This window comes from Nicoliella sp. ESL1149 (assembly GCF_058107265.1).
The window spans coordinates 692,058-922,743 of the sequence record NZ_JBYLUE010000002.1; the positions used below are offsets into that span (position 1 = coordinate 692,058).

Annotated in this window: 200 protein-coding genes, 3 tRNA genes, 6 rRNA genes and 1 pseudogene (2 of these 210 only partly in view); 146 read left to right on the forward strand and 64 right to left on the reverse strand. The window is 34.2% G+C overall.

The window, feature by feature from the left end; translation table 11 throughout:
- Positions 1 to 388: the 5' portion of a DNA polymerase III subunit beta gene (gene dnaN, locus AC3B6G_RS03380; RefSeq protein WP_489849013.1), read on the reverse strand. It extends 749 nt beyond the left edge of the window; 388 of the gene's 1,137 nt are visible here — the first part of the coding sequence; the start codon lies at positions 386 to 388; the stop codon falls past the left edge of the window.
- 231 nt (positions 389 to 619) lie between these two features.
- Complete coding sequence (gene dnaA, locus AC3B6G_RS03385) at positions 620 to 1,951, reverse strand: chromosomal replication initiator protein DnaA (RefSeq protein WP_489849014.1); 1,332 nt, start codon at positions 1,949 to 1,951, stop codon at positions 620 to 622.
- Positions 1,952 to 2,426: 475 nt separating this feature from the next.
- On the opposite strand from dnaA, the gene rpmH reads away from it, so the two are divergent.
- From rpmH to AC3B6G_RS03435, 10 genes are all read left to right on the forward strand, one after another.
- Positions 2,427 to 2,561, forward strand: coding sequence for a 50S ribosomal protein L34 (rpmH, locus tag AC3B6G_RS03390; RefSeq protein ID WP_489849015.1), 135 nt, complete (start codon positions 2,427 to 2,429; stop codon positions 2,559 to 2,561).
- Between the two features lie 69 nt (positions 2,562 to 2,630).
- Entirely contained in the window at positions 2,631 to 3,011 is a 381-nt protein-coding gene (gene rnpA / locus AC3B6G_RS03395; protein ID WP_489849016.1) for a ribonuclease P protein component, read from the forward strand.
- The gene (gene yidC, locus AC3B6G_RS03400; protein WP_489849017.1) at positions 3,008 to 3,841 is read left to right on the forward strand and encodes a membrane protein insertase YidC; all 834 of its coding nucleotides are present in this window, start codon (positions 3,008 to 3,010) and stop codon (positions 3,839 to 3,841) included. The genes rnpA and yidC overlap by 4 nt, the downstream gene beginning before the upstream one ends.
- Positions 3,842 to 3,945: 104 nt before the next feature.
- On the forward strand, positions 3,946 to 4,698 hold the full coding sequence (gene jag / locus AC3B6G_RS03405; RefSeq protein ID WP_489849018.1) for an RNA-binding cell elongation regulator Jag/EloR: 753 nt from the start codon (positions 3,946 to 3,948) through the stop codon (positions 4,696 to 4,698).
- 148 nt (positions 4,699 to 4,846) lie between these two features.
- Positions 4,847 to 6,235 (forward strand): tRNA uridine-5-carboxymethylaminomethyl(34) synthesis GTPase MnmE, encoded by a 1,389-nt coding sequence (mnmE, locus tag AC3B6G_RS03410; protein WP_489849563.1) that lies wholly within the window; start codon positions 4,847 to 4,849, stop codon positions 6,233 to 6,235.
- A gap of 39 nt (positions 6,236 to 6,274) precedes the next feature.
- A complete protein-coding gene (mnmG, locus tag AC3B6G_RS03415; protein WP_489849019.1) occupies positions 6,275 to 8,200 on the forward strand; it encodes a tRNA uridine-5-carboxymethylaminomethyl(34) synthesis enzyme MnmG in 1,926 nt (641 codons plus the stop codon).
- A gap of 48 nt (positions 8,201 to 8,248) precedes the next feature.
- Complete coding sequence (gene lepB, locus AC3B6G_RS03420; protein WP_489849020.1) at positions 8,249 to 8,884, forward strand: signal peptidase I; 636 nt, start codon at positions 8,249 to 8,251, stop codon at positions 8,882 to 8,884.
- Between the two features lie 109 nt (positions 8,885 to 8,993).
- Positions 8,994 to 9,596, forward strand: a complete 603-nt coding sequence (gene lepB / locus AC3B6G_RS03425) for a signal peptidase I (protein WP_489849021.1) — start codon at positions 8,994 to 8,996, stop codon at positions 9,594 to 9,596.
- A 128-nt stretch (positions 9,597 to 9,724) separates the two neighbouring features.
- Positions 9,725 to 10,408 carry an AzlC family ABC transporter permease gene (locus AC3B6G_RS03430; protein WP_489849022.1) on the forward strand — a complete coding sequence of 228 codons (684 nt, stop codon included), beginning with the start codon at positions 9,725 to 9,727 and terminating at the stop codon, positions 10,406 to 10,408.
- Positions 10,405 to 10,731 carry a branched-chain amino acid transporter permease gene (locus AC3B6G_RS03435; protein ID WP_489849023.1) on the forward strand — a complete coding sequence of 109 codons (327 nt, stop codon included), beginning with the start codon at positions 10,405 to 10,407 and terminating at the stop codon, positions 10,729 to 10,731. Before AC3B6G_RS03430 ends, AC3B6G_RS03435 begins: the two co-directional genes overlap by 4 nt.
- A gap of 42 nt (positions 10,732 to 10,773) precedes the next feature.
- On the opposite strand, the gene AC3B6G_RS03440 is transcribed toward AC3B6G_RS03435, so the two are convergent.
- The gene (locus AC3B6G_RS03440) at positions 10,774 to 11,586 is read right to left on the reverse strand and encodes a helix-turn-helix domain-containing protein (protein WP_489849024.1); all 813 of its coding nucleotides are present in this window, start codon (positions 11,584 to 11,586) and stop codon (positions 10,774 to 10,776) included.
- A 283-nt stretch (positions 11,587 to 11,869) separates the two neighbouring features.
- On the opposite strand from AC3B6G_RS03440, the gene AC3B6G_RS03445 reads away from it, so the two are divergent.
- The 3 genes from AC3B6G_RS03445 (at position 11,870) to AC3B6G_RS03455 (ending at position 15,023) form a co-directional block, all read left to right on the forward strand.
- Positions 11,870 to 12,283: a hypothetical protein gene (locus AC3B6G_RS03445; RefSeq protein WP_489849025.1), complete on the forward strand. Its 414-nt coding sequence runs from the start codon at positions 11,870 to 11,872 to the stop codon at positions 12,281 to 12,283.
- A 79-nt stretch (positions 12,284 to 12,362) separates the two neighbouring features.
- Positions 12,363 to 13,682, forward strand: a complete 1,320-nt coding sequence (locus tag AC3B6G_RS03450) for a C1 family peptidase (RefSeq protein WP_489849026.1) — start codon at positions 12,363 to 12,365, stop codon at positions 13,680 to 13,682.
- A 15-nt stretch (positions 13,683 to 13,697) separates the two neighbouring features.
- Positions 13,698 to 15,023, forward strand: a complete 1,326-nt coding sequence (locus AC3B6G_RS03455; RefSeq protein WP_489849027.1) for a C1 family peptidase — start codon at positions 13,698 to 13,700, stop codon at positions 15,021 to 15,023.
- A 34-nt stretch (positions 15,024 to 15,057) separates the two neighbouring features.
- Here the strand turns inward: AC3B6G_RS03455 and AC3B6G_RS03460 are convergent, their stop codons facing one another.
- Complete coding sequence (locus tag AC3B6G_RS03460) at positions 15,058 to 15,723, reverse strand: hypothetical protein (RefSeq protein WP_489849028.1); 666 nt, start codon at positions 15,721 to 15,723, stop codon at positions 15,058 to 15,060.
- A gap of 130 nt (positions 15,724 to 15,853) precedes the next feature.
- Here AC3B6G_RS03460 and AC3B6G_RS03465 point away from each other — a divergent pair, with 130 nt between their 5' ends.
- From AC3B6G_RS03465 to AC3B6G_RS03490, 6 genes are all read left to right on the forward strand, one after another.
- Complete coding sequence (locus tag AC3B6G_RS03465) at positions 15,854 to 16,168, forward strand: hypothetical protein (protein ID WP_489849029.1); 315 nt, start codon at positions 15,854 to 15,856, stop codon at positions 16,166 to 16,168.
- 5 nt (positions 16,169 to 16,173) lie between these two features.
- Positions 16,174 to 16,998, forward strand: a complete 825-nt coding sequence (locus AC3B6G_RS03470) for an SPFH domain-containing protein (protein ID WP_489849030.1) — start codon at positions 16,174 to 16,176, stop codon at positions 16,996 to 16,998.
- 94 nt (positions 16,999 to 17,092) lie between these two features.
- Positions 17,093 to 18,538, forward strand: a complete 1,446-nt coding sequence (cls, locus tag AC3B6G_RS03475; protein ID WP_489849031.1) for a cardiolipin synthase — start codon at positions 17,093 to 17,095, stop codon at positions 18,536 to 18,538.
- 5 nt (positions 18,539 to 18,543) lie between these two features.
- Positions 18,544 to 19,236, forward strand: coding sequence for a glycerophosphodiester phosphodiesterase family protein (locus tag AC3B6G_RS03480; RefSeq protein WP_489849564.1), 693 nt, complete (start codon positions 18,544 to 18,546; stop codon positions 19,234 to 19,236).
- Between the two features lie 149 nt (positions 19,237 to 19,385).
- Positions 19,386 to 20,639, forward strand: a complete 1,254-nt coding sequence (locus AC3B6G_RS03485) for an MFS transporter (RefSeq protein WP_489849032.1) — start codon at positions 19,386 to 19,388, stop codon at positions 20,637 to 20,639.
- A 171-nt stretch (positions 20,640 to 20,810) separates the two neighbouring features.
- The gene (locus tag AC3B6G_RS03490; RefSeq protein WP_489849033.1) at positions 20,811 to 22,040 is read left to right on the forward strand and encodes an MFS transporter; all 1,230 of its coding nucleotides are present in this window, start codon (positions 20,811 to 20,813) and stop codon (positions 22,038 to 22,040) included.
- A 32-nt stretch (positions 22,041 to 22,072) separates the two neighbouring features.
- Here AC3B6G_RS03490 and AC3B6G_RS03495 read toward each other — a convergent pair whose 3' ends face one another.
- Both AC3B6G_RS03495 and AC3B6G_RS03500 read right to left on the reverse strand, forming a co-directional pair.
- A complete protein-coding gene (locus tag AC3B6G_RS03495; RefSeq protein ID WP_489849034.1) occupies positions 22,073 to 22,615 on the reverse strand; it encodes a GNAT family N-acetyltransferase in 543 nt (180 codons plus the stop codon).
- A gap of 4 nt (positions 22,616 to 22,619) precedes the next feature.
- Positions 22,620 to 23,498: an N-acetylmuramoyl-L-alanine amidase gene (locus AC3B6G_RS03500; RefSeq protein ID WP_489849035.1), complete on the reverse strand. Its 879-nt coding sequence runs from the start codon at positions 23,496 to 23,498 to the stop codon at positions 22,620 to 22,622.
- Positions 23,499 to 23,607: 109 nt separating this feature from the next.
- Between AC3B6G_RS03500 and AC3B6G_RS03505 the strand changes: the two genes are divergently transcribed.
- The 8 genes from AC3B6G_RS03505 to AC3B6G_RS03540 all read left to right on the forward strand — a co-directional run bounded on the left by AC3B6G_RS03505 (position 23,608) and on the right by AC3B6G_RS03540 (position 28,873).
- On the forward strand, positions 23,608 to 24,267 hold the full coding sequence (locus AC3B6G_RS03505; RefSeq protein WP_489849036.1) for an ATP-binding cassette domain-containing protein: 660 nt from the start codon (positions 23,608 to 23,610) through the stop codon (positions 24,265 to 24,267).
- Positions 24,267 to 25,061: a metal ABC transporter permease gene (locus AC3B6G_RS03510; RefSeq protein WP_489849037.1), complete on the forward strand. Its 795-nt coding sequence runs from the start codon at positions 24,267 to 24,269 to the stop codon at positions 25,059 to 25,061. Before AC3B6G_RS03505 ends, AC3B6G_RS03510 begins: the two co-directional genes overlap by 1 nt.
- Before the next feature lie 14 nt (positions 25,062 to 25,075).
- The gene (locus AC3B6G_RS03515) at positions 25,076 to 25,774 is read left to right on the forward strand and encodes a hypothetical protein (RefSeq protein WP_489849038.1); all 699 of its coding nucleotides are present in this window, start codon (positions 25,076 to 25,078) and stop codon (positions 25,772 to 25,774) included.
- Positions 25,775 to 25,854: 80 nt separating this feature from the next.
- On the forward strand, positions 25,855 to 27,042 hold the full coding sequence (locus tag AC3B6G_RS03520) for a GH25 family lysozyme (RefSeq protein ID WP_489849039.1): 1,188 nt from the start codon (positions 25,855 to 25,857) through the stop codon (positions 27,040 to 27,042).
- 168 nt (positions 27,043 to 27,210) lie between these two features.
- Entirely contained in the window at positions 27,211 to 27,411 is a 201-nt protein-coding gene (locus AC3B6G_RS03525; RefSeq protein ID WP_489849040.1) for a helix-turn-helix transcriptional regulator, read from the forward strand.
- Complete coding sequence (locus AC3B6G_RS03530; protein ID WP_489849041.1) at positions 27,404 to 27,940, forward strand: DUF3278 domain-containing protein; 537 nt, start codon at positions 27,404 to 27,406, stop codon at positions 27,938 to 27,940. The genes AC3B6G_RS03525 and AC3B6G_RS03530 overlap by 8 nt, the downstream gene beginning before the upstream one ends.
- 148 nt (positions 27,941 to 28,088) lie before the next feature.
- Positions 28,089 to 28,601, forward strand: a complete 513-nt coding sequence (locus AC3B6G_RS03535; RefSeq protein WP_489849042.1) for a hypothetical protein — start codon at positions 28,089 to 28,091, stop codon at positions 28,599 to 28,601.
- Between the two features lie 62 nt (positions 28,602 to 28,663).
- On the forward strand, positions 28,664 to 28,873 hold the full coding sequence (locus tag AC3B6G_RS03540) for a DUF6440 family protein (protein WP_489849043.1): 210 nt from the start codon (positions 28,664 to 28,666) through the stop codon (positions 28,871 to 28,873).
- Between the two features lie 320 nt (positions 28,874 to 29,193).
- Here AC3B6G_RS03540 and AC3B6G_RS03545 read toward each other — a convergent pair whose 3' ends face one another.
- The 3 genes from AC3B6G_RS03545 to scrK form a co-directional block, all read right to left on the reverse strand.
- The gene (locus AC3B6G_RS03545; protein ID WP_489849044.1) at positions 29,194 to 29,583 is read right to left on the reverse strand and encodes a VOC family protein; all 390 of its coding nucleotides are present in this window, start codon (positions 29,581 to 29,583) and stop codon (positions 29,194 to 29,196) included.
- A 40-nt stretch (positions 29,584 to 29,623) separates the two neighbouring features.
- Positions 29,624 to 30,634, reverse strand: coding sequence for a zinc-dependent alcohol dehydrogenase family protein (locus AC3B6G_RS03550; protein ID WP_489849045.1), 1,011 nt, complete (start codon positions 30,632 to 30,634; stop codon positions 29,624 to 29,626).
- 82 nt (positions 30,635 to 30,716) lie between these two features.
- Positions 30,717 to 31,592 (reverse strand): fructokinase ScrK, encoded by an 876-nt coding sequence (gene scrK / locus AC3B6G_RS03555; protein WP_489849046.1) that lies wholly within the window; start codon positions 31,590 to 31,592, stop codon positions 30,717 to 30,719.
- Positions 31,593 to 32,040: 448 nt separating this feature from the next.
- Here scrK and AC3B6G_RS03560 point away from each other — a divergent pair, with 448 nt between their 5' ends.
- The 5 genes from AC3B6G_RS03560 (at position 32,041) to AC3B6G_RS03580 (ending at position 34,852) form a co-directional block, all read left to right on the forward strand.
- On the forward strand, positions 32,041 to 32,418 hold the full coding sequence (locus AC3B6G_RS03560; protein ID WP_489849047.1) for a fluoride efflux transporter FluC: 378 nt from the start codon (positions 32,041 to 32,043) through the stop codon (positions 32,416 to 32,418).
- The gene (locus AC3B6G_RS03565; RefSeq protein ID WP_489849048.1) at positions 32,415 to 32,759 is read left to right on the forward strand and encodes a fluoride efflux transporter FluC; all 345 of its coding nucleotides are present in this window, start codon (positions 32,415 to 32,417) and stop codon (positions 32,757 to 32,759) included. The genes AC3B6G_RS03560 and AC3B6G_RS03565 overlap by 4 nt, the downstream gene beginning before the upstream one ends.
- Before the next feature lie 150 nt (positions 32,760 to 32,909).
- Positions 32,910 to 33,344 (forward strand): GNAT family N-acetyltransferase, encoded by a 435-nt coding sequence (locus AC3B6G_RS03570; RefSeq protein ID WP_489849049.1) that lies wholly within the window; start codon positions 32,910 to 32,912, stop codon positions 33,342 to 33,344.
- Positions 33,345 to 33,359: 15 nt separating this feature from the next.
- The gene (locus AC3B6G_RS03575; protein ID WP_489849050.1) at positions 33,360 to 33,881 is read left to right on the forward strand and encodes a GNAT family N-acetyltransferase; all 522 of its coding nucleotides are present in this window, start codon (positions 33,360 to 33,362) and stop codon (positions 33,879 to 33,881) included.
- Positions 33,882 to 33,991: 110 nt separating this feature from the next.
- Positions 33,992 to 34,852 carry an NAD(P)-dependent oxidoreductase gene (locus AC3B6G_RS03580; protein ID WP_489849051.1) on the forward strand — a complete coding sequence of 287 codons (861 nt, stop codon included), beginning with the start codon at positions 33,992 to 33,994 and terminating at the stop codon, positions 34,850 to 34,852.
- A 57-nt stretch (positions 34,853 to 34,909) separates the two neighbouring features.
- On the opposite strand, the gene AC3B6G_RS03585 is transcribed toward AC3B6G_RS03580, so the two are convergent.
- Positions 34,910 to 35,119, reverse strand: coding sequence for a CsbD family protein (locus AC3B6G_RS03585; protein ID WP_489849052.1), 210 nt, complete (start codon positions 35,117 to 35,119; stop codon positions 34,910 to 34,912).
- 148 nt (positions 35,120 to 35,267) lie between these two features.
- Complete coding sequence (locus tag AC3B6G_RS03590) at positions 35,268 to 36,581, reverse strand: NCS2 family permease (protein WP_489849053.1); 1,314 nt, start codon at positions 36,579 to 36,581, stop codon at positions 35,268 to 35,270.
- Positions 36,582 to 36,781: 200 nt separating this feature from the next.
- Between AC3B6G_RS03590 and AC3B6G_RS03595 the strand changes: the two genes are divergently transcribed.
- Genes AC3B6G_RS03595 through AC3B6G_RS03615 form a run of 5 tightly spaced genes read left to right on the forward strand, consistent with a single transcriptional unit; the run spans position 36,782 to position 46,614 of the window.
- Positions 36,782 to 37,369: an SDR family oxidoreductase gene (locus AC3B6G_RS03595; protein WP_489849054.1), complete on the forward strand. Its 588-nt coding sequence runs from the start codon at positions 36,782 to 36,784 to the stop codon at positions 37,367 to 37,369.
- Positions 37,362 to 37,718, forward strand: coding sequence for a hypothetical protein (locus tag AC3B6G_RS03600; RefSeq protein ID WP_489849055.1), 357 nt, complete (start codon positions 37,362 to 37,364; stop codon positions 37,716 to 37,718). The genes AC3B6G_RS03595 and AC3B6G_RS03600 overlap by 8 nt, the downstream gene beginning before the upstream one ends.
- A gap of 58 nt (positions 37,719 to 37,776) precedes the next feature.
- Positions 37,777 to 41,352, forward strand: coding sequence for a PD-(D/E)XK nuclease family protein (locus AC3B6G_RS03605; RefSeq protein ID WP_489849056.1), 3,576 nt, complete (start codon positions 37,777 to 37,779; stop codon positions 41,350 to 41,352).
- Positions 41,339 to 45,109, forward strand: a complete 3,771-nt coding sequence (addA, locus tag AC3B6G_RS03610) for a helicase-exonuclease AddAB subunit AddA (RefSeq protein ID WP_489849057.1) — start codon at positions 41,339 to 41,341, stop codon at positions 45,107 to 45,109. Before AC3B6G_RS03605 ends, addA begins: the two co-directional genes overlap by 14 nt.
- 59 nt (positions 45,110 to 45,168) lie before the next feature.
- Positions 45,169 to 46,614: a sucrose-6-phosphate hydrolase gene (locus AC3B6G_RS03615; protein WP_489849058.1), complete on the forward strand. Its 1,446-nt coding sequence runs from the start codon at positions 45,169 to 45,171 to the stop codon at positions 46,612 to 46,614.
- Between the two features lie 54 nt (positions 46,615 to 46,668).
- On the opposite strand, the gene AC3B6G_RS03620 is transcribed toward AC3B6G_RS03615, so the two are convergent.
- The 4 genes from AC3B6G_RS03620 to AC3B6G_RS03635 form a co-directional block, all read right to left on the reverse strand.
- Positions 46,669 to 46,863: a hypothetical protein gene (locus AC3B6G_RS03620; protein ID WP_489849059.1), complete on the reverse strand. Its 195-nt coding sequence runs from the start codon at positions 46,861 to 46,863 to the stop codon at positions 46,669 to 46,671.
- Positions 46,853 to 47,830: a Ppx/GppA phosphatase family protein gene (locus AC3B6G_RS03625; RefSeq protein ID WP_489849060.1), complete on the reverse strand. Its 978-nt coding sequence runs from the start codon at positions 47,828 to 47,830 to the stop codon at positions 46,853 to 46,855. The genes AC3B6G_RS03620 and AC3B6G_RS03625 overlap by 11 nt, the downstream gene beginning before the upstream one ends.
- Positions 47,831 to 47,857: 27 nt before the next feature.
- Positions 47,858 to 49,921 carry a polyphosphate kinase 1 gene (gene ppk1, locus AC3B6G_RS03630; protein ID WP_489849061.1) on the reverse strand — a complete coding sequence of 688 codons (2,064 nt, stop codon included), beginning with the start codon at positions 49,919 to 49,921 and terminating at the stop codon, positions 47,858 to 47,860.
- 100 nt (positions 49,922 to 50,021) lie between these two features.
- A complete protein-coding gene (locus AC3B6G_RS03635; protein WP_489849062.1) occupies positions 50,022 to 51,200 on the reverse strand; it encodes an acetyl-CoA C-acyltransferase in 1,179 nt (392 codons plus the stop codon).
- 446 nt (positions 51,201 to 51,646) lie between these two features.
- On the opposite strand from AC3B6G_RS03635, the gene AC3B6G_RS03640 reads away from it, so the two are divergent.
- From AC3B6G_RS03640 to AC3B6G_RS03655, 4 genes are all read left to right on the forward strand, one after another.
- Positions 51,647 to 53,223: ribosomal RNA gene (locus AC3B6G_RS03640) — 16S ribosomal RNA — on the forward strand.
- A gap of 223 nt (positions 53,224 to 53,446) precedes the next feature.
- A 23S ribosomal RNA gene (locus tag AC3B6G_RS03645) occupies positions 53,447 to 56,362 on the forward strand.
- A gap of 71 nt (positions 56,363 to 56,433) precedes the next feature.
- Positions 56,434 to 56,550, forward strand: a 5S ribosomal RNA gene (gene rrf / locus AC3B6G_RS03650).
- Together the 16S, 23S and 5S rRNA genes form the textbook arrangement of a ribosomal RNA operon.
- Before the next feature lie 87 nt (positions 56,551 to 56,637).
- A complete protein-coding gene (locus AC3B6G_RS03655; RefSeq protein ID WP_489849063.1) occupies positions 56,638 to 57,921 on the forward strand; it encodes a dicarboxylate/amino acid:cation symporter in 1,284 nt (427 codons plus the stop codon).
- 469 nt (positions 57,922 to 58,390) lie between these two features.
- On the opposite strand, the gene AC3B6G_RS03660 is transcribed toward AC3B6G_RS03655, so the two are convergent.
- From AC3B6G_RS03660 to zwf, 3 genes are all read right to left on the reverse strand, one after another.
- A complete protein-coding gene (locus tag AC3B6G_RS03660) occupies positions 58,391 to 59,941 on the reverse strand; it encodes a multicopper oxidase family protein (RefSeq protein WP_489849064.1) in 1,551 nt (516 codons plus the stop codon).
- Between the two features lie 162 nt (positions 59,942 to 60,103).
- Positions 60,104 to 61,531: an NADP-dependent phosphogluconate dehydrogenase gene (gene gndA / locus AC3B6G_RS03665; protein ID WP_489849065.1), complete on the reverse strand. Its 1,428-nt coding sequence runs from the start codon at positions 61,529 to 61,531 to the stop codon at positions 60,104 to 60,106.
- Positions 61,532 to 61,649: 118 nt separating this feature from the next.
- The gene (gene zwf, locus AC3B6G_RS03670) at positions 61,650 to 63,125 is read right to left on the reverse strand and encodes a glucose-6-phosphate dehydrogenase (protein WP_489849066.1); all 1,476 of its coding nucleotides are present in this window, start codon (positions 63,123 to 63,125) and stop codon (positions 61,650 to 61,652) included.
- 274 nt (positions 63,126 to 63,399) lie between these two features.
- Between zwf and AC3B6G_RS03675 the strand changes: the two genes are divergently transcribed.
- The 3 genes from AC3B6G_RS03675 (at position 63,400) to AC3B6G_RS03685 (ending at position 66,692) form a co-directional block, all read left to right on the forward strand.
- Positions 63,400 to 64,206 carry an Ig-like domain-containing protein gene (locus AC3B6G_RS03675; RefSeq protein WP_489849067.1) on the forward strand — a complete coding sequence of 269 codons (807 nt, stop codon included), beginning with the start codon at positions 63,400 to 63,402 and terminating at the stop codon, positions 64,204 to 64,206.
- Positions 64,207 to 64,317: 111 nt separating this feature from the next.
- Complete coding sequence (locus AC3B6G_RS03680) at positions 64,318 to 65,505, forward strand: MDR family MFS transporter (RefSeq protein WP_489849068.1); 1,188 nt, start codon at positions 64,318 to 64,320, stop codon at positions 65,503 to 65,505.
- A gap of 77 nt (positions 65,506 to 65,582) precedes the next feature.
- On the forward strand, positions 65,583 to 66,692 hold the full coding sequence (locus tag AC3B6G_RS03685) for a hypothetical protein (protein ID WP_489849069.1): 1,110 nt from the start codon (positions 65,583 to 65,585) through the stop codon (positions 66,690 to 66,692).
- A 39-nt stretch (positions 66,693 to 66,731) separates the two neighbouring features.
- Here AC3B6G_RS03685 and nrdI read toward each other — a convergent pair whose 3' ends face one another.
- Together nrdI and AC3B6G_RS03695 are read right to left on the reverse strand one after the other, a co-directional pair.
- On the reverse strand, positions 66,732 to 67,196 hold the full coding sequence (nrdI, locus tag AC3B6G_RS03690) for a class Ib ribonucleoside-diphosphate reductase assembly flavoprotein NrdI (RefSeq protein ID WP_489849070.1): 465 nt from the start codon (positions 67,194 to 67,196) through the stop codon (positions 66,732 to 66,734).
- A gap of 68 nt (positions 67,197 to 67,264) precedes the next feature.
- Positions 67,265 to 68,635, reverse strand: a complete 1,371-nt coding sequence (locus tag AC3B6G_RS03695; RefSeq protein WP_489849565.1) for a hemolysin family protein — start codon at positions 68,633 to 68,635, stop codon at positions 67,265 to 67,267.
- A gap of 164 nt (positions 68,636 to 68,799) precedes the next feature.
- Here AC3B6G_RS03695 and AC3B6G_RS03700 point away from each other — a divergent pair, with 164 nt between their 5' ends.
- The 6 genes from AC3B6G_RS03700 (at position 68,800) to AC3B6G_RS03725 (ending at position 76,932) form a co-directional block, all read left to right on the forward strand.
- Positions 68,800 to 69,144, forward strand: a complete 345-nt coding sequence (locus AC3B6G_RS03700; RefSeq protein ID WP_489849071.1) for a hypothetical protein — start codon at positions 68,800 to 68,802, stop codon at positions 69,142 to 69,144.
- A 162-nt stretch (positions 69,145 to 69,306) separates the two neighbouring features.
- On the forward strand, positions 69,307 to 70,527 hold the full coding sequence (locus AC3B6G_RS03705; protein WP_489849072.1) for an ammonium transporter: 1,221 nt from the start codon (positions 69,307 to 69,309) through the stop codon (positions 70,525 to 70,527).
- Between the two features lie 97 nt (positions 70,528 to 70,624).
- Positions 70,625 to 70,942, forward strand: a complete 318-nt coding sequence (locus AC3B6G_RS03710; protein WP_489849073.1) for a hypothetical protein — start codon at positions 70,625 to 70,627, stop codon at positions 70,940 to 70,942.
- 96 nt (positions 70,943 to 71,038) lie between these two features.
- Positions 71,039 to 71,212: an LPXTG cell wall anchor domain-containing protein gene (locus AC3B6G_RS03715; protein WP_489849074.1), complete on the forward strand. Its 174-nt coding sequence runs from the start codon at positions 71,039 to 71,041 to the stop codon at positions 71,210 to 71,212.
- Between the two features lie 171 nt (positions 71,213 to 71,383).
- Positions 71,384 to 73,843 (forward strand): Cna B-type domain-containing protein, encoded by a 2,460-nt coding sequence (locus AC3B6G_RS03720; protein ID WP_489849075.1) that lies wholly within the window; start codon positions 71,384 to 71,386, stop codon positions 73,841 to 73,843.
- A gap of 1,493 nt (positions 73,844 to 75,336) precedes the next feature.
- The gene (locus AC3B6G_RS03725) at positions 75,337 to 76,932 is read left to right on the forward strand and encodes a hypothetical protein (RefSeq protein WP_489849076.1); all 1,596 of its coding nucleotides are present in this window, start codon (positions 75,337 to 75,339) and stop codon (positions 76,930 to 76,932) included.
- 392 nt (positions 76,933 to 77,324) lie between these two features.
- Here AC3B6G_RS03725 and AC3B6G_RS03730 read toward each other — a convergent pair whose 3' ends face one another.
- Positions 77,325 to 78,173, reverse strand: coding sequence for an aldo/keto reductase (locus AC3B6G_RS03730; RefSeq protein WP_489849077.1), 849 nt, complete (start codon positions 78,171 to 78,173; stop codon positions 77,325 to 77,327).
- 108 nt (positions 78,174 to 78,281) lie between these two features.
- Between AC3B6G_RS03730 and AC3B6G_RS03735 the strand changes: the two genes are divergently transcribed.
- Both AC3B6G_RS03735 and AC3B6G_RS03740 read left to right on the forward strand, forming a co-directional pair.
- A complete protein-coding gene (locus tag AC3B6G_RS03735; protein WP_489849078.1) occupies positions 78,282 to 80,651 on the forward strand; it encodes an HAD-IC family P-type ATPase in 2,370 nt (789 codons plus the stop codon).
- A 32-nt stretch (positions 80,652 to 80,683) separates the two neighbouring features.
- Positions 80,684 to 81,328, forward strand: a complete 645-nt coding sequence (locus tag AC3B6G_RS03740) for an HD domain-containing protein (RefSeq protein WP_489849079.1) — start codon at positions 80,684 to 80,686, stop codon at positions 81,326 to 81,328.
- Here AC3B6G_RS03740 and AC3B6G_RS03745 read toward each other — a convergent pair.
- Both AC3B6G_RS03745 and ybaK read right to left on the reverse strand, forming a co-directional pair.
- The gene (locus AC3B6G_RS03745; RefSeq protein ID WP_489849080.1) at positions 81,325 to 82,074 is read right to left on the reverse strand and encodes a hypothetical protein; all 750 of its coding nucleotides are present in this window, start codon (positions 82,072 to 82,074) and stop codon (positions 81,325 to 81,327) included. The two genes, AC3B6G_RS03740 and AC3B6G_RS03745, sit on opposite strands and share 4 nt — an antisense overlap.
- A gap of 2 nt (positions 82,075 to 82,076) precedes the next feature.
- Entirely contained in the window at positions 82,077 to 82,586 is a 510-nt protein-coding gene (gene ybaK, locus AC3B6G_RS03750) for a Cys-tRNA(Pro) deacylase (RefSeq protein WP_489849081.1), read from the reverse strand.
- 91 nt (positions 82,587 to 82,677) lie between these two features.
- Between ybaK and AC3B6G_RS03755 the strand changes: the two genes are divergently transcribed.
- Positions 82,678 to 83,397 carry a GntR family transcriptional regulator gene (locus tag AC3B6G_RS03755; RefSeq protein ID WP_489849082.1) on the forward strand — a complete coding sequence of 240 codons (720 nt, stop codon included), beginning with the start codon at positions 82,678 to 82,680 and terminating at the stop codon, positions 83,395 to 83,397.
- 243 nt (positions 83,398 to 83,640) lie between these two features.
- On the forward strand, positions 83,641 to 86,037 hold the full coding sequence (locus AC3B6G_RS03760; RefSeq protein ID WP_489849083.1) for a phosphoketolase family protein: 2,397 nt from the start codon (positions 83,641 to 83,643) through the stop codon (positions 86,035 to 86,037).
- A gap of 65 nt (positions 86,038 to 86,102) precedes the next feature.
- Here the strand turns inward: AC3B6G_RS03760 and AC3B6G_RS03765 are convergent, their stop codons facing one another.
- Positions 86,103 to 86,972 carry an RluA family pseudouridine synthase gene (locus AC3B6G_RS03765; protein ID WP_489849084.1) on the reverse strand — a complete coding sequence of 290 codons (870 nt, stop codon included), beginning with the start codon at positions 86,970 to 86,972 and terminating at the stop codon, positions 86,103 to 86,105.
- A gap of 97 nt (positions 86,973 to 87,069) precedes the next feature.
- Here AC3B6G_RS03765 and AC3B6G_RS03770 point away from each other — a divergent pair, with 97 nt between their 5' ends.
- On the forward strand, positions 87,070 to 87,468 hold the full coding sequence (locus AC3B6G_RS03770) for a hypothetical protein (RefSeq protein WP_489849085.1): 399 nt from the start codon (positions 87,070 to 87,072) through the stop codon (positions 87,466 to 87,468).
- Positions 87,469 to 87,481: 13 nt separating this feature from the next.
- Positions 87,482 to 88,039, forward strand: a complete 558-nt coding sequence (locus AC3B6G_RS03775) for a hypothetical protein (RefSeq protein WP_489849086.1) — start codon at positions 87,482 to 87,484, stop codon at positions 88,037 to 88,039.
- A gap of 2 nt (positions 88,040 to 88,041) precedes the next feature.
- Here AC3B6G_RS03775 and AC3B6G_RS03780 read toward each other — a convergent pair whose 3' ends face one another.
- Complete coding sequence (locus tag AC3B6G_RS03780; protein ID WP_489849087.1) at positions 88,042 to 88,893, reverse strand: class I SAM-dependent methyltransferase; 852 nt, start codon at positions 88,891 to 88,893, stop codon at positions 88,042 to 88,044.
- Entirely contained in the window at positions 88,883 to 89,326 is a 444-nt protein-coding gene (locus AC3B6G_RS03785; protein WP_489849088.1) for a helix-turn-helix domain-containing protein, read from the reverse strand. The genes AC3B6G_RS03780 and AC3B6G_RS03785 overlap by 11 nt, the downstream gene beginning before the upstream one ends.
- A 146-nt stretch (positions 89,327 to 89,472) precedes the next feature.
- On the opposite strand from AC3B6G_RS03785, the gene rny reads away from it, so the two are divergent.
- Entirely contained in the window at positions 89,473 to 91,065 is a 1,593-nt protein-coding gene (rny, locus tag AC3B6G_RS03790; RefSeq protein WP_489849089.1) for a ribonuclease Y, read from the forward strand.
- 39 nt (positions 91,066 to 91,104) lie between these two features.
- Here rny and AC3B6G_RS03795 read toward each other — a convergent pair whose 3' ends face one another.
- On the reverse strand, positions 91,105 to 92,667 hold the full coding sequence (locus AC3B6G_RS03795) for a bifunctional metallophosphatase/5'-nucleotidase (protein ID WP_489849090.1): 1,563 nt from the start codon (positions 92,665 to 92,667) through the stop codon (positions 91,105 to 91,107).
- 256 nt (positions 92,668 to 92,923) lie between these two features.
- On the opposite strand from AC3B6G_RS03795, the gene spx reads away from it, so the two are divergent.
- Positions 92,924 to 93,322, forward strand: coding sequence for a transcriptional regulator Spx (gene spx / locus AC3B6G_RS03800; RefSeq protein WP_489849091.1), 399 nt, complete (start codon positions 92,924 to 92,926; stop codon positions 93,320 to 93,322).
- A gap of 123 nt (positions 93,323 to 93,445) precedes the next feature.
- On the opposite strand, the gene AC3B6G_RS03805 is transcribed toward spx, so the two are convergent.
- Positions 93,446 to 94,405 (reverse strand): nucleoside hydrolase, encoded by a 960-nt coding sequence (locus AC3B6G_RS03805; RefSeq protein ID WP_489849092.1) that lies wholly within the window; start codon positions 94,403 to 94,405, stop codon positions 93,446 to 93,448.
- A 239-nt stretch (positions 94,406 to 94,644) separates the two neighbouring features.
- Here AC3B6G_RS03805 and AC3B6G_RS03810 point away from each other — a divergent pair, with 239 nt between their 5' ends.
- Positions 94,645 to 94,932, forward strand: a complete 288-nt coding sequence (locus tag AC3B6G_RS03810; RefSeq protein WP_489849093.1) for an Ltp family lipoprotein — start codon at positions 94,645 to 94,647, stop codon at positions 94,930 to 94,932.
- A gap of 116 nt (positions 94,933 to 95,048) precedes the next feature.
- On the opposite strand, the gene AC3B6G_RS03815 is transcribed toward AC3B6G_RS03810, so the two are convergent.
- A complete protein-coding gene (locus tag AC3B6G_RS03815) occupies positions 95,049 to 95,873 on the reverse strand; it encodes an alpha/beta hydrolase (RefSeq protein WP_489849094.1) in 825 nt (274 codons plus the stop codon).
- Positions 95,874 to 95,974: 101 nt separating this feature from the next.
- Between AC3B6G_RS03815 and AC3B6G_RS03820 the strand changes: the two genes are divergently transcribed.
- Positions 95,975 to 96,967 (forward strand): NAD(P)/FAD-dependent oxidoreductase, encoded by a 993-nt coding sequence (locus tag AC3B6G_RS03820; protein WP_489849095.1) that lies wholly within the window; start codon positions 95,975 to 95,977, stop codon positions 96,965 to 96,967.
- Here AC3B6G_RS03820 and AC3B6G_RS03825 read toward each other — a convergent pair whose 3' ends face one another.
- Entirely contained in the window at positions 96,968 to 97,690 is a 723-nt protein-coding gene (locus AC3B6G_RS03825; protein ID WP_489849096.1) for a potassium channel family protein, read from the reverse strand.
- Positions 97,691 to 97,888: 198 nt separating this feature from the next.
- Positions 97,889 to 100,012 carry an LTA synthase family protein gene (locus AC3B6G_RS03830; protein WP_489849566.1) on the reverse strand — a complete coding sequence of 708 codons (2,124 nt, stop codon included), beginning with the start codon at positions 100,010 to 100,012 and terminating at the stop codon, positions 97,889 to 97,891.
- 215 nt (positions 100,013 to 100,227) lie between these two features.
- Between AC3B6G_RS03830 and AC3B6G_RS03835 the strand changes: the two genes are divergently transcribed.
- On the forward strand, positions 100,228 to 100,518 hold the full coding sequence (locus AC3B6G_RS03835) for a hypothetical protein (RefSeq protein WP_489849097.1): 291 nt from the start codon (positions 100,228 to 100,230) through the stop codon (positions 100,516 to 100,518).
- Positions 100,519 to 101,172 (forward strand): histidine phosphatase family protein, encoded by a 654-nt coding sequence (locus AC3B6G_RS03840; RefSeq protein WP_489849098.1) that lies wholly within the window; start codon positions 100,519 to 100,521, stop codon positions 101,170 to 101,172.
- A 114-nt stretch (positions 101,173 to 101,286) separates the two neighbouring features.
- On the opposite strand, the pseudogene AC3B6G_RS03845 reads toward AC3B6G_RS03840, so the two are convergent.
- Positions 101,287 to 101,640: pseudogene (locus AC3B6G_RS03845) on the reverse strand (C40 family peptidase); the annotation flags it as partial.
- Between the two features lie 589 nt (positions 101,641 to 102,229).
- On the opposite strand from AC3B6G_RS03845, the gene AC3B6G_RS03850 reads away from it, so the two are divergent.
- Positions 102,230 to 102,658 (forward strand): MerR family transcriptional regulator, encoded by a 429-nt coding sequence (locus AC3B6G_RS03850; RefSeq protein ID WP_489849099.1) that lies wholly within the window; start codon positions 102,230 to 102,232, stop codon positions 102,656 to 102,658.
- A 59-nt stretch (positions 102,659 to 102,717) separates the two neighbouring features.
- Here AC3B6G_RS03850 and AC3B6G_RS03855 read toward each other — a convergent pair whose 3' ends face one another.
- Positions 102,718 to 105,390 carry an MMPL family transporter gene (locus AC3B6G_RS03855; RefSeq protein ID WP_489849100.1) on the reverse strand — a complete coding sequence of 891 codons (2,673 nt, stop codon included), beginning with the start codon at positions 105,388 to 105,390 and terminating at the stop codon, positions 102,718 to 102,720.
- A 165-nt stretch (positions 105,391 to 105,555) separates the two neighbouring features.
- Between AC3B6G_RS03855 and AC3B6G_RS03860 the strand changes: the two genes are divergently transcribed.
- The 4 genes from AC3B6G_RS03860 to nhaC all read left to right on the forward strand — a co-directional run bounded on the left by AC3B6G_RS03860 (position 105,556) and on the right by nhaC (position 109,118).
- Positions 105,556 to 106,209 (forward strand): glycoside hydrolase family 73 protein, encoded by a 654-nt coding sequence (locus AC3B6G_RS03860; protein WP_489849101.1) that lies wholly within the window; start codon positions 105,556 to 105,558, stop codon positions 106,207 to 106,209.
- Positions 106,210 to 106,285: 76 nt separating this feature from the next.
- Positions 106,286 to 107,023 carry a TerC family protein gene (locus AC3B6G_RS03865; RefSeq protein WP_489849102.1) on the forward strand — a complete coding sequence of 246 codons (738 nt, stop codon included), beginning with the start codon at positions 106,286 to 106,288 and terminating at the stop codon, positions 107,021 to 107,023.
- Positions 107,024 to 107,030: 7 nt separating this feature from the next.
- On the forward strand, positions 107,031 to 107,348 hold the full coding sequence (trxA, locus tag AC3B6G_RS03870) for a thioredoxin (RefSeq protein WP_489849103.1): 318 nt from the start codon (positions 107,031 to 107,033) through the stop codon (positions 107,346 to 107,348).
- 381 nt (positions 107,349 to 107,729) lie between these two features.
- Entirely contained in the window at positions 107,730 to 109,118 is a 1,389-nt protein-coding gene (nhaC, locus tag AC3B6G_RS03875; protein WP_489849104.1) for a Na+/H+ antiporter NhaC, read from the forward strand.
- Between the two features lie 44 nt (positions 109,119 to 109,162).
- On the opposite strand, the gene AC3B6G_RS03880 is transcribed toward nhaC, so the two are convergent.
- Complete coding sequence (locus AC3B6G_RS03880; protein WP_489849105.1) at positions 109,163 to 109,426, reverse strand: Txe/YoeB family addiction module toxin; 264 nt, start codon at positions 109,424 to 109,426, stop codon at positions 109,163 to 109,165.
- Entirely contained in the window at positions 109,426 to 109,686 is a 261-nt protein-coding gene (locus tag AC3B6G_RS03885; RefSeq protein WP_489849106.1) for a type II toxin-antitoxin system Phd/YefM family antitoxin, read from the reverse strand. The genes AC3B6G_RS03880 and AC3B6G_RS03885 overlap by 1 nt, the downstream gene beginning before the upstream one ends.
- A gap of 199 nt (positions 109,687 to 109,885) precedes the next feature.
- Between AC3B6G_RS03885 and AC3B6G_RS03890 the strand changes: the two genes are divergently transcribed.
- From AC3B6G_RS03890 to AC3B6G_RS03915, 6 genes are all read left to right on the forward strand, one after another.
- Entirely contained in the window at positions 109,886 to 110,257 is a 372-nt protein-coding gene (locus AC3B6G_RS03890; RefSeq protein WP_489849107.1) for a hypothetical protein, read from the forward strand.
- A 110-nt stretch (positions 110,258 to 110,367) separates the two neighbouring features.
- A complete protein-coding gene (locus AC3B6G_RS03895) occupies positions 110,368 to 112,200 on the forward strand; it encodes an McrB family protein (protein WP_489849108.1) in 1,833 nt (610 codons plus the stop codon).
- Positions 112,190 to 113,851 (forward strand): nuclease domain-containing protein, encoded by a 1,662-nt coding sequence (locus AC3B6G_RS03900; RefSeq protein ID WP_489849109.1) that lies wholly within the window; start codon positions 112,190 to 112,192, stop codon positions 113,849 to 113,851. The genes AC3B6G_RS03895 and AC3B6G_RS03900 overlap by 11 nt, the downstream gene beginning before the upstream one ends.
- 19 nt (positions 113,852 to 113,870) lie before the next feature.
- Positions 113,871 to 115,505 carry a UvrD-helicase domain-containing protein gene (locus AC3B6G_RS03905; protein WP_489849110.1) on the forward strand — a complete coding sequence of 545 codons (1,635 nt, stop codon included), beginning with the start codon at positions 113,871 to 113,873 and terminating at the stop codon, positions 115,503 to 115,505.
- Positions 115,506 to 115,635: 130 nt separating this feature from the next.
- A complete protein-coding gene (locus AC3B6G_RS03910) occupies positions 115,636 to 115,986 on the forward strand; it encodes a hypothetical protein (RefSeq protein ID WP_489849111.1) in 351 nt (116 codons plus the stop codon).
- Positions 115,987 to 116,165: 179 nt separating this feature from the next.
- Positions 116,166 to 117,113 (forward strand): hypothetical protein, encoded by a 948-nt coding sequence (locus AC3B6G_RS03915; RefSeq protein WP_489849112.1) that lies wholly within the window; start codon positions 116,166 to 116,168, stop codon positions 117,111 to 117,113.
- Between the two features lie 34 nt (positions 117,114 to 117,147).
- Here the strand turns inward: AC3B6G_RS03915 and AC3B6G_RS03920 are convergent, their stop codons facing one another.
- On the reverse strand, positions 117,148 to 118,041 hold the full coding sequence (locus AC3B6G_RS03920) for a CAP domain-containing protein (RefSeq protein WP_489849113.1): 894 nt from the start codon (positions 118,039 to 118,041) through the stop codon (positions 117,148 to 117,150).
- A gap of 211 nt (positions 118,042 to 118,252) precedes the next feature.
- Between AC3B6G_RS03920 and AC3B6G_RS03925 the strand changes: the two genes are divergently transcribed.
- The 12 genes from AC3B6G_RS03925 (at position 118,253) to AC3B6G_RS03980 (ending at position 126,797) form a co-directional block, all read left to right on the forward strand.
- Positions 118,253 to 119,683 (forward strand): glycoside hydrolase family 68 protein, encoded by a 1,431-nt coding sequence (locus AC3B6G_RS03925; RefSeq protein WP_489849114.1) that lies wholly within the window; start codon positions 118,253 to 118,255, stop codon positions 119,681 to 119,683.
- A 15-nt stretch (positions 119,684 to 119,698) separates the two neighbouring features.
- Positions 119,699 to 120,523, forward strand: coding sequence for a zinc metalloprotease (locus AC3B6G_RS03930; RefSeq protein ID WP_489849115.1), 825 nt, complete (start codon positions 119,699 to 119,701; stop codon positions 120,521 to 120,523).
- A 131-nt stretch (positions 120,524 to 120,654) separates the two neighbouring features.
- Positions 120,655 to 121,272, forward strand: coding sequence for a hypothetical protein (locus AC3B6G_RS03935; RefSeq protein ID WP_489849116.1), 618 nt, complete (start codon positions 120,655 to 120,657; stop codon positions 121,270 to 121,272).
- A gap of 239 nt (positions 121,273 to 121,511) precedes the next feature.
- The gene (locus AC3B6G_RS03940; RefSeq protein WP_489849117.1) at positions 121,512 to 122,999 is read left to right on the forward strand and encodes a UvrD-helicase domain-containing protein; all 1,488 of its coding nucleotides are present in this window, start codon (positions 121,512 to 121,514) and stop codon (positions 122,997 to 122,999) included.
- Positions 122,989 to 123,648 carry a DarT ssDNA thymidine ADP-ribosyltransferase family protein gene (locus tag AC3B6G_RS03945; protein WP_489849118.1) on the forward strand — a complete coding sequence of 220 codons (660 nt, stop codon included), beginning with the start codon at positions 122,989 to 122,991 and terminating at the stop codon, positions 123,646 to 123,648. The genes AC3B6G_RS03940 and AC3B6G_RS03945 overlap by 11 nt, the downstream gene beginning before the upstream one ends.
- A gap of 4 nt (positions 123,649 to 123,652) precedes the next feature.
- The gene (locus AC3B6G_RS03950; RefSeq protein WP_489849119.1) at positions 123,653 to 124,354 is read left to right on the forward strand and encodes a DarT1-associated NADAR antitoxin family protein; all 702 of its coding nucleotides are present in this window, start codon (positions 123,653 to 123,655) and stop codon (positions 124,352 to 124,354) included.
- Positions 124,355 to 124,649: 295 nt separating this feature from the next.
- Positions 124,650 to 124,853 carry a hypothetical protein gene (locus AC3B6G_RS03955; RefSeq protein ID WP_489849120.1) on the forward strand — a complete coding sequence of 68 codons (204 nt, stop codon included), beginning with the start codon at positions 124,650 to 124,652 and terminating at the stop codon, positions 124,851 to 124,853.
- A gap of 28 nt (positions 124,854 to 124,881) precedes the next feature.
- Positions 124,882 to 125,085, forward strand: a complete 204-nt coding sequence (locus tag AC3B6G_RS03960; protein WP_489849121.1) for a hypothetical protein — start codon at positions 124,882 to 124,884, stop codon at positions 125,083 to 125,085.
- A gap of 38 nt (positions 125,086 to 125,123) precedes the next feature.
- A complete protein-coding gene (locus tag AC3B6G_RS03965; RefSeq protein ID WP_489849122.1) occupies positions 125,124 to 125,282 on the forward strand; it encodes a hypothetical protein in 159 nt (52 codons plus the stop codon).
- A gap of 467 nt (positions 125,283 to 125,749) precedes the next feature.
- Entirely contained in the window at positions 125,750 to 126,142 is a 393-nt protein-coding gene (locus AC3B6G_RS03970) for a hypothetical protein (protein WP_489849123.1), read from the forward strand.
- A gap of 114 nt (positions 126,143 to 126,256) precedes the next feature.
- On the forward strand, positions 126,257 to 126,448 hold the full coding sequence (locus tag AC3B6G_RS03975; protein ID WP_489849124.1) for a hypothetical protein: 192 nt from the start codon (positions 126,257 to 126,259) through the stop codon (positions 126,446 to 126,448).
- Between the two features lie 205 nt (positions 126,449 to 126,653).
- Positions 126,654 to 126,797 (forward strand): hypothetical protein, encoded by a 144-nt coding sequence (locus AC3B6G_RS03980; RefSeq protein ID WP_489849125.1) that lies wholly within the window; start codon positions 126,654 to 126,656, stop codon positions 126,795 to 126,797.
- Positions 126,798 to 126,881: 84 nt separating this feature from the next.
- On the opposite strand, the gene AC3B6G_RS03985 is transcribed toward AC3B6G_RS03980, so the two are convergent.
- On the reverse strand, positions 126,882 to 127,022 hold the full coding sequence (locus AC3B6G_RS03985; protein ID WP_489849126.1) for a hypothetical protein: 141 nt from the start codon (positions 127,020 to 127,022) through the stop codon (positions 126,882 to 126,884).
- 646 nt (positions 127,023 to 127,668) lie between these two features.
- On the opposite strand from AC3B6G_RS03985, the gene AC3B6G_RS03990 reads away from it, so the two are divergent.
- Positions 127,669 to 128,385, forward strand: coding sequence for a spr1630 family ClpXP-sensitive toxin (locus AC3B6G_RS03990; protein ID WP_489849127.1), 717 nt, complete (start codon positions 127,669 to 127,671; stop codon positions 128,383 to 128,385).
- 24 nt (positions 128,386 to 128,409) lie between these two features.
- A complete protein-coding gene (locus AC3B6G_RS03995) occupies positions 128,410 to 129,582 on the forward strand; it encodes a spr1629 family repressor/antitoxin (RefSeq protein WP_489849128.1) in 1,173 nt (390 codons plus the stop codon).
- 312 nt (positions 129,583 to 129,894) lie between these two features.
- Here AC3B6G_RS03995 and AC3B6G_RS04000 read toward each other — a convergent pair whose 3' ends face one another.
- A complete protein-coding gene (locus AC3B6G_RS04000; protein ID WP_489849129.1) occupies positions 129,895 to 130,068 on the reverse strand; it encodes an IS3 family transposase in 174 nt (57 codons plus the stop codon).
- 466 nt (positions 130,069 to 130,534) lie between these two features.
- On the opposite strand from AC3B6G_RS04000, the gene AC3B6G_RS04005 reads away from it, so the two are divergent.
- The 3 genes from AC3B6G_RS04005 (at position 130,535) to AC3B6G_RS04015 (ending at position 134,571) form a co-directional block, all read left to right on the forward strand.
- Positions 130,535 to 131,647 carry a CAP domain-containing protein gene (locus tag AC3B6G_RS04005; RefSeq protein WP_489849130.1) on the forward strand — a complete coding sequence of 371 codons (1,113 nt, stop codon included), beginning with the start codon at positions 130,535 to 130,537 and terminating at the stop codon, positions 131,645 to 131,647.
- Positions 131,648 to 131,815: 168 nt separating this feature from the next.
- On the forward strand, positions 131,816 to 133,282 hold the full coding sequence (locus AC3B6G_RS04010; protein ID WP_489849131.1) for an ATP-dependent nuclease: 1,467 nt from the start codon (positions 131,816 to 131,818) through the stop codon (positions 133,280 to 133,282).
- Between the two features lie 281 nt (positions 133,283 to 133,563).
- On the forward strand, positions 133,564 to 134,571 hold the full coding sequence (locus AC3B6G_RS04015) for a hypothetical protein (RefSeq protein WP_489849132.1): 1,008 nt from the start codon (positions 133,564 to 133,566) through the stop codon (positions 134,569 to 134,571).
- A gap of 131 nt (positions 134,572 to 134,702) precedes the next feature.
- On the opposite strand, the gene AC3B6G_RS04020 is transcribed toward AC3B6G_RS04015, so the two are convergent.
- On the reverse strand, positions 134,703 to 135,236 hold the full coding sequence (locus tag AC3B6G_RS04020) for a hypothetical protein (protein ID WP_489849133.1): 534 nt from the start codon (positions 135,234 to 135,236) through the stop codon (positions 134,703 to 134,705).
- A gap of 314 nt (positions 135,237 to 135,550) precedes the next feature.
- Between AC3B6G_RS04020 and AC3B6G_RS04025 the strand changes: the two genes are divergently transcribed.
- The 4 genes from AC3B6G_RS04025 (at position 135,551) to AC3B6G_RS04040 (ending at position 141,395) form a co-directional block, all read left to right on the forward strand.
- A complete protein-coding gene (locus AC3B6G_RS04025) occupies positions 135,551 to 137,200 on the forward strand; it encodes a hypothetical protein (RefSeq protein WP_489849134.1) in 1,650 nt (549 codons plus the stop codon).
- Positions 137,201 to 137,364: 164 nt separating this feature from the next.
- A complete protein-coding gene (locus AC3B6G_RS04030) occupies positions 137,365 to 138,936 on the forward strand; it encodes a hypothetical protein (RefSeq protein ID WP_489849135.1) in 1,572 nt (523 codons plus the stop codon).
- A gap of 29 nt (positions 138,937 to 138,965) precedes the next feature.
- Positions 138,966 to 140,783, forward strand: coding sequence for an ArnT family glycosyltransferase (locus tag AC3B6G_RS04035; RefSeq protein WP_489849136.1), 1,818 nt, complete (start codon positions 138,966 to 138,968; stop codon positions 140,781 to 140,783).
- 102 nt (positions 140,784 to 140,885) lie between these two features.
- On the forward strand, positions 140,886 to 141,395 hold the full coding sequence (locus AC3B6G_RS04040) for a hypothetical protein (protein ID WP_489849137.1): 510 nt from the start codon (positions 140,886 to 140,888) through the stop codon (positions 141,393 to 141,395).
- Positions 141,396 to 141,456: 61 nt separating this feature from the next.
- Here AC3B6G_RS04040 and AC3B6G_RS04045 read toward each other — a convergent pair whose 3' ends face one another.
- Complete coding sequence (locus tag AC3B6G_RS04045; protein WP_489849138.1) at positions 141,457 to 142,614, reverse strand: S24 family peptidase; 1,158 nt, start codon at positions 142,612 to 142,614, stop codon at positions 141,457 to 141,459.
- Positions 142,615 to 142,732: 118 nt separating this feature from the next.
- Between AC3B6G_RS04045 and AC3B6G_RS04050 the strand changes: the two genes are divergently transcribed.
- From AC3B6G_RS04050 to apf (AC3B6G_RS04070), 5 genes are all read left to right on the forward strand, one after another.
- On the forward strand, positions 142,733 to 144,733 hold the full coding sequence (locus AC3B6G_RS04050) for a DNA/RNA helicase domain-containing protein (RefSeq protein ID WP_489849139.1): 2,001 nt from the start codon (positions 142,733 to 142,735) through the stop codon (positions 144,731 to 144,733).
- 198 nt (positions 144,734 to 144,931) lie between these two features.
- Entirely contained in the window at positions 144,932 to 145,540 is a 609-nt protein-coding gene (locus tag AC3B6G_RS04055; protein WP_489849140.1) for a hypothetical protein, read from the forward strand.
- A gap of 194 nt (positions 145,541 to 145,734) precedes the next feature.
- Positions 145,735 to 149,148 carry a DUF5776 domain-containing protein gene (locus tag AC3B6G_RS04060; protein ID WP_489849141.1) on the forward strand — a complete coding sequence of 1,138 codons (3,414 nt, stop codon included), beginning with the start codon at positions 145,735 to 145,737 and terminating at the stop codon, positions 149,146 to 149,148.
- Positions 149,149 to 149,486: 338 nt separating this feature from the next.
- Positions 149,487 to 150,098 carry an aggregation-promoting factor gene (apf, locus tag AC3B6G_RS04065; RefSeq protein WP_489849142.1) on the forward strand — a complete coding sequence of 204 codons (612 nt, stop codon included), beginning with the start codon at positions 149,487 to 149,489 and terminating at the stop codon, positions 150,096 to 150,098.
- A gap of 150 nt (positions 150,099 to 150,248) precedes the next feature.
- Positions 150,249 to 150,959, forward strand: a complete 711-nt coding sequence (gene apf, locus AC3B6G_RS04070; protein ID WP_489849143.1) for an aggregation-promoting factor — start codon at positions 150,249 to 150,251, stop codon at positions 150,957 to 150,959.
- Positions 150,960 to 151,017: 58 nt separating this feature from the next.
- On the opposite strand, the gene AC3B6G_RS04075 is transcribed toward apf (AC3B6G_RS04070), so the two are convergent.
- The 3 genes from AC3B6G_RS04075 to AC3B6G_RS04085 all read right to left on the reverse strand — a co-directional run bounded on the left by AC3B6G_RS04075 (position 151,018) and on the right by AC3B6G_RS04085 (position 155,259).
- Positions 151,018 to 152,838, reverse strand: coding sequence for a glycoside hydrolase family 68 protein (locus tag AC3B6G_RS04075; RefSeq protein ID WP_489849144.1), 1,821 nt, complete (start codon positions 152,836 to 152,838; stop codon positions 151,018 to 151,020).
- A 132-nt stretch (positions 152,839 to 152,970) separates the two neighbouring features.
- The gene (locus AC3B6G_RS04080) at positions 152,971 to 153,921 is read right to left on the reverse strand and encodes a GMP reductase (RefSeq protein WP_489849145.1); all 951 of its coding nucleotides are present in this window, start codon (positions 153,919 to 153,921) and stop codon (positions 152,971 to 152,973) included.
- Between the two features lie 12 nt (positions 153,922 to 153,933).
- Entirely contained in the window at positions 153,934 to 155,259 is a 1,326-nt protein-coding gene (locus AC3B6G_RS04085) for an adenylosuccinate synthase (RefSeq protein ID WP_489849146.1), read from the reverse strand.
- A 244-nt stretch (positions 155,260 to 155,503) separates the two neighbouring features.
- Here AC3B6G_RS04085 and purB point away from each other — a divergent pair, with 244 nt between their 5' ends.
- Both purB and AC3B6G_RS04095 read left to right on the forward strand, forming a co-directional pair.
- Positions 155,504 to 156,802 (forward strand): adenylosuccinate lyase, encoded by a 1,299-nt coding sequence (gene purB, locus AC3B6G_RS04090; protein ID WP_489849147.1) that lies wholly within the window; start codon positions 155,504 to 155,506, stop codon positions 156,800 to 156,802.
- A gap of 129 nt (positions 156,803 to 156,931) precedes the next feature.
- On the forward strand, positions 156,932 to 157,702 hold the full coding sequence (locus AC3B6G_RS04095; protein WP_489849148.1) for a (S)-acetoin forming diacetyl reductase: 771 nt from the start codon (positions 156,932 to 156,934) through the stop codon (positions 157,700 to 157,702).
- A 181-nt stretch (positions 157,703 to 157,883) separates the two neighbouring features.
- Here the strand turns inward: AC3B6G_RS04095 and AC3B6G_RS04100 are convergent, their stop codons facing one another.
- The 4 genes from AC3B6G_RS04100 to AC3B6G_RS04115 form a co-directional block, all read right to left on the reverse strand.
- A complete protein-coding gene (locus AC3B6G_RS04100) occupies positions 157,884 to 158,279 on the reverse strand; it encodes a hypothetical protein (RefSeq protein WP_489849149.1) in 396 nt (131 codons plus the stop codon).
- Positions 158,280 to 158,565: 286 nt separating this feature from the next.
- Complete coding sequence (locus AC3B6G_RS04105; RefSeq protein ID WP_489849150.1) at positions 158,566 to 159,450, reverse strand: DNA glycosylase AlkZ-like family protein; 885 nt, start codon at positions 159,448 to 159,450, stop codon at positions 158,566 to 158,568.
- 454 nt (positions 159,451 to 159,904) lie between these two features.
- Positions 159,905 to 160,495 carry a TetR/AcrR family transcriptional regulator gene (locus tag AC3B6G_RS04110; RefSeq protein ID WP_489849151.1) on the reverse strand — a complete coding sequence of 197 codons (591 nt, stop codon included), beginning with the start codon at positions 160,493 to 160,495 and terminating at the stop codon, positions 159,905 to 159,907.
- An 11-nt stretch (positions 160,496 to 160,506) separates the two neighbouring features.
- Positions 160,507 to 161,064 carry a TetR/AcrR family transcriptional regulator gene (locus AC3B6G_RS04115; protein WP_489849152.1) on the reverse strand — a complete coding sequence of 186 codons (558 nt, stop codon included), beginning with the start codon at positions 161,062 to 161,064 and terminating at the stop codon, positions 160,507 to 160,509.
- A gap of 891 nt (positions 161,065 to 161,955) precedes the next feature.
- On the opposite strand from AC3B6G_RS04115, the gene AC3B6G_RS04120 reads away from it, so the two are divergent.
- The 3 genes from AC3B6G_RS04120 to AC3B6G_RS04130 all read left to right on the forward strand — a co-directional run bounded on the left by AC3B6G_RS04120 (position 161,956) and on the right by AC3B6G_RS04130 (position 169,046).
- Complete coding sequence (locus AC3B6G_RS04120) at positions 161,956 to 163,443, forward strand: DUF5776 domain-containing protein (protein ID WP_489849153.1); 1,488 nt, start codon at positions 161,956 to 161,958, stop codon at positions 163,441 to 163,443.
- A gap of 14 nt (positions 163,444 to 163,457) precedes the next feature.
- Positions 163,458 to 166,364, forward strand: a complete 2,907-nt coding sequence (locus AC3B6G_RS04125; protein WP_489849154.1) for a hypothetical protein — start codon at positions 163,458 to 163,460, stop codon at positions 166,362 to 166,364.
- A gap of 72 nt (positions 166,365 to 166,436) precedes the next feature.
- Positions 166,437 to 169,046, forward strand: coding sequence for a BspA family leucine-rich repeat surface protein (locus AC3B6G_RS04130; protein WP_489849155.1), 2,610 nt, complete (start codon positions 166,437 to 166,439; stop codon positions 169,044 to 169,046).
- 114 nt (positions 169,047 to 169,160) lie between these two features.
- Here the strand turns inward: AC3B6G_RS04130 and AC3B6G_RS04135 are convergent, their stop codons facing one another.
- The 3 genes from AC3B6G_RS04135 to AC3B6G_RS04145 all read right to left on the reverse strand — a co-directional run bounded on the left by AC3B6G_RS04135 (position 169,161) and on the right by AC3B6G_RS04145 (position 171,920).
- The gene (locus AC3B6G_RS04135) at positions 169,161 to 169,754 is read right to left on the reverse strand and encodes a TetR/AcrR family transcriptional regulator (protein ID WP_489849156.1); all 594 of its coding nucleotides are present in this window, start codon (positions 169,752 to 169,754) and stop codon (positions 169,161 to 169,163) included.
- Positions 169,755 to 169,769: 15 nt separating this feature from the next.
- On the reverse strand, positions 169,770 to 170,324 hold the full coding sequence (locus AC3B6G_RS04140; protein WP_489849157.1) for a TetR/AcrR family transcriptional regulator: 555 nt from the start codon (positions 170,322 to 170,324) through the stop codon (positions 169,770 to 169,772).
- Positions 170,325 to 171,032: 708 nt separating this feature from the next.
- Complete coding sequence (locus AC3B6G_RS04145) at positions 171,033 to 171,920, reverse strand: hypothetical protein (RefSeq protein WP_489849158.1); 888 nt, start codon at positions 171,918 to 171,920, stop codon at positions 171,033 to 171,035.
- A gap of 104 nt (positions 171,921 to 172,024) precedes the next feature.
- Here AC3B6G_RS04145 and AC3B6G_RS04150 point away from each other — a divergent pair, with 104 nt between their 5' ends.
- Positions 172,025 to 172,612 (forward strand): hypothetical protein, encoded by a 588-nt coding sequence (locus AC3B6G_RS04150; protein ID WP_489849159.1) that lies wholly within the window; start codon positions 172,025 to 172,027, stop codon positions 172,610 to 172,612.
- A gap of 76 nt (positions 172,613 to 172,688) precedes the next feature.
- Here the strand turns inward: AC3B6G_RS04150 and AC3B6G_RS04155 are convergent, their stop codons facing one another.
- Positions 172,689 to 173,621 carry an alpha/beta hydrolase gene (locus AC3B6G_RS04155; protein ID WP_489849160.1) on the reverse strand — a complete coding sequence of 311 codons (933 nt, stop codon included), beginning with the start codon at positions 173,619 to 173,621 and terminating at the stop codon, positions 172,689 to 172,691.
- 13 nt (positions 173,622 to 173,634) lie between these two features.
- Positions 173,635 to 174,417 (reverse strand): tyrosine-protein phosphatase, encoded by a 783-nt coding sequence (locus AC3B6G_RS04160; RefSeq protein ID WP_489849161.1) that lies wholly within the window; start codon positions 174,415 to 174,417, stop codon positions 173,635 to 173,637.
- A gap of 167 nt (positions 174,418 to 174,584) precedes the next feature.
- Between AC3B6G_RS04160 and AC3B6G_RS04165 the strand changes: the two genes are divergently transcribed.
- Positions 174,585 to 174,830, forward strand: a complete 246-nt coding sequence (locus AC3B6G_RS04165) for a hypothetical protein (RefSeq protein ID WP_489849567.1) — start codon at positions 174,585 to 174,587, stop codon at positions 174,828 to 174,830.
- A gap of 263 nt (positions 174,831 to 175,093) precedes the next feature.
- On the opposite strand, the gene AC3B6G_RS04170 is transcribed toward AC3B6G_RS04165, so the two are convergent.
- The gene (locus AC3B6G_RS04170; protein ID WP_489849162.1) at positions 175,094 to 175,615 is read right to left on the reverse strand and encodes a TetR/AcrR family transcriptional regulator; all 522 of its coding nucleotides are present in this window, start codon (positions 175,613 to 175,615) and stop codon (positions 175,094 to 175,096) included.
- A 111-nt stretch (positions 175,616 to 175,726) separates the two neighbouring features.
- On the opposite strand from AC3B6G_RS04170, the gene AC3B6G_RS04175 reads away from it, so the two are divergent.
- The gene (locus tag AC3B6G_RS04175; RefSeq protein ID WP_489849163.1) at positions 175,727 to 178,054 is read left to right on the forward strand and encodes an MMPL family transporter; all 2,328 of its coding nucleotides are present in this window, start codon (positions 175,727 to 175,729) and stop codon (positions 178,052 to 178,054) included.
- Positions 178,055 to 178,266: 212 nt separating this feature from the next.
- A complete protein-coding gene (adhE, locus tag AC3B6G_RS04180; RefSeq protein ID WP_489849164.1) occupies positions 178,267 to 180,882 on the forward strand; it encodes a bifunctional acetaldehyde-CoA/alcohol dehydrogenase in 2,616 nt (871 codons plus the stop codon).
- A 79-nt stretch (positions 180,883 to 180,961) separates the two neighbouring features.
- Here adhE and AC3B6G_RS04185 read toward each other — a convergent pair whose 3' ends face one another.
- Together AC3B6G_RS04185 and rlmD are read right to left on the reverse strand one after the other, a co-directional pair.
- Positions 180,962 to 181,351 (reverse strand): hypothetical protein, encoded by a 390-nt coding sequence (locus AC3B6G_RS04185; RefSeq protein ID WP_489849165.1) that lies wholly within the window; start codon positions 181,349 to 181,351, stop codon positions 180,962 to 180,964.
- A 65-nt stretch (positions 181,352 to 181,416) separates the two neighbouring features.
- Positions 181,417 to 182,805: a 23S rRNA (uracil(1939)-C(5))-methyltransferase RlmD gene (rlmD, locus tag AC3B6G_RS04190; protein ID WP_489849166.1), complete on the reverse strand. Its 1,389-nt coding sequence runs from the start codon at positions 182,803 to 182,805 to the stop codon at positions 181,417 to 181,419.
- 159 nt (positions 182,806 to 182,964) lie between these two features.
- Here rlmD and AC3B6G_RS04195 point away from each other — a divergent pair, with 159 nt between their 5' ends.
- A complete protein-coding gene (locus tag AC3B6G_RS04195) occupies positions 182,965 to 184,770 on the forward strand; it encodes a hypothetical protein (protein WP_489849167.1) in 1,806 nt (601 codons plus the stop codon).
- Positions 184,771 to 184,834: 64 nt separating this feature from the next.
- Here the strand turns inward: AC3B6G_RS04195 and AC3B6G_RS04200 are convergent, their stop codons facing one another.
- The 3 genes from AC3B6G_RS04200 to AC3B6G_RS04210 form a co-directional block, all read right to left on the reverse strand.
- On the reverse strand, positions 184,835 to 185,290 hold the full coding sequence (locus AC3B6G_RS04200; protein ID WP_489849168.1) for a GNAT family N-acetyltransferase: 456 nt from the start codon (positions 185,288 to 185,290) through the stop codon (positions 184,835 to 184,837).
- Between the two features lie 82 nt (positions 185,291 to 185,372).
- Entirely contained in the window at positions 185,373 to 186,116 is a 744-nt protein-coding gene (locus tag AC3B6G_RS04205; RefSeq protein WP_489849169.1) for a DUF4145 domain-containing protein, read from the reverse strand.
- A gap of 230 nt (positions 186,117 to 186,346) precedes the next feature.
- A complete protein-coding gene (locus AC3B6G_RS04210) occupies positions 186,347 to 187,240 on the reverse strand; it encodes a LysR family transcriptional regulator (protein ID WP_489849170.1) in 894 nt (297 codons plus the stop codon).
- A gap of 67 nt (positions 187,241 to 187,307) precedes the next feature.
- Between AC3B6G_RS04210 and AC3B6G_RS04215 the strand changes: the two genes are divergently transcribed.
- The 18 genes from AC3B6G_RS04215 (at position 187,308) to AC3B6G_RS04300 (ending at position 204,647) form a co-directional block, all read left to right on the forward strand.
- Positions 187,308 to 188,327, forward strand: coding sequence for a DNA/RNA non-specific endonuclease (locus AC3B6G_RS04215; RefSeq protein WP_489849171.1), 1,020 nt, complete (start codon positions 187,308 to 187,310; stop codon positions 188,325 to 188,327).
- Between the two features lie 15 nt (positions 188,328 to 188,342).
- A complete protein-coding gene (locus tag AC3B6G_RS04220) occupies positions 188,343 to 188,960 on the forward strand; it encodes a hypothetical protein (protein ID WP_489849172.1) in 618 nt (205 codons plus the stop codon).
- Positions 188,961 to 189,007: 47 nt separating this feature from the next.
- Positions 189,008 to 189,613: a hypothetical protein gene (locus tag AC3B6G_RS04225; protein WP_489849173.1), complete on the forward strand. Its 606-nt coding sequence runs from the start codon at positions 189,008 to 189,010 to the stop codon at positions 189,611 to 189,613.
- Positions 189,614 to 189,850: 237 nt separating this feature from the next.
- Positions 189,851 to 191,746, forward strand: a complete 1,896-nt coding sequence (locus AC3B6G_RS04230) for a hypothetical protein (RefSeq protein ID WP_489849174.1) — start codon at positions 189,851 to 189,853, stop codon at positions 191,744 to 191,746.
- 276 nt (positions 191,747 to 192,022) lie between these two features.
- A complete protein-coding gene (locus AC3B6G_RS04235; RefSeq protein WP_489849175.1) occupies positions 192,023 to 192,850 on the forward strand; it encodes an alkaline phosphatase family protein in 828 nt (275 codons plus the stop codon).
- 98 nt (positions 192,851 to 192,948) lie between these two features.
- Complete coding sequence (locus AC3B6G_RS04240) at positions 192,949 to 194,196, forward strand: NupC/NupG family nucleoside CNT transporter (protein ID WP_489849176.1); 1,248 nt, start codon at positions 192,949 to 192,951, stop codon at positions 194,194 to 194,196.
- 107 nt (positions 194,197 to 194,303) lie between these two features.
- On the forward strand, positions 194,304 to 195,032 hold the full coding sequence (gene rsmG / locus AC3B6G_RS04245; protein WP_489849177.1) for a 16S rRNA (guanine(527)-N(7))-methyltransferase RsmG: 729 nt from the start codon (positions 194,304 to 194,306) through the stop codon (positions 195,030 to 195,032).
- A gap of 14 nt (positions 195,033 to 195,046) precedes the next feature.
- Complete coding sequence (locus AC3B6G_RS04250; protein ID WP_489849178.1) at positions 195,047 to 195,814, forward strand: ParA family protein; 768 nt, start codon at positions 195,047 to 195,049, stop codon at positions 195,812 to 195,814.
- Complete coding sequence (locus AC3B6G_RS04255; protein ID WP_489849179.1) at positions 195,801 to 196,700, forward strand: ParB/RepB/Spo0J family partition protein; 900 nt, start codon at positions 195,801 to 195,803, stop codon at positions 196,698 to 196,700. Before AC3B6G_RS04250 ends, AC3B6G_RS04255 begins: the two co-directional genes overlap by 14 nt.
- 12 nt (positions 196,701 to 196,712) lie before the next feature.
- Entirely contained in the window at positions 196,713 to 196,907 is a 195-nt protein-coding gene (locus tag AC3B6G_RS04260) for a DUF951 domain-containing protein (protein WP_489849180.1), read from the forward strand.
- A gap of 35 nt (positions 196,908 to 196,942) precedes the next feature.
- Positions 196,943 to 198,043, forward strand: a complete 1,101-nt coding sequence (gene ychF, locus AC3B6G_RS04265; protein WP_489849181.1) for a redox-regulated ATPase YchF — start codon at positions 196,943 to 196,945, stop codon at positions 198,041 to 198,043.
- A gap of 11 nt (positions 198,044 to 198,054) precedes the next feature.
- Positions 198,055 to 198,792 carry a DUF1129 family protein gene (locus AC3B6G_RS04270; RefSeq protein WP_489849182.1) on the forward strand — a complete coding sequence of 246 codons (738 nt, stop codon included), beginning with the start codon at positions 198,055 to 198,057 and terminating at the stop codon, positions 198,790 to 198,792.
- A 118-nt stretch (positions 198,793 to 198,910) separates the two neighbouring features.
- Positions 198,911 to 200,050 (forward strand): IMP dehydrogenase, encoded by a 1,140-nt coding sequence (guaB, locus tag AC3B6G_RS04275; RefSeq protein ID WP_489849183.1) that lies wholly within the window; start codon positions 198,911 to 198,913, stop codon positions 200,048 to 200,050.
- Positions 200,051 to 200,237: 187 nt separating this feature from the next.
- Positions 200,238 to 200,927, forward strand: a complete 690-nt coding sequence (locus AC3B6G_RS04280) for a response regulator transcription factor (RefSeq protein WP_489849184.1) — start codon at positions 200,238 to 200,240, stop codon at positions 200,925 to 200,927.
- Complete coding sequence (locus tag AC3B6G_RS04285) at positions 200,927 to 202,141, forward strand: sensor histidine kinase (RefSeq protein WP_489849185.1); 1,215 nt, start codon at positions 200,927 to 200,929, stop codon at positions 202,139 to 202,141. Before AC3B6G_RS04280 ends, AC3B6G_RS04285 begins: the two co-directional genes overlap by 1 nt.
- 16 nt (positions 202,142 to 202,157) lie before the next feature.
- Entirely contained in the window at positions 202,158 to 203,426 is a 1,269-nt protein-coding gene (locus AC3B6G_RS04290) for a D-alanyl-D-alanine carboxypeptidase family protein (protein WP_489849186.1), read from the forward strand.
- 80 nt (positions 203,427 to 203,506) lie between these two features.
- Positions 203,507 to 204,301, forward strand: a complete 795-nt coding sequence (locus AC3B6G_RS04295) for an AzlC family ABC transporter permease (protein WP_489849187.1) — start codon at positions 203,507 to 203,509, stop codon at positions 204,299 to 204,301.
- Positions 204,302 to 204,314: 13 nt separating this feature from the next.
- Positions 204,315 to 204,647 carry an AzlD domain-containing protein gene (locus AC3B6G_RS04300; protein ID WP_489849188.1) on the forward strand — a complete coding sequence of 111 codons (333 nt, stop codon included), beginning with the start codon at positions 204,315 to 204,317 and terminating at the stop codon, positions 204,645 to 204,647.
- 58 nt (positions 204,648 to 204,705) lie between these two features.
- Here the strand turns inward: AC3B6G_RS04300 and AC3B6G_RS04305 are convergent, their stop codons facing one another.
- Positions 204,706 to 205,881: a class I SAM-dependent methyltransferase gene (locus AC3B6G_RS04305; protein WP_489849189.1), complete on the reverse strand. Its 1,176-nt coding sequence runs from the start codon at positions 205,879 to 205,881 to the stop codon at positions 204,706 to 204,708.
- 116 nt (positions 205,882 to 205,997) lie between these two features.
- Between AC3B6G_RS04305 and AC3B6G_RS04310 the strand changes: the two genes are divergently transcribed.
- From AC3B6G_RS04310 to AC3B6G_RS04320, 3 genes are all read left to right on the forward strand, one after another.
- The gene (locus AC3B6G_RS04310; protein ID WP_489849190.1) at positions 205,998 to 206,681 is read left to right on the forward strand and encodes a tetratricopeptide repeat protein; all 684 of its coding nucleotides are present in this window, start codon (positions 205,998 to 206,000) and stop codon (positions 206,679 to 206,681) included.
- Positions 206,682 to 206,692: 11 nt separating this feature from the next.
- Positions 206,693 to 207,793: an AI-2E family transporter gene (locus tag AC3B6G_RS04315; protein WP_489849191.1), complete on the forward strand. Its 1,101-nt coding sequence runs from the start codon at positions 206,693 to 206,695 to the stop codon at positions 207,791 to 207,793.
- A 74-nt stretch (positions 207,794 to 207,867) separates the two neighbouring features.
- Positions 207,868 to 208,560: a 2,3-diphosphoglycerate-dependent phosphoglycerate mutase gene (locus AC3B6G_RS04320; RefSeq protein ID WP_489849192.1), complete on the forward strand. Its 693-nt coding sequence runs from the start codon at positions 207,868 to 207,870 to the stop codon at positions 208,558 to 208,560.
- 89 nt (positions 208,561 to 208,649) lie between these two features.
- Here AC3B6G_RS04320 and AC3B6G_RS04325 read toward each other — a convergent pair whose 3' ends face one another.
- From AC3B6G_RS04325 to AC3B6G_RS04340, 4 genes are all read right to left on the reverse strand, one after another.
- Positions 208,650 to 209,543 (reverse strand): polysaccharide deacetylase family protein, encoded by an 894-nt coding sequence (locus AC3B6G_RS04325; RefSeq protein ID WP_489849193.1) that lies wholly within the window; start codon positions 209,541 to 209,543, stop codon positions 208,650 to 208,652.
- Entirely contained in the window at positions 209,530 to 209,829 is a 300-nt protein-coding gene (locus tag AC3B6G_RS04330) for a hypothetical protein (RefSeq protein WP_489849194.1), read from the reverse strand. Before AC3B6G_RS04330 ends, AC3B6G_RS04325 begins: the two co-directional genes overlap by 14 nt.
- Positions 209,829 to 211,049, reverse strand: a complete 1,221-nt coding sequence (locus tag AC3B6G_RS04335; protein WP_489849195.1) for a glycosyltransferase — start codon at positions 211,047 to 211,049, stop codon at positions 209,829 to 209,831. Before AC3B6G_RS04335 ends, AC3B6G_RS04330 begins: the two co-directional genes overlap by 1 nt.
- Before the next feature lie 110 nt (positions 211,050 to 211,159).
- Positions 211,160 to 211,621: a MerR family transcriptional regulator gene (locus AC3B6G_RS04340; protein WP_489849196.1), complete on the reverse strand. Its 462-nt coding sequence runs from the start codon at positions 211,619 to 211,621 to the stop codon at positions 211,160 to 211,162.
- 152 nt (positions 211,622 to 211,773) lie between these two features.
- Between AC3B6G_RS04340 and AC3B6G_RS04345 the strand changes: the two genes are divergently transcribed.
- From AC3B6G_RS04345 to AC3B6G_RS04385, 9 genes are all read left to right on the forward strand, one after another.
- On the forward strand, positions 211,774 to 213,243 hold the full coding sequence (locus AC3B6G_RS04345; RefSeq protein ID WP_489849197.1) for an MDR family MFS transporter: 1,470 nt from the start codon (positions 211,774 to 211,776) through the stop codon (positions 213,241 to 213,243).
- Positions 213,243 to 214,007, forward strand: a complete 765-nt coding sequence (locus tag AC3B6G_RS04350; RefSeq protein ID WP_489849198.1) for a DUF4811 domain-containing protein — start codon at positions 213,243 to 213,245, stop codon at positions 214,005 to 214,007. Before AC3B6G_RS04345 ends, AC3B6G_RS04350 begins: the two co-directional genes overlap by 1 nt.
- A gap of 276 nt (positions 214,008 to 214,283) precedes the next feature.
- Positions 214,284 to 215,540 carry a tyrosine--tRNA ligase gene (gene tyrS, locus AC3B6G_RS04355; RefSeq protein ID WP_489849199.1) on the forward strand — a complete coding sequence of 419 codons (1,257 nt, stop codon included), beginning with the start codon at positions 214,284 to 214,286 and terminating at the stop codon, positions 215,538 to 215,540.
- Between the two features lie 352 nt (positions 215,541 to 215,892).
- A 16S ribosomal RNA gene (locus AC3B6G_RS04360) occupies positions 215,893 to 217,469 on the forward strand.
- Positions 217,470 to 217,557: 88 nt separating this feature from the next.
- Positions 217,558 to 217,631 (forward strand) — tRNA-Ile (locus tag AC3B6G_RS04365).
- A 32-nt stretch (positions 217,632 to 217,663) separates the two neighbouring features.
- Positions 217,664 to 217,736: transfer RNA gene (locus AC3B6G_RS04370), tRNA-Ala, on the forward strand.
- Between the two features lie 177 nt (positions 217,737 to 217,913).
- Positions 217,914 to 220,829: ribosomal RNA gene (locus AC3B6G_RS04375) — 23S ribosomal RNA — on the forward strand.
- 71 nt (positions 220,830 to 220,900) lie between these two features.
- Positions 220,901 to 221,017, forward strand: a 5S ribosomal RNA gene (gene rrf / locus AC3B6G_RS04380).
- A gap of 50 nt (positions 221,018 to 221,067) precedes the next feature.
- Positions 221,068 to 221,140: transfer RNA gene (locus AC3B6G_RS04385), tRNA-Thr, on the forward strand.
- A 40-nt stretch (positions 221,141 to 221,180) separates the two neighbouring features.
- Here AC3B6G_RS04385 and helD read toward each other — a convergent pair.
- Positions 221,181 to 223,496 carry an RNA polymerase recycling motor HelD gene (helD, locus tag AC3B6G_RS04390; RefSeq protein ID WP_489849200.1) on the reverse strand — a complete coding sequence of 772 codons (2,316 nt, stop codon included), beginning with the start codon at positions 223,494 to 223,496 and terminating at the stop codon, positions 221,181 to 221,183.
- 316 nt (positions 223,497 to 223,812) lie between these two features.
- Between helD and trpS the strand changes: the two genes are divergently transcribed.
- The 7 genes in view from trpS to metG are tightly spaced (at most 50 nt apart) and all read left to right on the forward strand, a layout consistent with a single transcriptional unit that may run on beyond the window.
- A complete protein-coding gene (trpS, locus tag AC3B6G_RS04395) occupies positions 223,813 to 224,835 on the forward strand; it encodes a tryptophan--tRNA ligase (protein WP_489849201.1) in 1,023 nt (340 codons plus the stop codon).
- 21 nt (positions 224,836 to 224,856) lie between these two features.
- Entirely contained in the window at positions 224,857 to 225,807 is a 951-nt protein-coding gene (locus AC3B6G_RS04400; protein WP_489849202.1) for a Ppx/GppA phosphatase family protein, read from the forward strand.
- A gap of 41 nt (positions 225,808 to 225,848) precedes the next feature.
- Positions 225,849 to 227,099, forward strand: a complete 1,251-nt coding sequence (locus AC3B6G_RS04405; RefSeq protein WP_489849203.1) for a hydroxymethylglutaryl-CoA reductase, degradative — start codon at positions 225,849 to 225,851, stop codon at positions 227,097 to 227,099.
- 9 nt (positions 227,100 to 227,108) lie between these two features.
- Positions 227,109 to 228,065, forward strand: a complete 957-nt coding sequence (locus AC3B6G_RS04410) for an IpaB/EvcA family protein (RefSeq protein WP_489849204.1) — start codon at positions 227,109 to 227,111, stop codon at positions 228,063 to 228,065.
- A gap of 12 nt (positions 228,066 to 228,077) precedes the next feature.
- Positions 228,078 to 228,785 (forward strand): NAD-dependent protein deacylase, encoded by a 708-nt coding sequence (locus AC3B6G_RS04415; protein WP_489849205.1) that lies wholly within the window; start codon positions 228,078 to 228,080, stop codon positions 228,783 to 228,785.
- Position 228,786: 1 nt separating this feature from the next.
- Positions 228,787 to 229,629, forward strand: coding sequence for a DUF72 domain-containing protein (locus AC3B6G_RS04420; RefSeq protein WP_489849206.1), 843 nt, complete (start codon positions 228,787 to 228,789; stop codon positions 229,627 to 229,629).
- A gap of 50 nt (positions 229,630 to 229,679) precedes the next feature.
- Positions 229,680 to 230,686: the 5' portion of a methionine--tRNA ligase gene (metG, locus tag AC3B6G_RS04425; RefSeq protein WP_489849207.1), read on the forward strand. Its footprint extends 1,024 nt past the window's final position; the window shows 1,007 of its 2,031 coding nt (coding positions 1-1,007); it begins with the start codon at positions 229,680 to 229,682; its stop codon lies off the right edge, out of view.

The window sequence follows — 230,686 nt, forward strand, 5'->3', positions numbered from 1 at the left end:
TATCAATTTCTGGAAGATGAGGATAGTTTGAAGCATCTAACCCGTTAATTGTAAATTCAGAATTTCCAGAAGAAATTTTAGTTTGTAATCCATCAATAATTTCAACCGTCATTTTTTCATCTGGTAATTTTTTAACGATGTTAATAAAGAAACGTGCTGGTAATACAATTGATCCATCTTCAGTAACTGTTAATTCATTATCAGCATTACTACTAGAAATTCTAGTTTCGATTGAAACGTCAGAATCACTACCAGTTAAAACTAGTCCATCATCATTAGCAATAATTTTAATTCCACTCAATATTGGAATTGCTGTTTTAGAAGTGATTGCTCTTGAAACAATATTTAGTGCTTTAATAAATGCTGCTCTTTGAATTGAAAAATTCATTTCAGGTCCTCCTATACTACAACTATTAATAATAATATAAATAGTAGTAGGGGTTGTGGATAACTACCCCTGTGCATCATCAAATGCTGTTATATCAATTAATCTACTATGTGGATAACCATGTGGACAACTTAATTATTTCTGTGGATATCTTTTTTTAAGAATTAACTGACAAAGCGTTGATAATTTGATTATATCATTTTGTGTCTTTAATTTGTTAAATAAAAAGAATTAATGTCTAAGTTCATTTTTTAAATCGTCAATATCAGTTTCAATGTTCGGATCTTTTTTTTGTAAAGCTAAAGTAATTTTATCAATAGCGTGAATTACAGTTGTATGATCACGCCCCCCGAAAGCTTTACCAATTTTTGGTAACGATGTGTCAGTAAATTCACGACATAAATACATAGCAATTTGACGAGGCATTACAATTTTTTTATAGCGCCGTTTTCCTTTAAGATCTTCAATAGAAACATCAAAGTAAGAAGAAATGACTTTAAAAATTCTATCAACCGTTATGTCAGGCATAACATTTGAAAAATCTAGTCCATTCATGGATTCCTTCACACTAGCTAAGTTAATTGGAATTTTCTTAAAACTGGTATATGCAGAAACTCTAGATAATGCCCCTTCTAATTCTCGAACATTAGATTGAACCTTTTCAGCAATGTATTCGACTGACGAATCGTCCAAAGAAATCCCACGACTGTCAGCTTTTTTTCTAAGGATCTGTTGGCGAGTCTGAATATCAGGTTTCAAAATGTCAGTTGGTAATCCGGAAGAGAAGCGAGATGTTAAGCGGTCTTGTAAATCGGGAATTTCATTTGGAAGTCGATCTGATGTTAAAACGATTTGTTTATGGTGATCATATAAGTCATTGAAAGTATGGAAGAACTCTTCTTGAGTTTTATCCTTGTTAGCGAAAAATTGAATATCATCAACTAACAATACGTCAGCATTTCTGTATTCATTTCGAAATGCATCGACGCTATTTTTTTTAATTGCTTCTATGAATTCGATCGTAAACTCTTCACTGGTAACATACTTAACGTTAGCCTCAGGATTATTACTTAGAATTTCATTGCCGACTGCTTGCATTAAATGAGTTTTACCTAACCCCACGCCCCCATAAATAAGAAGTGGACTATATATATTTCCAGGTTCTTCCGCAGCTGCCAAAGCTGCTGCCTGGGCAAGTTCATTTGACTGTCCAACAATAAAATTATCAAAAGTATATTGTTTATTTAGATGAGTCTTTTGTTTTGGAAATCGCTCTTGTTGTTGTCGTTCTTCTTTAAAGAAGGCTTTAGACATCATGTCTTCTTCTGTTACGATTTTAATTTCGATTTCTTTACTAGTAATTTGATAAGCAAAAGTTCTAAATTTGGTAATTAAATGTTCAAGCCAGTAGTCCCGATGAAACGGAGATTTTACTTGGAGGACAAACTGGTTCTTATTAAAGTCGATTGGAGTAGAAGAACTAATCCATGTTCGATAACTAGTTTCAGAAAGATCGTCTTTAAAATAATTACATATTTGAGTCCAAAAAGAATTTTGATTCATAGAATGCCTCCCTTTTTCAAAAGCATAAAATACTATATCATTAAAAAATTGCAAGTGCGATATGACAAACTGGTACAATTTAAATTGTTACACAACATGTTAATAACTTAGTGACTGTTTTGTGGATACCTGTTAATATATAAATATTGATTTCAGATTATCAACAATGATTGTGGATAAAAAAGAGTTATTTAACAATGATTAACATAGTTATCCACAATGTGTTAATCATTTTATCCACTTTCTGTGGATATGTGGATAAGTATGTGGATAACTTATTAAAAAATTTTAGAAAATGATTGTAAATGCGCATGAAACATTTTTCTGTATATACCAATTTGGCATTTTTAAATGAATAATTTTTGGCTTTTTTTGAAAATATCTTTTATAAAAATGAAATTATGTGGTATTATTATTGAGTAATGCTTTTGGAATCTAATAAAGTAAAACCTAATTAAAATAAGGAGGGTTTGTAATGAAACGTACTTACCAACCAAAGAAACGTCATCGTGCCCGTGTACACGGTTTCCGTAAACGGATGCAAGATCGTAACGGCCGTAAAGTTTTAGCACGCCGTCGTCGTAAAGGCAGAAAATCATTATCTGTATAGGCCACTGACCATTCAGTGGTCTTTTTTCATTAAATAGTGGATAATTAATAAAATGACTTGGAGATACTTATGAGAAAGTCTTATCGAGTTAAAAAAGAGGCTGATTTTCAACGAGTGTTTGAAAAGCATCAGTCTGTTGCTAATCGAATGTTTGTAATCTATCAAGCTGATCGACCGAATCAAGTTCATTTTCGAGTGGGGATTTCGGTTGGAAAGAAGATAGGAAATGCAGTTCATCGAAATTGGGTTAAACGTCGGATTCGCCAGTCAATGTTAGAATTAAAACCATTTTTAAAACAAGACGTTGACATATTGGTGATTGCAAGACCAAGAGCTTCTGAACAAACGATGAAAACGATTAAAAATAATTTGATACATGCGTTGAAATTAGCTGGTTTATTAAATCAAGATTATTTAGAAGACAATGACAATAATGAGGGAAATAAATGAAGAAATTAAAACGCGTTACAGCGTTGCTCTCGATTGCTAGTTTGATGATCCTATTGAGTGCCTGTTCCAATGCACCTGTGAATAGTCACAGTAGTGGATTTTGGGACGGAGTCATTCTATTAAACTTTTCTCGAGCAATAATTTGGCTAGCCAAGTTATTTGGGAACAGCTATGGACTAGGAATTATTGCCTTTACGATTATCGTGCGGGTAGTTATTCTTCCATTAATGGTTTTCCAAACGCGAAGTATGAAGAAAACTCAAGAAATTCAACCGCAATTAAAAGCATTGCAAAAGAAGTATTCTTCCAAGGATACCGATACAATGCAAAAATTGCGTGCTGAACAACAAAAGCTTTATTCCGAAGCAGGAATTAATCCGATTGCTGGATGTCTTCCATTAATTGTTCAGTTACCTGTTTTATTCGCTTTATACCAATCTATTTTGCGAACTCAATCATTACGTTCAGGTCATTTCTTATGGTTGCAATTAGGAGCTAAAGATCCATTCTTGGTATTACCAATTTTGGCAGCCTTACTAACTTTTGTTAGCTCTTGGTTATCAATGAAGTCACAACCTGAAAAGAATGGAATGACAACTTCAATGACGGTTGTTATGCCATTTGTGATTTTCTTTACTGCATTGAACGTACCATCTGCAATTTCGCTTTACTGGGTAGTTACAAATGCTTTCCAAGCGATTCAAACATTGTTGTTACAGAATCCTTGGAAAATTCAACGAGAACGCCAAGAAAAGGAAAAGATTGCTAAACAAAAAGAACGTAAAATGCAAAAAGCAATTCGAAATGCAAAGAAAAGTCGTCATAAATAATTAAATAAATCAAAAAAATTAAGACATCGGTTGAGTTTCTTAACCGGTGTCTTTTATAATTAAAAATAGTGTTTTTACATAGACCAAAAAATGGAGGAAAAAAAATGACAACTTTTATTGGTAGAACTGCTGATGAAGCGATTGAAGAAGGTTTAGCGGCTTTACATGTTGATCGAAAAGACGTTGAAATTAAATTAATTCAAAAGCCAAGAAAAGGCTTCTTAGGATTTGGAAAACGAGACGCTAAAGTTGAAATGGTTGTCATTTCTCATGAGCCTAATCGAAATCAAATTAAAAAAACTGCAGAAGAAAAAAAACAAGCTCGTCCAACCGTAAAAAAAGATGAAACCAAAGTTCGATTTCAGGAAAAGGATGCATCAAAACCTAGTAAAAAAAATACTGATAATAATGAAGCAATTGAAAAATTAAAGCAGTATTTATCTTCAATTATCGAACAATTAGGGATTCATGCAGATTTAGAAGTCACTCATCATTCAAGTAAATCATTAAAAATTAACTTTAAGACGCAAAATGAAGGGCTATTAATTGGTAAGCACGGCTTGACGATTAATGCCTTGCAAGCGCTATCTGAAATTTATTTAAATCGTTTAGGTGTCTATCATTTAGAAGTAGAACTAGATACAGCTAACTATCGCCAAAGAAGAATGGACGTTCTAAAAAAATTAGCGGAACGAACTGCTCGAGACGTAGTTGCAAATGGTCAACCAGTCTATCTTGATCCAATGCCTTCTTTTGAAAGGAAACAAATTCATAAAACGTTGGAACATACCTCCCATGTCAGGACCTATTCGGCTGGTAGAGAACCTCATCGTGCCGTCGTGGTTGCTCCAAGATAATCAATTGACAAATTGGCATAAACTTCTATAATTATTAATATATAAATGAACTGAATAATGATGAAGTAGTGAAAGTGCTTTATCCACATTACGTGTGGAGTGGGCACTTTTTTTGTATGAAGAAATAGAGAGGATGATTAGTTTGGCAATGAACGTAACTGAATTTGATACGATTGCGGCAATTGCAACGCCACCTGGTGTAGGTGGAATCTCAATCATTAGAATTAGTGGTGATAAAGCTTTAGATGTAATCACTAAAATATTTAAGGGAAAAGATCTCCGCAAAGTAGCTTCTCATACTATTAATTATGGTCATATTATTGATCCTAAAAATGATGAACAAGTTGATGAGGTAATGGTTTCAGTAATGTTGGCGCCGAAAACATATACTGTTGAAGATGTTGTGGAAATTAATTGCCATGGTGGAATTGTTGCAACTAACCGCATTTTACAGTTAGTGCTTAGTAATGGTGCGCGAATGGCGAATCCGGGTGAATTTACCGAACGAGCTTTTCTTCATGGTCGAATTGATCTTTCTCAAGCTGAGGCAGTGATGGACTTAATTGAAGCCAAGACGGATCGCTCAAGAGGAGTGGCTTTGAACCAGTTAGATGGTAATTTGGCTCAATTGATTCGTAAATTGCGAAAAGAAATCCGCGAAGTTTTAGCGAATGTTGAGGTAAATATTGATTATCCTGAATATGATGGTGCAGAAACGTATACAACTAAAATGTTGTTAGATAAAGCCACGGATGTTAAACGTCAAATTGAAGACTTACTAAGAACAGCTAGTCAAGGAAAAGTATTAAGGGATGGCTTAGCAACAGCGATAGTAGGACGACCAAACGTTGGGAAATCAAGTTTATTAAATCATTTGATTCATGAGGATAAGGCGATTGTAACTAACGTTCCTGGAACGACTCGAGACGTCTTAGAAGAATACGTTAATGTTCGTGGGGTGCCTTTGAAGTTGATCGATACCGCTGGAATTCGTGAAACTAATGATCAGGTTGAAAAAATCGGGGTTGAACGTTCTAAGAAATCAATTCAAAATGCCGATTTGGTCTTATTAGTTTTAAATGCAAGTGAACCTTTAAATGACGAGGATCAAAAATTACTAGAATTGACGAATAATAAGCAACGAATTGTCATTTTAAATAAAACCGATTTACCAATTAAGATCGATGTGGATAAAATTAAAGAATTAGTGGGCGCTGAAAATGTAATTACAACCTCAGCAATTAAAGCTGATGGGACAAAACCATTAGAAGAAAGAATTGAAAAACTATTCTTTAATGAAGGAATTGAAAATTCACAACAAAATGTAATGGTAACAAATTCACGACATATTAGCTTACTACATCAAGCAGAAGATGCTTTAGATGATGTTTTGAATGGGATTCAAGCTGGCATGCCGGTCGATTTAGTTCAAATGGATATGAATCGCTGCTGGGAATTCTTAGGAGAAATTACCGGAGATAGTTATCATGATGAATTATTGGATCAGTTATTTAATCAATTTTGTTTAGGAAAATAATAGAAAAGTTATCCACTGTGGATAATATTGGAGGAAAACATGAGTGAAATTGTAAGTGAGGTTAAACAACGTTACCAGGGTCCTGATTACGATGTCATCGTTGTTGGTGCTGGACATGCTGGTTGTGAAGCGGCATTAGCTGCTGCTCGGATGGGAAATAAGACGTTATTATTAACGATTAGTTTAGAAATGGTGGCATTTATGCCATGTAACCCTTCTGTTGGTGGCCCAGCGAAAGGGATCGTTGTTAGAGAAGTTGATGCTCTTGGTGGTGAAATGGGTAAAAATACTGATAAGACATACGTTCAAATGCGGATGTTGAACACTGGAAAGGGACCCGCAGTTAGAGCTTTAAGAGCACAAGCTGATAAACATGCTTATCATGCTCAAATGAAAAAGACCTTGGAAGAAGAACCTAACCTATCCCTTCGCCAAGCAATCGTTGACGAATTGGTCGTTGAAGATGGCGTATGTAAGGGAGTTGTAACTAATACAGGTGCTAAATATAATGCCAAAACGGTCGTTTTATGTACTGGGACAGCTGCGCGAGGGAGAATTATTATTGGAGAACTCCGTTATTCTTCTGGTCCCAATAATACCCAACCGGCATTAAAATTATCTGGGAATTTACAAGATTTAGGTTTGAAACTTAAGCGATTTAAAACTGGAACACCACCTCGAATTAATGGAGAGACGATTAACTTTTCTGAAACTGAAGAACAACCTGGGGATAAAGAACCCAATCACTTTAGTTACGAAACACCTGATTCAGCTTATATTGATGTTAAAAATCAATTGTCTTGTTGGTTAACTTACACGAATCAAAAGGTTCATGATATTATCCACAAGAACTTAAATCGAGCTCCAATGTTCAATGGAGAAGTTGAAGGGGTGGGTCCCCGTTATTGTCCATCGATTGAAGATAAAGTAGTTCGTTTCGCGGATAAGGATCATCATCAATTATTCTTGGAACCTGAGGGAAGAACTACCCATGAATATTATATTAACGGGTTATCCACTTCAATGCCGGAAGAAATCCAACAACAAATGATTCATTCGGTCAAGGGATTGGAAAATGCAGAATTAATGCGCCCCGGTTATGCAATTGAATATGATATTGTTGATCCTTACCAATTAAAGCCAACTTTTGAAACTAAAGTTATTAAGAACTTATATACAGCTGGCCAAACTAACGGAACTTCTGGATATGAAGAAGCCGCTGGACAAGGAATCTATGCTGGAATCAATGCGGGATTAAGAGCATTAGGAAAACCAGAAATGATTTTGAAACGAAATGAAGCCTACATTGGAGTTATGGTTGATGATTTGGTTACCAAGGGAACGAATGAACCATATCGTTTATTAACGAGTCGAGCAGAATATCGCCTTTTACTGCGTCATGATAATGCTGATATGCGTTTAACTGAAAAAGGGCACGAAATTGGTTTGATTTCTGACGAACGTTATCAAAAATTCTTGGAAAAGAAGAAATTGATCAATGATGAGATTGATCGTTTGAACAACATTCGAATTAAACCAAATGATGATGTTAATAAATTCATTCAAGAACATGGTGATAAGCCACTTCAAGATGGCGTGTTAGCTTCTGTTTTCTTACGGCGGCCATATGTAACTTATAATGTTTTGATGAACTTTATCCCAGCTGCTCCTGAACATCTTAGTCGTAGAGTAATTGAAGAAGTAGAAATTTTAACTAAGTATGCTGGTTATATTAAAAAGGCTGAAGAAGAAGTTGAAAAGTTAAAGAAGCTTGAAGCTAAGAAAATACCAGAAAATATTGATTATGATGCAATCGATGGAATTGCTACCGAAGCTCGGCAAAAATTAACCAAGATTCAACCCCACAGTATTGCTCAAGCATCTAGAATTAGTGGGGTTAATCCTTCTGATATTGCAATTTTAAGTGTTTATATCCAACAAGGGAAAATTGCCAAAAAACAATAATTATCTGTGGTATGATTATAAATAGCAATTTTATACAGGAGTAAACAAATGAAATTTTTTAAAACTTATATTTTACCACTATTAATTTTAATAGTTTTGGTATTATTATTGCGTGGATTTGTAGTTCAAAAAGTTCGGGTATCTGGTGATTCGATGCAACCCAATTTGGAGAATAATCAAAAAGTAATTGTTTTTAAATTAGCGCCCATTAAGCATTTAAGCGTAATTGTCTTTAATGCAACGGGAGAAGATCCAACTGCAACGACGAAAGATGATTATTATGTTAAGCGAGTCATCGGTTTGCCTGGGGATAAGGTTAGTTTTGAAAATGGCAATATTTACGTTAATAATAAAAAAGTTACGCAAAAGTTTATTAGTAATGATCAACGAAATGCAGGAACCGAAACGGTACCATCTGAAAAAAACACTAATCCGAATGGGGTAACGGTCAAACAAAGTGCAACTTGGAATATTCACAAGCTAGCTCAAAATTGGCCAAGCAATACCAAAGCGGTTAAGGTTCCCAAGGGTGATTATTTTGTTTTAGGTGATCATCGAAGCATTTCTAACGACAGTCGTTACTGGGGCTTTGTTCCAAAAGATAAGGTTCTAGGAGTTGTCCATACTTTCCCTTGGGGAACGAGTGCTCATAAACAAACGAATGTTAATTCATTAGGATATTAGGATGAAAATCATCTCAGTTAGAGATGATTTTTTTCTTTGATTTTAATAAATAGATGCTTAAATCTGTGATACAATAACTGTTAATGACGTTTGGACGGGGGAAAGATTTGTGAAAATTTTTAAAGACTATGTAGTGCCCATATTAATTGCAATTTTATTGGTTTTCTTGTTAAACCGATACGTATTTAAATTGGTGACGGTTAGCGGGCCTTCAATGGAACCTAACTTAGAGAATAAGGAAAAAATTGTTGTTTTTCCATTAGGGCACATTAATCACTTAAGTGTAATTGTTTTCAATGCTGTTGGGGAGGATCCTTCAGCAACTGGAAATAAGGATTATTACGTTAAGCGGGTTATTGGACTACCTGGGGATAAAGTTAGCTTCACGAATGGTAAATTGTACGTTAACAGTAAGAAAGTGAACCAAAGTTTCATTAGTAAGAACCAACAAACAACGGGAACTGCAATTACAAGTACTCAACAAACGGGTAATTGGAACATTCATCAGTTAGCATCCCACTGGCCTGCTAATCGAAAAGCTGTTAAAGTCCCACAGGGTAAATACTTTGTGTTGGGTGATCACCGAAGTGTTTCTAACGATAGTCGTTATTGGGGCTTCGTTGATAAAAGTAAAATCTTAGGAGTTGTTCACACCTTACCATGGGGAACAAGCCAAACTGAAAAACGAAATATTAATTCATTAGGATATTAAAAACAAAAACATCTTTAATTAACAAATGATCTAAATGTTAATTAAAGATGTTTTTATTTCGAAATTGGTTTTATAAATAAGATTTGGTACAATGATAAGTTAATATCCCCAAAGGAGTTGAAAATCGTTTGAAAAACCCAACATTTAAATTTGCATTTAAACAATCACTGCCAATTATGGCAGGTTTTTTATTTTTAGGTGCCACATATGGAATTTATATGCATCAGGAAGGATTTAACTTTTTGTATCCCACTTTAATGGCTGCTACAATTTTTGGAGGATCAATAGAATTTGTGGTCGCCAATTTACTGTTGAAATCATTTGATCCATGGCTCGTTTTCTTTTTAACGTTGGTGATTAACTCTCGTCATTTATTTTACGGATTATCAATGTTAGATCGGTATAAGGGAACTGGAAAAAGCAAGTTGTTTTTGATTTTTGGGATGTGTGACGAAAGTTTTTCAATCAATTTTGCGACACACGTTCCTAATGGAATCGATCAAAAATCATTTATGGTAGATGTAACGATTCTTAATTATTTATATTGGGTAACTGGCGCATTCTTAGGTGGGGTGTTAGGAGGATTGATTCCAATGCAAATTCCTGGAATTTCATTTGTAATGACGGCCTTGTTCATTGTTTTATTCATGGGCCAGTTCATTACCGAAAAAAGCCACTTTAATTCGATTATCGGAATTATTATAGCAATAATTTCATTATTATTAGCGGGACCTAATTTATTTTTACCCGTTAGTATGTTCGCAACGGTGGTCATCTTATGGTTACGATATCGAAAGGAGGAAAAAAGATGATTTTAACAGAACAAATTATTACAATTGCTATTGCTTCAATTACAACAATGTTGACTCGATTTCTTCCCTTTTTAATTTTCCCAGCCAATAAACCCACGCCTAAGTTTATTCAATATCTAGGTAAAACATTACCACCAGCCATTTTAGGGATGTTAGTCATCTATTGCTATAAAGGAGCAATCCTAAATATTGATTTAGGAACTGGATTGGCATTAATTTCTGGTGCATTAACGGTGATCGTTCATCTATGGAAAAGAAACATGATGATTTCAATCGCTACCGGAACGATTAGCTATATTATTTTGGTAAATTTTATTCATTAAAAAACCATTTCAATTCTGACTTAGAATGAAATGGTTTTACTATTAAAGTTTAAATTGTTTATATTCAGTAAATAATTTTGAAAAAGTATTTAATTTATCAATTTTATTAGGATCTAACTTTAACTTTTTACCAGCTTCAGCCCCGATTCTAAAAATATCTTCTAAGAAATAGCTAGTACAATTCTTATGATTAAGTTTTAAACTGAATTTAACGGTGTTCATTGCACAACGATATTTACCAGAATGCAACCAAAAATCACTAACTTTAGCACAAATAAATGCTAATTGAATGCTATGATATTTGATATCATTGTATTCTTTCTTTAATGGAGCTATGATTTCGAATAAATAACTAGCTTCATCAGTTTGATTATTTTTTTGATAAACGATTCCCTTGATAGTGTAAGCCAGTAACGTATAAATATTATTCGTGTCATTATGGGTTTCCATTAACACTTTATCACAATTAAAAGAACTTTCCCGAAGTTCACCTTGATTGAATTTATATAATGCAATGATAAATTCGTATTGGGCTTTAGAATCATTCGTTAAGTTAACTTTACTTAATTTCTTGATATCTTTTTCCGATACAGAACTGGGATTGCAATATAATGCGTATTCAATCTCATTAATATTGGAATGATCAGTACTAGAATTCTGATTAAAGTCAGAGAAAACATCGTTGAGAGTTAATCCTAATCTCAAACAAAGGCTGATCAGAATTTTAGTTGTTGGTGGAATGTTATGCTTTTCAATTTTACTAATCGTATTTTGTGTACAAATTCCATTAGCTAGCTCAGTTTGGGTAATTCCCTTTTCTTTTCTTTTTTTAACAATTGCATTCCCAATAAACAATTTTTTCACCTCTATAGTAACTCATATAAAAAATAATGAATTTATATTACTCATATAATAAATATAAATTCATCTGCGATTAAATCGACAACTATATATTATCACAATTTTTAAAGTATAAACATTAATTTACAATGTAAAATATTAAGATTATTTGAATTGCCTAACATTTTTTAATAATCTTTTTATAAACTTAGATAATAAAAGACGATAATCTTCTATGATGGTAGATGGAATGGTATAATGAATGATGTAATTATTGAGATAAGGAGCGATTTACGCTATGCAAATGATTGATAAAATCGAAAACGCTGTTAAAACAGTTTACGATCAAGATAAAATCAATATTGACAGTTTAAAGATTATTCCAGAAACACCATACTGGGCAATGGTTGGTTTGGTGAACAATGGCGAATGTGAACTTCAATTCCAAGTTCATAATGACTCTGAAGTTCGTCTTTTAATCCCTCTTCAATTAGAAGATTGGGGCGTTTTCAACATTAACAATTTCCCTGACTTAGCTTCTGTTAAGAGTAAGTTCAAGGGAATGGAAAAACACCGAGTTAGCGGAAATGGATTTAATATTTATTATTATGATCCATATCACTGTTTAACAACTACAATTAACGTTAATGATGTTAGTTTACCTGAAGCAATTAATAAGATGGTAAGCACATACAAAGATTTATTAAAGTAGTTTATTAGAAAATAAAATGAGGGTTAATCAATTTGATTAATCCTTTTTTTGTTAACTTAAATTTGTGGAGGATAAGTATATGGATAGAAATGTCTTGGATTCACAAGAATTAAATGCACTCAGAAGTGATTATTTAAACCGACCTGATGAACCGATGCTTGGCAATATGATTCAGACCAATGGAATTCGTAAAATTGCCCAAGATCCGAAATCTAAGATTAGATTAAATCACACTTTTTCAATTGATTTAAAAGCAACAGATAATGATAAAATTACTGATCAAAAACGCGCTGGTTTTTGTTGGATGTTTGCCACAATGAATATCCTAAGACATCATTGGATCAAGAAATATAACGTGAAAGGGTTTGAAATTTCTGTTAATTATTTCTTTTTCTGGGATAAAATTGAACGGGCAAATAAATACTTTGGTTCAATTCTTGATACGGCTGATAAGCCAACTAATGATCGCTTTGTTCGTTCATTTTTAGATTCACCAGATGATGATGGTGGTGAATGGGACATGGTCGTATCATTAATTGAAAAGTATGGAATAATGCCAGATAGTTCTTTTCCACGAACTGCGGTTACTAATAACACGGGTGATTTTAATAATACGCTCGGTAAAAAACTTCGTCGGGACGGAATGAAATTACGTCAATTAGTGGCTAACCATGCTTCAGATGATGAAATTAAAACCACACGGAATAAGATGCTAGAAGAAGTATATCGAATGACGGCCATTTCTGTAGGAATTCCACCCCGTAAATTTGATTTTGAATATCGGGATGAAAAGGGTAATTATCATCTTGATAAAGGATTAACGCCTCAAGACTTTTATCATAAATACTTTGATGTTAAATTAGCTGACTACGTCCCCATAGGAAACTATCCACAACATAAGTTCGATCAGCTTTATGTTCAACCTGATGGCGATAATGTCGTTGGTGGACATCAAGTTCATTATCTGAATTTAGATATGCAAACTTTGAAAAGGGCAGCTATTGCACAATTAAAGGATGGAGATCCGGTTTGGTTCGGCAATGATGTGGTTAAACAATCTAATAACCAAGATGGGTTGTTCGACGAACATTTATATCATTATGATGAATTATTTGATATGGACCTTCAAATGGATAAACGTTCTCGTTTTCAATCTCAACAGGCCCAATCAACACATGCGATGACTTTTACCGGTGTTGATTTAGATCACGATGAACCCATTAAATGGCAAGTTGAAAATAGTTGGGGAGCGAAACAGGGAAAAGATGGTTATTACGTAATGAGTGATGACTGGATGGATGCCCATGTTGACGAAGTTGTTGTTAACAAGAAATATTTAAGTGAAGAACAACAAAAGATGTTAAATCAAGAACCAATAGTATTACTACCTTGGGAATAAGAAGGAGTTTTTCGAATGTCAGAAAACAAAACGGCTTTAACAAAGGAACAACTACAACAGTTTGAAAAAGATTTTGCTAATTATCCCAATGGGGATGTTTTAATGCGTGCTGTAAGTCAAAATGGAATCAATAACACAGCTAAAGATCCCCAAGCAGCATTACGGACGAATCCAGTTTTTTCAGTAGAAGTAAAAACCGGAAAAGCGACTAATCAACGGCAGAGTGGTCGGTGTTGGTTATTTGCAATGACGAATAATTTACGGCAAAAATTTGCCAAGCATTATCATGTAAAAGATTTTGAATTATCCCAAAGCTATCTTTTCTTCTGGGATAAAATCGAACGAGCTAATATTTTTTATGATCGGATGATTGCTACAGCTGATCGACCAACAACTGATCGTACAGTTGCATTCTATTTAGCTGGTCCTGGAACTGATGGAGGACAATGGGCAATGGCAGCAGCATTAGTTCAAAAATATGGTGTTGTTCCTACGAGTGTCTTTCCTGAAAGTAAAGTTACCATGAATACTAGTGATTTTGATATGGTTATGAATCTTAAGCTACGTCGAGATGGAATGGAACTGCGTCAATTGGTAAACAACGGTTCTAGTGATGCTGAAATAATGACAGCTCGGCATAAAATGATGACAGAAGTTTATCGAATGACGGCTATGTCAGTTGGATTACCACCGGAAAAATTTGATTTAGAGTATCGGGATGATAATGATGAATATCATTTGGATCAAGGATTGACTCCCCAAAAATATTTCAAAAAATACTTTGAAGTTGATTTAGATGATTATGTTGTTTTGAGTAATTCACCGGACAAGGAATATAACAGGACTTATCGCTTAGCTAGTCAGGAAAATGTAGTTGGTGGAAAGCAAATTACTTTTTTGAATTTACCAATGAATGAACTTAAGACGGCGGCAATTAAGCAATTAAAAGATGGTCATACAATTTGGTTCGGTAATGACGTTTCTCAACAGTCGGATCGTCAAAAAGGAATTTTGGATAGTCATTTATATCGTCGTGATCGATTATTTGGAGTTGATTTGGATATGACGAAAGCTCAACGGTTGGAATATCATGAAGCAACCGTTTCACACGCGATGTCCATTACAGGAGTAAACCTTGTAAATGGGAAACCAAACCGTTGGAAGGTTGAAAATAGTTGGGGTGACAAGAATGGTCAAAATGGCTCTTTTTGTATGGATGATGATTGGATGAATGATTATGTATATGAGGTCGTTATAGATCGAAAGTTTTTGACAGATGAACAACGTGATGCAGCTAAACAGGCACCAATTGCTCTAGAACCCTGGGATTCATTAGAATAAACTAAAAAAGATTTCTCATTTTTTGAGAAGTCTTTTATCTTTTAATAATGCAAATCCCCTTATTGACTGGCATGTGTTCATTTTTAAGAATGAAAACGTGGCCACCCTTACCAATGGTGGTAATAGCTAAATCGTTGAATAGGGTATTCTTTTCATTTACTGGAGCATCGTCATTAATTAATAACGTATCAACATCGCCCTCAGAAACAGCATTGATAATTTCATTGGGATCAGAGGTCGTTTGTTTCATTTGTTGAGATTGGTCGTAATGGACCTTGATGTTTTTTAAGGCAGCTTTAAATAAAGTCTTAGAACGATTAAGATGTTTGAATTGGGCATCTGATAATAGGTCAATGATTTTCATTGTATCACCAACAAAGTAATTTGCATCAATTGGATGTTCAACTTTAAATATTTTTAGCATCGTTGGTCCAATGTAAATAGCAAAGCCCTTTGTTCTACGTTTATTGAAGAACCTTGGTAAATGAATTTGATTAAACTTATCTTCGTAATCGTTCCATTGATAGCTAGAACCTTGTTCGGAAATTTCATCATCAATCTTATTCTTAAAATCATTGATTGTTTGTTTATAATTTTCTGGTTTAGCATGGGCCTGTTCAGCTGGAACAAAGATTGATAGGAAGGGACCAGGTTCAGATTCTAACGTTAACATACTCTTTAATTGTTCAAATGATGCCATAGCATTGACCTCCTTTATTTATCCATCTTATTTTCTAGTATATCACTCAATTTGTCAAAGGCGTTTGGATTTGCAATTTGTTTGAAAGAAATTTATAATCATGGAATCTGATTTAGGGAGGGTGGGCTCAATGAAACTTGAATTAACGTTAGATAATGATTTAAGTTTGAAATTAAAAAAGATGGCCAAACAGCAACATCAAACACTTGAAACAACAGCTATAGATATTTTACAACAAGCTGCAGAATCAGGAAATCTAGAACAACGTCAATTTATTGGGAAAGTTATTAGTGGTCGCGAAATTATAAAACATGATGACTTAGTATTAATCAGTGGAATTTATTATCGCTATCAAATTAAAGATAATCAACCTGTTAATAAAACTTTAGATTATCAAATCATTAATAGTGACGGGAATTTAATTATTTTACAACCAAGGGAGTAATAGCAATGTTAGGAATTCGGATTATTCATCAAAATTCACAGGGATTAGTGGAAACGTTAGGAAAATATAGTCGAACGGTTGATTCTGGAATGCATTTGTACATTCCATTTGTTCAACGAATTCGCGAAGTTAGTTTGGCAATGGTGCCAAAGAGTTTGAAACGTTATTCCATTATCACGAAAGATAATGCAGAGGTATCGGCAAGTGTTACGTTAAACTATCACGTTACAGAAGCAGTAAAATATCAATATGAGAATACTGATTCTGTTGAATCAATGTCTCAGTTAGTACGGGGACATTTAAGGGATATTATTGGTCGCATGGATTTGAACGAAGTTTTAGGATCGACTGCTAAAATTAATCAGGATTTAGCTCAAGCAATCGGTGATTTAACTAATACCTATGGCATCAATGTTGATCGAATTAATATTGATGAACTTACACCATCTCAAGCAATTCAAGAAGCAATGGATAAACAATTGACGGCGGATCGTGAACGTAAAGCAGAAATATCTAAAGCTGAAGGGGATGCCCAATCGATTCAACTTCGGACAAAAGCCCAAAACGATGCGTTAATTGCGACGGCAAATGCAAATGCTCAAGCTACTAAGATCAAAGCAGATGCAGAAAAATATCGAATTGATACGATTCAATTAGGATTAAAAAATGCTGATGATAAGTATTTTAATAATCAATCAATCGCCGCTTTTAGTAAGTTAGCAGAATCAGATACTAATTTGGTCGTAGCACCGGTTGATCAAGCTGCCCAATATGGACAAATGAAGACGTTTCAAAAAGTTTGGCAAAGTGGAGATGCTACCAATAAATAATTAAAACAATTCAATTAGCATGCGAGGGGAAATGAATTATTTTCCCTTTTTTTAATGTTATAATTAAAAAATAGTAGAAAGAGGGTTTCAAAAAATGGTATTAGGAATCGTAAATGTAATATTAGCGATCAATATCTTGTATGCAATTATCACCGTTTTTAGACAAAAGCGAGATATTGCTGCAACCTGGGCTTGGCTAATTGTTTTAATCTTTTTTCCCGTAGTTGGGTTTATCTTATATGCTTTTGTGGGGCGGAAGTTACCTAAGAAACGATTATTTCGTTTTCAAATGCAAAACGAAGTTGAGGTTGATGATGTTTTAAAAACTGAATTACCCAAATTAACGGATAAGAAAATTACATCTTCTGACAAGATTTCTCGGGAAGCAATTAGTTTAATTAGGATGTTTATCAATAATAACCATGCTTTTTTAGCCCGTCAAAATGATGTCAAAATATACACAGATGGAAATTCTTTATTTGATCAAATTATATCTGATATTAAAGCGGCTAAATCATCGATTAATATTGAGTTCTATACCTTTTATAGTGATGATATTGGAACTCAGATCCGTGATTTATTAGTTCACAAAGCTAAAGAAGGTGTTGAGGTTCACGTTATTTATGATAGTTGGGGTTCAATGGGAACGACGCGAAAATTTTTCAAACCACTAACGGATGTTGGTGGTTTAGCAGAACCATTCTTACATACTCATTCAGTTATTTTGGATTTTCGACTAAACTTTCGTGACCATAGAAAGATTATTGTTATTGACGGTAAAATTGGTTATGTTGGTGGTTTTAACATTGGTGATCAATATCTAGGGCGTAAAAAGAAGTTTGGTAATTGGCGAGATACACATTTAAGAATTATGGGTTCGGCAGTTTTTGCGCTTCAAGCTAAGTATATTTTAGATTGGAACGTTACTGATATTTACCGACCAATGAATCCTAAGGAAAAGAAATTCTTCCCAATTGGACCTAGTTTAGGACCTACTGATATGCAAATTGTCACTAGTGGACCTGATTCAGATGATGAACAAATTAAGATGGGATATATTAAAATGATTGGGATGGCCAAGGAGACCTGCTGGATTCAATCACCATATTTAATCCCTGACGATAGTACACTGGATGCATTGCGGATTGCAGCTAGTTCGGGAGTTGATGTTCGGATTATGGTTCCTTGTATGCCTGATCATGCTTTTGTTTATCGAGCTACTCAATACTATGCTAAACAGTTAGCAAATGATGGCATTAAGATTTATTTCTATCAAAAAGGATTCATCCATGCCAAAACAATGGTTGTTGATGGGAAGTTTGGTTCAGTTGGTTCAGCTAACTTTGATTTTCGAAGCTTTAAATTAAACTTTGAAATTAATGCTTTTATTTATGATAAAGATGTTTGCCAACGATTAGTTCAAATCTATCAAGATGATATTAAAGATAGCCAAATTCAAAAACCAAAAGATTTTGCCAATCAATCACGTTGGTTGAAATTTAAACAAGTATTTAGTCGCCTATTATCACCAATTTTATAGGAGGAATAAGAATGCAAACAATGATTTTTGCACATCGTGGAATTCCCGTTAAATTCCCAGAAAATTCATTAGAAGGATTTCAATATTGTTTAGAGAATGGTGCAGATGCTCTTGAGTTCGATGTCCACCTTACAAAGGATAATATTCCAGTTGTAATGCATGATGAAAAAATCAATCGGACTACTGATGGGAAGGGATATATTAAAGATTACACTTTAGAAAAGTTACAGCATTTCCATCTAGCAAATGGAGAAACGATTCCAACCCTATCTGATTTTTTTACACTAGTTGGTCAGCATGATATTCATTTGAATTTAGAATTTAAAACGAATAAGATTCATTATCCTAACATTGAAAAAATTGTTTTGGATAAAGTTGCTAAACTTGATTTAAAATATCCAATCATCTATTCATCATTTAATATTGAAAGCCTTCGTGAGGCTCAAAAAATTGCTCCTGATGAAGATTATAATTATTTATTTGAACGCCACTTACGTCATCCAGAAAAGATAATTGAAAAAGAACATTTTAATGCCGTTCATCCTGGTTATTATATTAAAGGATTAGAACGTCATGAACGGATATGGACAGTTGATAATATTATTAAACAGACTGATTTAATTAAAAAGAATGTTTTAGGTCTATTTACTAATAATTTTGAACAGGCGCAATTGATTCGAGACGAACGCCAATCATAAAAATAAAAAATGACATAGTAAGATGCTATGTCATTTTTTATTTTTGAGAGAGGTTGCAATTTTGTGAAAAATATATCATAATAATACGTATGTTATTTTTATAAATACGAATAATGTTCGTGAATTCGAACTTGGAGGAATCTTTTTAGATGGAATTAATGAATAAAGATAATCGCTTTACCAGTAACCAGAAGCGGACTTTGGCTTCAACGACTGCTGGATTTGCTTTGGAAAATATGGATAGTATGTTCTTATCATTTGCGATTGCACCAATGATTTTATCACTACATATTAGTCCAACCGCTGCTGGAGCTACTTCTACAATTACCAACATGGGTAAATTATTTGGCGGAATCCTATTTGGATACATGGCCGATCGTTTTGGTCGGGTGAAAGTTTTTTCTTTAACCATTTTCCTATTTGCTCTTGCTACAGGAGCGATGTTCTTTGCTCATAATATTGAAACGATTTATATTCTACGATTCTTAGCTGGGGTTGGTTCTGGTGGTGAATTTGGTGCTGGAGTTTCATTAATTTCTGAAAACTTTCAGGATCGTAAAGTTGGAAAGTTAATTGGAGCTTCTACCACTGGGGGTCAACTTGGTGGAATTTTAGCTGCTATAATATCATCATTTATGATACCTACTTTTGGTTGGAACGCACTGTTCTTAGTTGGATTAGCGCCAGTTATCTTAGCATTCTTAATTCGTCGGAATCTTCAAGAAAGTCCTGTGTTTGAAAAGGAAGTTAAGCAAGACAAGGCGAAACAAGATCGTCCACATGTTAAAATTAGTGAATTATTCAGAACACCTAAATTAGCATGGCAATCATTTGTTATTTTGATCATGGTAATCGTTGAAAATGCTGGTTATTATGGAATAATGAACTGGTTACCAACCATTATGCAAAAACAACTTGGCGTTTCAATTTCTAAGTCGTCGCTTTGGATGATCGTTACGATCTTAGGAGTTAGTGCCGGAATGTTCACATTTGGATTTGTGTTAGATAAAATTGGTCCACTTTGGGCATTTGGATTATACATGGGAATTGCAGCTGTCTCGGTTTATGGAGTTGCTCTTTCTCATTCAGCAATCGTACTTTTAATTGCCAGTGCATGTGCCGGATTCTTCGCTGCAGGGTTCTACGGTGGTTTTGGGGTTATCATTAGTCGTCTTTATCCCACCAACGTTAGAACAACTGCTAATAATATGATTATGGCACTTGGTAAGTTCATTGGTGGATTTTCACCATTGTTAATGGGATTATTCTTATCATTACATTATTCAACAGTTAGAATTATGTCGATGCTAACGATTATGTACGTTATCGCAGTTATCGTTATGTTGACGGTTCCTAATCTAAGAAACTTCAACGAAAAATATGGAAAAGCTGAAATTAAATAATGGATTTAAAAGTTGGTTAATGACCAGCTTTTTTATTTTGGGCCAATTTGTAATTATTTCTAAAGTAGCTTATAATCGTTTAAGGAAATTTAATAATATATCTCGTGGAAATACTTCTCGGGAAATAAAAGATGCCTGTGAGCATCTATTTTTGGAAGGATTGTTTGATTAATGTCAAATGCTACAAGTAATAAGAGCCACTCTTTAACTGAGAATCAAAAACTAACGATTGTCTCGACAACAACTGGTTTCGGATTGGAAAATATGGATGGAATGTTCATTTCATTCGCTTTATCTTCAATCATTGCGACGTTACATGTTAGTAACACTGCTGCTGGTTTGATTCAAACCGTTACAATGTTTGGGACGTTATTGGGTGGTATTTTTTTTGGGATTTTAGCGGATAAAATTGGTCGGGTCAAAGTTTTTACTGCAACCATTCTTATTTTCGCTCTTGCCACTGGAGCAATGTATTTTGCTCATAATATTTGGATTATTTATATCCTTAGATTCTTCTGTGGAGTCGGTACTGGTGGTGAATACGGTGCTGGAATGACTTTAATTGCTGAGAACTTTCCAAATGGAAAGATTGGAAAAGTTTCTTCCTTTGCTTCTATCGGTGGTCAAATTGGAACGATCATTGCATCGCTTGCTGCCGCTATAATTATTCCTCATTTTGGTTGGAATGCATTGTTTCTAGTAGGAATTTTACCAGTTATCTTCGCTTTTATTGTTCGCCGACATTTAAAGGAAAGTGATGAGTTTATTTCTCACCATGATAAGCCTGAAGATGAAAAGGAAAGTGGTTCAATTTGGCATCTTTTCTCTGGTCGGGTAGTAGCATTACAAACACTTGGTTTAACATTAATGATGATGGTTCAAACCGGTGGTTATTATGGTTTAATGAACTGGTTACCAACCATTATGCAAAAGAAGTTGGGGTTAACAGTTTCTGGTTCATCGCTTTGGATGATCGTTACAATCGTTGGAATGAGTTTGGGAATGCTAGCATTTGGGACGATTATGGACCACTTAGGTGCTAGAAAGGCTTTTGGGTTATTCTTAGTGGTTGCAGCAATTTCTGTATACGCAATCGTATTTGCCTTTAATGCATTTACGCTATTCTCCGCAGCATTCGTACTTGGATTCTTTTCTAACGGTATGTACGGTGGTTATGGGGTAGTTGTAAGTCGGCTTTATCCTGTTGAAAATCGGGTTACAGCTAATAGTTTTATCTCAAGTGTAGGTAAAGTATTAGGTGGTTTCTTCCCCCCAATCATTGGTTTACTGATGGATAAGTCATCTTTAACTATTGTAATGTTATTCTTATCTATTATGTATTTGATTAGTTTTGTAGTAATGATGTTAATTCCGGCATTACGGAATAAAAATTTTGAATAAAATAAAAAGATTAGCCAATTGGCTAATCTTTTTTAATCAACAATTAGATAATAAATATCTGCATCATGGTATTGACCATCTCGTTGGAGGTGGTCTTTTAATATTGCTTCATGGGTGAAACCTAATCTTTGAGGAATTGCCCGACTAGCTTCATTTTCAACATCAACAACGATTATTACCTTATGAATATCTAGTTCATCTTGAATAGCACCAATTAATGCTTTAACAGCATTGGTAATAATTCCATTTCCTTGAAATTCTTTTGAAAGCCAATAACCAATTTCAACACTGTGGTTATTAAAATTAAAATTATGGAGATCAACCATTCCAATAGCCTGTTCGTTTGTATATAGAACATAGGTTTGAACAGGACCAGTTAGGAATTGTTCTTTACTCATTTGTAAAAAGCGTGCTTCATCACTTGGGGTTTGAATCTGGTCAGCCCAAGCTAAAAAACTTTTAATTTGATCATGAGTTACCGTTAAAGCATGGAACAAGTCATCTGCAAAATAAGGTTCAGGAGCAACGATTTGAACTTGATAATCATTACTATTAAATGAAGTCAAAGTTAACATCTAATCACTTCCTAAAGTATTTTTGCATTGCCAAAACAATGTCTTTTGCAACTTTATCTTTGTACTGTGTATTTCGAATGTATTTAAGATCTTTAGTGTTATCCATAAAACCCATTTCAATTAATACAGATGGACGTTGATTATTTCTTAAAACGTAGAAATTACCAAAGTTAATTCCACGATCTTTTAGTGGTAGGTTTCCAAATTCAGTATCTAATTGGTTGGCAAATGCACTTGCCGTATCGTAATACTTATAGATTCCAAAACCAGTTCCGTCATTAATAGTAGGGGAAGAATTATAGTGAAAACTAATGTAGAGGTTTGCTTTACTTTGGTTCGAAATCGTGGCCCGTTGATTTAGACTAACGGTTTTATCACTACTTCTAGTCATAATAACTTGTGGGGAGTTAGCCTTTAATAATTGCCGAACTTTCATTGCTAAGGGTAAAGTGTATGTTTTTTCCATATCCTTAGTACTTTCACCCATATGAGTCAATGTTCCTGAATCTTCACCACCATGGCCTGGATCTAAAACGATCGTAGCTTCTGGTAGATTAGATGCAGTCTTGGCATTATATTTTGAATCGTCCAATAACCACGAAGCGACCCAGCCAGTTTTACCAGCAACTTCAACTTTCCACCAATTCGTCGTTTCATTCTTTTTGACGATTTGATATTTAGTATTAGTCGGAATCGTTTGAATTACCTTGGCATTAATTGAAGGGGTGGCTCGTAGATTAATGTTTTTGGCTCTAATTGTCGGAATGGCGACGTATTGAATTATCTTAATGATAATAAGTCCTAAAATACTGATTGTAATAATTGCTCGAATGGCCCAAATTCCTGGTGAAACATCAATAAATTTATGCCAGCGTTGGTTCATTTTCTTTGCCTCCATTTGCTAATTACCTTATTATAGAGATAATTTGGTATTGAATGCAATTTTTATCTTCAATCTAATAGTGGAAAATTAAAATCGAGGAGAAATAACAGTGCCTAAAAACGTCTTAAGTGTTAAGAAGTTAAATGTAAAAGTAGATGATCGGGAGTTGATTCATGAAGCGACTTTTGATGTCCCTGCCGGTTTTTTAACCTGTGTCACAGGAGAAAATGGAGTTGGTAAGACGACGCTAATGAAGACATTATTAAAGCAGCGTTATCATAATGATCAACATGTTCAATTCAAAATCAATTCCAATTTAATTCAATACGTTCCGCAATTTCGAAATGTAGATGAGGAGTATCCTTTAAAAGTGAAAGACTTTATCGTCTTAGGACGAAGTCATTCATTGATTCCATGGTTAACAAGAAAAGAATTGAATCTTCGTTCAGAAGTATTAGCGGCAACTGATTTAAAACGGCTTGAAAACGAACCCATGGGGCGTGCTTCCGGCGGAGAGAAACAGCGTGCATATTTAGCTCAAGCGTTAATGAGTAATCCAGAACTATTGATTCTAGATGAAACAACGGCTAGTTTAGATAAAGATGCTAAAATTACGTTGCTTCAATTAGTAGTTAACGAAATGCATAAGCATCATATGGCAGTGATGTTTATTACTCATGATCCTAGTTTAATTCAACGGTTTGGTGATTATGATCTTCATATTGAGGACCATCATGCAACAATGAATAAATTAGGGGGTGAAGCATAATGTTATCATATCCATTTATGCAATACGCGTATATTGCTAGTTTCTTTATCTCTATTTTATGTGGTTTGATGGGGGTTTTCGTTGTTGCGCGTAAGACTTCTTTCTTCACCCATACACTATCTGAAATTGGTTTCTCAGGAGCGGCCTTTGGATTGTTTATGAACATTTCACCAATTATTGGAATGTTGATCTTTACAATTGTTAGTTCACTATTAATTGGGACAGTGGGAGATAACTTAAGTCGTCGAGAATCCTCAATCAGTGTCTTTTCTGGATTATTTATTGGTTTAGGAATCTTATTCCTATCATTAGCAAAAACGCAATCGACTTATGCGACGAATATTTTATTCGGAAGTATTGTCGGGATTAGTGTTAATGAGATTCAAACCTTAGTAATTTTAAGTATTATAATTATCTTAGGGATTATTTTATTCTATCGGAAACTGAAGTATAATTCATATGATAGTATTGGTGCAACCTATAATGCTCGTTATAATACTTTTACTTCGATTGCCTTTTTGGTATTGTTAGCTTCCACAGTTAGTGTTACCGCTCAAATTGTGGGATCATTATTAATTTTTACATTGTTAACGATTCCAGCTTCGGCTGCTAAGTATTTTGTGCATTCCGTTTGGTCAATGAGTTTATTAACGTTTGCCTTTTCATTATTCGGGACATGGGTTGGGCTATACCTATCTTACATTACGAATTTACCCGTCAGTTTCTTTATTGCTGCAATTGAAGCCTTCTTCTACGTTGTTGCAATAAGTTATGATAAGTTAAAAAAGATTTAAGGAGATTTTTGTTAATGAAAAAACGTGCATTATTATTACCAGTAATTGGACTCAGTTTATTATTAGCTGCTTGTGGTCAACAAAATAGTAGTAATAGTTCATCAAGTAGTTCTAGTCATTCTGAAAATGTTTCTAGTAGTTCATCAAGTAGTTCCAGTTCGAAGAGTTCAAGTACCAGTAGTTCAAGTAGTTCTGCTTCTAATTCACAAAGTGATTCGACTAGTCAATCTGCTAAGGATGATGGTTTCAACACTACTAAGAATGGAAATACAACTAAGTACACTAAAGACGGTCAAGATGTAGCTACCTACACAAAGACGAATGAAGCAAGTGAAAGTGCTGCAGCTAATGATCTTCAATACTATAATGATCCTAGTGAGAATAAAGGGTTGCCAACTGTTGATTTAGGACATGGAATCACGGGGGCAAAAGATGCTGGAGCAGGTCAACTTTACATTAACTTTGCAATGGGAAGATGGTCATTAACTGTTCATGGTGAAAATAGTAATGAATCGGCTGCTGTTTCTTCAGCTAAAAATTTAAATGACCTTTTACAAGGCCAAAGTCTACCAGTTCCTAATTCAAAGGGAGCCATTATGTTATCAGCCGATGGTAGTTCCATCAATATTCAATGGCAAGATGGAACAACTGTAAATACGATTACAAGTTCTCAACCTGACAATGCAATTAAAATTGCCGCCTCACTTCGCTAATCTTAATTTTACTGTAATTAGAATGTAATTAAGCTATGTTATACTGTGATTAAATATTAGAAAAGGGAAGCTTGATGATTTTGAAAACACATAATTTGAAAAAAAGCTTGTTAGGAATTGTTGTCTTTATGGCAGCATTAGCGGTATGTTTTTGTACGACCGGTCGTTCGGACAATGCTAAGGCTTCAATTAGTATGAACCCAGCCTATGATTTATCTGAATGGCAACATAATTTTACTGCTTCTCAAGTTAAAAAATTAAAGAATGAAGCTAGTTTTGTGATTTTAAGAGCTCAATATGGAAGTTCCTATCATGATAAGACATTTGCGCATAATCTTTCTTTAATTCAACAGTATCACGTTCCATATGGTGTTTATAGTTACAGTATGTATGTTTCACCCAGTGATGCGAAAGGTGAAGCTAAATCATTATATAAATTAGCACCAGATGCTGGATTTTACGTTAACGATATTGAACAAGATAGTACCAGCGGAACGTTAAATAGTTCTACTGCTGCTTGGGCAAATGAAATGAGAACGTTAACTAATAAACCAGTTGTATTATACAGTGGTTTGAACTTTATGAATACGAAGATTGGTTCTGCCAAGAATAACTACGATGCACTTTGGTTAGCTGCATACTCTAGTTACGAACCAAGTCCTTCTTATCATTATGATTTATGGCAATTTACTGATTCCAAATACAGTTCTGCATTGAACCAAAAAGTTGATGCTTCTGTAATTCCTACTGGTGGAAAGCCATTATCATTCTGGACTGGTAGTACATCCGTAGATGCTAATAATAGTTCTACACCAAACACTGATATTACTGATCCATCTGCTGATTCATCTGCAGCTTCTAGCAGTAGTGCTGTTAGTTCTTCCGTTGCTAGTTCTGAAGATTCAACTACTGATAGTGATTCAAGTAGTTCTACAACTAAGAAATCTAAGGTAAAGACTTCAACTGCAACTGCAAAAGTTAAGAAGGCTAAAACTAGCAAAGCAACTGTTAAACCTGCAATTAAGGTGATTAAACCAAAAGTTAATTCCAAACTTTATTATTCATCAAAACAAGTCAAAAAATTGAGAGTAATTAGTAAATCTGGAATTAACGTTTATAATTCTAAAAACAAAAAAATGCGTCATTATAAAAAAGGCAGCATTATTAAGATTAAGGGTTTCCGTCAATTAGGAACTGTTAGTCAAGCTGTAATGAGTAATGGGAATCATTTTACTGCTAGTAAGCAATTAGTAAAATGGGCTAAATAAAATTAGTTTTAAACATCCAATGGAATTTAAATCCATTGGATGTTTTTTTATGCTCAAATAATTTTTTGTTTGACAGTTAGCATATCTTCATGTACGCTATAAATAACTTAAGTAATCTATATATGACTTAAACAATATATATATAACTTAAGCATAGGAGATAGCAAAATGAAAAATAGGGTAAAAATTTATCGAATTGAGAAAGGTTTGCAGCAAAAAGAGTTAGCTAAGATGGTAAATGTTTCACGACAAACAATTGGATTGATCGAAAAGGGGGACTACAATCCTTCTTTGAAATTGTGCGTGAATATCGCTAAAGCTTTAGAAACAGATTTAAATACGTTATTTTGGAGGAAAAATGATGAATAAAGAGAAAGAAAGTATTTATATTAAGATGATTCGTTTTATGTATAAAATTGATGGTCCGTTAGATGAATACCGTATTCAAGAAATTAATCGAATTGGAAATAATGCTTTTATGGTTCTGTATTATTATTATATTTTGTCTACAATTGGACTAGGATTAGCTTTTTTTAATTTTCCTGCAGAAAATGTTTTGTTAACGTTGTTTTTTGGAAATGTAGCTATTTTAACGTTGATTATGTTTTATATTTGGTGGGTAGGGTATCGGCTTCACTTAAGTGAAGTAGATGCATATGACAACAAAGATTATAAGCAATTAATTAAGAATGCAAAGCATAGGGCGATTAGAAATGGAATTTATTTTTTAATCTATGAAAAATTATACTTTATGATTATGTCATTTTTTATGGATCAAGGGCATGATTCTATATTGAAGTTATTGCTTGATGGTCATACTAATCGAATTATTTTAATTAGTTGTCCAATTTTTATAATTATAATCTATATTCAATATCGAAGAAGGATAAAGAAATAAATATTTTGGAGACTATTAATGAATAATTACCTTTTAATTGTGAAAACAATAAACGTGCTATGGGAATTCCAATGATTCTTTTATTTTTAGTTTTCATTAGTAATTGTTATTTTATATTATTAATTTTAAAAAGTTTATATTAGGAGTGTTGAAGATTAATAATCAAACAAAAATTAGCTCCCAGTTAAAACAAATAAATTTAGCAAGCATTATTTTATGGGGATTCTATGGGGCTTTCTTTTTCATTGGAATGTATCATATCTTTATGTTTATGGTAATAGCGTTAATTGCAGCAAATATTGCTTTCTTTAGTTTTTTAGTTTATAAGGTAAAAAGGATTAATAAAATTAATAATATGGCTCTAAAGCAGAATATTTACTTCATTATTCAATTTGTTGATGCATTTGCTTTAATGGGTTGGATAATTACTTATTCTGACGGTAATGTCTTGTTATCTTTGTGGCCCCAATGGGAAATTTTGTTGATTCTCTTGATGATTTTGTTAAAAGCGTTTGTGTTATTTAAGGTGGTTCCTTATTTAGATGGTTCATCGTTTTATAGTATTCATTTGAACTTATTGGATAATACTGCGCTCATGAAATATAAATTAAGTACAAAACAAAAATTGGTTATTTATATCCTATTTATATCCTATTATTAATATCTGCTACATCAATACTAGCTTTATTAGATACTTTGGCTAATTCATAAGGAGAGATTATAATGTTTGAAAGAAAAAATAAGAATAGAAGACGGCGTTTTAAAAAGATATGTACTGATAAGCCGGCTGTTGGTTTTCAAGAATTTGATGTTTATTATGATACCGAAACAGGCGTTGAATATGTAATTAATAGTTCTGGATTTGGGAGTACAATGCTAATGTTACGTGATAAAGATGGAAAACCATTAATTTATAATCAAGAAGAGGGTTAAATATTAATGACTAGAGAAAATATTTATAAAAGCACGATTATCGGATTATTTATTTTAGACATTATCTGTATTAATTACATTAATAAAGCTCAAGGAATGAGTTTTTATTTATGGAGTGGGCTAGCAGTTTTGGATCTGATGGCTATTGTGACCATTAAATATTATTTTAATAAATCCAGTAAATTATTATATTTAATCATGATTGTTTTATTCCTAATTAGTTATTTAATATTGATATTGTGTAATTATATCTAAGAAAATAAAAAAGCGATCCTAATCATAAGATTAGGATCGCTTTTAAGTTGTTTATCAGCTAACAACTAAAGAATTTGACAGAATTCAATTCTTTCATGGTTAGGACCTTGAATGTTGAAGAAACGAATTCCGTTATCCCAGAATGAAGGGATTGATTGAATTTCGCTATCTAAAACGTTTAAGCCCATCTTTTTAGCTTCTGCATATGCTTTGTCAACATCAGTAGTGTTCATTGAGAAATGGTTGATAGCACCATCACAGTCAGCGACAGGGTCACCTTCCCAAGTTTCAATAATGAGGTTGCCATAGTGCATGAATGCACAACGGTTTTCACCATTCTTGAATAAACCTTTTTGATCGAAACCTAACTTCTTGTAGAAAGCGATAGTTTCGTCTAAATCCTTGGCAGGAATACCAATGTGTTGAATACCAGTAAAGTAATCATCTAAAGCCATTTTAAAAGCCTCCAATTAAGTTTATTTTTTAATTAAAATATTAGTCTAAGTCTTCGTTAACGTGAACGACAGTCTTACCTGGTTTACGTTTGGAACCATCTAATACACCAACAACTTCGTCTAACTTGATAACGTTGCTAATTAATGGTTCAACATCAACTTCACCACTTGCCATTAATGCAAGGGAGTCTTCGAAGGAGAATGGGTTAATGAATGAACCCTTGATGTCTAATTCCTTTTGGAAAACTTCGTAAGTGTTCATAGTGAATGTTTGATCTGGACGACCAACACCAAACATTAATACTTGACCACCCTTAGCAGCAACTTGAACTGCCTTTTCTTGAGTTTCTGGACGACCAACAGCTTCGATAACGATATCGTAGCTTTCTTTAATGTCGCCAGTTTCAGTATTAATTACGTGGCTAGCACCAGTCTTCTTTTGTTCTTCAGCTAACTTGTCATCATGACGACCAGTTAAGTCAACGTGTTGAACACCGTAAGCCTTTAATAATTCAACGAATAAAAGACCCATGTAACCATCACCCATAACTAAAGCGTTCATGTGTGGTTGTAAGTGTAAACGACGAACACCGTGAACACCACAAGATACAGGTTCAGTAGAACAAGCAGCCTTTAATGAAAGGTTATCTGGAACATGGTATACAACTGATTCAGGAGCAGTGAAGTATTGTTCAAGACCACCATCACGAGTAACACCAACAGCTGATAATTCTTCAGCAAGTTGTGGACGATCTACACGGAAGTACTTATCCTTAGGGAAGTAGATGTTAGGGTCAACAGCAACACGGTCACCCTTCTTGAATTGGGTAACCTTTTCACCAACGGCTTCAACAACACCTGAGTTTTCGTGTCCTAAAACGATTGGTGGAACAGCAGGTGCTGAACCTGGAAGTCCATTAAATAATGCATCATCAGTACCACAGATACCAGCATAAGCAGTCTTAACAACAACTTCTTCTGGTGCAGGCTTTGGCATATCGCGATCTTCGATATCCATGCTCTTTACTTTGTTCATAACTAAAGCTTTCATGTTCAAAAATCTCCTTCATATAAATTATTATTTTTGTATTGAAACCTGAAGAAAGTTTCAATATTTCAATACCAATTTTAAATCATTTTTGCAATTCTTCCAATGATAACGCAAAGTTTCCTAAAGTAGCTGAGTGATTATCTTCGGCTCGAGGCATGCGAATATATTGTTTCAATTCGCCTACGTTAATGTAGCCATTTAATAATTTTTTAAAATGCACTCTAACCATTTCTAAGAACTTTTCTGAAACTACTCCGCCACCAAAAATAATCTGTTTTGGTCGAATAGTTAAGGTTGCTTGCATCGCAGCTTGGGCAACATAGTAAGCCATGATGTCCCAGACCGGATCACTAATTGGGACTTCAGGACCTAAGCGGCCTGTTCGAGCCTCAAAAGTAGGTCCTGCGACCAAACCTTCTAAGCAATCACCATGAAAGGGACAAATTCCATTAAAGGCTAAATCATCAGGATGACGTTTTAACATTACATGTCCCATTTCTGGATGACCCATGTCTCCAACAAAATGACCGTTTATAATGATACCAGCACCCACCCCAGTTCCAATTGTGTAATACACGAGAGAACTAGGTGGATTTTTTTCGGTTGCAGCAAGAATATATTCACCATAAGCAGAACCGTTAACGTCAGTTGTCCAATAAATCGGGATATCAAAAGCCCGTTTCATGGTTCCAACGAAATCAGCATTATGCCAACCAACTTTAGGAGTATCAGTGATAAATCCATAAAGTGGTGAATCATGGCGGAGTTCAATTGGACCAAATGATGAAATACTCATTGCTTTTAGGTCATTAAAATGACTAAAGTAATCGATGGTCCGCTTGAAAGTTTCTTCGGGCGTTGTCGTTGGGATTGTAATACTATCGATAATTTGTAAATATTGATTACCGACAGCACAAACGAATTTGGTTCCACCAGCTTCGATACTACCTAACAACATACGGGAAACTCCTTACGTATTTTTCAGCAACGATAAAGTTGCACTTGTGATTATTTGATTGCTTCTGCAATCAAGTTCCATTCTAACGTGAACGGGACTTTAAAGCAAAAGACAATTCTTAATAAAAACATCACAAGGATTTGCAAAAAAGCAACTTCAAATTAATGAAATTAACATATAAATACAAGTTATGAATTTCACTAACTTATATTTATATGTTAATTATATGCTTTTTTATCTATAAAGCAAGGAGAATCTATTTAAGAAAACGATAATTATAATAAGTAGTTATTAATCACTTTTCCTATGTTTTGAGCCGGAAAGTTTATAATATAAATTTAACTAGTGTAATTATGCACAAACTATTGAATTAATGAATTAAACTTGAAAGTGATTTTTGCTTTCAACTAAAATGAGATGATAATGTTTTATAAAAGGGGATTTAATAATGAGAAAAATCATCTATATTATATTATTTGCTTTTATTGGAGGAGCTTTACGAGAAGCACTTGTTCTTTGGTCTGGTGATAACCATGCTTTAATGGTGATTGGGATTAATTTAGCCGGTTCTTTTGCATTGGCGTATCTTACCGGAATTTTACCGGATATTTTATGGGTATCTGATAATGTCTTGACTGGATTAAGCGTTGGACTAATTGGTAGCTTTACTACTTTTTCCACTTTTGCTGTTGATACTATTAAGTTAACGAACATGCCAATTTGGGCATTATGCTACATGTTAGCTAGTTTGGTTGGTGGCTATGGTTTGGCATTATTTGGACGACGAATTAGTCAATGGCAGTTGGAAAGAAAGGAAGCTAAATGATGATTTTATTAGCCGGAATTGCTGCCGTAATTGGGGCTTTAATCAGATATGGTTTGATCAAATTGATTGATGCTAAATTTGGTTGGACTAGTTTAAAAGTTTCAACGATGTTCATTAATGTATCTGGTGCTTTTTTACTTGGTATTTTTACCACCCATTTCGTATCCGGTTCAGCATCCCTTGTTTTTATGGGAGGAATAATGGGTGGTTATACTACCTTTTCAACGTATATGAATGAAACGATGCAATTACAAACGGAGCATCCCTTAACTGCATTTTCATATTTTATTTTGACCTTAATAGGTGGTTTATGTGGCGCTTGGCTTGGATTGTTATTATAATAGTAATATTAACAAAAAGAGGTGATCATAGTGATTCGTTCTGTTGTGTTAGCTAAAAAAATGAAGGTGATCGTAACCATTATTGATCGCCGCCGAATGGCTAATTTAACTTCTCTAATTTCAAAATAAATTAATTAAAGAGGCTAAAAAATGGAATTTAAAAATTGTAAGTTCAATAACTTAACTCATCGTGAAATTTGGAAAATGTATCATATTCGTGCTGAAACTTTTTGTGTTCAACAACATCGTACTTTTGTGGATGCCGATGAAACTGATTTGATTGCTAATCATATTTTAGGAACAAAAGATGGAAAATTAGTCGCATATGCCCGTTTTTATCCAGAAGGTGATCATTTATCTTTTGGGCGGGTTTTAACTGTTCCTGAAGTTCGTGGTCAGGGAGTTGGCAAGCAGTTAATGGATTATTTAATGATTCAACTTGCAAAAAATAATTTAAATCAATTACCAATTGAAATTACTGCTCAAGCTGATAAGGAAGGTTTTTATAATAAGTTTGGTTTTAAAGCAAAGGGAGAAGTTTTTATTCACGAACAAACGCCACATATTACGATGATTAAGAAATAATGGGGGAAGAACATTATGGCAAGCATTTATGTAAGAAAGGGTACGTTAGATGACTTAGATGACATCATGACAATTATTGCTGATGCTAAGAAAGTATTAGCAGCGAATGGGAATCCGCAATGGCAATCTGAATATCCACAACGCAGTATGTTATGTGATGACATTGAACAAGGCAATAATTATATTTTAATTGTTGATAATAAAACAGTTGGAACAGCAACCATGATTGCCGGTGATGATCCTAGTTATATCCATATTGATGGTAGCTGGAACAACGAGGATCCTTATGCTACCATTCATCGATTTGCAATTAGTAGTCAATATAAGGGAATGCATTTAAGTTCATTTTATTTTTCAAACTTGTTAACGATTGCAGAAATTGCTGGTATCCATAATGTTCGTTTCGATACTCATCGTGATAATAAGGCCATGCAACATTTAGGTAATAAGTTTGGTTTTAGTGAACGAGGAACGATTAAAGTTGATGAACCTAATGATCCATATCGAACTGCATATGAATTGAATTTAGAAAAATAAAAGTGTGAGCTACTAGCTTGCACTTTTTATTTACGCTGATGCGAAATTCTTTAATTGAGTTAAAAAGAAATGTTAATATTTACCTAATTAAAAATAAGGAAGGCTTAATTATGAAAATTGGATTTATTGGAACTGGAGTAATGGGAACTGGAATGATTATGAATTTAATGAAGAATGGTTATGATGTAACTGTTTATAATCGGACAAAGGCCCATGCTCAAGATGTAATAGATGCGGGGGCTTCTTGGGCAGACTCTCCTAAAGAATTAGTTCAAAAAGTAGACGTCGTTTTAACAATTGTTGGCTTTCCACAAGACGTTGAAGATGTTTATTATTCTGAAAATGGTTTGTTTGCTGGTGCTCACCATGGACAAACATTGATTGAAATGACCACTAGTAAACCTAGTTTGGAAGAAAAGATTGCGAAAACTGCTGATGAAAGGGGAATTAAAACGTTAGATGCGCCAGTATCTGGTGGAGATGTTGGAGCAAAAAATGGAACGCTTACTATCATGGTCGGTGGAGAACAGGATGTTTTCGATCAAATGAAACCAGTTTTATCAGCAATGGGGAATCAAGTTCATTTGTTCGGGGGACATGGAAAGGGTCAACATACCAAGATGGCGAACCAAATCATGATTGCTGGAACTATGACTGGATTATCAGAAATGCTAGCTTATGGTAAACGAGCCGGTTTGAATTTAGCCGATTTATTAAATACGGTTTCACATGGTAGTGGTGATAATTGGAGTATGGATAATTATGGTCCAAGAATATTAAAAGGAGACTTTAAACCTGGTTTTGCTGCTAAACATTTCTTAAAGGATTTACGAATTGCTTTGCAAGGCGCAGACGAAATGCATCTTGATCTACCTGCAACCAAACAAGCTAAAGAACTATATGAAAAAATGGTTGATCAAATGAATTTGGGAAATGATGGAACCCAAGGGTTATATAAGTTATATAAATAAACTAGAAAAGTCACTCAGTTATTTTAAATAACTGAGTGACTTTTAATTTAAAGAAAATTAATTTTTATTGTTTTGTGAATCATTTTGATTTTTCTTTTGGTCTAACTTTTCTTTAGCTTTATTAGTAGCATCGTTAAAGGCATCTTTTGCTTTACCGACTAAACCTTCAGCTTTACCCTTTGCTTCAGATAGTTTATCACCAGTTAACTTACCCTTAGCCTCATCAAATTTACCCTTTAACTTATTCTTTTCATTTTTTAAATCCATAACTTAAAACTCCCTTCTAAAACTAACACTATCTATATTATAGATTGAATTAAGAAAATGTCATGAATGATGAATTGAAATTAAAAACTCTCATAAATTAAACATTGTAGTCTAATTTATGAGAGTTTTTACGTGGTGATTTTAAATTTTATTTCATATTTAATAACCAAAGTAAGACGATAAAGATAATGGCTAAAGTATACATAATGTAGCCAACTTCTTTACCTTTCTTAGCTGCAATCATTGTTAATGGATAAACAATGAATCCTAAAGCAATTCCATCTGAAATACTATAACTTAAAGGCATTCCAAGAAGAATTAAGAATGAAGGAGCAGCAATTTCGAATTTTTCCCAATGGATATTCTTCAAAGATTGTGCCATTAACATTCCGATAATGATCAATGCTGGAGCAGTAACTTGGTCAGTAATAACTCCTAACAATGGTGAGAAGAAAGTTCCTAATAGGAATAGGATTCCAGTAACGATAACAGTAAATCCGGAACGACCACCAACGGCAATTCCTGATGATGATTCAATGAATGCACCAATAGGGGAAGTTCCTAATAATGAACCAACGACCATTCCAGTGGAGTCAGCACTTAATGCTCGGCCAATTCTTGGAATCTTGTTATTCTTAATGAACCCAGCTTGTTCTGCTAACCCAACTAAAGTTCCGGCAGTATCAAAGAAACTAACCAATAAGAACGTTAGAACGACCACAATCAGTTTTGGTGAATTGATTTCAGTAACGTGAGATAAAGCAGTTAAAAAGGTAGGCTTTAAACTTGGAACTGATGAGACCACACTAGTTGGCAATGCAATAAGGTGAGTTAACATTCCTAAGATTGTTGTGGCAACCATTCCAATGAAGATAGCGGCTGGAACTCTGGCACTCATTAAAATTAAAGTGACAACTAAACCAAAAATAGTTAACCAGGTTGAACCAACATGAAATGAACCTAATGTTACTAATGTACTTTTGTCAGCAACAATCAAGCCACCTTGATTCAAACCAAGAAATGCAATGAACAAACCAATTCCTGCTCCAATAGCACTCTTTAAGTCACTAGGGATAGCATCGATAACAATTTCACGGATCTTAAATGCAGTTAAAATCATGAAAATTAATGAAGCAACGAAAACCCCAGCTAAAGCAGTTTGCCATGGAACTTTCATTCCGATACAAACCGAATAAGCAAAGAAGGCGTTCATTCCTAAACTGGTAGAAAGAGCAATTGGATAGTTAGCAATGAACCCCATTAAGAAACAACCTAATGCACTGGCTAAAGCAGTGGCGGTAAAGACAGCACCTTTGTCAATTCCAGAAGCACTTAAAACGTTCGGGTTGACGAATAAAATATAAACCATTGAAACGAAAGTTGTGATACCAGCTAACGTTTCGGTTTTAAAGTTGGTGCCTAATTCTTTAAAATGAAAGAAATCAGCAATCTTGTTGACCATTAAAACTCGCATCTCCTTAAATGTTCGTAAATTAAAATATATATTCCTTTTCAATAGTAATATAAGTTTTTATATATTGTCAATATGCGAACGATAGCGTTCCTTTTATAAAAGAAACGAAATTTATAGTTAAATAAATTAACTAGTCTCATAAATTTTGATAAAATAAGAGATGATAAATGCTTAAGAAGGAATATTTAATGACAAAAATACTGCTATTAGCGAATAAAGAACGAGATACTATTCCAATAAAAAAATTATTAGAAAAATTTTCTACTGTTCAAGTTAATACGTTGGAAGCAGATCGATACAATTTAAATCAACCTGAAATCTATTTGAGTAATTTACCAGACGTTGATGTTCTTATTTCATTGATTGGACCATTAGATGTTGATTTAGCTTTTGAAGCATTTTGTGATGCTTTAGAACAAATCAATCCAACTTTAAAAAGAATTGTGATGGTTTCAACAGCTGGAATTGATAAAGAAATTATGGGAAATATAGAATATCCTGGAATCAAAAATGTAAAAGAGTTTTTGAATCAACAAAGGTATGCTGTAAAATTGATTGATGAAACTGAAATTGATTATACAATTTTTAGGCCTGGCTTGATCACCGATCATCGATTCGGAAATGTAGAACTATTTAATGAAGGTGAAAAAATGCCAGTTGGAAGTGTTTCACGTGAAACACTAGCTAAAATGATCGTGAAAGCAGTTGTTGAAAATAAATTTATTAATCAGTCAGTGGGGCTGATTGAAAAAAAGGAAGGTGCTTCAAATGTTTAATATTCCACCTGAAGAACTAGAAACAGTTAAAGAAAGATTGAACGAGGCACAAAAGAATTCACATTTTGTTATTTTTGAAACTTATGATCCTACAAGTAAAGAACACTTGCATATGATTACCGATTATAATAGCTATAATAAAATTAAAAAGGAACGTAATAGTAATACGCCAATGCGAATTGTTAGAGATATTGTTCCAGTAACAGATAATCTAGCGTTATGGGCAATTGCTGAAAATAAGGCTTCTGAAGCTGCTGGTAATTCAGAGAACATGAAAGAGATTCTTAAGATTATTAATGATTATATTAATGATGTTTTAGTAGATAATAAATTACCTAAGAATAAATAGATGAATTAGTGGAATCGAATTAGCGATTCCACTTTCTTATTTTTTAAGGAGTTCAATAATGACTTTACAATTTGTTTTGGGAACCGCATCCAAAGATCATTTTAAAACTATGACGACCCAACTAAAAAAAGAGTTTGCCAATCATCCTGACGAACGCTTTTTTTATCTCATTCCTAATCATATTAAATTTGATGCCGAAGTTAATACTTTAAAGGCATTGAACACTAAAAAAAGTAATGCTTATGCTCAAACTAATATTCAAATTTTGTCATTAACCCGTTTAGCATGGTTTTTATTTAGTCAGGATGCAGAATACCAAGCTCCTAGATTAAGTGAATCGGCAGTGAATATGTTGTTATACCAAATTATTTTGGATCATCAAACAGAACTGACAGTTTTTAGAGGAGAAGAGAACCATCCTGGGTTTATTAACAAACTAGCAAATGAAATTAATGATTTAACTGTCGGGCAAATCAGTTCAGAAGATTTAACTAATTTGCTACAAACAAGTCCGCACTTAAATCGAAACTTAAAGGCTAAGCTAACCGATTTAACTTTGATATATCAAGATTTTGAAAAACGGACGCATGGAAAATACCTCCATAATACAGATTTGCTTCAATTATTTAGTCAAAAAATTCAACAAATTGATTTAAGTAAAATGCATTTTTATATTAGTGGATTTTCCCAGTTGTCTGCTCAAGAAATGGCAATTATTACTACTATGATTACTAAATCAGCATCAGTAACGATTGATTTAACTCTTGATCGACCGGCCACTAACAAATTACCTGAATCACCAAATTTATTTTTTCAACCGGCAAATTTATATTACCAGCTGTATCAAATTGCTCGAAATAATGGAATTCATGTCCTTACGGATATATATGCCAAGGATAAAGAAACTAATGCTGATTTAGTGGAACTTGATCGATTTTGGATTAATTCAGTCCAAATCAATAATGCGATGCCCAAAGTAGAATTGAATGATAAAAGTTCAATTCAAGTAATCAAGGCTGATAATCCATATACAGAAATTGCGAAAGTGGCATTAAAGATTCGTCAAATGGTAGCTACAGGTAAATATCATTATCGAGATTTTGTTGTAATGACAAGACATCTAGATGCCTATCAAAATATGATTCATCCTGTTTTTGATATGCAAGAAATTCCATTTTTTGAGGATGTTCGCAAGACAATGGAAACACATCCATTGGTAGAATTGATTAACGCTTTGTTCATGATCAACCCTAAAAATAGTAAACGAAGCTATGAATATTCAGATGTGATGCGATTATTGAAGACGGAGTTACTATTACCGAAAATTGATAATGAACATTACATGGGAATTCAAGAATATCGAAACGACTTATCGCTTACAGAAAACTTAGTATTACGTAATGGATATGCTGGGAAACGTTGGACCCAAAAACAAGATTGGGAATACATCAATATTAATTCTGCTGATTTTAATTTACGTGCTAAGCCAGATCCTGACATAACTAAACGAGTCAATGTTATCCGTCATTTTATTAAGAAAATATTACCGCCTTTTTTCCGGCAAATAAATAAAGCTAAGACTGGCACAGAAGCAATTAAAGTCTTATACCAATTTTTAATTAAAAACGGCGTTGTTGATCAACTTCAGAATTGGCGACGAGTTGCAATGGACAATGAGGACTTAAATGAGGCTGGACAACCAGAACAAGTTTGGGGGACTTTTTGTAGCTTATTAGATGATTTTGCTGAAATTCTTGGAGATATGGATTTTAATCCAGACACGTTTTTGGATCTCTTGAAAGCTGGATTTGAAGGAGCAAATTATTCTCAAATTCCATCGACATTAGATCAGGTTGTAATTACTGAAAGTGGAATTACTCAATCTGATAATTATCGCGTTACGTTTATGATTGGTTCAACGGATGAAACGATGCCAGATCAAATTGTGAATGATGACTTAATTGGTGATACTGACCGTGATGAAATGCAACCATTATTGCAAGCGGACCAGTTCTTACCTGATGATAGTGAAACTAAAATGGCTAATTCACCCTTCTTGAACTATGAGGCATTCATGACAGCTAAGGAACAGTTAATATTCACTTATAGTTTAAATGACGATACTAACCAAGAGAGTAGTGCAAAACGTTCTCCATACGTTGATCGAATTGTTGAGCATTTTCAAATTCAAGAACAAGAATTTCACGCATTGCCTGATGGTTCAAAAAATAATGTGTTGCCATACGTTGGAACAAAACGAACATCATTACGCCATTTAGTTCAAGCGAGTTACCAAAGTAAAACTGATGCCGAACCATTAGCTGATGAATGGCGAACATTGTATCATGAACTTATTAATACGAATGATTACTTTAAGATGTTAACAGATAAGTTGTTAGGTGGCTTGAATTATAATAATCGGCCTAAGCGTTTAAAACCTGAAATCGTAACAAAGTTATATTCGAGTACGTTGAATTCTTCAATTTCTCAATTAGAGGATTTCTATAAGAATCCATATGAATACTTTTTGACATACGGCTTGAGTTTGAAACCACGGGATGAATTTGAGTTATCAAGTGGTAACAAAGGTCAATTTTTCCATAGTGTTTTGGAACAGACCGTTAGTGCTTTAAACGGAGACGGAATTGATATTGCCACAGTTGATAGTAAAAAGTTAATGAATTTAGTTGGGCGGATATCTCACGATATCGTTAAAAATGATCAACGATATCAAATTTTACAAAGTTCCAATCAAATGAATTATATTCAACATTTATTGATTCAAACTGTTCAAAGAATGGCTTTAACAATGAAGTGGCAAGGTAACTACACTAGAATGCGGCCTCGTCAAACCGAAATTTCCTTTGGACAAACTGGAAAAGCTGCCAATCTAGATCCATTACTTTTTGATATTGATGAAAAGCACCACTTAAGAGTTCGTGGACGAATTGATAGAATTGATGCTTACCCGACAGAAGATAAAAACTTCTTAGCAATCGTTGATTATAAATCTGGAAATAAAGATATAAAATATGATGAGTTGTATAGTGGAATTTCGATTCAATTAATGACCTATCTAGATGTCATTAAACGGAATTTAAATCAATTTAGTCAAAAAGAAAAAGCTGAATTAGCTGGGGCTTTATATTTACACATTCAAGATCCATTATTATCGGTAGATGATACGTTGAATAAACCGTTTGAAAAAGCAATTTTAAAAGCTCAACGTTATAACGGGATCATTGTGGATGATGCAGAATTATTAAGTTCAATTAAGAACGATGACTTAGATAAGAATAAGCGAAGTTCTTTAATTTATAAGGGGCTTCGTTCAAATGCAAAAGAAGAAGTTAAGGGAAGAAACGTCTTAGTTACAAATGAACAATTAACATCATTGCTAGATTATACTGAACAATTAATTCAACGAGCTGGGAAAGCTATTTTTAACGGAAATATAGATCTTGCACCTTTGAAAACGGATAGTTTTGATGCAATGAAATATACTGATTACGCTCCCATTATGCAATTCGATCCGTTATTGAGTGAAAATAATTATCGACAAGTGAATAAAATGCAATTAACAGATATCTTAAAACGAATTGAAAAGGGGGATTTCTTTAATGAACTTCACTAATGAACAGGCGGATGCAATCCAAAGGGATCTTCCAGGGAATATCTTAGTTTCTGCATCTGCAGGATCAGGAAAAACACGGGTATTAGTTGAGCGAGTCATTCGTAAAATTATGAATGGCACCAGTATTGATCAATTATTGATCGTAACGTTTACTAAAGCAGCTGCGAAAGAAATGCGGGATCGAGTTCAAGGTGCGCTCCAATCTAAAATTAATCAATTAGCGAATCAAAAGAATGTAAAATTGCAACGTCATTTAGTTCGCCAAATTCGAAAATTACCAGTTGCAGATATTAGTACGTTAGATTCTTTTTGTCAGCGAATTGTTCAAAATTATTACTATGTAATTGACTTGGATCCAGATTTTAGGATTTTAACTGACAGAACGGAAATCCAGTTATTAAGAGATCAGGTCTGGGAAGAACTACGTGAGGATTTATATGCAGATGATAAGGATGGTCAATTTGTAAGGCTAGTTGATAATTTTTCTGATGATCGTTCTGATGATGGATTAACGGAATTGATCAATAAAATTTATGATTATGCTAACGTTAACCAAGATCCGACAAAATGGTTGGAAAATTTACCGAAGATGTACCATATCGAAGGTACATTAACTGATAGTTCTTTGTTTAAGGATAATATTGAACCGATGATTATCGATCGATTGCAACAAATGATTCTAAAATACAAATCAGCACTTGAATTTGCACGACGTTCTTCAGATGATTTGAGCAAAGAGTCAGAATTTTTCCATGAATGTTTGGAAAACATCAATTCTGTGATCAACAAAATTCCGACATTATCTTGGAATGAACTTCGAACGCTTTTTAATGAAAAACCAGTTAAGGGACGTTTTCCAAGTGGTAAAAGTGATGGGCATAAACAAATTAAATTGTTCAACGATTCCGCTAAATCAATTTGGGAAAAACAAATTCAAAAAGCTTACTTTAAATTAGATGAAGAAACGAATCTAAAAGTAATCAAAGATGCTCATAGCTTGATAAAAGAGTTAGTAAAAGTCGTTTTAACTTTTAGCAAAGCCTATCATCAATTAAAAGTTCAGCGACATGGAATGGAATTTGTCGATATTGAACATGCTGCGTATCAAATTTTAACACGGCCGCATTTATCAGATGCTGTTCGAGAAAACTTACAAAATCAATATCAAGAAATAATGGTCGATGAGTACCAGGATAATAACCGGCTTCAAGATGCTATCTTGCAAGCAGTTGCCCACAAAAATCAGGAGGGGCAATCTGATAATATGTTCATGGTTGGGGATGTTAAACAATCTATTTATCGTTTCAGACTAGGGGACCCAAGTATTTTTATGGGGAGACAACGTTCATATCAAAATCCAGATAATGATAATTATAATATTGATTTAGCTGATAATTTTAGATCAGCAGAAAATATTGATAATTTCGTGAATTTAATTTTTACTCAAATTATGAATCAAGAAGTGGGAGAAATTGATTATACTGGTGCTGCTAAATTAAAATTTGGGGCTAAATATTATCCTAAAGAATTAACTTCAAACGTTGAAGTTGATTTATATGATGCTAACAACACTAATAATGATGAACCAATTATGGACGAACAGTTTCAAGTTAATGATGCTGATCATGGTCAATTGGAATTAGTTGCACAAAAGATTGATGATTTGATTCGTAATCAGAAGCCGGTATTTGATAAAACACTTGGTAAAAATGGCGAAATGCGTCCAATTAAGTATTCTGATATTGCGATTTTATCAGCCACTAGAAGTCAGAATTTAATATTAACTGATGTGTTTCAGCATCATAAGATTCCAGTTACAGTAACTGGACAGGATAGCTACTTTAAAACAACTGAAATTCAAATTATGATGTCATTACTGCGAATTATTGATAATCCTTACCAAGATATTCCATTAGTGGCTGTTCTAAGGTCACCAATCGTTGGGTTAGATGAAAATCAACTTGCTTATATCCGAATCAATCGAAATACTGGTGATTATTATCATGCAGTTCGTTCTTTTGTTGGCAATTATGATAATTTTAAAGATGAACATGATTTTGGCTCGATTGTTTTTCATAAAATAGAACAATTTTTGAATCAATTGGACGATTTTAGAAACTATGCTCATCATCATGAGCTAGTTGATTTGATTTGGTATATCTATCAAAAAACTGGTTTTCTCGACTACGTTGGGGGAATGCCTGCTGGAAAGCAACGTCAAGCAAATTTACATGCCCTATATCAACGAGCTGCTGACTATGAACAAACGAGTTTTAAGGGATTATTTCAGTTCGTGCGATTCATAGAACGGATGCAAAAACATGACCAAGATTTATCTGAACCTGTTGAAATTGTGGATGATGATACAGTATCTGTAATGACGATTCATGGGAGTAAAGGACTCGAATTTCCAGTTGTCTTTTTAATTGATATTCAGCGTCAATTCAACACCATGGAGACTAAACAACGTTTTGTATTGAACGATAAGATGGGCCTTGGGATTGATTATATTGATCAAGATAAGCGGACCAAGATTACAACTTTACCAAAGCGAGTTGTTCTAGATCAAATTCAATCTGAAAATCAAGCCGAAGAAATGCGAAAGTTATATGTTGCTTTAACCCGTGCTGAACAACAGCTCTTTTTAGTTGGAATTGCTAAGAAACGTTCAACCAGTGACTCAACAGGTAAAGCAGAACTGCTAAAACAATGGCGAGAAGCTAGTTTTAGTCCCGACATAGTGTTAGATGCCTCATTAAGAAATGAAAAGAAGAGTAACTTAGGATTGATTGGGACGGCGTTATATCGTCATCCCCAATTCTTGAGGGAATTTGAGGATGAACGGGCAAGCCAATTATTAGAAAGTGATAAGACTCAGTTTACGATTAACTTTTATTCGAATGTTGATTTAGAAAAAGGTGAAATTAGTGGGGACAATAATGCTAATGCAAATTGGATGAAGAACATGGTAAAAGAACCCGTTAATACTGAAATCAACATTGATGATATTAAAAGAATCATGAATTTTGAGTATCCAAATCAAGTTGCGACGCACACTACTGCATATCAATCAGTGTCCGAAGTAAAACGGTTATTTGATGATCCTGACGCTGGAGATATGGGATTATTGATTGGTAGTAAGAATGGGATTAAGCAGGGTTCTCGTTACGTTAATCCTAACTTTGCTCAACCACGGTTTTTACAGTCCGTTACAAAACCAACTCCAGCTGAAGTAGGAACGGCAACCCACTTAGTTTTACAAAAAATTGATGTAACTCATAAACCAACAGAAAATGAAATTGAAGAATTAATTGAACGGTTGGTCAATGAAAAGTTAATCGTTGCGGATGTGGCAAAACAAATTGAACGCTCAGCGATTATGAATTTCTTTGATTCTAAGGTTGGTGAACTGATCCTTCAACATCCTGATAGGATTCATCGCGAAGTTCCATTTTCTTTGTTATTATCAGCAGCAGATTTGTTTGCTGATATGGCAAAAGATGGGGATGAAAAAGTATTGATTCACGGAATTATTGATGGATATTTAGTATTAGATGATCAAATTATTTTATTTGATTATAAAACAGATTATATTAATCCCCGGCAAATTAAAGCTGGAAAGGAAAAACTACTGGATAAGTACCGTGGACAGGTCAATTTATATGCATTGGCACTGACTAAAATCATGAAACGCCCTATCACAAAGAAGTATCTTTACTCATTATCAATTGGGCGTTTAATTCCCATTTCGAATTAATATTTTTATAGTTATTATGGTAAAATAGATACTAAAGAAAATATAAAGGAGTTTTTAACTTGGATAAAGATTACTGGACAGCAGAACGATTAAATCGTTTGTACAAGGATTGGCCCACTGAAAAGCTTGATGAGTTAAAAAAACAAATTAAACAGTCGAAATGGCGGTTGGGATACCATATCCAAACTGAAACCGGTTTATTGAACGATCCCAATGGATTTTCATATTTTAATGGGGAATATCATTTATTCTTTCAAGCATTTCCCTTTGGAGCTACTCATGGGTTGAAGAGTTGGACCCATATGGCTTCTAAGGACATGGTTCATTGGCATAATGTTCATGTTCCAATGGTTCCAGACAACGAATATGATCGGAATGGTTGTTATTCTGGCTCTGCTTTACCTATAGATAACAAGCTCTTCTTAATGTATACCGGAAATGTTTGGCACGGTGAACAAAGAGTTCCATTCCAAAACGGGGCTTGGATGGATCGTGATAACCAAATTCATAAGTTATCAGAACCATTGATTGCGAACCCACCAAAGGGGGTTACCGGACATTTCCGTGATCCGCAAATTGTTCCCCATGATGATTATTACTATGCTTTCTTAGGTGCTCAAACTGAAGAAAAGAAGGGTGAAATTGTTGTTTACCGTTCTAAAGCAGTAGATCATGGTTGGGAATTTTTTAAAGTCTTAGATATTGGAAATAAGAATCTCGGCTACATGGCTGAATGTCCTAATGTTTTACGAGTTGATGGAAAAATCGTTGTTATCTTCTGTCCACAAGGGATGGATAAAGATAAGATGAACTATGAAAATGTTTATCCAAATGTTTACATCGTTGCTGATGATATTAATTGGGATACCATGAAATTAGTTAATCCTTCGAAGATGCGTCAATTAGATGAAGGTTTTGATTTCTATGCTGCTCAAGGACTTCAACAAGAAGATGATGCCTACCTAGCTGGTTGGATTGGATTACCTGATACAACATATCCTAGTGATGATGAAGGCTGGGAAGGGGCCATTAGCATGGTTCGGAAATTAAGCATCGATGATGATAATTTATTGCATCAAGCTCCCGTTGCTTCCATTAGTTCCTTGTTTGAGGAACCTGAAAATACATTTAATGGAACTGAAGTAAAGAAACAATCCTTGATTGAATGGAAAGTAAATCCAGGAGTTGATAGTCAAGTTGCTTTAACTTCTGGAGATAGTCATTTGGTAATTGATATTACTGATGATGCTAAGAAGTTGGTCTTACATCGTCAAAATACTAAGGGTGAAGATGAAACCCGTAGTATTCGGATGAGTAAAAATCAAGTAACTAGTTGTCACCTATACATTGATAATACAATGTTTGAATTGTTCATCAATGATGGAGCACATACAATGACAGGCTGGTTCTTCCATAGTTATGAGCCTATGAACTTAAATTGGAATGAAGTTGATGATGTTCAAATCACGCCAATTAAGCCATTAAATATTAATAACGAATTTTAATAAAATAAAAAGCGTTGCAATCGAGATTAATGTCTCGGTTGCAACGCTTTTTGATTATGGCAATGTGATAACTAAGGTTAAGATGCACGCCATGAAAATGGTAATGATCATGATTGGAACGGTAAAACGACTAAAAAGATGCTTTTGTGTTTTTATTAAGTAACCAAGGACACATAACATGCTGATGACACCAATTGCGTACATAATGATTAACTTAATTTGAACTGCGGTGTCTTGACTAGTTATCATTAGTATCCCTCTGTTTCTTTTGATCATCTAGATTACGGTTGTTTCTGATGTCTCCAACTCGTTCATGAAGAAGACCAAATCGAACGCCTTTCTTTGAGAAAATCATTCGATCAGAGTTTAGCCGACGAAGTAAAGTCATTGCAGGAGAAAGGCCCCCAATAATGATATCGGCCCGTTCCTTAGAAAGACCAGGGACTTGTTTTCGTTCTTCTAAGTTTAGGTTTAAGAGTTTAACGAAAATGGTTTTGACTTCATTGATTGACATATGGAAACCATGGATATTATCCCAATTCTTACGGCTAGGGTCGTTGCGACGTTTAATTTTAGCTAACGTTCGATTAGAACCACCAAGCGCAATAATTGGTAAGTTCATTCCTCGCGAAAGCCACCAAATATCGTTATAAATCGTATTTAAACGGTCAAATAGTTGGAATAATTGACTTGCTGTGGGATTGTTGGCGTCCAACTGACCTTCGGATAGGGTAACAGCACCAAGGGGAATACTGATACTGTTGATTTTTTCACCATTTTGGACAAGGATTAATTCGGTGCTAGCACCACCGGTATCCATGATGACGCCGTTAACAACAGGCAATGAATTGACAACGCCAAGATAGTCATAATAAGCTTCTTGTTGACCAGAAATTACTTCGATTTCAATTCCCGTTCGATCCTTAACTTCTTGTAAGAATTCAGTTTGGTTCTTAGCGTTCCGTGTTGCGGCAGTTGCAATTGCCCGAATTTTTAAATTGGGTAAATTTTCGTATTGTTTCTTAAAGCTTTCCAGAGTTGTAATGGTTCTTTCGATTGCTGGACGCTTGAGCATGTCATCGTCTTCCATGTTTTCTGAAAGCCGGACAGCTTGTTTATCTTCAATTATTGTTTTGTATGAAGCATCATCGTTAATTTGATCGACTTCTAGTCGAACAGAATTAGAACCTAAGTCAATAATGACAAAATTTTCCATAATAGTCGTCCTTCCCAAATAATAAAATTAATTTTCAAATCCAGTTTCTTTTAAGCGTTTGTCAGTGATTTTTTTACGATTTTGAATTAAGAAGTCCTGAGCATTAAAACTCTTTACCCCAGGATGTTTAACATGAGACCACTTGTCGTTAATATTCAAGACTCTTGTTTTCACATTATCTTCCCAAAGCCATTTGTAGATTTGTTGAATTGATTGTTTAATGACTGCATCATTGATTCTAGTTAGGATTTCAATTCGTCGACTTAAGTTTCGTTTCATTAAATCTGCACTAGAAATATAGATTTTAGGGTTACCATCATTAGCAAACATGTAAATTCGGCTATGAGCCAAAAGACGTCCCACAATAGAATGAACAGTAATATTTTCACTTACATCTGGGATGCCAGTTCTTAAATTACAAATTCCTCGGACTAATAATTCAATTTTTACACCAGCGTTGCTTGCTTCATATAATTTTTGAATCATATGGGTATCAGAGAGAGAATTCATCTTCATTTTAATCCAGGCAGGTTTACCATGTTTAACATTTTGAATTTCTTTATCGATATTTTTGCTTAAACTATCAGTAATCCCATTAGGAGAAATGGCTAAATCATGAAGCTTGATTGGTTTGTACTTTTCATTCTTGATTAAATTGAAGATTTTAACAGCGTCTTCGCCAATTTTTTGATCAGCAGTAAAGATTCCCATATCAGTATATAATTTAGCAGTTTTATCATTATAGTTTCCGGTTGCTAAGTGAGTATAGCGGAATATTTTATCATTTTCCTTTCGTTCAATCATAGCAACTTTAGAATGAATCTTTAATCCAGTGATTCCATGCAAAACATTACAATGAGCATCTTCTAGTTCATCAGTCCAGTGAAGGTTATTGGCTTCATCAGAACGAGCTTTTAATTCAACCATGACATTAACCTGTTTGCCTTGTTTACCAGCGGCAACTAACGCCTTGATGATTGGTGAATGTTTTGAAACTCGATAGAGAGTCATATTAATTGAAATAACTTTAGGATCATCAACAGCTTCTTGGATGAATCTGATAACTGGATTAAAAGAATCATATGGATGGTGGACGAATAGATCATGATGTTTGATATTATCGAACATTGAGTGTTTCTTTAAAATTTCTGGATCATAGGGCTGGAATTTAGTGAATAGGAGATCTTTATGTCCAGAAACTTGATCTAAAAGACTGTTAACAAAAACAAAATCAATTGGAGTTGACTTAACAAAAATTTCTTCCTTTGAAACTTTGTAATGTTTAGCTAAGAACTTAATAAGTTCTGGTTTGGCTTTTTTATCAATTTCTAATCTCATTATCTTACCAACAACTCGTTCTTGAAGGGCTTTTTCGACCGCTTTTTTTAGATTGTGAGAGTGATCATTGATATCAGTATCCATGTTCCTAGTAATTCGAAAGACTGTATTATCTAGAACTTTATAGTTTTGAAAACACTCCTGCATGAAACGCATAACAACATTCTCAATTAGAATAAATTCATTATCCCCAACTTCAATGACCCGATTAAGTGAATTTGGAATTAGAATAATTGATAGATGTTGCTCATCATTTTTATCTAGGATACTAGCAATATTGATTGTGTCATTATTAATAAAGGGAAAGGATTGGTCTTTCTTAATAATAGTAGGTTTAATCTGGGGTAATATCTTTTCAATGAATAGCTTTTTCATTGAATCTTTTTGTTTTTTATTTAGTTGCGTCCATTTTTTGATTTTAATGTTATGACGACTCAGTTGTGGAAGTAGTGAGTGTTGATAAATTCGTTCTTGTTGACTAACTAAGTTATGAGTTTTAAATAGAACCGTTTGGAGTTGTTGGCGAGGAGATAGGCCGGCTGCATCAGGTTCAGGATCATCTTTCATTCTATGATGAAGAGATCCAACACGTACATTGAAAAATTCATCAAGGTTGCTTTCAGAAATTCCGAGGAAGCGCAGCCTCTCTAGCAAGGGGTTTCGTTTATCTTTAGCTTCCTCTAATACTCGATAATCGAAGTCTACCCAACTAACTTCTCTACTATTAAAGTATTGTTTTTTATCAAATTTCATTTAGTGACCATATCCTTTCACTACATAATATGTTGTAATACGGTTTAATTATAGTCGATTTTAAGACTTGAACTCAATACTAAATAAGAAGGAATCCAAGCTATTCAACACTAATATGGATAGCCATTCCCATTCCGCCTCCAATACAAAGAGTTGCAACTCCATTGTGCTGATGGTGACGTTTTAAATTATTGATTAGTGTAACAATAATTCTAGATCCAGAGTCACCGAGAGGATGTCCCATGGCAATTGCTCCCCCAGTAATGTTCAACTTTTCAATAGGGATGTGCAAAGAGTTCATAACAGCAACGCTTTGGGCAGCAAAAGCTTCATTTAGTTCAAATTGATCAATATCATCGATTGATAGTTTTTCCTTTTGTAATAATTTTTTAATGGCTTCATAAGGAGCATATCCCATAATATTTGGATCAATACCAACCTCTGTGTATTGATGAATTGTTGCTAATTTTTGTAGTCCTAGTTCTTTAGCCTTACTAGCTTTCATTAAAACTAATGCTGAAGCACCATCATTTAGGCTGGCGGCATTCCCGGCAGTGACAGTTCCTTCTTTCTTAAAGACGGTCCTTAATTTATTTAGTCCTTCTAATGTTGTATCATGACGGACACTTTCATCAGTATCAATGTGTTTTATACCGTGTTTAGTCTTAATATCGATGGGGATGATTTCATTATCAAAGAGATGTTGTTTTTGGGCTTGAATTGCTCGTTGATATGAAAGAAATGCAAATTCATCTTGAGTTTTTCTATCAATATTAAACTTAGTTGCAACTTGTTCGGCAGTAACTCCCATTGCAACGTTAGTAAAGGGATCATTTAAAGCATCCAATTGAATTGTATCTTCTATTGTAATGCTCCCCATTTTTTTGCCATTTCTTATATTACGATTAATGTATGGAGCATTAGACATGCTTTCTGTCCCACCAGCAACAATGATTTCTGCTTCATCCATTAAAATTGCAGTTTGTGCTAATCTGACGGCTTTTAATCCAGATCCACAAACCTGGTTAACTGTAAATGCGGTACTATTGATATTAACTCCTGAGTTAACTTCGATTTGGCGGGCAACGTTTTGTTTAGCACCAGCTTGTAAAACATTTCCAAATATAACTTGGTTAATTTGATCACCATTTAGTTGTGATTTTTTGATTGCAGCTTTTGTTGCAATAGTTCCTAGTTCGACTGATGAAAGAGACGATAAAGATCCAAGAAAAGCACCAATTGGAGTTCGAACGGCACTAGTTATTACGATATCTTCCATTATTAATAACTCCTTTTACATATTTTTATTTTAAAATTAGTATAACTATTTTATCCTTAGATTACTATTACTATAGGGTTTGTTTAAAGAAAATTAAAATGGAATTAACATATCATCAAAAAAAGTTAAAAAAAGGGGTTGCTTTTTAAGTATGATATTGTTACTATATTAAATGTCGTCGCAAGCAAGTGATGAGAAATCAAAAAATTTGATAAAAGAAATTTTAAAAAATTATTGACATCGATTGTTCAACTATGTTATTATTAAATAGTTGTCGCAATAAAGACGACATCAGTTATAAAGTAGATCTTTGAAAACTGAATAAGATATGACAATAAATGTGTAAGGACATTTTACATTAGTAAAATGAATTAAAACATTTGCGAATGTCAATTCGTAAAAAAAGAAACAATATTTGAAGAGCTAAATTAAGCTATTCATATTTATAATATGAGAGTTTGATCCTGGCTCAGGATGAACGCTGGCGGCATGCCTAATACATGCAAGTCGAACGAGCTTCCGTTAATGATAGTTGGTGCTTGCATCAACTTGACTTAACATCGAAGTGAGTGGCGAACTGGTGAGTAACACGTAAGGAACTTGCCCTAGAGTAGGGGATACCACTTGGAAACAAGTGCTAATACCGTATAACAACGAAGACCACATGGTCTTCGTTTAAAAGGTGCGTTTGCATCGCTTTAGGATAGTCTTGCGGCGTATTAGCTAGTTGGTGAGGTAATGGCTCACCAAGGCGATGATACGTAGCCGACCTGAGAGGGTAATCGGCCACAATGGGACTGAGACACGGCCCATACTCCTACGGGAGGCAGCAGTAGGGAATCTTCCACAATGGACGAAAGTCTGATGGAGCAATGCCGCGTGAGTGAAGAAGGGTTTCGGCTCGTAAAACTCTGTTGTTAAAGAAGAACGAGGATGATAGGAAATGATCATTCCGTGACGGTATTTAACCAGAAAGTCACGGCTAACTACGTGCCAGCAGCCGCGGTAATACGTAGGTGGCAAGCGTTATCCGGATTTATTGGGCGTAAAGCGAGCGCAGGCGGTTCCTTAAGTCTGATGTGAAAGCCTTCGGCTTAACTGAAGAAGTGCATCGGAAACTGGGGAACTTGAGTGCAGAAGAGGATAGTGGAACTCCATGTGTAGCGGTGAAATGCGTAGATATATGGAAGAACACCAGTGGCGAAGGCGGCTGTCTGGTCTGCAACTGACGCTGAGGCTCGAAAGCATGGGTAGCAAACAGGATTAGATACCCTGATAGTCCATGCCGTAAACGATGGATACTAGGTGTTAGAGGGTTTCCGCCCTTTAGTGCCGCAGCTAACGCATTAAGTATCCCGCCTGGGGAGTACGACCGCAAGGTTGAAACTCAAAGGAATTGACGGGGACCCGCACAAGCGGTGGAGCATGTGGTTTAATTCGATGCTACGCGAAGAACCTTACCAGGTCTTGACATCTTCTGCTAACCTAAGAAATTAGGCGTTCCCTTCGGGGACGGAATGACAGGTGGTGCATGGTTGTCGTCAGCTCGTGTCGTGAGATGTTGGGTTAAGTCCCGCAACGAGCGCAACCCCTGTTACTAGTTGCCAGCATTTAGTTGGGCACTCTAGTGAGACTGCCGGTGACAAACCGGAGGAAGGTGGGGATGACGTCAAATCATCATGCCCCTTATGACCTGGGCTACACACGTGCTACAATGGGCGATACAAAGAGTTGCGATACCGCGAGGTGGAGCTAATCTCCTAAAGTCGTTCTCAGTTCGGATTGCAGGCTGCAACTCGCCTGCATGAAGTTGGAATCGCTAGTAATCGTGAATCAGCAATGTCACGGTGAATACGTTCTCGGGTCTTGTACACACCGCCCGTCACACCATGAGAGTTAGTAATACCCAAAGCCGGTGCAACAACCTCTTTTGAGGAGTAAGCCGTCTAAGGTAGGACTGATGATTAGGGTGAAGTCGTAACAAGGTAGCCGTAGGAGAACCTGCGGCTGGATCACCTCCTTTCTAAGGAATAATACGGAACCTTACGCATGTCAATCTTATTCAGTTTTGAGAGGTCTACCTCTCTTAACTTGGTTCTTTGAAAACTAGATAATATTAATTTTTTCAAATTTGATTTTATATTTTATATAATTTCAACCGAGAACACCGCGTTATTTTGAGTTTTTTAATATAGTTCAATTCGTATTTACTCAATTAACCAAATCAACCACGCAGTGGTTAGATAGGTTAAGTTATTAAGAGCGCATGGTGGATGCCTTGGCACTAGAAGCCGATGAAGGACGGGACTAACACCGATATGCTTCGGGGAGCTGTACGTAAGCTTTGATCCGGAGATTTCCGAATGGGGAAACCCAATGATCTTAATCGATCATTATCAACTGACTAATACATACTCAGTTGAAGGTAGACGTGGGGAACTGAAACATCTCAGTACCCACAGGAAGAGAAAGAAATTTCGATTCCCTTAGTAGCGGCGAGCGAACGGGGAACAGCCCAAACCAATGAGCTTGCTCATTGGGGTTGTAGGACTGAACATTTGAGTTACCAAAGTATTCGATAGTCAAAAGATCTGGAAAGTTCTGCGAGACAAGGTGATAGCCCTGTAGACGAAATCGAATACCCTCAGTTCAGGATCCTGAGTACGGCGGAGCACGTGAAATTCCGTCGGAATCTGGGAGGACCATCTCCCAAGGCTAAATACTCTCTAGTGACCGATAGTGAACCAGTACCGTGAGGGAAAGGTGAAAAGCACCCCGGAAGGGGAGTGAAATAGTTCCTGAAACCATGTGCTTACAAGCAGTCAGAGTCCGTTAATGGATGATGGCGTGCCTCTTGCAGAATGAACCGGCGAGTTATGATTGCATGCCAGGTTAAGACGAAAAATCGGAGCCGTAGCGAAAGCGAGTCTGAAATGGGCGTTTTAGTATGTAATGATAGACCCGAAACCAGGTGATCTACCCTTGAGCAGGTTGAAAGTGTGGTAAAACACACCGGAGGACCGAACTCGTGTACGTTGAAAAGTGCTGGGATGACTTGAGGGTAGCGGTGAAATTCCAAACGAACTTGGAGATAGCTGGTTCTCTCCGAAATAGCTTTAGGGCTAGCCTTGGAGTAAAGAATCTTGACGGTAGAGCACTGTTTGGATAAAGGGTCCGTCTTGGATTACTGAGTTCAGATAAACTCCGAATGTCAATGATTTATATCCAGGAGTCAGACAATGAGTGATAAGATCCATTGTCGAAAGGGGAACAGCCCAGACCACCAATTAAGGTCCCTAAATATATGCTGAGTGGAAAAGGATGTGGAGTTGCATAAACAACTAGGATGTTGGCTCAGAAGCAGCCACCATTTAAAGAGTGCGTAATAGCTCACTAGTCGAGTGATTCTGCGCCGAAAATTTACCGGGGCTAAGCATATTACCGAGATTGTGGACGCAACTACGTTGCGTGATAGGAGAGCGTTCTAAGGGCGTTGAAGTCAGACCGTAAGGACTGGTGGAGCGCTTAGAAGTGAGAATGCCGGTATGAGTAGCGAAAGACCAGTGAGAATCTGGTCCACCACATGACTAAGGTTTCCTGGGGAAGGCTCGTCCTCCCAGGGTTAGTCGGGACCTAAGCCCAGGCTGAGAAGCGTAGGCGATGGATAACAGGTTGATATTCCTGTACTAGTTAATTATGTTTGAACGATGGAAGGACGCAGAAGGCTAAACGATGCATACTGTTGGATATGTATGTTCAAGCAACAAGTCAGGTGATGAGTCAAATGCTTATCACCGGGTTGACAAGTTGTTACGAGGACCGAAATTTAGTAGGGAAGTCGTCGATGTCACGCTGCCGAGAAAAGTTTCTAGTTAGTAATTAACTACCCGTACCGCAAACCGACACAGGTAGTCGAGGAGAGTATCCTAAGGTGAGCGAGTGAACTCTCGTTAAGGAACTCGGCAAATTGACCCCGTAACTTCGGAAGAAGGGGTGCTGCACTAACGTGCAGCCGCAGTGAAGAAGCTCAGGCGACTGTTTATCAAAAACACAGGTTTCTGCAAAATCGTAAGATGAAGTATAGGGGCTGACGCCTGCCCGGTGCTGGAAGGTTAAGTGAAAGAGTTAGCTTCGGCGAAGCTCAGAAACGAAGCCCCAGTAAACGGCGGCCGTAACTATAACGGTCCTAAGGTAGCGAAATTCCTTGTCGGGTAAGTTCCGACCCGCACGAAAGGCGTAACGATCTGAGCACTGTCTCAACGAGAGACTCGGTGAAATTGAGATACCTGTGAAGAAGCAGGTTACCCGCGACAGGACGGAAAGACCCCATGGAGCTTTACTGTAATTTGATATTGGGTGTTGACATGACTTGTACAGGATAGGTAGGAGCCGTAGATATCGGGACGCTAGTCTCGATGGAGGCGTTGTTGGGATACTACCCTCGTTGTGTGAACACTCTAACCTTCACCACTAAGCGTGGTGAGAGACAGTGTCTGATTGGCAGTTTGACTGGGGCGGTCGCCTCCTAAACAGTAACGGAGGCGCCCAAAGGTTCCCTCAGAATGGTTGGAAATCATTCGCTGAGTGTAAAGGCACAAGGGAGCTTGACTGCGAGACTGACTAGTCGAGCAGGGACGAAAGTCGGGCTTAGTGATCCGGTGGTACCGTATGGAAGGGCCATCGCTCAACGGATAAAAGCTACCCTGGGGATAACAGGCTTATCTCCCCCAAGAGTTCACATCGACGGGGAGGTTTGGCACCTCGATGTCGGCTCATCGCATCCTGGGGCTGTAGTTGGTCCCAAGGGTTGGGCTGTTCGCCCATTAAAGCGGTACGCGAGCTGGGTTCAGAACGTCGTGAGACAGTTCGGTCCCTATCCGTCGCGGGCGTAGGAAATTTGAGAGGAGCTGCCCTTAGTACGAGAGGACCGGGGTGGACATACCGCTGGTGTATCAGTTGTGCCGCCAGGCGCATCGCTGAGTAGCTATGTATGGATTGGATAAACGCTGAAAGCATCTAAGTGTGAAGCCAACCTCGAGATGAGATTTCCCATTTCCTTGTGAAAGTAAGACCCCTGAGAGATGATCAGGTTGATAGGATGGAAGTGGCAGCATAGTGATATGTGAAGCGGACCATTACTAATCGGTCGAGGACTTAACCAAGTAAGGTGTTCTCACCAGGAAGAATTAATATTAGCTAGTTTTGAGAGAACGAAGTTCTCATCATACAATTGTGTGGTGGCGATAGCCGGAAGGATACACCTGTTCCCATGCCGAACACAGAAGTTAAGCTTCCGCACGCCAAGAGTAGTTAGGGGATCGCCCCTCGCGAGGGTAGGACGTTGCCACGCAAAGCAAAGACATCGTAGTCATATTAATGACTGCGATGTTTTTTTATTATAAATATGCTAAAATGGTAATAATAAACTTAAATTGGAGTGAAATTAATGAAGTTAAGAAAGCTAACGCTTGGTTGGCAGATTATGATTGGATTAATTTTTGGAATTATTCTAGGGATTATTTTTTATCATAATCAATTAGCAATCACAGCAATGCAAAATATTGGGACTATGTTTATTAATTTGATTCAAATGATTGTATTACCAATCGTTGTTTCATGTTTAACTGTTGGAATTGCCAGTATTGGAGATATTGGTAAATTAGGGCGAATTGGTGGAAAAACAATCGTTTATTTTGAATTAATGACTACAATTGCGATTGTTATTGGATTGTTTGTTGGTAACATTGCTCATCCTGGTAATTTTATTAATATTCATTCCTTACAAAGTAACGACATTAGTAAATATCTTGCTACAGCTCATAGTGCTAAAGAATCTGGTGGATGGGGTATGGTAATGAACTTGATTCCCACCAACTTTTTTAAAGCCTTGAGTCAGGGTGATATGATGCCTGTAATTGTCTTTACGATCTTCTTTGGACTTGGGATTGCAGCTATCGGTAAACAAGGTGAAATTTTAACGAACGTTTTAGAATCAGTATCTCAAGTTATGTTTAAAGTTACTGATTGGGTTATGAGATTATCACCAATTGGTGTGTGTGCTTTAATTGGCGCTACTTTAGCCCAAATGGGAGTGGGTGCGTTAGCTCCACTTGCCTATTTCGTTTTCTTAGCATATGCAACAATGTTATTCTTTGTATTAGTAGTAATGGGAATTGCTGCTAAAATTTTCCATTTTAGCTTAAGAGAATTATTAGTAGTAATTAAAAATGAAATCATTTTAGCATTCTCTACGGCAAGTTCTGAAGCTACATTGCCTCATTTAATCGATAAGATGCAAAAGTTTGGGGTTAGTAAATCAATTGTTTCTTTTGTTATCCCAACGGGATATACATTTAATCTGGATGGATCTGCCATTTATCAATCATTAGCAGTTGTTTTCTTGGCACAAGCTTATAATATTAATCTTTCAATTGAACAACAAGTCTTAATTTTATTTGTGTTGATTATTACATCAAAAGGTATGGCTGGGGTTCCTGGAGCTTCTTTCGTTGTTTTATTAGCAACTGTTGGAAGTGTCGGGATTCCGGTAGGCGGCTTAGCATTTATCGCTGGAATCGATCGATTTATTGATATGGGGAGAACAGCTGTAAATGTTGTTGGAAATTCATTGGCCACCGTTATCATTGGTGAATCAGAACATGAATTTAACCGAGAACAATCTAAAAAGTATGTAGCTGATTATAAAACGCATGCAGAATAAATATAAATGTTAAAAGAGCTCATTGGAATTATAATCCAACGAGCTCTTTTTAGTTTTAAATATTTAGTTCAAATTTTATGTTTAACTGTTATTAATTCCTCCATCGATAATTCCTTACCGACTTAAGCATCTTCAGCAGTTAAGTCCTTTAATTACTTTTCAAACGTATGCATGTCACTGCATAGAACGAATGATGATACTGAGATAATTAACAACAAGCAACTTTCCTATAATCTGTTAATTGAACATTTCTACATCAATCAATATACAAAGCGGGAAAATTGTCTGCTATTAACTATCTACAGTAATAGTTTGTAGTGACATACAATAACATCAATTTTCCCTTGATACAATGAATCGGCGATCCAGGGTCAAAGTTTAATTCTGTCATTGTATTTCACCTCCACTTTAAATTTCTTTGTTTAACCGTTAAATATTATATATGAACTTAAAATGTAAGTCAATAAAATTACATCTTCATGTTCATTTTCTTATAACAAGCCATTCCACCTAGATTGAGGTCTTCGACTTTAACACCACGTTCTTTAGCAAAAGCCTCCATTAATGTTTTATGATCCATTAATGATTGTGGAATATCATTAGGGTGTTTAGGATCTGGAACACATAGTTGAGCCATCATTCCACCATCTTCATGTTCAATAATGTGACAGTGATACATAAATACTCCAACACATGGGAACCATACTTTAATTCTAACCGTTTCGTCAGGTTCAACTTCAATTGTATCCTTTAAACCAGTTTCGTTTGGGTTAGGTTTGTGACCATTTCTAGAAACGATTCTAAATACACAACCATGCATATGGTAAGGGTGAAGCATTCCACCTTCCATATCATTAGTATTAGTTATATCCCAATATTCAACGTTGTTTAACTTAGTAGTGGTGTCAATTCGACTCATATCAAATTTCTTACCATTAATCTCTACTTCTTCGTCCATTCCAGACATAACAACTTTACGAACAGGGGCATTAGGAGTTACTTCAGGATCTGGAAGGTCATCAACTAATGTATCAGGAAGTTCTTCATTAATACCTTGATCTTTGAATTCATGAATTCTAAAACGTACAATTGGAACATCATCAGAATAAAGAGCTACTTCATCGCCTGGTTTGTAATTACTGAAATCTACGACAAATTCCATTCGTTCAGCACAGCCAATTAAGACATGAGTATAATCAACCGGATGTGGTAATAAACTGCCGTCTCCAGCAATTTGGGTCATTTTAAGATCATCAGTCATGTGTAAACGCCACTCACGTCGGTTAGCACCATCTAATACTCTAAAACGTACTTTCTTTGTTGTAACATCAAAGTATGGATTGATGGTTCCATTAATCATTGGTGTAGGACCGGCAACACCATCAGGATCATAATCAGCATCATAGTCCCATTGATTATCTTCATGGAAACGACGATCTTGTAAAATCAATGGAATATCATCAACACCATAATTACGAGGGATTGGAAGCTTAGCTTCTTCATCGTCTTTAACGACAACGGCAGTAGCTAAACCATGCCAAACTTGTTCAGCAGTTGATGGACATGGATGAGCATGCATCCATAAGGTAGCAGCAGGTTGATTAATTGTAAAGTCAATTTTACGACTTTCACCTGGATAAACGGGGGTATGACAACCACCATCAGCAACACCAGGAATTACAGAACCATGCCAATGGAAAGTGGTAACTTCTGGTAATTCGTTTTTGAGGGTAATATGAATATGTTTACCCTTTTTAAAGATAATTGTTTTACCTAATAATGGAGCGTTATAACCCCATGTTTTGGTCTTTTTACCTGGTAATAATTGAACTTCACCAGTTTGAGCAACAACGGTGTAATAAATATCAGTGTCAGTTTCTTTATCTGGAGCTAAGACTTCGGGAATATTTAATTTTTGTTGAGGAGTTTTTGGTTCTTCCAAAGGAACATATCCACCATCTTGAGTATCATAATCTTCTTTATTGAAATAATAATCAGTAACTAATTGACGTTTACTCATGTAAATCAATCCTTTCCTAACAATCTAAGTATTATGATACTACTTTTTATTGAAAATGTAATAAGAATTGCTCTAAATTAAGAAAAAATTTTGATTAGGCTAAAAATGGTTAAAAAAAGAAACCCATCATAATGATGAGTTTCCAAAAATAATATAATTATTTTATTGTTCTTTGTACCATGGGTAATGGAAGTTACCTGGACGGTCTACACGTTCATAAGTGTGGGCACCAAAGTAATCACGTTGAGCTTGTAATAAGTTAGCTGGAAGTACTTGGTCACGGTATGAATCGAAGTAAGCAATTGCAGCAGAAAGAGTAGGTGCAGGAACACCAGCCTTAATGGCAATGGATAATACTTCACGAGCAGCAGCTTGGTACTTGTTAGCGATGTTTGAGAAGTAAGGGTTCATTAATAAGTTAGTTAACTTAGGATCCTTTTCAAATGCATCGGTAATGTTTTGTAAGAATTGGGCACGAATGATACAACCTTCACGCCAGATTTGAGCTAATTGACCGAACTTAAGGTCCCACTTGTAGTTTTCAGAAGCGAAACGTAATTGTTCGAAACCTTGAGCATAACTCATAATCTTACCAAAGTATAATGCTTGACGAGCTTTTTCAACAAAGTCATCAGGAATACTAGTCTTTTCAGAAGGGCCATTTAATACTTTAGAAGCATTCATACGTTCGTCTTTAAGCATAGATACGTAACGAGCGTAAACAGATTCAGTAATAACTGATTGAGGAACACCAATGTCTAAGGCATTTTCAGAACTCCACTTACCAGTACCTTTATTAGCACCACGATCTAAGATCATGTCAACGATAGGCTTGTTCTTGTCAGCACCTAAGTTGTCCTTACAGCTTAAGATATCACCAGTAATTTCAACAAGGTAACTACTTAATTCGCCCTTGTTCCATTCTTTAAAGATATCAGAAAGCTTGTCAACATCGATTCCAGCAACATGACGTAATAAGTCATAAGTTTCATCGATTAATTGTTCATCACCGTATTCAATACCGTTATGAACCATCTTTACATAATGACCAGCACCGTTAGGTCCAATGTAAGCAACACAAGGTTTGCCATCTTCAGCCTTAGCAGCAATCTTTTCAAGAACTGGAGCAACTAAGTCATAAGCTTCTTTTTGACCACCAGGCATTAATGATGGACCATGTAATGCACCAAGTTCACCACCAGAAACACCCATACCGATAAAGTTAATACCAGACTTGTCAAGACGAGCGTTACGAGCAATCGTATCCTTGAAGAATGTGTTACCACCATCAATTAAAATATCACCCTTATCAAGTAATGGTAATAATTCATCAATAACGGCATCAGTTGGTTTACCAGCCTTAACCATGATTAAAATACGACGAGGAGTTTCAAGAGACTTAACAAAGTCTTCAACAGTGTAACTTGGAACTAACTTCTTGTCACCGTGATCCTTCATAACAGTTTCTGTTTTTGAAGCAGTACGGTTGTAAATACCTACAGTGTATCCGCGGCTTTCAATGTTAAGGGCTAAGTTCTTACCCATAACAGCCATACCAATAACACCAAAGTTTGCTTTTTGATCAGCCATTGTAATAAAACCTTCCTTTATTAAAAGAATTATTTTTACTATAAAACACTTTCATTTTACCATATTACACACAAGAATGTGAACTGGTTAAACTTTTACTTAATAAAATATAAGATAATTATTTTTCAGGACGGAAAGCCCAGTCACGACCAGAACGGGTTAATAAATCACGGCCGGCTTTAGGACCCATTGTACCTGGTGTGTAGTTAGGGAAATCAGCCTTCGTATTATTCCAAACTTTTTCAATTTGGTCAACAAATTTCCAAGCTTGGCTTACTTCGGCCCAACTAGCAAAGTTAGTATGATCACCCTTTAAGGCATCACCAATTAAACGTTCATATGGAAGTGGAACGTTCTTCATTTCATCAGGAGTTAAATCATGATTGAATTGGAAACTATCGGTAGTGTATCCTTGTCCAACGTGTTTCTTGTTCAAACGTAATTCAAAACCAGAATCTGGTTCAATCTTAATAGTTAAGACGTTACCAATAAGTTGTGGTGCAATTCCATTTGCTTTTGCAAAATCATCAATTAATGGTTTCTTGAAGACAACATCAATTCTTGCAAATTTGTCAGCTAAAAGCTTACCAGTTCTAACATAGAATGGAACTCCAGCCCAACGATTGTTTTGGAATTCTAATTTACCAGCAACATAAGTTTCGGTGTTAGAATCTTCTGGAACATTATCTTCGTGACGATAATCTTTTTGATCACCCTTAGCACCATATTGACCACGAACAAAGTTTTTCTTAACTTCTTCTTCATCATAGATTTTAAGACTTTGAAGTGCTTTTGCTTTTTGAGCACGAATTTCGACATCCTTGTATTCGTTTGGTTCATCCATTGCTAAGATACTAAGGATTTGCATGATGTGGTTTTGAACCATATCACGTAACGCACCAGAAGTATCATAGTAACCAGCACGTTCACCAACACTCATGTTTTCAGCAAGGGTTACTTGAACATTATCGATGAATTTGTTGTTCCAAACAGATTCGATCATTGGGTTACCAAAACGTAAAGCAGCAATATCTTGAACCATTTCCTTACCTAAGTAGTGATCGATTCTAAAGACTTGATCTTCATTAAATCCAGCACTTAAGGCATTGTTTAATTCTTCTGCAGACTTGTAGTCACGACCAAATGGTTTTTCAATAATCAAACGGTTATATCCATTATCAGAGAAAATGTTAGCCTTCTTTAAGTTTTCGGCTACTGTTTCGAAGAAACGAGGAGCTAGAGAAATATAGAAGATTCTGTTGCCCTTTAGATCATATTTAGCGTCTAATTCGTTTCCAAATTCTTTTAAGACCTTGTAATGATCAATGTTAGTTACATCATGAGCTTTGTAGTAAAAATGACTAGCAAATTTAGTAACTTGATCATCATTTTCAGCAGCACTTTTTACAGAGTCACTAACGACTTGACGGAACTTGTCATCGGTCCATTCACGACGACCAGTACCAATTAAAGCAAAATGTTCTTGAAGATGTCCTTTTTTATATAAATTAAAAAGGGCTGGATACAACTTTCTTGATGCTAAATCACCAGTTGCACCGAAAAGCGTAATTAAAGCAGTTTGTTCAGTTGCCATTGCTTCCACACTCCTTAGATTTAAAATTGATGGTTGAAATAATAAGTAGTTCAATCGAATATACATTGCTTATTATATAACACATGCTAAAGCAAAGAAAGTAATATTAATAAGCAATGTAAACGCTATCTTTTTATTAAATTTCCATCAAATTTTAATTTTAGAAAAATGTAATAAAAAATTAAAAAGAATTAAATTGATATTAATTCTTTTTGTGGATAATATAGATATTGAACATTTTACGTTTAGTTGACTATAAGGAGAACGATTTAAAATGAAAAAATGGTTTAATTATGTAATTCCAATATTGGGATTGTTCATGATAGCTACAAGTGCTGATGCGAATGCTGCTAATATTACCAAGCAACGATTATCAAAATTAAGTAGCCAAGCTAACAAAAATACTTCGACACCAACCATCTCTCAATTACAATTGTTGATGGGGCAAAAAACGATTTCAGGAATTGCTACTAAGGGTACAGTAATTACAGTTAAAACGAACCCAAAAGCAAAAGATAGTATAGCAATGACGACTGCGTCAGTTCAAAATGGTAAATTTACACTTAAATTGCCGACTATGTATAAAGCTGGGACCAAATTGTACGTTTATGCTCGTGATAATAATACTTCTAAGTATTTTTATCGGATTGTTAATGTAAAGAATAATCCTAATAAAGTTACTTCAAATGGTAATGTTAAAAAGGATGATTCAATTGATACCACTTCTACGAAAAACAAAAGTAATTTTTCTAAAAAGACTTCAATAACTTTAAATGATATTAGTGGGACTTGGAAATCTAATTCTAATAATAATGGTAAATATACTCAATATACCTTTGATGTGAATAATGGTTTTTCAGAAATCAATGTGGAAAATGGTAAATCTACCCCAGTTATCCAAAATGCTTCTTATCAAATCATTAAACATAGTAGTGATTTATGGCAAGTAAATTATAAAACAGATAAAAATAATGGATCTATTTACTTCCATTTAAATAGCAATAATCAATTCTATGTAACGAATGCTGGCAATCAAGTTACAAGTGTTAGTTATGATAATTTATTTAATCAAGTTAAATGATTAAATAAATATTATATGATATAGGCCACTCTTCAATCATTGAGGAGTGCCTTTTTTTATTAGATACGTTAGAATAGAGTTAAATATGCAAAAAATAAGGAGCGGTCACAAATGGAAAAGAAAAAGGAGATTGGATTAAGTGCGGTTTTAATCTATAGCACTTTATTAAATGCTGGTTCTTCGTTTTTGTGGCCGCTAAATACAATGTATTTACATGATGATCTTCATCGTTCTCTAACTGAAGCTGGAGCAGTTGTGTTGATCATGTCTCTTTGCTTAATTTTAGGAAACTATATTGGTGGGTATCTATTTGATCATTGGTCAGCATATAAAACGGCTGTAGGAGCAAGTGCATTATCGTTACTTGCAATTATAATCTTGATTTTTTTCCATGGCTGGCCTATTTATGCCTGGATGTTAGTTCTATTGGGCTTTGGAGATGGAATTAGCCTGACTTTGATCAATTCTTATGCCACGATGGTGAAGGGAAAAAGTCCCCGTTATGTTTTTAATACCTTGTACATCGGATTAAATATCGGGGTTGTAATTGGAACAACAATGGTAGGATTTCTTTTGAAATACGGAGTTCACATTGTCTTTTCAGTTGCAGCATTTGCCTATTTAATTTTATTTGTCATGACAATTATTTTATTCAATGTTGATTTTTCTGAATATGATTATAATCGCCAGGTTAAACAGGATGAATCAGAACGACCAAAGCGTCATTTAAAAATGCTATTTATTATTTGTGCAATGATTTTTGCTGTCTATGCTAGTTATTCTATTTGGGAAAGTGTAATGCCAGTTCATATGAATAACATGGGAATCTCTTTTGAGGAGTATAGTACAATTTGGACTATTAATGGGTTAATAATTGTATTTGGGCAATCGTTAGTTGGTAAATTAGGCCGGAAATTTCCGTTAAGTCGTCAAGTTACACTTGGGGTATTTATTTTTGGGACATCATTTCTGTTTTTACCATTGGCTACCAATTACTGGTTCTTTGTTATTGATATGATTTTTCTAACGTTTGGTGAAATGGCGGGATTACCTGATGTTCCTGCATGGATCGATGGGTTAGCTACTCCTTCGCAAAAGGGGCAATATCAAGCTATTTTTAATGTGTCACTATCATTAGGAAGAGCAATGGGTCCATTGATGGCAGGTGTAATTGCAGATTCGTTAGGTTATAACTGGCTATTTATCGGGGCGGTTATTATCGTTTATCTTTCGCTAATCATTGTATCTGTTAATCATTATCGTATGAAAAAACGTGATAATGAAACATTAAACAGTTAATTTTAGTGTTTAAAAAATAATTATTATTGTATAATTGAGTCTATATATTTAAATTAATGGTAAAAGGGGATGAGAAGATGGGTAAACAACTAACTTGTCCACGGTGTTTTCATCCAGTTCATGCAACCGATTGGTTTTGTGATAACTGTGGTTTTCCTTTGAAGCGCGAGTTAGAGGACCATCCTCAAGAAATATCCGAAATTGATACGCCAATTCAATCTTTTCCACCACGAAGTCTGGATCCTAAAATAAATCCAGATGTAAAACGTGATAAAAAAGAAAAGGCCAAGCATGATCAAGTAAAACCAAAAGTTGAATCTTTTTCTAAAAAAGAGAAACTCGTTAAACCTAAAAAAAAGGTTAACGATTCCAGCCGTAGTCTGAATGCGAATCATCACTACGCTAGAAACTTGATTGCGGTCGCGATTGTTTTAGTTGGAGCTTATGGATATGGTCGTTTTCATTTTTCAAAGTCTGAAACCTTAAATCGTGAGTTGAATAAACCGGTTAACGCGTCTAATTTGCTTGTCTCTAATGGACACCCGCTTACGAAGAGTCAAAAAACAGCAGTTGAACAACAATTATCTTCAAAGGATAATCAACGAAAGTTACGAGCTACTTATGCGATTGGTAATGAAATTACTTATCAACAAGTCGGTAATTATTGGCATCTTTTTCCTAAATATCAATTAGTATTAGATGTTGATAAATTATCCACTAAAATGAATAAACTTCAAACTAATAAAAAAGTTACTAAACCTAAACCTGTCGTAAAGAAAAAAACTGTTAAGAAGAAATTGACTAAAAAGCAGGCAATTACAGCTACATTAAATAATTTTTGGAGTCAAATGAACCAATTAACAAAGAAGGGGAACGTGAAACCTGCTCTCGCTGATAATTTTGTTAGCGGAAGTAAAAATGCTACGTATAAGGAATTATCATATATGGCTCAGAAATATCATCGATTAAAATATAATGTTGAATATAACTATTCTATTAACAGCATTAAAGGCGATGATGATTCGCAAGTTAATTCTGTTTTAGCATATCATTTTGATTCTGGAAAAGTAATTCATGTTCAAAAATTCCATTGGTACGCTAAAATGAGTAAACAGGGTAATCGTTATTTAATAAGTTGGATGCATTGGGATTTGTCGCCGTTTAGTGATTATTTTAAGAAAAAATAAGAGCAATTGTTACATCGATAAAATGTAACAATGCTCTTTTTATTTTATATTTTGAAACTGCGTAATTGTTGATTCATAAACTCGTTTGACATCAGTGGAAGTTCCCCGAAGTTCATAATCATCATAAAATGGCGCATTAAAAGCTTTAGCGTACCTTTTAGCCGTTAAACAATACTGTTCGTTGAAGTTCTTATTACCACTACCAACAACGCCAATGCAATGTCGGTAATTATTATCAGATTGGATATATTCTCCTAACGAATTTGTCATAAGTTCCTTGACTCCATTGTCGATTCCATTCCCCCCATCAAGATAAGTTGGAACAAAAACAACGAACGGATGTTGTTCAGGAGCAGGAGGCGTTTGGTCGGTGATTTCTTTCGATTCAATTATTGGCATTTTAGAATTAGTTTGATGTTGTTCTTCAGCATAATCAGTTAAATCATCAATAAAACTTTGAGTATTTCCAGAAATTGAAATATATAAAATTAAGATTGGTTCCATATTAAGCCCTCCATATTATAGTTACTAGAAAATAAAAACCACCTTTTCAGATGGTTTTTATTTTTGAATTATTTTTTATTAACAGATTCCTGTTCTTCAGCTTTTACTGCGGGTTTATCATTTAGGTTAGTAACTTCAAACCAGTTAACAAACGAATTTTCGTAATTGATAACTTTAAATTTAAAGTTTTGGATTGTAAACTCAAAGCCTTCTTTAGCATCAGGATAGTTATCCAATACATAACCTGACATCGTTACGATGTCTGATTTATTAAATTCAGGAATATCAGTATTAAAGAATCTTTCAAAATCATAGGTGGTTAATTTACCATTAACTTGGTAAGTACCCTTAGGCTGTTTAAAGATGAATTCATTAATGGCTGGATCAATTTCATCTCGAACAGTTCCAAATAGTTCTTCATAGATGTCTTTGTCAGTAATAATTCCAGAAGTACCACCGTATTCATCAACAACGACCACCATTGGGGTTCGGTTTTTGATCATTTGTTGGAGGACTTCTGTAATTGGAGTTGTTTCAGGAGTAGTAGTAATATCACGAATTAATTTAGAAATTTTTGCCTTATCATTAACTTGAGATTGACGAATTAAATCGTAATTATATACATAACCTAAAATTTCATCTTTATTGTTATTTCTAACAATTGGAATTCGACTAAATTTCTTTTGTAAATAAAGCCGAATTGCATTTTTAACTGTCGAATCAATATCTAAAACAACCAATTGAGTTCGGTCAATCATGATATCTTTAGCAACTTTGTCATTTAATTCGAAAGCCCGTTGCATATAAACATAATCATTCTTTTCTAGTTCACCAGTTTTAACTGCGTTTCTAGAAAGATTTAAAATTTCACTTTGGGAATAGCTGTCATCATTTTCATCAGCCATCTTGATCCCCATCAATTTGACTACTCCTGCCGCCGTTTTATTCAATAACCAAACGAATGGTAAAAATGTTTGATGGAAGTAATGTAATGGAGTTGCAATTAATGCAAGCACTTCCCGAGGTTTGTCAGTACTAATGTTCTTTGGAACAACTTCAGTGAAGACAACTTCCAAATAGGTAAGTAATGCTAAACCAACAACAGCCCCAATACCATGAGCAGTACTACTATTCATGGTAAATCCTAAAACATCAACAACTATGGAATCAATAAATGATTCACCGATCCAACCAAGAATAATTCCACCAAGGGAAACTCCAACTTGGGTAGTTGAAAGATAGTCATTTAAATGGGTAACCATATAAATTTGACGATCTAATTTTTTCTTTTTACGGGGATTTTCTTCATTTGCTTTTTCATCTTCTAACGCACTTAATCGCGTTTGAACTAGGGCAAATTCACATCCAACAAAGAATGCAACGAAGAAGAAAGTAACTAGGATGATGATTATATTAATAATCGCGCCACCACTCAAAATTGAATCCTTCTTTCATATTTTTAATATATACTAGTTAATTATACACTGTTATCACTTTTTTAGCATTATTTTGCTGATTTGGTATCACAAATGAGCATATTATTTACCTTTTAATGAAAGAAATGCTAATGTATATTCGTAATAAACTTTTGGAGGTAATTATCATGGCTAAAGAAGAAAAGAAAGATAACAGAACACAAGATGAAATTCGTGAAGCAAATATGACATTTTCACAAGACGAAATTGATGAAGGTTTAAAGCTCATTAAAGATCAAGGTTACATTACTAAAAAAGATATGAAACAAATGAATGATTTTGTTTGGGCAACTGCTTTTGCAAAGAAGTTAGATAAAGAATTACATAGTGAAGATGAAGATCCTTACATGTATGCTGAACAATTTGATTTTAAAGGCGGTGCAATTGAAGGAATTATCTTCAATATGGATGTCATTAAATCACGTGATGCTGCTTTAAAGAAGTTAGCTGAAGTTACTAATCAAACCATTTAATTTTGATACTCATTTAAAAAAGCGGAATGTTAGAATTCATCTATGCATTCCGCTTTTTGTTATGTTTTATAACATGAAATTAAAATATTTTTTCTGATAATGTGACAAAAAAGAAAAAGCATGTTATAATTTCTAACATAATAAAAACGAAGGGTGATTAAAATGGATCTTGGAAGTGTTGGATTTGTACTATTATCAGCGGTGTTAGTTCTTTTAATGACACCAGGATTAGCGATGTTCTATGGTGGATTAGTTTCTCATAAAAACGTTGTTAATACTATGACAATGGTTTATGTAATCGTTGGAATTGCTGGATTACTTTGGATTGTAATTGGTTATGGATTAGCATTCACGGGAAGTGGAAGTGTAATTGGTAGTTGGAGTCATGTTTTCTTACATAATGTTAATTTGAACTCAGTCACAGCTACAAAAATTACAACTGGGACATTCATGCTTTTTCAAATGATGTTTGCCATCATCACTCCAGCATTATTCGTTGGAGCAGTTGTTGGTAGAATTCGTTTCAAGTTCTTACTATTATTCGTGACAATTTGGTCAATCGTTGTTTATTATCCAATGGCTCACATGGTTTGGTCACCAGCCGGTTTCTTATTTAAATTAGGCGTATTGGATTTTGCTGGTGGAACTGTTATTCATATTAATGCCGGGGTTACTGCATTAGTATTGGCAATTTGCTTGGGTAAGCGGTTGAACTTTAAACCTGCCAAACCCTATAACACATCATTAGTATTAATTGGAACAACACTTCTTTGGATCGGCTGGTATGGATTTAACGCTGGATCAACCCTTCAAGTAAGCAACGTTGCTGTTCAAGCAGTTTTAACAACTACTGTAGCAACTGTTACTGCAATTGTAACTTGGTTAGTAATTGATCTATGTTTGAACAAGCCAGTTTCATTAACCGATATCTGTACAGCGACGCTTTGTGGATTGGTTGGAATTACGCCAGCAACTGGATTTGTAGATACTATGGGAGCATTCTTCATTGGAATTTTAGCGACATTAGCTAGTTATATATTTATTAACTATCTTAAAATGAGAATTGGAATTGATGATACGCTAGATGCATTTGGTTGTCATGGAGTAAGTGGAATAGTTGGTAGTATTGCAACTGGTCTATTTGATACCAAGAGTGTTAATTCTGCGATTGTTCATAATGGTTTATTCTATGGTGGTGGTTTCCATCAATTAGGAATTCAATTAACGGCAACGATATTTACAATTGTATTTGTTACAATTATGAGTTTTGTACTGGTGTTTATTATTAAGCACATCACACCAATGCGGGTTAGTAAGGAAGTTGAAGAAGCAGGTTTGGATTCCGTATATCATGGTCAAGCTGCAGATGATGCTCGTCATTAGTTTAAAAATTGGTTAATCCTCCCTGATTTGGAATCTGGAAAGGTGAATATATATGATATAATATGATGTATATTAGTTAAAGGGAGGGATTAATTTAATGAAAACTGATAATTACGTCCCAAAACAAGATCGGAAAGAAGTTTCTGAAAGAAAAATTAAAATTTTAAAAATGGTTAGTAAAATTGCTATTTGTACCGGGACTTTAATGTATATTTTCTTTATTCCACAAATTATTGCGAATTTTCAAGGAAGACCAGGTTCTCCTATTCAATATGCAATGGCAACTTTAAATGGTGCTGTTTGGACATGGTATGGTTGGAATAAGACTTACCGAGACTGGCCAGTAATTCTATCTAATTTTCCTGGAGTTATCTTTGGTGGATTTACATTAATTACTTGTATCTGGCATCCATAAACAATTAAAAAATTCATCTCTTTTATTATTAAAGGAGGTGGATTTTTTAATTGTTTAGTTTAATTTCTTTATCGGTTATTGCACAAGCGGATAATAATGACTCAAGTAGGTCAGAACAAAATAATAACTAATATTTTAAATGATGATGAATTGAACTGGTTGTTTAATAATAACCAACATAAATTACCTCAAACTAGTGAAGAAAAAGCTAGTTTAGTGGAATTATTTGGCTTATTGATTTTATTAGTTGCATATTATAATAACCATTAGAATTAAAATATCGATATACAAATAAAAGAGTTCTTCATATCTATTGGGCCAGATGTTCAAATTATGAAGACTTTTTTTATAATATTTAAATTGAATTTTATTTTGCATCAAATTTTTGTAACATGTTAAGATTATGTTATGTATATAATTATATAAAGGAGGTGATTATGAGTGAAAAAATTTAATAATAGTTTTGTGCGGATATTTTTAGCTTTTTCATTTTGTTTATTAGCGTTTGTTTCAGTTTCATTAGTTGCTAAAGCAGATACTAACGATTTAACTAATAGTAACAGTCAAGTTGTTAGTTCTAATAGTAACCTCAACAAGGAATCAAAAAATAATTCTCCAGATGTTGATTCAAATCAAGAAAATAGTGAAGCTAATTCCAGTGGAAATTCAATGAATTCATCTACTTCAAATTCTGATCGTCCTAATATTAGTAATAATACAAATAACGAAAATTCTAATCAGTCAAATATTATTGATACTAATAAGAATGATAATAATAGTAATAATTCTTCAAAAGTAACATCAAATAGCCAGAATAATTCAACTAATAATGTTGTAACGGTTGGAGATGATGCTAGTTATCCTGATTCAGATTATTATCAAAAATATAAAGCTGATTTTGAATATCAATTAACTGATATTAATAATAAGCCCCAACTTCAATATAAAACTAGCGATCACATGCGTGTCCACGTTAAGTTTAGTATCCCAGATGAACAGGTTAATAATATTAGTGCAGGCAAAACAATTACGTTGACATTGCCAAAAGCATTATCAATTGATTCAGGGAATTTTGAAATTAAAGATAGAAATGATTCTACGAGATCCATTGCAAATGTTTCTGTTAATAAAATTACTGGTGAAATGAAGCTTACTTTTACCAATTATTTTGATGGAAATTTATCTGATTTTAATGCTGATTTTAATGTGGTTGTCCATTGGGCAGATCCTTACGATAAGGTGAAACAAAATACAGTTGTTCCAATTAAATGGGACAACGGGAAAAACATTAGCCCTACCGTAGTGCCAGCTAATCCAAAACCAGCTCCAAATCCAAAACCGAATCCAAATGTTCCAGCAACGATTGGGTTTAAGTGGGGAATTATCAATGATACTGACCATACCATTATGTGGGGAGTAGGAATTAATAAGCAAAAGTTGGCTAATATTAATCTTAAATATGTTGATAATATAGGTCCTAATCAAACTTTATTGCCCAATACCATTCATTATGATGCAACTAGAAATATTTCAGATATCAATAGTATTGGAGTTGATCCTACCGTCACGCCAAACTCTAATGATCAAATTATTGATGAGGGTGGAGCAAAGCAACAGCTTTCTGCATTAATGACCCCAGCTAATATTACTAACATTACTAATAATTCATTTGAAATGGACTTTAGTAATTTGAGTGATTATGTTTACTTAACTTATAATACTAGAATTGACGATGATTATGCTTCAATTTTTTATAATAATGGTGGAAATGTATATTGGAATAGTCCTCAATATCCAAATAATCAATACCAATATCTGTATGGAATGGTTAGTATCTTTGATGGGGATGGTTCTGGTGGTGGTAATAAAATTAAGATTGACATCAGTGGTCGAAAATATTGGGAAGATAATAATAATGTTGCCCAACGACCTGCTTCAGTAAAAATAGGAATATATGCTAATGGTCATTTGGTATATACTCAGGATGTCACTGCTGCTACTAATTGGACGTACACATTTCTTCATATGATAAAGGATTATAGTCCTGGACATGCAATTCAATATTCAGTTCAAGAAGTCGATTATCCAACTTCACCAGTTAATAATGCATATTGGCAAGTTGATAGTTATGATAAACAAAATAATACTTATAACGTTACTAACTATTACAATACTGCTCCCCCAAAAATTACCATCCAAGGGACTAAGATTTGGAAGGATAATAATAATGCTGCTAATGAGCGTCCAGGTAGTATAACGGTTGATTTATTAGCAAACGGAAATATTGTCCAAAGTCAACAAGTTTCAGCTGCGAACAATTGGAATTTTAAATTTACTAATTTAGATCAAAAAGATTCATCTGATGAAACAATTAAGTACAGTGTAAAAGAAGACCAGGTCCCAACGGATTATGAGGAAAGTATTGATAATGGAAATATTGTTAATACTTATATTGGAACTACACCCAATCCAACACCGGAACCGAGTCCAGAACCAACGCCTAATCCTGCACCCTTTCCATATCCAGGACCAACGCCGGTTCCCAATGTAATTCCAGCTCCAGCTCCAACTCCTGTTCCTGGATCTAATGTTTATCCAACACCAAATAATCATCATAATAAATCCGGACTAGCTAATATTTGGGTAAATGAGCCTTCAAATAAATGGGCTAATGATCAAATAAATCAAAATAAATATCCGATTAAACCATCGAATAGTGAAAGCCCACAGACATCAAATAATAATGCTAATCCTAATTTTACTGATGATAACAACAATCATCAATTACCACAAACTGGTGAAAGAATTAATATTTGGACAATTATTTTAGGAGTATTAATGTTATTTGTAACGTTAATTATTCTTGTTTTGAAATTCAAAAAATTGATTATAAATGAATAATTTAATAGGATATCACTTTAAGAATGTAAATTTAAGAAGTGATATCCTATTTTTTATGGATTATTACTAGGGATAGATAAAGGCCTCATAGAAAAAAATTTTAATAACATAAGATGGAAGATAGGAAAGGGAGGATAATAAAACAATAATCTAAAGTTATTTAAACCGTAATATTAAATTACCAAGTTAAAAATTGATAGTATTACCATTCATAGCATATGATTGTCTATATACATATAATTATTTACATAATAAATAAAAACGATTTAAATTACTAACCATATTAATATTGACACAATGGTCAACTTGGAATTTAGTGCTGACTTTTTGGCAGCTTTTGTTATTTAATTAAGAATAAATATTTAACGCTGTTTTATTGTAGCGTATATTCAATCTTATAATAGGGGAGGGTGAAAAACGATTTTTAATAAATTGAACTAATGAATAGGGGGGTCAAACTTATCAACTTTTTTCTTAGTTGCTAGTTTAAATTATTTATACCTTATATAGGTAATCTGTAAAGTAATGAACAAATTATTATATAATTGTATTTAATGTTATCCGTAAAATTAAAATTTGTCTGAAACGCCTATTTATCAGTATTTATTTAACGATATTTATTGTATTTTTTACTAGTTATGCTATAATAGTAATAGATAAAAAAGGATAATTTATTATTGAAGGGAATGATTACTAATGGAAAACTTAAATAAAACTTTTTGGAAATGGGTTTTAACTTTTTCTTTAGTATTCATTTCTGTTTTTAAGTCATTATCTTTATTCAAGAATTATACTTTAGATAATGATTGTGTTATTGAACAAATTTTTAGCACAGTTAAGAATCGGTTTAATATTGCTAAAAATAATTTAAATTGTTTTTATGATCCACCTAGTGTTAAAAAATTTAAATTAATTAATTGCTATAAAATTAATTATTATTGAAGATTATTAAAAGGTAATCTTATGTCGCATTGGCTCATTTCTTATGATTCAATTTTTAATGTAAAATTTTATTTTGATTTGATCTTAAGATTCAATAAATTAAATTAATCTATAATTGTGAATGCAACTTTTATCAAGTGCCTTTTAAAAGGGTGAAGAGAAGGCTCGTTGATGATTAAGTGCTGCCATCAATTTTTGATTAACAATTAAGTTGATATTAGAGAATTTATATATTTAACTTTTTGTAGTTCCATAATTATTTAAGCAAATTAATTTAACATCATTTAAGTTGGGCCAATATTAGCCTTTATTTAAGTACGCTTAAAATATTACAATTATACATAGTTTCATATAAAAAGAGATTAACTTTTTGCTTAGCTAATCTCTATTTGACGTATTTACACATAGTAAAACTGATTGGTTGTATTACAGAAATTATTAAGTGTTTTTATGCACTTTTGTTACTTGTTTTCTGTATTTTAATCTGATTGTATGTTAGAATAAGAACATAGGATAAAAGGATAATTTATAAAGAAAAGAGATGATTACTAATGAAAAAAAATAATAGAACTTTCTGGAAATGGGTTTTAACTTTTTCTTTAGTATTCATTTCTTTACTTTCACTGTCAAAAATTGCAAATGCTGATTCAAATAATGATACGAGTGTTAATAGGGTGGAAAACACTAGTGATCATCAAGTTAATAATCAAAATGATGCTGATAATGCTAGTTCTGATTCATTTAGTGATAATGATGGTGAAAATATAAATTATCAAAGTTATAATTACGAGCAGAGTTCAGGTAACAATAATGAATATTCTGTTTCAGGGCAAAGTAATAGTGATTGTCAAATTAATAGTGATGATCACGATTTGAATTACTCTCAAACGTCTAATCATAACAATTCTGACTCTGTAAATAGTAATAATGACGAAAATTATCAAAACACAAGTGTAACTGATGTTAGTTTAAATTCTAATAGTAGTTCTATAAATAGGAATAATATTCCTAAAAGAGCACAAACAGATAGTGTTAAGAGCTATTCAACTGTCTCAGGTAGTAGGGCTAAAATTGATTACTCCCTTACTGATTTGAAGAATAAGTCTCTATATACGTATAAAAGTAATAGCAATGTACGTATTAATGTGAAGATTAATGTTCCTAACACTCGATTAAATAAGAGCAGTAGTGGAAATAACAGTGTTTCATTGACACTTCCTCCTGCTTTAGTAGTTGACTCATCTAATTTTTCTATTAAGGATCCTAATGCTGCTAACAAAGTAGTTGCTGATGTTAATGTTTCAAAAAATAGAAGAGTTATAGTTGATTTTAAAAATTATTTCATCAGGAATTACCCAGATTTAAGTGCTGATTTTAATTTAATTGCACGCTGGGCGAACTCTTATTTAAGTGTGTCCAAAAATACGCCAATTTCTATTAAATGGGATAATGGCACAATAACTAATGCTGTAATTTCACCTAAAATAACGCAAGGCAACAATGTAAATTCTAGTTTTGATAGTCAGAGTCCATCTAATGCTAAAAACAACCTTGATAGCCACTATATAGGCGTTAATAATAAAGCTAATTATGCTATAAAAAATGAGGTCGGGTCAGATTCATTTACGAATTCCAACCTCTATTTGAAGTACTCTGATAGAAATGAGGAGCGGAATAAGAAGGTCGCTTCTAGTCGATTTAAAGATATCTCAAATAATGCTAAAATTACTCATTTGAAAAAAGAAAATATAGCAAAGTCTAGTAAGTATAATAAGAATAAATCCTCAAATAGTAATAAAAATAACACTAATCGTCATATAATCGTTGAATATGGCAATGTTTTTGCTAATAATAATGGGTTTCAACTCTTTAATTCTAAGTTTTCAAATAATCAGTTTAATAATTTAAATCAAAACGGTGTTAAAACAGATGCTGTAGCTATACCAACTAACTATTTATCAAAAAATTATAGTTATGATATGGTTCTAAATGCTTATAGTTTGATTGAATCTACTTCTAAATTACCACCTAATGCAGGATTAGATTCGATTGTTGATCCAAATCCACATGGTCCGAGTCCACCGCCGCCGATTAATGAATTTAAATCCTTAGCTAATAACATTTCCAGAAACATTTCCAAGGCTTAAGTGTAATTTCACCTATTAAATCGCTTCTTTTTAACTTAGGATCGTAAATAATCTATGCTTTCATAGCATAAAATAATTAAGTTATTTAGAGTTGTGTGTTTATTATTGCATTTAACGACTTTTAGTTAAGAATACTCAAATTGTATTTAAAAAATTAGTAAATTATCTTTTAAATTTAAATTATCCTTTAAATTTATCCTTTAAATTATCCTAAAATTGGCAATTAATGCCAACTATAATTTATTATCCTTTTTTTCGACATTCTTTTGAATGCTTGTTTAAGTGTGCCTTATTTTATTACACATCCTAAATAAAATAGAGTCACTTAACAAAAAAGAGCACCTTAATCAAATTGATTAAGGTGCTCTTTTTACATATTAAGTTAATTATTTTTAATGGTATTGATGTTCAATTTCATATACTAATTCTGGATCGTCACCATTTCGCTTATTCTTGTTAAGGTCATTAATCATTTTCATTTCTTCTTCATTCAATGAAAAATCGTAAATGTTAGCATTAGCCTTAATTCGATCAGGATTCTTAGATTTTGGAATGACCGCAACTCCTCGTTGAAGATGCCACCGTAAAATTATTTGTGCAGGTTGTTTGCTATGGGCATCAGCAATTTTTTTAATAATTGGATCATTTAAAGTACTGCCCCGACCTAGTGGACTCCATGCTTGAGTTAGAATTCCTAGTTCATTGTCAACATTGATCATTGGTTCTTGTGAAAGATATGGATGATTCTCTATTTGGTTCACAACTGGCATTTCATGAGCTTGCGTTTTAAGTAAGTCTAAATGTGTTTGATGATAGTTACTTACACCAATTGATTTAATTTTTCCAGCTTTTTTCGCATCTTCAAGAGCATGCCAGGTATTAAAAAATTGAGAATGAATTGGCCAATGGATCAAGAATAAATCTAGATAATCCGTTTGAATTTTTGCAAGTGACTCATCAATTGCTCTCAATGTTGAATCATAACCTTGCTTTGTTTCAGGGACCTTACTAGTGATAAATACTTTTTCTCTTGGAATTGATAATTTTTTTAAAGTGTTACCTAATAAATCTTCATTTTCATATAGTTGAGCAGAATCAAATAAACGATAACCATCTTCATATGCGGCTTTTATTGCGGCATCCATTTCATCTTGAGTGTTAAGTTTATAGGTTCCAAATCCTTCCATAGGTATTTTGTTGCCATCGCGTAATTCAATTGTATCTTTGATGGAATTTACCATTAGACATACCTTCTTTTTATTTAGGATACTTATATGATAATATTATGTACTAATTGATAGCAAGTTTTTTACACGATGATAAAATGAAATAAAGATTTTATAAATGAGGTGTACAAATTGAAAATCAATCAACGAATTGTTGATTTAAAAAACGGTTTAGATGACCAACAAGTTTTATTTCAAAGAAATGCTGGATTAATTAATCGGACTAGGAATCGGATTACACCTAGTGCTTGGAAGATTATCCAAAATAATACATTTACATTATTTAACTTAATTAATATTGTTTTAGCATTCTTTGTTTTTGAAACTGGTAGTTATCGAAATATGCTGTTTTTGGTAATTGCAGTAGCGAATACCGTGATTGGGACATTTCAAGAATTACGTTCTAAAAGAAAGATTGATCAATTAGCGTTACTTTCACAAGGACAGCCTCATGTAGTTCGTAATGGTAAAGTAACGCCAATTAAAATTGAAGACATTGTTCAGGGAGATCTTTTATCTTTGCGGTTAGGAGATCAAGTTCCAGTTGATGGAGAAGTAATTTCAACTCATGATTTAGAAGTTGATGAATCTCAGATTACTGGAGAAATGACTTCTATTCACAAGAAAAATGGTGATAATATCACTTCAGGAAGTAATATTATCAGTGGGAATGCAACCATTTTAGCTACTAAAGTCGGTAATGAATCATTTGTGAACAGAATTAGTCAAGAAGCTCAAGGAGTTAAAGACCGAAATGGAGCAATGCTGAACGCCATAAATCGAATTATTAAGATCTTAACTTTTATTATCATTCCATTAGGAATTGTTTTATTTACTTCGCGAGTTTTACATGGGAGTAGTGTTAATAAGGCAGTATTAGGAACGACTGCAGCAATGATTGGAATGATTCCAGAAGGATTAGTTCTTTTGTCTTCAGTTACGATGGCTGTTTCAGCAATGAAATTAACTCGAAAGCGAGTTTTAGTACGAAATTTACCTGCTATTGAAACTCTTGCTCGGGTTGATACTTTGTGTTTGGATAAAACTGGAACGTTAACTAGTGGTAAATTATCTGTAAAACGGTTAATTAATTCTAGTTCTTGGTCTGATGAACAATTAAAAGCAATGATTGGTAAAGTGGTTGCAACAATCGGTGATGATAATGCAACAGCGATTGCTTTAAAACAAGCCTTCCCGGGGGCAGCAGTTAAAGATGCTCCAATAATGAGTTTTTCATCTGAAAGAAAATGGAGTGGTGTAACCATAAATAATCACAATTATATTTTGGGAGCACCTACTTTTGTAATGTCTCAAATCGATGCAAAAGTAAAACAAGTGATTGATAATTATGCTGATCAAGGTTATCGGGTCTTGGCTATTGCTGAAAATGATGGTCTATTAAAGCAACCGCTTAAAAATGTTAGTCTATTAGGATTAGTGTTGATTAAAGATCAAATTCGGCCAAATGCTGAACGAACATTGTCATATTTAAAACAACAAGGAATTACGATCAATGTGATTTCTGGTGATGATCCACGGACCGTTAGTCAAATTGCTAAAACGGTTAAAATCGATGGTGCTGATAAATTAATTGACTTATCAAAGGTAAAGAATCCAAATTATAAAAAGTTGATTCTTAATTATCACGTGTTTGGACGAGTAACTCCGCAACAAAAAGAAGCTTTAATGAAAGCTTATCAAGACTTGAATCACGTTGTTGCAATGACTGGGGATGGAGTTAATGATCTCTTGGCCTTGAAACAAGCTGATTGTGGAATTGCGATGGCCGCTGGAAATGATAGTACACAAAGTGTAGCTAATTTTGTATTAATTGATTCTGATTTTGATGCAATGATTCCAGTCTTAAAAGAAGGCCGAAGGGTTATTAATAACATTAGTAGTGTTTCATCGTTATACTTGATTAAGACGATGTATTCATTATTTCTAAGTTTATTATTTATTTTTGCCCATCGTGATTATCCATTTCAACCAATTCAATTAACGCCAATTAGTACTTTTATGATTGGAATTCCATCATTTATTTTAGCGTTCGAACCTAATTTTGAACGGGTGGTTGATCAATTCTCATTAAAAATTAGACGAATCGCACTACCTGCAGCAATATGTATTGTTAGTTATGTGATTATGATTACACTGATTGGGCATTTTATGATTCTTAAATTTGCTAATACGTCAACTTTGAATGTACTAGCAACTGGAATTATTTGTTGGTTAGCATTATTAGAGGTTAATCAACCCATGAATCGTTTTAAAAGAATTGTAACTTATTTAACTGGAGCAGGGTTCTTAGTTTTGTTCTTTGCTTTCGGGCCAGTCTTTTTATTGGCTTCAATTTGGCATATGCCGATTTTAATCATTGCCATCTTAATCGTTGTTTCGGCATTTCCATTTTTTAAATTAGTTAAAAAAATTGTGATTCAAGTTATGCGTTTGTTTCAAATCAAATTTAAAAAGAAAAACAGCAAAATTTAATTTGCTGAATTAATTCAAGGAGAATTCAAAAAATGGAACCACAGTTCAATCAAGTTGCACCATTTGTAAAAGAACAATTAAAAGCTGATCATACTGGTCATAATTTTGATCATATTGAAAGGGTTGCCAATTTAACACAACGAATCATTGTTGATATTCCTGAGGCTGATGCTTTAGTTGCAATGACAGCTGCTTATATGCACGATGTTATTGATGAAAAGGTCGTTGATAATGTTGAAACTCAACGAACGATCGTCAAACAACATTTATTTGACTGGCACTATTCAGCTGAACAAATTGATGCAATTTTTGATATCATTGATCACATGTCATTTAGTAAAAATTTAAAGCACCATTATCAGTTATCATTAGCAGGTCAAATCGTTCAAGATGCTGATAGACTCGATGCAATTGGAGCAATTGGAATTGCGAGGGCCTTTTATTATGGTGGCCATTTTGGTGAAAAAATGTATGATCCAAACCTCAAGCCTCGTAAACAAATGGATCATGATCAATATCGTAACCAACCTAGTACGGTTGTAAATCATTTCTATGAAAAATTGCTTAAGTTAAAGGATCAGATGAACACTGTAGCAGCAAAAGACATCGCTGAAGAACGTCAAGCAATGATGCTTCGTTTTCTTGAAGAATTTAAAAATGAATGGACAGCTGGTTAATGATCAAAAAAGATTCTTAATCCTAAATTAGTTAATATTGAAGTAAAGAGAGAAAACAGCAGAATTAAAAAAATTGGAAAAGCTAAATGGTTAATTCTAAAAAATAGACTGTTATAATTCATTAACCAACTTAATCCAGCGATAATTAAGATTAAAAGTGTGATAGTTAAGATAGCTCCACTTTTGGTGTTTTCCAAATCAGCTCGACTTAAATCAAAACCACCAATATTAATGTTAGTGATTAGGAAAATAAGTACACATGCATGCCACCAGTTAATTGGTGGCATTTTTAATATTTGATGTTTCATTAACATCATTGTTAGTGTGTTTGTTAATCCGGGAGTTAGCCAATTCGTTAACATAGTGATCACTAAACTACACCCACCAATTGGGGCAATTCCAATAAAAAAATTACCTACTTTTTGATAGATACTTTTAGGATTGAACGAGTGATTAACATATCCCATTGTCATATCAGTTGGAGGATGCGGAAGTTTAATAAGGCGGAATTTATCGATATGATGACCAAAGATAATAGCGACTATTAAGTGGCTGAATTCGTGAATAATGATGCCAATTCCACCAAATAGAACTTGGCTAAAGGTACCACCATGATTTGCTAGTATCTTCTTACTATTATGATTGATTAACCTCAACAAGAAAACAAAAAGAGCGAAGCCGCCACCGACTTCGCCGATAATATACAAAATATTATGAATGAAAATTGGTAAATAATTATCTGGCATAATTAATTGTTGTCAGTTGCAATATCTACAAATTCAGCATTAACAAGATTCTTTAAGTCTTCAGCATTCAATTCTACTGAACGGCCAATTTGACCAGAAGATACAATAATCTCACCCTGTTTTTGAGCGGTTTTATCAATATAAATGGGAAATTCTAACTTTTCCCAAATCCCAATGGGGGTATTAGCACCGTGTTCATAACCTGTCGTTTTTTCTAGTTCTTTAAGTGGTAACATATCAACACGTTTATTTCCAGAACATTTAGCCAGAGCCTTTTCGTCTAAATGCATGTCGATTGGAACAACCCCGACAACCGGACCGGTTTCTTTTCCAGTTAGGACCAATGTTTTATAAACCCGATGTTCATCAACATCGTCATGGTCAATGTCCATTTGAGCAACGTCGTTTTTCATATGGGTTGGAAAAACGTGTTGTTTATAATTTATCTTAGCTTTATCGAGCATTTTTTCGACCAAAGTTTTTTTGATTTTGTTTTTATTTTTCTTAGACATATTGTTCACCTCGTAATTATTCTATCATAATTCTGTTATACTATTGGTTGTATCTTATATCGAGGATTTGAAAGATTGATGAGGGAATAATATGGCAGAATTAGTTTATAATCGTGTGATGAAAGATTTAAAAACGCGAATTAAAGCACAAGAATTTCCCAATAAGCGCCTTCCTGATGAACGCAGTCTTAGCGAGTATTACCAGGTCAGTCGAAGCTCGATCAAACGGGCATTAACAGTTTTAGCTGATCAAGGGATTATTTTTAAAAAACGGGGAGCCGGAAATTTTGTTAATCCACTGTATCTAAAATCACAAACGATTTTTCATTATGATGGATCTAATTTAGGAATTACTGATAGTATGAAGAGTGGGGGAAAAACGCCCACAATTAAATTGTTAGAATTCAAAGTCATTGCAGCTCCTAGGGATGTTCAACAGGATTTATTTTTAAAACCAGGTGACTTTGTTTATAAGATTAAACGACTTCGTTCCTTTGGAGAACAACCATTTATGATTGAGACTGGCTATATTCCAATTTCAATTGCTCCAGAATTAACTGATAAAATCGTTTCTAGTTCGATTTTTAATTATTTGGAAGATGAAATGGGGCAAAAGGTGACTCGTTCATTCATGTCGATCATGGCAGAACCATCTAATCAAATCGATCAAGAACTTCTTCAATTAAAACCGAATGAACCAGTGGGCTTAATGACTGGAATTTTCTTCTTAGATAATGGAACCCCATTTGAAGTTTCTGATATGCGATTACATTATAAATATTTAAAATATAATACTTTTGTTCAAATTTAATTTTTAATTTAAAAATTAGTTAAATCAGGTAGACGATGCCTTTAAATGGGTAGATAATAGCACTTGTATCGGATGAAAAATAAAGCGTTTTCATAAATTGGAACGTATCAATTTAGAAAATGATTGACTTTTCATTTAAATCCGTTATCATATAGTTTGTAAATTGAATTGGTAGCGATTTCATAATCGTTATTAATTGTTGATTATTTTGAATTTAGATTTCTTAAAAAGGAGTGTCAATTAATGGCAGAAGATTTTGATTCCAAGAAATACTTGGAAGAAGTAGATAAGTTCTGGCGTGCTGCTAACTATTTATCAGTAGGTCAATTATATTTACGCGATAATCCATTATTAAACCGTCCACTTAAGGCAACCGATGTTAAGGTTCACCCAATTGGACACTGGGGTACTATTGTTTCCCAAAACTTTATTTATGCACATTTAAACCGTGCTATTAAGAAGTACGATTTAAACATGTTCTACATCGAAGGTTCCGGTCACGGTGGTCAAGTTATGGTTTCTAACTCATATCTTGATGGTAGTTACTCTGAAATCTACCCTAACATTTCTCAAGATGAAAAGGGTCTTCAAAAATTATTCAAGCAATTCTCATTCCCAGGTGGAGTTGCTTCACATGCTGCTCCTGAAACTCCAGGTTCAATTCATGAAGGTGGAGAATTAGGTTACTCATTATCACATGGTACTGGTGCTATTTTAGATAACCCTGATGTTATCGCAGCAGTAGAAATTGGTGATGGTGAATTAGAAACAGGTCCATTAGCTGCATCATGGTTCTCTGACAAGTTCATTAACCCTGTTACTGATGGTGCTGTTTTACCTATCATTAACTTAAATGGTTTCAAGATTTCTAACCCAACTATCATGGCTCGTATGTCAGACCAAGAAATCACTGATTACTTCAAGGGTATGGGCTGGAAGCCTTACTTTGTTGAAAATGGTGACAACTTTGATGACCATATGACTTACCATGAAAAGATGGCTAAGACTATGGACGAAGTTATTACAGACATCAAGGACATTCAAAAGAAGGCCCGCGATACTGAAACTCCTGACACTGCTAAGGAACCTGTATGGCCATTAATTGTTCTTAGAACTCCTAAGGGCTGGACTGGTCCTAAGAAGGATCTTGATGGTAACCCTATCGAAAACTCCTTCCGTGCTCACCAAATTCCACTACCTATTTCTTCAGAAGATATGACTCATTCAGACTTATTAGTTAACTGGATGGAATCATACAAGCCATCAGACTTCTTAAACGAAGATGGTACTATTAAAGAAGAAGTTCGCGACATGGCACCTAAGGGTGACCAACGTATGGCTATGAACCCTATCACTAATGGTGGTATCAAGCCTGAACCATTGAAGTTACCAGACTGGCGTGATTACGCTGTTGATGTTAAAGATAATGAACATGGTGATATCACTGGTCAAGATATGATTATTTGGTCCAAGTGGTTAGGTGACGTTGTTACTATGAACCCTAAGAACTTCCGTACTTTCGGTCCTGATGAATCAATGTCCAACCGTCTTTACGGTGTGTTCGACAAGACTAACCGTCAATGGATGGAAGAAATCATGACTCCAAATGATGACCACATGGCTCACCATGGTCAAATGATTGATTCTCAATTATCTGAACACCAAGCTGAAGGTTGGTTAGAAGGTTATACTTTAACTGGTCGTCATGGATTCTTCGCTACTTACGAAGCATTTGGTCGTGTTGTTGACTCAATGTTAACTCAATACTTCAAGTGGTTACGTAAAGCTGCTGAACAACCATGGAGAAACAAGTATCCAGCACTTAACTTTGTTGATACTTCAAGTGCTTTCCAACAAGACCACAATGGTTACACTCACCAAGACCCAGGTATGCTTACTCACTTAGCTGAAAAGAAACCTGAATTCATCCGTCAATACTTACCAGCTGATGCTAATACTTTATTAGCTGTTGGTAACATTGCATTCCAAGATGAAGAAGTTATTAACCACTTGGTTACTTCCAAGCACCCACGTCCACAATGGTTCACTGTTGACGAAGCTGATCGTTTAGCTAAACATGGTTTAGGTTACATCGATTGGGCATCAACTGACCAAGGTGCAGAACCTGACGTTGTCTTCGCTGCTGCTGGTAGTGAACCAACTTGGGAAGCTATCGCTGCAATTTCATTATTACACGATGAATTCCCAGAAATGAAGATTCGTTTCATCAACGTTGTTGATATTATGAAGCTTCAATCACCTAAGTACAACCCTCGTGGTATCAGTGATAAAGAATTTGATCAATTATTTACTACTGACAAGCCAGTTGTATTCGCATACCATGGTTTCGAAGACTTAATCAAGAGTTACTTCTTCGATCGTCATAACCACAACTTATACATGCATGGTTACCGTGAAAACGGTGATATCACAACTCCATTTGACATGCGTGTTGTTAACCAACTCGATCGTTTCGACTTGGCTAAAGAAGCTGTTTCTGATATGCCAGAATACGCTACTAAGGGTCAATACTTCATCCAACGTATGAATGACATGATTGAAAAACACAATCACTACATCCGTACTGAAGGTACTGACTTACCAGAAGTTAAAGACTGGAAGTTCAAACCATTAAAATAATTTAATCTGTAAAGATTGAATTTAAAACTAAAAAAGTTCCGAACTTTATGTTCGGAACTTTTTTATTACATAAAATCAGCTGGAAGTGGAGCAGTTATGACTAAGTGGTCATAACTGAATGGTCGAATTAACCTAATTTGCCAAGAATGCAATTGTAAGCGATGTTTGGAAGGCATATGGTTATATAATGGGTCACCAATAATTGGATGGCTGATTGCTGCAAAATGGACTCGAATTTGGTGGGTCCTTCCAGTTTCTAATTGAACTTTAACTAATGTCTTTTGAGGTTCACTTTTGATGACTTGATAATGCGTGACCGCATTAAGAGCGTTCTTACCATTTACAATGCGTTTTCTTTTGTCAGTTTCATCACGACCAATTGGTAAATTAATTGTTCCTTTATTATTAGGTAACTTCCCACTTACCCAAGCAAGATAGGTTCTTTGAATTCGTTTTGTTTTGATCAATTCCGTTAATGGAGGAACAACAGCTGGATTCTTAGCGAATAATAATAAACCAGATGTTAACATATCAAGGCGATTAATGATATATACATCTTCATTTTTAGGCTTTAAATAGCCAGCAACAACGTTTAACATGCTTTCTACTTCATCAGGTTGATTTGGATGTGTTTTTAGTCTAGCGGGCTTATTTACTATGATTAGGTCATCGGTCTGGTATATGATTTCAATTGAATGATGATAATTAGGTAAAACGTGAGGAAACGGATTTTTAAAATCACTAGGTAAAAATTTTAAACTAATTTGTTCGTTCTGATGAATTTGAAAATTCATTGGTCGATATTCATTATTAACGGTTACGCGTTGATTTTTACGTAAGTTATAAATAAGATGTTTCGGAAGTAATAATTCTTGATGTAAAAAGTCACGTAACGTAAAATCATGATTAGCAATGATTTGATAGGTCCATTCCATAATTTACCTCCTAAAATTTATGATTAACTATTGAGAGATTTAAAAAAGTATGTCATTCTAATATTGAATATTGATTTTAATAGAACGGAAGACAGACATGAAAAACAAATTAAACAAGCTTGATTACGGTGCATTTTTATCTTTAGCGATGTTTATTATCTTAAATTTATTAATGTGGAGTAACGCTGATCAAGAAACAGTAAATAGTATATTTAGATCAAGTATTATTGCGATTGCACTATATGTAGTCCCAATTATTTTAGCACATTGGGGTGTTAAAATTGCCTATCATTTTTTAGGGTGCATCATGGCAGTATATACTTTAAGCTTTATTTTAACGATGTTCGTTACTGTTAACCATAATCTGCCAATTATTTTAAGAATTTTAATTGGGATAGTTGCTTTAATGGGAATCGGGATTGATATTGTTTGGTATCGTTGGTTATTCAAGCACTTAAAAGCCCAAATGAAACGACATTATACTCAAAATAAGTAAGGATGAAATTATAATGGATATTAATTCAAGTACTTTTTTAGAACAAATCGCTGAAGAAAAGGTTATTTCTAAAACTACCACTACGACAATGACGACTTTAACTAAAGATGCCAGTAAAGTAGCACAAGAATTATTAGAAATGACTGCAGAAGAAATCAATACTGGTCATTTAGTGCAGGCTCAATTAACTTTAAAACAAAGCGATGTAGTGATTAATGTTGAAACGAGTATTATTAATTTACCACTTCGTTATGCTAAAACAATTCAAAAGATAGTTAATGATGAACAGGATTATCCAATCAACGTCTATATGATCATTGAAGGACCTGATGTTAATCGCTCGAAATTAAGAATTGATGAATTAGCTAGTGCTGATGATATTGCTGCTAATTCTGATAAATACGTTCAAACGTTTGCTGATTGGATTACTGAACATTTAGCTGAAATGAGGGAAAATAAAGCTAATGCTGAAAAAGCAGCCAAGGAAGCAGCTAAAGAGGCTAAGAAAAAGCCAGTCAAGAAGACGACAAAAAAACGGACTACTAAAAAGTCCGCATCTAAGAAAAAATAAAGCTATTTAACCAAATATAAATGATCATGAATTAAATCGAATGGTTGATGATGCCGATTTAATCTTTTTGTTGTTTCATTTTCAATTAATTTGGCATTTTGCCAGAATTCTTTGGAATCGGTTGCCCCATCTTTTTCACCAATGACGATAAAATCAACATCGTGATGAGAAGCTCGAATGGCTTGTAATAATTGCCAGTCGATATCGATACCATCAGGAGACCAGCACATAATTACAACATCGACATCGTTTTCATACTTGTGAAAAGCATCGATTGCATCCAGTGGTTCGACCTTAGTTACAAGATGTTTACCAGTTTCATTACCATTTTCTTTTGTCCAAGCAAGGCTATCAGTGGCAATGACATCAACATTGTTTTCTCGAAGACCTTTGGAAATGTATCCATTACCGCACATTACTTCAAGTGTTTTGCGATTTCCAATAAAATCAGCAATGTCTTTGGTAAATGGAGCTGAAATATAAGCCCACATTCCATATTCCTTTTCTATAAAATCACGAAAAGAACGTAATCTCTCATCTAATTTAGGAAGTTCATCGCATAATTGATTCCAAATTTGATCACCTTTAGGATTTCCTTGGGGATATTCTTGATTGATCTTGTTAAAAATTTGATTTTGAATATCATCTGGTAATATTAGTTGTGGTAAATCTTGGGGTAACTGGCCTCTTTCTAAGAGGCGATTGCTTTCAATTACGTTATTGATTAAAATTCGAATATTAGGAAAGCCCTTAAAAAGATCGTAGTCTTTTTTTAGAGCCTCGATATAACTAAGCTTTTTTGTTACATGATGATGTTTTTTAAATTTTTTTAGTAATTTATTTTTATTTACCATCGATACCACCATCATCAAGGAGATCGAATTGTTCAATTTTTGATTGTTGTTGTTCCTTATCTTTTTCGCTTAATTTTTTAGCATGGACGTAACCGCTGATTAATTGATAAATTTCATTTCGATCATTAGGAGATAGTTCTTGACCATTGAAAAAAAGTCGTTTATTACCAACGAATGATTCACCAATGTCTTCATCGTTGTAATCATTACGACCAACTAAATAATCAATGCTAACGTCAAAGTATTTCGCTAATTTGATTAATTCTGGGTAGGCAGGCGAGCGATTCCCACGTTCCCAGCGGCCAATTTGAGCTTCAGTATTCGGTTTGGTATCAGTGTCGTTTTCTTTATTTAACGCTTGGGCAAGTTGATTTAATGTTAAATTACGACCAATACGTAATGTTTTTAAGCGTTGAGCTAAAGTAGATATCATAAAAATCACTCCTTAACTACATATTATAGCGCAAAATTAAAATTGAATGGTTGGAATCGACCTTTTTGAAAAATTTCGTTATAATAATATTGTATGACTAAAATTAAATAATAAATATTAATAAAATTAAAGAAAGGAGGAATAAAATGACTGGGATTTTAATCGTAATTGTTGCCCTGATCATTAGTATGGCTGGTGGAATTGTATTAAATCATAATCAAGTGAAGATGAAACTAGCTGATTCAAAACAACAAGCTGCTGAATATTTAGCAAATGCAAAATCTAAAATTAAAAAAGATGAAGAAGCTGTTATGCGTCAACATCGACTTGATGCGGATGACTATCAAAAAACAACTAATGAAGAATTGGATACTCAAGTTTTGGAGCATCGTACTAGAACTGAGCGATTAGACCAAAGAAATGAATATTTAAATCAATTTGCTGAACGCATTCGAATGGACGAACAACGCGTTAATGAACTTGAAGAAACGGTTAAAGCCAATCGTTTAGAATTAGGCCAAAAACATAATCAATGTTATGAATACGTCCAACAAAGACATGAAATCCTTTTGAACAGTAGTAACCTAGATGATGATACAGTTCAACGAATTGTTTTAGACGAAACTCGTGATGAGTTGAAGTGGGAACGAGAAGTTGAATTAAAGTATCAAGATGGGGTTGACCAATTAAATGCGAGTCGTGATGCAATGAATGTAATCATTAATGGTCTGCAACGAGGACCAGATGATGTCCCAAGGTTACATATTGAACGTAACATTACAGTTCCAGATTTTGAATTAAGAAATTGGATTAATGGTCATGATGAAAATCATTTACGTTTAATTGAGACTTTGAGCGGGACTGATTTAATATTTGATCAAAATAACCCATTATTACTTCATATTGTTACGCATGATCCAATTCGCAGGGAAGTTGTTAGAAGAGCGTTGAATAATCTAATTGTTTCTAGACAATTAACGTCTGAGAATATTGAAGAACAAATTCAGAATGCTCAAATTGAAGTCAATCGTGAACTTTATGAAACTGGTGAGTGGGTCGTAAAACTACTTCATTTAAAACCAATGGACCCAGATTTAATGAGAATCATTGGAAAATTGAAATTTAGAACTAGTTATGGCCAAAATGTTCTTTATCACTCGATTGAAGTTGCTCAATTGACAGGAGCAATGGCTGCTGAGTTAGATATTGATTCTCAATTGGCTAGACGAGCAGGGATGCTACATGATATTGGAAAAGCCATTGACCATGAAGTAGAGGGAACCCACGTAGAATTAGGGGTTAAACTTACTAAAGCCTTTAAAGAGGATCCAATTGTTATTAATGCGATTGCTGCTCATCACGGGGATGTAGAGAAAGAAAGTTTAATTGCTGTTTTGGTTGCCGCTTCTGATGGTCTTTCTGGAGCTCGTCCAGGAGCTAGAAGTGAATCAGTTGAAGAATACGTTAATCGTTTGAAATCATTAGAAAAAATCGCAAATGAACAACCAGGAGTTAAAGAAAGCTATGCTATTCAAGCTGGGCGCGAAATTCGAATCATTGTTAATCCTAAAGCGGTCGATGATGAACAAATTAATAAACTCGCTACAAAGGTTCGAAATGAAATTGAAGATCAATTATCTTATCCTGGAAAAATTAAGGTTACTTTGATTAGAAAATTAAGTGCAATTCAATACGTTGGCTATAATCCTCATCATAAAAAGAGATTACGAGCTGGTTAAAATAAAATCCCAAGTTAATTCAATTAACTTGGGATTTTTTTATAAGATTACTTTGAAATTATGATTATTTTTAGCATCAATGACAGGATGTTTTTTTAGGTAGTTTGCAATTAATTCACTCATTGTGATTGAGTTCTTCGCAATCGTTTTAGAGGCATCATACATTGGAAAGTGACCACCACCAACGGCTCGATATTGATTCAACACAATTTTTAATTTTTGATCTGGTTGAACTGGTTTACCATGATATTCTAACTTAATGATACGTTGACCAACTGGATTACTGACCTTAATAACGTAATCAACGCCTTCGTACATATCGTAATTGTACTGACGGGGTTTAGGATAAACATAAGCATGATTAACGACGATTTTACCATCTTTAACATCGAAATAATTAGCACTAATTTCCATAGCTGCTTTTAAATCGGCACCAGTGATTTCTAAAACTGCTAGTTTATTAGGATAAACATAATTAGTCATGATGTTTCGCATCGTAATTGGATTTCCAAAACCATGAGCCTCGTTATTGAACAAAGCTGTTGCTGAAATATCAACCCCCATGGTTTCCATTTGAACCTTTTGAATGAACTCAATAAAAGCCGTTTTATTCATTCTTGCATCAAAAACGTCATCAAATGATAATGAACCATTAATTTTAGCAAGTGGTTTATTGAGCCATTTGTCTACTTCATTAGCTAATGGAGTGATTCGTTCAGTGATTTTAGCATCTGGCTGATAATCAGCGGTTTTAATAAGTTCAGATTGACTATCAACTACAGTCCATTTACCATTTTGTTGTTCAACATTTAAGTCGATCTTACCAACGAATGCTCCTCGATGCCCGGGTTGAGTAATTGGAACGCCAAATAGTTTTTCCGCAATCTTACGGTGTTGATGGCCAGTAACTAAAGCATCAATGCCCTTAACCTCTTTTAATAATTGATAACTTTCGTTCTCACTACCATGTTTGCCGATGATTTCTTCAGTAGGTTCACCCTTACTGTTTCTCTCAAAGCCACCATGATAAGCAATGACAACAACATCAGCTTTTTGGCGAACCTCTGGGACGATTTTTTTAGCAGCTTCTACCACGGACATGAACTTTAGACCGCTAATGTTGGCAGAATGTTCCCACTTTGTTGCACCTTGAGTTGTCATGCCAATCACGCCCACTTTAACACCATTAATTTCTCTGATTTGATATGGCTTACCAAGTGGGTAATTGCCGTCTTGGTCAACAATATTAGCACAAAGAATTTGCCGGTTAACCTCTTTAATTGAGTTTTTTAGGTAATGCATTCCATAATTAAACTCATGGTTACCTAGTACCCCAAAATCATAATTGATGAGGTTAAAACAATCATCAATTTGACTAGGACTGGGTTGATCTTTTACCTTAGCAATATAATATGCTAATGGAGATCCTTCTAAATAGTCACCATCATCGATCGTAATTTGATTGGGATTAGCAGCTTGTTGCTGACGCAAACAGGTTGCGGCCCTAACCAAGCCGAATGGCATGTTTTCGTTATCACTAACATAATTAGTGGGTGTAATGAATCCATGAATGTCACTTGTCGACAAAATGGTAATTTTCATAAAGGACCCTGCTTTCTTTTATAATTGTACACAAATTATAAGCTTATTTTAAGAAATTGTAAATCCGACGTATACAAAATTCAATTCAAAATCAAATGATTTGACTTGTTTATTAATTATTGGTTAAGGTAGGTCAAATTTTACTCCAAAGGGTGTTGACTATTCATTTTTCTATGATAATATGAGAAATGATTACGAGAGGATTGGTTCATGCTGATTCGTCGTGATTATAATACACGATAAGGAGTGGATGAATATGTTAAATCTATATGTTGCTCCAAGTAGCGCATCAAGTCGTAAGGCTAGAGCTTGGTTAAAAGAACATAATATTGCTTTTAAAGAAAGAAATATTAATTCTAACCCACTTAATGCTGATGAAGTTAAGCAAATTCTTCGTTTAACTGAAAACGGTAGTGAAGACATTATCTCTACTAGATCTAATATCTTCAAAAAGTTGAACTTGAACCTTGATGATTTGTCTATTTCACAACTAATTAAGTTAGTTGTAAAATACCCAGATTTGATTCGCCGCCCAATCATCTTCGACGACAAACGTCTAGAAGTCGGATATAATGAAGAAGAAATCAGAAGATTCCTTCCTCGTTCTGTTCGTGAAGCTGAACTACGTAAGCTAGAAGCTCAATTAGAAGCTTAGACTCACGTAATACATTGTAATATGGGAAAGATACTATTTATTAGTATCTTTTCTTTTCTTAATTAAATCTATGTAGTAAAAGCCGTTAATTCTTAATAAGGATTAACGGCTTTTTTAGTTAAATTAATTTTGTTTGAATAGATTAGTTAGGTATTCCATGAATACGGTTAAGAAACGTTTTTCATCAACGTTGATCGATGCTTCCGCAGAGGGATGTTTATCATCTAATTTGTTAGAATCACCAATCGTTCGGCCATAGAATTCTTTGCTGCAATCAACGTTCATGTCAATTGGCAACGTGGTTACTAGTGAAGGATCATTAGCGACTCCAACAGCAAGAGGATCATGAAGTGAACAACCACCTAAATCGGGGTAAAGTTCAGCGTAGATTTTAATATAATAATCGACAATATCAGCGAACTTAGTTCCAGCTTCAGTTCCTAAGTCACGCCATTGTTGCGTTTCTTTCTTCGTTAACAATGTTCTTAAGGTTACATCCAAACCTACCATTGTATCATGAAGTTTATTATTGAAAACTTCATTAGCGGCTTCTGGATCTTGAAGGATGTTTGCTTCAGCAACTGGCGTTACATTTCCAGGAACTGTTAAAGCACCACCCATTAGAGTAACGTTTCCAATTAAATCCGCAATTTCTGGATCCTTTTTTAAAGCAGCAGCTAAGTTAGTTAACGGACCGGTTGGAACGATCGTTAACTGGTCTTTGTATTTATGAGCAGTTTCAATAAAGAAATCGACACCAGACATTTCTTCGGGTTGTCGTTTAGGATCAGGTAGTTTAACTTCCCCAATTCCATTATCACCATGAATATGGGCACTGACTGCTAACCGATCAAAGTGGTCAGTAGTAGATGAGTGACTTTCTCCAATGTAAACTGGAATATCAGTATGACCTAATAATTCCAAAATTTTAAGAGAGTTTTGAGCAGCATCTTTAACGTAGATATTACCATATGAACTAACGATTCCAATTAAATCCACATTTGGGGCAGCTAGGGCATAGGCAATCGCCATTGCATCATCGATTCCAGTATCTAAATCCAAAATTAACTTTTTGTTCGCCATCGAAAGGTTCCTCCAATTAAATTAAAATTCTTAAATTATGTTTATTTTAAATTAAATAGGGTTTAATATCAATTTTTAATCTTTAATCACGAACAATTTATAGTTATTTTAACTTATAATTCATGTAAATAAATTGTTTTCAATTTGTAAGACAAACTAAATAAGGTAAATAGATAACCATGCTATAATTGACCTATTGATAATGTTATGTTTTTTACCATATGGATGGGGGAATGCCAATGGAACAAGAAGCCCGCGATGCATTGTATACTGCCAAGAGTTATATGGAAAAGGATTATCCATCTAAACGCAGTCTATATACGCATTTGGAGTATGATTGTTTTTCAAATGACGCAATTGAGTATGCAATTAATTTTTTCGATGAGAAGATGTGGTTGGCCAATGTCATGAAGATTGCATTGGAGTATCACAATGGTTTAAGAATATCGGGGACGATGTTATTTAATCAATTGATAGGTGAGGGTTTCACTGAAGCCGAGGTTTCCTATGCAGTTGAAAAATTTTAAAAATAGTATTTCATTTTTTATAATCTGTACATAATTTTATAACACAATAGGGTACGCTTTATAAAATGATTGCTACGAAAAAAGCAAACTAGTAAATTTACTAGTTTGCTTTTCGTTTATAGTCCGTTCGTATTAGTTTCGTTGAATAGGAACCGGCCAATGTAACGATCTAGGTCTGGATTTTGATGTAACATGGAATGTTCAGCATTTAGTGGATTACCACTATAAATCATGAAGTGGTAACTCTTTACGTGGCCCTTAACTAATTTATCCATTGGTTTAACGATAGCAATTGGAACTTCTCCATCACTGTTAAGTTTCCAAGGACCAAGAGTCATTCGACCAGCAATGTTTAGGATATATAGCTGTTTTGGTAGGTTTTTAACTAGCTTATCATGATGAGGATAGTTAGCCCCAATCGTTACCATTTTATGAACACTAGGGACGCCCTTAAGATGGGGATGTTTAACCATGTATTCATAGGCAATGTTTCCACCAGATGAATGACCTAGCATATTAACACGGTTGATGTGATATTTGGATTTTAAGTATTTCATCACGTTGACCATTTGATGGCTTTCTTTTTCAGGATGGGTATTGTCCTTGAACACTAATTGAACCAAAGGGTTATTATTAGCAACCGGCTTATATTGTCTTAAGGTTTTAACCTTTCCTTTTCTAGAAATTTCAATTTTTAAAGTTCTTGTTGCTAATTTATGTTGACTAAATTGGGTAATAAAGTCATCAGTTGAAACTGCATTTCCACCAAATCCAGGAATGAAAATAGTTGCAGTTCTAGTTTTTTGAACGTGGATTTGATTAAGTGAATTACCACGAAATTGCCATTGAATCATCATTACTAAGGCAAAAATTTCGACTAAAATGACAATGATGGCACCAAAATGTTTCTTTGCTTTGGGTGTTTTAGGGGACTTCTTCATAAGGAAACTTCCTTTGCTTACATTTGTTGGATTGCATATAATGAACTTACATATACAAAATGATATTATAAATTAATCTAAAAGAAAAGTGGTATTTTAAAATGAAAGATAATCTTTACGATATTACAATTATTGGTGGTGGTCCAGTAGGGATGTTTGCAACATTTTATGCTGGATTGCGCAAAGCTAAAGTTAAGTTGATCGATAGTTTAGCTGAAGTTGGTGGTCAAATTAATGCTATTTATCCGGAAAAAACGATTTTAGATGTTGCTGGATATCCTAATATCAAAGGGACTGATTTAGTTACGGCGTTAAAATCGCAAATGAAGACAATGGATTATGATGTTCAATTAGGAACCCCAGTTACAGATATAGTTCGCGAAGACGATCATTATCTAGTTAAAACTGGTGAAACAGCAACGAAAACGAAAACAGTAATTTTAGCAACAGGAGCGGGGGCATTCGAACCGCGTCGGTTAATGATTCCAGACGTTAGTGATTTTGAAGCAAAACAAGAAGTTGTTTATAACGTTCAAAGTCTTGCTGATTTTAAGGGTAAAACGGTGATGATAGCAGGTGGTGGTAATTCGGCAATAGATAATGCTCTATTGTTAGAGAACGTTGCTAAGCGGGTTATTTTAGTTCATCGCCGAAATGCTTTTCGCGGCTTAGAAAAAATGGTTGAAAGATTAAATCAATCAACCGTTGATATGAGAACCCCGCATTTAATTAAGTCTCTTGAACATGATGGTGCTCAATTGGTTGCAAATGTTAAGAATACTGACGATGAATCAATTGAAAAGATTCCAGTTGATAAGGTTTTAGTTAATTTCGGATTTAAATCCAATAATCGGGCGATGAAAAAGTGGACACCTGATTTTGTTGAAGACCATCGAATGCTTCAAGTAAACCGGATGATGGAGACCAACGTCCAAGGTATTTACGCTGTTGGGGATGTAGCGACCTATGAAGGTAAAGATACGTTGATTGCTACTGGTTTTGGTGAAGTTCCATTAGCAATTAATCATATTATTAAAACGTTATATCCAGATAGAAAAGGGGAAGCTGTTCATAGCACTTCCCTTAATAAATAATTATTTTTTGGCGCGCTTCTTTTTAGGAGAACGCTTTTTTTGGTTGTTCATAGTGGTTCGTAAACTACGGACCTCTCTCGTTAACATTTCAACATCTTTGGTCAATTGATCAATTTTATCATCTTTATCAGCAGCATTGCTTTTGGTAAAGAAATCCGTGATGGTTGAAGTTAATAAACCAATAAAACCAATTCCACCGACCATTAGGACAGCAGCGTCGATCCGTCCGCCAGTAGTCTGAGGAGCAAAATCACCATATCCAACAGTTGTGGCAGTTGTAATCGCCCACCATAATGATACTTTTAAAGAATGATGTTCGAAGTAGCCGAATAACAGAGCGGCCGTTATTAGAATCAAAATACTAATTGAAAATAGATAAATGAATCCAGTATCGTAAACGAATTGATGAAGCTTTTTTGTCCATTTACCATCCCAACCCAAATGCCAAAAGAGATGGTAATATCGAATAATTATAATTACACGCATGATTCGAAAGAAAATGAAGATGGGATGGCCTGGAACTAATGAAATAAGGTCTAAAACACTATTTAAAGCATATTGTTTTTTGTTCTTAGCAACAAAGAAGCCCGCAATGCAGTTAGCAGCATAGATAACTGTAATAATTTGAAAAAAGATATAAATACCACCCTGATATAAGAAAATGACGTGAAAAGCATCTAAAGCCACTAAAAGCATGGTAATAATTGCAATTCCAGCAATCATGATGTTATATCCGAGTTCTATTATTGGGTTTTTAAACTGCACTGTTTTCACCTGATTTATAATTGATACCAAAATTATAACGGTTATCTCGTTAAAAGCAAGTTTCCCAATTAAAAGGATAGGTGTTAGAACCAATAATGATGTTTAAATTGATGATATCAACGTAAATAAAAAGCGGTGCCATAATTGGCATCGCTATTATTTTTTACCTTCTTCTTGGTTGTTGATCGTAAGTCGATTAGTGTTTGTAGAATGATGAGAAACTTCAGGCGCATTTGTTTTATAGAGCGTCGTGGATGTTTTACCATTACGTTTGCTTAATAAACTAGTTGAAGCGTTTTTAAGCCGTTTTTCAATGTCTTGTTCTTTGATCAAACCATCAGAATAGTTAAAGTTATTTGGATTAATGTCTTTGAAACCCTTTGGATGGTAGAAACGAAGTAAGTTTTGTTCGTTCAAGGTATCAGAGAATGATAGTTCTTGATTAACGAACTGTTGCATCTTCCCAACTTTACGTTGTTGATTTAAGTTCAGTTTAGCTGGTTTACCAGTCTTGTTACTATAAATCTTACCGCTGATCGAGGTATAACTAGGACTGACCCAGTCCCGATCACGAAAGGCAACGACTTGATTATGTTCTGGTGAAAATAAATCGGTTCCAAATTGGATATATGGTTTAGAGTTGATTCCTAATAAATGCATGATCGTAGGTAAAACATCAACTTCACCACCATATTCCTTACTAATATGACCGTGTTTTTCCCCAGGAATATTGATCATTAATGGCACCCGTTGTAATTGGGCATTATCAAAGTCATTCCAGCTACTAGAACTCTTTCCGAGTAATGGTGCTAAATTAGGATTCTCAGAATTAGCAATTCCGTAATGATCACCATATAACACGATCATGGAATGTTTTAGTAATCCTGATTTTTTAAGGTAACGGAAGAATTCATGAACGGATTGATCTAAATAGTTGGCGGTTTTAAAGTAATTATTAACGTTTTGATCATCTGTGTTCGGCGTCTTGAATTTTGAATCCTCAGCATCCAATAAATAAGGTAGATGATTCGTTACCGTAATATATTTAGCATAGAATGGTTGTTGAAGATTTTGAAGGTACTTGATGGAATCATTGAAGAGTAATTTGTCCTTCAAACCGTACTCAGTTGACTTGTCACCAGAAACATCATAGTAACTAGCGTCAAAGAAATATTGATATCCCATGTTCTTATAGGTATTATTTCTGTTCCAAAAACCAGCAACGTTTCCATGAAAGACTGCTGTGGTATAATGTTGCTTTTGTTCTAAAATAGCAGGAGCAGCTTGGAAGGTGTTATCACTCCCTAATTGCGAGAACAATGACCCTTGTGGTAATCCAAAGGTGCTAGTTTCCAATAGATTTTCGGCATCAGAAGTTTTTCCTTGCCCAACTTGATGAAAGAAGTTCTTAAAAGCAAACGTTGATTTACTGTGGTACAAATGGTTCAAGAAAGGAGTGACAACTTGACCATCAATTTTTTTATCCAAGAGGAATTGTTGAAAACTTTCCAAATGGATGATGATGACATTCCGATGTTTTGCAATCCCATACATTTTACGATTAGGAGCCGCATAATGAGAACGAGTGAAATGGAGAACATTTTTCAATTCTGATTTAGTAGCCATTGCCCGGAGATCACTCGTGTGCTGAGATTGTAATGCATCATAAACAGTGAAAGCATCAATTCCAAGATATTTAACGATGTATGTGCGATCAAAAGTCCGTGTAATTAATTGTGGCCGGTCCATTTCACCTAAAGATAGGTTCAACGTAAAGATAAAGACACTTAATGAAGAAATCATGGCACTAAATTTCTTTTTAATTGGATGTTTATCGATTTTGATCACTCGACACAACATTAATCCCAATACGACTAAAATATCTAACCAGTAAATAACATCGTGAGGATTAGTTAATGCCAGTGAGCTACCACTTAATCCTTGATTGACCTTTGAATAACCAGTAATCGTGCTGATAGTCATGAAGTCAGTAAATTCTCGGAAATAAATGACGTTTAAATAAAGTAAAACGGTATTTAATACATCTAAAATTAATATTAATGGATAGAAGAACCGAGCTTTTTTAACATATAAGGCAAGCCCAAAAATAAACATTGTTGTTGCGATTGGACTAATAAATGCAATTATGTATTCAAAAATACTGCTAATACCTAATTGAAAGTCGATAAAATACGCCGCAATCGTTTTGGCACAGAATAATACCACCAATAACCAGTAAAAACCAATTCTAGTACTGATTGTTTGGCGGAGTTGTTTAATAAATTTCACAACCAAGAACTCCTTTAAAATAAAAACACTTATTGTAATAATACCAAAGATAAGCCGCTGAGTGAAAATTTCGGTTGAAATTAATGAAAATTTAGAAAGCAGCTACCACATATAGATTAGAAAGATGCTTTACATCCATATATAGTTGCCAAAAAAGAAGCTTGCCTGTATGATATAACTATAATTAGGTAAGGGGGGATCTAAGAATGCCAAAACTAAAATCGAAATTAAATGGTTACATCCAAGTCCAAGTTGGAAGTGCATCTTATGAAAAAGTTGATACACAAACCATCACTCGTTTAATTGCTTCATTAACTAATGATCCCCGAGCAATTGAGCGAGCCACGGATTTAATCATGAGACAATTAGCTTTTCATTCTGTAATTAAACAATTTGATTTTAAATGTTTAATTTTTAAGACGTTAAAACAACTTGGATATCAAGAAATGGCATCTCGATATCATTATCGCTTTTTAGCAAAGGAAGTTACTAAATAAATGAAATTGAATGTATACATCGTAAGACATGGTCAGACTTATTACAACATTTATAATAAACTACAAGGGTGGAGTAATTCACCTTTGACAGAAAAGGGAATTAAAACCGCAAGACAAATGGGGGATAAACTCTCCCAGGTCAAATTTTCAGCAGCTTATTGTAGCGATACTACACGAGCTGAAGACACTGCTAAATATATTTTGGCTGCAAATAAACAAGCTCCTAAATTAATTACAAGTCCTTTTTTTCGCGAAGAGTTCTATGGCTATTATGAAGGAGCGAACATGGATGAAACTTGGTATGTAGCTGGTGCACCTCATGGATATAAGAGTTTTAAAGATATTGTGACAGCTCATTCAATTGGAACTGCAAAGGACTACTTGAAAGCTGCAGATCCTTTTCATGATGCTGAAGATAATGAAGCATATTGGAAACGATATGATCAAGGATTAGCCATGATTCGTGATAACAAGCAGCTGCATGATAATGATAACGTGTTATTGATCAGTCATGGGAACACCGTTTTAAGTTTAGTAGAACGCTTTGGGGACGGAAAATATGACATTACCGAACGGCCTGCCAATGGGAGTTTAACTAAATTAACGTTAACTAGTGAGTCAGCAAAGATTACTGATTATAATCTTTTGCCTTAAAAATTTATTTTAACCAGAAAAAGCGGTACTCAATTTGAGTATCGCTTTTATTATTATAAAAAAGGATTTTGTTAATATTTTATTATCTTAATTAAAGTCGTATTATATTAATTATTATTTTACGCGTGCGTAACCAACTAAATGCCACCATGAAGCATGAACGCTTTCTTTAATAACTCCACGGTTTTGAGCATCAATCATCTTACCATTACCTAAGTAAATACCAACATGAGAAATACTACCAGTACTTCCACCGAAGAATACTAAATCACCTTTTTTAGCATTAGCAGCAGAAACCTTAGTACCAGCATTGTATTGAGCTTGGGCAGTTCTTGGTAAACTTTTACCTAATGAATGCTTGAAAACGTAACGAGTGAAACCGGAACAATCAAAAGCAGTAGGACCAGTAGCACCATATACGTAAGGAGTATGTAAATGCTTGTTAGCTTCTTTAACTAAACTGCTGTAGCCACTTGCCTTTTTATTAGTCTTAAGCTTGATACTTACATTGCTGTCATCAGAATCGCTGTTAGTATTAGTATCGTCATTATCGTTGTTAGTATTAGCACTTTGATCTGAACTATCTTGAGCAGCGTTTTGATTATTATCTTGAGCAGTGTTTTGATCATTAGCTTTACTGTTATCAGCAGCAGCTGGAGTAGTAGCAGTGGTGTTTGGAGTAACATCATCGGCGTGAGCCATGATACTAGCACTTCCAACAAATAATGCTGAAGCAGTGATTGAACTAATAAGAGCCTTCTTAAAATTGATAAACATAATCTGTACAAAATCCTTTCGTGTTACTTTACTTTTTTATAATTTAATTTATTGTTTTGGGTTGACTTGATTACCAAATCAACAATATTAATAATACAGTTTTTATGTTACAGGATAGTTACAGTGAATTTGCAATGCAGTTAAAACAGTACTATTAAATTGTAACTTAAGAAGATTTTGTTAAATTGGTTTACAACGTTGTCGGTTTTATGATACCGTTATTAATGAAATCGAACTATTACATATTTAAATCTATAAAAATCGAAGAGGCGAAAATAAAATGGATAAAAAATTTGATGGTGGAATGGATTTAAGAAAGCTGATTTTTAGAACTGGTGAAGTAACAAAAATAACGGGAGTTTCCGCTCGTCAATTACGTTATTGGGATCAAAAGGGATACGTTAAATCGGAGAGAACGGATGAAAATTCATCAAGAGTATATTCATTCTTTAGTTTGTTAAGAGTTGTCAATATAAAGAATTGTTTGGATGAAGGTTATACCTTAAATGCAGCGATTAAGAAGATGGAAGAAAATAAAGAAAAGATGCAACGGATTCATCACTTTTTCCGAGCTGCTTATCAAGGATTGAAGACGATTGATGATAAGATAATGATTGACCTTGGTTATTTAAATGAAGATAAAAAACAACGATTATATGGATACATTGATGGAGAAGAAGCTAAGTATCAAGTTATTAATGAGGAATAAGAGTAAACAAAAGAGGATAGTCATTAATGGCTATCCTCTTTTGTTTATATAATATGAAGTTATTTATTCTTTTTAGCTTTATTTTGTGGTAATACTTCTGCAAGTTTACCAAAAGCACTGATTAACATTGGTAATGTAATGTTAAAGATAATGCTTGTTGAAATCAATGCAAAGCTAACTGCCATCGTTGTAATCGTTGCGTTAAAGAAACAACTGATAGCAATAACAATGATAATAATCCAAAGGTACTTAACGATCTGACCTAATCTTGTAAGTGAAGGATCTAACCAGCTAATGATTGAATTATCACGTTCACGATAAGCAATTGCGATTGGAACAAGTTGCCAAACTGCTAATGCAGTCAAAAGAGCAATAAGGATTAAACCAGCTTGCCAGTTGATTCTACCATCACCAGTAGTCCAGTGAAGGAGCATTCCGGTAATCGACATCCCAGCTAAAGCACTAGCAACAAAGGTAACTAACCAATAGATTGGTTGTAAGATAGCACGGCTCAAGATGAAGAGGGCTAAAAGACTAATTCCCGCAATGATCATAATTGCCATATTCATAGAATGTTTGAACTTAGTTTGGGTTTCAGCTTGACGTTCAGGTTGACCATTAATGGCAATCTTAGCATTTGCTAATGGAGTTCCTTGAATTTGGGTGTTGATTACATTTTCAATCTCATTCATCGTTCTTACATTATGGTAATAGTCAGGAGTGTTATTAAGGATGATTTCAATTTGAGTCATCTTTAAGTCTTGACTGGTGTAATTGAAGAGGGATTGTTGGAAATCAGTATCAGCAAGTTGGCTTGGGGTAATGTAATAAGTGTTTGCAGCAGATGAGTGGGCTAAGCCTTCGATGTAGTTGTAAACATCGTTCAAGCTTGAGTTAGTTGCTTTAGCCTTCGTAGAAATAAGATCTAATTGACTCTTAACAGTTTCCAATTGGCTCTTATATTCTTCTAAGCTACTAGCAACATTAGTTGCATCCTTCATGCCACTAATAGCTTTATTAATACTTTGAGATAATTCATTTAAACTATTATTGTATGAAGCAACGTTTTGGGCAGATGCTTTCTTACTACTACTATTGCTCTTGTTCGTAGCTTGTTTAGCTTGGGCATCAACTTGGCTTTGGTTCGTTGAAAGACTTTCAGAACTATCCTTAGCTTTTTGAAGGGCCTTGATCTGTTTGTTCAAAGTACTGAACTTAATATCTTTCTTTCCTTTTTTAGCATCCTTGATCATATGGGACAACCGTTTTTGAGAACCATTAACAGCCGTAGTTACATTGTTCAATTGATTATAAACGTAGTACTTACTGATTGGTAAACCACTAGGTTGGGTAACTGAATAAACACTATTGACATTGGATGTTGATTTTAGTTTATTAGTCAAAGCATCAATTTGTTGTAAATCAGTTTCATTATTTAAAGGTTTATTATTACTTACGTAAACAGTAACGGGGGTTGGCTTTCCTTGTGAAAAGTGGGCTTTTAATAAGTTTGATCCCATTGCAGCTTGGGTTTTAGAAGTGTTACTTTCTTGGTTGCTGTAATTTAAATGGTAGTTGTAAGTATATACAAGTGGTCCAATAATGTAGAGGGCAACTAAAATTCCAGCAAGTGGTTGCCATAGTGAGAAGTGGGTCAACTTATTCCAAATTTTACTACCAGTCATTTCGCGAACGTTATGACTAGGCCAGATTAACTTGCTACCAACCCAACCAACTAAGATTGGGGTTAAAGTGGTTGTTACTAGAACAAGGATAGCTACTGTAATCGTAACTGATACTAGTGATTGGAAAGGTGCAAATGGGATAAATGCAAATCCAGCAAAAATGATAACAAGGACTAAGCAGCTTGTTAATAGTGGATTGAGGGATTCCTTTAACGCATTAACGACCGGTTCGAAACGATTTCGAGTTTCTTCACTATTTTCCATTGAACGTTGGAAAAGAATGAAATTAAATAATGTGCCTAAAATTAACGTAATTAATAATGTAATCAATGGCGTATAGGCTGTAAATAACCAACTAGCATTACTACGAATCGTAATGTTTTCAATCAAGCTCAATGAAGTTACATAAGCTACTAATGTAGCAATAAGTGAGATCAATGGAGCAATCAATGACTTGAAAAGGAATGCCATTACGATGAACGCTAAAATAATGGCAACAAGGGTAATGGTTCCAGTAGAACGAGATACCCGTTGAGTATTTTCTTGGTTCAAGATTTGAGAACTAGTAACGTAATTATCGAAGCCCTTGATTTGCATAAGGGAACGAACTTCAGATTGCCAGTTCTTACCTAAATTAGTGTTAGGAGCAACGTATAAATTAACAATTTCCGTTGTTTTATCATGGGAAAGTAATTGCAATTGGCCGTTCGGATTAGTATTTAAATCAGTAATTCGTTTAATGCCTAATTGTTTGTTTTGTTTAGCTAATTTAGTAATTGCCGCAGTAATTTTACTTTGGGTGGTTGTATTTATTTTTTGATCATTATTTGTATGGTAGACAACACTAACTCTTTGAGCCCCATCAAGATTACGGCCCCACTTTTGTTGCATTTGTTGAGCTGTTACCATTTGGGAAGATTTAGTGAATTGGGTTTGCCCGTTATTTTCAATCAAGTTCTTGGTACTTGGTAACTTGAAACAAGCAAAGAAAATCACAATGACCCATAGAATGATTCCTATTAGCCATTTATGTTTAAATTGTTTCATTATTAAACCGCTCCTCTGAAAAAATAAGTATTAACTAAATTTTACCATATTTTAAGGAATTAAATGTTACAATCAGCAAAAAAACCAATAACAACTTTCCCATTCTCTAAATTTTTGCTATATAATAGAAGAAGTATAAATTATTTAAATAAGAAGGTTACATAATTGACAAAGAGAAAAGCAGAAAATAAGAAGAACCATCATTCATTTTTATTGATCCTTCTGATTGTAGTAGTTATGGCAGGTTTAGGAACAGCCTACATCGTTCATAAAATGAATAATCAGCAGGTGGTTCAAAACCAAGAAAATAGTCTCCACAATGCGGAACAAGAACAACAACGTCAATTGCGTGAACAACACGATCGGTTTATTAAAAGTATTGCCACTCCAGCAATTAAAACGTATAAGACTAGTTATCACGTCTTACCAAGTATCGTGATTGCCCAAGCAATTCTTGAATCTGATTGGGGTAATTCTAAGTTGTATCAAAATGCCAATAACCCATTTGGAATTAAAGGTTCTTATAAAGGCCAATCAATTTCATATGATACAGCTGAATACGTTAAAGGAAAGAAAATTACGGTAGCTGCGAACTTTAGAAAATATCCTGATCTTGAAGCTGCCATTAAAGACCATGATGCGACAATTAAAACGCATTTTATTAAGAAGAGTAATGTAACAAGTTATATTACAGCGGCTAATTTGTTGCAAAAAAATGTTTATGCGACTGATCCACATTATGCCAAAAGTTTGATAAACGTAATTAAACAATATAATTTAAGTCAATATGATTTAAAGGCAATTAATGCTAATAACTAGTTGCCTTTAATGGATAATTTGATATAATTTCCTTGTAGTAAATTGGAAAAAATTTGAAGAACGAAGGGGAAATGCATTGAATATTTTCGAGAAGCTCTACGGACCATTTTTTGATCCGCATAATTGGGCAACTGTCATTACATCTGGTGGTGACTGGTTGATTATTTTATCGTTGGTTTTAATTGAATGTTTGTTATCAGTAGATAACGCGGTCGTCTTGGCTGCTCAAACGCAATCATTACCAACCAAAAAGCTTCAAGAAGAATCACTGTTTTACGGAATTTGGGGATCATATGTCTTTCGCTTTATTGTAATTGGATTAGGAACATACCTAATCCATTTCTGGGAGATAAAAGTAATTGGTAGTATCTACCTATTATATTTAGCTTATGATCACTTTTTTGGGAAACACAAAGATAAAAAACAAGCTAAGGATAATAAACACATTGATCCAAAACACCATCGAAGATTGTTTTGGTGGGTCGTTTTACAAATTGAAATGATGGATATAATCTTTTCAGTCGATTCCGTGTTGGCATCGTTAGCAATTTCACCTAATCCAGTTATTGTTTTGATTGGTGGAATTATTGGAATTGCAGCAATGCGGGGAGTTGCGGAAGTCATTATGTTATTAATGAAGAAAGTCCCGGAATTGTATCCAATGGCTTATATTTTAATTGCCATCATTGCTGTGAAGTTATTTGTTTCAATTCCCGCCATTGATATTGAATTTCCGCCATCATTATTTGGATTGATCGTATTAGGAACTGTTGTAATTACATTGCTCATACATTGGTTCCGTAAGAGAAGGTAGGCCAAGCATGGTTGAAAAAATTAATAATGATAATTTAATGACATTCACTGATGCACCAATGGTAGTACTTGATTTTTGGGCAACTTGGTGTGGTCCATGTAAAATCATGAGTCCCATCATTGAGGAATTAGCGACCGATTTTAAGGGTAAAATTAAATTCGGCAGTGTCGATGTTGATAAGTATAAAGAGATTGCTTTAAAGTATCATGTTTTAGGGATGCCAACGTTGGTGATCTTTAAAAATGGGAAAGCAACAGAAAAAGTTACTGGAGTCTATCAAAAACCTGCATTAACGAAGTTCTTAAATCAACGCCTTGCTAAGTAATTGTTGACAGTTAGAAAAGTAGATGTTAATATATTTTTAACTTAATTAATTAAATCTTTACTTTCCAACTGAGTAGAAGCATATCTGGGCGTCAGAAAGTCGGTGGTTGATGCGAACCGATCAGGGTATGACTTATGAAATACGGCAAAGATTAGATTCGGCTAACAATAGATCCGTTATCATCTAGCGAGTGGAGGACGTTCGTTCTTCATTTGGGTGGTACCACGGTAAAAATCGTCCCAATTACTTAGATGTAGTTGGACGATTTTTTTGTTTGTTAAGGGGGAATTGAAAGATGTTGTGGAGTCATTGTGGTGGAATTAGTGCCTATCAAGATTGATATTGGTCGGTAATGAAAAAAATAAAAGAGGATGAATATCAATGAAAAATGAAAAGCAGAATGTTGGCGTTAGTTTAAAAGAAAGTATTATTGTTTTAATTGGCATTTTAATTATTATGTCGGGAGGAATTATTGGACTCCATATTTCTCCAGAAGTGCCAATCTTATTTAGTATTATGGTCCTCGTATTTTGGGCTAAGTGGCATGGCTTTAGTTGGGATGAAATCGATAACAGTTTTGTTGTCGGGATTAAAAGTGCAATCGTTCCATTATTTATTTTCCTATTAATTGGTTCATTGATTGGGACTTGGATTGCTACTGGAATCATTCCTACTTTAATGGTTTACGGGTTCAAATTGATCAGTATCAGATGGTTCTTACCATCCGTGTTCTTGATCTGTTGTATCGTTGGATCGATTATCGGAAGTGCTTTTACGGTTTGTTCAACGTTAGGAATTGCTTTTATGGGAATTGGATTAACGATTGGAATTAACCCAGCAATGATTGCCGGGGCCGTTATTTCAGGAGCGGTCTTTGGAGATAAAGCATCCCCATTGTCAGTTTCAACCAATGTTGCTGCAGCTGCCGTTAAGGCCAACTTGATCGATCATATTAAGAACTTAATGTGGTCAACGATTCCATCAGCAATCGTTTCGTTAATCTTATTTGCAATCATTAGTAAGCCAGATCCAAGAATGGGGAATTTCCACAGTGTTGATGTAACGACGCACATTTTGCAACATACTTTTTCAATTACGCCACTAGCATTGATTCCAGTTGTGTTATTATTCGTCTTTGCATGGTTAAAAGTTCCAACGATTCCAACCTTATTCGTAAATATTGTGATTTCAGCAATTTTAGGATTCTTTGAAGGTCATGGCTTTAATTTCATGAAGTTGAATAATGTTATTACGAATGGATACGTTTCACATTCCGGAAATCCTCGTGTTGATGTATTACTTACTAGAGGGGGAATTAGTGGAATGATGGGAACGGTTTCATTAATTTTCGTAGCGTTATCCTTAGGTGGTTTATTAATGAACCTTGGCATCATTAAAACTGTTATGGATGAATTAGCAACTCACTTGCATGGAACTTTCCAATTGATTTTGGCCGTTATCTTAACTTCATTTGGGGTCAACTTCTTTATTGGAGAACAATTCCTTTCATTGTTACTTCCGGGACAATCATTCCGTGAAACGTTCAAGAAAAACAACTTAGCACCAGTTGCTTTGAGCCGAGCCCTTGAAGATGGGGGAACGGCATTAACTTACTTAATTCCATGGGGGGTTGCTGGATCATTTATGACCGCAACATTAGGCGTTCCAGTATTACACTACGTGCCATTCATGTTCTTAAGTATCTGTTCACCAATCTTCTCCTTGCTATCAGCGGCAACGGGAATTGGAATTAAACACATCAAGAATTAACTAAAAAGTGATTAGAAATTTATTTCTAATCACTTTTTATATGTTTAATTTTCATAATGAGTACGACAGGCTATTATTATTACTTCAGTGTCATTAACAGTGTATATAATGCGGTCCTTATCATTTACACGACGAGACCAATATCCACTAAAGTTACCATGCAACGGTTCGGGTTTACCAATTCCCTCAAACGGAGTCCTTGCAATATTTTGGATTAATTTGTTTAATCTCTTTAAGTCTTTTTTATTATTTTTTTGGATCCATAAATAGTCCTGCCAACCAGTATCAGTAAAACATTTAATTTTCATTATTTATTTTCATCCATTAATTTATGTTTCTTAAACTGAGCTTGTTCTACCTGACTCTTACCCTTTTCTAACCATTTTAAATTATTAGGATTATCTAGAACATATCGGTTTTCTAACATATTATTGTATTCCTCTTCTGATATTAAAACAGCATTCTTATTACCCTTACGAGTTATTGTAATTGGTTCAAAATCATCTGTTGCTTTGTCCATGAAATCTTTTAATCGACTTCTAAAATTAGAATAGGTAGTTGCTTCCATAATGATTACCCCTTTCTTTAGCTTGATTGTACAATATTAAGTACAAGTAGGCAATAAAAAGCTTATTTTAAAATTAAAAGGATAGTAGAAAAAATTCTTAATTCCATTTTTAGGTTAGTTTAAGGTTACTTTCATATACTAATAACAATCAATTAAATAAATTGATTACTTAAACTAACAGAAACAGGAGTTGATTAAAATGATTAAAATCAAAAAAGTATTTGTAGCATTATTAGCAGGCTTTACAGCAGTATTTGCGGGTGCTCAAGCATACACCGCTAGCGCTGATGCAACGAATGAAAAGGCTAATGATCACCGCAGTTACGATTCTCAAACAATCAAGAAATCAAATATCTCCAGTACCTTAACATCAGCTAATCAAAAAGCAATCGATAAAGCTAACGCTTACGTAGCAAGTCCTGCCCATCGAACTCTCCCTACAAGTAATGCAACATTGAATGTGATTAAATCAATGGATACAACTAATAACGTAAAAGAAGCTAGTCAAGCCGCGACACCTGCCAGACGGCGAATGGTATACACAAAAGTAACGGCGGATACATTTAAATAACATATTTTTGCTACGATGGATTAAGTTCCATCGTAGCTTTTTTTGTAAACGTTGACAGTTCTTTCTTTATAACGGTATTATTAAAACAATTATAAGGGGAGTGGCGAAGAATGGGATATGAAGTAATTGGAACGGTAACAGATGTAAATATCAAAACTAGAAATGGATTAAACTTTTGCATTACATTAAGCTATAATTCCGGATTAAGTGTTCAAAATAGAGAAAAATATGTTGAGAATAATCCAACTCAAGAATTGAACTTTAAATCAATTAACAATCTTAGCAACGAAATAAAGGGAATAAATTGGAATCGATTGTATGATGTATTTGAAATCAATTCACCGGATGTTTTAAAAGATAGTGAGATTAGAAAACAATTAGAAAATCAAATTTTAATGCTATGCAAGAATAAAGTATTAGTTGTTGCAGCAAGTAATGATTTTAATGAAATTAACATAGTTGCAGATATAAAAAGTCCTACATCTTTTAATAATCAAGAATTAACATTAGTTTTAACACCCGATGAATTACGGAATGTTAATAATTTTAACGAATTACAAAATATCATTTTAAATCAAGACGGTAAAATTCGATTTGATGACTTGTTAAAATTTAATTTTAATAAAGAAATTCATTCATTTGTATGGGTAGACGAAAATGGAGCCAATTTATTCGATGCTAATAATATATTTATTGATAATGATAATGGTTCAGTAAATATTAATGGGGTTAATTTTGAACAACAAAAGAAAATTTCAAAAGAGTGGATTAATCAAATAGACAAGATTGAAACGGGATTTTATATTCCTACCCAAATTCTTACTAACTATGAAGAAAAGAAACCTCTAGAAATCCAACCTGATTCTAGAAATGATGAAATTTTAAATCATTTTGATGATGTCCTTACTAATAAGTATTCGCTTGTGTTAAATCAAAATGATATTATTAATTTTCATATTTCTTTGAAGAGTTCATTATTTACAATTCTTGCTGGAATTAGTGGAACTGGAAAGTCTAAAATTGTTACTGCATATGCTGATAGTTTAGGGATTAAGAATCCCCGGCATTTTAATATGATTTCGGTTAGTCCTGACTGGAGAAGTAGTAGTGATTTATTAGGTTATGTTGATGCAATGAACAATATATATCGGCCAAGTGAATCAGGATTAGTCGATACCTTAATTGATGCAAGTGAACACCCAGATAAAATGTATATAGTTGTTCTAGATGAAATGAATTTAGCTCGAGTTGAATATTATTTTTCACAGTTTCTTTCAGTAATGGAAAAAGATCCTAATGATCGTGAAATTGTGTTATACGATGATGGAATTCAAAATCAAATCAAGAATAGTAATGAATATCCTGCAAGAATTAAGATCAATCAAAATATAAGATTTGTTGGAACGATGAATATCGATGAAACCACTTTCCAAATATCAGATAAGGTATTGGATAGAACGAATGTTATTAGGTTAAATAAAGAACCGTTTTTAAAAGTAAATGATAGAATACCAAGGAAAAATTATGTTGAAGATCGAGTAGTAGGGGCAAGGGAATATGCTTCTATGATTGCTTTAAATGAAAACAAATTTGATGAAATTCATTTAAGATTTCTTGATGAACTATATAAGCTGATTAATGATCGAATTCCAACATTTGGTTTTGGTTGGCGAACAGTTACTAGTATTAATCAATTTATGTTAAATGTTAATAAATATGATTATGGTGATTTTAATGATAGAACTGCTTTTGATGCTCAAATTGCACAAAGAATATTGCCAAAGCTAAGAGGGACAAGACGAGTTCTTTTGCCACTTTTTAATTCTGATCAAAGTATTGATTCTTTATTAGATGCAAATAGTGAATTATCTGATTTTCAAGAAACAAGGAAACTATTGGACCAAAAAGAAAATGAGCTTAAGGTGAATGGTTATGTCAGTTAATGTCTTTTTAAAAGAAGCAGGAGAGTACACCCAAATATTTCCAATAAAAAATAATGAAATAAATTTTACAATTAAAGAAAATTCAACTAGCTTTTTAGATGTAGAGATTAATGGTAATGATAAATTTTATATTGATGGATTAAAAGATTTTGATTATGCCCACAGTGAAATAGAAGTTAATGAAGATGGGGATTATTGGCTAACTAAGAGTAAAAAAATATATATTTATGACAATGTAAGAGATAATGACGTGCCAAATAAATATTCTCCCGGGTATTATAAAATAGAGATTAATTGTGGTGGTAAGATAACGATTTTATGTCTTACCATTAAACCTAAATTTGGTAATCCACCCTTTTTTACGTATGGGCAAATGATTTATGATATTGATTCAATGGTTGAAGGATTATCAAAAGATAATCAAAGATTAATGCGTGCAGAAAAAGAATTGCCACTGAATAGGTTATTTAAACTATTAAAAGATAAATTTGATGATTTTAGGATGATGTTGTTTGATTTAAAACGTTATCCACAAAATGAGATTTTAAAAGATTATCGGACTAGTAAAGTTGTAAATGGAAGAATTGATCAACATTCTATCCAAATGATGGCAAAACATCCAAGACAACAATATTTTATTGAGCAGAATAAATTGGAAGTAAATACGCGTGCTAATCAATATTTCAAATATAATTTAAATCAAATTCAAAATAAGTTGAATTATGTAAAAAAGGCATCGAAACAAAGGATTAATTTTGATGTAGGAATTGTTGATAGATATTCAGAAATGATTAATGATTTTAATTATAATTCTTGGATGAAAGATGTTTCTTTGAAGTATGTTTCAATACCAGCTCACCTCATTGATTATCGTTATCGTTTTGTTAATGATTTTCTAAGAGAGTTGGAAGCATTATTAAAAGAAACCAATGACGTTATAAAAAAGACTAACAATTTTCTAGCTGCTAACAGAAGCAGTTATGATTTATATGAATATTGGGGATTTTTAAAAACAATCGTTGTTTTAAAAAAAATGGGTTTCGATTTTCTTCGTGGAGAATCCTTTGAATCAATTTTGAACGAAAAGTTGAAAACATCACACTCTAAAATAACAGAAGGATTACCTAAACAATTATGTGTTGAAATGAACAAGGCCTTAAGTTCATCCCAAAAGTTGAAAGTTAATGTTGTATATAATGATATTATGAGCAATAATAAAAATGATTTTGAATATATTTGGATTGATAGTTGGCACACTAAGCCAGATATTAGGGTTGATTTGTTTGATGGTGAAAACACATTTATTGGTGCATTTATAATTGATACTAAATATCGGGATGTTAAGTATTTTTGGAATGCTAATAAGGGAAACGAGACTTGGCAACAGATGAAAGATTATTACTACAATATTAATAGTGATAAAATATTTGATTCTGACAGGTATCAACAAATAAATAATTTACGGACTATTACTCAAGTTGGTGTAATGACACCTAAGACTGTTAATCCGTACGATTCTCATGATAATTATGGGGTTGCTCCAATTAGAGCGATTCCAGGTAAAGATGAAACGGATATTAGTAGTTTTATTACTAGACAATTAAAAATAATTTTGGGAAATGTTGATAGTTTAACAACTAAATCTAATTAATTAGAATAGAGGAATTTCCATGAATAAATTACCAAAAGAAAGCCAATTAACAGACGAACAATTAAAAGCTTTGCATGCAACTCCTGATAAGGATCAAATTATTTTAGGGGTAGCTGGTGGTGGAAAGACAGTTATTGCCATTTATCGGGCGCTTGCTTTAGGTAGCGATAATCTTATTGATAAAAAGAAAGTATTATTATTAACTTTTAATGATGCAATAAATAAATTTATTAGTTCTACTGTATCCAAAATGGATAATAACGAGAATGTTTACGTGCAAAAAGTATATACGTATTTTAAAGATTTATTAAATAAATATAAGCCAGATGATGAATTAAAGAACATTAGTGATTATGATTATGATGTTTTATTGGATGCTTATAATAATCAAAATGATTCAGAGCTTACTGGAATTAGAAGTAGTGATGATGATCGTCTTATTAGAGAATCAATTAAAAAAGCTCGCGAAGATCAACCAGAAAATGCACTTTGGAATAAGAAAAAAATGGATAAAAATGATATTGATTTAGAGCTATATAATGAAATTCGTTGGATGGAAGATAACGAAATATCTTACGTTGATGGGAATAACGATAAGGGCGAAAATTATTTAAACATTAATAGAATCGGGAGAAGTTCTTTAGATCTTGGTAATAAAGGTGGAGAACAAAGAAAATTAGTATTAGATATCTACAAGGATTATCATCAACAAAGGGATAAATTTAAAAATAAATCAGAAGCAAGAAAAATATTTAATTTTAATGATGTTTTTCGATTTGTTAAGTATCTTGATATTCCTGATTCTGAGAAATATGATTATATTATTATTGATGAGGTTCAAGATATAACTCCGGCAATGTTTTCGGCTTTATATTACCTAAGAAAGAAGAATGATGGAAAAACCACTTTCACCTTACTAGGTGATTTATCTCAAAATATTTATGGAAGTAGAGTATCATGGAATAAATTAGGAATTAGAGTTGATAGAAGTAATAGTAATCGGATTAGGATGAACTATCGGAATACAAGACAAATTGCTCAATTTGGAAAAGATGTATTAGATTACTTTAGAAGAGCTTATCAGTCAGATGTAGAAACAGATGCTTATCAAGAAAACGATACAACATTTATTGAACCAGAGGCTTCTAATAAAGATGGTAAGAAACCAATTGCAATTAGCAGTAAACAAGAAGATTTAATTTTATCGTTTATTAAAAAATCTATTGAAGATAAAAAAACGCTTTTAATTATCACCAATGGATATAGAGATAGAAAAGACATTAAAGAATTGTTAGATAAAAATGATATTAGTAGTTATACAGATAAATATACTGGTATTGATGATGATAAAGATATTTTAATTTTACCAATTAATAAAATCAAAGGTTTACAGTTCGATAATGTGCTTCTCTATTGTGTAGATACTGTTGCTAAAAGGCGTAGTCGAAAAGAATTAGTAAATTCAGATGGATTTTCTTTGAATTTTAACAATTTAAATGATGACGATGATGATGCAAGTATTTTCTACTCAAAATTATACGTTTCAATTACAAGAGCAGAGAATGAATTAATGTTAGTTTATAGAAATGACAATTGTAAAAAAGTATTACAAGACATTTCTAATTTATCTGACGGTTCATTAGAATTTAAATAGTCCTATAATATAAATACGTAATAATAATTAGTCATTAATTATTATTACGTATTTTTTTAGGTTCGTTTAAGGTTCGCTTTATATACTAATAACAATCAATAAAACAAATAAGAAAACGGAGCTGACCAAAATGAACATGAAAAAAGGATTAATCACACTATTAGCTGGAATAACTACTGCATTTGCTGGAGCACAAGCAACTACTGTGAGTGCAAATGTCGTTAATGAAAGACAACAACAAGTAGATGATTCAAGTAATGTTTCTTCAAACGTAAAGCTTACTCCCGTTAATCAAAAAGTAATTGCTGAAGCCAACTTCTACGCTTCTCAAAAAGCTCGTCAAGTTAAATCGATCAACAAAACACTGGATACGATCAAAGAAATGGATACGACTAATAACGTTAAGGAAGCAACTCAATCTGCTACTCCGGACAAACGAAAATTAGCATACGCCAAAGTAACTAGTATGACCTTTAAATAATTTTTGATAATGATTAAGAACTAATTTAACTTCCCCCAAAAAACTTCCAATAAAAGTCCCGTAATAAAACCACTCACTCGGTTTAGTTACGGGACTTTTTTATTAGAAGGTGTTCAAAAGTCATAACTTGGCATAAAATAAAACATACAGTAATTTGTCGCGAAAGGAAGTTCTCGAACATGTTAGATATGTTCAAACAAATGTTGATCGAGTACCATAATCATGATCAGCAACCGAAATGGGATGGGAGGGTTACTGACCACTCCCTACCACTAACCCAAAAACTAAGTGCGGGTTTAAAACTAACCATGGGGACAAATGTATTATTAACTTTTTATCAAGCAACCAATGCGTTCATCGATATTACGACTGATTCGACTGAAATCGAAAAGTTGATCAATTCCAAGCATCGTCATAATACGACGAAAATTGTTCAAGTCACAGTAGCTGGGATTCCGATTCCAAAGCAGTTTCAACAAGCACTTCCCGATGGCACGCAGTTGAGTTATCAATTTATTTCAAACACTCACGTAAAAATAGCCGCCTCGATTACGAATGAACAAGTTCAACAATGCTTTGAGCAGTTCAAATATCGTTTTCAGCTAAAAGATTTATATAATTATTGGGATGATATCATTCACCACTCTTACGTGGAACTAAATGAGTTCAATGATGCAGATGATTTAAATTTGGAATATGGAAGAGATCCCCATGCAATGGACGACTACTATGCCGTTAAACAGAATGGAACATATCATTTAGTGAGAATTATTTACGGCCCCGAAGGGCAAGAAGAACTGGACCGAGCTTATGATCCAGCATTTCAAAGTCTTAGCAAACAAAATAATATCGGTCGAGACATTTTCAATATGTTTATAATCATAGCGCAACGCCAAAAGAAACGTGAAAACGGTCAAATTCCAAATTGTACCCAGCAAGAAATTTCAGAAATTGCACTAAATAAATCAAGATACGGAAAACTTCAGGTGGAATGTTACACTTGTGCGACTCCATTTTATACGGACGCTCAGGAATGCCATCGGATAATGCTACACTTTCTGGATTTAGTTGATAAAGATGGTTGCGATATTTATTTTGCAATTACTAAGCTAGATTCATTGTACTAAAAAACTCAGCCGTTAAGCTGAGTTAATACATAGATTAGATCCAATTAATTTCATAAGCGATTAGGTATTGACCGTGGTAAACAGTAATCCCAATTCCAATCTGGTTCAACTTTGGATTCAAGAAATTGATCCGATGGTCCCAATTAGAGGCGTAACCATCTTCAAACATCAAGCCGTTGATATCTTTGATCATATCATCATTCAAATACCCATCAGCATCTTCGCTCGCTAGGTTTTCTGCACTTCCAGTTAAATTGGTGTAACCAAAGCTTTTGGCAACGATGTCGTTATATGCCTTCCCATTATTATCATAATGGGAATAGTCATAACGAATCTGTTGGGAACGCTTTTGGGCAATTTGGGCTAGTTGAGTGTTCCACTGCAATGGTTTTAAGCCATGTTGATGGCGAATGTAGTTAATATAATTTACTGCATAGAATTGGGTAGCTAAATTCATTTTAGCAGTTGATAAAGATTTCACCTGACTAGCCTTAGCTGGTTCAAGATCACAACTTGCGACCCAGCCGGACTTCCCATTCGTTAATTCAATTTTATAGTAATATTGATGCCATTTTGCAGCTTTGCGTTCAATGATTCTCTTAACATTAAAGGTCTTATTTCCTAAATGAGTGGCGTGACGTTGATCTTTTTCATAGGCGGGAAAGTTCTTCATCATGACACTATTATTGATCGATTCATAAACGACTTTACTTCCGGAACCCTTCTTTAGTTGATTAATTTTCATATAGGGATTCGGATTAAAATTTTTATATCGGTCATCAGTGGGGTAATCTGATTGAAGATGTAAGGGGAGATAGACGTTATGCGTTAAGTCACTGAAAGTAGCGGCGGAAACAGGAGTCGCACTCCCCAGGCTTAATCCAACAATCGATACCAATAGAATCTGTTTAAACTTTTTCAAAATCATGTTCTTCGCTCCAATTTGATTAGTAATTTTATTGTACACAATCTGAAGTTGTTGTGCGGGAACTAATCAGAATTTAAATAAAAAAACATCAATTTGTAATCGAAGTTAATTTGTTGACATTAAAAAATTAAAGTATACTTATAATATTGTTTGTTTTTTAAGAAAAACTTATGAAAATAACGCCATAAATTCACCGAACGGAGCGAGAATCATGAAATCTTTTTCATTACTGCTTAGTATTTTCTCTGTTGCCACACTATCCCTTTGTGTGACGACCGTAAAAGCAGATTCACAAAGCCTCTATAACAATAGTTATGGAGTTCCGCATTACACGCGCTACGATATGGAACAGATGCTAAAGCCCAGTAATCTAGCTAAACATCAAGAACCATCCGTTAGTGATGTTAATGATATTAAAGACATTCCAGCAGCAAAAGATCAAAATGGAGAACCACTAGAAGTGTGGGATTCATGGCCATTAAAAACTGCTGATGGACAATTAGCGAACTTCAAAGGATATTATGTCACTTTTGCCTTAACAGGAAATCGCAATGTTACTGGATTCGGATTATCCAGTAACATCACCGTTTTTTATCAAAAAATTAGTGATTCTAAAAAGGGGATAGATTCCTGGAAGAGTGCTGGAAACCTTTTGAACAGTAACACTGAAGGAGCAATCAATAACATTGATTTTCAAGACGAGATTGGGGAATGGTCTGGTTCAGCCTTCTTGAAAAAGGATAGCATGATTCGGACTTACTATACTTCATTTAGAAATCAAGATCCGACTCAATCCCTCGCAACGTTCCTAAGTAAGATCAATAAAACGAAAACGGGATTAGTTGTTGATCACAGTCAAACTCAAGATCGTAAGATTATTTTCAGTGGCGATAATAAGTACTATGAAACATACGCTCAAATGATGAGTAATCCTGACCGGACTCCAAATGATGACCATTGCCTGCGTGATCCATATTATGTTCAAGACCATGGGCATCGTTATTTAGTGTTCGAAGCTAATACTGGTCCTCAAAGTGGTCCGGCAGGGCCTGCTTCGCTTTATAATCAAGCCAACCTAGGTGGTGATTCAGCGTTCCAACAATCACAACTGAACCTATTTCAGAATGATTCAAAGATTGCTACGGCATCAGAATATGATAATGCCGCAATCGGCTTAATTGAATTAGATAATAATAATAACGTTAAAAAGGTGTTTAAACCATTGATGGTCTTTAACGCTGTCGATGATGAAACCGAACGACCAGTGATCGTGAAGAGTCAAAAACGGTGGTATCTATTTACCGCAATGCACGGCTGGCACTTAGATTCACCAAACGTTAATCCTGATGATTCCTATTGGCTTGGGTTTAGTTCCAAACAAATTACCAATGGGTATCAAAAAATGAATGGGAATGGGTTAGTCCTTTACTCAGATAGAACAAAGGCTAATAGAGATTATAACTATTCATTTAACACGTTCCAAACTACCAAGAATCCATTTATCATCACAAGTTACGCTAATGATATTGGAAATGCAACCACGGGGCATGCTACCTTTGCACCAAGTATGATGATGGATATTAAAGGGAATCAAGCAACGATTAGAAATAAATTATTACCACAAGGACAACTAGTCAAATAATTAAGGAGCACAAAGATGAACAGTTCAATTAAGAATATATTTAAAAAAGGGTTATTATTCGCCATGCCATTATTAATGGCGGTCTCATTTATTCCGAATCAAGCATCAGCTGATAATGAGGCTGAACCAATGGGGAGTAGTTTTGAATACAGAAATAATACGTTATATACCACCGATGGACCATGGGAAATGAATGATTATACGAAGCAACCATTGGTGCAAAAATTGAATAACGGACGGGATATCTACTATTCAATGGCGGCTAACGATCCTTATAAAAAATACTTTCAAGAAGCCGTTAAACGTTGGAATAATTTAGGGGTCGTTAACCTAGTTCAAGTGGCGCCTAATGATCCAAACTCAGAAATTACGTTAAAGAGTGTCCCTAAAATTACTGATACGGATGCCTTAGGATACACAACTTATGACTATGGGGATGATAGTAATGATTTATCCAACACGGTCGTGCAAATCGATCGGCATTATCTAAATAAGAACTATGGAAATAAGTTCAGTAACTATAATATGCAGGCACTGATTACTTGTGAACATGAAATTGGACATGCCTTAGGCTTTGATCATGATGATCGATACGTAAACATCAAACACAAACTATTTAACTATGACTACTTGGTTTGTTCTAAGAAACAATACACTACTAACAAATTCTCAAAGGCATTTCCCATCATGAGTGGAACCGGTAGCTTTGGAAAGAACTTCGCAATGATGGATTTGAGCCAGTTAGAACAACAGAATCTGGAAGACCATTATAATCTTAAACCAACCAAAAACGTTTCCAGTTACATTACATTGTTACCTGATATGGATACGATAGATTAATATAAAAGCCAACTGTAAATTAACAGTTGGCTTTTATATTGATAAATATCATAAAAAATAAAGTTTTTATTTATTAAATTTTAATTTTAATGTATTATAAAATACATCAAGATTAAAGGAGAAGATAGATTATGAAGAAATTGTTTTTATCATTAGTAGCACTTTGTAGTGTATTCATGTTAGTGAATACTAGTTCTGCTAGTGCCAAGTCAAAGGCGAAAAAAGAAAGTGTTAAGTGGACTCAAGGGGTTCCACCAGAATTAGTTAATAAGGCTTGGATTACTTATTATAAACTACCTAATAAAGATATTAACAGGGTTCAAGAATTTATTGGATTTAAAAATGTGTTATTTGCAAGAGTTGTATATTATGATTCACAACAAGGTAACCCAGAAAATTATTTCGTTAATGCTGTGTTTGATAAGCCTTATTACACTAAAAAGGGTAATACTTATTACATTGCTAACAAGGGAACCTTTAAGAATATGAATTTCAATCTTAACAAGGGCGTATTTGCCAAAGTTCACTTAGATAGTAGTACTAATATTACAGTTTCTTTAAAAGGGCAGATATATAATGACCTCATTGTCTCTGGTAATAAATATATCAAAACTAAGTATACTGATTGGGTAACATTTCCTACTTATACTTATAATGAACAATTAAGTGGCGACTCGTCTAACAATAACCAAACTCAAACTACGCAAGCAACGACATCTGATCAGAATGATCAAGACAGTACTGACTAGTAATTATTTAGGTTAACCATTATTCTAAATGGAATTATAATTTATCAAATAAATGAATAAAAGGGTTCTGTTATCAGCATTTAAAGTTGAGAACAGAACCTTTTCTGTATCATTATTATTAGAAAAATTTCCACATGTAGTTATAAAAAATAGAAAATGGTAATTTAAAAAAGTTGGTTTATTTAAATTTATATTGTTAATATTATAAATAACAGGACTTTAAAAGTGAGGTAATCAACATGGATTTAATTAAGTTGAAAGGTGAACAGTGTAACGTTCTTTATTTAGATCGGTTTTCTAATCAAATCATATTAGGACTTGCTGGAAGTGGAAAATCACTTGAAGCAGTATATCGAACTGCTTGGATTTCAATGAGTACTGATAATAATGATAAGATTGCAATTTTGAGTTATAACAAAAGTGTCTGTACTGATTTAGGGGAAAAAATTAAACGAATCAGTAACAAGGACAACATTATTGTTAGTAGAATCTATAGTTATTGTCAACAAATGATTTCTAAGTATCCAGCCAAACCAGGGACCAAACTAGATGCTTTGTTAAAACAAAAACAGTTTCATAAGAACGCTCAAAATTTATATACAGCTTTAGATACCAAAAACTTTAAAAAACAACTTCATGAAATTATTGCTAACTATGATGATACTAAAACGATTAAACAAAAGAACGAAGATTTCATTGGAAAAGAACTCATCTGGATGTTAGATAATGAGATTCCAAACGATGATGTTAACGTCTATTTATCAGCCTCACGAATTGGAAGAGGAAATGAAAACTTGTCTCCAGATCAACGACTCGGGATGTATGATATCTATCAACAAATGTATCAAAAATTATTTGATGATGATAGATTATTCTTTTTCCAAAATATTTACAGTTATATCCCCGATTTGGATATTCCGGAAGAAGATAAGCTCAAATACATTGTTGTGGATGAAGTTCAAGATTTATCTAAAGCGATGTTCACCGCACTAAGATATTTGAAAAAACAAGATGGTTTTTGGAACGTCTTCGGTGATGAGAACCAAAACATTTTCGGACAAAGGGTTTCTTGGCGGAATGTTTTAGGAATAACCGTTTCTAAAATCATGCGATTGAACGTTAACTATCGAAATAGTCCGCAAATCAATCAATTTACCCAAAACATCTTACAACATATCTACAGTCTTGAAAATTCAAAGGCACCGATTATGCCAGTATCTGGGGTCGTCGAGGATCAAAATACACAAGTTCCCTCAATTATTAACGTAAATAATCTATCATCTTCATTTATGGATGAAGCTAAAAGACTTAGTGATCACCAAGCACTTTTAGTAATCACGATGAACAATGAATCTTATCGTCAATTGAAGGAACAATTTAAAAATAGTGATATTGAACTCTACGATAATCTAAAAGATTATCAAAATAGTAATGCTCCACAAAAAGTATTAATGCAATCAATTAACCAGGTAAAGGGATTAGAGTTCGACAATGTAATCGTTTATACCCTGGATGCTTATAACCCACTTAGTGACCGAATTGATATTTGTAATGAAAATGACCAAACGATCAACTTGTCGAAAATGGATGAGGACGATCAAATAATTCTAGCAAAAAGAATCTATGTAGCTGCTAGTCGAGCTAAAAAGAAATTAGTAATGTATTATCAAAATGAAATTCCAAGTTTCTTAGTTGGAAAGGAGCAACTTGTTAACTATGTTAAATAGTCAGTATGAACAATTCGCATATCAAAGAGGAATCAATCATTTAGTCCACTTCACTAAATCAAGTTGTTTACCATATATTTTTGGAAATAACTCTGAAACGAACGGAATTCTAAGTAGTGACTTAGTTGAAAATGAGTTTGGCAATCAACACGTTTACGATAAAAAACGGTTTGATAATCATCGAAATTATGTTTGTTGCAGTGTTTCCCGAATCAATAATCCTTACTACAGACGTCGGAAGCGCCAACAAGAAATTCGCGGAGACATTTTCTTGCAATGGGCAGTCGTTCTAATTGCACCGCAAATAATTGATGATACGACTAGATTTTGTCAATGTAATGCTGCTACTAAGGGTGGTAGTTTGATCAAGGGTTCTATTGATGGTTTTAAAAAGATGTTTGATGATTCCATTCTGCGTAAATATAGGGGACAATATACTGATAAATTAAGAAAACCAAACACTCCCCTTAACTTCACAACTGATGTTCAAGCTGAAGTGCTGGTTAAGAATAAAGTTAATAAGGATATGATCATGGGAGTGGCTTTTCCACCTGCTTCTGCAGAAGTTGAAAAAGAACGCTTAAAGTTTTGGTCGACCGGTATCAGAGTATACGATTGGAACGATGTTTTTTCTGAGGAGGAATATTAATTCAATGGCGAACCGAGATGTTTACTACATTGATGATGGTGATAATGCTAAAAAGATGAATATCGATTTTAAATGGTATTCTGGCTTTGCTAAAGTCCAGAAGCAACGGTCCATTGATAGTTTGCATGAGGCATTTGAGAATCAATTTCCAAACAAAAAGATTATTGAAATATCTTCTGCATCTAAAAACAATGTTGGAGTCAAGGCAAGTGCTTTTAATTTAAAATTAAAAACCCATCATGGTGTATATACCGTTGAACAACTTTTCCAATCAGGAAAGGTGTATCAAGACAAAGGCTCAATGGAAGAATGTTTAAGATTACCTTCCAATGAAGCCAGAAGGCTTTCTCATTCTGTGAATCGAAACGATAAATTGATTGGCTTTAGATTATTTGGCACTGATTTTCCTCTGGAACCGAAAACATTTTTTTATGATTGGATTTATATGAATGCAATTGCTCAAGACGAGAAGTTAGCAAAAGAACTATTTGAATTCGATGCATTTACAGATATTAACGTGAAACCGAATTACACAATTAACTCCCAAGCAAAGACATGTTCGCTCTTGGTATCATACTTAAGAAAACATGATTGGAAAGCTTTTAAAACAATTGTTAAACAAGACCATTTTACAGAATTTAAAAAAGTATTTTATGGTTTTGGTAATGAAAAAGATGAACAATTAACGTTATTTAATGATAAATAAATTAAAAATAGACGAATTAATTTTCAGAATCTAACTGAAAATCATTCGTCTATTTTTATCTAATTAATAAACCATTATTGCAGAAAACGCTTTAATGGTAGCTTATATCAATGTTTTCTTTTTCGCACTTTTATCTTTACCAATAACGATAATGGTAAAAAAATAAGCAGGCGTTGCTATAATTAAAATTGTTAATTCGATAGGGGGAGTTAATTGAGATTTGATTTCTAAGAGCTAGTGCATTTGGTAATGATAATTCACTATGAACTTGTTTTTGATAAGGAGGGATTATATTATGAACGAAAAAAATGACAAAGAGCAGTATGACAAATATGCTAATAAGAAAACATTTCAGGTAATCATTATTCCGCAGTTAATATGTATTGGAGCATTCCTACTTGGCTTTAATACCCTCCTGCAAATGATATTTTCATTGTGGACGGTTTCTGGTCTTGGCGTCTACTTTAAATATAGATACTTCTACAAAGATAAAGAATAGTTAATTAACTAGCAAAGGAGATCCTAATATGGGAATGAACGATAACGAAACATTCAGAATTATGATGAGCATCTTAAATGATCGCAGAGGATTATTGAACAAAGAATACGACTTCGAAAATTACATCATCGGTCAATTCGTTAATGAACAAAAACAAACTAATCCAAATAATAATCATTCTGACACTAACAAAAATAACAGGTCGAATGAAAAAGTGATTGGATTTAGATAAAAAATTGCTTGTAGAAAAATTAAAAGGAGAGATTAACTATGGGAATGAACGATAACGAAACATTCAGAATTATGATGAATATCTTAAATGATCGCAGAAGATTAGTGGACGCTGAGCTTGATTTCGAGAACTATATTATTAGTCAGTTCGTGAATCAGGATGAACAAACTGATGATAGTCCTAAGCCAAAAAAATAAATATTAACGTTGGGGATTTTATTTTTCTATTCGCGTAGTAATACAAAATTAGAAAGTAAATTAAAAAATAAGGAGTGTCGATTGATCATGGACAATAATGACTTAATGATTTCAAAAATAGCAGTACAACTAAAAAATTATACGATTCTAGGTTTTAACTATATTGAATCTACAAAAGTTTCAACTAATACCTATGTAATAACTTTATGGAAGTAAAGAAATAATGGATAAATTTTGGTAGTTTCTTATTTATGGATTAAAATTGAATAAAGTTTTAAATATGATTATTTATAAATTATTTAAAGTAATAGGTTATCGTAATAAAAATAAATGTTTGAAGTGAAGAGACTCACGTCACATTCCATTTTTTATATCAATAAATATCATAAAAATTAAATCTTTTCTTTATTAAATTTTAATTTTAATGTATTATAAAATACATCAAGATTAAAGGGGGAAGATAGATTATGAAGAAAATTTTATTAGCGATTTTAACAGTATCTGCTTTATTTACTGGAACAGCATTGTTAAGTAACGATGCTAATGCACAAAGCATTAACCAAAGTAATTTATCATACAAGTTGGCGAATGCTCATCATGCAACGGTAACTAAGAAGGTCGTAGCTTATGAATTAAAAAAAGTTCCGAGCTCAAAAGCAGCCACTAAGAAAGCAATTGCAAAGAAAGTTCTTAAACCTGGAACTAAGATTCAAGCTTCTGTTACATCATCTAAGTTTGGTTATACTGGATACAGAACTTGGTCTGTTCAAGGTAAAAACTTAAAAACAACGGGTTACGCTAGCTATTACATCTTTGAACAAGATACGAACTGGCTTAAGTTGGGCAAGAGTTTAATGTAATTTGAATCCATAAAAAATCACACAATTATTTGTGTGATTTTTTTAATTTCATAATGAAAGATTATGAAAAAATTATTTCTATCATTAGTAGCACTTTGCAGTGTATTTTTATTAATGAATACTAATACTGCTAATGCTAAGTCAAAGCACAAGCAAGAAAGCGTTAAGTGGATCCAAGGGTTTCCACCAGAATTAGTTAATAAGTTATGGATCAGTTATTCCAAATTCAATTATAATGCTGATACAAAATACAGAGTACAAGGATTTATGGCAAATAACTTCTTTATTGCGCCTTTTGTTCACTAATATTATTTACAAGGACAACCAGAAGTAATTACCTTATGGGAAGCGTATATAAGCCTCACTATACTAAAAAAGCACCTACTTACATCTACATCGCCAACAAGTGAACTTTTAAGGATATGAAATTTAACCTTAAAAGGGAACCTTCTATAAAGTTCGCTTAGATAGTAGCACTCAAATTTCCGTTTCTGTTGAAGGGCAAGTTAGAATGGACTTAATTAACTCAGATAACAAACAGGTTAACACAACGTTTGATAAATGGGTGGCTTTACCTACTTATACTTATGATGAACAATTATCATATAAGGCTTTTCAAAATAACCAAAATACTCAAAACAATAATGCTGAATAGTTAATTAACAATATTAAACATCCAAAAAGCTTCCAGTTATAAAAACTGGGAGCTTTTTGATTTTAGTTAAAATTATTATGATCACTAATTATTAAGATTATAAATAAATGTTAATGCATTAATTTTGTAATCGCCATTTGAATTGGTCATAACAGCCTTAACATTTTTAATTTTAGCGTTTTGATTGTTACCAGAATCATCAGTAGCTTTGAATTTAATATTCATTTTAACGTTACGTTATCACCAGATGTAGATGTAACAGTAGTTTGAACGTTTTTAATATTAATTTCAATTCCATCAGTGTTTATTTGATATAACTGATTGAAAGTTGAGTTACTACCTCCACAAAAATTAAATTATATTTAAAGAACACGGTTTGACCTGAAAAAGTAATCACATGACTATCAAACTTAATTGAATAGTTGAAAGCATTCGCATCATTCTTAACAGAAACCTTGTATGACTTACCCTTCGTAATATGGTAATTTTAATATTAAAAGTATGTAAAGCTTTCTGATACTTGTAATGAGAACCAGCATTAACGCTAGAAGCTGAAATAGTGTAAGCCTTAACTTAACGATAGTACTACTAAAACTTACTGAAGCAGGAATTGCCAATGATGCAACAGCAAGGGGCAGTAAAAATCCTTTTCTTCATAATTTAAAACTTCTTCCTATATAGAATAAGAATAATTTAATTATAGTTGATGAGGGGGGCTTTGTAGCAAAGCTTTTTGAGAAGTAACGATTATTTTTGATTATATTTTGTTTAAAATTAAATAATAATTAAAGGCATAAAATGATGTCTTTTGCCTTAGTTTAAGAAATAATGTAAAATTACACATACAATTAAAAAATAATAGGAGATTGACATGAAATATTTAACAGATACAATAAAGCAAAAAATTGTTAATGGAATATTAGACGGCGAGAAAAAATATATTGAAGAAAGAGTTCGGGCTCAAAAAGAATTTAAGATTAGTGGAGCATATGCTTGGGTTAGAGGAAATGTAATTGATTCGTTAGTTTTTGATGCATTGAAAGATGAAGACTCTGGAGTTAGATTAAATGTTGCTAAAGCTGGGTATAGTTGGGATTATCTTCAATTAAAAATAAATGATGAAACATTGATAATTATTAAAAACGTTATGTCAATGGATAGAATTTCTGGCAATATTAAAAAAATATCTAAAGATAACTATTTAAATAAGTTTGCTGAAATAAATGATGATTATTTTAAGAATAATAGTAAAAAATTATTCCATCAAACAGAACTTGCATTAGAAGAAATTAAAGAACCAATTGATTCTGTTGAAAATATAAGTAAGTTGAAGACTTTTTATATTGTTACTTATGAACTAGATGAAAATGGTATGGTATCAGCTATTAAATTAACAATGCCAAGGAAGAATGATCTTATGTTAGAAGAGATTGAAGATTTATCAAAACTAATGGATAATCATATTATTGAATACAATGATGAAGAATTGAAAATGGCTAATAAAGAGACGCCTGCTATTCCTGAAGGCCAATTTAGTACTGTTAAATACACAGTTAAAAATAATGAAGAAAATAAAACAAATAACTAGATAATTTTGAAAGGAAGATTTTTCATGAGTTTCTATGGGGAAAACTTAATGAAAATAAGAGAATTACATTGTCTTTCTAGAAAACAATTGGCAGAAAAACTAAATATTTCTGAGCAATCTGTATGGAAGTATGAAAAAGAAAATGTTTTACCTAAAATTGAAATTTTAAACAGCATAAAAAATATGTTTAATGTTAATGTTAAGTACTTTTTGAAGAAGAATGATGTTTTAAATGATATTATTACTTCTGATCATATAGCATATCGATCAAAAGAACATAAATCTGTTAAGAAGAGTAAGTATGAATTACAGTATTTAAACTTTGTTGATTCATTTATTAGGTATTTTGAAATGGATTTAAATGTTCCGGAAGATAAAACTATCGAATTAAGAAAGAATATCTTAAAGTATACCTTTAATGGATTAACTAGTGATTCCATAAAGAAAATAGCAGATTATACTAGAAAATATTTTAATTTGAAGAATAACAATAACCTGATGAGTGTTTTAGAAAACAGCGGAATATATATTTTAGATAAGAGTTATCTTGGAGATAAAGTTGATGCATACAGTAGTATCGATAAAGAAGGTAGATGTTTTATTGTCTTAGGGACTGGAAAGACGACTGCTGTGCGATTAAACTTTGATCTAGCACATGAACTTGGTCATTTACTATTACATCAACACATTGATATGAGTGAATTAGATAAAAACGAATATAAAGAAATAGAGAAAGAAGCTAATGATTTTGCTGCTTACTTTCTATTACCATTGGATGTTTTTAAAAAGGATTTTATGTATATTAATAGGAAGTCAAACCCTCTATCTTATGTTGATTTGAAGAATAAGTATAAAGTTTCAATTGCAGCGATGGAATACTTTGCATACAAACAAGGATTAATTAATTATCAAGAAAATCGTTATTTCTGGGGTAAAATGCATAAAATGGATATTATTAACGTCGAACCATTAGATGATAAAATCGTTCCAACATTACCCGGTAGAGTTAGATCTATGTTTGATGCGATATTTAAAAATAAATTAGTTAGTATTGATTCTTTAGGAGATGTCTTATTTATAAGCACAGATTTCATAATTCATTTATTTAATTTAGATAGTAATTATTTTGATCAATTTAGAGAAGACTATTTTAAAGGATACCAGTTAAAAAGTAATAAAGTTATTAAATTGAAATAAAACCTTTAAAAGATACAGTTAAATTATCAAGTTATGATAATGAATATATATTAACTATGTAATAAATTAATGATATTATCTCACATATAAATAGATAGACGATTGATGGCGTGCCGTTTCTTAACAGTGCGGCACATAGGAATAACCCTTTGATTCCACTATGGATGATCAGTTTTTTTCTAATTTACTATATTATTTTTTGTTTAAAACCAAACGTAGTAAGTATTATTAAATTTAGAAAATAGAAAATAGGATGTTAACAACAAATATGAAGTGCAATGAAAAAGTTAGACATTTTATAAAAGTTAATATTTAGTTTAGACCCAAGGTCTGATTTCGATATTCAATCGGAGTTAGGCCTTTTCTTGTTAATGATATTCTTTCATTGTTGAACCAGTAAACGTATTTCTTGATATATCTTTTTAATTCTTTAATGTCTTTAATCTCTAAATGATTTAAAAACTCATGTTTTAATAGGTTGAACATACTTGTGCATTATCATGACAGTTACCTTTGCGAGACATGGATTGTCTAAAGCCAAGTTTAGAAAGGATGTTCCGATATTGTCCAATCTGATATTGAAAACCTTGATTTGAATGAATAATTGGATGAATTCCGTTCGGAATTCTATTTTTAAAACTTTAAAAGTATCATGAATAAAGCATTATAGTGCCAAGAAGAAAGCTAAAATTGCTAAGTTGATGAAGAAAATCAAGAAAGAAAAGAAACAATACAAGAAAGCCAAGAACAAAAAAGTTCGTCATCTTCTAAACAAGAAGATTATCAAAGATGTTAAAAAAGTTGATAAGTTGATGGATTAAGAAATTTTAAAAAGCGGATATCGATCTCACTTTAAATGGGGTTGATATCCGCTTTTTATTTCGATTAATAATCATTTTAATATAAAGAAATGATATAATTAAGTTTATATTAAGATTAAAGGGAGATATTTATGAAGAAGAAAACCGTTGTGTTATTAAGTTCCACCCTACTTTTAGGGCTTGGAATGGTGATTACGGATACTGGATATACACAAACAGTAGATGCAGATTCTAGTTCTTTAGTCCAACCAGCAAAACTCATACCATCAAAGAACAAGCCTAGTAAAAAGACATCTAATAAAAAGGGCAAAAAGCACACTAAGCATAGTAAAAAGAAACTAAATAAAAAGACAAAGAAACAAACCAAAAAGCAAAAAAAACAGCAGGTTCCTAATGCTCAAACAAGTTCCGATCAAATGTACAATGTTAATGATAGTTTAGATCATAGTATGTTCAATAATTCTAATCTATCAATGAATGGTCAAATTAATGACAGTACATTTAACCCTAATCCATATATTGATAACTATAAAGTGGGACAATATGTTGCATACCATAAATCTAATACTGGAGCAGTTTTAAGTTCATTCCCTACTTCTGAAACTGATATTTCTTCTAATATTAGTGTTAGTAGCAGTGATTTAGGAGGTAATCATAAGATTATTGATGAAAGAATAGCTAGTTGGGGAATTAAGTACTACCTCATCCAATTTAATAATAACGTTCAAGGTTGGGTTACCGGAAGTGATATATCGCCAAACATTCAACAAATGCAATCAAATAATAAAGTATTGCAAGAAATGTCCAGTTCATATAACGATCTAGATAAAGTAAATCAATTTGCCTTTCATTATGTAAATTACATTCGAATTCAACATGGCCTAGCTCCACTTCAATGGAATGACACGTTATCAAATATTGCTCAAAAACGAACCGTTGAATTACAATCTGGGATAAGTCACTTTAACAGTCAAGGAGAAACAGCTTCTGAAAAGGCTAATGAATTAGGATATAGCTATACCCATTTTGCGGAGAATGCCGGTGGTGGATACAACTTTAAAAACATTTATGCTACTGCAATAGATACGATCAATGCATATGTTTATCAAGATGGTCTATCAGAAAACTGGGGTCATCGAGATAACATTCTATATCCTGATGCTAAATATGTTGGAATCAGTATCTTACCAACTACCAATGGTTTTCCAAATAAGTTTACTCAAGCAATGTTGTTTTCTAATTAATGCTAGTTATTATTTAATAAAATAAGAATAAATCTATTATTAGTGAGCGGAATGTAATTAATATTGGTATATTAGTTATCATTCCGATTTTAGTTAATAGTATTTTTTGGGGGGAGTATACCCCTCTAGTTATACATTAAAGATTAATTCAATTAAAAGGGAAAAGCTATGTATATAAAAACAATAGAACTAAAAAATTTTAAGTCATTTTGCGATGATAAACCAACTAAAATAGAGTTTAAAAAGGGTATTAATTATTTTGTTGGTAATAACAATGTTGGTAAAACAACTATTTTTCAAGCCATAGATTTTGTCATTAATAAAAAGAATAAAAATGAAGTTATATCTAAGGGACATGAAAAACAAGAAGTATCAGTTACTTTAGAGATTGCAGATGTTAATGATTTTGAAGATCAGAATCTAAAAAGATATAATTCATATATGGAAAACGGAATTATGACTATTAAAAGATCATCAAAAGAAGAAACGATAAAACAAAATAAAAAAACAGTTAAATTAGATATTAAGAAAATTAGAATTAAAAATTATAAAGAAAATCAATTTGAAAATCCGACTGGAATACCCAATGCAATAACCCGTTTGATAAGTCCACAAATAGTTTATGCTGATACTCATAATGAAGATTATCAAGATTTTGGAACTACTAAAATAATGGGTCAATTAATTCAAAGTAAAACTAAAGAATTTCAAAATAGTGAAGAATTTCAAAATTTTGTCAAAAGTTATAATGAAACATTTGGTGATGAAGGTATTGGTAAAGAACTAGTTACATTACAAAATAAAATAGCAAAAATTGTAACTGAACAGTTTGGAAAATCAAAAGTTAATTTTAATTTTACAAGACCATCAGTCAATGATTTACTAAAAAAGGGTACAATTGAAGTAAGTGAAAATGGAAATACAACATTATTGTCTGAAAAAGGAAATGGATTACAGAGATCTGTAGCATTATCGTTAATACAGATAATGGCTGAAATAAAAGATAATACTTTTAATAATCAATATTTAATCGATGAACCAGAAATATATCTACACCCAAAGGCGCAAGACAGACTTATAAATTCATTGAAGAGATTGTCTACAAATGGAAATCAAATATTTATAACAACGCATTCTCCATACATCATTAGACATTATGATGAAGAAAATGACGCTATTTTTATATTATCTTATGTAAATGGAATTAAGAACATTAAAACAATCGATAATTTGTTATTTAAGAGATCGCCTTCTGTCTCAGAAATAACTTATGAAGCTTTTTCAGTTCCAACGATGGATTTACATCAATTGCTTTTTTCTAAAGTGTATTTAAAATGGTTTGAATTAAATAATGTTAAAAAGATACAAGATTTTGATACACAAGTTCGTGATTATATAGAAGAACAGCAATTAGATAAAGATAAGTATATGTTCCGATTCATTGAAAGATTTAAAACTGGATGGGGTAAAATAGGTATGCATACAATTCCGTATATCATTAGAAACGAATTAGATCATCCAGAAGTAATGGACACTAACGAGTATTTCAACAATAAACCTTACACCGAACAACAACTAAATGATTCAATAAATTTACTAAAAATGATTTATCTCCATTTAGGAATAAAAAGTTAATAATCACTTTTTATTAATGACAAAGTGTCGTCATTACAATCAACTTTAAGCTTATTCTTGAATTTTTTGCTCAATAGTGTATTATGTAATTGTATATTTTAATACCATATCCACGGCATTTTACATTGTCATATTAAGGGCAAATGAGGATTAAGATTCTTGTTACTTTCTATTAATAAAGTAATAGAATTGAAATAAAATAATCCTTGTTTTTATGGCAATATGTTGGTGATTTGTGTTAAGATATTTGTATATCATAGATTAAAGGGAGAGAATATACTATGAAAAAAACTTTATTATATGTTGCTGCCGTTTCAGCTTTAACTGCCGGCGGTTACGTTGCAGTTAACGCTGCAAATACTAATGCTACTACTACTGTTGTTGCTCATGCTGATTCTGATTTTAATTTTGCAAACGTTGTTGCTCATGCTAGTGCAACTGTTTCAAATGCTTCTTCAGCTTCAGCTTCAGCTGAATCTGCATCTAAGGCTATTTCATCAGCCTCAGATGCTGTAGCTGCTGCATTTAATGCAAATACTAGTGATGCTAGCTACTTGCAAAAATCTACTGCTGCTAAGCAAAAGTATGACTCATTAGCTGCTTCTGCTAAAGCTGTAAGTAGTGAAGCTAAATCAGCAGATGATGCTGCAAATGCTGCTTCAAATGCTCTTACATCAGCAACTGCACCTGCAAGTGCACTTACTTCTGTAGCATCAAGTGCTGATGCTGCTTTAACTTCAGCTAAAGCTGAATTAACTGCTTCTGAAGCTGTTTACAATGCAAATCCTACTACTGCTAACTCAGCAGCAGTTGATGCAGCTAAGGCAAAAGTTGATCTTGCTCAATCCGCTGATGACAGTGCTAACAACGCAATGAGTGCTGGTGTTTCATCATTAAACAGTGTTGATGCTGTTGTTAGTCATGTTAAGAGTGAACTTGCATCAAATGAAGCTTCTGCTTCTAATGCTTACAACACTTTACCAGCATACGTTGCTAATGATAGTGCTGTAAAGAGTGCTACTTCTGCTACTACAAGTACTACTTCTAGTGCAAACACTACTCCATCCAGTTCAGCTACTCCTTCAAAGAAGACTACTAGTTCTTCTGCTGTAAAGAAGGCTGAAAAGGCTGTTAAGACTGCTAAGAAGGCCGTAGCTAAGGCTAAGAAGGCTGTTAAGAAGGCTAAGACTTCTAAGGCTAAGAAGGCTGCTAAGAAGACTCTTAAGAAAGACAACGCTAAGTTAAGCAAGGCTAACAAGGCTTTAAAGGCTGCTAAGGCTGCTGCTTAATTTAATCGTTATTAATCTTAACTGATTAGATTAGTGTCTTAATAAAAAAGATCTGACGTTTGTCAGGTCTTTTTTTGTACATATGTTTAAAATAAAAAGCCAAACTATTAGACTAGTTTGACTTGAAATAATTAATCATTGTAATTAATGGTATCGTTAGTTGCAACCCAGCTTGCACTTGGGAACGTTGCTTTTTTAAATTGACCGTAGTAACGCGAACCAACTTGAACGGAAGTGTTCCATTCTTTAAGTGTATTCTTACCTTGCATCTTGATCATGAAGTGATCGGGATACTTTTGGTGATTCAACGTGTTTCCAGAACGGAAGAAATATTTATTCTTACCTGCTTTACGGTATTGAACCTTACTATCGTTATTTTGCATTACTGGTTGTGCGAAGACCTTATCATGGCCATAAATGAATTTAATTGGGACAACTCCGTTCCCGGTGGTGTTACTACCATCTAGCCCCATTTGTTGATTATAGACACTAAAAGTTCCGGTAATACTTTGGCTGGCGGTTAACCATTGACCGTGAATTGCGGCCGGGGTTCCATTATGCCAAGTTGTGTGATGATGTTTCTTAGCAGCATTTGCATTTGTACTAAATAATGGTGTTACTAATAGAGCTGTCATAACAGCTGTGACGATTGTTGATTTCTTCAATATCTTCATCTCCCTAATGTCGATAGTTTAAAATTAGCACGATTTTATCTAATATACAAATTTAAATTTTTAAGACCTTAAGAAAAATTTTAAAAATTATGATATACTTTTCAAGTGAAGATTCGATTAAGAAGTATTGGAGACATAGTATGCGAAGCCCTTTTGAAAGCCTTAAAAGTGATCGACGAAAGTGGAAATGTTTTTTATTTTTCAGTTTCTTTATTCTTTCTTTTTTATATTGTTCCATCTTTATTTTTAATCATGTTATAGTTGGCTCTCCTGATCTATTCTTTCATGTTCAAAGAGTAGCAGGATTGATCGATGCATTTAGATCTGATCATTTTATTCCATCCTTTAATTTTTTTACGATGAATCAAAATGGTAGTGCAGTTTTCACCCTATATCCATATGGAACTTTAATTCCAATTGTGTTATTCTTTTTAATTTTTCCAGTGGGGATTAATACCTTTTATTTCTGTTTTATTCTAATAATGTTTGTAGGAATGTTGATTGCTTATTATTCTTGCTATGCATATACTCAAAAAATTAGTACTAGTTACATATTTGCTATTTTATATACTTCTTCCAATACGATTATTAACTCTATTTTTGGGTCAGGAGAACTAGGGGCTTTTTTATCGATTCTATTTTTACCCGTTGTAATTTTTGGCTTCATGAAATTTCTGCGAAATGCTTCTTGGCGTCAGCTGGCTTGGGGAATGATTCTATTAATTTTTACTCATTTATTAAGTACAATTATTATTGGATTGCTCCTTCTTATTTGGAGCATTTTAAATTATAAAATTATTTTGAAAGCAAATCACAAAATTAATTTATTAAAAGCAATTGGAATTACGGTTCTTGTTACTGGGATTTTTACATTTCCTGCAATTGATTTTTTACGGACTAATATAATAAATAAACCGTTCCAATTTCCATTATATGGAAATAATATTTTTGATATATTAGCTAGTCCATTTACTAATAGTGAAACGACGATTCTTTTTGGTTTTGGTTCTATTTTGGGATTATTCGTAATTGCGTTCATGTTGATTAAAAAAATGAATATCTCTAAAATGGATAAACAAGTATTTTACTTAGCCTTGGGGGTTGTGATCGTTTCAACTAATATGCTATTTTCATGGCTTACGATTACTAATCCTAAAATTCGATTGGTTCAGTTTTCATATCGAATTGATATAATTCCAGAAATTTTATTAACTTATCTAATGGCGCGCTTTTTATCAGTATATTGTAACTATTATTCATTTAAAAAGATTAAGTATTTATCAAAATATAGTCAGGCGACCCTAAGATATAGCACAATTATTTTAATATGTCTTATCTCATTAATATTACAGTTTAAAGCTCAAATCTATTATGTAAATGTGGCTAAATCTTACCATACTTTAACTTCTAACTATATAAAGGGAAACACTGGGGATTTTGTTAATGAACGCTATAAAAAATTTAATTTGGAAAATGCGTATCGAATTGATAATAGTGATCAATTTAAGTATTTAGTAGATTCGCCGTTTTCTCTTCAACAAACTCCTGATTATTATTTGAAGAGTACTTATCCGTATAATGAAATCTTAACTCATCATCAAGCATTATATAATGTAAAAAAACGAATCAATATAAAATTATTAGGCAATGGTCAGTATTACTTCCATTATAGTGGAAAACGAACGATTCAAGAACTTGATTTACCAGTTATTGTTTATAAGGGATTTCAATATACGGATTTGGTCAATGGGGTTCCTAAACCGATCAATGTTAATAATGCTGGTTTGATGTCGTTTTATAATGTTAAACCAGGAACTTATACTGTTAAGATTAATGCGGAACATAATTCAACTTATAAAATTGGCTTTTTATTAACTTTAATTGGGATTATATTAGTGATATTAGATATCTTTAATTATCGAAGCCAAATTAAAGAAAAAAGGAGATTAAGATGATGAAAAAATTGAATAATATTGAAATTAGTTATAATTTCTTTATAGTTATTTTATTTTTGATAATCTCTTTTTTTTGTTGCTGTTTTCTGCTCCTTAGTCATACGATTGATGGAACATCAGATTTACCCTTTCATGCGGAAAGAATTAAGGAATTGATTTCTTCAATGAAGTACGGTAATTTTTTGCCCCAGTTCAATATGAATGCAATGGGACAAAACGGAGGAGCATCGTTAATCATGTATCCAGCGGTTACCTTGATTCCATTTGCAATTCTTTTATCAATATTTCATTTTAGTATTGGAATGTTTTATTTTTTGTTTTTTATCGTAACTTTGATTGGACTTTTAATTTCTTATTATAGTTGTAATAACTACACTCAAAATAATAAGATTAGTTTTATGTTTGCATTATTATATAATACATCTAGTTTGTACATGAACTATTGGTTCAATAATGGGGACGTGGGGGTAATTTTATGTATTACTTTCCTGCCATTGGTGTTTTTTGGTTATCTGCATTTTATAAACGATTATCATTGGAGAGAGTTAACGATTGGATATTCTCTAATGATTGGATCGCATGTGTTGAGTCCGATTATTGTTGGAATCTTTTTAGGACTACTATCTCTTTTTTTCTTTTATAAATTCAATAATCGGTTTATTTTTATCAATGGTTTTAAATTTATTGGGATTACTTTGTCCCTAACAGCATTTATTTGGCTACCTGCTTATCGATTATTACATTTTAATCCGAATATTACAGAGGCGTTCAGTTATGGCCAAATGAATGGAACTGACTTTCTTACTACTACTATTAATGGATTAAAAGATTCAATAAATTTCAATCCAGATTTTACGCCTAGTTTCTTTGCAGTTCTGGCATTGTACTTAGTTCCATTTTTCTTCTTTAAAAAAATGAATCGTGATTTAAAAACCCTTTTGGTCGCAATGATTTCATTTTATATTTTGACCACTAATTTAATTCCGTGGAATAGTTTATCTACATCTAAGATCTCTGTAATTCAATTTCCATGGAGACTTGATTTCTTTCCCCAGTTAGGGTTAATTTATTTATTTGCTTATTGTATTAATAATGAATTATGGTTTAAAAATAAATCTATTTTTAGAAAAATTAAATTATCGGTTTTTATTTTAGCTTTTTTTCTTCAAGGATATACACAATATGAAGTTATAAAAATGCAAGACCAAGAACCAATTTTGAATCATCCTTTAGTTAAAAATGGCCAAAATGATTTTCATTTAAAAAACGGATTAATTGCTTATCGGATTACCAATAACAACCAAATTAATAATTTTGTTAAAAGTAATAATTGTTTCTTTGATTATTATCCTAGTACTGTTGGAAATGATAATGCATTGATGTCTAATGATAAAGGGAAATATGTTTATAAAAATAAGATTCGTTTGATCCAATTTCATCCACAAGGAAATGGGGTATTCAGTTTCTATAATAAAGAGAAGCTAATTAAAAAATTACAAATACCATTTATTATTTATAACAACTATGATTATCAAGTAACGATGGATGGCACTGCAATTAATTTTGTTAAACAAAAGAATCAAATTATGGGAATTCGCAATGTTAGACATGGTAAGCATACGATTAAAATAATTGTAGTTAAAGATGGCTTAACAAAAATTAGTTACATTATTTCAATAATCGGTTTAATGTTTCTTTTGGGAACTTTGTTTTATAAATTCAAAACTCGTCAATAGTTTTTATGTTAATTAAAGGAGTCCTGGTATTGAATTGGAAAAAGAATCTTACTTCAACACAAGCACAACACATCTATATATTTTTTATTATTAGTGCGTTGTTCTTAAGTGTTACTAGTTATACCTCACCATTTTATTATTTTGATTATTCACCAGATAACAATGCTTTCTTTACGGTTGGGAAGGCAATGATGCATGGCATCATCCCTTATAAGGATGTTTTTGAACAAAAGGGTCCTTATGTTTATTTTGTGCATGGGATTGCTTCACTGATTGCGGGACATTCGTTAATTGGGATGTTTCCATTTGAAGTATTGAGCTTAACATTAACGATTTGGTTTACATATAAAATTTGTCATTTATTTGTGGTTGATGAATATGCAATGATCGTTGCAATCTTCTCGCCTGTTCTCTATTTAATGCACCCATACTTTAACTATGGGGATACAACTGAATCGTTGTTGTATCCATTTACTGTTTATTTGATCTATTTAGTAATTAGAGATGAACGGATCAGTATTGAATTGGGAAGAACTTTTAAGCGATTTGAATTTGAAAAGAAACAGTGGTTCTTGCTGGGGTTGATGGTTGCAATTATCTTCTTTAGTAAGTATACCCAATTGGGATCGTTCATTATCTTTTATTTATTCGTTGCTGCTTACTTCATTAAGAATAAGCGGATTAACGATATGATAACGATGATTACCTATAGCGGTATCGGATTCTTATCTGGAATTTTACCCTGGATGATATATTTCTTAGCAACCAATTCTTTAAATGCATTCGCCAACGTTTATTTCTATGAAAACATTGAGGTTTATGGGAATACGCATAATTCTTTCTTATCCAATACGATGCAAGCCGTAAGTGTTTATAGTAGTTTTGCGAATGGAAATAACTTACTATTCTTGTTAGCGGTTGTGGGGATTATCTACGTTTTAAGTTCTCATATCATTTTTGAAAGCGTCTTTTCGAAGGTCATTTTTGGTTTGATGATGTTTGGAAACATCGTTTTTGGAATTTATGGATATAGTAATAGTCAAGCCTATTCATATTATGAGCTTGCCTTTATGCCTTATTTATTTATTCCGGTAATTGCCTTGATGGTTTATACGTATAAGAAGCATTGGAGGACGGAACAATTCTATAGTTATAATTGGTCGTTAATATTAGCAATTGGGGTTAGTTTTATCTTTGTATTAAGTTTTAACAATAACTTTATGAGCTCAAGACTCTTTCCCAATAATGCTTCTGTTACTGATAAGGATACTAATGTGACTCAGCAACCAGCCCAAATTCGTTTTGGAAAAATTATTCGGGATACGACTGGTAGTAATACGACGCTATTGAATTATGGATCGATTGATATGGGATTCTATACCGCTTCTGGAGTATTGCCATCACAATACTATTTCCAAAACTACAATATTTCTCAGGATAAGTATCCAGTAATTTTAGATGCCCAAAGAAATGCGATTAAGAATCGCCAAGTTGAATGGTTGGTCTTAGATACTGCAACCGGGAGTACCATTAAAAATTGGAGTGGGGCGATTGGTAATAATGGTAAAATCAGTGGTGGTAATTTAAATACCGGAACCAGTAGTATTTATCAAATGATTCATGATAACTACCAAGTCGTTGCCAAGCATAATCAATCATTTGAAAATATGAACGTTACCTATTGGTTATTAAGAAGAAGAGTTCATCCGCAAAACTTTGCTTTGAAGTCTAAGATTGCTAAAGAAAAGGCTAAAAAAGCAAAGCAAAAAGAAAAGAATCTAAGCCAAAAGAAGACTAATGATAGCCCTGGTAACAATACTTTGGATAATGATGATCAAGATAATTAATTGCTCATTTATATTCTTGAAAAAAGATTAAAAAAATTATGATTCCTTTAAAAAAGTGGTATTATATAAATGTAGTAAATACTTAGAAAAGAGATTATCATTATGAAAAAAGTACTTATTTATTTATCAGTAATTGCCGCATTATTTATTGGTGGTACTGTATACGCTGCTACAGCTAGAACTTCTAATTTAACTACTAGTCAAACTGCTAGTGGAACTAGTAATAATAGTTCTAGTTCTTCTTCAAGTAACTCAAGTTCTACTTCTTCTACTTCATCAAGTAGTTCTTCTAGTAATGCTAGTTCTAAGGCTACTTCATATCCTAAGTTCGTTGCTAACGATGGTTCTTCATCGTCTACTAACAATTCTAGTGATTCTAGTTCTGATTACAATGAAGGTGGGACTAGTGATTCAAGCACTACTTCCAGCAAGTCATCTGTAAAGGCTGCTAAGAAGGCCGTTGCTAAATACAACAAGGAAGTTAAGAAGTATGCTAAAGAATTAAAGAGAGCTAAGGGTAAGAAAGCTAGAAAAGCTGCTAAGAAGGCTTTAAAGAAAGCTAAGAAAGAATTAAAGGCCGCTAAGAAGAATCTTAACAAGGTTCTTGATTAATTTATTTTAAAATTAAAAGACTTTGAGGAATTTTTCTTCAAAGTCTTTTTTGTTGTCTTTATTAGAAATAGCTAATTGTTCTAGAAACAACTCCTAAGAATCTTATATTATCTTTATTAAAATAATAACGATTTAAGGAATCGAATTTAAGGTCTTTTAATAACATTGGGGTATTATTTTTAATTGTTTTATTGTTATCTTTTTTATTTTTAACGTTGCTATCATCTTGTTTATTAACGATAACAGTATCGTTTATATTATGGGGATAATTAGATAAGAAGTATTTATATTTTTCATATGGATGTGGGTCATTAAATTTCCAGCATCTACGAATTAATATTTCTTTGTCGTTTTTAGAAACCGCAATCATGTTCCCATTGGAAAAGTTATTTTCAGGACTAACATAGACGATTGAATTTTTACGTATCATTGGTTCCATGTCATCATTTGTGTATTTAAATATATTATATGTTCTTGTCCCATTATTGAAGTGTTTCTCAGCATCTTTAAAAATAAAAGCTTGTCTTTTTTCTGGATCTCTTTCAGTAGTAGTAACTTTATAACGAAAAAAATCTTTTAGGGCTTTTTCCACAATTCCCAGATATTTAATTTTATCATTAATGAATTCAGGTTTATTATTTTTTATTTGTTTAATCATAATAGATTCAAAATCAGTTTGTGGATTGTCATAAGTTAAAACATATTCAGATGATTCTTCACATTTCTTAAGTCTTCCAACGATAATTTCATTTTCTTTTTTGATTGCTAATATTTTATTTGTTTTAATTTCACTCTTTGGATTAATGAATAAAAAAGAATTTTCATAAATGGTTGGATTCATGTTATTTTTTGAATATTCCCATATTTTGAAATTATTTTGTTCATCCTTAAGCTTTTCATTAATTTTGTTACTTTGTTCATCTAGCTTTTTTTGATAAAGGGTATTTGCGTTATAATTTGCTATCTTTTTTTGAAATTGTTTATTATTTATTTCCTTGACATTTTTATATTTAATGTCATCTTTGCTAACTTTCATGATTTTTGATAATTTTTCAAGATTTTTTTTACTTGGAATTTTTTTACCATCTAACCAATTGTTGATGGTAGTATATGATACATTTGTTTTTTCTTTAATATAACTTTTTTTTAGTCCTAGATTATTATATAGCTTTGTTAAATTTTTACCTGTTATTTTTGCAATTTCTTCATGATTTTTCATAATAATCCTCCTAATAAATCTTGTTATGTATTATAACACCATCTATTTTAAATAAATGATGACTAAAGTTTTTTAAATGATAAAATTATTAGTGATAGATGAAGAAGGGGATTAGGACATGAGTAATTACTATGGAAAAGTAAGATATTTGAATAATATGGGAAAAGACGAAATTGCGGATAAAATTTGGCAGGCAAAATATCCAAATAAGCCAATTGATAGAAATAATTATGATTATAAGTTTTTTACTAGAAATTCAATTCCAATAATTAATAAACTCTATGAAGCTGGTTTAGGTGATTTAGATGTTATTTTTGAATATCCAACTCCCTTCTATTCATTCATTAGAATGATGTTGGTTGGTTTTGATACAGATGGTAATTCTCAAGTGATGTTAATTGAGCGGATAAGACTATCTGATCGTGATGAAAATCGTGCATTTAAGACAATTGAGAATGGTAAGAAAATTATTATGAGTTATAAGGATGACCCAGAAGGGACTACCGAAAAAAGTCAAAAACTTAGACCAATGTACAATGCCTTCTATCGCTTAACTAAACAAAAAAATAAATTAAATAATAATACTGCTTTTAATGGTACTAGTAAAAAAGATGAGAATGTAAAAATAAGAGTATTATTATTAGCGCCATTTTTAAGAAATATTAATATTCTTTTAGGTAATTCAGATAGTAATTTATTTAAACAATCTGGTGATGATACAAATAAAGTGATTGGTAAGTATGATGAAAACGCTGTTAATTATCTTAAGGCGACTTTTAATAATCAAAATAATTCTAAGTTAACTAAAAAAATAGTGAATGGTGAATTTGTTGGAGAAAAAGAAAGTGTTAGTTTTAATGGATTACGTCAAGCCGTTAAGGGTAATGAAGCAAAGTCAGTATTAGATTTTAAAAAAGAAGTTTATAAATTTACTGATCAACGTTCGATTGAAGAAGATATTGAAAATCAGATTAGAGGGCAAATTCTGCAACCTCAAAAGAAATTAATCATTATTTCTGGTGCGGCAGGAACGGGAAAGACTTATTTAGGATTTCGTTCAATCTATTATTATCATAGTATTATGCAAGAATTTGGTCTTTCTAATGATAATCCGAATGATGCAATCTATTGCCTTGTTAAAAATAGAACTCTAGCTCGGGTAATTTCCGAAGATAACGATATGAGAATTAGATACGTTAATCAAGTTATAGAAAATAAGTCGATTAAACCTAAATTAATGGTGATTGATGAGGCTCATAGAATGGGTAATATTAATGATGATTTGGATAAATTGTTCAATAAAGGGATCAATACGATTATCTTACTTCAAGATGACTGGCAAGTTCTTAGACTTTCTGAAAAAGGGACTCTGAAGAATTTTGAAGAGTATGTTAAAAATCATTCCAATGTTAATTTAAAAAAATATAAATTAACAGAACAAATGCGTTGTGGAATTCGTAGTAATATTATCGATATCATTGATAACATGTTTAAAGATGATAAAGTATATGCTGATCCCTTTAAAGTTAATATTAAAATCTATGATGAATTAAAAAAATTAGATGAACAAATGAAAGACTATAAATCAAGACCAGAATTCTATAAACATCCGAACGTAAAGTGGTTGGCACCATGTTGTTGGCCATGGAATAGTAGTCAAAATGAAGATGATAAGGTAATTAATTTTAATAGTCTTGATTCGCATGATGATTTTCATTTTGAACATCCATGGCAACAATATGATACTGAAAAGCAATATCAATGGTTAAAAAATAAAGATAACACTAAGTATGTTGGAAGCGTTTATGCTATTCAAGGCCTCGGACTAGATTATGTCGGCCTAATTTGGTGGAATGATTTGAAGTGGGACTTAAGGGCTAATAAGTGGATTTATGATTTGACCAGAAGTAGAGATACTGTATTCTTGAATCTTATTAAGGATAAGTTTGGTAATGATATAGATAAGTTAAATGCTGAACAACATCCAGAGATATTACAATTATATTTTAATATTTACGCTGTTTTATTAACTAGAGCTACTGGACAAACTAATATTTGGTTTAGAGATGAAGACACTAGAGATAAAGTCAGAGAATATTTATCGCCCAAAGAATCATAAGATAAAAAGTGAACCAAAAAGCTCTAATCGCTAATTATGTTAGCTATTAGAGCTTTTTTATTATTATAACTAAAATTGATAAATCCTTTTTATTTCTATTTTTAATTTTTGAACCAGCGTATTGTAGTACTTGTCAATTGATGACAAAAGAAATCATTTGATAAAAATATTATTTAATCTGAAAGGGAGTAGTTTCTTATGACAAAAAATATAAAATTAAGTAAAAAGGTTCCTAATTCTTCTGTTATTATTTGTCCTGGTTTTAAAGCTAGTTTCAGAATGATTAATAAAGATTATGTTCAAACGTTATCTAAAGAATATGATGATCAATTGACTGACGTTTATAATCATTCGCTGGCTTTATATAATCAATTCGGAGAAGAATTTAAAAAAGACATCGTAGAAATTTACAATGTTGCTGGTAAACCTTCTAAGGATTTTTATATTCATGATATTAATCGGATGGCTGCTCAATATGGAAAATATGAGCCAGATGCTAATATCTGTTTATCAGCACTATACCTTTTGATGGTTAAACAATATGATAAATATCATAATGATTCTGGACAAAGTACAGGATATGGAGAAGATATGACTTTAATTGAACTATATCGACTTTTCAACGGATATTCAAAAGTTGAATATGCTGCTAAAGAATTAATAAACTCAAGAAATGAAGCACTAAAAAAAGAAGAATATTCATTACCATTTGAAAAATCACCATTAGATGATTGGAAAGAAAAAATGAAAGAGTACAATATTGATGCTCATAAATGGTTTAGCTTTAAAGATATTCAACCAGCATGATTTAGATTAATTGTGTTATAACTGATGATACAAGGTAAACCACATTGATTTATAAAAATTCGTTTCTGTTAATAAATAGCAGAAACGAATTTTTTGCTATCTAACCACATTTTTTAACTAAAATTTAAGCATTAATAAGCAAAAAGTTATATAATTAAATAGAAGTTTGAATCGTTAATTGTGAGGGATTTTAGATGAATAAGAAAACTAAAATGATTTATAAAATATATGAGTCTAATAAACAGACAAATAACTATACTAAAAAATTATTTACAACAGGTTTATTGACCATCGCTGCTGGGGTAACTGGTTTCTTTGGCTATGGCAGTCATGCCAGTGCCCACGCCGATGAAACTAATTCTTCATCAAATACAAGTACATCACTTGTCGATAATTGGTCTTCTGCAGCTAATGCTTCATCAGTAAGTAGTACGTCTGTTACTACTACATCTGCTGCCACAACGCCTAGTTCTAACTATAGCCAAGTTCATTCATCAACGGTTAGTGAAAGTGCTGTTACAAGTAGTTCAACTAGTGATAGTTCATCAACTCAAGCTCCTAAGGCTTCAACTGGGGTTTCTGCTGAAAATAGTTCCAGTCAAAATGACCAAAAATCAGTAAGTTCAGTAAGTAATGTAAATAGTGGACAGAATTCAAAAGAAGAATCTATTCGAGCTTCAATTGAAGCTAGTGTTAAGGCTAAGATTTCATCTGCTGTAGCCGCAAAGGAACAATCTGCTCAAAGTTCTAATACTACTAATAATACAGTTAGCGAAGCTTCTGATTCCAGCAGTGAAGCTACTAATTCTTCAGTTGATAGTTCTAGTAATGCTGTCAATAATAGTGAAAACTCTAGTTCTGCTACTGTATATCAAGGAAGAGAAGTCGGCTTTAAAGCCCAAGCCCCAACTCTTTTGGGGGCTGTTTCCCGAGACGTTACTTACAGAAATAGTGAGAATGATTCTTTAGCCAATGCTGAAGCTGGTAATCCAAAGTATGATTCTGCTTTTCCAGCAACTCTAAATCCTCAATTTAATCAAAATTTCCATTACACGAACCCACAAGGATACGCTAATGATGTTCAAAGTATTGTTCCTCATTATGATAGTAATGGTGACCTTGATTATTGGGAACTATACTATCTTTCTTCACCATATCCAAACAACGTTTCTTACTCTAATCAGTGGTATGGATTAAAGACGACTGACTTTGTTACTTATACTCCAATACATAATGCCGCTGATCCAACTTCAAAAGATAACGTTATGATTCCAGATGCTGCATTTGTTGATGCAAATGGGAATTCAACTCAAATTGCTGGTAATAATAAGAATGGGATTCCTTGGCAATATGTTGCCACTGGAAGTGTTATTACCAATGGACAAAATAATCAACCATTGTTGACTCAAGATCAATGGGGTAATGCGATTGATAGTAATGCTAAGTTGGCTTATTTCTCCACTTTTACTAACGATGGTAAATCTGCTGGAATCTATTTGGCATACAGTAATGATGATCAACAATATCATCCATACAGTGATAAAGCGGTTGTTACTTCAGCTCTTGTTGGAAATCAAAAGAGTACTGACTTCCGTGATCCATTTGTTACTAAGATCAATAATGGATACGCAATGTACATTGCTGGTGGATTGAATCAAAAGACGTTCGTTTTAACCAGCCAAGATGGTATAAACTGGACTCATGATTCTGCTAATGATATTTCATTAGGTGAATCAGATCTAAATGAAACACCAAATATTCAAACCATTAATGGTCAAACGATCATGTTCTTTAGTTCTCAACCAGACTTCAATAATACTAATGATCGTTATGGATATACTCAATACGTAACTGGTCATTATAATGATCAAGGCATTTTTGTCCGAGATGGTCAGATTCAAACCCTTGATGATGGTACTGATAACTATGCTGGTAACTATGCTAAGATCGATGATGATTTAGTTGCGAACGTTAACTGGTTAGGTGATTGGGTCTACAGTCCAACGATGTGGACTAATTATAAGGATAATGACCACTCTGGATCATTTACCTTAGGTCGGCTATTACAATTTGAAAATGGCCAAGTGGTTCAAACCCCAATCGATCCTGGTCAATCGATTTTACAATCAACTACTGACGTTACTAAATCCACTGATGGAGTTTCAATTCCAACTGATAACAAGGTCGAAGTTGACTTTTCTAATAGTGATAATGCTAACAAGACAATTCTCTTAACCCGGAATGCGCAAAATAGCGTTTTGATTTCCTTTATGGATGGTAAGATGAAGGTTACTAGAACCCAAGATAGTTCTAATGTCTTTAAAGGAATTGATACAACAACATCCACGAATTTGAATGGTGTTGATATCAACCGAGTTGTTGTTTATGTTGATAATTCTTCACTTGAAATTTATCTTCCTGAAACGAAGCAATTCTATACCTTAATGGATATTCCTAATGAAGCTGCTAACCAAGGATATACCTTAAATACTGACCAAAAAGCCAGTGTTGATGTTTATAAATTTGGGAATAAGCTTGATTTAAGCTACGTTGGTCAACAAATTGATGATTTACAATCAGAATATGATAACATCGTTGCTCAAGCTTACAATGCAAAATCAGGCGTTGACGTTAGTCCAGTGGGAACGTTATTAAATAATGCTAATAAATATTATCAATTAGCTTACACTAACTCTAAGAATGCTAAAAAGAGTTCTTATTTAGCGATGTCTAATCAAATTCTTTCAAACGTTAATTATGGTTTGAAACAATTAACGAATGCAATCAATAATGGTGGCAGCATTATCCCTGGTGGTTCTTCAACCCCAAGCAGTAATGGTAGTAATGCGGTTAATCCATCTGATAATGGTTCAAATGCTTCTCATAGTGGAGCTAATGGGGGATCATTTGTACCATCTAGTTCTGGAGCTGGTAGTGGTAATGGTAGTGATACTCCTGCCCACAGTGGTAGTAGTGTAACCCCATCTTCTGCATCATCGTCAGCAAGTAGTGCTGGTTCAAGTGCTAGTTCCACTAATAGTGGAACTTCAAGTGCCGCTAGTTCATCTAGTTCTAGTACTCCATCAAGCTCTACGACACCAGCTAGTTCAAACGCTAGTTCTAATAGTAGTAGTTCAAGCAACGCTTCAAGTAATTCCTCCAGTAACGCTTCAAGCAATTCCTCTAGTAATGCTTCAAGCAGTGCATCATCTATGGCACCTTATATTCCAACTCAATCTGCAACGATTCCTTCATATGCTAATAACGACTATTATGTTGCGACACCAAGTAGTGCTGAATCTACCGTTAAAACCAGTGCTAACAGTAAGAAATTAGACTATGAAAAGTACAAGTTAGAACAAGAGGGCAAGTATAACTCTAGTTTCTACTATACTTTCGATAAAATTGGGAAACGAATTAAAGCGGTTCGCGATATGTTTATTCACAGTAACAAGAACTTTAGTAAAAAGAATCGGGTTAAACCAATTAAAAAGGGTACTACGATTAAAATTGAAAAAGTGGAACGTTATGGTCTAATCACAAGAATTAAATTAGCTAATCATCGTTTCATTACCGGATTAAAAGAATTTTTCAAACGCCTTTTCTAGGTTAAAATAATCTTTTTAAGAGCAGAATCAAGTTGATTCTGCTCTTTTTTTAAACTTTTTTCTTAATAAAACGAAACTTTGTTCCCTTTTTACGTCAAAATCTTAAAATTTAAAGCTTAATAAATCAATCATGAAGCGAGTTTTGTTACATGAATGTTACATTTTTACAATAGTACACGATTTATTTAATATTGATGAGACTTGTGTGTAATACAAAACCTTTAGAATACATTCATGTTGATTGATATAAATCAACAACTTGTAAAACAAATCGATAAACCAGTTCATAATCGATTTAAGTTCTTGTCTTTTTATATTTAATAGGAGTGATATATATTTTGAACAACAAGAGTTTAAAGAAATTTCTAGTGTCTACAATCGCAGGGGCAGCTTTACTATTTAGTGGTGTTGCTACCGCCAATGCATCAACTCAAAAGAAGGTTACTGTTAAATCCGGTGACACTTTATGGGCCATTTCTCGTTCATATAACGTTTCAGTACGTTCAATGGAAAAGATTAACCATTTAAATGATCCATCAGCAATTAAAGTTGGTGAAAAGTTAATCCTTCCAGATAATGCTAAGAAAACTACTTTCAGTGATAACCAAGCAAGTCAAACTACCCAAGCAACTCAAGCAACTGCACAACCTGCCGCTGCTACTAGTGACAATGCTAACGCTGCAAGTACTCAAACTACTCAATCTAACAACACTACTTCAACTAGTAGTGATGGTGATTCTGCTAAAGCATGGATTGCTGCACATGAATCAGGTAATTCATACAGTGCTTCTAACGGTCAATACGTTGGTAAGTACCAATTAGATTCATCATACCTTCATGGTGACTACTCTGCCGCTAACCAAGAAAAAGTAGCTGATAGTTACGTTGCTTCTCGTTACGGTTCATGGGCTGCTGCTAAGTCATTCTGGCAAGCAAATGGTTACTACTAAGATTCAAAATAAGTAAAGTGGCTTCAAATCTGCTACAAAATCGTCAAATAGACAATTAGAAACATTGATTTCTAATTGTCTTTTTCTGAGATAGAATATATGATATATAATAGATGCTATTTAAGCTAATATCTAATGTGAGGTTATATAATGAAAAAGAATAATGGAAAGATGACTTATAAGCGTTTTGTTGCTAAGAAGGCTAATTTGGGACGGAAAAAACATTTGTTTTCCGCAGCGTTAGTTGCTCTGTTTGCTGGAATTGGTGGTTTATTTGCACAGGGTAAGGTGGCTAATGCAGATACTACTTCTAAAGCCGCAAAGAACACAACAACTAGAATTGCGAACCCTAAGCGTAAAGTGACGGTTAAATCAGGGGATACTCTCTGGAAAATAGCTCAAGCTTATGGCGTATCCGTTAGCTCGATTAAGCAAGCAAATGGGATTTCTAATCCTAACGTGATTCAAGTTGGCACTTCCATTATAATTCCAAGTGGTAGTTCTGCCCCTCAATCAGTGACTAAACAAGCCAATCAAGTAACTACTAAAGCTGCTACAACAACTGGTAGTTATACGGCGAATACCACGAATAAAGCTAATAATACTTCATCTCAAAGCCAAAGTACTACTACTGCCACAAGTGGTAATTCGGCGAAAGCATGGATTGCTGCTCGTGAATCTAGCAACTCTTATACTGCTTCAAATGGCCGTTATTATGGTAAATATCAATTAGATTCTTCTTATTTAAATGGCGATTATTCTGCTGCGAACCAAGAAAAAGTTGCTGATAGCTACGTTGCTTCTCGTTATGGATCATGGGAAGCTGCTAAAGCTTTCTGGCAAGCTCATGGTTGGTACTAAAATTAAATTTAGCAATAAAAAAACCTGCTCACGTGAGCAGGTTTTTTTGTATCATTAATTATTTAATGAAGTTCGTATTATCAGTTGTTGTTGCATTTTGTGGTAATACTTCTTCTTGATTTACCGTTGCGTTATCACCATCAAGATTGATCGTGAAGCTAGGGGCAAATGTTTGGTGACCTAAACGTTGTTTTGTATTAGTCATATAACCAGTTACCACGAACTTGTTACTGTTATCATTGTTATTATTTAATACATAGAATGAGTATTCATAGTAACGACTGCTCCAAGCTCTGGTGTTTCTGATTACTAAACCATTATTGTTCAATGGTTTGAATGGACCGAATGGGGAATCAGCAACAAATCCTAACATGAAACTGTTGGAACTTTTAACGTTTGGAGTAGCTAACTTGTAACCACGAGTGATTCCGAATAAGTACCATTTACCGTTATGTTCGAAGATGTTTGGCCGTTCCATTTCGTCAGTAATGGTATTCATTCCCATTAATGGATGCATAATCTTCTTAACGGTGTAGTCATCATTTAATTCCGCAATTCCAACTGAACCGTTGTAATCAGTCGCTGGTTTGTTCCATGGGTTCGGAATCATGTGACTCTTTTTAATGTATTTAACCTTAGTCTTGTATACGGGTTTACCATTCTTGGTCTTCTTACCCTTAACTTTGACGCGAGTTTTAACTTTTTTCTTGATGTTTTGCTTTATTTTAGTAGGAATGACCAGGTTTTGTTCCTTTTGTTGGAAACTGTCATCTCCACCAAAGTAACTCATGTTATAAAGTTGGTTCGATCCTTGGTACCCATCGACAGGACCAGTGTTGGATTCAAAGATAACGTATTTGTTACCTTGGTATTCGAAGTAGTGGGCATCACGGAAAGCATTTTCATCTGTGTTATCGTTCTTAGCTTGAGATAACTTTTGGTAGTAATAACCATCCGGTTCCAAAATGGTCTTATGACCACTTGTGGCATCATGATCAACTGTAATGCCATTTTTATCAGCCTTTAAGCTAATTTTAGCAGTTGCCATTGATTGCCAACTATCTTTTTGAGTTCCGTCAAAAGTAGTATAGAAAACATGGATACTACCATCACTCATTTGAACAGTTTCACCTGACCATTGAGCTTTTTGACGATTCAATACAGCATCATCACCATTGGTACCTTCACGACTATTTAAGAAAAGGGGACCGGCTGATTTCCAAGAACTGATTCCGTCATTTTCGTCGCCAACCTTTTGGTAGTACACGAAGATACGACTATCTTGAATGTATTGGCCCTTTTTAGTTTTGTAATCACGTCTTGGATTACCTGTTAAGGCAAACACAACGTGATAACCTTTGTAGGTAACTTCATTTCCGTTTGCATCTTGGAGAGGCCAAGAATCCCAAACGTTCATTTGTTGACCAACATTTCCTTTACGGGTGTCCTTAGCAACGGGAACATCTGAAATTTTAATTCCACTAAAATCACCAATTGGATTTTCGGCGTCAGTGTTAATTCCATCTTGCATATGATCAAGGTTATATCTCGTAAAGTGAGAAAAGCCGAAGTCATTTTCAAAGTTTTTGTCTGAATAATCAATTAACTTTGTACTATTATAAGTATTTGTTGTGTTTGTATTTTGTTGTAATGTATTATCAGGCTTGTTCAAAAAGTCATTGTTTGTAACGTTTTGTTGAGTTTGTTGAGGATTAGTTTGGTTAACTTGAATCTGAGTTGGATCAACATTCGTAGTAGTGTTGGTCGTTGTCGTGTTTTGATCAGAGCTAGTGCTCTTGGCATTTGCAACTGCTGGGGCAGCTAGCAATGTTAAGGCTACCATCGTACTACTCAGTAGCCATTTTTTAGAAAACTTCATTAATAAACTCCTTAAATAATTTAGTATACTTTTTAATTGTACCAATATTTTTAAGAAAATATTAGTCTTTTTAAGAAATAGTAATGTTAATGTAAACAAAACGCCCTAATTAAAATTAGGACGTTGAATATTTTAATGTAAAATCACATAATCAACAGTACGGATAGCAGTTAAGTCTTTGCCACCAGCGTATGAAATTGATGATTGTAAATCTTCTTGCATTTCAGTAAGGGTATCTTGAATCGAACCCTTGTATGGAAGTAACATTTGACGGCCTTCGACGTTGTGGTGAGCACCTTTTTGTTTAGCAGATGCTGAACCCCAGTAACGTTTGTACTTCTTACCGTCTTTTTCAACGATTTCACCAGGAGTTTCTTCGTGACCAGCAAACATTGAACCAATCATGACCATCGAAGCACCAAAACGAATCGACTTTGCAATATCACCATTGGTTCTTAAGCCACCGTCAGCGATGATTGGTTTGGTTGCTCCTTTTGAGCACCATTTCAAAGCGGCTAATTGCCAACCGCCAGTTCCAAAACCAGTTTTCAGCATAGTGATACAGGCTTTTCCAGGACCAATTCCAACCTTTGTAGCATCTGCACCTGCGGCTTCAATTTCCTTTACTCCTTGAGGAGTTCCTAAGTTCCCAACGATTAAGAAAGATTTAGGTAACTTATCTTTAATATAGTGAATCATTTTAATAACAAATTCGGAATGACCATGCGCAACATCAATCGTAATGTATTCCGGAGTTCGTTTTGCAGCGACCAATTCGTCAATAAAATCATATTCACTATCTTTGATACCGACACTGATTGAGGCAAATAATCCCTTGTCTTGCATCGTTTCAATGAAATCTAATCGTTTTTCTGGTTGAAAACGGTGCATTACATAAAAGTAATCATGTTCGGCTAACCAGATTGCTAATGGTCGATCAATAATGGTCTGCATATTTGCAGGGACAACGGGCATTTTAAAAGTTCGGGGACCGAATTTAATACTAGTATCAGCTTCTTTTCGGCTTTTAATGATACACTTGTTCGGAATGAGTTGAATGTCTTCGTAGTCAAAGGCTTGCATGGGGGTTTCCTCCTATTTGTTAATCTGTTTGATGGCTTGGGCAACTTTGTCAGCTGATTCCCAAACGTTATGAATAATATTAGTTTGTTCTCGATCAGGACCGACCGCAAAAGTATCTAATGGGAGTCCAACGATTTCGCTAACGCGTTTTAGATAGTTCTTGGCGTTTTCGGGAAGTTCTTCAACGGTCTTACAGTTGGTAATATCTTCGTCCCATCCTGGTAATTCCTCATAGACTGGTTCGCAACGTTCGAGTTCATTATTGTTAGCAGGGTAGTTATCAATTAATTTCCCATCTAACTTGTAATGAGTTGCAATTTTGATCGTCTTTAAGCCACTTAAAACGTCTAAACAGTTCAAAGAAAGATAGGTTAATCCAGAAACTCTTTTAGCGTGACGTAAAACAACTGTGTCTAACCAACCGATTCGACGAGGACGACCAGTTACAACCCCGTATTCATGAGCGGTTTCCCGAATGTGATCGCCGACTTCATCAAATAATTCGGTTGGGAATGGACCATCACCAACTCGCGAAGTGTAAGCTTTACAAACACCAATAACTTCATTGATCTTGTCAGGACCAATTCCAGCCCCAGTAGCAGCTCCACCAGCAATTGGATTAGATGAAGTGACAAATGGGTATGTTCCATGATCGATATCGAGCATGACCCCTTGAGCCCCTTCAAAGAGAACGTGTTTCCCTTCATCTAAAGCGTTATTGATCAATAATGATGTATCAGCAACGTATGGTTTCATTTTCTTTCCATATTCGTAGTATTCGTTAAAGATGGGTTCGAACTCAAGTGGTTCTTCATCGAAGACCTTAGTCAATAACGTATTTTTAATTTTAAGTGCTTGTTTTAATTTTTGGGACAACGTTTCCTTATCTAATAGGTCAGCAACTCGAATTCCAATTCGTTCGAGTTTATCCATATAAGCAGGGCCGATTCCTTTTTTAGTAGTTCCAATTTTATTATCTTTTAATTTTTCTTGTAAGCCATCGAAAAGAATGTGGTATGGCATGATGACTTGAGCTCGGCTGGAAATTCGAAGGTTCTTAACATCGATTCCATTTTTGGTTAAGTAGTCGAGTTCATTGAAAAGAGATTTCGGATTTAAAACGATTCCGTTTCCAATTACACTAATTACATTAGGTAGGAAAATTCCAGATGGAATTAATTGAACATGGAGTTTCTTTCCATTAATAACGAGTGTATGTCCAGCATTATCTCCTCCAGAATAACGAACAACGAAGTCGGCTTGTTGACTTAAAAAGTCAGTAATTTTACCTTTTCCTTCGTCGCCCCATTGGCTTCCCACAATTACGATAGATGACATAAGAACACCTCAAAATCTTTCAGCTTTTTATTAGTATCTATTTTAGACACCAATTATGATTTTACAGATATTATTATAATAAATCAAGAACTATCTAAAATTAGTTATTCTTATAGTTCGTTTTTTAAATGACAATGCATCTATATTAACTTTATAGAATGAAATTATTTGTTAATATCCGAATAATAATGATATAATACTAGTGTTAAATAAGAATCTACTATATAAAAGGGGTTTTCTTTCGATGATTGATCGTTATTCGCGTAGTGAAATGAAACATATTTGGTCGTTACACAATCAATATGCTGCTTGGCTCGATGTTGAAATTGCCATTGATGAAGCATGGGCAAAGTTAGGTAAGATTCCAACTGCTGATGTTGAAAAGATTAAGCAAAATGCAACTTTTAATGAGGATCGGATCAAGGAAATTGAATCCGTTACCCATCATGATGTGGTTGCGTTTACTCGGGACGTATCTGAATCATTAGGACCAGAAAAGAAGTGGGTTCATTACGGAATTACGAGTACCGATGTTGTTGATACAGCGTACGGGTACCGTTTGAAACAAGCTAACCAAATTATTAAAAAAGATATTCAAGAATTCATTGATGTGATTGCCAAACAAGCCGTTAAATATAAGGATACGGTTATGATTGGTCGGACTCATGGGGTTCAAGCGGAACCAACTACTTTTGGATTAAAGATTGCCCGTTGGTATTCTGAAATGAAACGGAACCAAAAGCGTTTCGATGAAGTTGCTGCTGGAGTTGAAGCTGGTAAGATTTCTGGGGCTGTCGGAACTTTCGCCAATATTCCACCTGAAGTTGAAGCCTACGTATGTAAGAAATTAGGGATTCGAGCTCAAGAAATTTCTAGTCAGATTCTTCCTCGAGACCTCCATGCAGATTATGTTGGGACTTTAGCATTGATTGCAACTAGTTTGGAAGAATTTGCGACTGAAATTCGTGGATTACAACGATCAGAAGTGCATGAAGTTGAAGAACATTTCAACAAGGGGCAAAAGGGATCATCCGCAATGCCTCATAAACGGAATCCAGTTGGATCTGAAAATATCTGTGGGTTAGCTCGAGTGGTTCGTGGTCATATGGTAACTGCTTATGAAGATGTTCCATTATGGCACGAAAGAGATATTTCTCATTCTTCTGCAGAACGAATTATCTTACCAGATACCACGATCTTAATTGATTACATGTTACATCGATTCACCGGGATTTTGAACGATTTAACGGTCTTCCCAGAACGGATGAAACAAAACATGCAAATCACCCATGGATTGATTTACAGTCAACGAGTATTGTTGAAGTTGATCAAAACTGGAATGAGTCGTGAATCTGCTTATGACTTGGTTCAACCTTTGACGGCGAAATCATGGGATGAGGGAAAAGACTTTAAGTCCTTGGTTGAAGGTAATGATGAAATCATGAGTCATCTTTCAAAAGCAGATGTTGACGATGCCTTTGATTACCATTATCACCTTCGTCGTGTTGATGAAATCATGAAACGGATTGGTTTAATTAAATAACGAATGGAACGTAAGGTAAATTACCTTGCGTTTTTTATATATTTTATTAATCATAAGGCTAAATTCTATCTTTAATTTGGGGTTTGCAATACAATGTAAATGGTTAAAAATATATTGGAGGGTTATATTATGACAAAGGTTGCATTAGTAACAGGTGCTGGACAAGGTATCGGAGCTTCAATTGCAAAGCAATTGGCCAAAGATGGGTTCAAGGTCGCTTTGATGGCTCGTCATTCCGACGGAATTGAAAAAGTTGCAAGTGAAATTAAAAACGATGGTGGTGAAGCATTACCTGTCGTTGGGGATGTTTCGATTCGTGATAACGTTTTTGATGCAGTTGAAAAGACTGCTAAACATTTTGGTGATTTTACTGTTATCGTTAATAACGCTGGGGTTGCTCCTACAACGCCAATTGATGAAGTAACACCAGAAACTTTAGCTAAAGCAGAAGCAATTAACGTTGGTGGTGTTGTGTGGGGTACACAAGCTGCTGCTAAGAAGTTCCGTGAATTAGGTCATGGTGGTAAGGTCATCAACGCTTCTTCTCAAGCTGGTCAAAAGGGGAATCCTAACTTAACTGTTTATGGTTCCACTAAATTCGCAATTCGCGGAATTACCCAAACTACTGCTCAAGAATTAGCTAAAGATCAAATTACAGTTAATGCTTACTGTCCTGGAATCGTTAAGACTCCAATGATGGAAGACATCGCTGAACAAGTTGGTAAGAAAGCTGGTAAATCAGCTGAATGGGGAATGGACCAATTCGCTAAGAATATTGCCTTAGGTCGTTTATCTGATCCTCAAGATGTTGCTAACTTAGTATCATTTTTAGCTAGTGATAAAGCGAACTACATTACTGGTCAATCTATTTTGGTTGATGGTGGAATGGTATTTAGATAAAATAAAATTTACTAAAAACAATGTTGAAGTGCTTTAAAATTATTGGACAAAGGCTAATAGTTTTGGAGTGCTTTTTTATTTAATCATATTTCATGAACGAGAAAAGGTCTGATTTCGATGAAATATCGAAATCAGACCTTAGGTCTATACTAACTATTTACTTTTTAATTGATTAAAAAGTTTATTGTTGTTGGTTCCAAAGTGTAGTGAATTCTTTATGATCTTGTTTTTCAGCAGCAGAGGCTTTCTTAAGATTCTTCTTAGCAGCCTTCTTAGCCTTAGGACTCTTGGCTTTTTTAACGGCAGCTTTTGCTTTCTTTAATGTTTGTTTGGCCTTGTTCCACTTCATACCAGCTTTTCCAAGTGGAGTAATGTCAGTAACTTTACCAACCTTGTTTGGATTAACTTCAACAAGTTGATTGTCATCATCATTAGTATCAGATGAATTATTGGAATCATTGTCACTAGTAGTTGTAGTAGTTGTATCGTTACTATTAGCATCATCAGCGTGAGCTGTGTATACACTACCACTAACAAGTAATACAGCAGCAGCTAAAAATAATAAACTTTTCTTCATAATAAATCTCCCCTTATCCATTAATATGATAATGATTATATCACCTCTAAAATGTTTATGGAAATTTAATTTATTCTATAGTGATTTTAAATTTATACTTATTATCTTTGTTTAATAAATTTGAATAGTAAAAATGATTATATTATGAAAATTAGATCACTAATATGTATCTAAAAACAGTCCATTACAGGCTGTTTTTATTTTTACTTTTGAAAAAATATAAGTTGATGGACTAGGAGTCTAGTTTGAACTGAAAGACAAGATTTAAAATTAAATAATGACTTTATCAAATAATTTTTAAATTAAAAGAATCATTTAATTCATAATTAATCTTGTTAACCATTTTTTGGGCATTTCTAATAATGATTTGATTAGTCTCTTGAATTTTACTGATAGGATTTATAATAAATTCAGCTGTTTTATCATTCATCTGCCATGTTCCATTAAAAGAACCGTTAAATAAAATAATTGAATGATGTTTTTTAGAAGCATCGTTTAAATTTTGATTTGATCTGAGCCAATTCTGAACTTCTGAATTACTGGCGTAACCATTGATAAGTGGATCATAAGCTGGTAAGAATTTAACTTGCGTCTGGGGGATTTTATAACGATCTAAAAAACTGTTGAATAATTTGTAATTTCCATTTTCGAACCAATATTTTCCAACACTTACAAGTCCAGTTTGAGTTAATAGTTCCTTACTTTTACTCTTATTGGTTCCTAACCACCAGGATAAATCGTTGATTGTAATTGGGCCATATGATTTAACATACCAATACGTGATTTGTTTTTGCTTGTCTAATAATGACAAGGAACTATTATCATTAGTTTTTAAAATATCATTGATCCATTGGTGATTAGGCTTGATCAAGCAACTTTGTTGTGATTCCACTAGATCAGTTTTAAAGCGTGGTGAAACGAAAATCTTACGATTATGCCCCCAAGAGAATTTGGGGAAAGAATGATTCAGTTCATTTTGCTTTAATTTTTTTAGATTTAGGTTTGGATTTCTAGCGATGTAAGTTAATAGACTTTCTTGATTATAATAATATACTGCTAAATAGTGGTCGATAAGTCGTTTTTGACTGCTGTTCTTTAACAAATGAAAATTTTTGTATAATAACCATTCTTTTAATTTTGCATTTGAAACCTGAACATCCGTGTTTATCATATTCTCACTTCCAATTTACGAAATTTTATTATTAAAAAAGGTACTTAAGTTCTAATTCATTAAAACATAAATTAATGATAAATAATGCAAATTTTGGGATTTTACGAGAAATGATATTGTTCCTTAATTTTTAAGGTATTATTAGTACTATTGTATGAAACAAAATGTATAGTAATACTTAAACAGCTATACGTTTTGTTTATATTAAATAACAATATTAACTAGTTTTTGAATGAAATTAAAGTATCTTTAGTATATAAATTTGTTTTTAAATGAGAACAACTTATTAAAATAATAGACAAAATTATTTATATCTTAAAGAAGCCATTATAAGTCATTTAATGAATTTCGATTGGATTCTCATTTTCTTTAAAGTTTGGAGAACATAGTGAAAAAGTCCTTTCCTCTTTCAATTTTATTTTGAAAGAGGAAAGGACTTTTTTAGATAACGGAATTACCAACTGCCGTTTCGAAGACTGTTGTAATATTTATTCTTAGTGAAAATTTCGTGGACCCCATCTCTAACGATGTGATCAAAGACAACTTTAAAATCTTCTGCTGGCATTGGAATGAAACTATCCATCCATAGGATTTGAACAATTCCTAAAATACATTTAATTAAAAGGATAATATTATAGTTTGCTGAGTCTGGGAAAATTTTCTTGAGTAATCTAGTATAGTATTTTTCTAATAAATGTTCCCAGAGATCGTTCAATCTGGTGTTGAAAAGAATTGTGAGGCGATCACGATAACGATATAAAATCGGAATAACAGCATTTGAAAAGATATTTAAAACATCGACAGTTTCTTTAATGTTCAAACAATTATTTTCCTTGCAATATTTAATTGTTTCATGGATTATTTCACGATTTAATTGATGGGCAAAACTTTGGATAATATCTTTTTTATTGTTGAATAAACGGTAGTAAGTACCTCGTGATACATTTGATTCTTGAATAATTTTATTGTTAGTAATAAGCGAAAGTGGTTCTAATCGCGCTAAAATTAAAAAAGAATCAATTATTTTATCTTTATTAGTAACCAAGTGAAAGCCCCCTAATCTTCTAATAATTTACTTAGCGAAATTCTTGCTGAACCATATGCCATTTTTCTGAATTCTTCTAACGACACCTGATCTTTAGTTTGAACCCAAGTTGAAATGATACTAGCAAAATAATAACAAAGTAATCGTTTGATTAAATCACTATTTTCATTTTTAAGATTTGTTTGACTTAAAACATTGATATAAACGTGAAATAGAGGGGTCATCCATAAAAAATTAAGATTAGCATCGTTTAATTCTGATAGCATATCATTATTATGTTCCATAACTGGCAGTAATAGTTCAATCCCAATGTTTAAAATTTGAGGAATCGTAGAAACTTCCTTTAAGTAAAAATTCTTCAGTTTTTCTTCAATTGGCGCGACAAAATTTTTTTCAGCTTCATCTTGGAGAAAATCGATAATTTCATCTGTATTATTGAAGTAATTATAAAAAGTTCTTTTTGAAACCTGGGCTTTTTTTATAATATCCTCATTTGAAACTTCAAGGATTGAACTTTCTTTCAATAGATCTATAAAAGCTTTAATAATAATTTGTTTGCGATTATTCATAACGTTACCTCTACTTTCGTATCATATCATAGCATACTAAAAAGAGAAGCCAAGTCAGAGATAGGATGGGCTTCTCTTTTTTATTATGGATGTTGGTTATCAATTACATAGGGTGAGTATGCAATACAATAAATTAAATTAGTACTTACAAATATTTACATAGGGTAGAAGATATATTACGAAGAATAATTGTAGTACTAGGTATACAAAAAAATAAAGTGTTTGATTTTTAATATTATTAAATAATGTGATAACGATAGTCATATATTTAAATTAATAGCTCTATAAGATAACCAACAACTGAAATTATAGGCTAAATTTTGATTGTAAACTATCCAAAAAAGCTAATATAACTTAAACAAATTATTTTTTCTATTAACAGTATATTAAGAAAGGCCCTTTATGCTCTTTAAACCTTATATATAAAGGTATTGCAAGATATTTGAGTAATATATCATACAAAAGGTCTACATTAATTTTTTTAATGAAACAAAATGTATAATTTACTAAGCAATATATTATATAATGGCTTCTTTATGCTGATATATCAGTGTTTATCGTGATATTAATTTTGAAATTAAAAATATTATTATATAAATGGTTTATATATAAAAGCACAAATTAGCAAAAATGTTTATATTATTTTGATAGAGCTATCGTTAAGTGATAATTATAGCTTATTTATAAGATCTATAAAATAACTTAATTATACATATCGTTATTGTTTTTTTGCTTTTCATCTACAATCAAGCCAATCATATTGTTCAAACAGCACTTGTAAAATATAATCGAATTTGTTCTTAAGGACGTTTAAAGGATGATTAAAGGATATTAAGTTGTTAGGTAATTTATGTAATTAGTTTTAAACAATATTTAAGGAAGTGCATGTTCATGAAGTTAAGTTATAATTCAAAGAACTTTAAGCCTAATAAGAAGTGGGTTTTAGTGCCACTTACAACTCTTTCATTATTAGGAATGGAGTTTTCACCAATTATGTCTAACAAAAGGATAAATGCAGCTAGTGCTGCTACAAGCACATCAACTGCTAGTGTAAATAGTGGATCAGTTGCTAATGTAGCTAATAATGTTGCAACAGTCAGTTCTGCGAATTCTGCTGTAAAATCTTATTATGCTGAAGGGATTAAGTATAGTCAAGGTATTGATTCTAATGCTAAAGATAAGAATTCAACTAGTTATAAGAGTGCAAAGTCATACGCTAGCAAAGCTGTTCCAGAATTAAGCAGTTATTCTAGCCAAGTTGCTAATATTAATTCTGATACAGCAACAAAGCAAACCAGTTATGATGAAACTGAAAGAAATGCTAGTTCTGCATTCACTACTGCCGCTGTTGCAAGTCAAAATGAAGATATTATGTTTGACTCAATGCGTGCAACCACTAAAACCTTGGAATCGTTAGAAGATTACATGCAAAGTGAATTTCCAATGAGTATGATCAATATCAATACTCTCACTTCTTCCCAACAATCAGAATTCATAAGTTTAAGTGATTCTATCGCGGCTGTCCAAAGTAAGCTTTCCGCTGCAACAGTAAGTAATGCGGCAATTGCTAGAAGCTACACAGCTGTTGCTAGTTCTGCTACTAGCGTAGGAGACTCCATGAGATCTGAAGCTCATGATATTTCTGATCGTATTGGTAACAACGCTTCAAGTGCAACTAATGTTGCCCAAACTGCTAAGGCTGTTGTTAATTCATTAGCATCTTTTTACAGTAATGCTGCCAGTGGATCAAGTAGTAATCCAATTCCAGGATCTTCGAGTAGTTCCCATGCTAATTCTGCTGCAACGCCATCTAATAGAATGAATAATAATTCAACGACGATTAATTCTAGCGAACAAAGCAACGCTACGAATCCAGCCGATAAAGCTAAATTTAAACAACGGGAAGTCTTCATTATCAAGGATTCATTCCTATATAAGACTCCTGAGTTCAATAAAACTAATCGTAAGATGAAGCTTAAAGCTCGTAAGGGAAATAAGATTGCGATGTTCAAAGTTCTTGCCAAGGTGAATGACAAGTCCGGACATAGCCGTTATAAAGTTGTTAAAGTCAGTTCATTAACTAATAAAGTTTTAAGTACTAAGAAAGCAAAGAATGTTGGATACATTACTACTAGTCCTCATTATGTAGCTAACTTATTCTACAACACGATTGAAACTGGTCATTTCAAAGTATTAGGAAAGAGACTTCCAGTTTACAAGAATTCTAGTTTAAAGAAACGTGCTCATGGAAAGAGTCTTAAGAAACATCAAAAGTTCACCGTTATTGGAGTTCGTAAGAATGGTGATACTTACAGTTTCAAATTGTCCAACGGTAAATATGTATCCGCAAGTAAGCGTTACATTAAATTAGTTAAATAGGAGCTAAAAAATAAATGGTAAATAAATTTAAATATCAAAAACAAAATGATAAAAAAGTGATGCATAAGGTTAAGAAACAATGGTTAGTAATCAGTGCTTTTGCATTAGCTGCCTTGGGTGCCGGTGGGGCAACTGCACATGCCGATACTAGTTCTAACAGTAGCAACCAAGTTCAAGTTAAGGCGGCCGATAATCAATCAGCTGGCAGTAGCTCATCAACTAGTACTTCAAGTGCTTCAGTTTCATCTAACGCTTCAGATGTAAAGGCAACTAGTCAAGTTAGTTCAAGTGCTTCTTCTAGTCAAGACAGCATTAGCAATGCTTCACAAGCTGCATCTGTAACTTCAGATGCCGTTAAGAGTGCTGATAGTTATAGTTCAGCAATCAACTCTTTTGCTAGTGCGAACTCAAGTGATTCTAAAGCACAAAGTTATAGTTCAACCGCTAGTTCCGCAACTTCCGATGTTAAATCTGATAATGATGTTGCTAGTTCTCAATCGGTGATTGCATCAAGTGCTGATTCTCAATACCAAAGTGCTAATAGTGATGCGATCAATTTCTCTAACTCAGCTAGTACGGCTCAATCTGATGAAGATTCAGTTTTCGATTCCATGAGAGCAACTACTTCTACTCTTGCATCTCTTGAAAACTACATGCAAAGCAAATACCCAATGAGTGAAATCAATTATGATACGTTCACTGATTCTGATATTGCCGCATTCGAAAGTATGAGTGATTCAATTGCCGCTTTACAAACTCAACTTTCTGCTAACACCGTAAGTAGTGCTGCAATTGCTGCTTCATACACTTCAGAAGTAAGTAGTTACAGTAGTAAGTACGCAACTGCAAGTCTTGCTGCTAATACTTATAAGAAAAACTTTAATGATGCAACTTCAACTGCAATTTCTGCGGCTGATGCTGCTCGTTACTCTGTAGATATTCTTAAATCAATTAACTCTGCAATTGATAACAGCAGTCATGCTAGCTCAGCTTCTAGTAAGGCTTCGAGTGCAAGTTCAGCTGCTAGTCATGCTGCTGATAGTGCTAGTGCCGATGCCTCTGCTGCTCATAGTTATGCCAGTGATGCTAATAATGATCAATCCAGTGTTGATTCAATTGCTAGTGCCGGAAGTAGTTTGAACAGTAGTATCAATAGTGCAGCTCAAAGTAATTCTGCCATTCAATCCGAAGCATCTGCTGCAAAGAGCATTGCTGATGATTTAGCGTCTGATGCTGCTAAGGAAGCTAGTCTTGCTTCTGCTGCCTCTGAAGCTGCCGCCAATGCTGATGCTCATAATGCTGATGTTCAATCAGCTAATGCTGCTGCCTCTGCTGCTGCTTCTGAAGCTAACTCTGCTGCTCAAGCTGCTGTTAACTTTGCCAATAATGGGAACACTACTTCCGCTAATGCAATGAACAGTGCTGCTGATGCCGCTGCTACTAAGGCTGCTACTGCTGGAATCGCTGCTAAATCAGCTGCTGCATTAGTTTCTGATGCGACTGCTCAAGCAAGTGCTGCTGCTAAGTCTGCTGATGCAATCAAAGCTGCTGCAATTAATGCATACTCTGCTATGACAGCAATTAACGACGCAATTAAAGCTAACTCCGCTGCTACAATTGCTAGTTCCGCAGCATCAGATGCAAATAGTGATAATTCATCTGCTAGTGCCCATGCAAGTAACGCTGCATCAGACGCAAGTTCTGCTGCATCAGACGCAAGTAAGGCAGCTAGTGATTCAGCTGCTGCATCGAGTGCTGCTAGTCAAGCATCTAATGCTGCCAGTGCTGCTGCTTCTCAAGCTAGTGCTAATAGTGCTGCATCCAGTGCTGCGAGTGCCGCTAGTTCTGCTGCATCAAAGGCCGCTAGTGATGCTAGTGCCGCTTCTGATCATGCTTCAAAGGCATCCAGCGCAGCTAGTGCCGCAAGCTCTGCTGCATCAAAGGCTCAATCAGAAAATTCTGCTGCATCCAGCGCTGCGAGTGCTGCTAACTCTGCTAACTCAATCGCATCCAGTGCAAGCTCTGCTGCATCCAGTGCCGCTAACGATGCTAAGTCTGGTAAGGATAGTGCTGCGGTATCCAGTGCCAGTGCTGCCGCTAGTTCTGCGGCTTCAATTGCAAGTTCTGCCGCCAGTGCTGCTAAGTCAGCTGCTAGTGCCGCATCAGAACATGCAAGCAATGCCGCTTCTGATGATTCTGCTGCTAGTTCCGCTGCTAGCGATGCTTCTGCTGAATCAAGTGCTGCTTCATCTGCTAAGTCTGCTGCTAATAGTGACAATAGTGCTGCTAGTTCCGCTGCTTCAGATGCATCTAGTGCAGCTAGTTCAGCTGCAAGTTCAGCAAATAGTAGTGCTAATTCAGCTGCCAGTGCTGCAATTAATTCAATGAATTCCATTGATTCGAAGATGGATAGTTTGAGTAGTGCTGCTTCAATGAATGCTTCTGCTGTAAGTTCTGCTGCTGCTCAATTTAACAGCATCTATGCTTTTGCTCAAAGTATGAGTAATGTTGCTAACGTAAATGCTGCAAAAGCAAAACAAAACATGATTGATCTTTATAATCAAAAATTTAGTGATATGAAATCCTTCATTGATAAAACTGGTAGTGAATTGAATGACATTACTAGTGCTGATAATAAGATTACGAACCTTAGTGATGATGTTCAAAATCTTAAGGGACAAGTTAATAATTATGTTGAAATGGCAAATTCAGCATATGCTAATAAAGATTACGATGCCGCTAGAATTTACGCAGGATTAGCGAACCAAAACGTTGCTACTATCAATACAAAGGTTGAACAAGCAAATTCATTATTGCGTCGGGCAAACTTCGAAACATTTGCAACTTCTTATGTATTAAGAAACGCGAATGGATTACTTACGACAATGCAATCAATCTTTAACAGTCTACAAAATAATTAGGATTTACTGTTAATAAAAGAGATTGGATTTTTTCCAATCTTTTTTATTTGCGGTTTCTTCAGGAGAGATAAAATGATTAATAAAAATAAGTATGATAAATTAACAGATAAAAAAGTTTTGCATAAGGTAAAGAAACAATGGATTATTATTGGGACTTTCTCACTAATTGCTTTAGGTGCTGGTAGTGGGGTTGTAGCTCATGCTGATACAACAAATGATAATCACAGTTCCGTTGTGACGGGAACGCAATCAAATTCAGATAACGGCTCTCAGTCATCATCAACAAGTACAACAAATCAAAGTAGTGCGGCTTCAAATAGTAAGACTTCAAGTAATGTGTCCACAAGTGATTCTATGTCAACAATTAGTTCATCAGTTGATGCTAAAAGCGTTACAAGCTCTGTTGCCAGTTCCAGTGTTAATGCAAGTTCAGCAGTGAACGGCTCCAGCACTGCCTCAGAAGAAGTTAAATCGGTTAGTTCAACTTCTTCTAATTCTTCAAGTAATTCTAGTGTTGTTAGTTCAAGTGCAAGTGCGGTTGCTTCTAGCGTTAATAGTAGCAATAGTTCTGCGGTATCATCGAGTGTTGCTTCAGAAACGATCAACTTTATTGATCAATGGAACGACCAAAATGTCGCTAGTGCAGTTGTTAGTGACGCTAATAATGCCAACATTAACGTTAACTCTCTAACAAGTTATTTACCATCTGATTATGCGTTTACCGATGGTCAATTAAGTGCTGGGAATGTCGTTATTGATCCAAGTAAGCATACCGCTAAAGTTTATATTTATAATAAAAAGACGACCAGTGATTACGGGAAATGGGGAACTGCTGAAGTTCTTGGTCAAGGTAATAACATCGTGGTTACTGATGGGACGTTACCATCTGATAATCAAAATCATTACAACCGACCTGGGATTATTAATGGAGCAACAAAATTGGTTGTTCGGAATGTGACATTGCCTGCTGATTCTAGTTACTTGTTTGCTGATATTCCAGCTGGAAATGGAATTGACTTAAGTAATAACGTGGATAGTAGTCATGTTACTGATATGGAAGGAATGTTCTCTGTAAAGAATGCGGATGCCTTATATGGGAATGGATACCTTGGTTCCGTTAATTTTGGTAACTTTGATACTAGTCATGTTACTAACATGTCAAAACTTTTTTATGGTCAAAATCGACTTAAGACTTTAGATTTAAGCAGCTTTGATACCAGTAATGTTACTGATATGAGTAAGATGTTTGCAAATACCAATAGCTTAAAATACCTTGATTTAAGTAATTTTAATACTGATAAAGTTACAAACTTCAGAGATTTCTTAAATGAAGATATGCGAGACCATCCAAATTCTGGTAATCCTGGCTGGTTCACAAACTCATTAACACAAAAAACAAGTGCTTTGCAATATGTCGATTTAAGTAGTTTCAATACCAAGAACGTTGCCCCTGAAGCAATGAATAATTTTATGGTCAGTCTTAATAGTATTCAGGCATTAAAAGTTGGCCAGAACATGTTCTTTAAGAACAGTCCTTATGGCGGTATTTTTAACGGAGCATTCAGTGAAATGCCATTTGATATGATCGAAAATAAGGATTCTGGAGATATGATCGGTGGTTTTAGTTACCTATCTAATAATGCATATAGTAATGATACGATTATTTCTGGAATTCAAAGAAGTGGTCTTTGGAAACGGATCGGTTCTCATTATGTAATTCCTGGTCATAACGTGAACCCTGCGATTAAGTCTAGTGCTGCCAGTGCAGCTAGTTCTGCCGCATCAACAGCTAATTCCGCAAGTAATGCTGCCAGTTCTGCATATGCAGGTGTGATTGCTAACGGTTCATTGGCTAACCAATATGCTTCGAATGCGGCTGCTATGGATAATGATGTTAATAATTACATTAATTTCATGGACAATACTAACAGTTATGCTCAAAGCGTAGCCGCTCATAATAGTCTTAGTAGCGTGGGTCAATCAGCTGCTAGTACAATTGCGAGTGCTTATATTGCCAATCAAGATCAAAGAGCAAAGGCAAGTGAATATAATTCATACGCTAGCTCAGCAGCTTCATTCACAAATGCTCAAGTTGCTAAGGCTAGCTCTGCCAATTTTGCTGCTTCGGTAGCAGCTTCAAGTGCAAATTCTTATGCTAGTTTAGCCATGAGTTACATTAATAATGGCCAAATTAATTCTGGTAATTACTATCGTTCTGCTATGGATAATGCAATCTCAGCTGCTCGAAATGAAGCTGGGATTGCCGCTAGTGCAGCCGCTGCGGGAACTAGAACTGCTAGTATCGCTAAGTTCTATACTTTTAAAGCTTCCGCTGCTGCAGTTAATGTTGCTAACACCTTGGCTTATACAAAAGCTCAATTAGCGGTTGTGGAAGCTGCAGCAAATAACTTGCCATCCAATTCAAATAAACCAATTAGTCCAAGTTCGATAGCTAGTTCTGCTGCTAGCTCAGCAAATAGTGCTTCAAGTAGTATTAACAGTGCTTCAAGCAGTACTTCTAGTGCTGATGCTACTTCAAATAGTGATAACAGTAATTCTTCTAATGATAATGGAAATAGTAACATTGTACCAGCGGAAGATAATAGCTCACGTGGTGGTTTTATCTCTGGATTTTTTAACTTTGTTGGGAATGTTATTTCAACAACATTTAGTTTATTTTAGAATTTGAAGTAATAAGAAAAAGGGCTGTAACATAAGTCTCTTAAAATTGAAAATTCCGTTGGGAAATTATTTCTCAGCGGAATTTTTGTTTCAATTATTAAATTAAGGAACGGCTTAAAATAGGGATCCATTTCGTAAACTATTGTAATATTTATTTTTAATAAAGATTTCATGAACCCCATCTCTAATAATATGATCAAAAACAATTTTAAAATCTTCTGCAGGCATTGGGATGTAGCTATCCATCCATAAAACTTGAATAATTCCGAAAACACATTTAATTAAAAGGATAATGTTATATCTTTCAGAATTTGGAAAAATTTTTTTAAGAAGTCGTTCATAGTGATTTTCCAGTAACGATTCCCAAAGATTATTTAGCCTGGTATTGAATAAAATCGTTAATTTATCACGATACTGATATAAAATCGGGAGAACAGCATTTGAGAAAATATTGAGAATATCAACAGTTTTTTTAATATTTAAGCAATCATTTTTCCTACAATATTTAATGGTTTCGTGGGTAATTTTATGATCGAATTGATTTGCAAAACTTTTGATAATATCAGTTTTATTATGGAACAGTCGATAATAAGTACCACGAGAAACATTGGCTTCTTGAATAATTTGGTTGTTAGTAATTAAAGACAAGGGTTCTGTTCTTGCTAAAATTAAAAATGAGTCAATGATTTTATCCTTATTAGTAACCAAGATATATGACCTCCCTTATTCTAATAACTGACTTAAAGAAATTTTGGCTGATCCATATGCCATTTTTCTAAATTTGTCTAACGAAACTTGGTCCTTAGTTTTGACCCAAGAAGTAATGATACTAGCAAAGTAGTAACAAAGAAGATGTTCAATTAAATCGCTATTTTCATTTTTTAAATTAGTTTTTCTGATTACATTAATATAAACATGGAATAATTGATTCATCCATATAAAATTAAGATTGGCTTGATTTAATTCTGATAAAAATTTATCATTACTTTTCATCACTGGAAGTAGTAATTCAATACTAATGTTCAGAAGTTGTGGAACGGTCGTAACCTCTTTCAAATAAAAATTTTTTAATTTTTCTTCAATTGGATCTATAAAAATTTTTTGGGCTTTATTTTGAAGGAAATCAATAATTTCATCTGTATTATTAAAATAATTATAAAAAGTTCGTTTTGATATCTTTGCCTTTTTAATTATGTCTTCATTGGTTACTTCTAGGATGGAACTTTGTTTTAGCAGCTCAACAAAAGCGTTAATGATGAGTTGTTTTCTATTATTCATATTGATAAGCGCCTCTTTTTAAACCCATAATCAACTAGACAACAAAAAAGAAGCCAGTATGAGATAGATACTGACTTCTCTTTATTTAATTATATGTGTTGTTGGTTGTTGAATTGCATAGGGTGAGTATACAATACAATACAGTACATAAATAGTAACAATAAAAAAATAAAGTGTTTTATTCGTACATAAATAGAATAATAGTTAATGATATAGTAATTAAACAAACGTTTTTAATTTAACCAACAAAGCTTAGTATAGATTAAATTTTAAACTTTAACTATTTAAAATAAAAAACATAACTGAAACAAATTACTTTTTCTATCAACAGTATATAAAAAAGAAAGTTAATAATCAGTAACCTTGATATATGGATATTCTTGATAATATTTTAAATATATATAATACAGAAAGATGAAATTGCATTATTCATTTTAGTAAAATTGTATAATTTATGATGATAAAAATAAAAATGATGTTACTAAAATGTTATTGTTATAACGGCCATTGATTAGGTTAGCAATGACTAAAAAATTTGATTATTATCATAAATAATATACAAGTAGTATACAATTAAAACCAAAAATTAAAAAATACTAAATCTCAAATTTGTTTTAACGATAATTATATTATATTTACGTTTTTTTTTAAACAAATAGGTACTATGAATAATGAACTCACTTAATTTTTGTTGAGAATTTAGCTAATTTATTTATTTTTATTATGACTTTTATTATTTTTGGATGTTTTTTTATTATTATTTGCTTTTTGTTTATTATTTTTTTTATTTACAACTGAAACAATAATATTTTGGGGTGAATTAGAGAAGTAATGAGGGATCCATGTTATTTCACCTGGAATTTTCATTCCATTAGGTAAATTCAACATTTTTCTAGTAATTTCTTGGCCCATTAAACCAGCTAGTTTTTGTTTTTTTATGGTTTTACTATTGCTGTTTTGATATAAAATAACAACGTTATTTACTTTTTCAGCTTTAATTGCAAAAGTAATTTTACCAGTGTAGTTATTCCAATGATGATTATTTAATTTTTTGATTGTATATCCCTGATTTTGTAAGGTCAATCGATAATGAGGGTTCCCCTTAACAAGTTTATAGCCAGTTGGAAGCGATAAATTACGATTATTGATGGAATATGATAATGTTGGGAATCCGGTTATGTTTAAAGATTGTCCATTTTGTTTTTGATGTCCATTTATGTAGTAAATTGGAATTTGATAACTAACTTCTTGTGACAATGGAGTTACAACGTTTTGATTTTGGTTAGTTTCTTTACTGCTATTATTTTTTTGAGAGCTGCTATTGCTCTGGTTATTGTTTTTCTTATTACTCTTGTTATTATTATTCTGATTATTTTTAGAACTATTAGATTGGTTGGTAGAAGATTTATTATTAGTTGGACTGCTACTTTGATTTGGGTTCTTCTTTGTTGAGTTATTATTCTGATTATTACGCTGTTGTTTTGATTGCTGTTGTTCATTAGGTTGGTTCGATTTAGCATTTACATTTAGAAATCTTCCGCTTGTAAATGCGCCTACTGCCATAATTGAAAGAATGACACTTGACCATTTTTTCATTAGGAACACTCCCTTTTATTTATATTGGCTATATTATAACTTAAATTAAGCTGTTTGTGATAAAATAAGGTTGATTAATTTGTTCAAGGGAGTGCAATTAAGGAATGTTTAAAAATATTAAACGATTAGTTCCAGAAACCAAGACGACTAAGTTACAATTATTGGTATTGTTAATTGTATTGTTATTTGTAATGCCAAATGTAACGGCTTGGAGTGCTAATTATCTGGAAGGTTTTAATAAGTTATCCATTTTTATTTGGTTGATCGTTTTACAAATTGTATGGGCGTTGATTTGGTATACAACTTATTGGGGATTAAAAAAATATATTTTGAACGTGATTTTAGTTCGAAATCTTCAAATGGGGTTATACTTCTTATCAGGAGCTTTTATCGTTTTATCATTATTGGATAATAATAGTATTTTTTCATTAGTAATTACAGCAGTTAGTTATCTTAGTATGATTATTTGGTATAATTATGTTTTCAATAATCTAGAAGATAGCGATAAAACATCATCGAAGCTTCATCAATTCTGGACTAATCATCGGAAAGTCAATAAAAAAGATGTTCAGAAACTAATTAATGATGGAAATGAAGAAATGAAAAATTGGTTCCGTGACTTTCAAGCGGAAAAAGATAATGCTGGTCGGGTCGTAGTTTTTTATCCTGATGGTACTAAGCGTTATAAATAATGGATTTTTAATTGAATATTAACAAAAAATCACCTCACAATCATTATAAATTTGATTATGAGGTGACTTTTTAATTTTAGAAATATGTTTTTAAGAATTCGGCGACCCGAGCTTTGTATTCGTTCGGCTTCATCCAGAAGCTTTCTGCATGATGAGCTCCTTTAACGATCCAAAGTTGCTTAGCAGCCCTAGTAGCCCGGTAGTTTTCATATGCCATATAAGTTGGGACATACGTATCCAAGCCACCATGAATAAAGAAGATTGGTAACTTGTTCTTTTTAAGTTGGTCAACGGTTGAAGCATCGTTCAAGTGATAACCTAAACGGCGCTTGTTGATCGAACTGACGATTGGTTCAAATGGGTAATATGGTAAGTGGAACTGATTCTTTAGAACATACCCTAGTTCTTCTCGAACATTAGAGTATCCACAATCAGCAATGATTGCTTTAACTTGTTTAGGAAGTTTGTTCCCACTGAGCATTGAAACGATTCCGGCTCCCATACTAACCCCGAATAATAAAATCCGACATTTTTTGTTAAATTGATTCAAAATCTTGTTGATCCAAGCGATGTAATCTTTTTGATCGAGCCAACCGAAACTGATGTAGTTTCCGGCACTTTCGCCATGTCCACGATCATCCGGCATTAAAATGTTAAAGCCCATGTCATAAAACATTTTAGCATAACCACTCATTGTTGCTCGGTTACCATTATATCCATGCGCAATAATTACGACCTTATCAGAAGGTTTTTCGTTGGGGATGAATGTTGCAACCATTGTTTCTTTGGTAGCTGGTTCGTAACTGTACCAAGTTTCTTTTTTGATGCCTTGGTACCATTCTAGATATTTATAGTATTGACCCGCGTAGGGTAATAATGTTTTGGAAGGTCGGGGGGCCTTATTTCGGCGAGACATTCCAACTTTAAATAAATGTTCACTTAATAGGTAAGAACTTGCTCCGGCAATTAATGGAAGTGTCCCAAGCCAAAGCCATTTTTTATGTTTCATTTAGAAGTCCTCCTTATTTTGGGTTTTCTAGATAAATATCCTGTAATTTTTTAATGTCTTCATCACTAAGTTGAAGGTATTCATGGAAGAAGTTTTCCTTGGTTCCATATTTTTTCTTGATTTCATCCATCGCAGCATCGTAATATTCTGGTTCAACAGTATAAAGAGCTGTGATGTTCTTACGAAATGTATCATTAATATCATAAGGTTCATAGTCTACTAATTTGCGTTTGATGTATGGAACCATTTCTTTTTGGGATAAAAGATAATCCTTTTTAATGATCGAATCGTCTACGCCAAGCACCATTAATAGCATGACAATTCCCATTCCAGTTCGGTCTTTTCCTTGAGAACAATGGAAGAGGGAACAACCATTACCATTAGCTAATAATTGTTTGAATAGTGAACGATACGCATTTTTGGCGTGGGTATCATCAATGATAGCTCGATAAACACCTTCCATGTGTTTGATTCCGGTTCTAGGATTATCTGAATATTCTTTTTTCATTAAATCGGCTGTCCGACGTTCCCTTGCAGTAAAGACGGGGGTATGCGTATAAGTTACGCCAGCAGGAATTTTATCAGGATCTTTTTCAGCTTCTTCTTTGCTTCTTAGGTCGATGTCATTGGTAACGCCATATTTGTGAAGATATTGTAAATCTTCAGGGGTAAGATCGACTAAATTACCAGAACGGACAATTTTGTTCCATTTGGTAACGCGGCCATCTTTAGTAGGATATCCGCCGATATCTCGATAATTATAACCGCCCTTGATGGGCAATATACGATTTTTCATGGCAATGTCTCCTCGTTTTTGTTGTTATTACTAATTATAGGGAAAAAATTGCAAATAAGAAACCCATAATACTCGAATTTTATATGAGCTTATGAAATGATTTTTAAAATTAAAAGGATTACAATATAGTTGTAATATTGTAAATAAGGGGATTTGGAATTATGGAAATGACTGAACGTCAATTAATTCAAGAAATTTTAAACACTGTCGATATTCTTTATGATTTTGAAGATGTTGATGAAGATAAGAAAGACTATATTTTAGTTTTACATCGTCAAGATAATGATAAACGTAGTGTTGAACAAATCAATTCTGAAATGAAACACTACTTTAAGGATGCTGGATTTACTTATGATGAACAATTAAATCCAAGTGAAGGTACCGATATTAAAGTTGAAATCCAACGAAGTTAAAAATCCAAAAAAGCTTTTAAACCAGATTTAAAATCTGATTTAAAAGCTTTTTTATAAAATGTGCTTTTTAGAGCACTCTGTATACTTAGGATTAAATCCATTTAATGAATAAAGAACACGTTTATAGTTTGAAAGGAGGACAATATATTTTAATTCATTTCGATAAACGAGGTAAGAAAAAGGAGGCATAAATGAAGCCAATCCTAAATATACACTTAATAATTATAACATTTAAAAGTATGTTTAGGGATTGCTAAAAACAATTATTTATTTAAAGTTGGAAAATGACGTTCTTTATATATCTTATCTAATGCTTCATAGTCCTTGATAGGACTATAAGGTTGGCCATTGATTTCGTTCCAATCAATGATGGCTGAAAAACATCCAATGGCGATAAAGTTTTTATCACTATTATTCATTTCAATCATGGTCCTTAGGAATTCATGCCAAATTATCTGAATGAAAAGGTCGTCATCACTTTGAATTTCAAAAATTCCCTGGACGTTATTTTGATAACTAATACTAACAGTTTTAAATGGTTCATTTGCAAAATTGGCGAATGTTTTACTTTTAACTAATTTGGTCAAGATATTTCTAGTATATCTGCGTAGTAAATCGAACTTATCATTAAAATGATGATAAAAAGTATTCCGATGAACTAAAGCGGCTTTTGAAATATCGTTTATTGTAATTTGAGTAAAGGATTTATGCTTCAATACTTTAACAAATCCTTCATAGATTATTCTTTCCGTTCGTTCTTTTCGCATGTTAAATTTTTTGTCCATTTTATAACCTCTGTCTATTAAATGTACACTATCACAATTTTGTCCATTAACAATTATTATAGCGTGTTTTATCATGAATATACATATTCAATTTATTAGGAGGAATTTCCAATGTTTAATCGTTTTGGACAATGGGTCTTTCATAACAAATGGAAGACATTTTGCGCGTGGATTGTGATTTTAGTTGCAGTCATTCTTGGGGTAGCCAAGACTGGTTCTAACTTTGATGACAATTTAAAAATTAATGGATTACCTTCCACTGAAGTTCAAAAGACTTTGAAGAAGGAATTTAAAGTTAACTCTGAAGCTGGAACCATGAAAGTGGTTATTCAGACTCCTAAAAAGGGTGACGTAAACAAGAGTAACATTCAAAAAGATGTTGCTAAGGCTATTAAGGAAATTAAACATAATAAGGGGAATGGTTTGAAATCAGTTACTAATCCCTACAGTAGTCAAATCTTAAGTAAAGATAAGACAACGACTTATGTTGATATGACCTTTAAGAAAGATGCTAGAATTGTTAGTCAGCATCAAATCAAAATGGTGGAAAATGCATTTAACAAACATGTAAAACATGTTAACAATGCTAAAGTTGCCTTTACTGGAACGGTTCAAATAACGCCATATGATATTGGTGGTGCGTCTGAATTAATTGGGATCATTATTGCCTTTATTTTATTGATGATTCTCTTTAAGTCTTTTGTATCCGCTGGGTTACCAATTTTAAGTGCTTTAATGGGATTAATTACTGGAATTGTGATCGTAACGATCGGTTCCACTTTCTTCACATTAGCAAGTACGGCTTCGACTTTAGCAACGATGCTTAGTTTAGCTGTTGGAATTGATTATGCCTTGTTCATCGTTCATCGTTATCGAGATGAACGGAAACATCATGATGGAGCAGAAGCACTTGGAAATGCCCTTCAAACAGCTGGGAGTTCAGTCTTATTTGCTGGACTAACCGTTGTGATTGCTATTCTTGGGTTAAGTATCGTTGGGATTGCCTTCTTAACTCAAATGGCTGTTGCAACTGCTGTCGGAGTTCTTTTCGCAATTTGTTCTGCATTAACTTTCTTACCAGCATTGATTGCACTTTGCAGTAAATGGGTCAAACCTTCTAAGAAGGATATGGCAAAGAATGATGAAGATGTTAAGGCTGGTTTCTTCTCCAATATCATCATGAAGTTCCCACTAGTAACGGTAATCGTTACTTTAGCAATCTTGATTTGTTCTGCCATTCCAATGACGCATATGCGTTTAGGAATGCCTTACAATGGCTCGCTCCCTAATGACAATACTGAACGTCAAGCTTATGACATGATTTCTGATAAGTTTGGTGAAGGTGTCAATGCGCCAATGATTGGGGTCGTTAAGTTAAACGAAAGTCAATCACATAAGACTCAAGAAAAGAACCTTAAAAAGATCACTAATCATATTAAAGATATGAAAGGTGTCAAGATGATCGTTCCAGTAACGAACGAAAAAGCTATTAAACAATTAAAGTCACCTCAATATCAAGCTCAAATGAAACAACAAATTCAACAACAAGTCCAAGCTAAGGTTAAGGAAATGATTCAAAAGGATCCATCCTTGGCACCAAAGGCACAAGTATTAGGTAAGCAGATTGGTGCTCAATACGCTCAAAAGGCGCAAGCAGAAGCTAAGGCAAAGGTAATTTCACCAATTCCTGCTCACATTAGTAAGAACCATCGTTACGCATACTTTGTTATGATTCCTAAGAAGGGTTCTGAAACTGTTCAAACCACTGATCTTACTCATAACATCAAAAAGTATTCTGAAAAGGTTCAAAAGAATGACAAGACTAAGATTACACTTACTGGTATCAATGCAATCAACATCGACACAACTGCTAAATTAAATGCAGCTATTCCGGTCTTTGCTGGGGTTGTTATTGTTCTAGCATTTATCTTACTAATGTTCATGTTCCGTTCATTCTTAATTCCATTGATTGCAATGTTAGGTTTCGGTCTTTCGTTGGTTGCTTCATTCGGAATTACAACTCTTACAATTCAAGATGGCTTTGCAAAGGGTCTCTTGGGAATTAGTAAAGGGGCTCCAGTATTATCATTCTTACCAGTTATCTTTATTGGAATCCTATTTGGATTAGCAATGGATTACGAAGTATTTATGGTTTCTAGAGCACGAGAAGAATATGTTAAGACTGGTGATAATAATCACTCAATCTTGGTTGCTTTGAAGTCTAGTGGTCCAGTTATCGTCACTGCGGCATTGATTATGATGGCGGTATTTGGTAGTTTTGCTCTATCAACGAATACGACTATTAAGTCATTAGGACTTTCATTGGCATTTGGGATCTTCTTCGATGCATTCCTTGTTCGGTTATTGATCGTGCCATCAATGATGAAGTTATTCGGAAAAGCGAACTGGTATTTCCCAGGATTTAAAAAGAATAAATAACATATAAAGCGTTAACTAGGGATAATCATTAAATTGATTATCCTTTTTTTATGTAAAAAATATTTTGAGAAAGAATTCACAAAAGCAAGTGTGAAAGATTGTATTAAATTGAAAAGGTGGTATTATGTAATTGTGAAATAGTTATCAAACGAATTGAGATGAGCTACTTCACATACACAATATATAAAAAACTTATACTGGGGGTTACGATTATGGCTGATGCAAAACAACCAAATGTAGACAATGTTGAAAAGACAATTGACACAATGGTTAAAAAAGCCCATGTCGCATTAGATGAAATGAGCCACTTTGATCAAAAGAAAGTGGACAGAATTACCCAAGCAATGGTTATTGCTGGAGTTAATGCTCATCAAATGTTGGGGGAAATGGCTTATAAAGAAACTGGTCGTGGAGTTGCCGAAGATAAGGCAATTAAGAACCTATTTGCGACCGAAGAAATTTGGCACAGTATTCGTGATGATAAAACTGTTGGGATTATTAAAGAAGAACCTGAAGAAAACCTAACGAAAGTTGCTGAACCCCTTGGTGTGCTTGCTGGAATTACACCAGTAACTAACCCAACTTCAACAACATTATTTAAAGCAATTATTTCAATGAAGACTAGAAATGCAATTATCTTTAGTCTTCATCCCCAAGCTTTGCAATCTTCGATCATGGCTGCTAAGATTGTTCGGGATGCTGCTGTTAAAGCAGGTGCGCCCGCTGATGCCATTCAATGGATCGAACATCCAAGCCGTGAAGCTACGAAGGCATTAATTACAAATCCGGGAGTTGCATGTACTTTAGCAACCGGTGGTCCTGGCTTGGTTAACTTAGCTTACTCTGCTGGTAAACCTGCCTTAGGTGTTGGTCCTGGTAATGGTCCTGTTTACATCGAAAAGACTGCTAACATTGCTCGTGCAGTTAATGATTTGGTATTATCTAAAACTTTTGATAATGGAATGATTTGTGCAACTGAAAACAGTGCCATTATCGATAATGAAATTTATGACGAAGTTAAGAGGGCTTTGGAAGCTGACCGAGTTTACTTTGTTCCTGAAAACGAACGTCAACAATTAACTGATGCGATGTTTGACAACAAGCGACTCAGTGTTAAAGGGCCAATTGCTGGAGCGCCAGCTGAAAAAATTGCCGAAATGGCCAACATTAAGGTTCCTAAGGATACTCAAGTTCTTGCCGTTGAAATGGAAGGGATTGGACCTAAATATCCAATGTCAGGTGAAAAATTATCACCAGTTATTTCCATTTATCATGCTAAGGACCATCAAGATGCCTTTAATAAGGTCGATCAATTACTTGATTATGGTGGTTTAGGTCATACTGCTGCCATTCAAACTCGTGATGAAAAGTTAATGAAGGACTTTGGTCTTGAAGTTAAGGCTTCACGTGTCCTTGTTAATACACCAGCTGGTTTAGGTGGGGTTGGTAACCTTTACAACAACATGACGCCATCATTGACCTTAGGTACTGGTTCATGGGGGAAGAATTCAATTTCTCATAACGTTACTGATTATGATCTTTTGAACATTAAGACAATTGCCAAAAGAAGGAATAATATGCAATGGATTAAATTACCACGGATCTACTTCGAAAAGAATTCAATTCGCTACTTAAAGGACATGCCAGGAATCAAGAAGGCCTTTATTGTAACGAGTCCATCAATGGTTAAACATCACTATGTTGACCGGATTTTGAACGAATTGAATGCACGTGATAATGAAGTTCAATACTATATCTTCAGTGAAGTTCATGGTGAACCCGATACCGATACTGTTAACGCTGGACTTACTCAAATCAATGGATTCAAACCAGATACCATTATTGCATTAGGTGGAGGTTCTCCATTGGATGCTGCTAAGTTGATGTGGTTAATGTACGAAAATCCAGATATTGACTTCTTTGGTGCAAAACAAAAGTTCTTGGATATCAGAAAACGGGCATACCGCTTCAAGAAAGCTACTAAGAGTCAAATGGTTGCCATTCCAAGTACTTCCGGAAGTGGTTCTGAAGTAACACCATTCTCTGTTATTACTGATTCTAAGAAACACATCAAGTACCCATTAGCTGATTATGCTTTGACTCCTGATGTTGCAATTGTTGATCCTCAATTCGTTAACACTGTTCCTAAGGGAACCATTGCTGCTTCTGGGATTGATGCTTTAAGTCACTCCATCGAATCATATGTATCAACGATGGCATCTGATTACACTCGTCCATGGTCCTTAAAGGCATGTAAGATGATTTTTGAAAACCTTACTGCTTCATACAATGGTGATCAAGAAGCTCGTGCTAAGATGCACACTGCTGCTACCTTAGCCGGAATGGCCTTTGCAAATGCTTTCTTAGGAATTAACCATTCCATCGCCCACAAGATTGGTGGTAAGTTCGGTATTCCTCATGGTTTTGCAATCGGAATTACTTTACCACACGTAATTCGTTACAACTTCAAGAAACCTAAGAAGATGGCAGTATGGCCTAAGTACGAATCATTCCGTGCCGATGAAGACTATGCTAACATTGCTAGATACCTTGGTTTGAAGGGGAACACGAACGAAGAATTGAAGGAAGCTTTGATTCACAAGTTCATTGAATTAGCTCACTCAGTTGGTTTGACCTTAAGTCTTAAGGCTCAAGGAGTTACAAAAGAACAAGTTGAAGAAAATGCTGATGAACTTGCTGACTTAGCATTCTTAGACCAATGTACTAATTCAAACCCTAAGGAACCTTTGATTGCTGATTTGAAGCAAATCATTTTAGATGAATATGAAGGTGTCGGGGTAGAAACACAAACTGATAAAGAAGTATAAAAAGTAAATATAAATGAGTGGATAATGTAGTTGGGTAGAAAAAGGCTTACCATTTTAAATGGTAAGCCTTTTTGAGTGTTTATAATTTCATATAATGTTTTTGTTTTAATAGATCTTTGGAATGTTGATCTGTAGGAACGTAACCAATTGATTGGAGATGTCTAAAATACATGAAATTGTACAAGAAGCCCCATACAATTCCACTAAATTGACCAACATAACGAGCAGCAATTGTTAAATCAACATTCATTGCTAATCCAACAATAAAGGTTGCTACTAGTTCGCTTGCTAACATGCAAATTAAGTTATACCAATCGCGTCTAAAGACAGATGGTAAACAACCAAATAGCAAAGATGTGATCGAAAAACCAACTTTACCGATTTTAATGGTTTTCTTTTCAGGATTATGCACGGTCGCAAAATTTTGTGGTAATGGAATCATTCCATTATTACCAAATGGATTTTGCATCTTATACCTACTTTCTTTTGATAAATTGTTAATAGGACTAGCCTATCATGAAATTTAATATAATACTATTTTTTCAAAGTGAATTTAACCACTGCTTCAACTTTAGCGGTTTGAGGCATCATATCGATTGGTTGAATAAAATCAACAATGTATTTACGAGTTAATTTAACCAAGTCTCTTGCTAATGTTGCTGGATTACATGAGACATAAACGAGATTTTGCGGGGATGTTTTCAGAATTGCGTCAATCAAGGGATCAGCAAGTCCAGTTCGGGGTGGATCGACGATAATTGCATCCGGACGCCAGCCTTCTTCGATCCATTCGGGAAGTAAATCTTCAGCTTTACCAGTGTAGTAATGAGCATTGTGGATTTTGTTGATTCTAGCGTTATTATTAGCATCTTCAACAGCTTCTTTGATCGTATCCATTCCCCGAACTTCAGCAACATCATGAGCTAATGGTAATCCAATGGTTCCAACTCCAGAATAAGCATCAACAAGCTTTTCATTTCCCTTTAAATCGAGGGCACTATTAACAACTTCGTATAATTGGGGGGTCATATACGTATTTAATTGAAGGAAGGCTCTGGCAGAAAGTTCAAACCGGGTTTTGCCAATTTTTTCGGTCAAGGTTGGTTTTCCAGCAAGATAAATCGTTTTGTCTCCCCAGATCAAGGAAGTATCTCCAGGATTAACGTTTTGCATCACAGAGGTAACTTCTGGTAGCTTGGCAGCGATCATTGCTAATAAACGTTGCTTTTTGATTAATTTAGGAGTGTTTGTAATAATTACTAATTGAACGTCTTTGGTGTTCAAGGCAGCTCGGACGACTAAAGTTTTAATGATTCCGGAATGGTTCGATTCTTGAAAAACGGGAATTCCAAGGTTTTGAATAATATCAACCATTGTTCGCATTACTTTCATCGTAACTGGGTATTGGACTGCACATTCTTTCATATCAATTAGATGGTGAGTTCTTGCTTGGTATAGACCAGCGATAACTTTACCGTCACGTTCTCGAACTGGAAATTGAGCTTTATTACGGTACCCATAAGGATGCTTCATTCCCATTGTCTTGTTGATCTTATACTTTTTAAAACCAGCTGGTCGATACTTATAAAGGGCATTTTCGACCATTATTCTTTTTAAGCGTAGTTGAGTGGGATAGTTCATAAATTCGAGTTCTAACCCACCAACTTTACCAGCTTCAGGATCTAATGGTTCAACTCGATCTGGACTAGGGGTAATGACTTTAATAACTTCAGCCCGGGCATATTGGCGATATAGATCAGTAATTTTGATCGATACTTTTTCACCAGGAAGGGCGCCTTCAACAAAAACTAGGATGGATTTAAGGTAGGCAACGGCTTCTCCGTTGACCCCCATTCGTTCCATTTCGGGCTTTGTCTTAACGCTAAATACTTGTCCAACACTAAATTGATCTCGTGCTTGCATATTAGTGCTCCTTTCGTGACTAATAAATCGTATCTTCATTATATAACATTAATATTACTATTATGTTTCGTTTTCTCTTTTTGGGTGTTGAAAGTATAAAGTTTGCGTTAAAATATTAAATATAAATTAAAGAGGAACCACAAAGGGGAGTTTCGAGTTTTGAAAAAAACAATTAAATTATTATTACTCGCAACAGCTGCTTTAGGAGTAGTTGCTGTTACTAATAGTAATCAAACCGTACATGCTGATAATCAATTTTATAGCATTCCAGATGCAAATACGAACGTTAAGAAAATTAATTCCGGAAATGTATTAGCTAATTATTCGGATAGCGATTTGGTAATGAGTAATAACCAAATTCCAAATGTACCACGGCCAACTAGTTATACTCATACTAATTTGAATATGACTGGAACTAATAATTTGGATACTTATACATCAACAGATGGTAGTAATACTTTCTCAACGATGTTTTATCTTCCAGAAGGTTTTCATGTTCAATATGGTGAACATGGTAATTATCAAAAAGCCTTATTAGTTGGGAATTCCTTTTACATTGTTGAATCGATGGGAACTGGGAAAAACCAGGGAGCCATCATTAAGTATAATATTAATGACTTAAGGGACAACGGAATCCTCGATGGTGAACAAGACATGATTTGGAAAGCTTTGAAGTACTTCTCACCATACACGGTTAGTGGTAACAATCATAGTGCTCAATACTTGAAGGATACAACGAACCTTCAAAACGCTAAGCAAACCATTACGAATTCACAAAAACAAATTAAAACTTTACAAGCCCAAATCAAACCGCTTAAATCTCAAATCAAGAAATTGGAAAGTGGTTCAAAGAAGGGGACTAAGGCTCAAAAACCAACTTTAAAGAAGGTTCAAGCTCAACAAAAGGCTTTGGATAATCAAGCGACTCTAATTGCTAGATTGAACGGCGCTTCTGATAACAATACTAATGATTCAAATAGTAAGTCGAGAAATACGACGGTCGTTAGTGATGTTAATATTGCTAACTACTATCAAGTTGTAAAGAAACAAGCTGGTCAAATCAAGAGTCAAAATGCAGCTTTGAAGAAGGTTCAAAGCAAGAGTGCAAGCCAAGTCAAAGCAGCTTTAGCTAATAATACTAAGATTAGTAAAGGATTAAGTGGACTAGTAAAACAAGCTAAGGCTTTGACTAAGAAGTACGCAAAGAGCAATAAGCAATTTACCAAGAAACAAGCTCAACTTAATAACGTTAACACTAAGATTAATAATTTGAAGCAAAAGATTACGACTAGTAATGCTCAAGTAACTCAATTAGGTAAGAGTACTTCACTATTATCTGAATATTCCAAGCTAGCCCATTTAGCTCAAATTAGTCCATTGATCAATATTGGTCATGGAGAAACATTAGCATATAACCCTGCTAACCAACACATCTATTTGGCTCAAGATGATTCTACTAAGGATCAAATCAGCACCGATAAAAATAATCAAGTAACTGAAATTGATCCAAATACGCTTCAACCAGTTACCCAATATTCATTTAAACTCTTGCATGATAATGTTAACTATCAAATGAAGACATTAACATTTGATAGCCAAGGGAATGCTTATATTGGTCGAAATTACAGTAGTAAGAGTAATTTCCAAATTTTCAAGGGGCGTTTAGATGAAAATGGCGTTTCATTCGTAACAGAAAAGAACGTTATTAATCGTCCTGGTTACACGAACCAAGGAATTTCTTACAATGCTGCTAACAACCGTTTGTACATTGTTTCTGATGATGCTTTGACTTCTGTTCCAGTTGATGAATTGAATAATGGAACTGTCAACAATGATGATATTCATTATCTTACTTTCAATACCAACCGTGAGTTCGAAGATATTACTTTCGATAGTCAGGGTCGCGGGTACCTATTAATGCTATGGAAACCAGAAATTCTAAAATCACAAAACCCAATGAACTAAATCATTAGAAATAAAAAGACTGCCAATTATTAATTGGCAGTCTTTTTTTACATATTAATTAATTTTATTTAATGAAATCATGTTCACGTTCCATAAAGATATGTGGAGTTGAAATGTGAGTATATAGATCTCCATGGGCAACAAACCCAAATTTTTCATAAAAGCCTTGTTTATCAGCTTGAGCATGAATTTTAATCGCTTCGTCTGGATAAGCTTTTTTAATATCAGGAATTAATTCCGTCATTAATTTACGCCCCATTCCAGTTCCACGTGTAATTGGGGTTGTGAGAACACGACCAAATGAAATATAATCTTTTTCACGATAGAACCGTGTGTATGCAAGAAATTCACCATTTTCATCAGTTGCCCAAAGATGATAAGCCTCCTTATCAACATCGTCAATTCCCATGTATGGGCGGTTTTGTTCAACAACGAAAATTTCCATTCGATGACGATAAATATCCCAAAGTTCATCAGTTGTTAATTCTTGAAATGTTTTTAAGTGCCAATTAATATCCACTATAAACCCTCCAATTTTATTTTTGTCAGTTTAATTTCCAAAATACCAATTCCAACATTATAACATCGTAACTTTAGATTGGCTAGTAGTGTTTATTTTTATTATCATTTTCATGTTTATTGGCAATTTTAATAACGGCACTTTCAATTTGATCATTGTGATGTGATTCTTCATAGGTCTTTTGAATCAATAAATCGATCAATCGTAATAACGTTTCAGCTTCTTCAGTTGTGATGTTATCGATGATTTGGTTGGAATCTTTTGCGCCATGTGCACCCACGTTTCCGACTCTTCTAATAGAATCTATAGCTTCCCAAGTGTGCTTATCTTGGATTTTATGTTTAAGTTCCTTGATTTTATAGATCAATTTACCACGAGTAATGTGGTAGTAATCCGTGATGATTTCCTCTAAGACTCTTCGAGATAACATCGCAGATGATTTGGGACTTAGGTCAACAATGTTCCAAGCTTCCTTGTAGTCTTCACGAATCATTTGGGGAATATACTCTGGCAATGGTCGTGCTGTTGATCTTGGGTAAACATTAATTGTTTGGTTACCATTTCCATAAGCACTACCAACGAGTTTCATTTTGATACTAGTGTGTCCACAATTTGGACATTTAAACATTATTAAAGTTACTAGTTCACTGTGAGCTAATAATTCGTCTAAGCTCTTACTATTATGTGAGGTAAAATGAAAGAATTGTAATTCGTTTCTTTTATCATATTGTTTAATAATGATTTCTTTTGTAAAATATCTAGAACTTGCGGTTTTGTCACTTTCTTGATGACAGAAAGGACATTTCACCATATTATGGGGTTCCATAATTTAACCTCTTTTCGCAACTATTCAATATTAATTATACAATATAGAATAAATAAGTCTAAAAGAAGGCAAATAAAAAACGTCACTGGAAGCTATTCGCGTTCTTGTGACGATTATATAAATGAATTCTTTAACTATGGTTCCCCATAGCGCTAGAATTAATTGATTATAGGAAGTGGTTCGATCGATCCCACAAATCCAATATATCAGAATTTATTTTTGATGTCTAGTTATTCATTCTGACCATCTGGATAATTTGTTTGAATGAAGTGCTTAATGTGAGTAATCATTTTCTTGGCAACCGGGGTCTTGACTTGAACGGGATTCATGACTAAGTAAATGGTTCGATGATAGTGTTTTTCGAACGGGAAAATATTAACGTCTTTTTGAATACTGGTAAGGGCTAGTTTAGGGAGGATTCCTAATGCTAAACCACTTTCAACCATTGCAATAACTGATTGATCATCAATACTAAATTGGATTGAACCTGGGGTAACGTGAAAGAAATCAAGAACCTTTTTAGTGTCACCATCATAATCACTTTTTTGTAACATAAAGGAATGATTTTTAACATCAGCTTTTGTAACATAATTACCGTTTTGGGGTTTAAAATCTTTTGGCGTGACACAATAGATTTGATCCTTGACTAATGGCACTTTAATGATGTTTTCAACGATTGGATTACACGTAAATCCAATATCGATATTTCCAAGGTGGGTTTCCTTACTAACGGCTCCAAACGGCATTTGATTAACAGTTATCTTAATGTTTGGAAATTGTTTGTTAAATGATTTAATAATTTTAGGCAACCAATTGATGCAAATACTACTGAAAGCCCCAATTCTGATGGCCCCTTCATGAACCCCGGAAATATCAGCTGCAGCTTGTTCAAGACGATTTTGTTGGCTAATGATATCTTGGATGATCGGCAAGATGCTTTCTCCATCAGCAGTTAATTTCACTCCAGACCGATTTCTAATTAAAATTGAAAAGCCAAGAAATTTTTCGAGCTGATTGATAGCATGACTAATTGCAGATGGGGTAACGTCGAGTGATTGAGCAGCCCGATAAAAGCTTTTTTCCCGAACAACAGCGCTAAAAGCAAGGTAGGTAAATGAAATCATAGCTGACATCCTTTCGAAATAAAAAATGGTATAATACGATTATATCATTAATAAGGGAGTTATTAGCATGGGGTTCATTCGTAAACATCCGCGGTGGAGTTTAGTAATTGTAATTATTATTATGTCTTTTCTTGCTGCTAATTTGGAAAAAACGATTAAAGATAGCGGTAATCATAATCAACCTCGGGTAGAACGGAAACGTTCAAGTAGTTCTTCGGAATCGAGTTCTTCATCACATCAAAATGCTTCTGTTAAGAAACATTCGATACATAAAAAGAAAGTTAAGCATCATCGGGACAAAAACAATGAATTCGAAAAGAAGCTTGCAAAGTTAGATTATCATTCTGGAGAAGCAGCATTTAAAAATGTAAATGATGGAAAAAGTACTTTGAATCCAAATAAATGGCACCATGATCATATCGACTATTCTGATTTAGATTCCCAGTTACGAACCTCAAAGCCAGCGATTGCTTATTTAGATCGTTATAATGTTGTGAACGATTCACAACGGCAACGTCAATACGTTCAACCCAGTGCTTGGCATCAAAAATATGTTAATAATGAACCAATTTTAAATCGAGGGCACTTAATCGCATATAGTTTATCAGGTGGGATTGATACAGCCGGTGAATATAAAGCGAATGATTCAATCGGAGATCAAAATAATTTAAAGAATTTATTTACCCAAACAGCGTTTTCAAATCAAAAAATTCAAACGATTTATGAATCAAAGGTTCGGGAAGCACTTCGTTCAGGAGACAAAGTAATCTATCAAGTTCAACCAATTTTTCGTGGGGATGAATTGATGGCCCGCGGAGTTCACTTACAAGCAATTTCAAAGGATGGCAGTTTGAACTTTAATGTTTATCTATTTAATGTACAACCGGGAATTAAATTTAATTACCAAGATGGAACATCTGTTATTGACCATTCTATGAATGTTCCAACTCCAGCTGGAGCGCCTAATTTTGGGAGCCAAACTGGAAAACATTATACTTATCATTACCATCCATACTATCATCATTCATATTACCCATATCATCATTATTATCACCACTATTATCGTCACTATTATCACCATTACTAGGGAGTTGAATTATTCATGAAGTTAGATAAAAAAGCAGCAACAAATGGTTATTATGGTAGTACGTCACACGTAAAAAAAGAAAGTGGAACTAGTTATGCTTTAAAACGGGTTTTAGTTGCAGCTGTGATATTGATTATTTTAGGAGCTGGGTACATTTTTGTTGCAGGGAATCCATTTGAACAACATTCAGCTTCACAACCAGCTAAACCAAAAGTAACTCAACCAGCACCGAAACCTAAATCTACTAATAAGACGATTATAAAAAGTGACGTTGTTAGTTCCAAACAATTAAAAATAAATATTAATGATGTTTATGAAAATTTGAATAATATTGCTAATGGCTATGGTGATACGAATGATAATAATGAATCACTTGCTCATTATTTTGTTGATGGCAGTCATAATAGTTTTTATAAGAAGCAAGATCGTTGGGCTAACAATGAATTGGGTAACCGAAGAGTTCAAAGTGTTGAATTACATCCATCAGTTCAAAAGGTCAACGGTAGAACTGTTTCCTATGTTGTTAAAAGCTCTTCTACTCTACCAAATGGAAAAACAAAAACGACAAAGGGGAACTGGAAGATTAATTTTAATAAAGATGGAAAGATTATTAGTATAAGACAACAAAAATAATTACAATATGATAAACTAGGGGTATTATTACTAGGAGGTTTTCTTACATGGAAAAATTAACCCAAAATGCAGATTATGCGATTTTCTTGGCTGTGGCAAAAGCCCCAATGAGCCAATTAGATTTCACTGAAATGGTAGCAGCAGCTAAGACATTAGACTCTAGTGTTGATGAAAAGAAGCTTAAATCTGTTTTACCACAAATGTTCGATAATGCATTGGAACAAAATACAGATCTGAAGCTTTACGTTCGTTGTAACAATGTTGCTAACACTCGTGACATTCAATCAGCACTTTTAGATGGTGGCGAAGTAAGTGATGATCTATGGAACGATTCAGTTTGGTCCGTAATGCCATTTGCTGATATGCCCGCTAATAACATGAATGGCCAAAGCGATTTATCCCATGGTGATCATCATCGTAATCGTGGTGTGAAACCATTCAAGAGTTATAAGGCTAAAATTGATCAAGCTCGTAATAATTTAGATTTATCAAAACGAGCAGATCAAGCAAAGACACAATTAGCTGATTCAACTGAAAAGGCAAAACAACAATTTGATAAAACGTCAGATAAGGTTAAAGAACAAGGAAATGCCTTGTACAAACGTCTTCGTGGTTCATCAATGCGCTTCAGAAATCGTTTCTTTAGAAAATAATATTTAAAATTAAGATTGATATAAGTTTTCAAAGAGTTAACAAAAAGATTACAACCCGTTGTTATCATTGCACATTTTGAAGCTTATGTTATATAATAACAATTGTAAGAATTAATTGAAGTGGGTATGTAATTTAAATCAAGAATTGATTAAAAAGATTTGGCGTTTCGCCATTTTCATGTTATAATTCTTACAACTTGATGAATTACATATCTTATATATTTGGAGGGAATTATAATGCGTTCAAGTTTAAAGAAATCATTATACTTGGGTCTTGCTGCATTGAGTTTTGCTTCAGTTGCAGGTGCTAGTTTTGCTAACACTAATGCTTCTGCTAAGAAAGCTACTAAGAAGGCAAAGGCTACCAAGAAAGCTAAAAAGGCTAAGAAAGCTAAAAAGGCTACTAAGAAAGCCGTTTCTATTAAGTCAGTTGTAAATATTGATAACCAAGCATATGTTGCTACTGCTTACAATGTTACTGCATCTAACTTAACTAACCGTCCTGCTGGTGTTAAGGGTTCACGTAGTGTTGCTACTGTTAACTCAAGTGCTAACTACATGGCTTACCAAGAAGCTACTTTAAGTAACGGTAAGAAGTACTTCAAGGTTGTTGAATTCGGTAACTCAGCTAACCGTGGATGGGTTTCTGCAGACCAAGCTAAGTCTGTAAACACATTTACTGCTGGTGCTAATGACATGAATACTCAATCAGTATTCTTGAAGTACCCTGGTGCTCAAAACATTTACAAGTACCCAGTTGGTTCTACTTACAAGCGTGTTGTAGCATTTAGTGCTGCTGATACTGCTAAGTATGCTAAAGACCAATTTGGTATTAGCCAAGTTGCTACTGTAAATGGCCGTCGTGCTTACTACATTATCGACTTAAACCACAACGAAGTTCAAGGTTGGGTTGACTCAGCTAACTTAAGCAACTCTGTTGGTCGTTACTTTGACAAGAGTAATGATGTTAAGATTAACTTTGTTAATAAAGATGGTAAGACTGTTTACTCTTACATTTCTAACATCACTAACAACTCTGCAAACGAAAACCAAACTCATAATGACGAACATGATACTAACAATGGTAATGGTACTCACTCAAGCAACAACAACGTTACTGACAATGGTTTCAAGAACGTTTTTGCTGATTACAGCAGTACTGACCGTGTATTAAGCAAGTCATTCTTGACTCTTAATAACTCAAACTCTATTGACAATGCTCACTTATTCAACTTGAGTACTTCTAATGGTAGCGATGGCGAACCTATTCTTAACGTTCTTGATGGTGATCAATCTGTTAAGGATCAAACTCCTCGTCATAGTGGTGACATTAACGCTGTCTTAAACAGCTTGAACTACACTGCTAGTGCTAGTGACATTAACTACAGCTTAAGTAATTTAGGTACTGTTAAGGTTGGGGATACTATTAACATTAATGTTCATGCTATCCACGAAAACCAAGCAACTTCTAACTTTAAGTTCGCTGCTATTACTCCTAATGCTCAAGGTGCTTACAACCCTGCAGATGCTAAAGCTTTAAACATTACTGGTCCTGCTATGTCAGATGCTGTTAAACATGCATTTACTGGTAACAAGAATTCATTTGTTCCTATGAACATTATGGATACTTTATTAGCTAACCATGGTAACGTTGATGGTAAGGATGTTAACGTAAACACTGGTAACACTAACACTGCTGATGGTACTGGTACTAATGCTACTAATACTGATGACAACCAAGGTAATGCATTTAGCGAAGCATGGATGTACTTCGACTTAAACAATGCTAACTCAAGTTATGCATACATTCCTGGTACTACTAACATGAATGTTGATAGCATTGCTGATTACACTAATGGTTTCAATGGTCGTATTGCATACAGTAACGTTAATGATGTTGTTAAGGCTGCTTCTTACTATGGTTCCAAGAATGGTCGTTTCAGCTTAGTTAACAAGACTACTGGTGCTAAAGACGCTGATGGTGTTGTTCCTACTCCAATTCAAATTGGTGGACAATTCCATTATGAATATGTCTTAGACAAGGCAGCTACTGCTCAATACAACAAGGGTGCTACATTCTATGGTCAAGATATTACTCTTGTTTACGATGCAGTTCCAGTTGTTACTAAATAAGGTTAATTTATTTAATTAGTTTTAAATGATTAATGGAAAAAGCGTGAACTTTATTGTTCACGTTTTTTTGTACAAAAATTTACTAGGAGTGTTATAATTAAGTTCCTTGGCAAGGGCACTTATTAAATAATTGAACAATTCTTTAATAAGTACTTTGATCGTTATGCAAATTGCATAGCGATTTTTTATTTGGAATTAATTTGCGTACTGTTTATTTTCTAATGTCTTAAAAACTGTTATAATTATCTTAAGATATTTAACGAGAGGAAGATGTTCATGGAATTTAGACGAATTATCGTTGTTGATTTAGCTTCGCTAGGTGTCGGGGAATCAGGAGATGCTAATCGTTATGATTCTGTTGGTTCTGATACATTAGGGCATTTAGATGAGCAATGCCATGAACAACTCAAATTACCCACGCTAACTAAATTGGGTTTGGGAAACATTCGTTGGGATCATCATTTAACTTCTGTTCCAGAAATTGATGAACCGATTGGCTTTGCTGGGAAACTTCATCCAACTGTAAAAGCTAATTATTCAACATCAACGTTGCGAGAAATGTTTGATTTTGCTGAACCTTTAAGAACGGTTTGTGTATTTAATAATTTAGCTCGCCAAGGATATGAGGTTTCAATCATTTCACGTTATATTAGTTATTTAGCTGATCAAGATGTGACACATCAAGTTCAATGTGCGTTCGATGATACCGCTTTTGAAAGTTGCTTTCGACAACTTAGAAAAATAGAAAATGGGGTCATTTATGTTCAAGAACCAGAACTTCAGTTAGCTGCTATCGCTCACGATATGGAAAGATACGTGGATCGATTGAACGTAATTGACACCCAAATTAAAACTTTACTTACCCGTTTGAACGATAACGATTTGTTGATTGTAACATCGAGTTATTCTCAAGATTTAACTTTTAAAACGACGATGACCCGTGAATATCTTCCGATCATCTTATATTCACCACGTTTTAAAGTTGGTCATTCTTTAGGGATTCGACGAACTGCAGGCGATGTTGCAACTACGATTGCCCATAATTTTTCAACGCCAACTGATCATGAAAACTATGAACATAGTTTATTAAATCAATTAAAATAAATCTGATCAATTGAAAGGAGTGATGCAAGACGAATTGATGGCCTTGTTGTCTGTATCCCAACGTTAAAAAATGCATTTATAGAAAGGAAATCGTTATCATGTATCTTGCTATTAACATTTTAGGTGTGATAGTTTTTCTTGCGATTGCTGTTCTTTTTTCTAAGAACCGTCGTAATATTAAGTGGCGTTCAGTTGCCATTGTTTTGGTTTTAAATCTAGTTATTGCTTATTTGCTTACTAACTTTAGTTGGGGCCGTGACGCAGTTAATGCTGCTGCCAATGGTTTTGCTGGATTAGTTCAAGTGGCTTATCAAGGAATTGCATTTGCGCTACCAAGTTGGGTCCATGTTAAAAATATGGATTTCGTAACTAGTGCTTTATTACCAATCCTATTGATCGTGCCAGTTTTTGACATTTTAACCTATATTGGAATCCTTCCATTTATTATTAAATGGATTGGTCGGGGGTTGTCTTATGTAACTGGTCAACCTAAGTTCGAATCATTCTTCTCTGTTGAGATGATGTTCTTAGGGAACACAGAAGCACTTGCTGTTTCTAATTTACAATTAAAGCATATTAGTGCGCAACGGAATATGACGATTGCGATGATGTCAATGTCTTGTGTTACCGCTTCTATTTTAGGGGCATATATTCAAATGGTTCCAGGCCAATTCGTATTGACTGCTGTTCCATTGAATGTTTTAAATGCGGTAATTGTTACTAGTATTTTGAACCCAGTTAGTGTGAAACCAGAAGACGATACTATTGCTGATTTCAAGACTGGTGTTGAAGAAACTACTGATGAAGTTAGTGGTGACAAAAAGGACCCTGAAAGAGAACCATTCTTCTCATTCTTAGGTGATTCTATTTTAGGTGCTGGTCGTTTAATTTTGATTATTACCGCTAACGTGATTGCCTTTGTTGCTTTAGCTGCTTTAATTGATAAATTGTTAGGATTTATTAATCCATGGTTATCACTTGAACATATTTTAGGAATTATTATGTTCCCATTTGCTTGGTTAATGGGGCAAAATGTTCATGACGCCTTTAACTTTGCTCAATTAATGGGAACTAAGTTGGTAACTAATGAATTTGTTGTTATGCAACGAATTACTGGGACCATTAATAATAGTCACGTTTTCCCACCTCACTACAGAGCTCAATTAGTTGTATTCTTAACTTCATTTGCTAACTTTAGTACAGTTGGAATGATTATTGGAGCTTTCAAGGGAATTGTTGATAGAGCTAAAAATGATACGATTAGCCGAAGCGTTGGTTACATGCTTCTTTCTGGAATTTTAGTTTCATTATTATCTTCTGGAATTGTTGGTTTATTCGTTTGGTAGAACTTAATTAAAATCTAATCTAAAGTCGGTGTATTCACACCGGCTTTTTTTAATGGTAAAATAATAAAGTATATGTCCACAGTTTAAAGATAGTCGGGGTAATAATTATGAATCCAGAACAATTTGCGTCCAGTTTAGCGGAACATGGAATTAAGCTAACTGAGACCCAGTTACAACAATTTGATACATACTATAAAATGTTGGTAGAAACTAATCAACACGTTAATTTAACAACGATTGTTGAACGTGATGATGTGTATTTAAAACATTTCTACGATTCGATTACACCGGCTTTTTATGTAAAGGGAATTCAAGAAGAACCATTAACGCTTTGTGATATTGGAGCAGGGGCAGGTTTTCCTTCTTTACCAATGAAAATTTGTTTCCCGCAATTAAAAATTACGATTGTTGATTCGTTAAATAAACGATTACGATTTTTAGAAGATTTAATTTCAACATTAAAATTAGATAATGTTAAACTAGTTCATGCTAGAGCAGAAGAATTTGGTGGAAAAAAATCAAAAGCGCGCGAAAGTTTTGATGTAGTGACTGCAAGGGCAGTTGCTCGGATGAGCGTTTTAAGTGAACTTTGCTTGCCACTAGTTAAAATTGGTGGACAATTAATCGCTTTAAAGGCTGCGAGAGCTGATGAAGAAATGATTGCTGGAAAACGAGCGATTTTTGTTTTAGGTGGTCAATTAGACGCTGATTATGATTTTAAATTACCAATTTCGGATGATGAACGAAATATTGTGGTCGTTAATAAGGTTAAACCAACCCCTAAGAAGTATCCTCGTAAAGCAGGAACCCCAAATCGACAAGCAATTGGAGAATAAAAGGAGTGAATGAAATGCATATTATATCATTAGCGAATCAAAAAGGTGGCGTTGGAAAAACAACGACGGCAGTTAACCTGGGAGCAGCCCTTGCCAAGCTCGGAAAAAGAGTTTTGATCATTGATGTTGATGCCCAAGGAAATGCCACTAGTGGAGTGGGGATTTCCAAAGCTACGATTAAAAAAGATATGTATGATGTTTTAGTGAATGAAACACCATTCTCGGCAGTAATTAGACACACGACAAATAAAAATTTAGATATTGCTCCGGCAACGATTCAATTATCAGCTGCTGATATCGAATTAACGCCAATGATTGCTCGTGAAACCAGACTACAAGAAGCCATTCGTGGAATCAGCGGACAATATGACTATGTTTTGATCGATTGTCCACCCTCGTTAGGACTGATTACGATTAACGCCTTCACTGCTAGTGATGCCTTGATCATTCCAGTGCAAAGTGAATACTATGCTTTAGAGGGATTGAGTCAATTGTTACACACTATTCATTTGGTTCAAAAGCATTTTAATCCTAAATTATTCATTGAAGGGGTTTTGATGACGATGTATGATCCAAGAACTAATTTAGGAAGTGATGTGGTTAAGGAAGTTAAGGGACATTTCAATGATAAGGTTTATAAAACGATTATCACAAGAAGTGTTAAATTAGCAGAAGCACCTAGCCACCAACAATCAATTATTGATTATGAACCTAGCTCTAAAGGCGCAAAACTATACATGAATTTAGCAAAGGAAGTGTTATTAGCTAATGGCGAAGAATAAAAAAGGCGGACTTGGTCGAGGATTTGAGGCTTTATTTGAAGATAATAATATTGATGGGGTCGATGAAAATTCAGAAACCATCAAAGATATTCCTTTGACCCAACTAGTTGCTAATCCATACCAACCTAGAACTGAATTTGAACCTGATGCTTTAAAGGATTTGGCTGAATCGATTCAAAAGTCAGGGGTATTTCAACCAATTATCGTTAGAAGAGTTTCTGATGATCATTACGAAATCCTTGCAGGGGAAAGACGTTTTCGAGCTTCTAAATTAGCTAAGAAAACAACGATCCCAGCAATCGTTCGAGATGTTTCCGATGCCCAAATGATGGAAATCGCTGTATTGGAAAACTTACAACGAGAAAACCTGACTCCAATTGATGAAGCTCAAGCTTACAATATGTTAATGACAAATTTGAAATTAACCCAAGCACAGGTTGCTGAACGAATGGGAAAGAGTCGTTCTTACATTGCCAATTACTTACGATTATTGGGATTACCAAAAGAAGTTAAATCGATGTTACAGAATAATCGTTTATCAATGGGTCAAGCACGTGCCCTATTAGCTTTGAGTGATCCAAATCAATTACGGGCTTTAGCTCAAGAAACATATGCTAAAACGTTAACTGTTCGTCAAATTAATGCCCGGATCAAGGAATTGGGACAAGCTAAACATAATAAGCGAACCACAAAGAAAATGCGGAGAAGTAGTCGGAAGTCACCATTTTTACGAGCAAGTGAAAATCAATTGCAGGATAAATTTGATACTCCGGTAGCAATTAATGCTAGTCGAAGTAAGCGTGGTCAAGGAACGATTGAAATTCAATATTTGACTAATGAAGATTTGAGTCGCTTATTACGCTTACTCCACGTTGACTTAAATTAGGAGGATTTTAACATGTATGGAATTCACGATATTGTTGAAATGAAGAAACCCCATCCATGTGGAACAAATCGATGGGAAATTATCCGAATGGGTGCCGATATTAAAATCGAATGTACAAAGTGTAAGCATGTAGTTATGTTGCCACGGCGTCAATTTGAGCATAAAATGAAGAAGGTACTTGAAAAACACGAATCATCTGAAAAATAAATTTATACAATTAATTTAAAAGGGGATTTTTATTTATGTCTTTAACTGCCGGAATTGTGGGGTTACCAAACGTTGGTAAATCAACATTATTTAATGCAATTACGAATGCAGGAGCTGAAATGGCTAACTACCCATTTGCTACGATCGATCCAAACGTTGGAATGGTGGAAGTTCCAGATGCTCGTTTAGCTCGGATTCAAGAAATCATTCCAGCTAAGAAAGTTGTCCCAACCACCTTTGAATTTACTGATATTGCTGGAATTGTTAAAGGTGCTAGTAAGGGAGAAGGTCTTGGAAACAAGTTCTTGGAAAATATTCGTCAAGTTGATGCAATCGTGCACGTTGTGCGAGCCTTTGACGATGACAATATTACCAGTGTTACTGGAACCGTTGACCCAATTGCAGATATTCAAACGATTAATTTAGAATTAGGGATTGCCGACTTGGACGCTGTTAATAAACGATTAGGCAAGGTTGAACGTGCTGCAAAAGGAAAAGACGAAGATGCTTTAGCTGAAAAGGCAGTTTTAGATAAGATCAAACCAGTCCTTGAAGACGGGGGAACTGTTCGTTCAATTGATTTTGACGAAGATGAACAAAAAATCGTTAAGGGTGAATTCCTATTAACTTCTAAACCAGTTCTTTACGTTGCTAACATTGCTGAATCAGACATGGCTGATCCTTCTAAATCCAAGTATTTCCAACAAATCAAAGAATTTGCTGATAAGGAAGGCGCTCAAGTAATTGGAATCGCTGCAGAAGCTGAAGAAGAAATCGCCGAACTTGATCCTGAAGATAAGAAATCGTTCTTAAAGGATGAAGGAGTTAGCGAACCTGGATTGAATAAATTAATTCGGGCTGCTTACAAGTTATTAGGACTTGAAACATTCTTCACTGCTGGTGGTAAAGAAACGAAGGCTTGGACTTATTTAAAGGGAACTAAGGCTCCTCAAGCTGCCGGAATTATTCATTCTGACTTTGAACGTGGATTTATTCGTGCAGAAATTATGAGCTTTGATGACCTAGACAAATTAGGTAGTGAAAATGCAGTTAAAGATGCTGGAAAGTTAAGAGTTGAAGGTAAAGACTATGTCATGCAGGATGGTGACATCGTTAACTTTAGATTTAACGTTTAGGAGTGAAATGAATGTCATCGATCGATGAACAAAATCGCCAAAAAAACGCTGATGTTAAACAAAATCAAGCTAAAGAAATTAAGGAACAACAATCTTATTTTAATAATCTTGGACTAACGAAGCGAAATGCTGAATACATGATTCGTTTCCATCGGCAGTTTGAAAGTGTTAAGTTAGATGCTGATAAGAAGAATGACATCATTGATAAGATGGTTAATGAATTATTAGCCCATCAAAAAGAAGGAAAAACAGCGCGGAATATGTATGGAACGGTTGAAGAAAGAATTAATTCGATCGTTAATCCGCCTAAGCAAAAACAATCAATTACGGCTAATTATTGGCCAAATGCGGTTTATAATGCTATTTTCTTTTTTGCCATGTTCAATGCAATTTATGGAATTACGTTCCTTTTCAATTATAATAAAGGAGCTCAGAACCAAAATGCAGCAGGATTTACAACGTTATTGATCATCTCAGTTGCCGCTGGTCTTGGGACACCAATTATCACCCGTTTATTTGATGCGAACATCGTTCACACTTATTCTGGTTGGATGAGATTCTTGTTCATGTTATTAATGGTTGTGGGGTGGATTTTGATCTTTATTGTAACGGCATTCTTGCCAGCAATTGTTAATCCATTATTGAATCCAATTGCAGATCTTGTGATCGCTGGAGTTGGAATTTTATTTAATCTTTATCTTAAGTCTAAATATCCTAATATTACAGGGATGTTTGCAATGCGTCGTTAAGCAAATAACAAGGTTTTCGAATTTGACGAAAGCCTTGTTTTTTGGTAAATTAGATATAATTTATATTTTTCTAATTGTTGATTTGTTGCTGATTTAATAAAAAGGAGCGCTCCGAATTATGTCCAATTGGGATAACAAGTTTAAAAAAGAAGGCATTACCTTCGATGATGTCTTATTAATTCCGGCTGAAAGCCATGTTTTACCTAATGAAGTTGATACTAGTGTTCGTTTAGCTGATAACATTAAGTTAAACGTTCCATTCTTAAGTGCTAGTATGGATACAGTTACCGAATCAAAGATGGGCATTGCCATGGCAGAAGTTGGTGGCTTAGGTGTTATTCATAAGAATATGTTGATCGATGACCAAGCTGCTGAGGTTGCGAAAGTTAAAGCTGTTGAAAATGATCCTAAGAAGTTTCCTAACGCTGCTGTAGATGCTAATAACCATTTATTAGCTGCTGCTGCCGTTGGAGTCACAAGTGATACATTTAAGCGGGCTGACGCTTTGTTCAAAGCTGGTGCTGATGCAATCGTTATTGATACTGCTCATGGTCATTCAGCAGGTGTTTTACGTAAAATCAAGGAAATTCGTGAAACTTATCCTAAAGCTACTTTGATTGCTGGGAATGTTGCTACTGGTGAAGGTGCTAATGCTTTATATGAAGCTGGTGCTGATGTAGTTAAAGTCGGAATTGGACCTGGTTCTATCTGTACTACTAGAATCGTTGCTGGTGTTGGTGTTCCTCAAATTACTGCCATTTACGATGCTGCTTCTGTTGCTCGTAAGTGGGGTCGCCCAATTATTGCTGATGGTGGAATCAAGTATAGTGGTGATGTTGCTAAAGCAATTGCTGCTGGTGGAAACGCCGTTATGCTTGGTAGTATGTTATCTGGTACTGATGAAACTCCTGGTGAAACCTTTACGGACAACGGTAAGAAGTACAAGGCTTATCGTGGAATGGGAAGTATTGCTGCGATGGAACATGGTTCTAAAGACCGTTACTTCCAAGGTGAAGTTAATGAAGCTAAGAAATTAGTTCCTGAAGGAATCGAAGCCCGAGTTGAATATAAGGGAAGCGTTAAAGACATCGTCTTCCAAATGGTTGGTGGATTACGTTCTGCCATGGGTTACACTGGTTCTAAAAATCTTCAAATTATGAGTGATCAAGCTCAATTCTGTCGGATTTCTAATGCTGGATTGATTGAATCCCATCCTCATGATGTTCAAATTACGAAAGCTGCTCCTAATTACAAATAAAATTAATAAAAACCCGTTTCAGTCGGAACGGGTTTTTATTTTGGCTTAAAAGCAATAATAATCTTAAAAAACTGTAAAAATAACTGGATTTTATTAAAGAAGGGGCTAGTTTTAAAGCATAATCTGTTAAAATAGCACTAATGTAAGATACTAAGAAATCGGATAATGAATAGCGAGGTTAACTAATATGAAAATTTTAGTTGTTGATGATGATAAAGAAATTGCTCAATTATTAGAAATTTACATTAAAAACGAAGGGTACGAACCAGTTTCGGCATACAATGGTCCGGATGCCTTATCATTACTTAGAACTGAACCAGATATTGGTCTAATGATTTTAGATGTCATGATGCCTAAAATGACGGGATTGGATGTTATTAAGGAAGTTCGTCGTGACTCTAACATCCCAATTATTGTGTTATCAGCTAAGACTGCTGATATGGATAAGATTCAAGGGTTGATCAGTGGTGCTGATGATTATGTTACGAAACCATTTAATCCATTGGAAGTAATGGCTCGAGTTCGTTCTTTACTTCGTCGGAGTAATGATAACGTTAAGAATACCCAACCAGCAATTTCTGAAGTTGGTCCTTTAACGATTAATAAAGATTCACATGAAGTTAAGACGATGGATGGAAAAGATATTCAATTAACAGCGTTAGAATTCGGCATTTTATACTTACTTGCAAGTCATCCTAATCGAGTTTTTTCAGCTGATGAGATTTTCGAACGCGTCTGGCGGCAAGAAAGTGTTGTTTCAGCTAAAACTGTTATGGTGCACGTTAGCCACTTACGTGATAAAATTGAAGCTGCTACTAACGGTGAAAAAGTTATTCAAACCGTTTGGGGTGTCGGCTACAAGATTGAAATGAACTAATGAATACTAATAATCCAACTTTAAGATTAACAGCAAGAGAACGAACTGAATTATTGGGGGAGGGGATCATCACATTAGTACTATTACTGATGTTGAACCTCTCTTTAGTGATTTTAGTTGAAGAAACAATGGCTAATAATCCAGGGGTCCAGTTTGGAGTTCATACCATCAATCATTCCATTTGGACTGATGGTGGTCCAGGTGGACATCCTAATTTTTGGGCTCAGATATTTAATTGGAAAAGGATTTTTATTTTCCTTTTATTTGTGATTGATGCAGTTACTGTATATTGGCGTTTGAATCGTCGTTATCAATTGATTCAATTACGGCATGTAATTAGTGAAATTCATTATATTGCCCGTGGTCACTTTGATCATCGAATTCAATTCCGCATCAAAGGTGAGAATCAAAAAGTGATCGATAGTGTTAATTCATTAGTTGATAGTGTTATTGATTCAATGGAAGAAGAGCGCCAAATTGAACGTTCTAAGGATGAAATGATCACTAATGTTAGTCATGACATTAGAACGCCATTAACTTCAATTATTGGTTATTTGGGGCTGCTAGAATCAGGTCCTAAACAAAGTCTTGAAAATCAACAAAAATATATTAATATCGCTTATATGAAAGCTAAGCAGATGAAGGGATTGGCAGATGATCTTTTTGAATATACTAAAGATCGTCAACCTTCAACGCCACTTGAAATCCATTCAATCAATCTTGATCAAATGCTAGCGCAACTTTCTGCTAGTTTTGAATACGATGCTCAAAAAGTGGGAATGAAAATAACTTCTAAATGTAAACCCAAAGATTTAAAAATCGAAGGGGATGCTGATAAATTAGCGCGTGTGTTCAATAATTTAATTTCTAATTCATTGAAATATGGTAAGGGTGGCAAAAATATTTATTTGAGTGCTAAAAAAACCAATGACCGTGAAGTAGTTGTTCAAGTTGCTAATGATGGGGAAGAGATTCCCAAAGCGGCAATCGACCAGATTTTTGATCGTTTTTATCGTGTTGAAACATCACGAAACAAGGAAACTGGTGGAACTGGTTTAGGATTAGCAATCGTTCAAAGTATCATTGAGAATCATAATGGATTTGTAGAAGTGACTTCGAATAAGAAAAGAACATCTTTTTCGATTCATTTACCAATTCATCATAATGATTCACTACAAAAACGCGGTTTTAAAAAGCTTCAATCCGTAAAATGAGAGGAATCTTTTGATAATGAAACATCCAATTTTTCGTCAGATTAGTTTAATCTTTGTGACGGTTTTAATGTTGAGCGTACCGGCAAATGTTGCAACGGCTAATGATAATGTATCTCAATCCGTTGCTCAACCAAGAATTAATGCTACTTCAGGGATTGCAATCGATGCTAAGTCAGGACAGTTATTATATGAGCAAAATCCTGATAAACCAATGCCATTAGCTTCAATGAGTAAACTATTGTCGATCTATGTAATTATGCAAGCCATGCATTCTGGTAAATTAAGGATGAATCAAAAGATTACGATTCCACGAGACGTGCATGATTTAAGTGTTGATCATGATTATGCAAACGTTCCGTTGGCATTACATAAGCAATATACGGTTGCTCAATTATATCAAGCATCTTTTGAATCTGCGAATGCAGCAGTAATGATGTTAGCAAAGCAAGTTGGGGGGACAACTCAACACTTTGTTTTAATGATGAGAAAAGCGGCTAAACAACTTCATTTAAAGAATGTTTCTATCTATACACCATGTGGATTAACGAATGGTGAAGTGGGTTCAATGGGGATGCCAAACACAAGTTCCAAAGCAGAGAACAAAATGTCTGCTAGAGATATGGCAATTTTAGCCAAAACGTTGGTAAATAAATATCCGCAAATTTTAAAAGCAACTTCAGTTGCTAAGTACACCCTTGGTGGAACGACGATTAAAAACGGTGATTATATGTTAAAGGGGGGAAGTGAATATACGCCTTCTCTACCTGTTCAAGGAATTAAAACAGGGACTTCTGATACATGTGGGGGTAGTTTCACTGGAACTACGAATCGAGATGGCCATCGAATTATAACTGTCGTTCTGCATGCATCTAATAAATATCCTGCTGATCCAGGTCGATTTATCGAAACTAAGAAGATTATGTATTATGTTTATGACCATTATCAATATGTTAAAGCTGGTAACGAAAAGAACGTAATTCAAAAAGTCGATGTGCCTAATGGTGATAATCAAATAGTTCAATTAAAGACGAATCAACCACTTTATTATTGGATCGCTAAACAAGGCCAAACTAGTCAGCCCCAATTGACCCTCCAAAATAAATTTAAAGATGGGAAAGGACTTGCAGCCCCACTTAAAGATAATCAATATGTTGGGACTGTTAAAATCCCCGGAATTTTTGATGTTTATGATCAACCAATTCAAGCAGCAGTTACAACATCCAATTCAATTTCAAAAGCAGGGTTCTTCACTAGACTATGGCGTTCAATTCTAAATCTATTTTAAAATAAGTTTTAATTATTTATAGAAACATAGTAAAATAAGAGTATTGAATTAATTTTGTGGTTACGCTTGGAGGAGTATTTGTGGGAGTAGAGAAAAGGTATCCATCCGATGTTCGATGGAAGGATTCGTTAAAAGCATCCTTACCTGTCGATTTAAGTTATATTCCAATCGGGTTAGCATGTGGGGTCTTACTTCATGCTTCTGGATTTAATTTTTTAAATGTCTTTTTAGTGTCAATAATGGTGTTTTCCGGAGGAGCTCAATTTTTAATTGCTTCGATGCTATTAATTAATTCACCATTATATTTAATTGTAATCATGTTATTCTTCTTGGAACTCCGTTACGCACTTTTAGGATCAAGTCTATCTAAATACCTCCAAGGACACTCGAATTTATTTACATTTATTTTTGCTTTACACTTAAATGATGAAAATTATGCAATTAATTATTTGAATTTTACGACCGATAAAAAATGGGATCCTCGAAAAGCGTTAGATGTTGAACATTATACACTAGCTTTTTGGACGGTCAGTAATCTAATCGGTAGTTTGGTTGGAGATGCTATCCATATTGATTTGGAAATTGTTGAATTTGCGTTAACGTCATTATTTATTTATATGATTGTGATGCAGATAAAAGATTGGCTCAAGCTATTTGTTTGTATTCTTGCCGGTGTATTAGCCGTTGTTTTTCTAACCTTGATGAAGTCAACTTTAGGATTAGTTATTTCGACGATTCTAGCTTCGTTAGTTGGTTTTGCTGTCGAGAATTACCTACGAAATCATAACGAACAAAAGAGTCGAATATTACGTAGTTTTAAAAACCCCGCTGGACGTCCTAAAGAAGAATTAGACGATTCAGATGTTTCGGATTAGGAGAAGTGTTAATATGGAATGGAATTCAACTCAACATTTTCTATTAGTTATTTTATGTTTTATTGTCGCTTTGATTCCGCGATACATTCCACTCTTTTTCTTCCGTGAACGAAGAATTCCAGTGTGGTTCAATGAATGGATGAAATATGTTCCAGTCGCATTATTTACATCACTAGTCGTTAAAAGCGTTTTTCTATCATCTAAATATCAGTTTGTGTTAGCTGGAAAAATGCCAATGTTATTATCGGTCTTGATCGTAATTATTATTGCCTATTGGACACGTTCAATGGCTTTATCAGTAATCTGTGGATTAGGAGCAGTTTACCTACTGACTTTTTTAATTTAAAAGCAAAAAATCGTTTAGGATTAATCCTAAACGATTTTTATTTACTTAAATTTTTAATTTATTTGTACATATAATCACGGGTCATTGGTAAGTTATGTCCAGAAGCACCCTTTGTGATTAAGAATTGCATTACGTCGATATTTCCACTTTCAAATGAAGCAGCACAAGATTGAAGATATAAATCCCACATTCTGATGAAACGATCATCAAATTGCTTTTTAACTTGGTCTAATTGTTGTTTAAAATTAATGTCCCAAGTTTCCAATGTCTTTTGATAATGACGACGGAGAGATTCAATATCATAGATTTGCATGCCGTTTTCTACAATATGGTTAATGTTTTCAGTTAAACCGGGAACATAGCCACCTGGGAAGATGTATTTGTTGATCCAACCATTGTAAGCACCACCCTGTTGACGGGTGATTCCATGAATTAAGGCAATTCCATTTGGTTTAAGGTATTTATTAACATATTCGAAATATTCACCTAAGTTTTCTTTTCCAACGTGTTCGAACATTCCAACAGAAGTTACATAGTCAAATGTTTCATCATGATAGTCACGATAATCACGAAGGTAAACAGTTGCAACACCTTCCAAGCCCAGCTCATGAATTCTTTTTTGAACATATTCATATTGTTCCTTACTGAGCGTGATTCCAGCAACTTTAAGATTGTATTCCTTTGCAGCAGTGAGCATAAGAGTTCCCCAACCACAACCAATATCTAATAAGGTTTTACCTGGCTTAGGATCTAATTTCTTGATGATGTGGTGAACCTTATTCATTTGGGCAGTGTATAAATCATCATCAGGGTGTTCAAAGTAAGCACAAGAATATGTCATACTCTTGTCTAACCATAAGCGATAAAAATTGTTTCCAATGTCGTAATGGCTTTGAACATCTTTAGCATTTTGTGATTCACTGTGTTTCTTTTGCTTTGGTAAGAATTTAATGAACTTACTATTTCGCATGAAACTACCGGCGTTTTCATAGGCAGAAGCAATTAAATCTTCAAGGCTCCCTTGAACTTGAATGTCTCCATCCATGTAAGCTTCACCTAAGGCAATCGAAGCGTTTTTAGTGATTTGTCTAAATGGGATTACCTTTTTAAAAGTAATTTTAGCTTGGGGAGTCCCATCTCCATAAACTTCACTTTTACCATCCCAGTAAGTTACCTTCACTGGAATACTAAAACTACGCTTTAAGAATTGTCGATATAATGTTTTTTCAAGCATTGTTTCAAATTCCTTTCCTGAATAAAAATCTAGTTACCATTATACGCTTTTTATCACTAATTTTCTAAGTAGAAGATGTTATAATATGAATATATGAAAATAACGGAGGTTTCACTATGAAAAAATGGATTCAGATAATTGTTTGTGGAGTGGTATTAATTGGTGGCGGAGCAATAATGACCGTTTCTGGTAATAATAATACGCACCATTTTACAAAAGCGATGAATTCAGGGGAACAGGCTCTTGATAAGGGACAGTACGATAATGCAGTAGTGAGCTTTGAACAAGCAACTAATTATCGGCCAAGTAATGGTAGTTCCAAATCCTTATTGAAACAAACCCAAGCTATCGTGGCAGCTGATAATTTTTATCAGGACAAACAATTTATTCCGGCAATGCAACAATATCAAAAAGCTTTGGATATTGCTGCTAATAAACGATTAACCAGGATTGCTAAGCAGGGAGTTAAAATTAATCAAGCTTTAGTTAATAATTATCGTCAATTTGTTTGGAATTATAATTTAGCCCTACATTTGAATCAACAGGGTGATTTTAAACAATCGAATGATTTGTTAAATCGGAAGTTACTAACTGCGGTTTCAATTAACGAAACTCAATATCAAAAAATCATGAACGTTGCAAAGACATTGCAAAAAGCAAATGCCAATAAAAAGACAACTGATGCTCCTGTTCAAACGATTGCCAAAGTAATAACAAATCTCCCAGCAATTACTGAAGGAAACATTAGTCCAACTAGTACCCTAAATGAAAATATGAAAGATAATAATTCGAAAGCATAGTGAGGGATAAAATGAAACTTTGGAATCAATTTATTAACAATGTAAAATTACGTCGAGTAGTAGTTCTTTTGGTCTTGATTGCAGTTTTATATGCTTTTCGTGGGATGATGACAACGATTTTATTGACGTTTATTATAACGTTATTAGTTACTAAGTTAGTGCATTTTATCCAAAGATATGTCAAAATTCCGTCTTCAATTTTAGTGATCATAATTTACGTATTAGTAATTGGTGGTTTTGCAATTACTCTTACGAACTACATTCCTAAGATTACGAATGGGTTAATAAGTATTTATAAATCTGTAATTACCTTTTATGATAAGATTAACAGTCCAAGCAGTAATTTTCCTAATGATTTAGGATTACCTAGTCAAGCTCAAGAGTGGTTAAAAGTAGCAATTCATAAAACGAACTTCTTAAATAGTTTGAAAGAAGCATTAAATACTTCATTAGATTACTTGAGTGAAGTTGGTTCAACCAGTGTTTCCATCTTTATGTCACTGATTCTTAGTTTCTTCTTCACAATTGAAGAAAAGCATATGAATAAATTCTCTAAGAAATTTTTGAACAGTAGTGTTGGATGGTTTTTCCAAGATATTTATCACTTTGGACAAACTTTCGTTAAAACTTTCGGAGTTGTTTTGGAAGCTCAAGTTTTAATCGCAATTTGTAATACAGTTATGACAACAATCGTAATGGCGTTTATGGGGTTACCACAATTATTTGTTTTAGCGATTATGGTATTTATATTGAGTTTGATTCCAGTTGCAGGTGTGATTATTTCATTTATTCCACTGTCATTAGTTAGTTTTTCTGTTGGTGGAATTAAAGACGTTGTATACATGATAATTACGATTTTAATAGTTCACGCAATTGAAGCGTATGTTTTAAATCCTAAATTTATGTCTTCTAGAACTCAATTACCAATCTTTTATACCTTTGTGGTATTACTAGTTGGTGAAGGCTTGTTTGGGGGATGGGGATTAATCGTTTCTGTTCCAATTTTTACCTTCCTATTAGATTTATTAGGGGTTCAAAGCGTTGGGACATCAAATAGTAAAAATCGAATTAGTTGGTTCACTAAAATAAAAAATTGGGTAAAAGCACGTTAAAGGATGCAAAAAATTGTTAAATGGTGTATCATAACCATGATATATTTATTAACTAAAGAAAGAGGTTTGGAACTATGGCAAAACTTGTATTGATTCGTCACGGACAAAGTCAATGGAACTTATCTAACCAATTTACTGGTTGGGTTGATGTTGATTTGAGTGATAAGGGAGTAGAAGAAGCAAAGAATGCTGGTAAGCTTCTTAAGGAACATGGCTTGGAATTCGATTATGCTTTTACTTCTGTTTTGACTCGTGCAATTAAGACATTACACTATGCTTTAGAAGAATCTGACCAATTATGGGTTCCTGAAACTAAGACTTGGCGTTTAAATGAACGTCATTATGGTAAGTTACAAGGATTAAACAAGAAAGATACTGCTGAACAATATGGAGAAGAACAAGTTCATATTTGGCGTCGTTCATATGATACTTTACCTCCATTATTGCCAGATGATTCAAAATACTCTGCTAAAAAGGATCGTCGTTATGCTAACTTAGATCCTAACTTAATTCCTGATGGTGAAAATCTTAAGGTTACTCTTGAAAGAGTTATGCCTCTTTGGGAAGATCAAATTGCTCCTAAGTTATTAGATGGCAAGAACATTATTATCGCTGCTCATGGTAATTCTTTACGTGCTTTAAGTAAGTATATTGAAAGAATTAGTGATGACGATATTATGGATCTTGAAATGAAGACTGGGGAACCAGTTATTTATGATTTCGATGAAAAGTTACATGTAACTAACAAAACTAAATTAGACAAATAATATCTAAATTATTTAAGCATTGCCTAAAAGGCAATGCTTTTTTTATAAAAAAATAGTCCTAATGATTAAATTAGGACTATTATCTTTATTTATTGACGAATCCATTTAGCAATACTTGGCCAACTGTTATGGTTAACAATTACCCGTGGGGTTGAATTTAGATTCGTATGTTGTTCTACAAGACCATCATTTAAACTAGCAATCCATTCAAGATGTTGTTTGAATAAGAATTGGTTAGTATGTTGGTTCCCACCACCATAAGGATAGGCAAATGATTCACCTCTTGTGCCAACTTCTTTTTGAAGGACTTTCCGACTAGTGTAAAAATCACGTTTGAAACGTGGAAATTGGTTTGGTAAATCAAAGATTGGTTCTAATTTTTTTGTTAAATAATGCATTTTATTAGTATGGAGACCAATGGTCATTAAACCATTAGCTTTTCGCTTAGCATTTTTAATTTGAGCCCATGTTGCAAATTTAGAACCACCACGATAGTAACCGGTGTTTCCAGTAACAATAAATGTGGTGTATGGGAAACGTTCTTGATTTAACTTTGGAAAAGCGTTTTCCATAATACTTCGGTCAACGTCATCAAAAGTAATAACAACATAGCGTCCATGAATCGGTTTATTAGCCTTTATCATTTCATACATTTGATGGCCACTGATTACTTTAATATGGTGTTTTTTAATATAATTCATTTGCTTGATAAAGAATTCACGATTGATTGCAAAATCATGGAGTTCAGTGTTATTAGAAAGTGCTTGTGATATCTTAACTCCTAAGCTATCATTCAACACTCGATGATAACAGAGGACTAAAATTCCGTTCTTAGTATGAACACTATCCTTATCTAACGCATAATTGGTACTATTTCCACGATCATATTGAATGTTCTTATGAACAGTAAAACTCATTGCTAATACAACTGCAGCCAAGAAAATCCAAACGATCCATCTTCTAGTTTTTTTATTCATTTTCATTTTTATGTCTCCTTAGATATATCATTCGGCATGTAGAATAAATGACCATGATAATCGCTAATAGAGCAATGTTGATCGCAATTACCTTGTAGGTATGATAATTTAAGTTGAACAATACATATAACGAGACCATCGAATCACTATAATAACCAAATGCGAATGCAACGTTAACTGTGATAACGGTTAATACTAATATCCATAATGCAGCAAATAAAATGACTTCACCACATCTTGTTAATGGACTTCGTTTTGTTCTAATTACAAAGTTATGATTTTTAAGTTCCATTAGTGACGCCCCCGGTCTGGACTACTCCAAGTTCCTACATGTTCAGGATCTAAGAAGAAAGAAATAATTGCGGTAATACAACTTACTAAGTTGATTAGCCAATAGTACATGACATAAGCAGGCACTAGCAATAAATCAATGACATTAATGAAAGCGGCCTTTCGAGAGGTCAAAAAACCAATTATAAATTGGACAACACTAATTATTAGCAAAATTAAAAGGATATTTCCATCTAATTGAATGTTACGAACGAATAATAAACTAAATAAATATGAAACCGTACTTAAAGCAGTTAAAATGGCCCATGTATTACTCGTAATTGTTTCTAATAATAGGAAACGTTTTGATAGTTTACCATGTAATAAAACATCCCAGTTTCCGGTTAAGACTTCTAAACCGCCACGTGCCCAACGTCTTCTTTGGACAATTAAGTTCTTAACGTGTTCAGGAACCAAAATCCAACATAAAATATCAGGATTATAAACAACTTGCCAATCATGACGATACATTCGCCATGTGATGTCAATGTCTTCAGTGATAACATTTGGATTCCAACCATGAACCTCTTTTAAAGCTTCTTTTCTAAATCCTACGATAACTCCAGAAACGGTTGTGATTCTTCCAGTTAAGAATGCTTGAGCACGTTTAATGATATCAATAACCCCAATGTACTCTAGTAATTGAAGACGTCCTAAAATTGTTGTTCTATTTCTAACGACTGGTTTTCCAGCTACCGCTCCAGCGTGTGGATTAGCTTCTAAAGTTTTGACGATGTTTATTAATGCGTCTGGGTCTAGGATTGAATCAGCATCAATTCCCATTAAGTAGTCTCCAGCAGCATTTTTAAGACCCATGTTCATCGCGTTAGCTTTTCCTTGGTTCACAGGAATTGGCACAATTGTTACATTGAATTTATTTTGATATTTTTTCTTTATTTGGTGCATTATTTCTAGTGTATCATCAGCACTTTTATCATCAATCAATACAACTTCGAAGTTATGATAGTTAAGCTTAGATATTGATTCAACAGCATTTTCTAGCGTATCATGCTCATTATGGGCAGGTACTAAAATTGAAACTAACGGTTGTTGTTCTAACGATTTTTTTGGACGGTCAAGTTTATGTTGATGTTCTTCAAATAAACAGCCAACGATCCAAATTACTGAAACGAAAATTGGATATCCAATCACGAAATCGTTTATCAGTTCTAAAAACCACATATAATATATCCTCCCTGATAATTACCTGAAACTAACTAATTATAACATTATAAAACAATGATAAAAAGATGGAAGCGTATTAATGCTCCCATCTTTAGTGTATTTGTTTATTAATCTTTAATGTTGATTTTAAAATCATTATTTTCATACTTTAAGTACGCATGTTTTCCTGGATAATTTTCAATTTCACCGAAATCAATTAATAATTTTTCTCCATCGTCCTTAAAAGTGATATTAGTAAATATTTTTTCAACAATGGACATTGTTAAGCCCTTATATTTTTTAAAGTTGTCTGCTTTTTTGACTGCAGTTTTCAAAGTGAATCCCTTGTTTAAATACGTATTTATTATTTGAGCGCGCATCAGGGTATCAGTAGTATATTTAAGACACTTGTCATTGTTGTTCTTTTCTATTGGTAAGTAACCACATTGATCCCAGTACCGAATTTTACTATACGGTAGGCCAATTATTTTTGCAATGTCACTGAGCCGAAATAATGATTCGTTTTCTTTCAATGTTTTTATCATTTTTGTAGCATTTTCTTTTAATTCATTATTATTAATATTACTCATTATTTTTATTATCCTCCCCTTGTATTGTTTTTTAAGTTGACTTTATTATACATTATTTGAAGTGGATGTAAAATAAGTTGACAAAAATATTTGCGAAGTGTAAGATAGAAAACATTGATTAATAAATTAAAATTAAGAAAGAAGGATGCCAAATGGCAACAAAACCAGTTGATGCAAAAGGACGTCCATATAATCGGATGTTACTTGTTATCTTTATGTTGATTGGGGTTTTCTGTACGGTGTTAAATCAAACGATTTTAGCAACCGCGTACCCTAAATTAATGTCTACATTTTCAATTAATACCTCAACTGTTCAATGGTTGACCAGTGGATTTTTAATGGTCAACGGAATTTTAATTCCATTGACGGCTTGGTTAACTAGTCGTTTTAATACTAAATGGTTGTACATTACAGCTATGGTTATTTTTGAAGCTGGAACTGTGATGGCTTATGTAGCTCCTAATTTTGGAACTTTATTAGCAGGTCGTTTAGTTCAAGCTGTTGGAGTTGGGGTTACAATGCCTTTACTTCAAACGATTATGTTATCAGCCTTTCCTGCTGAAAAGCGGGGAACTGCAATGGGATTATCAGGAATTGTTATTGGACTAGCTCCTGCAATTGGACCTACTTTATCTGGATGGATCATCGTTAATGCTACATGGCGTGATTTATTTGGAATGATCATTCCAATTGTTGCAGTAGTTATTATCGCTAGTTTTTGGACAATGAAACCAATTGTTCCTACTCATAAATCAACCCCTGATTGGTTAGCATTAGTACTTTCCACTGTTGGTTTCGGTAGTTTACTTTATGGGTTCTCTGAAGTAGGTAGTAAAGGATGGGGAAGTGCTGTTGTGTTAAGTACTTTAATCATTGGTGCTATCTTCATTGCTATTTTTGTATGGCGTGAATGGATTTCTGCAAATCCATTGTTAGATATTAAAGTCTTTAAATATAGTCAATTTACTATTGGGACTTTAGTAGCTGCATTTGCGATGATGTCATTAGTTGGTTTTGAAATGATTCTTCCATTATATTTACAAATTGTTCGTGGTTATAACGCTTTCCATTCTGGATTAACATTGTTAGCTGGTGCAATGATGATGGGGATTTTTAGCCCAATTACTGGTAAAATCTTTGACAAATATGGAGCACGTTACCTCGCTATTAGTGGTTTTATTCTTTTAGCGATTGGAACATTGCCATTTATTTTTATTACTAAAGACACACCTGTTGTGTATATTGTTACTTTGTATGCTATCCGATCTGTCGGAATTGCAATGTCGATGATGACCGTTACAACTTACAGTATGAATGGATTACCAAAGATTAAAATTGGACATGGAACTGCTGCTAATAATACTTTTAGACAAGTTGCTGCTTCAATTGCCACTGCGGTTATGACATCCGTTCTATCTAATATGACAAGTAATGCTAAGCCAGCTCATCATTTATTAACTGCTGATCCATTACAATATAAGGCTAAAATGATTGATGCTGTGTTAACTGGTTATCATGGGGCTTTTATTGTTGCAATTATTTTGGCAATTGGTGGTTTAGTTCTATCATTCTTCATTAAGAAGGGGAATGCAATTTATGATGAAGGAAAGGGGAATAAATAATGATTATCTGTCTTTTAATTTTAGTAGCCATTTTATTCTTCATTTCTTGGAATTATAATGTTGATAAAAAAGCTTTTCATGCCATTTTTTCTTGTATCACTACTATTTTATTAGTAGGAGGAATTTGGCTTTCCATCGCTAATTTCCATGATTACTATGGCATGCATCATTCAACTACCACAAGTACTACTAAAGTTTCATCATTGAGTCCAAAAATGAACATGGTTCTTTATCAAAAAGTTGGTACTTCTGGTAAAGATCAAGCTTTGGTTTACAAAAAGAGTAGTAAGAAGATTGTTGTAAAACCTGATACAGATGTTAAAAACAAAATTGTTCAAAGCAGTTCTGTTAAAACACCTAAATTAGTCACTAAAACAACTCGTTGGAAATATAATAATAGCTTTGATAAATTGATGTTTGGTTTAGCACAAAAACAATCAGTTTATCATCGAAATAATACTATCTATGTTCCTAAGAGTTGGTTGGTACTAACTCCTAAACAAGTAAAAGCATTGCCAACTATTATGAAGAAGATGAGTGCACAAGCACAAACTTCTCAAGCTCAACAACAAATGCAAGCAGCTGGAAAATCTTATGTACAACAAGCTGTGATGGCCGCAATGAAAAAGAATCCAAAGATGAGTGCTGATCAACAAGCAGCAATTGGTAAAAAAGCTGCTGCTGAATACAAAGCAAAGGCACAAAAACAAGCAATGCAAAAAATGATGCCAATGGTCCAAAAAGAATTGGCTAGAATTAAATAATATTGACAAAAAAGCAACTTTTGATTATGATATGTTTAATTGAGAGCTGTGAGATAGTTAAAATATCTGCTAGTCGCGAGAAAATCAGAAACTTAGCGGTTGATGCGAGCTAAGCGCATAAGTAGAGAAGTACACCTATTGAGCTAATTCGGTTCATTTCGTTATCAATGATTGAGCGATCATACTATATGATAACCCGGGTGGTACCGCGGAAACTATTTCGTCCCCTTCAGTTAATTCTGAGGGGGACTTTTTATTTTGATGGAGGTTGGAAAAATGGATATTATTGATGAATTAAAATGGCGGGATGCCATTAATGATCAAACGGATGCAAAGGGTCTAAAAGATACTGTTGATAATAAAAAGATTGGTTTATATGCGGGAATTGACCCAACGGGAGATAGCATGCATGTTGGACACTTAATTCCGTTCATGATTTTAAAAAGATTTCAATTAGCTGGTTATCATCCAGTTATTGTTGTTGGGGGAGCAACTGGATCAATTGGAGATCCAAGTGGTAAGAAATCTGAACGAAAGCTACAAACGATGGATCAGGTTCATCATAATGAAGAAGCATTAACCAAGCAACTAACTAAATTATTTGGTGAAGATGGGTCTTTTAAAATTGTTAACAATCGTGATTGGATGGGAAAATTAACATTATTAGACTTCTTGCGTGATTATGGGAAGTTATTTAATTTAAATACGATGTTAAATAAAGAAATTATTTCTAGTCGGTTAGAGGCAGGAATTTCTTTTACAGAGTTTACTTATCAAATTCTTCAATCCATTGATTTCTTACATTTATTTAAGAATGAAGATGTACAATTACAAATTGGTGGTTCTGATCAATGGGGAAATATCACTTCTGGAATCGATTTGATTCATCGAACTGAAGGTAATGATGCGAAAGCATTTGGATTGACGATTCCATTGATGTTGAAATCAGATGGGACTAAGTTTGGTAAAACAGCGGGTGGGGCAGTTTGGTTAGATCCAAAGAAGACAACCCCATATGAATTTTATCAATTTTGGTTTAATCAAGATGACCGGGATGTTATTAAGTACCTTAAATATTTCACTTTCTTAAGTGAAGATGAAATCGATGCTTTAGCAGAACAAGTAAAGAATGAGCCTTGGAAACGTGAAGCACAACGGCGATTAGCTGAAGAAGTCACCAAGTTCGTTCATGGAGAAGATGCTGTAAAAGAAGCTCAAAATATTACTAAAGCATTATTTTCTGGGGATGTTAAAAATCTTACTGCTGAAGAAATTGAACAAGGCTTTAAGAATATGCCAAGTATGGAAATATCCAGTGCCAAGAATAATATTGTTCAATGGTTAGTTGATGATACTAAAATTGAACCATCTCGTCGTCAAGCACGGGAAGATGTTCAAAATGGAGCAATCCATATTAATGGTGAAAAAATTCAAGACGTGGAAGCAGAAATAGATCCGAGTTCTTCTTTTGAAGGCAAGTTCGTAGTTGTTAGAAAGGGAAAGAAACGTTACTTCTTAGCCCGTGTTAAATAATGGATTGATTAAAAGGAAATTAGTTTTTATAATTAATTTCCTTTTTCTTTTAATTTTTTTGACAAAAATAAAAAGTAAGCGTATATTTATTAAATACATTTGAATATTAAATTGATTCAGCAATAAAGTTTTAATTTTTTGTTGACATAGTTATTTTAAAATGTTATTATTAAATAGTTGTCTTGAAAAGGATGACATCGTTTATAAAGTAGATCTTTGAAAACTGAATAAGATATGACAATAAATGTGTAAGGACATTTTACATTAGTAAAATGAATTAAAACATTTGCGAATGTCAATTCGTAAAAAAAGAAACAATATTTGAAGAGCTAAATTAAGCTATTCATATTTATAATATGAGAGTTTGATCCTGGCTCAGGATGAACGCTGGCGGCATGCCTAATACATGCAAGTCGAACGAGCTTCCGTTAATGATAGTTGGTGCTTGCATTAACTTGACTTAACATCGAAGCGAGTGGCGAACTGGTGAGTAACACGTAAGGAACTTGCCCTAGAGTAGGGGATACCACTTGGAAACAAGTGCTAATACCGTATAACAACGAAGACCACATGGTCTTCGTTTAAAAGGTGCGTTTGCATCGCTTTAGGATAGTCTTGCGGCGTATTAGCTAGTTGGTGAGGTAATGGCTCACCAAGGCAATGATACGTAGCCGACCTGAGAGGGTAATCGGCCACAATGGGACTGAGACACGGCCCATACTCCTACGGGAGGCAGCAGTAGGGAATCTTCCACAATGGACGAAAGTCTGATGGAGCAATGCCGCGTGAGTGAAGAAGGGTTTCGGCTCGTAAAACTCTGTTGTTAAAGAAGAACGAGGATGATAGGAAATGATCATTCCGTGACGGTATTTAACCAGAAAGTCACGGCTAACTACGTGCCAGCAGCCGCGGTAATACGTAGGTGGCAAGCGTTATCCGGATTTATTGGGCGTAAAGCGAGCGCAGGCGGTTCCTTAAGTCTGATGTGAAAGCCTTCGGCTTAACTGAAGAAGTGCATCGGAAACTGGGGAACTTGAGTGCAGAAGAGGATAGTGGAACTCCATGTGTAGCGGTGAAATGCGTAGATATATGGAAGAACACCAGTGGCGAAGGCGGCTGTCTGGTCTGCAACTGACGCTGAGGCTCGAAAGCATGGGTAGCAAACAGGATTAGATACCCTGATAGTCCATGCCGTAAACGATGGATACTAGGTGTTAGAGGGTTTCCGCCCTTTAGTGCCGCAGCTAACGCATTAAGTATCCCGCCTGGGGAGTACGACCGCAAGGTTGAAACTCAAAGGAATTGACGGGGACCCGCACAAGCGGTGGAGCATGTGGTTTAATTCGATGCTACGCGAAGAACCTTACCAGGTCTTGACATCTTCTGCTAACCTAAGAAATTAGGCGTTCCCTTCGGGGACGGAATGACAGGTGGTGCATGGTTGTCGTCAGCTCGTGTCGTGAGATGTTGGGTTAAGTCCCGCAACGAGCGCAACCCCTGTTACTAGTTGCCAGCATTCAGTTGGGCACTCTAGTGAGACTGCCGGTGACAAACCGGAGGAAGGTGGGGATGACGTCAAATCATCATGCCCCTTATGACCTGGGCTACACACGTGCTACAATGGGCGATACAAAGAGTTGCGATACCGCGAGGTGGAGCTAATCTCCTAAAGTCGTTCTCAGTTCGGATTGCAGGCTGCAACTCGCCTGCATGAAGTTGGAATCGCTAGTAATCGTGAATCAGCAATGTCACGGTGAATACGTTCTCGGGTCTTGTACACACCGCCCGTCACACCATGAGAGTTAGTAATACCCAAAGCCGGTGCAACAACCTCTTTTGAGGAGTAAGCCGTCTAAGGTAGGACTGATGATTAGGGTGAAGTCGTAACAAGGTAGCCGTAGGAGAACCTGCGGCTGGATCACCTCCTTTCTAAGGAATAATACGGAACCTTACGCATGTCAATCTTATTCAGTTTTGAGAGGTCTACTTCTCAATGTTATGCTTAATTTCAACACTTGGGCCTGTAGCTCAGTTGGTGAGAGCGCACGCCTGATAAGCGTGAGGTCGATGGTTCGAGTCCATTCAGGCCCATTCCTGACACTTGTCGGGTGAACATAACATATGGGGAATTAGCTCAGCTGGGAGAGCACCTGCTTTGCAAGCAGGAGGTCAGCGGTTCGATCCCGCTATTCTCCATTGATACCGTTAGGTATCAAACTTGGTTCTTTGAAAACTAGATAATATTAATTTTTTCAAATTTGATTTTATATTTTATATAATTTCAACCGAGAACACCGCGTTATTTTGAGTTTTTTAATATAGTTCAATTCGTATTTACTCAATTAACCAAATCAACCACGTCGTGGTTAGATAGGTTAAGTTATTAAGAGCGCATGGTGGATGCCTTGGCACTAGAAGCCGATGAAGGACGGGACTAACACCGATATGCTTCGGGGAGCTGTACGTAAGCTTTGATCCGGAGATTTCCGAATGGGGAAACCCAATGATCTTAATCGATCATTATCAACTGACTAATACATACTCAGTTGAAGGTAGACGTGGGGAACTGAAACATCTCAGTACCCACAGGAAGAGAAAGAAATTTCGATTCCCTTAGTAGCGGCGAGCGAACGGGGAACAGCCCAAACCAATGAGCTTGCTCATTGGGGTTGTAGGACTGAACATTTGAGTTACCAAAGTATTCGATAGTCAAAAGATCTGGAAAGTTCTGCGAGACAAGGTGATAGCCCTGTAGACGAAATCGAATACCCTCAGTTCAGGATCCTGAGTACGGCGGAGCACGTGAAATTCCGTCGGAATCTGGGAGGACCATCTCCCAAGGCTAAATACTCTCTAGTGACCGATAGTGAACCAGTACCGTGAGGGAAAGGTGAAAAGCACCCCGGAAGGGGAGTGAAATAGTTCCTGAAACCATGTGCTTACAAGCAGTCAGAGTCCGTTAATGGATGATGGCGTGCCTCTTGCAGAATGAACCGGCGAGTTATGATTGCATGCCAGGTTAAGACGAAAAATCGGAGCCGTAGCGAAAGCGAGTCTGAAATGGGCGTTTTAGTATGTAATGATAGACCCGAAACCAGGTGATCTACCCTTGAGCAGGTTGAAAGTGTGGTAAAACACACCGGAGGACCGAACTCGTGTACGTTGAAAAGTGCTGGGATGACTTGAGGGTAGCGGTGAAATTCCAAACGAACTTGGAGATAGCTGGTTCTCTCCGAAATAGCTTTAGGGCTAGCCTTGGAGTAAAGAATCTTGACGGTAGAGCACTGTTTGGATAAAGGGTCCGTCTTGGATTACTGAGTTCAGATAAACTCCGAATGTCAATGATTTATATCCAGGAGTCAGACAATGAGTGATAAGATCCATTGTCGAAAGGGGAACAGCCCAGACCACCAATTAAGGTCCCTAAATATATGCTGAGTGGAAAAGGATGTGGAGTTGCATAAACAACTAGGATGTTGGCTCAGAAGCAGCCACCATTTAAAGAGTGCGTAATAGCTCACTAGTCGAGTGATTCTGCGCCGAAAATTTACCGGGGCTAAGCATATTACCGAGATTGTGGACGCAACTACGTTGCGTGATAGGAGAGCGTTCTAAGGGCGTTGAAGTCAGACCGTAAGGACTGGTGGAGCGCTTAGAAGTGAGAATGCCGGTATGAGTAGCGAAAGACCAGTGAGAATCTGGTCCACCACATGACTAAGGTTTCCTGGGGAAGGCTCGTCCTCCCAGGGTTAGTCGGGACCTAAGCCCAGGCTGAGAAGCGTAGGCGATGGATAACAGGTTGATATTCCTGTACTAGTTAATTATGTTCGAACGATGGAAGGACGCAGAAGGCTAAACGATGCATACTGTTGGATATGTATGTTCAAGCAACAAGTCAGGTGATGAGTCAAATGCTTATCACCGGGTTGACAAGTTGTTACGAGGACCGAAATTTAGTAGGGAAGTCGTCGATGTCACGCTGCCGAGAAAAGTTTCTAGTTAGTAATTAACTACCCGTACCGCAAACCGACACAGGTAGTCGAGGAGAGTATCCTAAGGTGAGCGAGTGAACTCTCGTTAAGGAACTCGGCAAATTGACCCCGTAACTTCGGAAGAAGGGGTGCTGCACTAACGTGCAGCCGCAGTGAAGAAGCTCAGGCGACTGTTTATCAAAAACACAGGTTTCTGCAAAATCGTAAGATGAAGTATAGGGGCTGACGCCTGCCCGGTGCTGGAAGGTTAAGTGAAAGAGTTAGCTTCGGCGAAGCTCAGAAACGAAGCCCCAGTAAACGGCGGCCGTAACTATAACGGTCCTAAGGTAGCGAAATTCCTTGTCGGGTAAGTTCCGACCCGCACGAAAGGCGTAACGATCTGAGCACTGTCTCAACGAGAGACTCGGTGAAATTGAGATACCTGTGAAGAAGCAGGTTACCCGCGACAGGACGGAAAGACCCCATGGAGCTTTACTGTAATTTGATATTGGGTGTTGACATGACTTGTACAGGATAGGTAGGAGCCGTAGATATCGGGACGCTAGTCTCGATGGAGGCGTTGTTGGGATACTACCCTCGTTGTGTGAACACTCTAACCTTCACCACTAAGCGTGGTGAGAGACAGTGTCTGATTGGCAGTTTGACTGGGGCGGTCGCCTCCTAAACAGTAACGGAGGCGCCCAAAGGTTCCCTCAGAATGGTTGGAAATCATTCGCTGAGTGTAAAGGCACAAGGGAGCTTGACTGCGAGACTGACTAGTCGAGCAGGGACGAAAGTCGGGCTTAGTGATCCGGTGGTACCGTATGGAAGGGCCATCGCTCAACGGATAAAAGCTACCCTGGGGATAACAGGCTTATCTCCCCCAAGAGTTCACATCGACGGGGAGGTTTGGCACCTCGATGTCGGCTCATCGCATCCTGGGGCTGTAGTTGGTCCCAAGGGTTGGGCTGTTCGCCCATTAAAGCGGTACGCGAGCTGGGTTCAGAACGTCGTGAGACAGTTCGGTCCCTATCCGTCGCGGGCGTAGGAAATTTGAGAGGAGCTGCCCTTAGTACGAGAGGACCGGGGTGGACATACCGCTGGTGTATCAGTTGTGCCGCCAGGCGCATCGCTGAGTAGCTATGTATGGATTGGATAAACGCTGAAAGCATCTAAGTGTGAAGCCAACCTCGAGATGAGATTTCCCATTTCCTTGTGAAAGTAAGACCCCTGAGAGATGATCAGGTTGATAGGATGGAAGTGGCAGCATAGTGATATGTGAAGCGGACCATTACTAATCGGTCGAGGACTTAACCAAGTAAGGTGTTCTCACCAGAAAGAATTAATATTAGCTAGTTTTGAGAGAACGAAGTTCTCATCATACAATTGTGTGGTGGCGATAGCCGGAAGGATACACCTGTTCCCATGCCGAACACAGAAGTTAAGCTTCCGCACGCCAAGAGTAGTTAGGGGATCGCCCCTCGCGAGGGTAGGACGTTGCCACGCAATATTAAATAGAGCTTCCATTAATTTGGAAGCTTTTTTTATACTCAAATGCCGTTTTAGCTCAGTAGGTAGAGCGTTTCCATGGTAAGGAAGAGGTCCCGGGTTCAAATCCCGGAAACGGCTTTTTAAGCATAAAAAAACTACGAATTGATTTCGTAGTTTTTTATTTTATTTGATAATTTAATTTTACTAGTTTATTAGGAATACTATTTTTGGTTATTAATGAACTAGGTTCTTTAATACTAGTTAAAACAAGATTATGCATTGCTCTAGTAGCAATTGTATATAAAGTCCCAATTAAATTAGCACTACGATAATTTTCTTTAGATACGTTCCAAGCAATAACTGAATCAAATTCAAGACCTTTGGCTAAGTATATAGGTAAAATAATGATTCCTGAGGGAATTGATAGGTTTTTGTCAGACATTAATGTAAATTTATTCGATTTATTTTTAAGATGAGTAGCTATTAAATGAGCTTCTTCATTATTTTTAGTGATAATAGCAACAGTTCGATTTTTCTTTAATTCACGTTCAGCATTTTGAACAATTGGTGATATTATTTGCTTTATATTATCTCTAATTATAAGTAGAGGTTTCTCGCCTTGACGATTAAAAGCCTCAATTTGATCTCCATCTGGTAATAGTGATTTTGCAAAAGTAGTGATTTGATAAGTGGAACGATAAGAACGTTTTAGTGTAATTAACCGTGCATGTTTACTTTGAATTGCTGAATTTAATTCTTTTAATAGTGCTTGAGGAGCCTTAACTCTCTTGAATAAAGCTTGTTCACTATCACCAATTAGATTGAATTTTGCAACAGGAAAAGCATGTTTTAAATAAATTAATTCTGCAATTGAATAATCCTGCATTTCATCAATGAATAAGTATTTCATCATTCGATTAGTTCCACCACCAATTACCAATTCTCTCATGTATAGTAATGGAGCAGCATCATCTAATGGCAATTGGTGTCTTTCAATTGCATTATTAAATGTATTGATACTTTTTATACCAAATGAATTGTTTAGTTCATCAACAGTTTTTAAGAAACCATCATATTGAAGATAACTATCCCAAAATTGATTATTATATATTGCATCATATACTACTCTAAGCCTTTTTTTAGCAATTTGAAAAGCTAAGAAACGTCTTTCATCATCTTGTTCTTGAAATTCAGTTAGATGACGATTGTTCAATAATTTATTAATTTGTTCATTGCTTAAGAGATCGACTTCATCATCAGCCCAATCTTTTTGAGATTCAATGCGAATTCTTTTTTTTAGTTCTCTAATTAGACAATTCTTCGTTTTTAAAATTCGTTGCGCTACAGACATTGCAACTGGAAAGCTAGCATAAATATGTTGAATGTGTTTTGCCGAAAAAAATTCTCTACCATGGAAAAGAATCGGTTCAAAGCATAGTTCATTAGAACGAATTCTTTCAATGTAAAGTCTTAACTTCAACATGAATTTAGCACTACCCTTAAATTCTCTTAATTTCCTTTGGTCATCATTTAATTGTTCTGCATTTTCATACTGATCAAAAAGAGTTTGAACATCGAGTCCTTCAAAACGATGGGCAATGAATTCAGGCATTGTCACTTGTCTCATGTTACGTTCACCTAAACTAGGGAGCACATTAGAAATATAATTACTGAATAAGCGATTGGGAGAAAATAACACCATTTGGTCAGCTTGAAGAGATGAACGACTGTGGTAAAGTAAAAATGCGATTCTTTGAAGAATGGCAGATGTTTTACCAGAACCAGCAACCCCTTGAACAACTAACAAGTCACTTTTAGTATCTCTAATAATATCATTTTGTTCGTGTTGAATAGTGGAAACGATGTTTTGCATTTTTTCATCGTTTTGTGATCCCAAAACTTCCTGAAGCATTTCATCACCAACGGTTTCGTTTGTGTCGAACATATTTATAATTTTACCGTCGTTAATTTGAAATTGACGTTTACGCTTTAGAATTACTTTTTCTTTACCATGGGGAGTATCATATTCGACAGGTCCTAATGTTCCATTATAATAAACACTGGATATTGGAGCCCGCCAATCATATACCAAAAATTTTTGTTCTCTATTACTAAAAGAAGCAATTCCGATATACATCGTTTCGATTTTAGAATGACCTGGACGTTGAATATCAATCCGCCCAAAATAAGGTGATTTTTTCAAACGTCTTAACGTTTCTAAATGGCGTTTAATGATGGCTTCATTTTCCAAGTCTCGACTAACAACAGCTCTTTGCTGTTGTAATTCAGCCTTAGTTTCAATTCGATCATCAGCTTCAATATAGTTAACAGATGTGTTCATATTAAAGTTCTTTTGAACACGTTGGGTTTCAGCATGGGCTTTTTGATATTCATGCTTAGTTGTTTTAATTTGTTCTTTGATTTGTTTAACGATATCTGTAACATGTTGTTGTTCTTCAACTTGACTCTTGTTCAACTTAATTTCACTTCCCATTATTTTGCGGACATAATAAAGTATTAATCGGGAATTATTTTAGTGATTTTGCCTTTAAATGTCAATGAAAGACCTTTTGACATAAAATTGTAAATCATTTAAAATAATAATTGAATAGTTACGTTTTTAATTGAAGTAGTGGGACCATAAAAGAGAAAATCATCGATGCTGAAATTGATTTGTTTCACGAAATGGATAATGGGTCATTCCCTTATCATGATTAAGTGGCGATTTTTCGCAATATAGGTGGTACCACGTTTGAGGCGTCCTATTGGTTTTTCCAGTAGTGCGTTTTTTTTTCAGAAGGAGAAGAAAAATGGCAGAAAAAAAAGTAATTTTAACTGGTGATCGACCAACTGGTAAGTTACACATTGGTCATTACGTTGGCTCTTTACAAAATCGGGTCAAGTTACAAAACTCTGGAAAATACGATCAATACTTATTGATTGCTGATATGCAAGCATTAACTGATAATGCTCGTGATCCAGAAAAAATTCGACACAGTTTATTACAAGTTGCTTTGGATTATTTAGCAGTTGGAATCGATCCGAAGAAATCAACAATTTGTGTTCAATCTCAACTTCCAGCATTAAATGAATTAACAATGCATTATTTAAACATTGTTTCTGTTAATCGTTTAAATCGGAATCCGACCGTTAAAACTGAAATTAAACAAAAGAAGTTTGGTGAAAGTGTTCCAGCTGGATTTTTAATTTATCCAGTTAGTCAAGCTGCTGATATCACAGCTTTTAAGGCTGAAGTTGTTCCGGTTGGTGAAGATCAAGAACCAATGTTGGAACAGACTCGTGAAATTGTCAGAAGTTTTAATCGCATCTATGGTAAACAAATCTTGGTTGAACCAGAAGGGTATTTTCCTCCTAAAGGGATGGGAAGAATTCCTGGTTTAGATGGGAATGCGAAAATGAGTAAATCCTTAAATAACTGTATTTACTTAGCTGATGATGAGAAGACAATTCAAAAGAAAGTTATGTCCATGTACACCGATCCTGACCATATTCATGTGGAAGATCCTGGCAAAGTGGAAGGAAATACTGTCTTTACTTACTTAGACATCTTTGCGCCTGATAAAGATAAGGTTGCTGACCTAAAGGCTCAGTATCAACATGGTGGTCTTGGAGATGTTAAGATAAAACGCTATTTAAATGAGGTTCTACAAGATATTTTACGGCCAATTCGTGAACGTCGTGAAAAATTTGCTCAAGACCCAGCTGCTGTATATGATATCTTAAAGGCTGGAAGTCAAAAAGCTAATCAAGTTGCCAACCAAACGCTCGAAGAAGTTCGGGATGCAATTGGGATTAATTATTTTAAAAAATAATTAGCCGAAAGGATTCGTTGAATGGAAAACTTAGTGATCTTAGATATTGGATCTAATTCCGTTCGGATGGCGATTAACCAGATTTATAGTAATGGAACATATCAGGAAATTAAGCGTATGAAAAACGATAGTCGTCTTTCTGAAGGAATGGGGAAAGAAAAGTGCTTAACCGAAGTGGCAATTTCTAGAACAATTGAAGCGCTCCGTTCATTTCAAAAAATATATCAACAATATCCTAATGTTGATATTAGGACAATTGCGACTGCTGCAGTCCGTCAGGCAACGAATCAAAAAGAGTTCATCGATCGAGTTGAAAAAACCCTTCATTTGAAAATAGAAGTTTTGACTGGAAATCAGGAAGCTTACTATGATTACTTAGGGGTCGTTAATCAGGTCAATCTTAAACATTATCTGATTGTTGATGTTGGTGGGGCAAGTTTGGAATTAATTTCTGTTAAAAACCATTGGAAAAAGAGCCTTGTGAGTCTTCCAATTGGTGCAGTTAATATTTCCGAACGATTTCATTTAAATGATGAAATTACCGCTTATAATTATTTCCGTGCTAGTGAATATATCAAGCATTTGTTATTACGTGTGCACTGGTTGAGTTATATCCATCATTGCCCATTAATTTTATTAGGTGGAGCAACACGAGCATTGGCACGGATGAATCAACACTCTTATAATCGCTCAAAAAATCGTTCTTCGTTAGACCATTATTATTTAAATCGTTTCCAAGTAACTAATACTTTTGAACGCTTAATTCGACTTGATTTAAACCAACGTCGTAAAATTCAAGGGTTAGAAGTTGATCGTGCTGATATTATTACCGGCGGATTATTACCAATTATCGAAATAATGAACCATGTTAATTCACGAAAGGTGATTTTCTTTGATAGTGGTGTCCGAGAGGGTTTAATTAACGAATATATTAAAGAACACCTACATCAAAATCCGAAAAAACGGGATTGAATCTAATGGTTCAATTCCGTTTTCTTTACGCAGGAGGTATTATGGAACACTCATTAAAGGGTTTTTATCGTTTATCTTATCAGGAACGATTAACAGTAATTCAAAAAAATGCTCAATTATCCAATCAACAATTATCGATAATTGATCGAATGAAAAATTTAGATAATCAAAATTTAATTGAAAACTATTTAACTGATTATCAACTTCCTGAAGGAATTGCAGTTAATTTTAAAATTAATGGCAAAGCAAAAATGGTTCCAATGGTAACTGAGGAACCATCAGTAATTGCAGCGGCAAGTAACGGTGCTAAGAAGATGCAGTCGAATGGAATCACTGCAACCGTTTTGAATCGTCAATTAACGGGACAAATCATTATTAATTCACCTAAAGAAGAAGAAATTGAATGGATTCAAAACCATCAAATCAATTTGTTAAAAATTGCTAATCAATCTCATCCTAGTATTTTAAAATACGGTGGTGGAGCTCAAAAAATTGTTATTCGTAAGTTAGATTCACAAAATTATTCAATTGATATTTTCGTTGATGTTGGTGAAGCAATGGGGGCCAATGTCATGAATACAATGTTAGAAGCAATCGGACAGGAAATTGATTCATATTTTGATGGAACAACTTTAATGCAAATTTTATCGAATTATGCGATTGAAAGTTTAGTGAAGGCAACGACTAAAATCAGGGTGTCTGAATTAACGACACCGCAAATGAATGGTAAAATGGTAGCACAACGGATTGCTTTAGCTAGTAAAATTGCCCAGATCGATCCATATCGAGCAACCACCCATAATAAGGGAATCATGAACGGAATTGATGCGGTCGTGATTGCGATGGGGAATGATTGGCGTGCAATTGAAAGTGGCATTCACGCTTATGCTGCTCATGATGGACAATACCGGGGGTTAAGTCAATGGCGGTTAATTGATGACCAATTGGTAGGAGAAATTACTTTGCCGTTACCAGTAGGTTTCGTTGGTGGAGCTACTAAACTATTACCATTAGTTGAGATTAATAAACAGATCGCTGATGTCCATTCTGCAAGAGAATTGATGGAATTGATTGCTTCAGTTGGCTTAGCACAGAACTTGGCAGCATTAAGAGCTTTAGTGACCGAAGGAATTCAAAGAGGACATATGCAACTACAATTAAAATCATTAGCTCGTTCGAATGGAACGACTAATCAAGAATTACCTGCTGTTTTAAGAGAACTTCGGCAGATTAAAAATCCGCACAGTAAAGATGTTAAAATGATTTTAGAAAAAATTCGTAAGAAAGCATAGGTGATAAAAATGGAAGTAAAATTAAATTCACAAACACAAAGTTTGCTTAACGTTGTCAATCGCTTTTTCCCTGGTAAAGTAGAAGTCCAATTTATGGGCCAACTTCAAGCCGGATTCGTCCGCCATGATCAATCAACGATCATTCAAGATGGAAAGAACTTATATGTTCAAGTAGCTGATTTAAGTGCCCCTAATTACACTGCATCGCATGAACTACTACATTTGTTAATGACTTTACGCGGTTTTCCTCAAGTTTATTTCTCTTTGACAACTGGAGAACCTAAGTTAGATGAACAATTACAGATTATGGGAACGGAATTATTTGATATTGTTTGTCATTTTGTGGTAGTTGCTGAACAAAGAAAACATGATTTAATTACTCCAGACATTGAAAAAATGTATATGAATGGAATCAAACATACGATCAAACCTGAACCAAAAGACCTAGATGATGAAATGTCATTACGTTTGATGACTTTGATCGACGCCGAAATCTTTTATGGGGATCATTTTGATCAAGTTCGTTCAGAATTAGAAAAAGATTATCCTGTTTCAATGAAAGCGGCAGATAAGATTTTTAAGATTATTACCGAAAAGCCAACTGATTCTCCATTTGATTTGCGTCGGAATGTAATTAAGTTATTCCGTTCCTTTGATAAACAATTAGAAGACTGGAAACTACCACCATTGAATAATAATGATTTTACAACTTTAACGAGTGTCTTTTCTGAACGGCAACTAGGGCTTCAAGTAAGACAAGTTTTTGAAATTTTCCATTCTGATATGAAAGACAAAAAGACACAACGTCGAGCATACGTTGGCTTTAATCGAGCTGATCATCAAAATTCATTCATTATTCCTGCTCCAACTGGTAAGGATGACAGTCCTGCTTATTTTAAGGATATTTATGATGGAACAGTTAAGGATTTAATGAAACGGCTTAAGATGCCATTTGCCTTACGTTAGGAGTTGAGTCTGATGGATGAAGATGTTCAAAAAGAATTTGATAACGCTAAACACATTGTTTTTTTAACTGGAGCGGGAGTGTCTACCCCATCTGGGATTCCTGATTATCGTTCGAAGGGTGGTTTATACGCCCAAGATAATGGTGGAAAACCGGCAGAATACTATTTAAGTCATGCTTGTTTGACTCAAGAACCGGAAAAGTTGTATCAGTTTGTAAAACAAAATATGTTTTATCCGGATGCAAAGCCTAATGCAATTCACGAGAAACAAACTGAATTGACCCGTCAAAATCGCGCTAGTATCATTACTCAAAATGTTGATAATTTATATAATGTGGTCAATGCTGAACATTTGATTGAATTTCACGGCAATTTATATGATGTATATTGTGAAAAATGTGGGCATCATGTTGATTGGCACCAATATTTAAAATCAGATGTACATCATGATTGTGGTGGCCGTTTACGTCCCAATATCGTTTTATATGACGAAGGATTAAATGAACAAAAAGTTCAAACCAGTGTTGATTTGATGAGTAAAAGTGATTTGGTGGTTATTGTTGGGACTTCGATGCGGGTTTATCCATTTGCAGGATTGCTTCAATATAGAAATCCATCGGCACCTGTAATTGCAATCAATCAAGAAGAACTTCATTTGGGCATTCCAATGAAAATGATTCAAACCGATGCAGTGAAATTCTTTCAAGAATTAAGAGTCTAATATGATTACGATTGGTTTGACAACTTGGACAGAACATCCGGCGTTTATTAATAATGAAGACCGCGATGTTAAATTGAATGAATATGCAGCTTATTTACCGACCGTTGAAGTTGATAATCCTTTTTATGGGATTCCGCGAACTTCAACGATTATTAATTGGCAAAAACAGGTCCCCCAAAAATTTCAATTTGTATTAAAAGCTAATCAACAAATGACTCTTCATGACATCTATAAGGGGCCAATTAAAGACTTACTAATGCGTCAACAAGTATTTCAAAGATATTCGGCAATGCTGAGTCCTTTAATTGAAACTGATCAATTAAAAACAGTTTTATTACAATTTCCACCATATTTTCAATTCAATGCCGAACATTTAGATTACTTGGCCCGGATTAGAAAATGGTGGCCTAAAATTCCAGTTACAATCGAGTTTCGCCATAATAGTTGGTATCAGCATTGGGATGAGACCAAGCAATTACTAACTGATTTACACTATACTCATGCGATGGTTGATGAACCTCATAATCGTAATAATGGGGTGCCATTCGTTAATACCATCACAAATTCAAAATTAGCGTTGCTTCGTTTACATGGGCGAAACAAAGCTGGCTGGTTCAATCAAGATAAAGATTGGCGTAAGAAACGCACTTTGTACTGTTATAGCGAAAAAGAAATTGCTAATTTAGCTGAATTAGTTAAACGAATTGAAAGTCATGTCCAAGAAGTTTGTGTTATTTTCAATAATAATTCAGGACGTGATGCAGCTCCAAATGCGTTGCGTTTACGTGATGATCTTCATTTAAGTTTTAATGATTTAGCTCCACATCAAATTGATTTATTTTAATTGTGATATAATGAAAACAATTAATAATGATACGAAAGGAAGCATCTTCCATGGAAAAACCTACATTTTACGTTACTACGCCAATTTACTACCCATCAGGTAGATTACACATTGGTAATTCATACACTACTTTAGCTTGTGACGCTTTAGCTCGATATAAGCGGGCCAAAGATTTTGACGTTTTCTTTTTGACAGGAACTGATGAACATGGTCAAAAAATTGAAGAAAAAGCTGAAAAGTTAGGTCAACATCCACAAGAATATGTTGATAAAATGGCTGCTAACATTAAACAATTATGGAAGACCTTACACATTACGAATAATAAATTTATTCGAACTACAGATGATTATCATGAAAAAGCCGTTCAAAAGATTTTCCAACAACTACTAGACCAAGGTGATATTTATTTGGGTGAATATACCGGTTGGTATTCTGTTTCTGATGAAGAATACTTTACTGAATCTCAATTAGCTGAAGTTAATCGGGATGAAAATGGAAAAGTAATTGGTGGGAAAGCACCTAGTGGCCATTCAGTTGAATTGGTTCATGAACAATCTTATTTCTTTAAGATGAGTAAATATGCTGATTGGTTATTACAATACTACAAGGATCATCCTGACTTTATTCAACCAAGTTCACGGATGAATGAAATGATCAAGAACTTTATTGAACCTGGTTTGGAAGATTTAGCTGTTTCTAGAACTAGTTTTAAATGGGGGGTTCCTGTTAAATCTAATCCTAAACATGTTGTTTATGTCTGGATCGATGCGCTATCTAACTATATTACAGCGTTAGGTTATGATAGTGATGATGATTCCTTATTTAAGAAGTATTGGCCTGCTAATGTTCATATGGTTGGAAAGGAAATCGTTCGTTTCCATGCTATATATTGGCCAATTATTCTTCATGCTCTTGGATTAGAAGAACCTCATCATATCATTGGTCATGGCTGGTTATTAATGAAGAACGGTAAAATGTCTAAGTCTAAAGGAAATGTTATTTATCCTGAGACTTTAGTTGACCGTTACGGATTAGATGCTACTCGTTACTACTTAAT

What these genes read in the sequence shown, in the direction of transcription:
- dnaA (WP_489849014.1), bottom strand. Translation starts at nt 1,951, where the DNA reads ATGAATCAAAATTCTTTTTGGACTCAAATATGTAATTATTTTAAAGAC.
- rpmH (WP_489849015.1), top strand. Translation starts at nt 2,427, where the DNA reads ATGAAACGTACTTACCAACCAAAGAAACGTCATCGTGCCCGTGTACAC.
- rnpA (WP_489849016.1), top strand. Translation starts at nt 2,631, where the DNA reads ATGAGAAAGTCTTATCGAGTTAAAAAAGAGGCTGATTTTCAACGAGTG.
- yidC (WP_489849017.1), top strand. Translation starts at nt 3,008, where the DNA reads ATGAAGAAATTAAAACGCGTTACAGCGTTGCTCTCGATTGCTAGTTTG.
- jag (WP_489849018.1), top strand. Translation starts at nt 3,946, where the DNA reads ATGACAACTTTTATTGGTAGAACTGCTGATGAAGCGATTGAAGAAGGT.
- mnmE (WP_489849563.1), top strand. Translation starts at nt 4,847, where the DNA reads ATGAACGTAACTGAATTTGATACGATTGCGGCAATTGCAACGCCACCT.
- mnmG (WP_489849019.1), top strand. Translation starts at nt 6,275, where the DNA reads ATGAGTGAAATTGTAAGTGAGGTTAAACAACGTTACCAGGGTCCTGAT.
- lepB (WP_489849020.1), top strand. Translation starts at nt 8,249, where the DNA reads ATGAAATTTTTTAAAACTTATATTTTACCACTATTAATTTTAATAGTT.
- AC3B6G_RS03435 (WP_489849023.1), top strand. Translation starts at nt 10,405, where the DNA reads ATGATTTTAACAGAACAAATTATTACAATTGCTATTGCTTCAATTACA.
- AC3B6G_RS03445 (WP_489849025.1), top strand. Translation starts at nt 11,870, where the DNA reads ATGCAAATGATTGATAAAATCGAAAACGCTGTTAAAACAGTTTACGAT.
- AC3B6G_RS03450 (WP_489849026.1), top strand. Translation starts at nt 12,363, where the DNA reads ATGGATAGAAATGTCTTGGATTCACAAGAATTAAATGCACTCAGAAGT.
- AC3B6G_RS03455 (WP_489849027.1), top strand. Translation starts at nt 13,698, where the DNA reads ATGTCAGAAAACAAAACGGCTTTAACAAAGGAACAACTACAACAGTTT.
- AC3B6G_RS03460 (WP_489849028.1), bottom strand. Translation starts at nt 15,723, where the DNA reads ATGGCATCATTTGAACAATTAAAGAGTATGTTAACGTTAGAATCTGAA.
- AC3B6G_RS03465 (WP_489849029.1), top strand. Translation starts at nt 15,854, where the DNA reads ATGAAACTTGAATTAACGTTAGATAATGATTTAAGTTTGAAATTAAAA.
- AC3B6G_RS03470 (WP_489849030.1), top strand. Translation starts at nt 16,174, where the DNA reads ATGTTAGGAATTCGGATTATTCATCAAAATTCACAGGGATTAGTGGAA.
- cls (WP_489849031.1), top strand. Translation starts at nt 17,093, where the DNA reads ATGGTATTAGGAATCGTAAATGTAATATTAGCGATCAATATCTTGTAT.
- AC3B6G_RS03485 (WP_489849032.1), top strand. Translation starts at nt 19,386, where the DNA reads ATGGAATTAATGAATAAAGATAATCGCTTTACCAGTAACCAGAAGCGG.
- AC3B6G_RS03490 (WP_489849033.1), top strand. Translation starts at nt 20,811, where the DNA reads ATGTCAAATGCTACAAGTAATAAGAGCCACTCTTTAACTGAGAATCAA.
- AC3B6G_RS03495 (WP_489849034.1), bottom strand. Translation starts at nt 22,615, where the DNA reads ATGTTAACTTTGACTTCATTTAATAGTAATGATTATCAAGTTCAAATC.
- AC3B6G_RS03500 (WP_489849035.1), bottom strand. Translation starts at nt 23,498, where the DNA reads ATGAACCAACGCTGGCATAAATTTATTGATGTTTCACCAGGAATTTGG.
- AC3B6G_RS03510 (WP_489849037.1), top strand. Translation starts at nt 24,267, where the DNA reads ATGTTATCATATCCATTTATGCAATACGCGTATATTGCTAGTTTCTTT.
- AC3B6G_RS03515 (WP_489849038.1), top strand. Translation starts at nt 25,076, where the DNA reads ATGAAAAAACGTGCATTATTATTACCAGTAATTGGACTCAGTTTATTA.
- AC3B6G_RS03525 (WP_489849040.1), top strand. Translation starts at nt 27,211, where the DNA reads ATGAAAAATAGGGTAAAAATTTATCGAATTGAGAAAGGTTTGCAGCAA.
- AC3B6G_RS03530 (WP_489849041.1), top strand. Translation starts at nt 27,404, where the DNA reads ATGAATAAAGAGAAAGAAAGTATTTATATTAAGATGATTCGTTTTATG.
- AC3B6G_RS03540 (WP_489849043.1), top strand. Translation starts at nt 28,664, where the DNA reads ATGTTTGAAAGAAAAAATAAGAATAGAAGACGGCGTTTTAAAAAGATA.
- AC3B6G_RS03545 (WP_489849044.1), bottom strand. Translation starts at nt 29,583, where the DNA reads ATGGCTTTAGATGATTACTTTACTGGTATTCAACACATTGGTATTCCT.
- AC3B6G_RS03550 (WP_489849045.1), bottom strand. Translation starts at nt 30,634, where the DNA reads ATGAAAGCTTTAGTTATGAACAAAGTAAAGAGCATGGATATCGAAGAT.
- scrK (WP_489849046.1), bottom strand. Translation starts at nt 31,592, where the DNA reads ATGTTGTTAGGTAGTATCGAAGCTGGTGGAACCAAATTCGTTTGTGCT.
- AC3B6G_RS03560 (WP_489849047.1), top strand. Translation starts at nt 32,041, where the DNA reads ATGAGAAAAATCATCTATATTATATTATTTGCTTTTATTGGAGGAGCT.
- AC3B6G_RS03565 (WP_489849048.1), top strand. Translation starts at nt 32,415, where the DNA reads ATGATGATTTTATTAGCCGGAATTGCTGCCGTAATTGGGGCTTTAATC.
- AC3B6G_RS03570 (WP_489849049.1), top strand. Translation starts at nt 32,910, where the DNA reads ATGGAATTTAAAAATTGTAAGTTCAATAACTTAACTCATCGTGAAATT.
- AC3B6G_RS03575 (WP_489849050.1), top strand. Translation starts at nt 33,360, where the DNA reads ATGGCAAGCATTTATGTAAGAAAGGGTACGTTAGATGACTTAGATGAC.
- AC3B6G_RS03580 (WP_489849051.1), top strand. Translation starts at nt 33,992, where the DNA reads ATGAAAATTGGATTTATTGGAACTGGAGTAATGGGAACTGGAATGATT.
- AC3B6G_RS03585 (WP_489849052.1), bottom strand. Translation starts at nt 35,119, where the DNA reads ATGGATTTAAAAAATGAAAAGAATAAGTTAAAGGGTAAATTTGATGAG.
- AC3B6G_RS03590 (WP_489849053.1), bottom strand. Translation starts at nt 36,581, where the DNA reads ATGGTCAACAAGATTGCTGATTTCTTTCATTTTAAAGAATTAGGCACC.
- AC3B6G_RS03595 (WP_489849054.1), top strand. Translation starts at nt 36,782, where the DNA reads ATGACAAAAATACTGCTATTAGCGAATAAAGAACGAGATACTATTCCA.
- AC3B6G_RS03600 (WP_489849055.1), top strand. Translation starts at nt 37,362, where the DNA reads ATGTTTAATATTCCACCTGAAGAACTAGAAACAGTTAAAGAAAGATTG.
- AC3B6G_RS03605 (WP_489849056.1), top strand. Translation starts at nt 37,777, where the DNA reads ATGACTTTACAATTTGTTTTGGGAACCGCATCCAAAGATCATTTTAAA.
- addA (WP_489849057.1), top strand. Translation starts at nt 41,339, where the DNA reads ATGAACTTCACTAATGAACAGGCGGATGCAATCCAAAGGGATCTTCCA.
- AC3B6G_RS03620 (WP_489849059.1), bottom strand. Translation starts at nt 46,863, where the DNA reads ATGATAACTAGTCAAGACACCGCAGTTCAAATTAAGTTAATCATTATG.
- AC3B6G_RS03625 (WP_489849060.1), bottom strand. Translation starts at nt 47,830, where the DNA reads ATGGAAAATTTTGTCATTATTGACTTAGGTTCTAATTCTGTTCGACTA.
- ppk1 (WP_489849061.1), bottom strand. Translation starts at nt 49,921, where the DNA reads ATGAAATTTGATAAAAAACAATACTTTAATAGTAGAGAAGTTAGTTGG.
- AC3B6G_RS03635 (WP_489849062.1), bottom strand. Translation starts at nt 51,200, where the DNA reads ATGGAAGATATCGTAATAACTAGTGCCGTTCGAACTCCAATTGGTGCT.
- AC3B6G_RS03660 (WP_489849064.1), bottom strand. Translation starts at nt 59,941, where the DNA reads ATGAGTAAACGTCAATTAGTTACTGATTATTATTTCAATAAAGAAGAT.
- gndA (WP_489849065.1), bottom strand. Translation starts at nt 61,531, where the DNA reads ATGGCTGATCAAAAAGCAAACTTTGGTGTTATTGGTATGGCTGTTATG.
- zwf (WP_489849066.1), bottom strand. Translation starts at nt 63,125, where the DNA reads ATGGCAACTGAACAAACTGCTTTAATTACGCTTTTCGGTGCAACTGGT.
- AC3B6G_RS03675 (WP_489849067.1), top strand. Translation starts at nt 63,400, where the DNA reads ATGAAAAAATGGTTTAATTATGTAATTCCAATATTGGGATTGTTCATG.
- AC3B6G_RS03680 (WP_489849068.1), top strand. Translation starts at nt 64,318, where the DNA reads ATGGAAAAGAAAAAGGAGATTGGATTAAGTGCGGTTTTAATCTATAGC.
- AC3B6G_RS03685 (WP_489849069.1), top strand. Translation starts at nt 65,583, where the DNA reads ATGGGTAAACAACTAACTTGTCCACGGTGTTTTCATCCAGTTCATGCA.
- nrdI (WP_489849070.1), bottom strand. Translation starts at nt 67,196, where the DNA reads ATGGAACCAATCTTAATTTTATATATTTCAATTTCTGGAAATACTCAA.
- AC3B6G_RS03700 (WP_489849071.1), top strand. Translation starts at nt 68,800, where the DNA reads ATGGCTAAAGAAGAAAAGAAAGATAACAGAACACAAGATGAAATTCGT.
- AC3B6G_RS03705 (WP_489849072.1), top strand. Translation starts at nt 69,307, where the DNA reads ATGGATCTTGGAAGTGTTGGATTTGTACTATTATCAGCGGTGTTAGTT.
- AC3B6G_RS03710 (WP_489849073.1), top strand. Translation starts at nt 70,625, where the DNA reads ATGAAAACTGATAATTACGTCCCAAAACAAGATCGGAAAGAAGTTTCT.
- AC3B6G_RS03715 (WP_489849074.1), top strand. Translation starts at nt 71,039, where the DNA reads ATGACTCAAGTAGGTCAGAACAAAATAATAACTAATATTTTAAATGAT.
- AC3B6G_RS03725 (WP_489849076.1), top strand. Translation starts at nt 75,337, where the DNA reads ATGAAAAAAAATAATAGAACTTTCTGGAAATGGGTTTTAACTTTTTCT.
- AC3B6G_RS03730 (WP_489849077.1), bottom strand. Translation starts at nt 78,173, where the DNA reads ATGGTAAATTCCATCAAAGATACAATTGAATTACGCGATGGCAACAAA.
- AC3B6G_RS03740 (WP_489849079.1), top strand. Translation starts at nt 80,684, where the DNA reads ATGGAACCACAGTTCAATCAAGTTGCACCATTTGTAAAAGAACAATTA.
- AC3B6G_RS03745 (WP_489849080.1), bottom strand. Translation starts at nt 82,074, where the DNA reads ATGCCAGATAATTATTTACCAATTTTCATTCATAATATTTTGTATATT.
- ybaK (WP_489849081.1), bottom strand. Translation starts at nt 82,586, where the DNA reads ATGTCTAAGAAAAATAAAAACAAAATCAAAAAAACTTTGGTCGAAAAA.
- AC3B6G_RS03755 (WP_489849082.1), top strand. Translation starts at nt 82,678, where the DNA reads ATGGCAGAATTAGTTTATAATCGTGTGATGAAAGATTTAAAAACGCGA.
- AC3B6G_RS03760 (WP_489849083.1), top strand. Translation starts at nt 83,641, where the DNA reads ATGGCAGAAGATTTTGATTCCAAGAAATACTTGGAAGAAGTAGATAAG.
- AC3B6G_RS03765 (WP_489849084.1), bottom strand. Translation starts at nt 86,972, where the DNA reads ATGGAATGGACCTATCAAATCATTGCTAATCATGATTTTACGTTACGT.
- AC3B6G_RS03770 (WP_489849085.1), top strand. Translation starts at nt 87,070, where the DNA reads ATGAAAAACAAATTAAACAAGCTTGATTACGGTGCATTTTTATCTTTA.
- AC3B6G_RS03775 (WP_489849086.1), top strand. Translation starts at nt 87,482, where the DNA reads ATGGATATTAATTCAAGTACTTTTTTAGAACAAATCGCTGAAGAAAAG.
- AC3B6G_RS03780 (WP_489849087.1), bottom strand. Translation starts at nt 88,893, where the DNA reads ATGGTAAATAAAAATAAATTACTAAAAAAATTTAAAAAACATCATCAT.
- AC3B6G_RS03785 (WP_489849088.1), bottom strand. Translation starts at nt 89,326, where the DNA reads ATGATATCTACTTTAGCTCAACGCTTAAAAACATTACGTATTGGTCGT.
- rny (WP_489849089.1), top strand. Translation starts at nt 89,473, where the DNA reads ATGACTGGGATTTTAATCGTAATTGTTGCCCTGATCATTAGTATGGCT.
- AC3B6G_RS03795 (WP_489849090.1), bottom strand. Translation starts at nt 92,667, where the DNA reads ATGAAAATTACCATTTTGTCGACAAGTGACATTCATGGATTCATTACA.
- spx (WP_489849091.1), top strand. Translation starts at nt 92,924, where the DNA reads ATGTTAAATCTATATGTTGCTCCAAGTAGCGCATCAAGTCGTAAGGCT.
- AC3B6G_RS03805 (WP_489849092.1), bottom strand. Translation starts at nt 94,405, where the DNA reads ATGGCGAACAAAAAGTTAATTTTGGATTTAGATACTGGAATCGATGAT.
- AC3B6G_RS03810 (WP_489849093.1), top strand. Translation starts at nt 94,645, where the DNA reads ATGGAACAAGAAGCCCGCGATGCATTGTATACTGCCAAGAGTTATATG.
- AC3B6G_RS03815 (WP_489849094.1), bottom strand. Translation starts at nt 95,873, where the DNA reads ATGAAGAAGTCCCCTAAAACACCCAAAGCAAAGAAACATTTTGGTGCC.
- AC3B6G_RS03820 (WP_489849095.1), top strand. Translation starts at nt 95,975, where the DNA reads ATGAAAGATAATCTTTACGATATTACAATTATTGGTGGTGGTCCAGTA.
- AC3B6G_RS03825 (WP_489849096.1), bottom strand. Translation starts at nt 97,690, where the DNA reads ATGATTGCTGGAATTGCAATTATTACCATGCTTTTAGTGGCTTTAGAT.
- AC3B6G_RS03835 (WP_489849097.1), top strand. Translation starts at nt 100,228, where the DNA reads ATGCCAAAACTAAAATCGAAATTAAATGGTTACATCCAAGTCCAAGTT.
- AC3B6G_RS03840 (WP_489849098.1), top strand. Translation starts at nt 100,519, where the DNA reads ATGAAATTGAATGTATACATCGTAAGACATGGTCAGACTTATTACAAC.
- AC3B6G_RS03850 (WP_489849099.1), top strand. Translation starts at nt 102,230, where the DNA reads ATGGATAAAAAATTTGATGGTGGAATGGATTTAAGAAAGCTGATTTTT.
- AC3B6G_RS03855 (WP_489849100.1), bottom strand. Translation starts at nt 105,390, where the DNA reads ATGAAACAATTTAAACATAAATGGCTAATAGGAATCATTCTATGGGTC.
- trxA (WP_489849103.1), top strand. Translation starts at nt 107,031, where the DNA reads ATGGTTGAAAAAATTAATAATGATAATTTAATGACATTCACTGATGCA.
- nhaC (WP_489849104.1), top strand. Translation starts at nt 107,730, where the DNA reads ATGAAAAATGAAAAGCAGAATGTTGGCGTTAGTTTAAAAGAAAGTATT.
- AC3B6G_RS03880 (WP_489849105.1), bottom strand. Translation starts at nt 109,426, where the DNA reads ATGAAAATTAAATGTTTTACTGATACTGGTTGGCAGGACTATTTATGG.
- AC3B6G_RS03885 (WP_489849106.1), bottom strand. Translation starts at nt 109,686, where the DNA reads ATGGAAGCAACTACCTATTCTAATTTTAGAAGTCGATTAAAAGATTTC.
- AC3B6G_RS03890 (WP_489849107.1), top strand. Translation starts at nt 109,886, where the DNA reads ATGATTAAAATCAAAAAAGTATTTGTAGCATTATTAGCAGGCTTTACA.
- AC3B6G_RS03895 (WP_489849108.1), top strand. Translation starts at nt 110,368, where the DNA reads ATGGGATATGAAGTAATTGGAACGGTAACAGATGTAAATATCAAAACT.
- AC3B6G_RS03900 (WP_489849109.1), top strand. Translation starts at nt 112,190, where the DNA reads ATGTCAGTTAATGTCTTTTTAAAAGAAGCAGGAGAGTACACCCAAATA.
- AC3B6G_RS03905 (WP_489849110.1), top strand. Translation starts at nt 113,871, where the DNA reads ATGAATAAATTACCAAAAGAAAGCCAATTAACAGACGAACAATTAAAA.
- AC3B6G_RS03910 (WP_489849111.1), top strand. Translation starts at nt 115,636, where the DNA reads ATGAACATGAAAAAAGGATTAATCACACTATTAGCTGGAATAACTACT.
- AC3B6G_RS03915 (WP_489849112.1), top strand. Translation starts at nt 116,166, where the DNA reads ATGTTAGATATGTTCAAACAAATGTTGATCGAGTACCATAATCATGAT.
- AC3B6G_RS03920 (WP_489849113.1), bottom strand. Translation starts at nt 118,041, where the DNA reads ATGATTTTGAAAAAGTTTAAACAGATTCTATTGGTATCGATTGTTGGA.
- AC3B6G_RS03925 (WP_489849114.1), top strand. Translation starts at nt 118,253, where the DNA reads ATGAAATCTTTTTCATTACTGCTTAGTATTTTCTCTGTTGCCACACTA.
- AC3B6G_RS03930 (WP_489849115.1), top strand. Translation starts at nt 119,699, where the DNA reads ATGAACAGTTCAATTAAGAATATATTTAAAAAAGGGTTATTATTCGCC.
- AC3B6G_RS03935 (WP_489849116.1), top strand. Translation starts at nt 120,655, where the DNA reads ATGAAGAAATTGTTTTTATCATTAGTAGCACTTTGTAGTGTATTCATG.
- AC3B6G_RS03940 (WP_489849117.1), top strand. Translation starts at nt 121,512, where the DNA reads ATGGATTTAATTAAGTTGAAAGGTGAACAGTGTAACGTTCTTTATTTA.
- AC3B6G_RS03945 (WP_489849118.1), top strand. Translation starts at nt 122,989, where the DNA reads ATGTTAAATAGTCAGTATGAACAATTCGCATATCAAAGAGGAATCAAT.
- AC3B6G_RS03950 (WP_489849119.1), top strand. Translation starts at nt 123,653, where the DNA reads ATGGCGAACCGAGATGTTTACTACATTGATGATGGTGATAATGCTAAA.
- AC3B6G_RS03955 (WP_489849120.1), top strand. Translation starts at nt 124,650, where the DNA reads ATGAACGAAAAAAATGACAAAGAGCAGTATGACAAATATGCTAATAAG.
- AC3B6G_RS03960 (WP_489849121.1), top strand. Translation starts at nt 124,882, where the DNA reads ATGGGAATGAACGATAACGAAACATTCAGAATTATGATGAGCATCTTA.
- AC3B6G_RS03965 (WP_489849122.1), top strand. Translation starts at nt 125,124, where the DNA reads ATGGGAATGAACGATAACGAAACATTCAGAATTATGATGAATATCTTA.
- AC3B6G_RS03970 (WP_489849123.1), top strand. Translation starts at nt 125,750, where the DNA reads ATGAAGAAAATTTTATTAGCGATTTTAACAGTATCTGCTTTATTTACT.
- AC3B6G_RS03975 (WP_489849124.1), top strand. Translation starts at nt 126,257, where the DNA reads ATGAATACTAATACTGCTAATGCTAAGTCAAAGCACAAGCAAGAAAGC.
- AC3B6G_RS03980 (WP_489849125.1), top strand. Translation starts at nt 126,654, where the DNA reads ATGGACTTAATTAACTCAGATAACAAACAGGTTAACACAACGTTTGAT.
- AC3B6G_RS03985 (WP_489849126.1), bottom strand. Translation starts at nt 127,022, where the DNA reads ATGAATATTAAATTCAAAGCTACTGATGATTCTGGTAACAATCAAAAC.
- AC3B6G_RS03990 (WP_489849127.1), top strand. Translation starts at nt 127,669, where the DNA reads ATGAAATATTTAACAGATACAATAAAGCAAAAAATTGTTAATGGAATA.
- AC3B6G_RS03995 (WP_489849128.1), top strand. Translation starts at nt 128,410, where the DNA reads ATGAGTTTCTATGGGGAAAACTTAATGAAAATAAGAGAATTACATTGT.
- AC3B6G_RS04000 (WP_489849129.1), bottom strand. Translation starts at nt 130,068, where the DNA reads ATGTTCAACCTATTAAAACATGAGTTTTTAAATCATTTAGAGATTAAA.
- AC3B6G_RS04005 (WP_489849130.1), top strand. Translation starts at nt 130,535, where the DNA reads ATGAAGAAGAAAACCGTTGTGTTATTAAGTTCCACCCTACTTTTAGGG.
- AC3B6G_RS04010 (WP_489849131.1), top strand. Translation starts at nt 131,816, where the DNA reads ATGTATATAAAAACAATAGAACTAAAAAATTTTAAGTCATTTTGCGAT.
- AC3B6G_RS04015 (WP_489849132.1), top strand. Translation starts at nt 133,564, where the DNA reads ATGAAAAAAACTTTATTATATGTTGCTGCCGTTTCAGCTTTAACTGCC.
- AC3B6G_RS04030 (WP_489849135.1), top strand. Translation starts at nt 137,365, where the DNA reads ATGAAGTACGGTAATTTTTTGCCCCAGTTCAATATGAATGCAATGGGA.
- AC3B6G_RS04040 (WP_489849137.1), top strand. Translation starts at nt 140,886, where the DNA reads ATGAAAAAAGTACTTATTTATTTATCAGTAATTGCCGCATTATTTATT.
- AC3B6G_RS04045 (WP_489849138.1), bottom strand. Translation starts at nt 142,614, where the DNA reads ATGAAAAATCATGAAGAAATTGCAAAAATAACAGGTAAAAATTTAACA.
- AC3B6G_RS04050 (WP_489849139.1), top strand. Translation starts at nt 142,733, where the DNA reads ATGAGTAATTACTATGGAAAAGTAAGATATTTGAATAATATGGGAAAA.
- AC3B6G_RS04055 (WP_489849140.1), top strand. Translation starts at nt 144,932, where the DNA reads ATGACAAAAAATATAAAATTAAGTAAAAAGGTTCCTAATTCTTCTGTT.
- AC3B6G_RS04060 (WP_489849141.1), top strand. Translation starts at nt 145,735, where the DNA reads ATGAATAAGAAAACTAAAATGATTTATAAAATATATGAGTCTAATAAA.
- apf (WP_489849143.1), top strand. Translation starts at nt 150,249, where the DNA reads ATGAAAAAGAATAATGGAAAGATGACTTATAAGCGTTTTGTTGCTAAG.
- AC3B6G_RS04075 (WP_489849144.1), bottom strand. Translation starts at nt 152,838, where the DNA reads ATGAAGTTTTCTAAAAAATGGCTACTGAGTAGTACGATGGTAGCCTTA.
- AC3B6G_RS04080 (WP_489849145.1), bottom strand. Translation starts at nt 153,921, where the DNA reads ATGCAAGCCTTTGACTACGAAGACATTCAACTCATTCCGAACAAGTGT.
- AC3B6G_RS04085 (WP_489849146.1), bottom strand. Translation starts at nt 155,259, where the DNA reads ATGTCATCTATCGTAATTGTGGGAAGCCAATGGGGCGACGAAGGAAAA.
- purB (WP_489849147.1), top strand. Translation starts at nt 155,504, where the DNA reads ATGATTGATCGTTATTCGCGTAGTGAAATGAAACATATTTGGTCGTTA.
- AC3B6G_RS04095 (WP_489849148.1), top strand. Translation starts at nt 156,932, where the DNA reads ATGACAAAGGTTGCATTAGTAACAGGTGCTGGACAAGGTATCGGAGCT.
- AC3B6G_RS04100 (WP_489849149.1), bottom strand. Translation starts at nt 158,279, where the DNA reads ATGAAGAAAAGTTTATTATTTTTAGCTGCTGCTGTATTACTTGTTAGT.
- AC3B6G_RS04105 (WP_489849150.1), bottom strand. Translation starts at nt 159,450, where the DNA reads ATGATAAACACGGATGTTCAGGTTTCAAATGCAAAATTAAAAGAATGG.
- AC3B6G_RS04115 (WP_489849152.1), bottom strand. Translation starts at nt 161,064, where the DNA reads ATGAATAATCGCAAACAAATTATTATTAAAGCTTTTATAGATCTATTG.
- AC3B6G_RS04120 (WP_489849153.1), top strand. Translation starts at nt 161,956, where the DNA reads ATGAAGTTAAGTTATAATTCAAAGAACTTTAAGCCTAATAAGAAGTGG.
- AC3B6G_RS04125 (WP_489849154.1), top strand. Translation starts at nt 163,458, where the DNA reads ATGGTAAATAAATTTAAATATCAAAAACAAAATGATAAAAAAGTGATG.
- AC3B6G_RS04130 (WP_489849155.1), top strand. Translation starts at nt 166,437, where the DNA reads ATGATTAATAAAAATAAGTATGATAAATTAACAGATAAAAAAGTTTTG.
- AC3B6G_RS04140 (WP_489849157.1), bottom strand. Translation starts at nt 170,324, where the DNA reads ATGAATAATAGAAAACAACTCATCATTAACGCTTTTGTTGAGCTGCTA.
- AC3B6G_RS04145 (WP_489849158.1), bottom strand. Translation starts at nt 171,920, where the DNA reads ATGAAAAAATGGTCAAGTGTCATTCTTTCAATTATGGCAGTAGGCGCA.
- AC3B6G_RS04150 (WP_489849159.1), top strand. Translation starts at nt 172,025, where the DNA reads ATGTTTAAAAATATTAAACGATTAGTTCCAGAAACCAAGACGACTAAG.
- AC3B6G_RS04155 (WP_489849160.1), bottom strand. Translation starts at nt 173,621, where the DNA reads ATGAAACATAAAAAATGGCTTTGGCTTGGGACACTTCCATTAATTGCC.
- AC3B6G_RS04160 (WP_489849161.1), bottom strand. Translation starts at nt 174,417, where the DNA reads ATGAAAAATCGTATATTGCCCATCAAGGGCGGTTATAATTATCGAGAT.
- AC3B6G_RS04165 (WP_489849567.1), top strand. Translation starts at nt 174,585, where the DNA reads ATGACTGAACGTCAATTAATTCAAGAAATTTTAAACACTGTCGATATT.
- AC3B6G_RS04170 (WP_489849162.1), bottom strand. Translation starts at nt 175,615, where the DNA reads ATGGACAAAAAATTTAACATGCGAAAAGAACGAACGGAAAGAATAATC.
- AC3B6G_RS04175 (WP_489849163.1), top strand. Translation starts at nt 175,727, where the DNA reads ATGTTTAATCGTTTTGGACAATGGGTCTTTCATAACAAATGGAAGACA.
- adhE (WP_489849164.1), top strand. Translation starts at nt 178,267, where the DNA reads ATGGCTGATGCAAAACAACCAAATGTAGACAATGTTGAAAAGACAATT.
- AC3B6G_RS04185 (WP_489849165.1), bottom strand. Translation starts at nt 181,351, where the DNA reads ATGCAAAATCCATTTGGTAATAATGGAATGATTCCATTACCACAAAAT.
- rlmD (WP_489849166.1), bottom strand. Translation starts at nt 182,805, where the DNA reads ATGCAAGCACGAGATCAATTTAGTGTTGGACAAGTATTTAGCGTTAAG.
- AC3B6G_RS04205 (WP_489849169.1), bottom strand. Translation starts at nt 186,116, where the DNA reads ATGGAACCCCATAATATGGTGAAATGTCCTTTCTGTCATCAAGAAAGT.
- AC3B6G_RS04210 (WP_489849170.1), bottom strand. Translation starts at nt 187,240, where the DNA reads ATGATTTCATTTACCTACCTTGCTTTTAGCGCTGTTGTTCGGGAAAAA.
- AC3B6G_RS04215 (WP_489849171.1), top strand. Translation starts at nt 187,308, where the DNA reads ATGGGGTTCATTCGTAAACATCCGCGGTGGAGTTTAGTAATTGTAATT.
- AC3B6G_RS04220 (WP_489849172.1), top strand. Translation starts at nt 188,343, where the DNA reads ATGAAGTTAGATAAAAAAGCAGCAACAAATGGTTATTATGGTAGTACG.
- AC3B6G_RS04225 (WP_489849173.1), top strand. Translation starts at nt 189,008, where the DNA reads ATGGAAAAATTAACCCAAAATGCAGATTATGCGATTTTCTTGGCTGTG.
- AC3B6G_RS04230 (WP_489849174.1), top strand. Translation starts at nt 189,851, where the DNA reads ATGCGTTCAAGTTTAAAGAAATCATTATACTTGGGTCTTGCTGCATTG.
- AC3B6G_RS04235 (WP_489849175.1), top strand. Translation starts at nt 192,023, where the DNA reads ATGGAATTTAGACGAATTATCGTTGTTGATTTAGCTTCGCTAGGTGTC.
- AC3B6G_RS04240 (WP_489849176.1), top strand. Translation starts at nt 192,949, where the DNA reads ATGTATCTTGCTATTAACATTTTAGGTGTGATAGTTTTTCTTGCGATT.
- rsmG (WP_489849177.1), top strand. Translation starts at nt 194,304, where the DNA reads ATGAATCCAGAACAATTTGCGTCCAGTTTAGCGGAACATGGAATTAAG.
- AC3B6G_RS04250 (WP_489849178.1), top strand. Translation starts at nt 195,047, where the DNA reads ATGCATATTATATCATTAGCGAATCAAAAAGGTGGCGTTGGAAAAACA.
- AC3B6G_RS04255 (WP_489849179.1), top strand. Translation starts at nt 195,801, where the DNA reads ATGGCGAAGAATAAAAAAGGCGGACTTGGTCGAGGATTTGAGGCTTTA.
- AC3B6G_RS04260 (WP_489849180.1), top strand. Translation starts at nt 196,713, where the DNA reads ATGTATGGAATTCACGATATTGTTGAAATGAAGAAACCCCATCCATGT.
- ychF (WP_489849181.1), top strand. Translation starts at nt 196,943, where the DNA reads ATGTCTTTAACTGCCGGAATTGTGGGGTTACCAAACGTTGGTAAATCA.
- AC3B6G_RS04270 (WP_489849182.1), top strand. Translation starts at nt 198,055, where the DNA reads ATGTCATCGATCGATGAACAAAATCGCCAAAAAAACGCTGATGTTAAA.
- guaB (WP_489849183.1), top strand. Translation starts at nt 198,911, where the DNA reads ATGTCCAATTGGGATAACAAGTTTAAAAAAGAAGGCATTACCTTCGAT.
- AC3B6G_RS04280 (WP_489849184.1), top strand. Translation starts at nt 200,238, where the DNA reads ATGAAAATTTTAGTTGTTGATGATGATAAAGAAATTGCTCAATTATTA.
- AC3B6G_RS04285 (WP_489849185.1), top strand. Translation starts at nt 200,927, where the DNA reads ATGAATACTAATAATCCAACTTTAAGATTAACAGCAAGAGAACGAACT.
- AC3B6G_RS04290 (WP_489849186.1), top strand. Translation starts at nt 202,158, where the DNA reads ATGAAACATCCAATTTTTCGTCAGATTAGTTTAATCTTTGTGACGGTT.
- AC3B6G_RS04300 (WP_489849188.1), top strand. Translation starts at nt 204,315, where the DNA reads ATGGAATGGAATTCAACTCAACATTTTCTATTAGTTATTTTATGTTTT.
- AC3B6G_RS04305 (WP_489849189.1), bottom strand. Translation starts at nt 205,881, where the DNA reads ATGCTTGAAAAAACATTATATCGACAATTCTTAAAGCGTAGTTTTAGT.
- AC3B6G_RS04310 (WP_489849190.1), top strand. Translation starts at nt 205,998, where the DNA reads ATGAAAAAATGGATTCAGATAATTGTTTGTGGAGTGGTATTAATTGGT.
- AC3B6G_RS04315 (WP_489849191.1), top strand. Translation starts at nt 206,693, where the DNA reads ATGAAACTTTGGAATCAATTTATTAACAATGTAAAATTACGTCGAGTA.
- AC3B6G_RS04320 (WP_489849192.1), top strand. Translation starts at nt 207,868, where the DNA reads ATGGCAAAACTTGTATTGATTCGTCACGGACAAAGTCAATGGAACTTA.
- AC3B6G_RS04325 (WP_489849193.1), bottom strand. Translation starts at nt 209,543, where the DNA reads ATGAAAATGAATAAAAAAACTAGAAGATGGATCGTTTGGATTTTCTTG.
- AC3B6G_RS04330 (WP_489849194.1), bottom strand. Translation starts at nt 209,829, where the DNA reads ATGGAACTTAAAAATCATAACTTTGTAATTAGAACAAAACGAAGTCCA.
- AC3B6G_RS04335 (WP_489849195.1), bottom strand. Translation starts at nt 211,049, where the DNA reads ATGTGGTTTTTAGAACTGATAAACGATTTCGTGATTGGATATCCAATT.
- AC3B6G_RS04340 (WP_489849196.1), bottom strand. Translation starts at nt 211,621, where the DNA reads ATGAGTAATATTAATAATAATGAATTAAAAGAAAATGCTACAAAAATG.
- AC3B6G_RS04345 (WP_489849197.1), top strand. Translation starts at nt 211,774, where the DNA reads ATGGCAACAAAACCAGTTGATGCAAAAGGACGTCCATATAATCGGATG.
- AC3B6G_RS04350 (WP_489849198.1), top strand. Translation starts at nt 213,243, where the DNA reads ATGATTATCTGTCTTTTAATTTTAGTAGCCATTTTATTCTTCATTTCT.
- tyrS (WP_489849199.1), top strand. Translation starts at nt 214,284, where the DNA reads ATGGATATTATTGATGAATTAAAATGGCGGGATGCCATTAATGATCAA.
- helD (WP_489849200.1), bottom strand. Translation starts at nt 223,496, where the DNA reads ATGGGAAGTGAAATTAAGTTGAACAAGAGTCAAGTTGAAGAACAACAA.
- trpS (WP_489849201.1), top strand. Translation starts at nt 223,813, where the DNA reads ATGGCAGAAAAAAAAGTAATTTTAACTGGTGATCGACCAACTGGTAAG.
- AC3B6G_RS04400 (WP_489849202.1), top strand. Translation starts at nt 224,857, where the DNA reads ATGGAAAACTTAGTGATCTTAGATATTGGATCTAATTCCGTTCGGATG.
- AC3B6G_RS04405 (WP_489849203.1), top strand. Translation starts at nt 225,849, where the DNA reads ATGGAACACTCATTAAAGGGTTTTTATCGTTTATCTTATCAGGAACGA.
- AC3B6G_RS04410 (WP_489849204.1), top strand. Translation starts at nt 227,109, where the DNA reads ATGGAAGTAAAATTAAATTCACAAACACAAAGTTTGCTTAACGTTGTC.
- AC3B6G_RS04415 (WP_489849205.1), top strand. Translation starts at nt 228,078, where the DNA reads ATGGATGAAGATGTTCAAAAAGAATTTGATAACGCTAAACACATTGTT.
- AC3B6G_RS04420 (WP_489849206.1), top strand. Translation starts at nt 228,787, where the DNA reads ATGATTACGATTGGTTTGACAACTTGGACAGAACATCCGGCGTTTATT.